This is a genomic window from Streptomyces sp. NPDC055955, from assembly GCF_042270245.1.
Taxonomy (GTDB): Bacteria; Actinomycetota; Actinomycetes; order Streptomycetales; family Streptomycetaceae; genus Streptomyces.
Genome location: NZ_JBHJYS010000025.1, coordinates 1 through 182,504, shown reverse-complemented (window position 1 = coordinate 182,504; position 182,504 = coordinate 1). Strand labels below are relative to the sequence as shown.

The 182,504-nt window shown below is 68.2% G+C and carries 150 protein-coding genes, 1 tRNA gene and 10 pseudogenes; 75 read left to right on the top strand and 86 right to left on the bottom strand.

Annotated features, from left to right (window positions below):
* A partial coding sequence (locus ACFC96_RS37655) for a tetratricopeptide repeat protein (protein WP_376616680.1) occupies window positions 1-2,267 on the bottom strand: 2,267 nt, incomplete at its 3' end.
* A 15-nt stretch (window positions 2,268-2,282) separates the two neighbouring features.
* Entirely contained in the window at window positions 2,283-2,717 is a 435-nt protein-coding gene (locus ACFC96_RS37650; protein WP_376616679.1) for a hypothetical protein, read from the bottom strand.
* Window positions 2,718-3,181: 464 nt separating this feature from the next.
* Here ACFC96_RS37650 and ACFC96_RS37645 point away from each other — a divergent pair, with 464 nt between their 5' ends.
* Entirely contained in the window at window positions 3,182-3,355 is a 174-nt protein-coding gene (locus tag ACFC96_RS37645; RefSeq protein ID WP_376616677.1) for a hypothetical protein, read from the top strand.
* Window positions 3,356-3,546: 191 nt separating this feature from the next.
* On the opposite strand, the gene ACFC96_RS37640 is transcribed toward ACFC96_RS37645, so the two are convergent.
* Window positions 3,547-3,825 (bottom strand): helix-turn-helix domain-containing protein, encoded by a 279-nt coding sequence (locus tag ACFC96_RS37640; RefSeq protein ID WP_376616675.1) that lies wholly within the window; start codon window positions 3,823-3,825, stop codon window positions 3,547-3,549.
* Window positions 3,822-4,022, bottom strand: coding sequence for a hypothetical protein (locus ACFC96_RS37635; RefSeq protein ID WP_376616673.1), 201 nt, complete (start codon window positions 4,020-4,022; stop codon window positions 3,822-3,824). Before ACFC96_RS37635 ends, ACFC96_RS37640 begins: the two co-directional genes overlap by 4 nt.
* A gap of 457 nt (window positions 4,023-4,479) precedes the next feature.
* Here ACFC96_RS37635 and ACFC96_RS37630 point away from each other — a divergent pair, with 457 nt between their 5' ends.
* The 3 genes from ACFC96_RS37630 (at window position 4,480) to ACFC96_RS37620 (ending at window position 6,442) form a co-directional block, all read left to right on the top strand.
* Window positions 4,480-5,142 carry a hypothetical protein gene (locus ACFC96_RS37630; protein WP_376616671.1) on the top strand — a complete coding sequence of 221 codons (663 nt, stop codon included), beginning with the start codon at window positions 4,480-4,482 and terminating at the stop codon, window positions 5,140-5,142.
* A 44-nt stretch (window positions 5,143-5,186) separates the two neighbouring features.
* Window positions 5,187-5,630 carry a hypothetical protein gene (locus ACFC96_RS37625; RefSeq protein WP_376616670.1) on the top strand — a complete coding sequence of 148 codons (444 nt, stop codon included), beginning with the start codon at window positions 5,187-5,189 and terminating at the stop codon, window positions 5,628-5,630.
* Between the two features lie 191 nt (window positions 5,631-5,821).
* On the top strand, window positions 5,822-6,442 hold the full coding sequence (locus ACFC96_RS37620) for a hypothetical protein (protein WP_376616668.1): 621 nt from the start codon (window positions 5,822-5,824) through the stop codon (window positions 6,440-6,442).
* Window positions 6,443-6,691: 249 nt separating this feature from the next.
* Here the strand turns inward: ACFC96_RS37620 and ACFC96_RS37615 are convergent, their stop codons facing one another.
* From ACFC96_RS37615 to ACFC96_RS37580, 8 genes and pseudogenes are all read right to left on the bottom strand, one after another.
* A complete protein-coding gene (locus tag ACFC96_RS37615) occupies window positions 6,692-8,398 on the bottom strand; it encodes an Hsp70 family protein (RefSeq protein ID WP_376616666.1) in 1,707 nt (568 codons plus the stop codon).
* Window positions 8,395-9,702 (bottom strand): hypothetical protein, encoded by a 1,308-nt coding sequence (locus tag ACFC96_RS37610; RefSeq protein ID WP_376616665.1) that lies wholly within the window; start codon window positions 9,700-9,702, stop codon window positions 8,395-8,397. The genes ACFC96_RS37615 and ACFC96_RS37610 overlap by 4 nt, the downstream gene beginning before the upstream one ends.
* Window positions 9,702-11,510 carry a hypothetical protein gene (locus ACFC96_RS37605; RefSeq protein ID WP_376616663.1) on the bottom strand — a complete coding sequence of 603 codons (1,809 nt, stop codon included), beginning with the start codon at window positions 11,508-11,510 and terminating at the stop codon, window positions 9,702-9,704. The genes ACFC96_RS37610 and ACFC96_RS37605 overlap by 1 nt, the downstream gene beginning before the upstream one ends.
* A complete protein-coding gene (locus ACFC96_RS37600) occupies window positions 11,507-16,966 on the bottom strand; it encodes a DEAD/DEAH box helicase (RefSeq protein WP_376616661.1) in 5,460 nt (1,819 codons plus the stop codon). The genes ACFC96_RS37605 and ACFC96_RS37600 overlap by 4 nt, the downstream gene beginning before the upstream one ends.
* Window positions 16,963-17,934 carry a hypothetical protein gene (locus tag ACFC96_RS37595; RefSeq protein ID WP_376616659.1) on the bottom strand — a complete coding sequence of 324 codons (972 nt, stop codon included), beginning with the start codon at window positions 17,932-17,934 and terminating at the stop codon, window positions 16,963-16,965. The genes ACFC96_RS37600 and ACFC96_RS37595 overlap by 4 nt, the downstream gene beginning before the upstream one ends.
* A complete protein-coding gene (locus ACFC96_RS37590; protein WP_376616657.1) occupies window positions 17,928-19,961 on the bottom strand; it encodes a hypothetical protein in 2,034 nt (677 codons plus the stop codon). The genes ACFC96_RS37595 and ACFC96_RS37590 overlap by 7 nt, the downstream gene beginning before the upstream one ends.
* Window positions 19,962-20,123: 162 nt before the next feature.
* Window positions 20,124-20,873 (bottom strand): annotated as a pseudogene (locus ACFC96_RS37585) (transposase); the annotation flags it as partial.
* A gap of 153 nt (window positions 20,874-21,026) precedes the next feature.
* Window positions 21,027-21,509 (bottom strand): hypothetical protein, encoded by a 483-nt coding sequence (locus ACFC96_RS37580; RefSeq protein WP_376616655.1) that lies wholly within the window; start codon window positions 21,507-21,509, stop codon window positions 21,027-21,029.
* A 252-nt stretch (window positions 21,510-21,761) separates the two neighbouring features.
* Between ACFC96_RS37580 and ACFC96_RS37575 the strand changes: the two genes are divergently transcribed.
* Together ACFC96_RS37575 and ACFC96_RS37570 are read left to right on the top strand one after the other, a co-directional pair.
* The gene (locus ACFC96_RS37575; RefSeq protein ID WP_376616695.1) at window positions 21,762-22,991 is read left to right on the top strand and encodes a restriction endonuclease; all 1,230 of its coding nucleotides are present in this window, start codon (window positions 21,762-21,764) and stop codon (window positions 22,989-22,991) included.
* Window positions 22,992-23,232: 241 nt separating this feature from the next.
* A complete protein-coding gene (locus tag ACFC96_RS37570) occupies window positions 23,233-23,982 on the top strand; it encodes a hypothetical protein (RefSeq protein WP_376616653.1) in 750 nt (249 codons plus the stop codon).
* A gap of 243 nt (window positions 23,983-24,225) precedes the next feature.
* On the opposite strand, the gene ACFC96_RS37565 is transcribed toward ACFC96_RS37570, so the two are convergent.
* Together ACFC96_RS37565 and ACFC96_RS37560 are read right to left on the bottom strand one after the other, a co-directional pair.
* Window positions 24,226-24,816, bottom strand: coding sequence for a hypothetical protein (locus tag ACFC96_RS37565; RefSeq protein ID WP_376616651.1), 591 nt, complete (start codon window positions 24,814-24,816; stop codon window positions 24,226-24,228).
* Window positions 24,817-24,986: 170 nt separating this feature from the next.
* Entirely contained in the window at window positions 24,987-25,370 is a 384-nt protein-coding gene (locus ACFC96_RS37560) for a hypothetical protein (protein WP_376616650.1), read from the bottom strand.
* 81 nt (window positions 25,371-25,451) lie between these two features.
* Here ACFC96_RS37560 and ACFC96_RS37555 point away from each other — a divergent pair.
* The 5 genes and pseudogenes from ACFC96_RS37555 to ACFC96_RS37535 all read left to right on the top strand — a co-directional run.
* Window positions 25,452-25,577 (top strand): annotated as a pseudogene (locus ACFC96_RS37555) (IS5/IS1182 family transposase); the annotation flags it as partial.
* Between the two features lie 399 nt (window positions 25,578-25,976).
* Window positions 25,977-27,808 (top strand): annotated as a pseudogene (locus tag ACFC96_RS37550) (TerD family protein).
* A gap of 315 nt (window positions 27,809-28,123) precedes the next feature.
* A pseudogene (locus ACFC96_RS37545) lies at window positions 28,124-28,704 on the top strand (transposase family protein); the annotation flags it as partial.
* 115 nt (window positions 28,705-28,819) lie between these two features.
* Complete coding sequence (locus tag ACFC96_RS37540; protein WP_376616648.1) at window positions 28,820-29,776, top strand: LysR family transcriptional regulator; 957 nt, start codon at window positions 28,820-28,822, stop codon at window positions 29,774-29,776.
* A gap of 488 nt (window positions 29,777-30,264) precedes the next feature.
* Window positions 30,265-30,777 (top strand): MFS transporter, encoded by a 513-nt coding sequence (locus tag ACFC96_RS37535; RefSeq protein ID WP_376616646.1) that lies wholly within the window; start codon window positions 30,265-30,267, stop codon window positions 30,775-30,777.
* A gap of 198 nt (window positions 30,778-30,975) precedes the next feature.
* Here the strand turns inward: ACFC96_RS37535 and ACFC96_RS37530 are convergent, their stop codons facing one another.
* From ACFC96_RS37530 to ACFC96_RS37505, 6 genes are all read right to left on the bottom strand, one after another.
* Window positions 30,976-32,133: an RNA-guided endonuclease InsQ/TnpB family protein gene (locus tag ACFC96_RS37530; RefSeq protein ID WP_376616645.1), complete on the bottom strand. Its 1,158-nt coding sequence runs from the start codon at window positions 32,131-32,133 to the stop codon at window positions 30,976-30,978.
* Window positions 32,134-32,943: 810 nt separating this feature from the next.
* Entirely contained in the window at window positions 32,944-34,323 is a 1,380-nt protein-coding gene (locus ACFC96_RS37525; RefSeq protein WP_376616643.1) for a DUF3100 domain-containing protein, read from the bottom strand.
* Window positions 34,320-35,546, bottom strand: coding sequence for an amidohydrolase (locus ACFC96_RS37520; RefSeq protein WP_376616641.1), 1,227 nt, complete (start codon window positions 35,544-35,546; stop codon window positions 34,320-34,322). Before ACFC96_RS37520 ends, ACFC96_RS37525 begins: the two co-directional genes overlap by 4 nt.
* Before the next feature lie 9 nt (window positions 35,547-35,555).
* Entirely contained in the window at window positions 35,556-37,121 is a 1,566-nt protein-coding gene (locus ACFC96_RS37515) for an aldehyde dehydrogenase family protein (protein ID WP_376616640.1), read from the bottom strand.
* Window positions 37,118-38,005: an NAD(P)-dependent oxidoreductase gene (locus ACFC96_RS37510; protein WP_376616638.1), complete on the bottom strand. Its 888-nt coding sequence runs from the start codon at window positions 38,003-38,005 to the stop codon at window positions 37,118-37,120. The genes ACFC96_RS37515 and ACFC96_RS37510 overlap by 4 nt, the downstream gene beginning before the upstream one ends.
* A 356-nt stretch (window positions 38,006-38,361) precedes the next feature.
* Window positions 38,362-39,240: a MurR/RpiR family transcriptional regulator gene (locus ACFC96_RS37505; RefSeq protein ID WP_340457458.1), complete on the bottom strand. Its 879-nt coding sequence runs from the start codon at window positions 39,238-39,240 to the stop codon at window positions 38,362-38,364.
* A 1,253-nt stretch (window positions 39,241-40,493) separates the two neighbouring features.
* Here ACFC96_RS37505 and ACFC96_RS37500 point away from each other — a divergent pair.
* The gene (locus ACFC96_RS37500) at window positions 40,494-40,667 is read left to right on the top strand and encodes a transposase (RefSeq protein WP_340457457.1); all 174 of its coding nucleotides are present in this window, start codon (window positions 40,494-40,496) and stop codon (window positions 40,665-40,667) included.
* Window positions 40,668-40,675: 8 nt separating this feature from the next.
* Here ACFC96_RS37500 and ACFC96_RS37495 read toward each other — a convergent pair whose 3' ends face one another.
* Entirely contained in the window at window positions 40,676-41,272 is a 597-nt protein-coding gene (locus tag ACFC96_RS37495) for a hypothetical protein (protein ID WP_340457456.1), read from the bottom strand.
* A 125-nt stretch (window positions 41,273-41,397) separates the two neighbouring features.
* Between ACFC96_RS37495 and ACFC96_RS37490 the strand changes: the two genes are divergently transcribed.
* The 3 genes from ACFC96_RS37490 to ACFC96_RS37480 all read left to right on the top strand — a co-directional run bounded on the left by ACFC96_RS37490 (window position 41,398) and on the right by ACFC96_RS37480 (window position 43,301).
* Window positions 41,398-42,228 (top strand): hypothetical protein, encoded by an 831-nt coding sequence (locus ACFC96_RS37490; protein WP_340457455.1) that lies wholly within the window; start codon window positions 41,398-41,400, stop codon window positions 42,226-42,228.
* A 68-nt stretch (window positions 42,229-42,296) separates the two neighbouring features.
* Window positions 42,297-42,539 (top strand): hypothetical protein, encoded by a 243-nt coding sequence (locus ACFC96_RS37485; RefSeq protein ID WP_340457454.1) that lies wholly within the window; start codon window positions 42,297-42,299, stop codon window positions 42,537-42,539.
* A gap of 261 nt (window positions 42,540-42,800) precedes the next feature.
* Complete coding sequence (locus tag ACFC96_RS37480) at window positions 42,801-43,301, top strand: DUF4352 domain-containing protein (RefSeq protein ID WP_340457453.1); 501 nt, start codon at window positions 42,801-42,803, stop codon at window positions 43,299-43,301.
* A 174-nt stretch (window positions 43,302-43,475) separates the two neighbouring features.
* Here ACFC96_RS37480 and ACFC96_RS37475 read toward each other — a convergent pair whose 3' ends face one another.
* A complete protein-coding gene (locus tag ACFC96_RS37475) occupies window positions 43,476-44,132 on the bottom strand; it encodes a hypothetical protein (RefSeq protein ID WP_340457452.1) in 657 nt (218 codons plus the stop codon).
* A gap of 406 nt (window positions 44,133-44,538) precedes the next feature.
* Between ACFC96_RS37475 and ACFC96_RS37470 the strand changes: the two genes are divergently transcribed.
* On the top strand, window positions 44,539-45,171 hold the full coding sequence (locus ACFC96_RS37470; RefSeq protein WP_340457451.1) for a DUF2461 family protein: 633 nt from the start codon (window positions 44,539-44,541) through the stop codon (window positions 45,169-45,171).
* 514 nt (window positions 45,172-45,685) lie between these two features.
* Here ACFC96_RS37470 and ACFC96_RS37465 read toward each other — a convergent pair.
* From ACFC96_RS37465 to ACFC96_RS37455, 3 genes are all read right to left on the bottom strand, one after another.
* A complete protein-coding gene (locus ACFC96_RS37465) occupies window positions 45,686-46,252 on the bottom strand; it encodes a dihydrofolate reductase family protein (protein WP_340457450.1) in 567 nt (188 codons plus the stop codon).
* A gap of 669 nt (window positions 46,253-46,921) precedes the next feature.
* On the bottom strand, window positions 46,922-48,118 hold the full coding sequence (locus ACFC96_RS37460; RefSeq protein WP_376616693.1) for a PQQ-binding-like beta-propeller repeat protein: 1,197 nt from the start codon (window positions 48,116-48,118) through the stop codon (window positions 46,922-46,924).
* A 930-nt stretch (window positions 48,119-49,048) separates the two neighbouring features.
* Window positions 49,049-49,798 (bottom strand): hypothetical protein, encoded by a 750-nt coding sequence (locus ACFC96_RS37455; RefSeq protein WP_376616634.1) that lies wholly within the window; start codon window positions 49,796-49,798, stop codon window positions 49,049-49,051.
* 535 nt (window positions 49,799-50,333) lie between these two features.
* Between ACFC96_RS37455 and ACFC96_RS37450 the strand changes: the two genes are divergently transcribed.
* The 6 genes from ACFC96_RS37450 to ACFC96_RS37425 all read left to right on the top strand — a co-directional run bounded on the left by ACFC96_RS37450 (window position 50,334) and on the right by ACFC96_RS37425 (window position 53,779).
* On the top strand, window positions 50,334-50,516 hold the full coding sequence (locus ACFC96_RS37450) for a hypothetical protein (RefSeq protein WP_340457445.1): 183 nt from the start codon (window positions 50,334-50,336) through the stop codon (window positions 50,514-50,516).
* Window positions 50,517-50,569: 53 nt separating this feature from the next.
* On the top strand, window positions 50,570-50,884 hold the full coding sequence (locus tag ACFC96_RS37445) for a CPCC family cysteine-rich protein (RefSeq protein WP_340457466.1): 315 nt from the start codon (window positions 50,570-50,572) through the stop codon (window positions 50,882-50,884).
* A gap of 482 nt (window positions 50,885-51,366) precedes the next feature.
* Entirely contained in the window at window positions 51,367-51,687 is a 321-nt protein-coding gene (locus tag ACFC96_RS37440; RefSeq protein ID WP_340457444.1) for a GYD domain-containing protein, read from the top strand.
* Window positions 51,688-51,953: 266 nt separating this feature from the next.
* On the top strand, window positions 51,954-52,277 hold the full coding sequence (locus ACFC96_RS37435; protein ID WP_376616632.1) for a DUF6221 family protein: 324 nt from the start codon (window positions 51,954-51,956) through the stop codon (window positions 52,275-52,277).
* Between the two features lie 68 nt (window positions 52,278-52,345).
* Window positions 52,346-52,471 (top strand): hypothetical protein, encoded by a 126-nt coding sequence (locus tag ACFC96_RS37430; RefSeq protein ID WP_376616630.1) that lies wholly within the window; start codon window positions 52,346-52,348, stop codon window positions 52,469-52,471.
* A gap of 474 nt (window positions 52,472-52,945) precedes the next feature.
* Complete coding sequence (locus ACFC96_RS37425; RefSeq protein WP_376616628.1) at window positions 52,946-53,779, top strand: transporter substrate-binding domain-containing protein; 834 nt, start codon at window positions 52,946-52,948, stop codon at window positions 53,777-53,779.
* Window positions 53,780-53,975: 196 nt separating this feature from the next.
* Here the strand turns inward: ACFC96_RS37425 and ACFC96_RS37420 are convergent, their stop codons facing one another.
* Window positions 53,976-54,059, bottom strand: coding sequence for a transposase (locus ACFC96_RS37420; protein ID WP_376616691.1), 84 nt, complete (start codon window positions 54,057-54,059; stop codon window positions 53,976-53,978).
* Window positions 54,060-54,095: 36 nt separating this feature from the next.
* On the opposite strand from ACFC96_RS37420, the pseudogene ACFC96_RS37415 reads away from it, so the two are divergent.
* From ACFC96_RS37415 to ACFC96_RS37405, 3 genes and pseudogenes are all read left to right on the top strand, one after another.
* Window positions 54,096-54,398: pseudogene (locus ACFC96_RS37415) on the top strand (TetR/AcrR family transcriptional regulator); the annotation flags it as partial.
* 552 nt (window positions 54,399-54,950) lie between these two features.
* The gene (locus ACFC96_RS37410; RefSeq protein WP_376616627.1) at window positions 54,951-55,868 is read left to right on the top strand and encodes an NADP-dependent oxidoreductase; all 918 of its coding nucleotides are present in this window, start codon (window positions 54,951-54,953) and stop codon (window positions 55,866-55,868) included.
* A gap of 311 nt (window positions 55,869-56,179) precedes the next feature.
* A tRNA-Ile gene (locus tag ACFC96_RS37405) sits at window positions 56,180-56,249 on the top strand.
* Between the two features lie 130 nt (window positions 56,250-56,379).
* Here the strand turns inward: ACFC96_RS37405 and ACFC96_RS37400 are convergent.
* The 5 genes and pseudogenes from ACFC96_RS37400 to ACFC96_RS37380 form a co-directional block, all read right to left on the bottom strand.
* Entirely contained in the window at window positions 56,380-57,333 is a 954-nt protein-coding gene (locus ACFC96_RS37400) for a beta-propeller fold lactonase family protein (RefSeq protein WP_376616625.1), read from the bottom strand.
* 743 nt (window positions 57,334-58,076) lie between these two features.
* Window positions 58,077-58,178, bottom strand: a pseudogene (locus ACFC96_RS37395) (IS5/IS1182 family transposase); the annotation flags it as partial.
* A gap of 65 nt (window positions 58,179-58,243) precedes the next feature.
* The gene (locus ACFC96_RS37390) at window positions 58,244-58,873 is read right to left on the bottom strand and encodes a bifunctional 4-hydroxy-2-oxoglutarate aldolase/2-dehydro-3-deoxy-phosphogluconate aldolase (RefSeq protein WP_340457437.1); all 630 of its coding nucleotides are present in this window, start codon (window positions 58,871-58,873) and stop codon (window positions 58,244-58,246) included.
* Window positions 58,861-59,607, bottom strand: a complete 747-nt coding sequence (locus ACFC96_RS37385; RefSeq protein WP_376616623.1) for an IclR family transcriptional regulator — start codon at window positions 59,605-59,607, stop codon at window positions 58,861-58,863. Before ACFC96_RS37385 ends, ACFC96_RS37390 begins: the two co-directional genes overlap by 13 nt.
* A 4-nt stretch (window positions 59,608-59,611) precedes the next feature.
* Complete coding sequence (locus tag ACFC96_RS37380) at window positions 59,612-60,529, bottom strand: sugar kinase (protein WP_376616622.1); 918 nt, start codon at window positions 60,527-60,529, stop codon at window positions 59,612-59,614.
* Window positions 60,530-60,684: 155 nt separating this feature from the next.
* On the opposite strand from ACFC96_RS37380, the gene ACFC96_RS37375 reads away from it, so the two are divergent.
* Window positions 60,685-62,043 (top strand): MFS transporter, encoded by a 1,359-nt coding sequence (locus tag ACFC96_RS37375; RefSeq protein WP_376616620.1) that lies wholly within the window; start codon window positions 60,685-60,687, stop codon window positions 62,041-62,043.
* A gap of 463 nt (window positions 62,044-62,506) precedes the next feature.
* Here ACFC96_RS37375 and ACFC96_RS37370 read toward each other — a convergent pair whose 3' ends face one another.
* The 3 genes from ACFC96_RS37370 to ACFC96_RS37360 all read right to left on the bottom strand — a co-directional run bounded on the left by ACFC96_RS37370 (window position 62,507) and on the right by ACFC96_RS37360 (window position 64,796).
* A complete protein-coding gene (locus ACFC96_RS37370; RefSeq protein WP_376616618.1) occupies window positions 62,507-63,232 on the bottom strand; it encodes a FadR/GntR family transcriptional regulator in 726 nt (241 codons plus the stop codon).
* A gap of 149 nt (window positions 63,233-63,381) precedes the next feature.
* Window positions 63,382-64,068, bottom strand: a complete 687-nt coding sequence (locus tag ACFC96_RS37365; protein ID WP_376616616.1) for an alpha/beta hydrolase — start codon at window positions 64,066-64,068, stop codon at window positions 63,382-63,384.
* 425 nt (window positions 64,069-64,493) lie between these two features.
* On the bottom strand, window positions 64,494-64,796 hold the full coding sequence (locus tag ACFC96_RS37360) for a hypothetical protein (RefSeq protein ID WP_376616614.1): 303 nt from the start codon (window positions 64,794-64,796) through the stop codon (window positions 64,494-64,496).
* A gap of 624 nt (window positions 64,797-65,420) precedes the next feature.
* On the opposite strand from ACFC96_RS37360, the gene ACFC96_RS37355 reads away from it, so the two are divergent.
* From ACFC96_RS37355 to ACFC96_RS37335, 5 genes and pseudogenes are all read left to right on the top strand, one after another.
* Entirely contained in the window at window positions 65,421-67,748 is a 2,328-nt protein-coding gene (locus tag ACFC96_RS37355; protein ID WP_376616612.1) for a SpoIIE family protein phosphatase, read from the top strand.
* 120 nt (window positions 67,749-67,868) lie between these two features.
* Window positions 67,869-69,833 carry a SpoIIE family protein phosphatase gene (locus tag ACFC96_RS37350; protein WP_376616610.1) on the top strand — a complete coding sequence of 655 codons (1,965 nt, stop codon included), beginning with the start codon at window positions 67,869-67,871 and terminating at the stop codon, window positions 69,831-69,833.
* A gap of 377 nt (window positions 69,834-70,210) precedes the next feature.
* Window positions 70,211-71,185, top strand: a complete 975-nt coding sequence (locus tag ACFC96_RS37345; RefSeq protein ID WP_376616608.1) for an alpha/beta fold hydrolase — start codon at window positions 70,211-70,213, stop codon at window positions 71,183-71,185.
* 132 nt (window positions 71,186-71,317) lie between these two features.
* Window positions 71,318-71,941, top strand: a complete 624-nt coding sequence (locus tag ACFC96_RS37340) for a hypothetical protein (protein WP_376616606.1) — start codon at window positions 71,318-71,320, stop codon at window positions 71,939-71,941.
* 43 nt (window positions 71,942-71,984) lie between these two features.
* A pseudogene (locus ACFC96_RS37335) lies at window positions 71,985-72,208 on the top strand (transposase family protein); the annotation flags it as partial.
* A gap of 301 nt (window positions 72,209-72,509) precedes the next feature.
* On the opposite strand, the gene ACFC96_RS37330 reads toward ACFC96_RS37335, so the two are convergent.
* Complete coding sequence (locus tag ACFC96_RS37330; protein WP_376616605.1) at window positions 72,510-72,725, bottom strand: DUF6243 family protein; 216 nt, start codon at window positions 72,723-72,725, stop codon at window positions 72,510-72,512.
* 629 nt (window positions 72,726-73,354) lie between these two features.
* On the opposite strand from ACFC96_RS37330, the gene ACFC96_RS37325 reads away from it, so the two are divergent.
* The 6 genes from ACFC96_RS37325 (at window position 73,355) to ACFC96_RS37300 (ending at window position 81,094) form a co-directional block, all read left to right on the top strand.
* Entirely contained in the window at window positions 73,355-74,239 is an 885-nt protein-coding gene (locus ACFC96_RS37325; RefSeq protein ID WP_376616603.1) for a LysR family transcriptional regulator, read from the top strand.
* Window positions 74,240-74,311: 72 nt separating this feature from the next.
* Window positions 74,312-75,367, top strand: a complete 1,056-nt coding sequence (locus ACFC96_RS37320) for a tartrate dehydrogenase (protein WP_376616601.1) — start codon at window positions 74,312-74,314, stop codon at window positions 75,365-75,367.
* Between the two features lie 192 nt (window positions 75,368-75,559).
* A complete protein-coding gene (gene dctA / locus ACFC96_RS37315) occupies window positions 75,560-76,927 on the top strand; it encodes a C4-dicarboxylate transporter DctA (RefSeq protein ID WP_340459056.1) in 1,368 nt (455 codons plus the stop codon).
* A gap of 539 nt (window positions 76,928-77,466) precedes the next feature.
* The gene (locus ACFC96_RS37310; RefSeq protein ID WP_376262001.1) at window positions 77,467-78,039 is read left to right on the top strand and encodes a helix-turn-helix domain-containing protein; all 573 of its coding nucleotides are present in this window, start codon (window positions 77,467-77,469) and stop codon (window positions 78,037-78,039) included.
* A gap of 104 nt (window positions 78,040-78,143) precedes the next feature.
* The gene (locus tag ACFC96_RS37305) at window positions 78,144-79,586 is read left to right on the top strand and encodes an FAD-binding oxidoreductase (RefSeq protein WP_340459063.1); all 1,443 of its coding nucleotides are present in this window, start codon (window positions 78,144-78,146) and stop codon (window positions 79,584-79,586) included.
* 8 nt (window positions 79,587-79,594) lie between these two features.
* Window positions 79,595-81,094, top strand: a complete 1,500-nt coding sequence (locus ACFC96_RS37300) for an oligopeptide:H+ symporter (protein ID WP_340459061.1) — start codon at window positions 79,595-79,597, stop codon at window positions 81,092-81,094.
* Window positions 81,095-81,168: 74 nt separating this feature from the next.
* On the opposite strand, the gene ACFC96_RS37295 is transcribed toward ACFC96_RS37300, so the two are convergent.
* The 4 genes from ACFC96_RS37295 to ACFC96_RS37280 all read right to left on the bottom strand — a co-directional run bounded on the left by ACFC96_RS37295 (window position 81,169) and on the right by ACFC96_RS37280 (window position 85,466).
* On the bottom strand, window positions 81,169-81,396 hold the full coding sequence (locus ACFC96_RS37295) for a helix-turn-helix domain-containing protein (protein ID WP_376616689.1): 228 nt from the start codon (window positions 81,394-81,396) through the stop codon (window positions 81,169-81,171).
* Window positions 81,397-81,666: 270 nt separating this feature from the next.
* Complete coding sequence (gene bla / locus ACFC96_RS37290) at window positions 81,667-82,620, bottom strand: class A beta-lactamase (protein WP_376616598.1); 954 nt, start codon at window positions 82,618-82,620, stop codon at window positions 81,667-81,669.
* Window positions 82,621-83,199: 579 nt separating this feature from the next.
* A complete protein-coding gene (locus ACFC96_RS37285) occupies window positions 83,200-84,522 on the bottom strand; it encodes an MFS transporter (protein ID WP_376616596.1) in 1,323 nt (440 codons plus the stop codon).
* A 287-nt stretch (window positions 84,523-84,809) separates the two neighbouring features.
* A complete protein-coding gene (locus tag ACFC96_RS37280) occupies window positions 84,810-85,466 on the bottom strand; it encodes a VC0807 family protein (protein WP_376616594.1) in 657 nt (218 codons plus the stop codon).
* A gap of 131 nt (window positions 85,467-85,597) precedes the next feature.
* On the opposite strand from ACFC96_RS37280, the gene ACFC96_RS37275 reads away from it, so the two are divergent.
* Window positions 85,598-86,242 carry a TetR/AcrR family transcriptional regulator gene (locus ACFC96_RS37275; protein WP_376225333.1) on the top strand — a complete coding sequence of 215 codons (645 nt, stop codon included), beginning with the start codon at window positions 85,598-85,600 and terminating at the stop codon, window positions 86,240-86,242.
* 259 nt (window positions 86,243-86,501) lie between these two features.
* Window positions 86,502-86,993 (top strand): GNAT family N-acetyltransferase, encoded by a 492-nt coding sequence (locus ACFC96_RS37270; protein ID WP_376616592.1) that lies wholly within the window; start codon window positions 86,502-86,504, stop codon window positions 86,991-86,993.
* A gap of 509 nt (window positions 86,994-87,502) precedes the next feature.
* Here the strand turns inward: ACFC96_RS37270 and ACFC96_RS37265 are convergent.
* The 3 genes from ACFC96_RS37265 to ACFC96_RS37255 are packed head-to-tail and all read right to left on the bottom strand — an operon-like array spanning window position 87,503 to window position 90,380.
* The gene (locus ACFC96_RS37265; protein WP_376616591.1) at window positions 87,503-88,153 is read right to left on the bottom strand and encodes a lactate utilization protein C; all 651 of its coding nucleotides are present in this window, start codon (window positions 88,151-88,153) and stop codon (window positions 87,503-87,505) included.
* Window positions 88,150-89,628, bottom strand: a complete 1,479-nt coding sequence (locus tag ACFC96_RS37260) for a LutB/LldF family L-lactate oxidation iron-sulfur protein (RefSeq protein ID WP_376616590.1) — start codon at window positions 89,626-89,628, stop codon at window positions 88,150-88,152. Before ACFC96_RS37260 ends, ACFC96_RS37265 begins: the two co-directional genes overlap by 4 nt.
* Complete coding sequence (locus ACFC96_RS37255; protein WP_376616588.1) at window positions 89,625-90,380, bottom strand: (Fe-S)-binding protein; 756 nt, start codon at window positions 90,378-90,380, stop codon at window positions 89,625-89,627. The genes ACFC96_RS37260 and ACFC96_RS37255 overlap by 4 nt, the downstream gene beginning before the upstream one ends.
* 147 nt (window positions 90,381-90,527) lie before the next feature.
* Here ACFC96_RS37255 and ACFC96_RS37250 point away from each other — a divergent pair, with 147 nt between their 5' ends.
* Window positions 90,528-91,214 carry a GntR family transcriptional regulator gene (locus ACFC96_RS37250; RefSeq protein ID WP_340458134.1) on the top strand — a complete coding sequence of 229 codons (687 nt, stop codon included), beginning with the start codon at window positions 90,528-90,530 and terminating at the stop codon, window positions 91,212-91,214.
* A gap of 58 nt (window positions 91,215-91,272) precedes the next feature.
* Here ACFC96_RS37250 and ACFC96_RS37245 read toward each other — a convergent pair whose 3' ends face one another.
* The 5 genes from ACFC96_RS37245 to ACFC96_RS37225 all read right to left on the bottom strand — a co-directional run bounded on the left by ACFC96_RS37245 (window position 91,273) and on the right by ACFC96_RS37225 (window position 96,562).
* Window positions 91,273-92,076 (bottom strand): SDR family NAD(P)-dependent oxidoreductase, encoded by an 804-nt coding sequence (locus tag ACFC96_RS37245; protein WP_376616586.1) that lies wholly within the window; start codon window positions 92,074-92,076, stop codon window positions 91,273-91,275.
* Window positions 92,073-92,915, bottom strand: a complete 843-nt coding sequence (locus ACFC96_RS37240; RefSeq protein ID WP_376616584.1) for a fumarylacetoacetate hydrolase family protein — start codon at window positions 92,913-92,915, stop codon at window positions 92,073-92,075. The genes ACFC96_RS37245 and ACFC96_RS37240 overlap by 4 nt, the downstream gene beginning before the upstream one ends.
* A gap of 70 nt (window positions 92,916-92,985) precedes the next feature.
* Entirely contained in the window at window positions 92,986-94,344 is a 1,359-nt protein-coding gene (locus tag ACFC96_RS37235; protein ID WP_376616582.1) for an MFS transporter, read from the bottom strand.
* A gap of 89 nt (window positions 94,345-94,433) precedes the next feature.
* Window positions 94,434-95,522, bottom strand: a complete 1,089-nt coding sequence (locus tag ACFC96_RS37230; RefSeq protein WP_376616580.1) for a mandelate racemase/muconate lactonizing enzyme family protein — start codon at window positions 95,520-95,522, stop codon at window positions 94,434-94,436.
* 122 nt (window positions 95,523-95,644) lie between these two features.
* A complete protein-coding gene (locus ACFC96_RS37225; RefSeq protein WP_376616579.1) occupies window positions 95,645-96,562 on the bottom strand; it encodes a 2-dehydropantoate 2-reductase in 918 nt (305 codons plus the stop codon).
* Window positions 96,563-96,813: 251 nt separating this feature from the next.
* Here ACFC96_RS37225 and ACFC96_RS37220 point away from each other — a divergent pair, with 251 nt between their 5' ends.
* A complete protein-coding gene (locus ACFC96_RS37220) occupies window positions 96,814-96,939 on the top strand; it encodes a hypothetical protein (RefSeq protein ID WP_376616577.1) in 126 nt (41 codons plus the stop codon).
* A gap of 34 nt (window positions 96,940-96,973) precedes the next feature.
* Here the strand turns inward: ACFC96_RS37220 and ACFC96_RS37215 are convergent, their stop codons facing one another.
* The 4 genes from ACFC96_RS37215 to ACFC96_RS37200 all read right to left on the bottom strand — a co-directional run bounded on the left by ACFC96_RS37215 (window position 96,974) and on the right by ACFC96_RS37200 (window position 101,960).
* Window positions 96,974-98,566 (bottom strand): alpha/beta fold hydrolase, encoded by a 1,593-nt coding sequence (locus ACFC96_RS37215; RefSeq protein WP_376616575.1) that lies wholly within the window; start codon window positions 98,564-98,566, stop codon window positions 96,974-96,976.
* A gap of 12 nt (window positions 98,567-98,578) precedes the next feature.
* Window positions 98,579-100,129 (bottom strand): alpha/beta fold hydrolase, encoded by a 1,551-nt coding sequence (locus tag ACFC96_RS37210; protein ID WP_376616574.1) that lies wholly within the window; start codon window positions 100,127-100,129, stop codon window positions 98,579-98,581.
* Window positions 100,130-100,915: 786 nt separating this feature from the next.
* Window positions 100,916-101,296: a hypothetical protein gene (locus ACFC96_RS37205; protein ID WP_376616572.1), complete on the bottom strand. Its 381-nt coding sequence runs from the start codon at window positions 101,294-101,296 to the stop codon at window positions 100,916-100,918.
* A 205-nt stretch (window positions 101,297-101,501) separates the two neighbouring features.
* Window positions 101,502-101,960, bottom strand: a complete 459-nt coding sequence (locus ACFC96_RS37200; protein WP_376261951.1) for an ATP-binding protein — start codon at window positions 101,958-101,960, stop codon at window positions 101,502-101,504.
* A gap of 318 nt (window positions 101,961-102,278) precedes the next feature.
* Here ACFC96_RS37200 and ACFC96_RS37195 point away from each other — a divergent pair, with 318 nt between their 5' ends.
* The 3 genes from ACFC96_RS37195 to ACFC96_RS37185 all read left to right on the top strand — a co-directional run bounded on the left by ACFC96_RS37195 (window position 102,279) and on the right by ACFC96_RS37185 (window position 104,294).
* Window positions 102,279-103,145 carry a helix-turn-helix transcriptional regulator gene (locus ACFC96_RS37195; protein WP_340458143.1) on the top strand — a complete coding sequence of 289 codons (867 nt, stop codon included), beginning with the start codon at window positions 102,279-102,281 and terminating at the stop codon, window positions 103,143-103,145.
* 29 nt (window positions 103,146-103,174) lie between these two features.
* On the top strand, window positions 103,175-103,393 hold the full coding sequence (locus ACFC96_RS37190) for a DUF397 domain-containing protein (protein ID WP_376262035.1): 219 nt from the start codon (window positions 103,175-103,177) through the stop codon (window positions 103,391-103,393).
* 85 nt (window positions 103,394-103,478) lie between these two features.
* A complete protein-coding gene (locus ACFC96_RS37185) occupies window positions 103,479-104,294 on the top strand; it encodes an SAM-dependent methyltransferase (protein WP_340458145.1) in 816 nt (271 codons plus the stop codon).
* 200 nt (window positions 104,295-104,494) lie between these two features.
* Here the strand turns inward: ACFC96_RS37185 and ACFC96_RS37180 are convergent, their stop codons facing one another.
* Complete coding sequence (locus ACFC96_RS37180) at window positions 104,495-104,719, bottom strand: hypothetical protein (RefSeq protein ID WP_340458147.1); 225 nt, start codon at window positions 104,717-104,719, stop codon at window positions 104,495-104,497.
* Window positions 104,720-105,014: 295 nt separating this feature from the next.
* Between ACFC96_RS37180 and ACFC96_RS37175 the strand changes: the two genes are divergently transcribed.
* The gene (locus tag ACFC96_RS37175) at window positions 105,015-106,310 is read left to right on the top strand and encodes a flavin monoamine oxidase family protein (RefSeq protein ID WP_376616569.1); all 1,296 of its coding nucleotides are present in this window, start codon (window positions 105,015-105,017) and stop codon (window positions 106,308-106,310) included.
* A 201-nt stretch (window positions 106,311-106,511) separates the two neighbouring features.
* Here the strand turns inward: ACFC96_RS37175 and ACFC96_RS37170 are convergent, their stop codons facing one another.
* Complete coding sequence (locus ACFC96_RS37170; protein WP_376226045.1) at window positions 106,512-107,162, bottom strand: TetR/AcrR family transcriptional regulator; 651 nt, start codon at window positions 107,160-107,162, stop codon at window positions 106,512-106,514.
* Between the two features lie 121 nt (window positions 107,163-107,283).
* On the opposite strand from ACFC96_RS37170, the gene ACFC96_RS37165 reads away from it, so the two are divergent.
* The 12 genes from ACFC96_RS37165 (at window position 107,284) to ACFC96_RS37110 (ending at window position 125,290) form a co-directional block, all read left to right on the top strand.
* On the top strand, window positions 107,284-108,114 hold the full coding sequence (locus ACFC96_RS37165; protein ID WP_340458316.1) for a phytanoyl-CoA dioxygenase family protein: 831 nt from the start codon (window positions 107,284-107,286) through the stop codon (window positions 108,112-108,114).
* 21 nt (window positions 108,115-108,135) lie between these two features.
* Complete coding sequence (locus ACFC96_RS37160) at window positions 108,136-108,540, top strand: RidA family protein (RefSeq protein ID WP_376616568.1); 405 nt, start codon at window positions 108,136-108,138, stop codon at window positions 108,538-108,540.
* A 309-nt stretch (window positions 108,541-108,849) separates the two neighbouring features.
* A complete protein-coding gene (locus tag ACFC96_RS37155) occupies window positions 108,850-110,250 on the top strand; it encodes an MFS transporter (protein ID WP_376616566.1) in 1,401 nt (466 codons plus the stop codon).
* Between the two features lie 10 nt (window positions 110,251-110,260).
* A complete protein-coding gene (locus ACFC96_RS37150) occupies window positions 110,261-111,565 on the top strand; it encodes an NAD(P)/FAD-dependent oxidoreductase (RefSeq protein ID WP_376616564.1) in 1,305 nt (434 codons plus the stop codon).
* Window positions 111,566-111,921: 356 nt separating this feature from the next.
* Entirely contained in the window at window positions 111,922-114,165 is a 2,244-nt protein-coding gene (locus tag ACFC96_RS37145; protein ID WP_376616563.1) for a CDP-glycerol glycerophosphotransferase family protein, read from the top strand.
* A gap of 22 nt (window positions 114,166-114,187) precedes the next feature.
* Window positions 114,188-116,416: a CDP-glycerol glycerophosphotransferase family protein gene (locus ACFC96_RS37140; protein WP_376616561.1), complete on the top strand. Its 2,229-nt coding sequence runs from the start codon at window positions 114,188-114,190 to the stop codon at window positions 116,414-116,416.
* A gap of 49 nt (window positions 116,417-116,465) precedes the next feature.
* Window positions 116,466-118,709, top strand: a complete 2,244-nt coding sequence (locus ACFC96_RS37135) for a CDP-glycerol glycerophosphotransferase family protein (RefSeq protein WP_376616559.1) — start codon at window positions 116,466-116,468, stop codon at window positions 118,707-118,709.
* A 65-nt stretch (window positions 118,710-118,774) separates the two neighbouring features.
* On the top strand, window positions 118,775-120,313 hold the full coding sequence (locus tag ACFC96_RS37130) for a hypothetical protein (RefSeq protein ID WP_376616557.1): 1,539 nt from the start codon (window positions 118,775-118,777) through the stop codon (window positions 120,311-120,313).
* Window positions 120,314-120,424: 111 nt separating this feature from the next.
* A complete protein-coding gene (locus tag ACFC96_RS37125; protein WP_376616555.1) occupies window positions 120,425-121,921 on the top strand; it encodes a hypothetical protein in 1,497 nt (498 codons plus the stop codon).
* A gap of 98 nt (window positions 121,922-122,019) precedes the next feature.
* Window positions 122,020-124,071, top strand: coding sequence for a N,N-dimethylformamidase beta subunit family domain-containing protein (locus ACFC96_RS37120; RefSeq protein WP_376616553.1), 2,052 nt, complete (start codon window positions 122,020-122,022; stop codon window positions 124,069-124,071).
* 40 nt (window positions 124,072-124,111) lie between these two features.
* A complete protein-coding gene (locus ACFC96_RS37115; protein WP_376616551.1) occupies window positions 124,112-124,537 on the top strand; it encodes a hypothetical protein in 426 nt (141 codons plus the stop codon).
* Between the two features lie 129 nt (window positions 124,538-124,666).
* Window positions 124,667-125,290 carry an acyltransferase gene (locus tag ACFC96_RS37110; RefSeq protein WP_376616550.1) on the top strand — a complete coding sequence of 208 codons (624 nt, stop codon included), beginning with the start codon at window positions 124,667-124,669 and terminating at the stop codon, window positions 125,288-125,290.
* Between the two features lie 59 nt (window positions 125,291-125,349).
* On the opposite strand, the gene ACFC96_RS37105 is transcribed toward ACFC96_RS37110, so the two are convergent.
* Window positions 125,350-126,312, bottom strand: a complete 963-nt coding sequence (locus ACFC96_RS37105) for a glycosyltransferase family 2 protein (RefSeq protein WP_376616549.1) — start codon at window positions 126,310-126,312, stop codon at window positions 125,350-125,352.
* A 90-nt stretch (window positions 126,313-126,402) separates the two neighbouring features.
* Between ACFC96_RS37105 and ACFC96_RS37100 the strand changes: the two genes are divergently transcribed.
* Window positions 126,403-126,849: a GtrA family protein gene (locus ACFC96_RS37100; protein WP_376616547.1), complete on the top strand. Its 447-nt coding sequence runs from the start codon at window positions 126,403-126,405 to the stop codon at window positions 126,847-126,849.
* Between the two features lie 85 nt (window positions 126,850-126,934).
* Here ACFC96_RS37100 and ACFC96_RS37095 read toward each other — a convergent pair whose 3' ends face one another.
* On the bottom strand, window positions 126,935-127,927 hold the full coding sequence (locus ACFC96_RS37095) for a Gfo/Idh/MocA family oxidoreductase (protein ID WP_376616688.1): 993 nt from the start codon (window positions 127,925-127,927) through the stop codon (window positions 126,935-126,937).
* 41 nt (window positions 127,928-127,968) lie between these two features.
* Entirely contained in the window at window positions 127,969-129,066 is a 1,098-nt protein-coding gene (locus ACFC96_RS37090; RefSeq protein WP_340458592.1) for a DegT/DnrJ/EryC1/StrS family aminotransferase, read from the bottom strand.
* 246 nt (window positions 129,067-129,312) lie between these two features.
* On the opposite strand from ACFC96_RS37090, the gene ACFC96_RS37085 reads away from it, so the two are divergent.
* The gene (locus ACFC96_RS37085) at window positions 129,313-129,480 is read left to right on the top strand and encodes a hypothetical protein (RefSeq protein WP_376616545.1); all 168 of its coding nucleotides are present in this window, start codon (window positions 129,313-129,315) and stop codon (window positions 129,478-129,480) included.
* 36 nt (window positions 129,481-129,516) lie between these two features.
* Here ACFC96_RS37085 and ACFC96_RS37080 read toward each other — a convergent pair whose 3' ends face one another.
* The 7 genes from ACFC96_RS37080 to ACFC96_RS37050 all read right to left on the bottom strand — a co-directional run bounded on the left by ACFC96_RS37080 (window position 129,517) and on the right by ACFC96_RS37050 (window position 141,003).
* The gene (locus ACFC96_RS37080; RefSeq protein ID WP_376616544.1) at window positions 129,517-131,409 is read right to left on the bottom strand and encodes an alkyl/aryl-sulfatase; all 1,893 of its coding nucleotides are present in this window, start codon (window positions 131,407-131,409) and stop codon (window positions 129,517-129,519) included.
* A gap of 198 nt (window positions 131,410-131,607) precedes the next feature.
* A complete protein-coding gene (locus ACFC96_RS37075; protein ID WP_376616542.1) occupies window positions 131,608-133,374 on the bottom strand; it encodes an ABC transporter ATP-binding protein in 1,767 nt (588 codons plus the stop codon).
* Window positions 133,371-135,119: an ABC transporter transmembrane domain-containing protein gene (locus ACFC96_RS37070; protein ID WP_376616541.1), complete on the bottom strand. Its 1,749-nt coding sequence runs from the start codon at window positions 135,117-135,119 to the stop codon at window positions 133,371-133,373. The genes ACFC96_RS37075 and ACFC96_RS37070 overlap by 4 nt, the downstream gene beginning before the upstream one ends.
* A 659-nt stretch (window positions 135,120-135,778) precedes the next feature.
* A complete protein-coding gene (locus tag ACFC96_RS37065; RefSeq protein ID WP_376261890.1) occupies window positions 135,779-136,840 on the bottom strand; it encodes a zinc-binding dehydrogenase in 1,062 nt (353 codons plus the stop codon).
* 52 nt (window positions 136,841-136,892) lie between these two features.
* Window positions 136,893-138,338, bottom strand: a complete 1,446-nt coding sequence (locus tag ACFC96_RS37060; RefSeq protein WP_376616539.1) for an aldehyde dehydrogenase family protein — start codon at window positions 138,336-138,338, stop codon at window positions 136,893-136,895.
* 59 nt (window positions 138,339-138,397) lie between these two features.
* Window positions 138,398-139,741: an MFS transporter gene (locus ACFC96_RS37055; RefSeq protein ID WP_376616537.1), complete on the bottom strand. Its 1,344-nt coding sequence runs from the start codon at window positions 139,739-139,741 to the stop codon at window positions 138,398-138,400.
* A gap of 53 nt (window positions 139,742-139,794) precedes the next feature.
* Complete coding sequence (locus ACFC96_RS37050) at window positions 139,795-141,003, bottom strand: CaiB/BaiF CoA transferase family protein (protein ID WP_376616535.1); 1,209 nt, start codon at window positions 141,001-141,003, stop codon at window positions 139,795-139,797.
* A gap of 108 nt (window positions 141,004-141,111) precedes the next feature.
* Between ACFC96_RS37050 and ACFC96_RS37045 the strand changes: the two genes are divergently transcribed.
* The gene (locus ACFC96_RS37045) at window positions 141,112-141,744 is read left to right on the top strand and encodes a TetR/AcrR family transcriptional regulator (RefSeq protein WP_376616533.1); all 633 of its coding nucleotides are present in this window, start codon (window positions 141,112-141,114) and stop codon (window positions 141,742-141,744) included.
* A gap of 313 nt (window positions 141,745-142,057) precedes the next feature.
* On the opposite strand, the gene ACFC96_RS37040 is transcribed toward ACFC96_RS37045, so the two are convergent.
* From ACFC96_RS37040 to ACFC96_RS37015, 6 genes are all read right to left on the bottom strand, one after another.
* Window positions 142,058-143,893, bottom strand: a complete 1,836-nt coding sequence (locus ACFC96_RS37040) for a glycoside hydrolase family 15 protein (protein WP_340457394.1) — start codon at window positions 143,891-143,893, stop codon at window positions 142,058-142,060.
* A gap of 319 nt (window positions 143,894-144,212) precedes the next feature.
* Complete coding sequence (locus tag ACFC96_RS37035) at window positions 144,213-144,776, bottom strand: DoxX family protein (protein ID WP_376225327.1); 564 nt, start codon at window positions 144,774-144,776, stop codon at window positions 144,213-144,215.
* 183 nt (window positions 144,777-144,959) lie between these two features.
* A complete protein-coding gene (locus ACFC96_RS37030; protein ID WP_376616532.1) occupies window positions 144,960-145,712 on the bottom strand; it encodes a helix-turn-helix transcriptional regulator in 753 nt (250 codons plus the stop codon).
* A gap of 220 nt (window positions 145,713-145,932) precedes the next feature.
* Window positions 145,933-146,310, bottom strand: coding sequence for a YkvA family protein (locus tag ACFC96_RS37025; protein WP_376616530.1), 378 nt, complete (start codon window positions 146,308-146,310; stop codon window positions 145,933-145,935).
* 104 nt (window positions 146,311-146,414) lie between these two features.
* The gene (locus ACFC96_RS37020; RefSeq protein WP_376616528.1) at window positions 146,415-147,506 is read right to left on the bottom strand and encodes a PP2C family protein-serine/threonine phosphatase; all 1,092 of its coding nucleotides are present in this window, start codon (window positions 147,504-147,506) and stop codon (window positions 146,415-146,417) included.
* A gap of 477 nt (window positions 147,507-147,983) precedes the next feature.
* On the bottom strand, window positions 147,984-149,192 hold the full coding sequence (locus ACFC96_RS37015) for a hypothetical protein (RefSeq protein ID WP_376227506.1): 1,209 nt from the start codon (window positions 149,190-149,192) through the stop codon (window positions 147,984-147,986).
* Window positions 149,193-149,508: 316 nt separating this feature from the next.
* Here ACFC96_RS37015 and ACFC96_RS37010 point away from each other — a divergent pair, with 316 nt between their 5' ends.
* From ACFC96_RS37010 to ACFC96_RS37000, 3 genes and pseudogenes are all read left to right on the top strand, one after another.
* A complete protein-coding gene (locus tag ACFC96_RS37010) occupies window positions 149,509-150,027 on the top strand; it encodes a hypothetical protein (RefSeq protein WP_376616526.1) in 519 nt (172 codons plus the stop codon).
* 123 nt (window positions 150,028-150,150) lie between these two features.
* Entirely contained in the window at window positions 150,151-151,125 is a 975-nt protein-coding gene (locus ACFC96_RS37005; protein ID WP_376261862.1) for an alpha/beta hydrolase, read from the top strand.
* A 205-nt stretch (window positions 151,126-151,330) separates the two neighbouring features.
* A pseudogene (locus ACFC96_RS37000) lies at window positions 151,331-152,242 on the top strand (aldehyde dehydrogenase family protein); the annotation flags it as partial.
* A 94-nt stretch (window positions 152,243-152,336) separates the two neighbouring features.
* Here the strand turns inward: ACFC96_RS37000 and tnpB are convergent.
* Complete coding sequence (gene tnpB, locus ACFC96_RS36995; RefSeq protein WP_376616524.1) at window positions 152,337-153,809, bottom strand: IS607 family element RNA-guided endonuclease TnpB; 1,473 nt, start codon at window positions 153,807-153,809, stop codon at window positions 152,337-152,339.
* Window positions 153,810-153,874: 65 nt separating this feature from the next.
* Here tnpB and ACFC96_RS36990 point away from each other — a divergent pair.
* Window positions 153,875-154,437 (top strand): annotated as a pseudogene (locus ACFC96_RS36990) (aldo/keto reductase); the annotation flags it as partial.
* A gap of 282 nt (window positions 154,438-154,719) precedes the next feature.
* Here the strand turns inward: ACFC96_RS36990 and ACFC96_RS36985 are convergent.
* Window positions 154,720-155,970: an NADH:flavin oxidoreductase/NADH oxidase family protein gene (locus ACFC96_RS36985; RefSeq protein WP_376616522.1), complete on the bottom strand. Its 1,251-nt coding sequence runs from the start codon at window positions 155,968-155,970 to the stop codon at window positions 154,720-154,722.
* Window positions 155,971-156,064: 94 nt separating this feature from the next.
* On the opposite strand from ACFC96_RS36985, the gene ACFC96_RS36980 reads away from it, so the two are divergent.
* A complete protein-coding gene (locus ACFC96_RS36980; RefSeq protein WP_376616520.1) occupies window positions 156,065-156,688 on the top strand; it encodes a TetR/AcrR family transcriptional regulator in 624 nt (207 codons plus the stop codon).
* Window positions 156,689-157,006: 318 nt separating this feature from the next.
* Here the strand turns inward: ACFC96_RS36980 and ACFC96_RS36975 are convergent, their stop codons facing one another.
* Together ACFC96_RS36975 and ACFC96_RS36970 are read right to left on the bottom strand one after the other, a co-directional pair.
* Entirely contained in the window at window positions 157,007-158,089 is a 1,083-nt protein-coding gene (locus ACFC96_RS36975; RefSeq protein WP_376616518.1) for a zinc-dependent alcohol dehydrogenase family protein, read from the bottom strand.
* Between the two features lie 344 nt (window positions 158,090-158,433).
* Window positions 158,434-158,748 carry a hypothetical protein gene (locus ACFC96_RS36970; RefSeq protein ID WP_376616516.1) on the bottom strand — a complete coding sequence of 105 codons (315 nt, stop codon included), beginning with the start codon at window positions 158,746-158,748 and terminating at the stop codon, window positions 158,434-158,436.
* Between the two features lie 686 nt (window positions 158,749-159,434).
* Between ACFC96_RS36970 and ACFC96_RS36965 the strand changes: the two genes are divergently transcribed.
* Window positions 159,435-159,881, top strand: coding sequence for a hypothetical protein (locus ACFC96_RS36965; RefSeq protein ID WP_340457376.1), 447 nt, complete (start codon window positions 159,435-159,437; stop codon window positions 159,879-159,881).
* A gap of 251 nt (window positions 159,882-160,132) precedes the next feature.
* Here the strand turns inward: ACFC96_RS36965 and ACFC96_RS36960 are convergent, their stop codons facing one another.
* Complete coding sequence (locus tag ACFC96_RS36960) at window positions 160,133-161,248, bottom strand: PP2C family protein-serine/threonine phosphatase (RefSeq protein WP_376261838.1); 1,116 nt, start codon at window positions 161,246-161,248, stop codon at window positions 160,133-160,135.
* A gap of 316 nt (window positions 161,249-161,564) precedes the next feature.
* On the opposite strand from ACFC96_RS36960, the gene ACFC96_RS36955 reads away from it, so the two are divergent.
* Window positions 161,565-162,008, top strand: a complete 444-nt coding sequence (locus ACFC96_RS36955; protein ID WP_376616514.1) for a GNAT family N-acetyltransferase — start codon at window positions 161,565-161,567, stop codon at window positions 162,006-162,008.
* A gap of 445 nt (window positions 162,009-162,453) precedes the next feature.
* On the opposite strand, the gene ACFC96_RS36950 is transcribed toward ACFC96_RS36955, so the two are convergent.
* Window positions 162,454-162,813, bottom strand: coding sequence for a DoxX family protein (locus ACFC96_RS36950; RefSeq protein WP_376616512.1), 360 nt, complete (start codon window positions 162,811-162,813; stop codon window positions 162,454-162,456).
* 193 nt (window positions 162,814-163,006) lie between these two features.
* A complete protein-coding gene (locus ACFC96_RS36945; RefSeq protein WP_376616510.1) occupies window positions 163,007-163,501 on the bottom strand; it encodes a cupin domain-containing protein in 495 nt (164 codons plus the stop codon).
* Between the two features lie 80 nt (window positions 163,502-163,581).
* Between ACFC96_RS36945 and ACFC96_RS36940 the strand changes: the two genes are divergently transcribed.
* Window positions 163,582-164,433: a LysR family transcriptional regulator gene (locus tag ACFC96_RS36940; RefSeq protein ID WP_376616508.1), complete on the top strand. Its 852-nt coding sequence runs from the start codon at window positions 163,582-163,584 to the stop codon at window positions 164,431-164,433.
* 124 nt (window positions 164,434-164,557) lie between these two features.
* Here the strand turns inward: ACFC96_RS36940 and ACFC96_RS36935 are convergent, their stop codons facing one another.
* Window positions 164,558-164,977, bottom strand: a complete 420-nt coding sequence (locus ACFC96_RS36935) for an HIT family protein (RefSeq protein ID WP_376616686.1) — start codon at window positions 164,975-164,977, stop codon at window positions 164,558-164,560.
* 1,034 nt (window positions 164,978-166,011) lie between these two features.
* On the opposite strand from ACFC96_RS36935, the gene ACFC96_RS36930 reads away from it, so the two are divergent.
* Window positions 166,012-166,347 carry a UBP-type zinc finger domain-containing protein gene (locus ACFC96_RS36930; protein WP_376224960.1) on the top strand — a complete coding sequence of 112 codons (336 nt, stop codon included), beginning with the start codon at window positions 166,012-166,014 and terminating at the stop codon, window positions 166,345-166,347.
* Between the two features lie 454 nt (window positions 166,348-166,801).
* Here the strand turns inward: ACFC96_RS36930 and ACFC96_RS36925 are convergent, their stop codons facing one another.
* From ACFC96_RS36925 to ACFC96_RS36915, 3 genes are all read right to left on the bottom strand, one after another.
* Window positions 166,802-167,263 carry a hypothetical protein gene (locus ACFC96_RS36925; protein ID WP_376616506.1) on the bottom strand — a complete coding sequence of 154 codons (462 nt, stop codon included), beginning with the start codon at window positions 167,261-167,263 and terminating at the stop codon, window positions 166,802-166,804.
* 541 nt (window positions 167,264-167,804) lie between these two features.
* Window positions 167,805-169,478, bottom strand: a complete 1,674-nt coding sequence (locus ACFC96_RS36920) for an FAD-dependent monooxygenase (RefSeq protein WP_376616504.1) — start codon at window positions 169,476-169,478, stop codon at window positions 167,805-167,807.
* A gap of 236 nt (window positions 169,479-169,714) precedes the next feature.
* Window positions 169,715-170,107, bottom strand: coding sequence for a DUF2267 domain-containing protein (locus tag ACFC96_RS36915; RefSeq protein WP_361410265.1), 393 nt, complete (start codon window positions 170,105-170,107; stop codon window positions 169,715-169,717).
* A gap of 312 nt (window positions 170,108-170,419) precedes the next feature.
* Here ACFC96_RS36915 and ACFC96_RS36910 point away from each other — a divergent pair, with 312 nt between their 5' ends.
* Both ACFC96_RS36910 and ACFC96_RS36905 read left to right on the top strand, forming a co-directional pair.
* The gene (locus ACFC96_RS36910; RefSeq protein WP_376224957.1) at window positions 170,420-170,842 is read left to right on the top strand and encodes a DUF6003 family protein; all 423 of its coding nucleotides are present in this window, start codon (window positions 170,420-170,422) and stop codon (window positions 170,840-170,842) included.
* Between the two features lie 182 nt (window positions 170,843-171,024).
* Window positions 171,025-171,384 carry a hypothetical protein gene (locus ACFC96_RS36905; protein ID WP_376616503.1) on the top strand — a complete coding sequence of 120 codons (360 nt, stop codon included), beginning with the start codon at window positions 171,025-171,027 and terminating at the stop codon, window positions 171,382-171,384.
* 407 nt (window positions 171,385-171,791) lie between these two features.
* Here the strand turns inward: ACFC96_RS36905 and ACFC96_RS36900 are convergent, their stop codons facing one another.
* A complete protein-coding gene (locus ACFC96_RS36900) occupies window positions 171,792-173,285 on the bottom strand; it encodes a diacylglycerol/lipid kinase family protein (RefSeq protein ID WP_376616501.1) in 1,494 nt (497 codons plus the stop codon).
* Window positions 173,286-173,463: 178 nt separating this feature from the next.
* Between ACFC96_RS36900 and ACFC96_RS36895 the strand changes: the two genes are divergently transcribed.
* Entirely contained in the window at window positions 173,464-173,727 is a 264-nt protein-coding gene (locus ACFC96_RS36895) for a hypothetical protein (protein ID WP_376616499.1), read from the top strand.
* 192 nt (window positions 173,728-173,919) lie between these two features.
* Entirely contained in the window at window positions 173,920-174,951 is a 1,032-nt protein-coding gene (locus tag ACFC96_RS36890; RefSeq protein ID WP_340458587.1) for a 7-epi-alpha-eudesmol synthase, read from the top strand.
* A 320-nt stretch (window positions 174,952-175,271) separates the two neighbouring features.
* Here ACFC96_RS36890 and ACFC96_RS36885 read toward each other — a convergent pair whose 3' ends face one another.
* From ACFC96_RS36885 to ACFC96_RS36865, 5 genes are read right to left on the bottom strand one after another with little or no spacing between them, the layout of a single operon-like run.
* The gene (locus ACFC96_RS36885; RefSeq protein WP_340458586.1) at window positions 175,272-176,528 is read right to left on the bottom strand and encodes a cytochrome P450; all 1,257 of its coding nucleotides are present in this window, start codon (window positions 176,526-176,528) and stop codon (window positions 175,272-175,274) included.
* Window positions 176,509-177,129 (bottom strand): ATP/GTP-binding protein, encoded by a 621-nt coding sequence (locus tag ACFC96_RS36880; protein ID WP_340458585.1) that lies wholly within the window; start codon window positions 177,127-177,129, stop codon window positions 176,509-176,511. Before ACFC96_RS36880 ends, ACFC96_RS36885 begins: the two co-directional genes overlap by 20 nt.
* The gene (locus tag ACFC96_RS36875; protein WP_340458584.1) at window positions 177,110-177,481 is read right to left on the bottom strand and encodes a DUF742 domain-containing protein; all 372 of its coding nucleotides are present in this window, start codon (window positions 177,479-177,481) and stop codon (window positions 177,110-177,112) included. Before ACFC96_RS36875 ends, ACFC96_RS36880 begins: the two co-directional genes overlap by 20 nt.
* On the bottom strand, window positions 177,478-177,885 hold the full coding sequence (locus tag ACFC96_RS36870) for a roadblock/LC7 domain-containing protein (protein WP_340458583.1): 408 nt from the start codon (window positions 177,883-177,885) through the stop codon (window positions 177,478-177,480). Before ACFC96_RS36870 ends, ACFC96_RS36875 begins: the two co-directional genes overlap by 4 nt.
* A gap of 5 nt (window positions 177,886-177,890) precedes the next feature.
* Window positions 177,891-179,639, bottom strand: a complete 1,749-nt coding sequence (locus ACFC96_RS36865) for a sensor histidine kinase (protein WP_376616497.1) — start codon at window positions 179,637-179,639, stop codon at window positions 177,891-177,893.
* Between the two features lie 348 nt (window positions 179,640-179,987).
* Here ACFC96_RS36865 and ACFC96_RS36860 point away from each other — a divergent pair, with 348 nt between their 5' ends.
* Window positions 179,988-181,406 carry a cytochrome P450 gene (locus ACFC96_RS36860; RefSeq protein WP_376616495.1) on the top strand — a complete coding sequence of 473 codons (1,419 nt, stop codon included), beginning with the start codon at window positions 179,988-179,990 and terminating at the stop codon, window positions 181,404-181,406.
* A gap of 55 nt (window positions 181,407-181,461) precedes the next feature.
* Window positions 181,462-182,393: pseudogene (locus ACFC96_RS36855) on the top strand (IS5 family transposase).
* The last annotated feature ends 111 nt before the right edge of the window (window positions 182,394-182,504 follow it).

Genomic DNA, 182,504 nt, shown 5'->3' with positions numbered 1-182,504 from the left:
ACGGCTTGGCCGTCGATGTCGCCGGTCTGTTGGTGGAGGCTGAGGGCGGTTTGGTGGGCGTCGTGCGCTTCGGTGTGCCGCTTGAGCGCAATGAGCGCGTTGCCGAGGCTGTTCCAGGTGCCGGCTTGGCCGTGGACGTCGCCGGTCTGTTGGTAGAGGCTGAGCGCGGTTTGGTGGGCGTCGTGCGCTTCGGTGTGCCGCTTGAGCGCATTGAGCGCGTTACCGAGCCCGCTCCAGGTGCCGGCTTGGCCGTGGACGTCGCCGGTCTGTTGGTAGAGGCTGAGGGCGGTTTGGTGGGCGTCGTGCGCTTCGGTGTGCCGCTTGAGCGCAATGAGCGTGACGCCAAGGCTGTTCCAGGCGATGGCTTGACTGTCGGCGTCGTCGGCCTGCTGGTGGAGGCTGAGGGCGGTTTGGTGGGCGGCGAGCGCTTCAGTGCGGCGCTTGAGCTCTCTGAGTGCGTTGCCGATGCCGTTCCAGGCCGTGGCTTGGCCAGCGTCGTGGCCCGCCTGCTGGCAGAGATCGATAGCGGTTTCGTAGGCGGCGTGCGCTTCGGTGTGGCGCTTGAGGTTTCCGAGTACGTTCCCGAGGTTGATCCAGGCGGTGGCTTGGTCGCGGGTGTTGTTGGTCTGGAGGAAGAGGTCGAGGGCGGTTTGGTAGGCGGCGTGCGCTTCGGTGTAGCGCCTGAGGTTTCCGAGTGCGGTGCCGAGGTTGGCCCAGGCGCCAGCTAGATTCACAGCGTCACCGAGCGTTTGGCAGGCCGCGAGTGCGTGAGCGCGGACGGTCACCGAATCCTGAAGTCGCCGTCGCCATTCCAGGTAGCGGCCGAGGGCGAACCCGAGGTTCAGGGCCGTCTTTGTACGGGCGTGGGTATGGGTGGTGGCGAGGAGATTCTCGCGTTCGGCGTCGAACCACGCCAGCGCCTGTTCCCGTTCGGCGAACAGAGCCGACACCGGTTCACCGGACGGCCAAAGGTGAGCATCAGCTGCTTCCGCGTAACGGACGTAGTAGTCCGTCAGCCGGGTGCGAGCCTGTTCGTAGCGGCGGCGCGGAATTCGACCACGCTCCACCATGGCGATGCGAGCCTGTTCCTGGGCGTGAACGCGCAGGAGATCGTGCATGGACCACCGGTCGCGCGCCAGGCTGTTCTGAGTGAGCAGGCGTGCCCGGACTAGCTGTCGCAGCATTGAGGTGATCTTGTCGGCGGGCTGGTCGGTGAGGGCTGCGACGGCAGGGGTGGAGATGTCCGGGCCGGGGTGGAGCCCAAGAAGACGGTAGAGGTCGGCCTCCTGAGGGGAGAGGCGTGCGAGGCATTCATCGAAGACGGCACGCAGGTTGCGTTCGCCGTCGTCGAGACCGCTGAGACGAGTGCCGGCGTCGGTGAGCATCCGCACCCGCTCGGAAAGCAGCTCGTCGGGGTCGTCGGCGAGGAGAGCGGCGGCGATCTGCAGCGCCAGAGGCAGATAGCCGCAGAGCGCGGCGAGTTCCTCCGCGGCGACAGGATCGTCCTCGACCCGCCGATCGTCGGGGTCGGCGACCTCTAGCCGCTGGCGCAGGAGGTCGACGGCGGCATCCGGCTGGAGAGTGTGGAGATTGAACAGGCGGGCGCCGAGTCCAGGCAAGGTGTGCCGGGAGGTCACAAGCACTGCGTGGTGACGGGCCGGCAGCAGCGGCCGGACCTGATCCGAGGTAGAGGCATTGTCCGCAAGGATTAGAACCCGCTGCCCTTCACATGCCTGGGCGTCGAGTTGGGACCGGTAGAGCCCCTCCCGCTCGTCCAGCGTGGGCGGGATGTGCTCCGCCGCGACGCCAAGGGCTCGCAGCAGCGCCTCTAGGGCATCCTCTGGCGGGACAGGGGTCGGGTCGTAGCCACGCAGGTTCACCAGCTGCACCCCCGTGAACCAGCCCTTGTCGAGCCCGGCATGCCCCACGGCATGAGCGAGTGTGGTCTTGCCCACGCCCGGCAGACCAGCGACCGATCCGACAGCCGCACCCGAACCGGCCTCCGGGTCGAGCATGGAAAGGATCTTGGCGATCTCGTCCTCGCGTCCGGTGAACTCCTGAGGCAGTCCCGGTAGAGAGTTCAGCGCGGTCGGCACCGCCGCATACGCCTGAACGTTGATCTTCGTGTTCTGCGTCCCACTGCCCAGCACCTGACTGCGCTCGAACGACGCCCCCGCGAAACTGGTGCCGGTTCGTTGTCCCTGCCCGGGACCCTTGCCCTTCTTCCCGCCGCTCTTGCGCTTGCCGGACTGCTTCTTCGCCCCCATGGCCGCCGCCCGTTTCTACCGGTTGATCGTGTTGTTCTGCGTGCCGCTGCCGAGAACCTGACTGTCGGTGAACGTCGCATGGCTGAAGTCGTTGTGCGTGCTCTGCACCGGGGCCTGAGCCTGGACCTGCTGAACCAGAGCCTGCAACTCGGCTGCCACCTGCTGCCGCTCCTCGTCCGGAAGCTGCTCAAGAAGCATCTCCAGACGGGTCTGCCAGCGGGTTACCAGAACGGTCTGAACCCGTTCTGACTCCGCGCCGTCACCCACCGACTCCAGCTCGGCCCGGGTCTGATCGAGCCGCTCCAGTTCGACCTGCTCCCGCCCTGCCTCGCCGCGCCCGAGGATCCGCGCGACACCGCTGCGGATCCCGGCCCACGCATCCGTCCCCGCCGCCTGCACGATCGCCCCGCCACCAGCCGCCGCCACCGCGATAAGTCCCTCGACCAACACGACAACACCCCACTAATCAACGGACAAGATGCCCAGCGTAGGACGAGACCTCCCACCTAATCAGCCGAAACATCAACCCCGTGCCCACCTGCCACGACGTCTGCAGCCGAGAAGGCACCGGACGCGCGATCCGGACGATGCGGGGTCCTGGGGGGTCCTGGGGGTCCTGGGGTCCTGGGGTCCTGGGGTCCACTGTGGTACGTAGGCGAGTGCGGTCTCAATGGTGGTCTCAATCCGCCTGTGATCCGGACGCATCCCTCGGCGTCCACAAAGCTTCGACTAGTTCTCTGAGCAGGTTCGACGCCCGTCTCCTGGACTTGCGCGGATGTCCCCAGACCAATATCCGACAACTCGTAATGCGTGGGTCTCGGGTTCAAATCCCGACGGCGGCTCTGTGGAAGCCCAGGACTCACTCGCCGTGACCTGGGGCTTTTGCTTGTTTCGATGTGGTGGCCCTCTGCGGGATGAAGATCGCGGAGGGCTTTCTGCATGGCACCGCCCGGCACCTCGCCGCAGAGGCCGAGCGCGGGGCCATCTGCGTGGCGGGCCTGGCCGCAGTCGGCGACCCGGCTCGCCGACTCTCCGGACCCACCGACCTCGGCAGCCAGGCTCCTCACTCCCGAGTGAGCGGCGAGTGAGAAACCGACTCCGCTGGACCGACACCAGGATCCTTGCAGGTCAGACGCCCTCGGATGCTGGAAATGCGCCTGCCCTCCGGAGCCGTTGCTCTTTGCGTCGTCTTTCCGCGTGGGTCCCCGCTGGCCGCGCCCGCGGGGACCCTGTTCTGACCCGCGCGTCAGCCGCGATCCCGGGCTTGATGCGCGCCGGGTCACGCCCCACGGAGGGGAACTGTAAATGGGGCGGGCGTCGTCGGATGTCGGCTGGGCCGGTGGTCCCGCGAGCCGCCGCCCCGATCGCGCCGAACGATCCCGGCCTCCTCAAGGCGGCGCAAGTGGTAGAGCGCCGACGAGGGGCTAGCCAGGCTGACGGCCGCGGCGATCTCCCGCGCTGTGGGGGCCTCGCCGTGATCGGCGATGTGGGCGCGTATCGCGGCGAGCACCGACCGCTGGCGCTCCGTGATGTCCCACGACCGTCGGACGCGGGTCACGGGTTCTCCTCAGCCCGGTGGCGCAGGTCTGCGAGCTGTTCCCGAGGGGCGTCCTGGACGAGGCGGCGGGACAGATCGATCAGGCGCTGCCGCAGGCGGGTATTGCTGCCGGTCGGGGCTTCGGCGAGGGCGTTGTAGGTGCGGATCCAGTCGCGCTGGGCCTGCATGATGTCGCGAGAGTGCTCGGTGTGCACCATGAACCCAGTTGAGCATGTGTTCGATTCCCTTTGTGCGTCGCAACGCGCCCCCCGCATGACGGCCTGAAGCGTCCGTGCCCCATGTCGACGGACTCCGTGACTCCGCTCCGGCGCTTCCGCGGTCGAGAAATCAGGGCCCTCGTCGTTTCCAGCTATCGAGAGAAATTTCCCGTCGAACTATCGACCCCCTGGGTCCGCACGGAAGGTTGTGCGCGAGGGGATAAGTGCAGGATTGAACTTCCTTGAGTCGGCATCACGAGTGTCCCAAGTGCCCATGAATAAATAGAGATATTGGCGTCGCGCGAAGCCCGCATGTCGATAACCGGAAGCTCACGTTCTCCTCAGGATCTTCATGAGGATCTTGCTCTCTTGGTGAGTTCCACTGCAAGATCAGGGCCTGCGATCGGGGGGTTGCCGCACACAGCCTCGCGTCACGCACGACTAAAGGGGGATCTGCATGCGCATTTCACGAGCAGCGTCACTGTTGGTTGGACCGACCCTGGCGATAGCGGTGCTGGGCACGACCAACCCGGCCTTCGCGGAGGACCCGACTCCTGCCCCGACCGAGGCAGTGGAGACGGCGCCTCCCGCGGCCCCCGAGGAGGGCGACCTTGTTGAAGGGAGTGCCGGTGAGGTCGAGACGCCGCCGACGGAGGCCCCTCCGAAGGACCCGCAGGTCCCTCCGAGGGAGGCGTGCGAGCCGCACTATCTGTGGGAGTCCACGGCGAAGCACAAGAAGTACCACAAGGGCGTGGGCCCCACTCAGTCCAACTACAACGGCACCTCGCGTACGGCCAAGTCGGAGTTCACCTCCGAAGTGACGGGTGAGGTAGGCATCGCCGTCAGCGGCACGCTGAAGGCGAAGGCCGGCGTCGCGGTAGCCGAGATTGAACAGGAGTACAGCGTCCAGCTCTCCGTGAAACTCACCGCGAAGATGGGCAACAAGATCACGGTTGACACTCCCTCCAAGTACACCACCAATGCCAAGTACGGGGTCTATCGGCTGAAGACCGATGGCTACAGCCAGTGGGTCTATGCCAACTGCACCAAGGGCGTTAAGCACCCGGCGACGCTGTACACGCCCACCCGAATCGGCTGGTACATCTGGGAGACCCACTAATGTCCCGGCGTCTCCTCGCGAGGCTGGCTCTTCTGCCTGCGGTCATGCTGCCGCTTGTAGTTGCCTGCTCGCCCGACCACGCAGATTCCAATAAAGCCTCCAAACCGGCTGCCCCCGGCAAGTCCGAACCCGCCACGCCCACACGGGAGTCGGTGAAAATCCCGCCCGAGTTGGACGGGACCGAGACTGTCGCCGGCCGGCAAAGCGGGACTCGTGGAGGGCGGACCCTCGAGTACCGAAGGGGCCAGAAAGGGAAAGACCTCATCGTTGCCGTGCGATGCCAAGGCAAGGGGGAGATCAAGGTCTCCCTGAGTCCGGTGAAGGTCGGCTTCCCGCTGAAGTGCGTCGATGGTGAAGTCACCACCACCTACAACCAGGTTGGCGTCACCGGAGTGGAGAAGAAGGGAACGGTCTCGGTCCAAGCACCGTCAACGGTGCGCTGGTCAATGACGATTGGCCGCGGCGAGGCGCCGGAAGGCGCGGGGTAGGGCAGCCTGCAGCCAGCCCCACCGGAGCAAGTGACGAGATTCTGACGCGATCACCGTCCGGCCCCTTCCCAGGAGTCGGACGGTGAGCAGCGTGCTCGGGTGTCGGTGAGCGTGGCGTGCCGTGTGGCACTCATAGCCTGAAGACCCGCCGCCAGGCGGGCCTGGAGGAAGCTGCTCTGCCTTCGGTCGGCGTGCTCGTGACGACGTACAGGCAGGGCGTCGCGGCCCTGGTCGACGCCGACCGCATCCCCGTTCTGCACATGGGGCAGGTCGTGAGGGCCGGTGCGGTGGCCGCCTTCCCCTTGCACTGGATTCGGGTGCTCGTGTGGTGCCCGCTGGACGTCGCGGAGTCACGTTCCATCGGCCGAGGAGACAAGGACATAGAGGCTCGGGTGAAGGTCTGGCACGAGACCCGAGAGGATCTGTTGGCCCACGAGACCGAGCCATGGACCCTCACCCTCCGGACAGACCAGCTCAGCCCCACCGATTCCGCCAACGCCATCATCGACGCCCTCGCGGCCAATGCCGCAGCCGAGAGCCGGAGCATCCGGGAGGTTGTCGGCGGTGGCGAGCATGCAGTCGCGGCAAAGGTCGAGCCATGTTTCGGACTCCTCAATCAGGGCCGGACTGCCATGTTCATCACCACGCGAAACACGATCGTGCGTCGTGGGCTACTGCCACAGGCAGCTAAGGAGGCGAAAATGTTTGGAACCATGGGCCCGGGAGCCATGATTCCCGCAGCCGTCACGGTCGTTGCCATCGCAGGCCTCGCCATAGTTGTCGCCAGGTGGGTCCGGGTGCGGAGACGCTAGACCCGGGCGAGGCAGGCCGTCAACGTCCCCCCTGCCGCAACCGCGCCAGATGGGGCGGGAGCCCACGGGGTGTCGACATTATGGGTGGGCATTGAAAGATGGAGCAGCGCCCCGGCGGAGTTAAGGGAACCCGCGCCACAACCTCGTAGCATCACTACCGAGTCACTGGACTTGAATCTTCCGGGTCGATTACGAGGCCCCTCTTGGCCCGCTCACCTCACCTGTGGGGCCCGTCAGAACCGACCAACCTCACAGCCGCTGCTGGGCCACACCGTTCACCGAGAGATCCGCGTCTCGCGCTGGCAATGGCATCTGCGGTTCTTCTCCACCAGGAGCTTGCTGTGGCACGTCCTCTGCGTCACTGGCACGGGCTCCAACCCTCAGGAAGGGCAACTCACTGTGTGAAAGGAGCCGCACCAGTTCGCTGTCAAGACCGGCCTGGAGCGGGGTCCCGTCCTTTCCGAACGAGTCGATCTCTCCATCGAACAGGGGCAGCTTCGTGGCCTCGTGGGTCACCTTCACTCCGAGGATGCCGCTGTGGTCGTAGCGGAACTGCACAAGCACTGCGTTGCGTTCCGGATCGCGTTCCGGCTTCGGGAACCGGACTTCCAGCTGAGCTAGGGGGAAGGCCCGATCGCTGTCTGCTGGATAGCCCGCCTCTCCTTCGATGATCTCGACGTTGACCGAGACGGCATCAGGTCGCGAGGGGGTGAAGCGCCGCTCGCCCCTCGCGACGAGAGTGCGGTTGCGGCGGATGATTGGCTGGAAGCCCTTGCGGGGGGCGGCGTCGAAGGCTGTGCCCAGGTCGTAGTTTGTGACGAGGCTGAAGCGGTCGCGCTGGTCGGGGTCGTCGAGTGCTGCCGAGTAGATGGCTGCGCCTCGTGCGACTGCCGTCATGGGGTGGCACAGCTCGGCAGGGATGATCCGATCGGCTCCCAGAATGCGGCCGACTGCCTCCCGGGCTTCTGGGATCTGCGACGTGCCGCCGATCATGAGCACGGTGTCGATGCCGTCGGGTGCTATCCCGGTGTCGTCTAGGCACTGTTCCAGGGGTTCCATGGCGCGCTCGATCAGAGGTGAAACGGCAGTGAGGTATTCCTCCCGCAGGACGGTCAACGTCTTGCCGAGGTTCGGTAGGTCGAAGGGAACTTCGGCCTCGTCGGTGCGAGAGAGAGCGATTTTGGTCAGCTCCACGTCGCGGCGCCAGCGATTGCGTTCCTCGAGGCTGAGCTGCTCGGGTACTTTTCCTAGTTTTTCCAAGAAGATCCTGGCGAGGGCTTCGTCGAATTCCAGACCGCCGAGTGCTGCGATGCCTCTTGAGGAGAGTTCTTCGAAGTACTTGCCGTCGTAGTCCAGGACCGTGACGTCGATGGTGCCGCCGCCCCAGTCGAAGATGAGGAAACGTCCAGGGATGTCGATGTCGTTGGCGTATGAGACTGCTGCGGCCGTGGGCTCGTTGAGGAGGGCTTTGACTTTGATTCCGGCCAGTCGTGCAGCCGCGCGAGTCCTGTAGCGTGCGCCACCGGTGGCGTTCGCCGGCACGGTGACGACGGCTTCGGAGAGGTCGAGGAAACTGCGCTGTGCGGCTGTCTTCATCTGAGTGAAGAGCGACGCGGCGGCAGCGGTGCTGCGGAAGGGCTCACCGCCGAGCCAGACATGGTGCTCTTCGAGGAGTGTCTCTCCCGGTTCCACCTGCTCGAGGCCGGCGGAGCGTGTGCCGAGCATGCGCTTGACTGCGTCTACAGGTTCGCCTGGCGCTGTCTTCGCTGCCCAGCCGAAGCAAAGGGTGCGCTGCAGGTCGCGGACAGCGAGCACCGAGGGGAATAGCTGCTCGAACTCCGGCTGTCGCCATTGTGCGGGAATGGTGTCGCTGTCTACCGGCACAGTTTCAGTGTTCGTGCCGTCAGATCGTGCGACGACCGAGTTGCTGGTGCCGAAGTCGATGCCGAAGGTCAACTGGTCCTCCCGGGCGGCTCGTTGCGCTTGTCCTGGGGTTGCTGGGTGAGGCGTCGTGGCATGGTGACGCCGCCGATGGATCCCGGTGCCCGCAGGGCGGTGCGGCGAGGCGTCATGCGGTGGTTAGGGGATACTGTCCCGGGCGGTGGCTGCGGAGCTGGTTCTGCCGGTTTCTGCTCGTGGCCGGTGGCTGCGGGCTGGTGTGCTTCGGCACGGCTCTTATCGGCTTCGGGAAGGTCGTTTTTGTGGCTCGGGGATTCTGGCGTCTCACGGGATGTCGTTACGTGCTCCGCTTCGGGGCTGTGCGCGTCTCTGGGGGCCTCCTCGGCCGGATCGCATGTTTGCTCTCGGGTTCGCTCCTCGGGCTGGGGAACGCCCGCCAGTGTCAGGGGGGCTTCGGCGCCGGTTGAGACAGCGCTGGAAAGCGGTGAATGGCGGGACTTCGCCGGGCGCTGCTGCTGGGCGTCTGTCTCAACTGGTTCGGCTGCTGGTGTCGCGCTGTCCGTGGGAGCTGGTTCTTCCTCCCTTTGGCGGCCCTTGTGCTTGCGTGAGGCGGAGCCGTGGAGTTTGCCAGCGGGCGCAGCGGACTGTTCACCGGTTGCCGAACGGATCCATCCGCGCTCGATCGTGCGCCTGGTCTCGGCATCAACGTATGCAGGAGTGACGAGTTCGTACACGTCGCTGCCCTGGGTGATGTGATCGGGCGTGCTGCTCCCGCCTGCCAGGTTGAATGCCGACAAGTCGGAGAGGTCTGAGATTCGCTGGAGTCCCGCGAGGGCCAGTTCCCTGTCGATGCGCTTCTGCAGCGGTTTGAGTCCGTTGGCTTGTGCTGCCGCGCGGTCGATCACCGCTAGCTGGGCCAGGTGGCGGTCCCGGGATCCCATGCCTTCGACGACGCCCGCCCGCACAGCATCGGCGATCTGCCGGCCGGCGGCTCGGACAGCTTGCGCGATCGCCTCAGGCCTGTCGTCTGCGGTGTCCAGGGTGTTTTGCAGGGAGTGCATGCCCGCGGTGATCACAGGTTCCACTGCGGCCAGGACCGACGCCAGGAGAGCAGGGGCGTCGAAGGTGCCTTCCTGGAAGCGGGGATGGCCTTCCCCGATGGTGATGACGATCTGGGCCTGCGATGCCTGGGGGGCGTCAACGTCGGGAGTGGGCGTGTCTGCCGTGTGCTCCTGTGGATGGTGGAGCGCTTTTTTCGGCGGCTTATGCGGGGCGCTGCGAGGCTTCTTGCCTTTTCGGCTGGGCCGGTCTGCCTGGCCTTTGGACGCGGAAGTCCCGCTGCGTTGGGGCTCTTTCTTCACTAGTTGCCGCTCTCTGAAACGGGGGTCGGGCAGGCCTCAGTTGTAGCTGGGAGTCCTACATTCTGGCAGGCGGCACGGATGATCATCTGGGCTGCCTGATCGCGGGCGTAGTCCTGCTCTTGCTGTGTCGGTGAGACGGTGCGGCGCGGCATCTGCGGTGTGCCTGCTCTGACTGGGGCTGCTTCGGCAAGAGGGGCGGCCCACTTTGAAGGCATCAGGGGCAAGAGGAAGGGTTCGATGGGGGCGCGGCCGCGCTCGCGTGCCTGGATGGCGTCTTTTGCCTGGTTGACTGCGGCCTCGCCGTCCTCGTCGAGAGCCCTGCGGAGAGCGCGCCATTTGTCCTTCCATACCTGAGTTGGGGCGCCGTCGGGTGCGTCCAGGACGAGGTAGGGGTTGAGGACGTGGTCATCCTCGCGGTGGCGCTGCAGTTGGCGCAGTACCTCGCGGTTGTGTTCGAGATTGGCGCGCCCTGTTCCTGGCAACTGGTCTTCGCGCGGGCCCTGCCCTGGCGCCGTCGGGCTGATCAGTTCGAGTGCCTTGTCATACACCTCGTCCCCGGATCCGTTGAGTACCAGCAGGTAGGCAAGAATGTTCTTGGCCTCCCAGCTGCCGGGAGTCCAGATCTCACGCAGGGCGTTTGCGTCGTTGCGGGCATGTTTGAGGAGCGAGTCGGCCCGCTTGTGGTCTTTGCTTAGCTGCATACGGTGTGCGGCGCGGAGGGCTCGGTGCATGCGCCGCACGACGTACCAGCTGCCGAATGCCTTGTCGCGGCGAAGGTGTACTGGTGCCTGGGGGGCGAGCCTTTCCAGGGCGGGCCAGAGCCATTTGTGGGCGGACAGCTCGGTGGGGATCCGTCCGGTTGAGCGCACGTGGGTCAGGTCTGCTGCCAGTTGGCGCTGTGTGTCTGTCAGGTGCTGTGCTTCGTCCAGCACGGCAATGTCGCCGCGGGCCAGGCGCAGGCGGAATTCGCGGCGGGTCAGTTCGTCGGCCCATGCCAGGTCGCGGAGGCCTTCGGTGCTCACCTCGGATGGGGTGAGGCGGGCCTGCAGATACAGGCGGCGATCACCGTGGTGGGGGACGGCTCTGGCCGTGATGTGTCCGTCGTCGATCAGGTCATCGATGACGGGCAGTGGCAGGAAGCGCAGGAGCTTGTGCTGGGCTTCGGCTGTGACCCGGCCGTATTGGGTGAGCTTCATGTAGTCGGCGTACCGCTGCCATGCGTTGTCGGCTTCGTCGTTCTCGTCGTCTGGGGCACTGCTGTACCGGGCAGACATGTTGTCGCGGTCGCTTCGAAGAAGTGTGCGGGCGCGGGCGGCGTGGCGTGGTGGGAGGAGCGCTTCCAGCCAGTCTCCGGCTTGTATGAGGGCCTGGAGAGCGGTGAGCGGAGGCAGGGGCAGTACGGCGGAGACCAGGTAGTGGGCCAGTTGTTGGGCAGCAGTGTCCGAGGTATCGGTTTCAAGCTGTGGTGCGGGATGGCCGGCGGCCCGTGCTGCAGCGGCTACCGCGCGGGCCGCCTGCTGTCCTGCCTGCCAGGCCGTCTCGGATTCGAATCCGTCGGGGACTTGCTTGTCCTGAACGCGGGGCTCGGGTGTGGAACCGATGTTCGACTGCGTGCCGTCAGTCTGCTGCAGTGTCTGAGGATCATTTTTCGCTTGGGGGTCCCCGGCTGCCGGAGAGGATCCGGCTGCCCGGGCCTCGATCAGGGCGAGGCGGCGTTGCCGTTCCCGCTCGATCAGTGCTTGCCGGGTCAGCGGAGCGGGCGAAGGTGCTCCGGCTGCAGGGTGCGAGAAGAGGGGGCGGTCGGTCACACGTCCTCCTCTGCGAACTCCATCAGGGCGCTGGTGACTGCGGCCGGAGTGCGGTCCAGGCAGTACGAGTCGACGAAAGCCGTGCGTTCGGCAAGGCCGTTCGCGGCGATGTAGTCGCGGTACTCCTGGAGTCGGGGAGCCATGGAATTCAGGTGGGCCGATTCGAGTGGATGTTTCACCACCACGGCGAAGGGCTTCTCTACGAACTCGCTGTCCGCGAGGGCGATGCGGCCGAAGGGAGTGTCGTGTAGTTCAGCAAAGAGGTCTGTGCGGTCCTGGGCCCAGCGCTCCAGCAGCCTGCCGTGTGCGCTGGTGTCTGCGGTAAGCGGCCGGCAGCGCAGAACTCCGATCAGGTCTCCTGCGAGCTGCCAGTCGAGCAGCGGGTGAAGCCGCATGTTGGAGTAGTCGCGCAGGCATCGGTAACAGGATCCTCTGCAGTCTGCTGCGTGGTCCTGGCCGAGTTCTGAGAGGTATCCGTCGACGGCGTCGAGGAACTCCTCGATGTGCTTGGCTGATCCGAGGTGTGTACTGAATCCTGCGCCGTTCTCAAGGCTGTCGGCAAGGTAGGCGAGTACGGGGGAGGCGGCCGATGCCGAGCCGTGGATACCGGCCAGCAGCTCCTCCGGCTGTACGTCGAGGAACGGTGCTGCCGCGCGGCGCAGAAGTGAGGCCAGTGAGTACCAGGCTGCGCGCCGGCCGTGGTAGGCGTCGCGGAATCCGTGAGGCTGTTCGTAGGGGGAGATGTCGAACCGCAGGCCGCGGTCGGTATCGAGCGGCGCCCGGGCGCCCAGGAACAGCATGTCGGTGTGCTCTTTGGCTCCCAGAGCTGTCTTGATGTCAGCCTGCGCTTTCGGGCTGTCCACGACGTGGTAGCCGCCCCACGAGCTGTGCGATTTCTTGAACCGGTACAGGCGGCCGTTGTTGCTGTTGACGGTGAACCGGTCACCGCTTCCTGCGTGGACGACAAGCCAGTCGTCGACGTCTCGATCGACCCGGGGGGCTTCCTTGTTGAGATCGGCTGCTGTACGGGAGCTGGCGGCGCCGCGGCCCCACTCGCGGACGCCGTCGTAGTCGCGCGGCGTTCCGGCTCGGAAACCGGCCGGCTCGCGCATGGGAAGGGCGGCGTAGTTGGGGCGGCCCGGCGCCCCGCATGCAGGGCAGGCCTTCTGCTCTTCGCCCTCCTCCTTGAGCACCTGGATGTGCGCGCACAGGCGGCACAGGGCGACCCAGGTCTCGGGGCCGAAGGGTTCTTCTTCAGCCCGTGGCTGGGTGCGGCCGGGCCGGAAGGAGGCAATTCCCATGGATTGGTAGAGGCTTCCGTCACGTGGAGTCTCAGAGCCGGGCGCGAATTTGGTCAGTGCTACGGCGAGGTTGCGGTCGATGGCTCCGGGCGGGGGCCAGGGGAAGTTCTGTGCTGGCCGTTCCGTGTAGAGATAGCGGACGCGTGTGGGGAAGCCGAACATGGGCAGGAGCCCGGATTCTGCAAGCCGCTGGCTGAGATCTGTGTGGCCGGTATTCGAGGCGGCCTGCGTGTCCACCTGGTCCAGGAGCTCCTGGATGCAGTGGAATGGGTCAATGGCGGCTACTGCCTGGGTCGTTCCCAGCTGGAGTGCGCGCGCCGCTGAGGCGATGTCCGTTCGGTTCTGGTCCACCCAGCGGCGTACCGCGTCCCGGTGTACTGGCCAGTCGGCCGCATGCCCGAACTGGCCGTGGATGTTGTTTGTGAGGTCAGGGTCACCTTTTTGCCGTGCGGCGGCCACCGAGTCGAAGGCCAGCCGGAGCACTTCGCCGAGCAGGACCCGTTTGAAGATGGATGGCATGCCCAGGGCGAGGTACGGCGGCGGGGTCGGGGCGTTGGTGATTTCTTCCGGTCTGGCGAAGTAGTGCTCATCGTGGCTTCGCCCGCGGCAGATCGTCAGAGCCGTGGCCGTGGCGCTGCCGCGGCGCCCTGCCCTTCCCACACGCTGCTGGTAGTTGAAGCGCGTGGGTGGCATGTTGGCGAGCAACACCGTGTTGAGGGAGCCCACGTCGACGCCGGCCTCCATGGTTGTGGTCACCGAGAGGACTTCGATGCCGTCCGCGGCTGGGACGTCGTTTTCGCCGAGGAAGGCGTTCTGGAAACGGGCCTGGCGTGACTGGGCGTCGATACGGTCGGTCTGGCCTGTGAGTTCGGCGGCTCGCAGCGTGAAGTTTCCGGTGCGGGTCTGGGCTTTCCAGGCGTAATAGTCGTCGTTGAGGGGCCCCGTGAAATGGACGGGGCTGGCGGGGAGCTGGGCCTGGCATTTGGTGCAGAGTCCGGCGCCGTAGTGGAGATGGGGGCGTCGGCAGTTGCCGCAGATCCAGGCTCGCCCTCCGCCTTGGCGAAGGGAAACCTTGCGCGGGTCGATGGTGTACTGGACGACTGCCTGTCCCCACCCGGCGAGCACGCGGTCTTTGACCGTGTCGACTTCCGTGCCTGCACGTCCGGCGACTTGCTTCCAGAAGCGCAGCAGTGGGGCCGGCGGTTTCTCGGAGCCTGCCCGCAACTCCATGAAGCGCCGCAGGAGGCCCAGGATTCGCAGGCTCGCCCGGCACACGGCGACGTCAGATTCTGGTGGCATGTCGAGGGGTGAACGGTCCTCTGAGAGGCTGAGCCAGCCCAGTCCCAGCGATTCGAAGTCGCGGTCGGCACCGGAGAAGAGTCCGAAGATGAACTCGCGTCCCAGGCTGTCGTCGATGCGCTTGAGGAACTTTTCCTGTTCCTCTGTCAGTCCGGGCTTGAGGCCGCGGTCTCCCTCCCAGTCGAACAGCGCGGTCCATGGGATGCCCTTGTGGTCCTGAAGCGAGGCAGCGGGGCCTCCGGGATTGGCGCCGTATCCGAGCAGGAGTGCGCGCAAGTCGTAGCGCAGGTCCTGGAGCGAGGGCAGGGAGGCGAGAACTGACTCCAGCTCAGGCTGCCGCTTGGGCTCCGCGTCGATCTCGTCGTTGAGGATGTCCCGCAGCGCTGACAGTTCCCGGGGGCGGCGGGTGCGAAGCCTGTGCAGGGCGGCCTTGACCTGCTCGCGGTCGGCTGGTCCCTGGGCGTAGTAGGCCTTGACCAGCTGCAGGTCCGCGTAAGGGTCGCCCTGGCTTTCAACCACCTCGGCAGCTAGGAGCCTCAGGAGGTCTTGGTAGTGGCGCAGTGACAGGCCGCTGGCGAGTTCGGCAGCGTCGTCGCGGCTGTCAGAGAAGGCAATGACCTTGCGTTCACCGTCCGGCATATGGCCGAGAGCCTCGGTGGTGAGGACCTGATTGAGCTTGTCGAAGCCGGTGCGCATCCGGCGGACGGGGGCGCTCCTCAGCCGCGCCGGGTCCTCCAGGCCGATTGGCTTCAGCGCTCCGGTCCTGGGGTCCCGTGCCCTTTTCATCTCCCAGTCGTCGCCGCAGGCGGGGCAGCGCGTTGGCAGCGCCCTCAAACCCCGCAGATCGAGGGCCGGTTTTCCGTCCTTTCCCTTGTCGGGGACCACGTGGAAGGACCAGCCGGTGTATCCCGCTTTGTCATTTGCGAGCCGGCCTGTGCCCGGCTGGTAGTTGCTGGGCCTGAAGGAGAACGTGGCTTTTGCCCCCTGGTTGGACTCTGAACCGGTCCATTGAGAACTGTCCAGCCCGAGTTGCTCTCTGCGCGGCCAGTAGACGATGTAGTTCCCGGCGTTTGCGGCGCCCGTCGCATCGTCGGGCAGCTGGTCGAAGTCAGGGAAGTCGGTGTGCAGTGAACCGCGGTATGTGTCCTTGCCCAGCAGATGCGGACTGGTGAAGCCGCCGAGCATGAGGTCGCCGCAGTTCTGGCAGTACAGCAGCTCCAGGACCCGGGCTCCGCAGCTGCAGCGGGATGTGGGCGCCTTGAACAGCCTCCCGACTCGGCGCTGCGGGTGCCTGTCAGCGGGGGCATCGGGGCACTGCGGGTCGGAGCAGGCCCAGATCCCGTCGATGTTGCGGAAGAACATGTGGGCCCGCAGCTTGGGCTGCCCGGCATCCGATGCGGCAGCAAGAGCACGCAGAAGACCGTGGAGGGCCTTGGCCCTCTCCGCCTGCGATGCAAGTCCCGGGAAGAGCTGGAGGCCTGTGCGGGAAAGTGACTGCGCCCGCGGCTTGCCTGCCGGAGCCAGTGCTCGTGCCAGTGCGTCGCCCGCGCCAGTGGCCTGCAGGAGCCGGCCCGCTTGCTGACGCTCAAGGGCACCCTCGGCCGCGGCAGCCAGATCCTGGGCGTGCGCCGTCATATCGGTGGGGCCAGGGTCGGGCACTTCGACGGTTCCGGGCACTACGGTGTGCCGTCCGCGCGGCAGCGCGAAGAAGGATTCCACGAACTCGTCATCCCGGCCCGCTTCCAGAGAGGCGGAAGCGGCCAGGACACGGAACTTTTCCGGCGCATCATCAAGGCCGAGCCGGTGCCGCAGTTTGCGGAGGAGGTAGGCAACCTCAGTGCCTGCGGTCCCCCGGTACATGTGCAGCTCATCGAGGACCAGCGTGAAGCGCGCTTCAGGTTTGCGCAGCCATCGGCGGGTCGCCTCGAATACCCGTGCCTCCTGCGGCCGCAGGAGCATGATGTTGAGCATTGAATAGTTGGTGACGAGCACGTCCGGTGCAGCGTGCTGCATGTCCCAGCGAGCGTGCATCTCAGCGCCGCCGACTCGCGGGATGAAGTCGTGCATCTGGTCTGCGGCTCGCTGCTCCCGCTCTTCCAGTTCTCTCATGTACGTCCGCATCCGGTCCAAGGACGGCAGCGAATCAGCACGCCCGGACACCGGCGTCACGCCCGTGTAGCGGCCGAAGTAGAAGCGGTGCCCTGACCGGTTCCTGTCCAGCCAGTCGCGGGCTCCGTCGCTGTCCAGTGCTCTGCGCAGGCGTACCAGCTGGTCATCGGCAAGCGCGTTGGTCGGGTAGAGGATGAGTGCGCGCATGGCCGCGGGGTGCCCGTCTTCACCAGTGCGGCTCGGCTCGTAACCACCCCGCGTCCTCCACCACGGAATCTGGGTGCTGCCGCGGCCTGTCCAGCGGGCAGACTCAGCGACCAGGTCCGCGATGACCGGCAGCATGAAAGTCTCAGTTTTCCCTGAACCGGTGCCAGCCGTGACGACGAAGTCCTGTCCGTCGCGGCACGCCGCAACGAGCGCGTCGTGCTGGTGCCGGTAGAGCTGGTGCACACCATCGGGGAGGGCGAACCGTGCAAAATCAGCTGCCTGGGCATGCGCACCTGCCGTGCGGAAAGACTCAGCGGTACTGACTCCGCTCGATGCATACTGCGGGCGCAGTTCCAGCAGCGGTTCACGCCAGGCCCCGCCGTCAACGTCGAGGAGCGCACGCCGCTCCTTCATGACAGAGGGATCACTGACGGCAAAGGGCGTGTCGTAGTACCGCATGAGCGTGTCACGCAACGCCTGGAAGGTGCCAGGGATGTCCGTGGCTTCGGGCCTGTGGGGCAGCTCGGTGGGTTCAGTCATCGCTCCGCCTTCCCAGACCCCACCGTGGGCTTCTGGATCTCAAGTTTCTGGTGCAGAGACTTGGCCAGCTGCTCGGCGGCCGTCAGGGGGAGGTTGTCGTAGCAGACAGTCCTGGCCAGCTTGTGAAAGCGCGGCTGCAAGCCTGTGCACAGGACAGCAGCCCGGGCGTGCAGGGGCGGCAGGGGTGCTCCCCAGTCGACTGCGAGGCGGCCTATTCGCTGGCGGCCGGTTCCGCCTTCGGCTTTCCACCTCATCACGCTGGTCCCTGCACGCTCATGTTCCAGGTAGACGCCGTATTCATGCTCTGTGCTCAGGAACTCGCTGCCTCGCCGGACCTGGACGAGTCGTACCCAGTCTGCGCTGCGCCATCGGTAGAGGCCGTCCTCGTTGTACGACTCGGCGGGACCGTATTCCCCGCTCTCCGGGTGGTACCGCTCGACCGTGTGCGTGTTGCCGGGTCCTGGCGGTGCGGCTCGGGGACCTGCTGACAGTTCTGGAAGGAGGGAGAACATCTGAATCGCGGCGCACGGGACGTACCGGCATCCGAGCCTCTCAGCATCAAGGGGCAGGCCCTCCGCAGCGTCGTACTGCAGGTAGAGCGTGTCCGGCACGGGGATGTCACCTTCGGCCGTCTCGTTCTCCGCCCACAAGAACGCGGCCCAGTCGTCGGCAGCAGAGTCAACCAGTCCGTCGAATGCCGCAGTTCGGCGCCCGGCAATGACGGCAGCCCCGTCAGAGAACGGCACACGCGTAAGGACCGGAGGGGCCGCGGACCACAGTCCCCGGCGCCAGTCCACATCCAGATGCCCGAGTGCGGACACATCGCGCAGCCACCGGCCGTCCGCTCCCTCCCGCACCGGGATCCCCCTGCTGCGTGCCGTACGGAGCACGCCGGCCCTCAGATTTGAGACGTGGCCGCCCCCGAGCTCACTTGCCCACCGGAGGAGCAGGTTTCCGATGCTCAGCATTCTGCGACCTCCCGGGCCATTTCAACGAAGACGTCCCACAGCTCTCCGGTGCCGGCGCCGCCCGCATCCAGTACGGCCTCAGCCCACGCACGGTACTCAGGGCCGGGGACAAAGGAGGGATGTTCAGGATAGGCCGGCACAACTGCCCATTGACCTTGCCGGAGTTGGAGAATCCAGCCTCCACCACTGCGGACTTCGACCTCGAAGTGATAGCCGGAAGGCGGCTCCGGGAGCCTGGCCCACCACGAGGGAGTGCCCGGTTCAGTAATCCTCCAGGCACGACCGTCTGAAGCAACGAAGAGCGTCCGCTGGGCCCTGCGCCGGCACAGGACAACGCGGGGTGCGCCAGTCGTCCCCCGGACCCCGAGGCCGGCTCCGCGCAGCAGGGCGGTGTCGCCATCCGAGGATGCGAACGCCTCAGCTTCACAACCGGTCACAGCAAATCCGGGCGAATGGTCCAGCTCGGCTAGTACGGGCGCACTCTCGGCCGTAGTGAAGGCGAGCTTGTTCCCTTCAGCTTCCAGCACATGGGGGCCCGGCCTGAGCCCTCTCGGCCACAGCGGGATCGGCACCCCCCTCGCCTGAAACGGCGGATTCTGCTCCAGTCCGTCGAGCACTGCCTCGCCCGACGCACCATCAGGCAGCACAACATCGGGCTCTCCCCCGGCCAGGTAGAGCCTCTTGCTGATCTTGGGGGCCAAGGGCAGCCCGCCGTCGAGGTACGCCTTGAACTGCGGTGCGGGCTGCACCGCAAGCACTGCTCCCTGGACCTCGCGGATAGCTTCCTTCAGAGACACCGCATCATCGAAGACCACGCGGGGATACAGGACCCAGCCCTGGGGAAGCCAGGACAGTTGGCGGGGCCTGCGTTCACGATCTGGTGGCGCCGCCTTCTCCAGCACAGCCTCGACATCGCCGACAGCCCCGGGCCCTGCCAAGATCATGTGCTCCTCGCCTGGCACGAACCGGTCCACACTGGTGCGGCAGTCCAACGATTCGTTCTGCCTCAGCACAACCAGGGAAGAGGCAGGGCGGCTGACCGCGACCCCTCCGCCAACAAGCTGAACCCCAGCACGCAGGGACCGATCCACTGGAAGCTCCAGCCCATCCACCGCGTAGTAGTTCGTATCCCCCAGCTCTCGAAGCACAACGCCGCTGGGCAGCTGGTACTGGCCCGCTCCAGGACGCGGGAACCTGGCAAGCCATCCCAGACGCCGGTTCTCCAGCCGCACCAGGAGCTCCCCTCTCGGCGTCCCCTGGCGGATGTACTGCGCAGAACCGTCCCACACATTGGCCAGGCCGCCCAGCAGCCGTTCGACAAGCGGCCGGAACTCAGGGTGGCTCAGCGCGTTCTGGAAAGCTGCCGAGAACTTGCCAGCCTGGTCCCAGAGACGGATTCCCTCGGCCAGAACAGCGCCGGGCTGCGGCCACGCCGCGGCGTTGCGCTCTCTCATGACGTCAAAGAACTTCGGCAGCAGTTGCCGGTCCGCTCCGCGCAGCACGGCCTGAGACAGGGCATATCCGATGCGCGCCTGATTGCGGGGAAGGTCACCAGGCGAGGGAATCGTGCACAGGCCACGGTAGGCACCCCACTGGTGCTGCCAGGAAGCAAGCCTCTGCCACATCTCAGAAACCGGCGCGTACTCCGCTGATGTGAGAACTCCGGCCCTGCCCGCAAGGAGCTCGGAGAAGTGGACGTGGTAGTTGCTCGCTCTCCGGTTCCCGTCGTGAGCCATGCGTGTGGCCGCCACCACTGAGGTGGCAAGCAAAGGCAGCACGGCTGGCGCGTCCACACTGTTTCGCTTCGAGGCCTCGTAGCTCTCGATGGCCCGATAGGGCCTGTGCTCGTCTGACAGGACGACCCGATGCACAGCCTCAGCAAGCGGCTCAGCGATGCCGAAGCGCTTCTGCAGTTGCTGCGCCTCCCCGTCGTCCACGTACATGACGACCGGATGGCCGTCCCATTCGGGACTGAAGAAGGCTTCCTCTAAGGCTCGCTGCCAAGCCCCATACGGCATGAAATCCATGTCTTGTCCCGGCTCCCCACTCAAGTCCCAGCGGCTCAAAGCGCCACTGCAGACGGCACTATGAGCACGGTGCAACTTGTCTTCCCCTACACCAACTTCACCTTATGGACCGCTACTGACATCCCATGGTTGCGCTGATCAGTCCGGAGAGTCCAGCGGTCGTCTTGGCGCTCTTCGCGAGGCGCCGCAGCATGCCCGAAGCGCGCCGTGCGCCCGTCGGTGCAGCGCCGTACGAACTCGCATCCTGGCCAGCACCTGGACCGGCAGGTCACCCAGGAGGAAGCCGAGGCGGGGCGCGTCGTATCCAGCGTCCGCGACGATGAGGATGTCGGGATCGCCCGCCTGCCACTGCCCTGCTGCGATGAGTCGCCGCTAGAGCAGATCGCGCAGTTGCCGGGCGGTGACGGTTGCGGTGTCGTCGCCGGGCTTCAGACGCATCGCGTCCAGCGGCGCCGTCCATGAGTTACGGCCCGGCTCGAGCGCGCAGACGATCGAGTAGGGCCAGTCGGGGACCGGGATGTGCTGGTCCTTGCCCGGTCCATAGGTGTGACACAAAATCCGCTCAGGTGAGGTGTGGGCGTCGGGCCGCAGCCAGCAGGTGACATCGATCGCCAGGACCAGCCGGCCGTCGGCAGACCGCGGCAGTGGCACCTCCGTCAGTGCCCGCCGCAGCCGGCCGTCATCGATGCGTCCACGGGCCATGGCTGCGTAGAGCCCTCCATGGCCGCGGCGGTGTTCACCCACCAACGACAGTTCGGCCAGCGACCTCACCGGCCCGTCGCCACACAGAACAGCATCAGCCAGCTCGAACAACACGTCCGAACGGGAGGTCAGACAGGCATAGAACTCGCCCCGGAAGCATGACAGTTGTGCGAGCGACTCTCGCCGGGCGTCGTGATGCAGCAGACTCATCCTCACGGCCTTCGTGCTGAATGTGCGTGTTCCCTGGTCGGAGCACATGTTCAGACGAAGGGCGCCTTCATGTCCGGCAGATACAGACCGAGTGATCAAGCTCGACGGACCATTCGACGCCGCACGTTAAAGATCAAGTTAGACCGACGCACCCTACCCTCCGATCCCGAACGAGAGTCCCTTGTGATCACCACTGAGTGAACGACGTATGGCGTTGACCAACCTCACTTGCGCCAAGGCAGGTTCCTGTCGGGCCATTTCGAACTCCTCTGGACTGAGCGGATTGCGCAGTGGAGTGCGTTCCCCCCGTTCCACCTGCTCCAAGAAGGAGTTGATGGCACGTCCGAAGTTATCGATCTCCGTGGCGACTTCTCCAGGGGCGACCAGGCTCACACGCATCAAAGCCGCGCTCCACTCACCCCAGTCGTACTCCCAGCCCCGGCCATCACCGTGCGCTCGCCTGAGTTCCATCGTGAACTTGGCGTAGTGACTGAAAAGTTCCTGATAGGCCGCGAGTTGCTGGTCTCGTATCCACTGCTGATCCTGGGCGCGACGCGAAACTACACCGCCAACCAGTACCCCCAGGGTGGCGAGAAGGGCACCAGCGACCGTCGTCACCAAACTCTCCAGCACCACGCCCCCTGCGTCCCGATGTCCTAGCGCCCGGGGAGACGATGTTACTGATCTCAGAACCTCAACGGGGCACCTCGATCACATCGACCGAACTGCCGGACTGCGGCTGTACAGCGCAGAAGTACAGCAACCACATCAACCGGCGGTGTCCACCTGCAGTTTCCCCAAGGTCATCCAGCGCATCCGCTTGGATCTTAGGCGGGGCCTCTGACAAGCCGGCGTGAATTGACCAGCGGTCAGACCGAGCTGTCAGTGATGCCTGGTAGATCTTGGAGCATGACCCTTCCTGTCGCTCCTGTGCCGCACGTGGCGTTCTCCGATCTGGAGACAGCTGACCTTCAAGTCGATGCGCTCTATGCTGGCGGGGCGAGTGGCAACACCAGCGACGACCCGATGTCCAAGCTGATAAAGGGCGTCGGGAACCAGGGCGGCTTCCGGTACGCAGGCTCCCCGGCCAAGGCAACGGTGAAGCTGGCCGTGCTCTACACGAGCGGCGGTGAGGTGGACTGGCCTGACCACCTCGACGTAGAGACCGGCACGTTCACCTACTACGGCGACAACCGGAAGCCGGGGCAGGGCCTCCACGGCACACCACGGGCAGGGAACGTCCTGCTGCGCGACGTTTTCGCGGCTTCCCACGGCACCGCCGCGGACAGAGCCACAGTGCCTCCCTTCTTCCTCTTCGAGAAGGCCGGAGCCACAGGGCGCTCCGTGCTCTTCCGCGGCCTGCTCGCCCCGGGCGGCCCGACCCTGACGTCTGATGACGAGCTGGCTGCCATCTGGAGGGCGACCGCAGGCCAGCGCTTCCAGAACTACCGGTCACACTTCACCGTGCTCGACCACGACCTGATCCCCCGGCCCTGGATCCAGCATCTGCTCGCAGGCGGTGACCCCCTCGGTGGCGGCTGCCCCGATGTGTGGCGCACGTGGGTCGAGGGTCGGGTCTACCGCCCCTTGATGGCCCCGGTGACGACGGCCATCCGGTCCCGGGCAGACCAGCTTCCCGACGATGCAGCCGGTACCGCCATGCTGGAGGAGATCCGGGAGTACTTCCGCGGCCGCGAGCACGACTTCGAAGCCTGCGCGGTGGCCATCTGGCGGCTGATCGCGCGGAACACCGGGCCAGTAGACCTGACACGGCCGAGCAGGGACGGCGGCCGCGATGCCGTGGGCACTTACGGCCTGGGGCCGGCAGCAAGCCGCATCGCGATCGACTTCGCCCTGGAAGCAAAGTGCTACGCCGCGACCAACTCCGTCGGAGTCCGCGAGGTCTCCCGGCTGATCTCCCGGATCAGGCACCGGAACTTCGGCGTACTCGTGACAACGTCCTACTTCCACAAGCAAGTCCAGGAAGAAGTCCACGAGGACGGCCACCCCATCGTCCTCGTCTCCGGCCGTGACATCATCGACGCTCTCCGCCAGGACGGCCGCACAACAGTCCACACCGTCCGCCAGTGGCTCGAGCAGAGCTTCCCCAAGCCGTAACGAGCCGAGGCTGTCGCGAACAATGGTCACCCCAGCAGCCGCGAGCCGAAATGTCAGCGTGCCCTTGCTCAGGCCAGCGGTACGCCTCCAAAGAATCCGACCTTCCCAAGGGATGTTCGAAAGCTGGCATATGACCCGCTATCCAGCGATTACATCCGCTTGCGGCGTACTCACTCGCAGCCCCAGACTTCTTCCCCGGTACTCGCTGAGGCCAACAGGGGCTGATTGACGGGGGAGCAACATGACAGCCTGGAGACGCCTTCGGGCCGACCTTCGACGCCGGCGCAACCTCGACGTGTATGCCACGATCACCGTCGCCCTTGCCACCAGCATCCTCGCGGCCATCGATCTGGCTCCGACGGAGAAGATCATGGCCGGCGTCCTGGCGGTGCTCGCTGTCCTGGCTTTCAGCACACTGGCCACCCGCACCATGGTCGAGGACCTGGCCCGCTCCCGTGCCAGCGGCAGCGTCCGCTTCTTACCCGACTTCCCTGCTGACGTCGAGGAACGGCGCGAGAGGTCCACCGACATCTATCTGACGGGCGTCAGCTTGAGCCGAACGTTAGAAACCTCCTACCGGGCGTTTGAAAACACCCTGTCATCCGGAGGCCGCATCAGGATCCTGCTCACTGATGCGGACGCGGACGACGCCGCGGTGACTACCCAGAACCGCCCGACACGACCACGCCCCGACGAAATCAGGGACGAAATCCGCCAGTCCCTCCGCCTACTCCAGCGCTTGCACACGGACACTGGGGGGCGACTGGAGGTACGCACGACACGCACCGCACTCAAGTTCGGAATGAACTACATCGACGTGCACAAGGTGAACGCCCTGCTGTGCGTACAGCTCTACTCCTTCGAAGTGGCTGGCGAGTCTCGCCCCATCTTTACACTTACCCGGGCAAGCGATCCCTGGTTCGAGACCTTCCTTGAGCAGGTGGAACGGCTGTGGGACGTTGCGCAGCCAATTCTTGTCCCCCGGCCGTAGTCCAGCTCAGTTTCCCTCTCATTCAGCCACGCTCACGGCCGTTCAGACAGGACCACGCGTCAGGCTCGCCCCGCAATCCAGCCACCCACGAAGCTTCACCCGTTGCGGCCTACTCGTGGACACGAGTGACTTCGAGAAGCACGAACAGCTTGCCGACCTGCTGAAACGTCTTCAATTCTGTGCAGCGTGCAGTCCTGGCCACCGGCCAATGAGGAGGGCTGAGGTGATGCATAACGTTGCTGGTCAGCGCCAGCCCGGATTGTCGCTCGGCAGGAAGGTTCCGAACAGCGACTCGTAGGCGTCGTCCTCCCCTTCGTCGCCGAGCAGCACATGATCAGGGTCGGTTCTCGCAACCGCTTCTCGGAGCTTTGAGACCAGTTCTGCTGTGGACGTCATGTCGAGGGACAAGGCGTCGGCCAGACGGGCGCGATGCTCACCAATGTCGGGCTCATACTCCGCAAGGTCCTGTTCGAGGTGCCCTGCCGCAATCTGCATGGCCTCCACATCGCCCCCACCCGAGAACTTCAGGCAGTCGTGCCAGCAGGGAAGACCAATGATGATCTCCAAAGCCGCTGTCAAGTCGTCAGCGATCAGACCGGCCTGCCCCTCGGAGCTGGCATACACCACGGGCTGCCGGCCACTGGGTTCGCCGCACAGGAAGTACGTGCCACCAGCAGCATCACTGGCGAAACCCTTCATCAGAGCGCCTGAGGGCAGGCGGATGTCCTCCCCCTGATCACCGCGCGAGATGTCGAAGTCGAATGCGCCTTCAAGGAGGTTGGAAACATCCGGATTGCCCCGGATCAGATCGAGTACATGATCGGCTGAAGTCACGGCGGGGACGATAACAAGAGGGGCTGACAGCCGACCGCCCCGGAAGCGAGATGGGCACCTCGTCATAGGCGGAGTGCGAGCGCCGGTCCCGCACTCAGAGGCTGGACCCTAAGGGTTGTCAGCAACTGCGGGCCGTCCCCTCACGATCGTGGGTCGCTCCGCGCTCCCGGTCAGCCAAAGATGAGCACAACGTTCTTGTCCACGCAAGACCGCAGGACGGTGACCAACTGACTGACGTCTTCGATGCGCCGGCGTAGGACAGGGGCGCTGTCGTCCGGCAGACGGTGATCGAGGATAGCTTCCAACCGGGGCAGCATGGCCGCGCATTGAGCGGGCGCGAGGTCGGGGCCGTCGTCGTCTGGATGATTGAGGAGTGGCTCCAGCGTGGTGGAGACGCTGGACCACTGACGGTCCCCGCCGAAGCCGTCCATCTCGGCGAGGACGAACCCTTCAGCCTGGGCCAGCCACTCCCTGAACATACCGAAGCCGGAGTAGGACCAGGAGACGTCCGGACTTGTCACGTCGCCGTCGCATGGAAAGAGCATCAGTCCCATCTCGCCTACCTTCCTTGCTGGTCGCCCAGGATCACTGAGGGGCGGGCTGTCGGCAATTGAAATGATCCCCGGACGGCTGGTGTGATCGCGACGGCGGAGACGGCCTGGATAGCCCCGTTCACCGGGCTGAGCCCACGCTGCTTCGGCAAGCTGGTGACTGCGGTGCGTCGAGAAGTCGCCAAGGAACCACAGCGTGGACGGCCGTGGCGAGGCGGAATGGATGAGTTGAAACGGTGGCCAGATCATCCTGACTCGGGCCGAGGTCGAATGGCAGCGCAGGTTCACGCCGGACAACGCACTCGTGATCCTCCACTCCATCGAACTTGATCGCGCCGTTCATCCTGTACCCGCGGCTGGTGGAGTCCTCCACTGCACCTCGCCGTGGGCCATCGAAGATGGAGACCTCGGCCGTGATCTCCTGCATCCGCCGAACAGGACTGTCCGCCGGCGTGAGTCGCACGACCTGCCGGGGACGCCGCATTCCCAAGGTCCTCCCGAAGTTTCAGCGCGCCCCCTTGGTTGCCGGGCCACCGTCGCCCTGTCTCATATTGAGACAAAAGTGCATGCAGGTTGAAGGTGGTGTGTATCCCCGTTCATCCTTGGCTCATGAGTCTCGCCTCGCCCTTCTTCGATCTCATCTCGGCGGACGGCTACGCCCACGACTGGGCTCTCGTCGACGTGGAGACATCCGGGCTGATACCCCGGCGGGACCGGGTGCTGTCGGTCGCCGTGGTCACCATCGGGCCGGACGGCGAGCAGACCGGGGAGTTCTCCACGCTGCTTGATCCGGGATGCGATCCGGGGCCGGTCGAGGTGCACGGGCTGACCGCTGAGCGACTGCGCGGGGCGCCGACCTTCGACCAGGTGGCGGAACGCATCGGCGTGATGCTGCAAGACCGCATTCTGGTCGCCCACAACGCACAGTTCGACTACGACTTCCTCGCCTACGAATTCGCCCGGGCCCGCATGTGGCTGCCCGTCTCGCAGCGGCTATGCACCCTCACGTTGAACCGGCAGGTGGATCCGCCGACGCCCGACATGAAGCTGGGCACGCTGGCCGCCCACTACGGCGTACCGCAGCAGCACGCGCACGACGCGCTGGACGACACCCGGGTGCTGGCCGGAATTCTGCGGGCATCACTGCGTGAGGCGGCGCGGCTCGCACTGCCGTTGCCTTTCGTGAGCTGCCCGCCCCGGGCCGAGTCCCAGTTCACGCCGAAGCCGCCCAAGACACCCTGCTCCTATCGCAATCCCGGCCGACTGGCTCCGGGAGCCCCGCTTCGGCAGGGCATGAAGGTTGCGATCAGCGGTGAAACCGCCTGTGCTAGGGCAGAGTTGATCGGCCGAGGCGTTGCCGCCGGACTCAACATGATGGGCTCGGTCAGCCGCCACACCAGCGTCCTCGTCACCAACGAGCCCGCGTCCGGATCGGCGAAGGCGCGGCGGGCCGCCGCCGAGGGGGTGCCCGTCATCGACGAGGACATCTTCCTCCAACTGCTGAGCGATGTAGAAGCCGGTGCGACGCATCAGGTGCCCGGACCGGCACCGGCCATCCCTGCGCCACGCAAGGCCGAGCTCGTTCCCGTCGGGTCGGGCGGCAAGCCACTGGCCGGGCATCGCGTACTTGTCCTGGGTGGTGCGCACGCCGAGGCGGCTGACGCGCGCGGCCGCGTCGTCGAGCTCGGCGGATCCGCAGCGGTCAATCTCTCGCGCAGCGTCACCGACGTCGTCGTCCTCTCCGGTGGGGAGAACGACCGTCGAATGCCCCGGATCACGGAACTGGGGCTTTCGGTGCACTATGAGCGGTGGCTCGTCGATCCGTCCGTGACCGACACCGCGATAACCTCCGTCGCCGATGCCGGTGCCGAGGTGGCAGGGGCCAGGGCAGCGGAGACGTCCATCGATGCTGCGGCACCCCACGTTCTTCCCCGCGGCGGCGTCATCGACCTGCCACGTCTGTGTCCCCGTGGCATGTCACCGCGTCCTGGGCACCCCGGGAACGCGGTGAGGTCGACGTCGTCGCCTTCGTGCTCGACGAGGACGAACAGGTCACCTTCGACGAGGACTTCGTGTTCTACGGCGCCCCGGAGAACCCCGGCGGCACCGTCCACCTGCTCACCAATGGCCCAGCCGAACAGACCATCACCGTCGACGTCGCCTCCCTGCCCCCGTCCTCACGCCGGGTGGTGATCGCCGCGGCCATCGACGGCAGCCAGTCCTTCGGCGACATCGGCGCTGTCCAAGTGGCCGCGGCGCCCGGCAGCAGTGCAGCCCCGCTGATACGCGCGACATTGGACGCCGCCACCAGCGAGCGCACGCTGATCCTGACCGAGCTCTACCGCCGTGGCCCGCTCTGGCGGTTCCGCGCCGTCGGACAGGGATACGACCACGGACTCGACGCCCTCGCGCGCGGCTACGGAGTCGATATCAGCGATTGACGGGTACGGGGACGTCAAGGAATGCCCCATGGGGAGTTGGATCATTGCAGCCGTCATCGTCGCGGGGGCTCGTCGTTCCTGCGCCTGGCGTTCGAGCCTGTGATCAGCCAATGCGCGCTGACCTGTCGCTCCCGGTGCTCCGGGGCGACCGGACTTCAAAGGGTCATGAACGGCGCTCCTGAGGCCCAAGCGGTGATAATCGAGCTGTTTCCAACCTGATGGCACTGAACGCGAGTTGGACAGCTCTGCGCAACGACGAAGCTCCTGGTAGACGGGTTCTCGACCAAGATCACCCGTGTCCGCCAGGAGCTTCGCGTGCTTGTCCACCCATCGTCGATCGATCTGTCCAGCCGCACCCTGCGGTTCCTGACCGGTCAACTGACCGTCCGGCGCAAGAAGATCGGGACGCGGTGGTGCCAACTGCCGGTCGGCCAGCCAGGCCCTCCAAGCCCTGGCCCACCTGCGGTGCGGTGACACCTACACCCGGCTCGCCGCGGGGTTCGGCATCGGCATGGCGACCATGTTCCGCTACATACGCGAAGCCATCGAGGTCCTGTCCGCTCTCACCCCGACCCTCGCCGAGGCGATGAACACGATCCGCACCAAGGCGTTCGTCATCCTCGACGGCACTCTGCTCCCGATCGACCCAGGACCTGACCGCCGCACGACACAACGGCATCATCGAAGCCCTCACCGATGCGTGGCTCACATGCTGGGCGGACAGGGCGTATCAAGGCGCCGGCGGAACCGTCCGGGTACCGTTCCGGGGCCGCAGTCTCAAGAAAGGGAAGCGCGGCCACAACACCACCCACGCCAAGATCCGCTGCCTCGGCGAGCAGGCAATGGCCGCCACGGAGGTCGGCAGCCGAAGGGGCGGCGGGTGGCGCGTGCCGCGGCACGCCATGAACCGTCGCCCTGCTCGGGCGGCGGTGGCCGCCTTCCCGACCGCGGAGGCGGCCCGGAGGTGAAGGATGGAAAAGGCCGGCGTGCGTGGGGCAGAATCCCGGACATATGAGCCCACGGCAGTCCCGTCCCACGCACCTCGCGAACCTCGATCTCAACCTCCTGGTGACGCTGCGAGCGCTGCTGCGCGAGCGGAACGTCACCCGGGCCGCCCGGAACCTCGGCGTCACCCAGCCCGCCGTCAGCGCCGCGCTGTCCCGGCTGCGCCGGCATTTCGGGGACGAGCTGCTCGCCCGGGTGCAGGGTGCCTACGTCCTGACGCCGCTCGCCGCGCAGCTGGCCGGACAGGTCGAGACCGTGTGCGCGGCCGCCGAGAGGCTCTTCGCGACAGGCAGGGCGTTCGACCCCGACACCACCGAGCGGGAGTTCACGCTGCTGATGGCCGACTACCAGGCGACGGTCCTGGGCCCCGCGCTGTCACGGCTGTTCGACCGCGAGGCGCCGCATGCGGCGCTCCACGTCCAGCTCATCAGGGAGACCCTGGGCAGTGGCGCGGGCGACGCGATCCGGCTCGTCGACGCCATGGTCTCCCCGCCGCTGGGCCACTTCCGCACCCCGGGCGTCCACTCGGCTCCGCTGTTCCAGGACCGGTGGGTCTGTCTGGTGTCCGCCGACCACCCACTGTGCGGGGCCGAGTCGTTCGGCATCGAGGACCTGGCACGGCTGGCGTGGGTGGTGCCCTACCACCGGGACGAGGGCTACCCGTCGGCCGCTCCGGCGACACGGCAGCTGAGCACCCTGGGTATCCGGCCACGGATCGCCGTACGCGTGGAGAGCTACCGGGCCGTGCCCGACTTCATCTCCGGGACGCGGCGGGTGGCGCTCGTTCCGGAGCGGCTCGCCGCGCCGCTGAGGTCCGCGCAGGGGCTGCGCACGCTCGCCTGCCCGGTACCGCTTGATCCGCTGGAAGAGCATCTCTGGTGGGACGCGAGCCACGACGAGGATCCGGCGCACAGCTGGCTGCGTGATCTGGTGGCCCGGGCTGCGGCCTCCCTCGGACCATAAACGGAATTGATACCTCCCAGTCGAACGGTCTATTGACCTGGGCATTCCCTGTGGCGAGACGGTCCGCCTACGGTGCGGGGCATGCAGTGAGAGCCGCGTTCGCGGCACAGCCCCCTTCCGCAGGAGCCCTCGATGCCCCATGCCCTGACCATGGCCCAGGTCCCATCTGATCGACGGCCTTCCCATGCGCGGCGCGCAGGTGGGGAGCTCCCTGATCGGCCCGTTCTTCCGGAGCCGCGAGGCTTCTTCCAGGCGACCCGGCTCGCCGGCGCCGCACCCCTCGGCATGGCCTTCGCGGCCATGACCGGAACAGCCGCGCTCGGCGCGGTCGTCACCCGCGTTGCCACCGTGACCGGTGCGGACCGGGACCCGCTGACCGTCATCCGAACCGGGGACCGGGGCAGCGTCGACGCCGGCCAGGGCATCGCCACGGCCCGCATTGACCCCGCACCCCGCCCCGCCCTCCCCTCAACGATGAGGAGACGTCCATGAGCGCCACACCACATCTCGTGGAACTGGCCCCGATCATCGAGCGCCAGCGAGCGAACCGCCGCTGGCTGTTGATGTACGCGGTCTGCTGCCTGATCACCTTCCTCGACGGCTTCGACTTCCAGATCCTGTCGTTCGCCGCCACCTACCTCAAGAAGGACTTCGGGCTCACCGAGACCCAGCTCGGCACCCTGGGCACGGTCGGCCTCTTCGGCACCATGATCGGTGCGCTGATCATGGGATATCTGGCGGACCGGATAGGACGCCGTCCCACCATCATCGTGTCGGTCGCCGGATTCGGCGTCTTCATGCTCGGTTTCGCCCAGGCGGACACCTACGCACACCTGTTCGCCCTGCGCTTCATATCCGGGCTCTTCCTCGGCGGCGTACTCCCGCTGACCTGGGCCCTGGCGGCCGAGTACGCGCCGAAGCGGTCCCGGGTGACCGCCGTCTCCATCATCATGTGCGGCTACACGCTCGGCGGCGCCGCCGGCGGTCCCGTCTCCAACTAGCTGATCCCCGACTACGGCTGGCGATCGGTGTTCGTCGTCGGCGGTGTCTGCTCCCTGCTCACCGTCCTCGCGGTGCTGCCGCTGCTGCCCGAGTCGGTGAAGTTCCTGGCGGTCAACTTGACCCGGCCCTAAATGGACCGGGCTTGGAGGTAGTTCCCAACTGGCTGCTGGGATGGACCCCTCCGTCCAGACACCCCGTTATGGGGTGGCAGGGACGCGTGACTCACGCCCCGCAGTCCACACAGCCTCGCCCTTGCGGGCGATGTTGTGGGAAGCATTCCGGTCAGCGTGGGCAACGACCCCGCACCCCCGGCAGATGAAAAGCCCCTGGTCCACACGGTTGCGCTTGTCGACGTGCCGGCACTGCGAGCACGTCTGCGACGTGTACGCGGGATCAACGAAGACCAGGGGCACACCGGCCCTGCGGGCCTTGTAGACGATGAAGTCTCCGAGCTGGGCGAAGGCCCAGGAGTGGAGCGTGACCCGTTGGGGCTTACGGAGCCGTACCCTCTGCCGGAATCCCTTGAGTTCTTCCAGGGAGATCCCGGCCGAGGTGCGTTCAGCCTCGGTCACGATCGTCTTGGCGATGATGTGGTTGGTGTTCTTGACGTGCCGCTGCTCGCGGCGGGAGCGCGCCTTGAGCCGGCGTTTGGCGGACTTGGTGCGCTTCTTCTGCAACTTCCGCCGCAGGTCGAGCTGGCGCTTGCGGTACCGGCCCAGTCCGCGCCCGGCGGCCTGGTAGCCGGTGGACGTGGTGGCGATGTTGACGATGCCGAGGTCCACGCCGATGAAGCCGTCCGGCTCGTACTGCTCTGCCTCGGGCACGTCACAGGTGGCGATCAGGTAGAACACGCCGTCGCGCTCGATCAGGTCGGACTCGCCCTTGCGGTAGTCGCGGAGCACCTTGAGCGCGCCGGCGGCGCACACGAACGAGACGTTCTTGATACGCCCGCCAGTTGTCCAGATGGACACCGTCTGCCGGTCGTACTGCCAGCTCAGACACCGGTCGTCATACGGCTGAGCGGCCTCGGGACGGAACGCGATCGGCTTGGACTCCGCCTTGAGTCGGCGCCTCGACTTCGGCCTGCCGAGATGTCCGGCGCGCAGGTTGGCGTGCAGCGTGGCGTACGCGTCACGCACCTTCTTGATCACATGCTGCGCGGCCTGCGCCCCCAGCCCTTCGGCCTTGAGGCGTGGATACGTGTGCCTACGCAGCTCATACTCACGCGGCACGCCGCGAGCGAACGCCACCTGGGACACCCAGCACGCCAGATCGTTGACCGTGCGCAGCGTGGAGCGCAGCGCGGCGGCCCCTTCGGCCTCCGGCAACAGCTTCACCTGCACCACAATCTTCATACCGAAACCCTATGCGGGAGCACTGACAACACAGCAGACCCATGCGTACACGCAGGCCACCCCCATTTTCAGAAGTGATTCCTCCCAGGCCTGAAGACCCGGGGATCCTCACTAGACCCCGCTGAAGCGTGCATCTCAAGTGGCGTCACCAGAGGAACACTTGCGTCCTATCCGCCCCAACTCCACGGGCAGAAGCAGCTGGTGAAGGGGAGGCTTCATGACCGACCTGGCCCCGGAAGGGACAATGCACAACAAAGTCATCGCCATCGACGAAAATCCGCGCCATCGTTTGAATCCGCCTTCCCATCCGGGGCTACGGAGGCCGCTGGATACCGCGCGGGCATTGCCTCTCGTAGCCCGCGAGGCCGAGGTCGGATGCCGCCGGTCCGGCCCAGGCGAGGAGAGCGCCCACCGCGATCACGGCGGCCCGCCAACGACTGGGGCTGGGACTGGTTGAACCGTTGATTTCGGGGACGGCCGTCGTCACCAGGATTGAGGATCACCGCACGTACGCCGCCGGGCGGCTCTCTGCCTCGCCATCTTTTACGTGCCCCCCGAGCACCCCGAGCACCCTGAGCACCCGGCCTTCATACCGCCAACCACTACACAGGCCGCGCCAATGATTCACCTGCAGAACCACAGAAACCACGGCAAAGACGACGCCCGCTGCTGTGCGCCGACCTGACTCATCCGGCGCTGGAAGCTTCGACGGGTACCTCGGCTACTGCGTTACGGGTGGGTCCCGCCCGTCTGCACGAGCGGGACCCACCGGTCCTCATCTGGTCGTTCGTCGCTGTCCTCGACTGGGCCTCAGCCCCAGACTCCGAGGGTGAACTCGGCGATGACCACCGACAGCAGGAACGACGCGGTGATCGCGACGAGACCGACCGGGACGATCTTCCAGCCGATGCGGCGCAGCAGCGGGAGGTCCTTGCCCAGGGACAACCCCGCAAGGGTCAGCATGATCGTGGCGATGGAGAGGAAGTCCACCGAACCGACCAGGCGGTTCAGGGCGTCGGATGCGAAGAACCAGGGGCTTGAGACGTACGCGCCCACCGTGGTGATCCACACGATGGCGGAGATCTTCCGGCTGACCTTGGCCAGGAGCAGGCCGAGGAGCACCAGGGCCAGCAGCACCGCGTAGCCGCCGACGATGTCCCAGCTGACCTTCTTGGCCGCGACGAAGGCGGTGCCGAGGCCGAGCACCGTCAGTGCACCGAGCGAGAGCCAGAGCGGGAGCTTGATCTCGCCCGAGGCCGCCGCGACGTCCTGCCGGAAGGCGCGGTTCGCAGCGGCGGCGCGCTCCTCGTCCTCACGGGCGGAGGCGAGGGCGTCGGACGCCTCCGGCTCGGTCGGCACCTTTGCGGTCGCGTGGTCCGACCGGCGACGGGTGAGGAAGCGGTAGAACCGCTCGGCCAGGGGCAGTGCGACGTAGATGCCGACATAGACCCCGAGGATTGTGGTGATGAGGTTGGAGACGGCGGCCATGCCGAGGATGGCCTGCTCGTGGTCCGGATAGGCGGCCACGATGCTGGCGGAGGACGCGGCCATCATGGATCCGGAGCCGACGCCGGCGCCCATGGCCAGTGCCAGCGGGTCGAAGATGTTCCAGTTCGACACGAGCGAGGTCAGGAGCGTGATGAAGACGGCTCCGAACATCGTGCCGAACACGTACATGGCCAGCACGCCGCGGTACTGGTCGGAGTCGGGCCCGTACTTCTCCGAGACCATGGCGAAGGAGGGCTCGCGGTCCAGGGAGAAGGTGGCGCCGACGGTGGCTTTGCCCATGCGCAGCAGGACAGCGAGAGGGAGGGCGATGGCGACCGTGCCGAGCAGGTGGCCGACTTCCTGGAGCAGGAGCGCGGGCCCGGCCTTGACGAGGGTCGGCAGGCTGGGGCCGATGTTGAAGGCGAGCCGGGCGACCAGGATCATCACGGCCACGCCGACGAGTGCGGCCGCCACCTTCTGGAGGTCCACGCCGAGGGGGCGGAACTTCTGCAGGGACACCAGCAGGCCCAGGACCAGGCCCCACACCATCGGGAAGACGATGACGGAGCCGACGCCCAGGTCGATGTCGAGCTGGCCGACGGACTGGACGACCAGGGCGATGACCAGGGCGAGGGCTGCGACCGGCAGGGTCTGCCGCGTTCTGTTCTCCTGCTTCCCGGTCGGAGCGGTGAGCGTTCTCATATCGTCACCGCGTCCTTGCCGAGGTCGCGCCGGTAGGCCGCGTCGATGAACCGCTGCCGGTGCTGGGAGTCGCCCGCCGCGTCGACGACGGTCCAAGCCAGCGCGCGGGCCGCTTCGAACATCACGTCGTACGCCGCCTCGGTGTCGGCCACAGCCGCGAAGGCGTGGGAGTGGATGGGCATCTCGGCGCCCGGGATGCTCAGCCAGGGATGGAGGCTGGGGATCACCTGGCTGACGTTGCCCATATCGGTCGAGCCGCCGCCGAGGCGGCCACCGGAGGTGGTGTCCCACCCGAATGTCTCCATGGCGGCAGTCCAGTATGCGGCCAGTGCGTCGTCCTGTACGAGCGGCTCGTAGAGCGGCTCGGTGGCCTCGACGGTCAGTTCGGTGCCGGTGGCCAGCGCCGCTCCTTCGAAGCAGTGACGGACGCGTTCCAGCAGTGTCTCGTACTCGGGCAGGGTGAATGCCCGGCACTCGAAGTCGACGACGGCCCGCTCCGGGATGATGTTGGTGGCGACGCCGCCCTGGGACACGAAAAGCGCCACTCGCTGGTCACCCGGGATCTGCTGGCGCAGCAGGCCGACGGCAACCTGGGAAAGCGTGGCGGCGTCGGCTGCGTTGACGCCCTGGTGGGGAGCTGCGGCGGCGTGGGCGGCCCGGCCGGAGAACACGGCCCGGTACCTGCCGACCGCCTGGGCGGTGGTCCCGGCCGGGTTGTAGCTGACGCCGTCCTGCACCGGGTGGACCATCAGAGCCAGGCCCACGCCGTCGAAGGCTCCAGCCGCCAGCAGCAGCGACTTGCCGCCGCCGTGCTCCTCGGCCGGCGTACCGATGGCCTTCAGCGTGAGGCCCAGTTCGTCGGCGTGCGGGGCCAGGGCCAGCGCGGCGGCCACCGAGGCGCCGGCGATGAGGTTGTGCCCGCAGGCATGGCCGATGTCGGGCAGCGCGTCGTACTCGACGCAGAGCGCGACGGTCAGCTCGCCACTGCCCACGGTGGCGGTGAACGCCGTGGGAAGCCCGCCGGTACCCTGCTCGACGTCGAAGCCTCCCTCGGCGAGCAGCGCGGTGATCGCCGTGCAGGATTCCTTCTCCTCGAAGGAGAGTTCGGGACGGGCGTGCAGGGCACGTGCCAGCGAGTGCACGCGTTCCCGCCAGCCCGCGACGCCATCGGATGTGGCTGTCTTGAGGCGGCTTCCGTAGTCGCCGGAATTCTTCGTGGTCACGGATGCCTCCTAGTAGCTCAGCGAGGGGAACGGGGCGCCGGCGGCGCGGGTGGGGGTCCAGACGGCCTTGGTCTGCGTGTACTCGTCCAGCACTCCGGGTCCGGAGGACCGGCCGTGACCGGAGTCGCCGAAGCCGCCGAACGGCACCGCGACGTGGATGGTCTTGTACGAGTTGATCCAGAAGGTGCCTGCCTTCACGCAACGGGCCACGTGATGGGCGCGGGCGACGTCCTGGGTCCAGACGGCGCCGGCCAGGCCGAAGTCGGTGGCGTTGGCGCGCGCGATGGCCTCGGCTTCGGAGTCGAAGGCGTCGGCCCCGACCACGGGACCGAACACCTCGGTGGTCTCCAGCGGGTTGGCGGGGGTGACGCCGTCCAGGAGGGTGGGCAGGACCCAACGCCCGCCGGCCAGGGGCGAGTCGGTGACCCGGGCGGGCAGTTGCGTGCCGGTGACCCGGCGGGCGCCGCCTTCCAGCCCGGCCTTGATGAGCGAGGTGACGGTGCCGTACTGGGGCTGCGTGATGATGGGGCCGAGTTCGGTGGTGGGGTCGAGTGGGTCGCCGATCCGCAGCTGAGCCGCCCGGTCGGCCACGAGGGCGACGAAGTCGGCATGCACGGAGCGTTCCACGAGCAGTCGGGAACCGGCCACGCACGACTGCCCGGCTCCGGAGAAGATGGCGGACACGGCGCCGTCCGCCGCCCGGTCCAGGTCCGCGTCGGCGAAGACGATGTTGGCGCTCTTGCCGCCGAGTTCGAGGACGGTCGGGATACCGGCGGCCGCGGCGGCGACGGCTACTCGGCGGCCGGTGGCGACCGAGCCGATGAAGGACACCTTGCCCACGCGCTTGTCGCTGGTGAGGGTGGCGCCGACGGTGCCGCCGAGGCCGGTCGCGACGTTGAACGCGCCGTCGGGCAGGCCGGCCTGGTGCGCCAGCTGGGCCAGGCGCAGGGTGGAGGCCGGGGTGAACTCGCTGGGCTTGACGACGACGGCGTTGCCTGCGGCGAGCGGCGCGGCCGAGTTCCAGCCGGCGGTGAACAAAGGAGCGTTCCACGGGGTCACGGCCACCACGACGCCCCAGGGGACCCGCTCGGTGTAGGTGTGCCAGTTGCCGGGGACCGGGATCGTGTGCCCCAGCAGCTTGTCCGCCCACCCGGCGTAGTACCCGAACATCTCGGCGACCTTGGCCGCTTCGACACGGGTGTCGCGCAGGGGCTTGCCTGTGGTGGCGGACTCCAGCACGGCGAGTTCCTCGGCGTGCTCGGCGACGGTTCGGGAGACCTCGCGCAGGATGGCGGCGCGCTCGAAGGGGTCCGTCGCGGCCCATCGCTCTGCGCCGCGCACGGCGCTCGCAAGGACGCTGTCGGCCCCTTCCGCGCCGGCGTCGGCGTAGTCGGCGAACTGCTCTCCGGTGGCAGCGGAGGTGAGGACGACTGCCTCGCCCCGGCCGGTGACGACCTGTCCGTCGACGAACGATCCGAGACCCCGCGGGAAGCGGGCGTCCAGGGCTCCGCGGGCGGTGGCGGCGGAGGACCTGCTGCCCTCGCTCGGGAAGGTCGTGGTGATCGCGGTGCTCATGCTGCGGCGGTTCCTTCGGCGGTGAGGGAGGGAGCGACGGTACGGGCTATCTCGGTGAAGTCGGCGCCGGGACCGAGGGCGGCCAGCGCCTCCTGCCAACGGCTGCTGGCCGCTGCCAGTAGCCGCGGGGTCTCGCCGCGCTGCCGGGCGGTATCGACGGCGAGAGCGGCGTCCCTGGCCATGAGCCCCAGGGCGAAGCCGGAGTCGTAGGTGCCGGTGAGCACCCAGTCCGGATACATGGCCGCGGAGACTTTGCTGCCGCCGGAGGCGCCGCTGATGCCGGCGGCCGCGGCCGCGGGGTCGACGCCGTACGCCTTCGCGACGGCGAGGGCTTCGCCGACGGATACGAGGTTGACCGCCGCGAGGACGTTGTTGAGGAGCTTGACGACGTTTCCGGATCCGGGGTCGCCGAGGTGGCGGTACTGGCCGTCGGTGAGGGCGTCCAGCACGGGCCGGGCCGCGTCGAGGGCGTCCGTGGTGGCTCCGACGAAGGCCGTCAGCCGACCCGCCGCCGCCCCGGCGCGACCACCGGAGACAGGGGCGTCGACGAAGGCCACGCCCTTCTCCGCCGCCAGCGAGGCGCATGCGGCGGACGTGGCCGGCTGCGAGGTCGTGGTGTCGACGATGGCGAGCGTGCCCGGCCGCGCCAGCAGGGCGGGCACCGTCGCCTCGACCACGACTGCCGAGGGCAGCGACAGGACGACGTAGGGCGTGCCGGCCAGCTGGTCGAGGGAGTCGACCGTGTGCACGCCCGCCTGTTCGGCGGCGGCCCGGGCGGCGGGCGACGGGTCGTGACCGTGCACCTGCCAGCCGGCCCGGTGCAGGGCAGCGGCCATGGCACCGCCCATCGAGCCGAGGCCGACGACGGCGATGTGCTTGCTCATCAGAACTCCTGTCGGGAGGGGAGGTACGGGCGCGAGGCGGGGGGATCGGCCTCGTCGGCCCGGTTGGACGGTGTTCGGGTGTGGCCGGTGTGCCGGGGTGGAGAGGATTCCGGGGCAGAGACGACTGCGTCGGGTTCCGGCTTCGGCGACGGGGAGGTGCTGAGCGGCCGGTTCGCGGGTCGGGGCGGAGCGGCCGCTGGGGGGCCGCGTTCCGGGGGGCACGGCTGATCTGCCGTGCGGGGAAGGCGAATCCGGCACGGACGGTCCACCACACATCACCAGTCCGGCGGACGGTGGAACATGTGCTGTGTCAGTGCGTACGTGCTCATCGCCCTTTGCGTGGGCGGCGTTGCGGTTCAGTCGAGGTAGATGTCCAGGTCCTTCCACAGTTGCTGGGTGCGGCGGATGGCAGCACGGCTGCGCTCGGGTTGAGCCGCCTGCATGCCGGCGAGGAGGCCGTAGACCACCGAGGTGGCGGCGGTGACGGACTGGAAGAAGGAGATGCCCTCCGACGGCACGATCAACAGGTGGTCGGCGATGGATGTAGCCAGCCGGCCCCTGCGCATGTCGGTGATCGCCACCACCGCCGCACCGGCCTCACGGGCGGCGTCGGCGGCAACGATGATCTGTTTCGTCGAGCGCCACATGTTGACGACCACCAGGACATCACCGGGCCCGAGGCTGTTCACGGCGGTGGCCAGGTGCACCCCGGCCCGGTTCTCCAGCGCGACGGGATAGCCCATCGTGGAGCCGAGGTGGGCCATGACGCCGGCCGGACCGGCGAACGAGCCGACGCCGACCACCAGGATCGAGCGGGCCGCGGCCAGCGTGGCGATGGCGGCCTCGGTGTCGGCCGCGGAGTTACTCTCCAGCGTCTGACGCAGGTTCTCGATGTCGTGCGTGAGTGCGTCGTGCAGAGGGCTGCGGTGCTCGCCGTGCTCGGTCAGGGTGTCCTCGGTGGAAATGTGCACCAGGTACCGGGCTCGCAACTCGCGTTGCAGATCCGGCCAGCCCCGGTAGCCCAGCGTCTGGGCGGCGCGCACCACGGTCGAGTTGTTGACGTCGGCCCGCTCGGCGATCTGTGCGATCTCCGCGTAGGAAGCCAGCTGCGGATTCCGAACGATGATGTCGACGACCCTGGCCTGCGCCTTGGACAGTGACACGGCGGGCAGGGCGTCACCCAGCCACCGGTCGTCGCCGGCCTCGGTGGAATCGTTGTTCTGCGCTGAGGGCACGGGCCTTGCTCCCTGGTACGAGTCGGAGCACTCTGCAAGTGCGATTGCAGCACCGTACCTCGCAATTCCAGTTGCAGGAACCCCTGTATGTTCCACGTGGGTAAATCCTTCACGCCCTCGATCCGCCGGTGCGGGTACGTCCGCAGCAATCCTTGAGGGGGCCGACCTCGGCCGGTGGCGGAGGTTGCAGCCCTACCGGGTGAGTCAGGTTCAAGGTCCGGACTGGCTGGCCTACCCACCGCTTAAGGCGCGGTCGTGGGGGTGCCGACGGTGTCATCCGGCCTGTCCGGGGTCGGCTGCGCGTACTGGGCGTGGGCCACAGCTCACGCCACCGCACGGGCGGCGCGCAGGTCGAGGTCAAGGAGCGTACGCGCAAGCAGCGATGCGTTCGGCCGTGCACGGCTTGCTGCGGTCGGCTTCGGCCAAGACGCATGCCGGGGCATACAGAAACGGTCGGGTTCGGCATGCGCGCGGTGGATCAGATGGGAAGCGGTGATCACTCTGCGACGGCGGTTGCACCGGCCCCTGACTCCGCCGCGAGGCTTTTACGCGCGGCCACACCTCCTTCTTCCACAACTCCACCGCGTGCTCAACGTGCACCGACTGCACAGCAGCCTCGGATACCGCAGCCCCGCCGACTATGAGACCGCCCTCGCGACCTGACCACCACACCAAGGGTGTCCGTCAAAGCGGAACAAGCTCAGAACGCGACGGTGCCGAGGATGAGTTCGGCTGCCCAGTCAGGGCGCCCCCGGAGCAGAGCCGCCGCTGCTCGGCCTGCTGCCGAGGCCACTTGCAGTTCACAAGCCGGACCACCGTAGACAGCGGCCCGGTCTCAGCAAACCTCAGACGCCTCGTGCGTGTGTCGGATCGGCAGCAAAGGACACTTTGATGCGCTGCGCGATCGTGCGGCGCTTCTGGCCCCTGTATCTCTCCGACGACCAGCCGGCCGGGTTGCGTGTCCAAGACGCCGTCCGGTGCGTGAAAGTCTCGCCGTGATGCCGGAAAGCGGCCCGCCCGCCGGATGTCAGCACCCGGCGAGGGCCGCTCTGTCGTGCGAGGTGTTCAGCGCCTCACTTGAGGGCGTATGCCCGGGTGATGGTCTGGGTCGTGCGGCTGCCGCCCGCGTCCCAGGCCTCGGTCTTGGACGAAGCCGGCCAGGGGCTGAGGCCACCCAAAGGCCGCACGTGGGGACGCCGAGGCCACACACCCGCCGTGCGCGTCACCGCCGCGCAGGCACCAAACGTATCTCCATGGCCGCGCTGATCGGCACCAAGTCCGGCCACCGGCCCCGGCCGACCCATCGCATGCACCTCGGCCGCGGCCCCGCCAGGAGCCGGCGCAAGGGCCTCACCGAGACCGACTGCGCACACCTACTGGATGCCGCACACCAGCAACTCGGCGGTTCGATGAGTCGGGCGAGCTGAGCGCGAGGTCAGGTCGGGTTCTCTTCGGCCGTGAACGTCTCGGTCTCGTAGCGCGCCATCGCCTCGCGGTGCTCCTTCAAGTACTGGGCTTCGACGTCCTCGGGCGTGACCCCGATCTTCGCCATGATGGGGTTCAGGACCCTCTCACTGAAGCGTTCGTCCGTCTGAGTGAACAGTTGGCAGTCCGTTTTCAGGTCTGCGCACAGCTTGGCCCGGCTCGCCTCGGTGATCGTCTCTTGGATGCGCTCGCGCCAAAAGTTGTGAACCAGGTCGTTACGCCGCTTCAGGCTCCTGGTGAGGTCGTTGCCGACCTCCGGGTAGGCGCTGGTGTGCGCCTCGACGCGCTTGATGAGTTTCCCCATCATGTCCTTGAAGCCTTGCGCCCAGGGGTCGCGCATGAGCCGCTCTCCCTGCTCCCTCGCCGTGACGAGCTTGGTGAGCGCGAGAGCGTTGACGAGAGAGTGTTCGAGGACGTTGGCCTTGTAGATGGCCAGCCCGAAGAGGGCATACAGGGTCTTGTGATCCGTGCCGTTGTCGTACTCGTCGTCAGACTCCGGCTCCTCTCGCCATGTCGGCTCATGCCTGACCACACACAGTCCATCCATGTCGTCCAGTGTGCTGGCAGGGCGAGCTAATTGGTCCTGAATCTGATGATCTGTCCGCCAATGCCCGTGGCCTGCCGACCCTCGAGGGCGGAAGGGACTGACCGCAACCCAGGGGCACTCCCCCTATGCCTGACCTCGTGGGCGGTCTCCTCGACGCGGCACAGGGCATCATCCCCGGCGTCACCATGCCCGCGGTCACGGCGGCCATCGCCACCACGATCGCGTTCAAGAAACTGACGACCAAGCAAGTCGCAGCGATCGGCATCGTGTTCTGGTACGCCGCGTCCGATGCGGGCGGGTGTGGGGACAGGTCGCTGCAGCAGTCACCAAGCTCGGGCGCAGGTGTCGTGATGATCGTCCGTCTCGCTGACCACCTGCGAGGGCTCCTCGATCTCCTCGCCCGCCTCGGGCCCGGATCCCGTGTGCTGTTGCTGCGCATCGTCGCCCGGTTCGGATGGAAGGTAACCGGCGCGGTACTCGCGGCGGCCCTGAACTCGGCACCTCGGCACCTCGGCACCGACAGTGGAGCGTGTGGGTACTGCTCGGCTGGCGTGCCGCAGCGCGGTCCCACACCCTTTCCGACGAGCCCCGCCGAGGACCACGTCGAGGACGCCGACGCGCCCGTCGAGGAGGGGCCCGCCGGGCCCGACCGGGCGGACGTCGCTGACGTCGTGCGGGACGTGATCGGGACCGGCCGCGGCGCGCTCCTCACCGGCCTGCGCAGTCCCTCAGTGCGGCCGATACGCAGGCCGCCCGTGAGCGCCTCGACGCGGCCGGTATCCCGGTCCGTCCGGGGCTGCGCACGGCCGACGGGAACGGGCCCGGCGTTCACCGCGACGACGCGCCCGCCCCTCACCCCGCTCCGGCCGACGCACCGGTCGGTGTTGCTGCCACAGGCAAGGACGCCAACACCAACACGAGCAACGGCCTGCGGGTGGAGGTCCGAGAGGGGATGACGGTCATCAGCGACCCGGCCGAAAGCCACCGCAGGCACGACCCTCGCAAGTTCTGACGGGGAGCAGCGATGCCGTACCTCTACTGGTGCGCTCAGTGCGGTGCCCGGTCGCCTCAGCCGCACGACCGGCGCGACGATGCCGACGACGAGCGCGCCGAGCGCCGTGCCACGGAGCACGGCGGGTTGGCGCCGGCCGCCAGTGACGGGGTGCGCGCGGTCCACGCGGTGGGCCGTACAGGGGGCTGCTCGGGGTTGCTGTTGTTCGTCCTGCTCTTGCTCGCTGCGGTCCTTGCGAACTGCTGGGGCCGCTGACCAACGCATGAGACCTGCGGCGGCCGATCACTGCTAGGCATCCCGGCTGCCGCGGCTACTACCCGTGTAGGAGCAGCCGGTCCCGGGCGCACCGGAGAAAAAGTAGCGGCGACGTACAACCATCCGCCGCCTTCACAGGTCACACACATGTCGCTCACAGAAAGGGCACCTTCACCAATGAACCGCGCCGCCAAAACCGTTGCAGCCCTGCTCCTCGCAGGTCTCCTCCCCCTCACAGCCGCATGCAGCAGCGGATCCGAAGTGAACACCACTCCGAACAAGAAGAGCGACACCAAGCCGGACGACAAGCCCGGCAAGAAGCCGACCAAGGAAGCCGCAAAGAAGGACGCCAAGACCGGCGACACCATCACCCTCAAGGGCATGGAAGACGGCAGTCAGCTCGACGTCACCGTCGTCAAGGTCGTCGACCCCGCCAAGAGCAGCGACGACTTCATGACCCCGGAGTCCGGAAAGCGCTGGATCGGCGTCCAGTTCAAGCTCGTCAACTCCGGGACCAAGGCGTACAACGACAGCCCCTCCAACGGAGCGCAGGTCGCCGACGCCGAGGGGCAGCAGTTCCAGTCGACGTTCGGGGAAATCACGGCTGGCCCGTCGATGTCGTCCAGCGTCAAGCTGACCCCTGGCGGGAAGGCCCTCGGCTGGATCGTGTTCGAGGCCCCGACCAACTCGAAGGTGACGCAGGTGCAGTTCGCCATGGACTCGGGTTTCTCGGACCAGACCGGCCAGTGGAACATCGGCTGATCCGCACCTGAACCGGCCCCGCCACGGCTACCCCCTCGTGGCGGGGCCTCCCCATGTCACAACACGGACAAGTTGCACCAGGGCCCGTACCGCGCGCCGCACCATGCCGATCAACACCAACCGCTACGACGTGGACAAGACCGCCAGACGCCCGGGCACCCTGATCGAACGTGATCAAGTCCGGCCGTGAGGCCATGATCTGGGTCTGTCAGTGGCGCCGGGCGGAATGCACTCCCGTGAGCCGCGCCAGCCCGGATTGTCGTTCGGCAAGAAGGTTCCAAACAGCGACTCATAGGCGCCGTCCTCCCCTTCGTCGCCGAGCAGCACATGGTCGGGCTCAGTTCTCGCAACCGCTTCTCGGAGCTTTGAGACCAGTTCTTCTATGGACGTCAAGTCGAGAGACAAGGCGTCGGCCAGACGGGCGCGATGCTCACCAATGTCGGGCTCATACTCCGCAAGGTCCTGTTCGAGGTGCCCTGCCGCAATCTGCATGGCCTCCACATCGCCCCCACCCGAGAACTTCAGGCAGTCGTGCCAGCAGGGAAGACCAATGATGATCTCCAAAGCCGCTGTCAAGTCGTCAGCGATCAGACCGGCCTGCCCCTCGGAGCTGGCATACACCACGGGCTGCCGGCCACTGGGTTCGCCGCCCAGGAAGTACGTGCCACCAGCAGCATCACTGGCGAAACCCCTCATCAGAGCGCCTGAGGACAGGCGGATGTCCTCCTCCTGATCACCGCGCGAGATGTCGAAGTCGAAGGCGGCTTCAAGGAGGTTGGAAACATCCGGATTGCTCCGGATCAGGTCGAGTACATGATCGGCTGAAGTCACGGCCGGGACGATAACAAGAGGGGCTGACAACAGACCGCCCCGGGAGCGAAATGGGCACCTCGCCATGAACGGAGTGCGAGCGTCGGCCCCTCACTCAGAGGCTGGACCTTAGTTCAGAGAAGTGACCAGGCCAAAGAGCTGGCACCGGACCAGATGGCGGCGGGCATGGCAGACCTCCCGGCCCCCTGACGGACAGGCCTTGTGGGATCTCAAGTTCGGCTGCAAAATCTCACCGCCCGCTTCATATCGACTGCACTCTCCGTGTTCCTCGACCAACTCGCCCACCGCGCACGGCACACCCAACTGGCCGACGAGTCCCGCCGCAGCACCTCCCCTTGTCTGGGATTACGTCCCCCTGCCCGTCCCACTCTCCGCGCGCGGATCGTGGGTGAGCTATCCTCCGCGCATGCGCGGACAGTTCACCGGCTGGCCGGAGCAGGCCATGGACGTGTTGTGGCAGCTCCAGGGCGAACCTACCCACGCGACCCGCGAGCGTTACCGCGCGGACCGCGAACGCCTGGTCCGGCAGCCGATGATCGCCCTGCTTAACGAGATCGCGGACACCGATCCTCGGTATGAGGACTTCTCCGTCTGGCATTACCGCACCGACTCCTGGTGGTGGCAACACCAGGGCGCGGTGATCCGACTCGGCCGCAAGATCGAGATCAGTCTCCGATTCGCCCTGGACGGTCTGCGGATCCAGGGCGCCTGGTGGTACCCCGATCCCGGCCAGGTGGACATGTTCCGCAAAGCCGTGGCCTCCGAGGGGAGCGGCCGTGAACTGTCCGCCATCGTCGAGGACGTGCGGAAGAGGGGCTACGACATCTCCGGGGACGTGATGAAACGCCCCCCGCGCGGCTATCCGACGGACCACTCCCGTACCAACCTGCTGCGCCACCGTTCGCTGATCGCTGCCCGCCCCCTCGGCTGCGAGGAGTGGCTCCACACCTCCGAGGCAGTCGACCGGGTCCTCTCGGCTGCCGCCGACCTGGACGCCCTGCTGATGTGGCTGGTCCGCCACGTGAAGCGCGCCGCCTGACATCACCGGGGCCAGGGGGACAGCACGGTCGAAGGCGGACCCCGGACCGAGAGCCCAGGAGATCCGGCAGGAGTTTTGGGAATGCAGGCGCCGACCAGGGCAATGCCCCCGCGCAGTGCGATGTTGCGGTCGAACATCCGGTGGCTGACCCCCGCGTTTCCCGCCATACGGCACCGCCACACAGCCGACCGCACCTCCGACCCAGGTGATAACGGGCCGTGATACCTCGCAGGTCAGAGATCTCCCCGCCCGGAGCGGCCTCAGCAAACCTGGCGGGGATGCACCAAGAGCCGAGACAACCGCAGATGAAGCAGCGTGAGACACCACGAGAAGTGGCAGGTCACAGCCGCGGCGCATACAGCAGAGCGCGAGACCCCACAGGCCTCCAACCTAGGACCCGCCCTGACGGCCAGCACGCGTGTAGGGTCTGGCGGCTGATGTCGTAATCTCAGGTGCCTTATGTACCGATGTCGCATACGACATCACCGTGAGACCAGCGCGTGGGTGCTGCTGCTCAGTGCCTCGTCTCGTACCTGGTCAGGACCACCCCGCCGGGAAACGTCCGCGTCTCCACCAGGTTCAGGTTCACCCAGCTGTCCAGCGCGGTGAAGAACGGCGTGCCGCTGCCCACCAGGACCGGATGGGCGGCGATCACGTACTCGTCGATCAGCCCGGCGCGCATGGCCGCCCCGGCGAGCGTTGCGCCGCCGATGTTCATGGGGCCGCCGTCCTCGGCCTTGAGCCGGGTGATCTCGGCGATCGCGTCGCCGGTGACCAGGCGGGTGTTCCAGTCGACCTTGTCGATCGTCGAGGAGAACACCACCTTCGGCGTGTCCCGCCAGTTCCGCGCGAACTCGATCTCCGCCGGGGTGGCGCCCGGCTGCTGGTCGCCGGTCGGCCAGTAGGAGCTCATCGTCTCCCACAGCTTGCGCCCATACAGCGACAGGCCACTCGCCTGCTCGTGCTCGAGCCACCACTGGAACAGCTCGTCGCTCGGCGGTCCGCTCCAGCCGATATCGTCGCCGGGGGCGGCGATGTAGCCGTCCAGGGTCAGGTTCATGCCGTAGATCAGTTTCCGCATCGCCCAGCCTTCCGTCCGCGGGTGTCCGGCGTAGAGACCAGCGCCGCGCGGGAAACTCATCGGTGCGCGACCTGGGCTCGCCGGTAGTCCTCGTGCTCGGGGCTCAGCGTGGTGTACTCGGCCGACTCGGACAAGCCGCCTGATCTCGCCCTCGCCCTCGCCCTCGCCCTCGCCCTCGCCCTCGCCCTCGCCAGGAAATACCGTGGGCGCCTCGCTGGACACGATTCGCCGCAGAAGCGAGCCGGGAGTGAAGCGACTCGTGCGGAAGCTACCGCTAGTTGGGGCGACCGTCGACCTAGTCATGGGCAAGGTGCGCGACTGGGATCACAAGCCGTGGACATGGGTTGACCTCACGGCACCCAGTCCCGTCGAAGACTGACCGTGCCCCCGGCGTGCCCGATCGAGCGGGGAACACAGGGAACGCCGGTCACCCACGGACAGCGCGCAGGTTGACGGCCCTGACCCATGTACCTGGTCAAGGGCCGTCAACCTGCGCGGTGGGTGCGGGATTTGAACCCACGGTGACTCGCGCCACGACGGTTTTCAAGTTTGTTGACATCCTTGCCTCGCCGTTGAGACTCCGCTGATACCTCATGCGGCAAGACGCGCCCACCTGCCACCAGGCCCATTGGGCTGGGTGATGACGAGGTGCGCGCCACGAGGGAGGGGTCAGTCCGCGGCGATCAGCACGTCTCCCTCATTGTCGAACCAGCCGATGCTCACGGACCCGTCGCCAATGTCACGTACTTCGAGTTGCCTGCTCTCGTCCGGAACGGTCATGGCCGGCAGTCGCAGGGTGTGGAGGAGGCGCCCGGTGCCCGAGTCGAGGACGAGGAGGTCGGCGCGGATCCGGCGGCCCTTGTCCTTCCCCGTGAGGAACGGCTGGCGTACGACGTACACCCGGCCGTCGGCGATCTCGGGGACCCCGTACTCCTGGCCGGTCGGCGCCCGCAGCTGCCAAGCAAGGTGTCCGTCCCGGATGCCGTAGGCGCGCAGGAGAGTGTCGTGGTACTCCTCGGATCGGTCATTGGGGTCGATGGCCGACAGTACGATGCCGCCTCCCCCCGCGACCGTGTCCCACGCATCCGCGGCAGTGAGAGCGCGCGCAGTGACCCCTTGGCGGTTCACGTCGAGCAGCTGAATGGCCGGCGGGTGGTCCGCATCAGGGATGACCAGTGTGTGCTCGCCTCCCCTGACCATCAGCTTGGGGGCCGCGGTGTGCTGCTGCCACAGAACCTTGCCTGTGCGGTTGTCGATGCCGAGCAGGAGGTTGTACTCGCCCCTGTCGGGGTTCGTCACGTTGCAGACCAAAGGCACGACGCTCAGGTGGCCCGGGAAGGCGTACGCAGTGATCAGGAGTCCGTCGGGGCAGGATTTGGGCGTCTTCGCAGTCCACAGACTCCGGCCGTCGCGCTCGGCGAAGGCACGCACGGCACCGGGAGCCTCGGTGAGAGCCTGGCCGCCGACGAGCGCCGTGGTCCGATAGCCCTTGGCATGCTGGATGTCTACGTGCCACAGCAGCTTGCCCGTGCGCAGATCGACGCCGATGAGCCTCCCGTCGCCGAAGGCGGCCACCACGGTGCGTTCCGACACGTCGGACGTATGCACACTGGTCTCCGAGTCCGGGCGCTCGTAGCGCCAGTACTCCTTGCCGGTCCGCACGTTCGTCGCAGTCACACCGGAGAGCGAATCTGTCTCCCGTACGTACAGTCCGTGGACCAAGGCTTCATCGAATGCCGAAGTCCGACGTACGACGCGTTCAGGCGCGACCGGCGCACCGGCGCCGAACGCGGCGGGAAAGGGGCCGTGGGCTCCGGTGACCACGTCCCGTGGCTGCTGCTGCCTGTGCACCCACAAGTCGCTCATCGAGAGGAGCAGCAGCGCAATGAGCATTGCGCTGAGCAGACCCCACACTTGACCGCGGGCCAGCACCCGCACTTCCGCAACGTTCGGAACAGGCTTGCCCGGTCCTCCCGGCAGCCCAACTCCTGGTTCTCCCAGCAAATTCATCCGTCGCGCCACAACAGCCCCCCGGCCCTGCCCCCGATCACGGTGACCCGATGGCTGAGGGATTCTCACCTTCCGCAGAAGGGCAGCACAAGGGCTGGGGCGTGGTTGTCGTGGCTCGCCGGGTGGTTCCCGAGGGCCTCTGTCCATTTCCCCGGGCTTCTGCCTGGTTTGCGCTCTGAGAGCGAGAGCCATGGGCCGCCTCAGTTTCCGTCTTGCTTACTGCCGTTCGGAGTCGTTCGCACCGGTACGACAGGTCCAATCCGGCACCGCTGACGGCCTGGAACGAACGCGCGTGAACCAGAGCGGACCACTGCCAGAACCCGACCAACAGACTTGGAAAGCGTGTTGATGGAAACCTACGCAGCCTGCCGCTCCGGCCGGCAGACGTGGCCCCTGAGCAGGGTGACCACGACTCACGTGTAGTGCAGCCTGACTTCGCTGCGGTACAGCAGTGAAGTACAGCAACCGGCCCCGTCCGGCAGCGTCCCTATACGGCCGTAGTCCGACCGGTATGACCTCCAGTGACCGGTCCCACGCGGACGAACAGCAGCGGACAAGCACGGACGCGCATGGACGGCCACCGCAGATGGGGGCCACACCAGCCCAAGGAACGCCCTCACCCGTTTCTTCGGGACGAAGCGGTCCCCGTGCCACAGCCGTAACACATTTCACGGTCATTCACGTCAGCACAGCTGGGAAGCACAACCACCGAAGGCAGACGTCCCCATCAAGTTGCTTCGGGACAAAGGGGTTGCAGGTTTACATCCTGCCTCCCCGCAGCGGTGATCAGCTGCAACTGGCGATGACCTGCCCGACGACGGAGAAGCGCTGCATGCACTCCGGGCAGGTCGCCTCACCGAAGGCATAAGTCAGGGCCTGCGCGACTTCATCGTGACCGTCGGCCCGGGCAAGGTCGTACAGACGGTGGCCGAGACCTTCCAGTGCACGGGGGTCGGCCGGATGGAGAGGGAAGGTTTCGACGTCGTCGTCGGATGAGGCGTAGTCCCCCATCGCGCTGAAGAAGCCCCGCTCCCCGATGACCACCCACACTGACGTGCACCCGCCGGGATTTGGGCACTCGATTTCGTATTCCTCGCTGACGACGCCCCAGATCAAGTCCTGTGCCCAGTGGATGTCGCCCTCCAGATTCAGGACCGCTTCCAGCAGATGGCAGTAGTCATTCCGGTCGGCCGTGCCCTGCCGCCACCGGTTCGCGGCGGCCAACAAGCGTGCCACTTGCGACACGTGCTGGCTGCGCAGGTTCCGGGTCTCGTACCGCTGGTCCGCCTGGACGAGAAGGGCGCCGGCCAGGTGGAGGGCCGAAGCTGCCGTATCGGCATGGTCGTCCTCCGCCATGTCAGTCAGCCTGTGGAGCACCAGCGGATGGGCAACGTCCAAGGAACCGTTGTGGTAGAGCTCCGTCCACAGGTCGCTCCAGGCCTGGCTGTCCGCCCCCTTGGCAGCACGTTCCAGCAGGGCCCTCAGGCGGTCGGAATCGGCGTCGTCCGCGAGGGGAACAGAAGAACTCGTCGTCATCTCCGGAATCCAAGCAGCCTGACGCAAGCGTACTTTCGCCGACCTGTCGATTGCCGCGAGTGTGTGTATCGGCAGGCTGAGGCGGGCCGCGGGCCCGGCGAGCCGTTGCGTGTCTACGCGGTGCCAAAGCTGTTCCGCTGACATCAACGGCGACAAACAGCAGCAGTTGTCGGCAGCCTTCCATGGCCCCTATACACACAGGCGGGCCCCACCACACCCGGCATGGATCGAACTCCTAGAGCGGGTGTCGCAGGTTCGAATCCTGATGGAGGGGCCGCCGCGCGCGAGTGCTGGCCGGTTCGTGGTGAGCATGGTGGGCTCTCATCCGTCCGCCATCGACCCAGGCAGAGCCGAGCAGACACGGCCCATGGCGTCCAGGTTGTTCGTACAGTGGTGGGTGACTCGGCGGCTGCGAGGCCGCCTCGGTCTCTCGTGGAAGCAGGGGCTCCGCACTGCGATCGATCTCTTGACGGCTCGGTTGCGGCTCATGATGCTGAGCTGGCTCGCAGGAGGCGGGCCATTCGAGGGGGTAGGCATGAGCGAGCCGCAGATGAGTAGTCGTGATTTCTGGGCACAACTCGCCTTCTTAGCGGCGTTGGCCGCGGCCATAGTGTCGCTCTTCATCGGCCAGCCCGAGTGGCTGCAGCTGTTGGCGCTCATTGTCATGGTGCCGAGTGTCGCCGTGATGTGGCTCGAGAAACGGAAGCGGACCCGCTAGACACGGCGTGGTCATACACGGTGGCGTTGGACCAAGATGCAGCCGTGACCTTCATGATTGTTCGCGGCAGCGCCGAGGCCGGACCATACCGCTGTCCTTGCTGCGGGTTCATCACCCTGGCTGAGCGTGGGGCGTTCGAGATCTGCGCCGTCTGCTACTGGGAGGACGACGGCCAGGACGAGCACGACGCGGACGAGGTCCGCGGCGGTCCGAACCACGACCTGAGCCTGCGGAATGCCCGCCAGAACTTCGAGGCGATCGGGGCATGCAACGAGTACTGCGCCCAGTTCGTACGCGACCCGCTGCCCGAGGAGCACCCTGGCGGCGGAAAGCGATTCGGAACGGGCACTCTCCACTCGCTGTCGTGACATCCACGGCTGACATCGACGACGGCGACCGACAGGGGATCGAGCCGGACACGTGGGGCTCGACCAGAGTGCACAAAGCACCGCCCGAGGCTCCGCCGATCGAACTCCCAAGCGGGTGTCGCAGGTTCGATTCCTGCCGGGGCCCAGACAACGGGGACAGTTCGGAAGCGTTTCCTACCGCTCTGATCCGCGTGCCAGGACCGCCGTTCGATGCCCTGTTCGGAAGAACCCGAGGCGACTCCCCCGTCGCTCCTGATGACGGCATCGCGCAATCCGTCATGACCCGATCATCGTCACTGATCATGCGCCGGTCGGCACCCCGCCCATCCGCGGACAGAGCCACCGCTGCGATTCATCATGCCGCGGGCACCGGAAAAGTTCAGGTTCCAACGAGTGAACCCAGCCGTTCCCCGCGTGGGGGTCGATGTGACAGCGGGAAGGCCATTCCAATACCGGACAAACGATGGGCAGGAAGCATCCCTATGCCGAAGTTTCTCATCCAGGCCACCTACACGCCCGAGGGCACCAAGGGGCTGCTCAAGGAAGGCGCCAGTGGCCGTCGCGCCGCCGTCGACCAGGTCGTCACCAACCTGGGCGGGCAGGTCGAAGCCATGTACTTCGCCTTCGGTCAGGACGACCTCGTGCTGATCGTCGACTTCCCCGACCCCGTCTCCATGGCCGCCGTCGGCCTCACCGTCAAGGCGAGCGGAGCCCTCCACACCCGGGCCACCCCTCTCCTCACGATCGACGAGATCGACGAGGCCGCCCGTCGGCAAGTCGCTTTCCGCTCCCCCGGCACGTGAGCCCGGGCCCCTTGGCCCCGGTACCCGGTACCGACCCTGCCGCCTACCGCCGTCCGTAACCGACCAAGCAGCGTCGACTGACATCACCTGCTGACATCAACGTGCGGGACGCCGCCAACTTCGGGCGGTCATAGGTGTCGGTCCAGGCCTCGCCACGGTCGACTGGTCATGGACGAGTTGAAGCGATAGCCGCACGCGCAGAAGGGCCTGCTCCCGGAGTGAGGTGTGGGCAGCACGTCGGACCCGCCAAGACAAAGAGCCGTCTGATGGATACCCTCGTGCAGTGGTACAGCGAACAGCCCGTCGAGGACGAGCGGATCGCCCGAAGTGCGACCGCTCAGCAACGCGGAGGCGAGGCATGGGCTTACGTGGACTCCGCCGTGCGGGCGGGTAGCAGCCTCGACATCTTCAAGACGACGCCGCAGGGTTTCGGCGAGCATGTGGCGCAGCATGATCCGGCGCGTGTACTTCGCGAGATCGACGTCAAGCGAAAGCTACTTGCCCCGGACGCGGAGCACGAACGCATAGACCGGGAGACAATCGAGGCCGAGAGTGAGCACGCGCGACCTCTCGTGTCGCTGCGGCCGTAACTGGACGCGGTCGGGCATCATGCCGCTGTATACGCGCACCGGCCCGGCTACGAGGAGGAGTGGCGCCCGTGACGCTGGCCCTCTACCTACCCGGCCTAGTTGCCGCTCCACGCTGGCTCCACATCACGGTCGGGGTCATCATCCTGGGCCTGATGATCGCCCGCCTGTGGCTGTTCTTCCGCCGCCGGAAGTGACCGTTTCCCGGGTTCGCGCCCTGTTCCCCCGCCCTCCGGGTCGCAATCGGCGCATGGACGACGTGTCGTACATGGTGCGCGGTAGTACCCGCGCTGTGTGTCAGCGCGAGCTGGACCGTATCTGCCGGCTGCTCGGCGCGGTGCCGACCATGCTCCCGGCGAACACCGTCGGCTGCGGCTGGACTGCCTGCGCTGCACCCACAACGAAGGCCCCGGACGCCGAGGACGACGTCCGGGACCCTGCCGTTTCTGGTTAACCGAGGGTGCCGGCGAAAAGGTGCCGCACTTCACCGAGCGCGCCCATGCCACAACGGGCCGAGGACGGAGCCTCCATGCGCGTCATGCTTCTCCGTCCCAGGTAGGACGCGTCCCGCACGGCTCAGCTTCCCGCCCCGTGGACACGGTCTTCACCTGCGTGAACTCTTCTGCCAGGGTGATCACTTCATCCTGCAACCATTGTGCCGAGGAGTCGCGATGAGCCGCCGTGCGTCCAGAGAAAGTGCCGCCACCCTGTCCGCCCTGGCCTGCCTGCTCGCCGTGACCGCCGCCGCGCCCGCCGAGGCGTCGAAGGCGGACCGCCCCGCGCAGAAGAAGCAGCACGAGAGCCTGCTGGACGCCGTGCCGAAGTCCAAGGTGCTGCGCGTGTGCACCACGGGCGACTACCGTCCGTTCACGTACAAGGACCCGAAGGACGGTTCCTACAGCGGCATCGACATCGACATGGCCCAGGACCTCGCGAAGAGCCTCGACGCCAAGGCCCGTTTCGTGGACACCACATGGGCGAATCTCACGAAGGACCTGGCGGCCGGGAAGTGCGAAATCGGCGTCGGCGGCGTCTCGATCACGCTTCCCCGCGCCCACCAGGTGTACTTCAGCGAGCCGACCCGCGAGGACGGCAAGACGCCGATCGTGCGCTGCGCGGACAAGGACAAGTACCAGACGCTCAAGGACATCGACCAGGCGGGGACGACCGTGGTCGTCAACCCGGGCGGCACGAACGAGCAGTTCGCCCGCGCGAACATCAAGCAGGCCACCATCAAGGTCCACCCGGACAACACCACGATCTTCGACGAGATCGTGGCGGGCCGGGCGGACGTGATGATGACCGACGCGAGCGAGACGCTCTACCAGGCGAAGCTCCACCCCGAGCTGTGCTCGGTCCACCCCGACAAGCCGTTCACGTTCGCCGAGAAGGCGTACGCGACGCCGCGCGGCGACCGCGACTTCCAGCAGTACGTGACCCAGTTCGTGCATCTGGCGACGCACGACGGGACGTACGCCAAGTACGAGGCGGAATGGATGAGTTGAGCCGAGTCGTGCTCTACAGGGTATCTTCACAGTCACCATGCTCGACCGGCTCTTCTACCCTTGATCTTGGCCGGTGCTCCGCCCTTTAGGGCGGGGGTGAAGGCCCTCTCAGGACTGCTCTGGCCCGCGCCAGGGGCACGGGTCCGCACTGTTCACCTCAGCCCACGGGGGCGCTTCTGATTTTCGATGCACTGCTTCACGAGGTCAGGGGTGCCCCGCCGCAGCTTCCGGCGAAGTAGGAACCGGACCAGAAGTGTCCGCCCCACAGGTACCGGCGCACGTGGGTGTCGTATTCCTTCCGGCGTCGTGCACGGTGCACACTCCGCAGGAGGCCCTGCGGCGCTTCCTGCTACTGCTCGTGGACCACGCGGCGGTGGGCAAGGGCATGTCCACTGTCCTGGAAAGCATCATGGCGGGACTCACCGGTCTTCGACGACGCACGCACCCGCATGGCCAACGCCCTCTCCCTGCTGCTCAACGCCGGCAGCGCGGCTGGCACGTCCGCGATGACGTCACCGGCTCCACCCTGCTGCGCGCCCTGGGCGGCATCTGCGGCATGCGCGCCACGGAGGGCTGGCTGGGCTGCAGTCGACTTCTGCGGGGACGAACCGCAGCATGAGTATGGCAGCGAGGTGGACGCCGGCACGGCAGCTTCCAGGGTCTCGGGCACGATGGCGGTCTGCCCGCCGTGCTGAGAAGTCGGTCCCTGCCAGAGGGAGCGCATCGCTTCCTCAAAGCGCGATGGGATCGGCGCCCGACGGTCGTCCAGCACGGGGTGGGCCGCCTGTCGAGCAGGACGTGGAGCAGGTCGAGGAACACGGAAACCTCCGGTCATCGGCAGGGATCTTTCGCCCCTTGCCGAGTCCGGGAGGCCGTGCAGACAGCAGCGGCGCCCGATGTATTCCGAGTGATCCGGGGGCTTCTTGTCTTCCAGAGTGCGCCGAGCCCGCTCCGGATTGTTCATCGCACCCCTGCCCGGCCCGCGCCTTCCGTCCCGGATAACCGCGCTGCTGAGCACCGGTCAGCGGGCGGTCCTCGATTCCCTGCTGACCGAACCGACCGGGCGCGGGGTGTCGGAGCTGGACTCGACGCCGACCAGCTGGTCACCTTCGTCTGAACGCCCACCCGGAAACCAAAACCCACAACACATGCGCGGAAGAGGACCATCTCGATGAAAGCCATTGTGGTAACCGACCAAGCCGCGGGAACGGCCGGGATGACACTGACGGAGCGGCCTGAGCCGCACGCATCGATCAACGACGTCATCGTTCAGATTCACGCATCGGGCTTCGTCCCGACTGAGATGGAGTGGCCATCGACCTGGACCGATCGCGCCGGCCGTGACAAGACACCGTCGATCCCCGGCCATGAGCTGGCCGGAGTGGTCACCGCCCTCGGCTACGGCACGACGGGACTGTCGGTCGGGCAGCGGGTGTTCGGCCTCGCCGACTGGCACCGTGACGGCACCCTGGCGGAGTACGTGGCGATCGAAGCACGCAACCTCGCACCGCTGCCCGGCGACGTCGACTTCACGGTGGGCGCGTCCCTGCCCATCTCAGGCCTGACCGCCTGGCAGGGGCTGTTCCAGCACGGCCGCCTTCAGTCCGGCCAGAGCGTCCTCGTCCATGGCGCGGCCGGGGCAGTCGGGACGATGGTGACCCAGCTGGCCCGTGAGGCCGGTGCTTACGTCATCGGCACCGGACGCGCCGCCGACCGCGAGAAGGCACTCGACTTCGGCGCGCATGAGTTCGTCGACCTCGAGAATGACGCGCTGAAAGACGTCGGCAGCGTCGACCTGGTCTTCGATGTCATCGGTGGCGACGTTCAGAAGCGGTCCGCTGCCCTGATCAAGGCTGGAGGAACGCTGGTGTCCATCGTCGGCCCGGTCGAGGCGCGACCCGCTGACGGCCTGGCGGTGGACTTCGTTGTCGAGGCCGATCGTGCCGGACTGGGTGAGATCGTGCAGCGGGTGCGGGACGGACGGCTGCGGACAAACATCGGTGACATCGCCAGCTTGGATGATGCCGTTGATGCGCTCAATCCGACCGCGCGACGCCGCGGGAAGACTGTCATCCGCGTACGCCCGTAGGCAGTGGTGGCCACAGTCCGACGGCGTGGCCGTCCCCCCGGCGCCACCGAGACCATGCGTGGAGCGGCCTCCAGCGAGTCAGTGTTTGACGCGGTGGCGCGCAAGTACGGGGTCAAGGTGTGACATGAGGGGACGGGCCGTGGTGCCGAGATGCCTTGGAGCAGCAGAAGCGCCGCAGAGTTCCGCGGTCGACATGTTCGTGCTCAGCGGCACACGGCCGCTGTGAACGTTGCGTGCGACCGCGGCGATCGCCCGCGACCGGAGGTGGCCGACGCGCCCACTGCCATGGCGTGGAGCCGTATGCACCACGCGGGTGGAGCGGCTCGGTGGCTCGCTGGGCGGATGGCTCAGAGGTCGCAGGTTCACATCCTGTTTCCGCCACTGCATCACCGCAGGGCCCGGATCTCACTCGATCCGGGCCCCGTGATGTAGAGGCACACGTGGGTCGTGCCTTACCTGGAGGGCAGCCTCGGGACCGGCGGTCGTCACCACCGCAATCGAGAGGCGCAGGCTATGTCGCGATCACTGTCACCGTGTCATCTTTCTGGCCGGTGGCGTAGACGCTTTTCCCGTCCGGGCTCACCGTCACCCCACCCGGGCCGTCGCCGACGGGAACGGTTCTGACCACCGCGTACGTGTCCGTGTTGATCACCGTCAACGTGTCCGAACCCGCGTGCAGCACGTAGAGGCGATCCTTGGTCGGGCTCGCCGCCACCGCCCCCGGCCCATCACTGGCCGGGATGGTCGCTACTACCGAGTTGGTGACCGTCGAGATGACCGACACCGAGTTCCCAAGGTTGCCTACGTAGAGGCGAGTTCCGTCCCGGTCCATCGACACGCCGAGTGGATTGTCGCCGACCGGGATGGTCGCAACCACCGTGTTGGTGAGTGTGTTGATCACGGACACTGTGTCCGAGCTCGCGTTGGACACGTAGAGGCGGGTTCCGGTCCGGCTCAATACCGCCCCGCTCGGGGTGTCGCCGACCGGAACCGTCGTGATGACCGCGTTGGTGAGTGTGTTGATCACCGACACTGTGTCCGAGCCGGCGTTGACCACGTAGAGGCGGGTTCCGAGCCCGCCTACAGCAAGCCCTCTTGGCGTGTCACCGACCGGGATCGTCCCGATCACCGTGTTGCTGATCGTGCTGATCACCGACACCGAGTCAGAACCCTGGTTGGACACGTAGAGGAGGGTTCCGAGCCCGCCCACCGTCACCCCGGCCGGGGAGTCGCCGACCGGGATGGTCGCGATCACCGCTTTGCTGGACCTGTCGATCACCGACACCGAGTCATCGCCCGCGTTGGCCACGTACACGCGGCTCCCCAGCGGACTCACCGTCACGCCAAGCGGGTTGTCGCCGACCGGGATCGTGTCGATCACGGCCTGGGCGGCTGCGGGGGTGGCCGCCCAGGCAGCCGGGAAGGCTCCGCCGGCCACCGCCATGACCAACACGAGCATCGACATCTGAAGGTGCGAAACCAGCCGGGGCGTCCCCCGGCCTGGCTCCCGCACCCCTGACCGGTGCCGACGCGGCAGCCCGACCAGCGATCTCCGCTCCATACGCAGTACTTCCCTTCGTGGACAATCAGGAAAGGCCATCGGCTCCTGAGAAATCCTCACCGACGGGCCTACCCCATCCGCCGTGATATCTGACCCAATTAAATGGAAATCAGTGGCAGCACGGTCTGGAACATTTATGGTGCCATCGCAGATTAGAGTGACTGGCGATTTCCACCCCGGAGGCTTTCCCCTGCTCCACTCAAATGGGTGATGCCGATGGAGGGAAATAGAAATAAGAAAGGGCGGGCATTGCCCGCGATTTTCAGAGGGTTGAAGGTGCAACTCTCATGTCTTGAAGTTCAGTTGGCACCCATGTGAGACTGCCGGAATTCATCTACGTGGCAGCGCAAGGCCACGCTCGATCGATGTGTTCTCGGGTTAGTTGAGAGGCGGCAGGGGGCCGATCACTCTTTGGCCCCATCTTCGTTGCCGGCACCGGCGCGCGGGTCACTGTGCTGCACCGTACCTTGTTCTGCGCGGCGACGGCCGCGCACGGGAAGTGGCGCCCCCCGGCAGGGGCGGCCCCGCGTTCCGTGCATCTCAGGTGCGTCCAACGAGTACAACGGAGGTTCCATCGCGACAGAACGCTTATTCGGTGTCCTGTGTGGTGAGGTGGGATAGACACCTCACCATGGGTCAGGGGACGACAGCCTCTCATCAGGCGTGTTCTGCTTTCCGCCACCCTGAGGCCGCACCTGATCCGCCGGAATCAACGGCCCGGCGATCTCCCACAGCCCGTCCGGGACAATTCAACTCCACGTCCGGTGACCCATGTTGAGGAGCACTACCCAGCCTCACCATGTAGGACACCGTCTTAGCGGGACCCCAGCAGTTCGGCCAGCAGCGGGAGTTGCTCCGGGTCCTCCAGGGCTGAGCCCACGGCGACGACCCTGGCCCCGGCTGCCAGGTAAGCGGCAGCGTTGGACGCGTCGATGCCACCCGTCGCCACGAACGGCACCTCCGGGAACGGCCCCCGCATGGCCTTGAACCAGCCCTGGCCGAGCACGCTCGCCGGGAACGCCTTCAGCCAGGTCAGGCCGAGCGCTCGCGCGGCCTGGACGTCGGTGGCCGTGGCGACGCCGGGCAGGTGCGGCAGGCTCGCGTCGAGGCTGGCCCGCGCCACCTCGGCGTCGAGCCCGGGGGCCACCGTGAACGCGGCCCCCGCCGACACCGCCCACTCGAGCCGCTCGGTCGTGGTGACCGTCCCCGCGCCGACCGCCTTGCCACGCTCGCGGCCCGCGGTCACCACGGCGGCGAGCACTCGCGCGGCCTCCTCGGTCTGCACCGGCACCTCGACGCACTCGATGCCCAGGTCCCAGGCTCGTACGGCGAGTTCCACGGACTTGTCCGCCGGCATGCCGCGCAGGATCGCCATCACGGGCGACGTGGCGAACAGCTCGTCGAACGTCGGCATCTCGGGGTCCACGGGGGTCAGGGGCGCCATCCCAGCTCCTTGGAGATCGTCTCGGCGGTGGCCATCAGGTCAGGCAGTACGTCGGCCTCAAGGGCGGTCAGGTCGGCCTTCGCCTTCAGGGCGGTGACGGACACGGCGGCGACCACGTCGCCGGCGCTGTCACGCACGGGGACGGCGACACAGTTCACGTAGTCCTCGTACTCACCGTCGTCGACGGCCCAACCGCGCGCCCGCGTCTTGTCGAGGGCCGCGCGGTAGGCGGCTGCGTCGGTGATCGTCGTGCTGGTGTGCGGCGCGAAGTCGCAGCGGGCGAGGAGGGCGTCGGCCCGAGCGTGGGGTACGTGGGCGAGGATCGCTTTGGCGACGCCCGCGGTGTGCAGCGTGACGGGTCGGCCGATCTGCGAGTACAGCCGCACTCCGTCCACCGGGTCGACCTTGTCGATGTACACGATCTGCTCGCCTTCCAGTGCGGCGAGGTGCACGGTGTGTCCGCTGCGCTCGCCGAGCCCGCGCACGTGCTCGCTCGCGACGTCCTTCAAGTCGAACTGTTCCAGGGCGAGTTGGGCGAGTCCGGCGAGCCGGTGGCCGACGGCGTACCGTCCGTCGGGCAGGCGGCGGGCGAGTCCGCCCTCGGTCAGCGCCTCCAGCAGGCGCAGCGCGGTCGACCGGTGCACGCCCAGGTGCTCGCCGACCTCGGTCTGCGTGCGCGGTCTGCGGGCGATGCACTCCAGGATGTCGATGGCCCGGCGTACGGTCTGTGACATGACCTCAGTTCCTGTCGTTCGGCGAGAGGGGGACGTAGTCCTCGATGCTGCGCAGCGTGCGCCCGGCCAGACGGTGGCCGAGGGCGAGGCGCTCGCGCGGCGCCGCCCCGTCGAGGAGCCCGCTCAGGTATCCGGCGGCGAAGGCGTCACCCGCGCCGACGGCCTCCACCACGTCCACGGCGGGAGCGGCCACGAACTCCTGTGTTCCGTCGGTGAATTCAGTGGCTCCCACGGCGCCGTCCTTGACGACGAGCGTGCCGCGCGGCGCGATGTGATCGCGGATGTCCTGGGCGGTGACGGTGCCCCACAGGGTCTCGCCCTCGTCGCGGCCGACGAGCACGATGTCGGCGCGGCGCGCCAGGGCCAGCAGCGCCTCGGCCGCCTCGCCGTGCGAACTCCAGAGCGCGGGGCGGTGGTTGATGTCGAACGAGACCAGGGTGTTGGTGCCGGCCGCCCGCTCCAGAAGCGCGGCCACGAGCGCCGCGCACGTGTCGGACAGGGCGGGTGTGATCCCGGTCAGGTGCAGCAGCCGTACGCCGGTCAGGTCGATGGCGTCCGCGTCGGCCGCGCTCATCCGGGAGGCCGCCGAGCCGGCCCGGTAGTAGTGCACGCGCGTGCCGTCGGGCCCCGGGTCCTTGAAGTAGACGCCGGTCGGGGCCGCGGTGTCGCGCCGTACGCCGGTGACGTCCACGCCGCGTGACGCGACCGCCGCGACGATCCGCCGCCCGAACGGGTCGTCGCCGACCCGGCTCACCCAGCCGGCGCCGTGGCCGAGGTCGGCGAGGTACTGGGCGACGGTCGACTCGGCGCCCGCGACGGCGAGCCGCAGCTCCCCGCTGTGTTCGAGGCCTGCGCCGTCGGCGGGCGTGACCTGCGCCATCGTCTCGCCGAGGCAGACAGCCGTCACGGCCGTGGTGGTCATCGCGCCGTCCCTCCAGAGGCATGGACATGCCATTGACATCCCGTAGTGCTCATGAAGAACATTAGCAGCCCTTGCGCAACACGCGTGCATATGTTGCAACAAGAGGTGTGAGCCGCACAGAGTCCCCCCACCCGCGTAAAGCGAAAGGGAGTGAGATGAGCACGACGCCGAGCCCATCCACCCACCAGAACCCCCATCAGAACGCCCATCAGGAGACCGGACCGCAGGCGGCGATGAGCGCCCGCACCCGGCAGCGCCGCACCGCCGCCGCCAGCGTCGTCGGCTCGATCCTCGAGTGGTACGACTTCTTCCTCTTCGGCGCCTCAGCCGCGATCGTCTTCAACAAGGTCTTCTTCCCGAACGTCTCCCCGTTCGCGGCGACGCTCGCCTCGTTCGCGACCTTCGGCCTGGGCTTCGCCGTCCGCCCCATCGGCGGCCTGATCCTCGCCCACCTCGGTGACCGCATAGGCCGCCGCCCGGTGCTGATCCTCACCGTGGTCCTGATGGGCGCCGGCACCCTCGCCATCGGCTTCCTGCCCACGTACCACCAGATCGGCATCTGGGCCCCGGTGCTGCTCGTGCTCTGCCGGATGATGCAGGGCTTCGGCGTCGGCGCCGAACTCGGTGGCGCGTACGTCATGTCGACGGAGGCGGCGAAGGCCGAGAAGCGCGGCTTCTACGGATCGCTTCCCGGCGCGGGCGAGTTCATCGGCGTCGTCATCGCCTCCGGCGCGGTCGCCGCCGTCTCCACGCTGCCCGAGGACGACTTCCTCAGCTGGGGTTGGCGCATCCCCTTCCTGGCGAGCGCCCTGGTCGTGATCATCGCCCTCGCCATCCGCAACGCAGCCCCCGAAACCGAGCAGTTCGAGGCCACTCGCGAAAGCGGCAAGCGCGAGAAGCTCCCCGTCCTCGCCGCGATCAAGACCCGCCCCAAGGCGATCGCCCTCCTCATCGGCTCCGGCTGCGCCACCGCCATCGCCTCGTACGCGATCCAGGGCTATCTGCCGAGCTACCTCACCAACCAGCTCGGCCTGTCCTCCGGCACGTCGGTCCTCGGCATCACCATCGCCTCGGCGATCTCCATCCTCACCATCCCGATGGCGGGCGCCCTGTCCGACCGGGTCGGCCGTAAGCCGGTGATGATCGGCGGCGCCGTGGCGATCACGCTTTTCGCGTATCCGTTCTTCTGGCTGGTGGACACCCGCGAGCCGTGGCTGATCTACCTGGCCATCACCGTCGCGTTCGCCTTGATGCTCAACTCGATCTTCGCGGTCACCGGCACGTTCTACGCCGAGTCGCTGCCGACCGAGGTCCGCTACAGCGGCCTCGTCTTCGTCCGCGAGATCAACGGCGTCATCTTCGCGGGGACTTCACCGTTCGTGGCAACGCTGCTGGTCGACGCCGGCGGCGATCGCCCCTGGTACCTGGCCGGCTACATGGCCGCCGCCGGACTCGCCAGCGCCCTGTGCGTGTGGCGCCTGCCGGAGACGGCACCGGCCCGTACCAAGGCCTGAAACGAAACCCGCGCGGCGCCCGTGCCACGGAAACCCGGATACGGTGCCAGTGGCCGCCCGGCAGGATGCGGCATACCGGCAGCCCTGCACCGGCGAGCGACCAAAGATGGTCTCGTCCCGCGGCCAGAGCGGCTCACGCCCCCACGGCAAGACGGTCTCCGAGGCGGTACCGAAGTTCGCCTACCCGTGCCCCTTCTACCTGATGTGCCTTAAGGGCCGGACCGTTGCGCCGACCGAGGCGGCGTCCAGAAAGGTCGCCGCGACACGACACACCCCCGTCCCCGGTGCGTAGCCGGAGACGGGGGTGTGTCGTGCTGGTGGGCTGCTACTGCGTCACTGCAGTCGCGACGATGATCGGGCGAGTGCCGCGATGTGGATTGCGGGTCCGGTCACTCTCGCGTCACGAGGGCTATACCGCCCCACGGAAACCGAGTTGAGGCTGCCGCTCGGACGGCCCGGTGCCTCAGCCCCGGCCGGACGCCGCGCGAGCCTGCCCGCGCACGGCCAGGTCGAGGTCGCGGTCCGCCTTCGCTGGCAGGTCCGCCATGGCAGCACCCGAGCGGGAGGCGTCACGGTCCCGGATCGCGTCCGGGACCGCGCGGTGACTGGGCACCGGGTCGTCTGCGCAGCCGTGCTGACCGTGCACGATGTCGCGCGCCCGCAGTGCGGGGGCCATCAGGTCGTGCGGCATGGCCGGCATCTCGTTGCCGGACGCGACGAGGAGCGTGCGGTGGAAGTCGGAGTCGGCGGCCACCGCCTCGGCCGCGTCGTCCCCGGCCCGCGCCATGCGGTCGAGTGCCGCTTCGAGGTCCCCGAGCTTCTGTTCGGTGCGGCGTTCGGCGACCCGGCGGACAGCGGCGGGTTCGACGATGGAGCGCATCTCGGCGAGGTCGCACAGGACCGCGTCCACCTCGCAGCCCTCGATGCGCCGGCGGGTCACATCCGCGTCCAGGACGTTCCACTCGGTGCACGGCCGGACGAAGGTGCCGCGCTTCTGGCGGGAGGCGACCAGGCTCTTGCCGCCGAGGACCTTGAGCGCCTCACGGATGACGGTGAGGCTGACGCCCATGTCGTCAACCTGGGTGCGCGGGTCGAGAGTGGCGCCGACGGCGACATCGCCCCCGACCACCCGGGAGCCCAGCGATTCGATGACGCCTCCGTGCACTCCCCGCCCGGCGTAGGACACCATGATCCGCTCCCCTGCGCGCGACGGGCCGACTGCCGGTCGCACCACTTTCGGCGGCATTGAAAGCTTGATGTCGTTGCAAGGAGGTGGCCCGGTCGGTCCGGGGTCGCCTCCTTGCGTGTTGTGCTCAGGCCGGTCGTTGTCGGCTTGGCCTAGGCGTCGAGGGACTCCGCGGCCTCGCGGATCACATCGAGGACGAAGTCAGGATGCGAGAGCATGGGAACGTGGCTGCTGTCCACGGGACGGATATGGGCGCCCATGCGCTCGGCGGCGGACCGCTCCAGGTCGGGGTGCACGGTGTGGTCGTTGTTGGCGACGATGTACCAGCTCGGCTTTGTCCGCCAGGCGGTGCCGGGAACCTGCTGGCTGAACAGGTCCGCCACGGGCACAGCGCCCGTCGCCAGGACGAGCTTCTGCTCCGCTTCCGGGAGGTCGCCGCAGAAGTGCGGGACGCCCGAGGGCTTGAGCCACACGCGGCCGTCGGCGACGTCCACGTGCTCGAAGATGGGAGTGCGGGGGAATTTGTCCTGCTGTTCCTGCGACGTCTCGTTCTCGTCAGGGGCGAGCGCGGCGATGTACACCAGAGCGCCGACGCGGTCGTGGGTGCCCGCTTTGGTGATCAGGGTCCCACCGTAGGAGTGACCGACCAGCACGATCGGGCCGGGGACGTGGTTGAGCGTGAAGTTGAGACACGCGACGTCACTTTCGAGCGAGTCGAGGCCGTGCTGTGAGGCGAAAACCTCGTGCCCCTCAGCCTGGAGCGTGGGGATGAGCTTGTTGAAGCACGACCCATCCGCCCAGAGTCCGTGGGCGAAGACAATGCTGGGCTTGTTCGCCATGACATTTCCTCCTACGAAGAGATCAAATGTGCAATATTGCACCAGGTTGCCCGTTCAGCGGCTGTTTTTGCGTGCTGGCCAGGCGTGTCGCCCCATCCACGGGTGCCATCAACGGCGCCGGACGTCAGGACTCCTGGGGCGCCCGAGGCATCTGAGACGTCTGAGGCGGCCAGCGTGGCCGGGTGACTCCGCGTCAGTACCGAGGGGTGATCGAACTCCTAATTGGGATCGCGCCCCGCCCCTCCAGGCGATGTCCAGCACTCGGCGGGGCATTCAACCCCTGCACGACACCCATGTAAGGACTCAAATTCCTGCGGTCGAATCGAGCGCATCGTAGATCTCGGTCAGCCGCGGGGGTCTATGCGGCCGAAGGCACGCCGAGGGGGTGCCCTCCGCCAACAGCGGAAGGGCACCCCCAAGGGCGGTCAGCGGTAGTCGTAGCGGTCGTGACCCCAACGGTCGTAGCGGTGGTGACCCCAACGGCCGTCACGGTGGTGACCCCAACGGCCGTCGCGGTCGCCGCGGTGGTGACCCCAGCGGCCGTCACGGTGGTGACCCCAGCGACCGTCGTGGTCGCCGCGCCTGTAGTCGTGACCGTGGTCGTTTCCACGGTCGTGCGCGGCAGGAGATGCCACCGACGGCGCGGTGGCGGCGCTGGCGCCAGTGGCGCCGCCCACCAGGAGGGCGCCCGCGACGCCCAGTGCGGCGACAAAACGGGAAACTTGCATTCCATGCTCCTTTCACGGCAGGCGCCTGATGCGCCTGCCTGGGTCGGACTCGTTCATGCTCGCGTCCGCAATGCGCCGTTGCGCCCGACTCGCCACTAAGGGCGCCTTATATAGCGAAAAATCGTTGAATAGGGAACCGGTGCCTGGTGTGTCGGCGTCACGCGCGCGTAGCGGGGGGGCTCCCCCGTCCAAGGGTGAAATAGCACCTCACACGACCGCGCCGAGTCCGCGCTCCCTGAAGACCTCCGCGAGTACCTCCACCGCCAGCCCCTGCCCCGACTCGTCCCGCAGGACCGCTCCGGCACATGCGGGTAGGCATCAGTGCCCGTGGGCTATCCGTGGACAGAGGCAGCCGTCGAAGAGCAGAAGCGGCTCGGCCCTTCGGGGCTGTGGCGTCGCTGCTGGTCACAGCGTGAGCGGGAACCGATCTCGCTTGTCCCGCTCTTTGTCGTTGTTGCGCGTCGGAGCCGTGTGCGCAGGTTCGAAGCCTGCCGGGGGTACTCCCTCATCGCGACAGACCTGCGAGAGGGCCGTCAGCGCTGCTCACCACACGACCTTTGGATAGCCCAGGTGGGAGGCGGGCTGCGCCGATCGGCGTAACGATGGGTGTGGAGGTGTTTTCGAATGCCCAGCGGCGACGTGCTCGTCCTCATCGATGAGAGTGGCCGGGTGATCGAGTGGGAGCGTTCGGCTGAGGAGCTGTTCGGCTGGTCCGCCGAAGAGGCCGTCGGCCAGTCCGTGACCGCGCTCATGCGTGAGGTCGCCGCCGACGGCGAACGGCGGGGGAAAAGCTTCTCGGATGCGGCCGCGGTGCTGGTCAAGCCGGTACTTCGCGGTACTTCCGTGTTGTGGCAGATGCTCGCAGCGGGAGACAGCGTGTCGGGACAGGACGTGGCGATCTTGAAGGCTGCGTTCACTCATTCCCCAGTGGGACTGCACGTCCTCGACAATCAGCTGCGCGTGGTCCGCATGAGCACCGCTACCGGCGGACCACATGACACACCGGTGAGGCACCTACTGGGCAAGCATTTCACCGAGGCGTGTGGACTCGCAGATCCCGAGGAAGAAACCGCTGTGGCGCAAAGAGTCCTGGAGAGCGGAGAACCGGTCGTGAACCGGCTGGTCCGGCGCATCAAGGCACCGGGCCAGACCACGCACCGTACCCACTCTGTCTCCTACTTCCGCCTGGAGGACCCCGCCGGAAATGTGGTCGGACTGGTGACATCCACGCTCGACGTCACCGAGCGAGAGAACGCACAGAACCGTCTGGCCGTCCTGGACGCGGTCCGCACCCGAGTGGGGCACCGGCTGAACGTGATGGATGTCTGCCGGGAGCTGGTGGAGGCGGTAGTACCCGCCTTCGCCGGTATCGCCGACGTCTCGGTGATCGAAGATGTCGTCCGCGGAGAGGACCCGCCGCTGGTACCCGTCGAGCGGGACGTTCCACTGCGCCCAGCGGCCTTCCAGGGCCGAATCGCGGGCCACCCGCTCGGAGTCGCGCGGCCCCTGCCCACCGGCAGTCCCTTCTCGGACGTCCTGTGCGACCTTCGGCCGCGCCTCGTATCGATCGAGGAGGACAGCTCGTGGCTGGCCGCCGATCCGGCCCGAGCCGACGTCATCAGGCGGTCCGGTGCCAACTCCTTGATCGTGGCACCACTGGCGTTGCGCGGCCATGCTCTGGGCGTCGTCAGCTTCTACCGCCACCAACAGGAAGATCCCTTTGAAGAGGAGGATGTCGCGGTGGCGTCCGCCGTGTGTTCGCACGCTGCCCTCTGCATCGACAACGCCCGTCAGTACATGCGCGAGTGGATTATCGCGCGAACCGTCCAGCGCAGGCTTCTCCCCCACCAACCGACCACCCATGCCACCGTGGAGATCTCCCAAGTGCACCTTCCCGCGCCGGAGGGGGGCGGCGCGTGGTCCGACGCGATCGCGCTGCCCGGTGCGCGGACCGCACTGATCGTCGGCGACGTGGCAGGGCAAGGCATCGCTGCAGCCATCACGATGGGACTCCTGCGAACGGCCGTTCATACACTCGCCGCCCTGGACCTGCAGCCCGACGAGTTGCTGGCCCGCCTCAGCGACACCGTGGCCCGCCTCGTGGCCGCGCGCGCAACGCTGCCTCTCACGGATCCCCTGAACCGCGAGCCGCTCACCGCCGGCTGCATCCTCGCCATCTACGACCCGGTCGATCTCACGTGCACCATCGCCCGCGCCGGCCTCCCCGAGCCGGTCGCGGTCTTTCCCGACGGCACCTCGGCCACCCTGCCCATACCCCCAGGCCCCCAGCTGGCTGAACCAGGCAACGCCCCATTCCCCGCCACCACCGTCGATCTCCCCGAAGGAAGCACTCTGGCGATGGGCACGGCCACGCTCGCGGACAGCGTCCTGGCGCCATCCGGCTCACTGCGCCGGCTCCTGGATGACGCCGGTGCACGGCGCCTGTCAGACCTGTCCGACAACATCGCGGATGCGCTCACAGACGGCGACGCAACAGGCGAGGCACAGATGCTGCTCGCCCGCACCAAGGCGCTGCCTCAAGACCGGGTACTGACCCTCGCTCTGCCTGCGGACCCTGAGGCCGCTCCGATCGCCCGTGCAGCGGCCCGCCGCCAGTTGGAGGCTTGGGGCGTGAACGAGGAAACGGCGTTCACCACCGAGATCATCGTCAGCGAACTTGTCGGCAACGCGGTCCGCTACGGCGCTCCGCCCCTGCAACTACGTCTCATCCTCGAGCGGATGCTGACCTGCGAGGTCAGCGACACCGCGACCAGCTCCCCACAGGTGAAACACGCCCGCACCATCGACGAGACAGGCCGAGGGCTGTTCATCATCGCGAGCGTCGCCGACCAGTGGGGCACCCGCTACCAAGCCCAGGGGAAGACCGTCTGGGCAGAGCAACCGGTGGGAGTGTCGACGGAGCGCCGAAACGATGTCGGGCGTCCTGCATGAGCGCGGCAGGCGGGGCCCTCCATGCGCGTCCCGGATCTCGAAATCAGTAAAAGACCGGAATGCAAGAGGGAAGGAATGTTTGAGCCATCGCTAGACGATAGACAGGGAAAGGAGACGCAGATGGATACCCGGGACGAATTCCTTCGCTGGGCTACCCCATCGGCTCTTCTGACACTGGATGGCACCATCCACTCCCTCAACGCCCCGATGGCCGCGACGCTGGGCAGGTCGGCAGAGCAGTGCGTGGGTTATGACTTTCTCGACTTGCTGCCCGAAACCCAACGAGCGTCGGCCGAGAGTCTGCTGATACACGGGGCCACGACGAAGACGGTCGCGATGCGGGTCCTGGAGTTCTCCGGACCGGGCAGAGCGTCCGTGGTCAGCCTCATCGAGGCTCGGCCAGTGAAGGATCCCGCCAGTCGCGAGCGGCTGGTGTGGGTGCACTCGGTGGACGCACGAAACGACCCGGGCGGCCTGCTGGTCCCGTTCCGGCTGGCGGCCGCAGCCGCGGACCTCGGCCTGTGGATGTACGCACCCGGGAAGCAGCGGCTGGACTGGCTGGGGGGCGCACCCGCCCTGGCCTCGCTGTTCCGGCATGCCTCGACGTCCCTGTCCAGGGTGGTCCGGCGAGTTCACCCAGATGACCGGGTGGCCCTGAGACGGCTCGTGCGCTCGACCGCAGCCCAGTCCCCCTGGATCAGCCTGCGGTTCCGTACCGAGAACGATGGGTGGCACCATATCGCCTGCCAGATCCGTCGGATCCAGCTGGGTTATGGCGGCCCTGAGCAGGTCTTCGGGGTGATCCGCGACGACACCCGGCTCGAGGTGGGCCGGCAGAAGGCGCTGGCCACGCTCTGGGCCGAGCGGCAGCGTGCCGACGAGATCGCCGCCTTCTCCGCCGCCCTGATCACCGCCGCCACCGAGCAGGAACTGCAGCAGGTCGTTCTTACACGGGTCGCCGCGACCTTCGGCGGTACGGGCGCCGCGCTTACGCTCCTCGACAAGGAGACAGGGCTCCTGCACGCCTCCTCCGATGCCAAGGTCGACCCACGGCAGATCAACACCATGGAAGGCATGTCTCTCGACGAACCGCAACCGCTGACCTGTGCGATCCGAACCGGCACGCCGCGCTTCATCCCCAACCACGAGGAACTCCTACGCGATTGGCCGCAGGCAGCCAGTATTCCGTGGCTTGGCTCCTTCATCGCCCTGTCGATCGTCCCCCTCAGTCCGGTAGGCGACCAGCCGCTCGGGGCCTGGGTGGTGACCTACGCAAGCGAGCACCACTCGCCCCCGGACGAGCGGGCCCTCATGAGTACGCTGGCCGACCTGGCTGGACAGGCACTCAGACGCATCAGATTGCAGCAGGCCCGCGTCGATCTGGCCGCGGCGCTCCAGCAGAGCATGCTGCCCACGCTGCCGGAGCATCTCCCGGGCCTGGAGGTCGCCGCCCGCTACCGGCCCAGCCGAGACGGGCTCGACATCGGCGGGGACTGGTACGACGCCTTCGTGATGCCCGGCGGTGCTGTGGCCCTGGAGATTGGCGACAGCCAAGGGCACGACGTGGATGCCGCTGCCTTCATGGGACAGGTACGCACCTCCATCCGTGCGATCGCCCCACACGAACCGGAGCCGGCAACCGTGCTGACGCGCACCAACGAACTGCTTGTCACGATGAACGCGACACGCTTCGCCAGCTGCACCATGTTGTACATCGGTCCACGCGAAGGGCAGGTCACCGGCACCAGCGCAGGCCATGTGCCGTTGCTCTGTGTGAGCGAGGACGGCAGCAGTGACGTCCGCGAGCTGCCGGGCGGTCCAGTGCTGGGAGTCCTGTCAGGCACCGACTACCTTGAGGAGACCTTCACGTTGGAGGAAGGCACCGCGCTGATCATGGTCACCGACGGTGTGGTGGAAGGGCCGGGCCTGACGCTGGACGCAGGCCTGGAGCGGGCCGGAACACTGGCCGCGCAAGCCCTCCACGACGGACTCAACGCCGAGGGGATCGCTGATCGAATCCTCGACGCTGCGGTCGCGGTGGACCACCTCGACGACGTGGCCGTGCTGGTCATCAGGCGCATATGACGACGCCCTTCGCTGCGCGCACTGGATCCCACCTTCAGGTGGGGAGGGCGACGGGGTGCCGAGGAACCCGGCCGTCACGGACCTCATCAGGCATGCATGCCAGGAACGGGGCTGAGGTGCCTCGGAGTTGGCCCGTGCACGTGGCCTGGCAGAGAGCGGTGATGCGGGGCATCTGCAGCGCCGGCACGCCCGGCGGTGCATCGAGGGAGAGCGGGCTCCCGACCACTTGTGGCCCCATGTCGCACTGAAACCCGTTGCCTCCGGGGTTCACTCCCATAGCCCATTCCTGTGACCCGGATGGAGTGCATTGGCAGCGTCTACTGGTGCGGATGGGTGAACACTCAGGTGCCGTAGGTGTCACGGAAAGGGAGAAGGACATGACGGTATTCCCGGCCCCCTGCTCACGGCGCCGAATACGGCGCGCACACGTCATGGTGGCCGGGTGCGCCGTGGCCCTGTGTACGGGCGTGGCAGCACCTGCTGCCGCAGACGGTGGCACAACCGCGACCAAACCCACCATCGTGCTGGTGCACGGGGCGTTCGCGGACGCCTCCAGTTGGAACGGGGTCGTCGAACGGCTTGAACACCGTGGCTACACCGTCATCGCTCCTGCCAACCCGCTGCGCGGGCTGTACAGCGACTCCGCCTACATCGCCTCCGTGCTGGACAGCATCAAGGGCCCGATCGTGCTGGCAGGTCACTCGTACGGCGGCTCATTGATCAGCACGGCCGCCGCGGGCAACCCCCAGGTGAAGTCCCTGGTGTACATATCGGCGCTGATGCCCGACGTGGGCGAGAGCGGAATGACCCTGGGTGCCAAGTTCCCCAGCGAACTCGGCACCGCCACGAAGTCCGTTCCCTACCGGGCCGGCAGCGTCAGCGGGACAGACCTGTACCTCAAGCCCGACAGGCTCCGTCCGGTCTTCGCCGCCGACCTCCCGGAAAGCACCACCAGGGTCATGGCGGCCACTCAACGACCCGCGGCAACGACCGCGTTCTCGGAGACGGCCAAGGTAGCCGCCTGGAAGCACATCCCGTCGTGGTTCCTCGTCGCGAAACAGGACAAGACCATCAACCCCGACCAGGAACGCTTCGAGGCCAAGCGCGCGGGTTCACACATGGTGGAGATCAACTCCTCCCACGTGGCCATGATCAGCCACCCGGATGCGGTCACCGACCTCGTCCTCCAAGCCGCCACGGCGGCCGATTCCGCCCGGCCTGCGCTGGCCGCCACCGGAACCACTCATGGCGCCCGGGCCGAGACCGCACTCACCAGCATCGCCGTCGGCTCGTTGATCGCGGGCGCAGGAGCCATCCTCCTGGGCCGGCGACTGAGGTACTCCGCGCCCTGACGGCGCTCGGGGGCGGCGTTCCTTCCAGTGCCAGCGGCGACCGTAAAAACGTACGGGCTGTCCCGTAACAGGGTGGCACCCCGTACCTATCCCGGACCGGGCCATGTCAGTGCCTGGTGACAGAATCCGGGAGTGCTGATCAAGGGATACGACGACGGCCCGCTGGTGGCGGGTGAATCAGTGCTGGCCCGCCTGGGCTTCTGGTCGAACTACCTTCTCGTGCTGTGCAGTGACGGGTCATGTGGCGAGCCGCCGTCTCCGGAGTGCTTCGGCGATGACGGCGCCGATGCCGATGCCACGTCCGAGGTCCTCTTCGACCCCGAACGCTGGCCTGCGTTCCGGGTGCCGGCCGAGGATGGTCCCGGAGCTGTGGTGATCTACCGCAACCTGGTTGGCGACTACGGCACCGACTACCTCCTGACCCATCCAGGCAGGAGCTACGCCCAGCAGATCGCCAGCTGGGAAGGAGACTTTTCGGGGGCTGGCCTGACATGGCACGAACTGGTCCGCATCGCTGACAACCCTTCCGCGACGGCCGAAGGCGTCCAGGGCGCAGCCGCCCGCCTCTTGCTGCTCCTGCCACTTCTGACAGACCCGGACCTGCCAGCGGCGGTCCCAGCAAGGCTCACCACTGCCCTGACCGCGATCGGCGCGCCGCAAGACACGGCCTCCACCACAGCAGAGCACCTGCTTGCCCACCTAGAGAGAAGATCCCGGCATGATCCGACGTGGGAGTCACCTCTGAGCGGCAGCTAAACGGCAGGTCAGTCCTCACGTCACTCCATGGAATGATCTTGGCGTGATCACGGCGTCGGAGCTGTCCTGGACAGGTCCGTTCACCGGACTGAGCCCGCGCTGATTCGGCAAGTTGGTAACCGCGGTACGGCGCGAACATGCGGCCGATGCATACCGAGGGCGGCCGTGGAGCCTGTCTTTGGAGGACCGGGTGCGGCTGGTCGCGGCTTACTGGCGCACGAACTTGACGATGCGACAGCTGGCCCCGTGTTCGGGATCTCGAAGTCATTGTGATGCCCCAAAGGCGCCGCAATAGCGAGGAGTTGCCCATCAGCAGCCGGCCTCGCCCGCACCGGTTCGAAGATCAGTTACTGAGCACGCCATAGCTGCGGTGTCGCCCGGGCCGGCCACGGGGAACACGCTAGTGGTGACGCTCCTGGTGCAGCTCGAGGGTGGTGGCGGTGACGGGGCTGCTGAATCTGCGGCTGCCCGGGGTGGTCGGCTGAGGGGTGATCGGTACCGACCGCGCCCGGTACCGCAGCAGAGCCCGGACCGCGGGTCGCGGTCCGGGCTCTGCTGCGGCGGTGCGTCAGCTCTGCGCGGTGTCGTCGCCCGCCTGCCCGGAGCCGTCAGCTGCGCCTGCCTTCTCGCGCATCTTGCGCACCAGCTCCGCCTTCTGCTCGGCTGCACCCTGGCGGTCGAGGTTGCGGTGTGGACCGTTGTTCTGCCGTTCGGTGCGGGACAGCTTCTTGCGCTGGCCACCGCCCATGCCCACGGGGTTGTTGATGTTTTTGCTCACGGTCACGGGTTCTCCCGGTAATGGTGTGAAGTGATCTACGGATTCATCGGTGAGGGACGGCGGCGACGTCGAAGGACGTCAGCAGGGGCCCATCACGCTCACTCGTAAATCGGCGCCTGGAAGAACATGACAAAGACGTTACCCGGTTCCGCCGGCCCCGCACACCAACCTTTTCGCCGCCCCCGGCGTCGGCCGGGCCTTCGGCGGGCGCCCGGGGCCAGCCGTTTTCCTTCCGGGATTCTCAGCACAGCCGGCACCCGCCGGTGGTCGCCGCCCGCCCGGGGCAGGTCCAGATCGGCGAGTCCGCCTTGCGCCCAGAAGACTGGTGCGGTGTCTCAGGTCACATCTATCTTCCGGCCATGGGCACAGACACCGGCCCCGCCATCGAAAAAGAGATTGTTGAGCTCGTTTCGCTCGCGCTACAGCAGCTGAGCCGGAAAACGGGGCTACCAGCTCGCGCTCGGCGTCGCGACGGGGGTCCACCGCGCAGAGTTCCGCCGCGGCGAGGCGACCCGGCAGCTGGGTCTGGGCCACCGTGACTCATCCCTGACAGCCGACACACGCACCACCGCCGGCCCGCCATCGGGTGAGCAGCCGGGGCGAGGCGCTCTTGAGGGCTGTGGAGGATGGTGGTCATGGATATCCGGCAGCTTGAGTACTTCCTTGCGATTGTGGACCACGAGGGCTTCAACCGGGCGGCGTCAGCCCTGTACCTGTCTCAGCCTTCGCTGTCCCAGGCAGTTCAGGCTCTGGAACGGGATTTGGGCAGCACTCTGTTCCATCGGATCGGCCGCCGGGCTGTTCTCACCGAGGCGGGAAGAGCGTTGATCGAACCAGCCCGGGCGGCTGTGCGGAGCCTTGAGACGGCTCGCGCCAGCGTCGCGGCCGTGCATGAACTGCGCCAGGGGCGACTGGACATCGCCGCGATGCCGTCTCAGGCCGTGGAGCCTCTGACCACGATGATCCGTGCGTTCGGTGGCCGGTATCCCGGGGTGTCGGTGAACATCCGGGCCGCCTTCACCGCGCGCGATGTCGTGGACATGGTGCGCACCGGCGCCGCCGAGCTGGGGCTCCTTGCGACGTCGGGGCCGCTCACCAACAAGGACGTGATCGCGCATGCTGCCGGGGAACAGCGTTTCGTGCTGCTCACCCCTCCCGACGGGCCGTTCCCGGCGGGGCGGCCGGTCGCCTGCGAGAAACTGGCCGGCCGGCGGCTGATCGTCGGCCAGCGAGGCACCGGGATGCGCGCCTACGTCGACGGACTGCGCGAGAGCGGCATCGCGTTCGCCATCGCGGCGGAGACCGAACACCGGGTGGCCATTCTTCCGCTGGTCCTCGCGGGGCTCGGCTTGGCGGTGGTCACCGAGTCCTGGCGCACGACGGCCGAGCAAGCGGGCGCACTGGTGATGGACATCGAGCCGAAGACGACGCTGCAGATCGCGCTGATCAGCCGTCGGGCGGAGCAGTCCCCAGCCGCCAGCGCCTTCCTGACCTGCGCACTTGCCGCCATCCAGCACTGATAGGACGGGCTTATAAGGCAGATCGGCAGAGCGTCTTGGACGACCCCGTGGCCTGATTGCTGCAATCGGCACATGACCGACCACCACATCGCACTCATCCCCGGCGACGGCATCGGAGCCGAGGTCCTGCCGCCCGCCCAGCAGGTCCTCGACGCCGTCGGCGCCCGCCACGGCTTCGGCTTCACCTACACCTCCTACGACTGGTCGTGCGAGCGGTACGTCCGCGAGGGCGCGATGATGCCCGAGGACGGCCTCGACCAGCTGCGCGACAAGGACGCGATCCTGCTCGGCGCGGTCGGCTACCCGGGCGTGCCGGACCACGTCTCGCTGTGGGGACTGCTGATCCCGATCCGCCGCAGCTTCCGCCAGTACGTCAACCTGCGGCCGATCCGCGTCTTCGAGGGGGTCGACAGCCCTCTACGCGCCGCCGCAGCCGGTGAGGTGGACTTCGTCGTCGTACGCGAGAACGTCGAGGGCGAGTACAGCGAGATCGGCGGCCGGCTGAACCGGGGCTTCCCCGAGGAAATGGCCGTGCAGGAGTCGGTGTTCACTCGTGCCGGGGTGACCCGCGTCCTCGACTACGCCTTCGAACTGGCCGCGCAGCGCGGCAGGAAGCTCACCTCGGCCACAAAGTCCAACGGCATCGTGCACACGCTGCCGTTCTGGGACGAGCTGGTCGCCGAGCGCGGGGCCGCCCACCCACAGGTGGCCTGGGACCAGGAGCACATCGACGCGCTGGCCGCGAAGTTCGTCCTCGACCCGGCCCGCTTCGATGTGGTCGTCGCGTCCAACCTCTTCGGCGACATCCTCAGTGACCTGGCCGCTGCCGTGGCGGGCTCCATCGGCATCGCACCGGCCGCCAACCTCAACCCGGAGCGCGAGTTCCCCTCGATGTTCGAGCCGGTCCACGGCTCGGCGCCGGACATCGCCGGTCGCGGCGTCGCCAACCCGCTCGGCGCGATCTGGTCGGCCGCCATGATGCTCGACCACCTCGGCCACCCCAAGGCGGCCAAGGAGATCACCGAAGCCATCGCCGCGGTGCTCGCCAAGACCGACGTCCGCACGCCCGACCTCGGCGGCAATGCCACGACCACCGAGTTCACCAAGAAGCTCCTCGAACTTCTCTGACCGGTACCCACAGGGCCGAGGGCGGCACGCACAACCCCGCCCCGGCCCGCGAGCCGCAATCCCACATCCCGCGCCGAACTCAGGGCACCCGCATCTGTCCGCTACCGAGCCGCGCTCTCCCCACCGGTCTCCGCGCCCAAAAGGCCGCCCGCGTCCCGGCTGCGTCCACGTTCCTCGACGAGGAGAAACGCCATGGCAGCAACCGCGTCCCCCGCCTCCCGCTCGCCTCGTGTCACACCGCCGTCCAAGCCCTGGTACAAGCAGCTGTACTTCTGGGTCCTGACCGCGATCGTCTGCGGCATCCTCACCGGCTGGCTCTGGCCGAGCGTCGGCGTGGCTCTGGAGCCGGTCGGCACCACCTTCGTGTCCGCCATCAAGATGCTCATCACGCCGATCGTCTTCCTGACCATCGTGGCCGGCATCGGCGGGGTCGAGAGCCTGCGCCGTGTCGGCAGGGTCGGCCTCAAATCCCTGCTCTACTTCCAGGCCGGCACCCTGGCCGCCCTGGCCGTCGGCCTGATCGCTGTCAATGTCTTCCAGCCGGGCGCCGGAGTCCACGCCCACCCCGGCGACATACATCTGTCAGGCGACGCCGCCCAATACGTCAAGGACGGCGAGGGCCAGAGCTGGTGGCACTTCCTCACCGACATCGTGCCCTCCAGCGCGGTGGGCGCCTTCGCCGAAGGCAACATCCTTCAGGTCATCTTCTTCGCGGTGTTGTTCGGTATCGCCCTCAAAGCCGTGGGACCCCTCGGAGTCCCGATCGTCGACGGCATCAACCGGCTGAGCGCCGTGGTGTTCAAGATCCTTCACTACATCATGCTGGCCGCACCCGTCGGCGCCTTCGGCGCCATGTCCTTCACCATCGGCAAGTACGGCATCTCCACACTCACCAGCCTCGGCCAGCTCATCGGGCTGTTCTACGGAACCTCGGTGTTCTTCGTCGTCGTGGTCCTCGGCAGCGTCCTGGCCCTGCTCAGGATCAACATCTTCCGGCTGCTGCGCTACCTGCGCGAGGAGTTCCTCATCGTCCTGGGCACCTCCTCCTCCGAGAGCGTGCTGCCGCGCCTGATGGCCAAGCTCGAAGGACTCGGAGTACGGCGCGACGTGGTCGGCCTGACCGTGCCGACCGGCTACTCGTTCAACCTCGACGGCAGCTCCATCTACTTGTCTCTGGCCGCCGTCTACATCGCCCAGGCCACCGACACACCCCTGGGCCTCGGCCAGCAACTCGGCCTGCTCGCCGTCATGATCCTCACCTCCAAGGGCTCCGGAGGCATCACCGGCGCCGGGTTCATCGCCCTGGCCGCCACCCTCTCCACCGTCGGCACCGTGCCCGCCGCCGGCATCATGCTGATCTTCGGCGTCGACAAATTCATGTCCGAGTGCCGCGCCCTGACCAACCTCGCCGGGAACAGCGTCGCCACCCTCGTCGTCGCCCGCTGGGAACACGTCCTCGACACCGCACGCGTCAACCGCGTCCTGCACACAGGAACCCCAGAGCCCGCCGTGCCCCAACCACACGACACCGAGACGGAACCGGCACTGGCCAAGGCATGACCCCGAGGCATCCCCAACGCCTCACCTCCACGTCCCGGGCCGCATCCAGTCGCGCCGGCGGTCCGGGCGAGCCGTACGCCCATGCGTACACACAGTGGTGGGGGGGGGGCGGGGCGGGCGGCGCGGGCGCCCCGCCCCCCCAACTGGGCGCGCCCGGAGACCCCCGGCGCACCGCCCCCCCCCGGCCCCCAGCCCGCCCCCCGGGCGGCCGGGGCCCGCCGCCCGCCCCTCCTGACCACCCTGGGGGGGCCGGCCGGGGCGCCCCCGGCCGGCCCCACCACACCAAGTTCGTGGGACAGCCTCTCGCCATGCTTGGCACCTGCCGGCACGTACTTGACCGTCTGCTGAACTCAGCGGAACTCCTCGGCGGGGACAAGGAGTCGGCAATCTGACGCCCGAACAGGAGCAGGGGTGGCGTCCGCCACGCTGGTGTCATCCGATGTGTGCTGAGTGGATCGCCCCGTCACACTCATCTAAGAAAAGTTTGATGACGGCCAAGACCATTGTGATGGTGCCGAAGTCTTGTTAACTTCACGCCCATGCCCAACGATCAGTCCGGCCCTGCCGCCGGTATAGGGGCACGGCTGCGCCGCCGCAGACGGGCCCTCCATCTGACACTCAAAGCCGTGGCGGAGCAGGCCGGGCTCACCGAGGGGTATCTCTCCCAGGTCGAGCGCGATCAGGTCAACGCCAGCGTGCGCACGCTGCAACGACTGTGTGACGTACTGAAGTTGAGCGTCGGCGACCTCTTTGAGCAGGGCGGATCGGCCGCGAGCCCGGTGCTGCGGTTCCGTGACGCGCACGGCATGTCGTTCGGCGACGGCGCCACGAAGATCAAGCTGACCCCCGGCTCCTTCGACCACCTCGAAGTGCTCCTCGGTCACTTCGCCCCGGGCGGCTCCACCGGTGTGGAGCCGTACACGCACGGCAGCTCCGAGGAGATCCTTCTCGTGCTGTCCGGCGAGGTGGAGGTGTGGGTCCGCGACCAGCACCACCGGCTCCGTGCCCTCGACTCGGTCCATTACCTCAGCAGTGATCCGCACCGCGTCGTCGAGACGACGGGCGTGGACGAGGCCAGGGTCCTGTGGGCGATGGCGCCCCCCACCTACTGAGCCCTCACCTGCCGAGTCCCACCCTCTAGAGCACCGCCGCCTTCTGATTCCCGTCATCGAGTCCCGGACGCCCCATTCTCCCTGCGTCCAGCTGGAGTTGTCGCATGACCGTGTACCGCAACGGTGAGATATCGCATTGGATACAGGCGTTCCGGCGCGCGGACGAGCCCTCGGGCCCGCCCGCGCGCCGGGACGCCGCACTGCCCGACGAGGAGCAGGACCTCGTGGTCGTCGGCGGTGGTCTGACCGGCCTCTGGGCTGCGTACCACGCGATCCTTCAGCAGCCGACGGCGAAGATCACCGTGATCGAGGCCGAGGAGGTCGGCTACGGGGCCTCGGGGCGCAACGGCGGCTGGCTCTCCCCGCTCATCCCCGGCAACCGTGCCGTGTACGCCAAGAGCGCGCGCCGGCGCGGGCAGGACGGTGCCGTCGCGATCGCCGCGTTCCAGCGGGAGATGGACGGGGCTGTCGATGACACGCTGAGCATCCTCGACAGGGAAGGCATCCAGGCCGATCAGCGGCGCGGCGGGCATCTGCGGGTGGCCACAACTCCCGCTGCCCTGAAGCGGCTTGAGGGAACCTACGCCGCGGATCTCGCCGCCGGATACCGGGCCGAGGACCTCGAACTCCTCGACGCCGAGGCCGTCAAGCGGCGCATCGCCATCGGGCCCGCGCTCGGCGGCCTCCTCACCCGTACCACCGCCCGCGTCGACCCCGCCAAACTGGTCCACGGCCTCGCGGCGGTCGTCGAGGCCAAGGGCGTCCGGATCTGCGAGAACACGCGAGCCTCGCGCATCGCGGCGGGTGCCGTCGCCACCTCGCGCGGCACAGTGCGCGCCAAGACCGTGCTGAGCTGCCTGGAGGCGTACTCCGGCCAGGTCGAGGGCGATGCCCCCGGGCTCGGCAGGCGGGACGTGATTCCCGTCAACTCCTCGATGATCGTGACCAGTCAGCTGTCCTCCGAGGCGTGGGAGCGCATTGGCTGGCAGGAGCGCGAGTGCCTGGGCGACGCCGCCCACACCTTCGTCTACGCCCAGCGCACCGCCGACGACCGCATCGCCATCGGCGGCCGCGGCACGCCGTACGCCTTCAACTCCGGCACCCCGGGAACCGGCGCCGTCGACGCCCGCACCGTGCGCACTCTCACGGAGCGGCTCCAGCTCTTCTTCCCCGACGTGCAGTTCACGGTCGAGCACGCCTGGCGGGGCGCCATCGGTGTCACCCGTGACTGGTGCGCCGGCGTCTACTTCGACCCCGCCACCCGCGTCGGTATCGTCCGCGGCTTCGCCGGGCACGGCGTGACCGCGACGCAGCTCGCCGCCCGCACACTGCTCGACCGGGTGGCGGGCCGGGACACCGAGCTGACCCGGCTGCCGTGGAACGACCACGACTCGGGACGCTGGGAGCCCGAACCCCTGCGCTGGATCGGCGTCCACGGCATGTACCGGCTGTTCGGTGTCGCCGACCGCTGGGAGGAGAGCCGGCACTCGCAGAACACCTCGCTCATCGCCCGTTTCGGCTCCCGACTGGCAGGACTCAGCGAATGAGAAACCCCATGACACCGACCGAGACACCGGCATCGCAGAAGCTGTCCGGGACACCCGCCACGACAGCGCCCGCGAGAGACGTCCGGCGCGGCCTGTGGAGCATGGCCTTCACGGAACTGTGGGAGCGCTATTCGTTCTACGGACTCCAAGGCATCCTCTCGTTCTATCTGCTGTACGCGATCGGACAGGGCGGCCTCGCCCTCGATCCGGCCGTCGCCTCCGGCATCGTCGGCGGGTACGGCGGCGCGGTCTATCTGTCCCAGATCCTCGGCGCCTGGCTCGGTGACCGGCTCGTCAGCCCGCAGAAGATGGTCCTGTACGGGGCCGTCGTCATCACCGCGGGGCATGTCGTGCTCGCCTTCGCGCCCGGCCTCTCGGGCCTCGGCGTCGGCCTTGTCCTCATCGTCCTCGGCACCGGAGCGCTCAAGACGAACATCACGTCGATCGTCGGCTTCGTTCTCGACCAGCACGTCCACGACCGCTATCGCGACGCCGGATTCTCGTACTTCTACATGGCGATAAACATCGGCGCGGTGGTCGGCCCGCTCACCACCGGGCTCGCCCAGAACGAGCTCGGTTTCCACTTCGGGTTCGGGCTCGCGGCCATCGGCATGGCCGGGGCGCTCATCCAGTACGTCGCGTCGATGAACCGGCTCCCGGAGCGCGCCAAGATCGTCAACAATCCACTGTCGACGGGGCGTCGGCCGCTGGTAGCCGCTCTCGTCCTCGTCTGCGTCGCGGTCGTGGGCGGCGCCGTCGCCACCGGACTGCTCCGGGCGGGGAACCTGTCCACGGTGGTCACGATCACCGCGCTGGTGGCCGCGGCCGCGTACTTCCTGACGATGACGACATCGTCGGCGGTCACCCGCGACGAGCGCCGGCGCATCCTCGGCTATCTGCCGCTCTTCCTCGCCTCAGGTGTCTACTTCGGTTTCCTATTCCAGAAGTTCACGGCCATCTCCATCCTGATCACCGAGCGGATCGATCTGCACATCGGAGGCTGGAAGTTCCCGGTCGCCTGGATCACCACCGTCAGCCCCCTGGCGGCAGTCCTCATCACGCCGCTTGTCGCCCGGGTGTGGAAGCGCCTCGGGGAGCGCCAGCCGGGCCCCCTGACCAAAGTCGCCATCGGACTGACCCAGATCGGCTGCGCGTATCTCTTCCTGCTGATCATCTCCGAGGCCACCGGCGACGCGGTGATCCCGCTGTTTCTCATCCTGCTGTTCATGATGGCCGCCGGTTCTTCGGAGGTGTTCATCGGGCCGATCGGCCTGTCGCTGGCCACCCGGATCGGGCCGGAGAAGTTCCGCTCGCAGATGGTCGGCCTGAACTTCCTCACGCTGGCGCTGGGTTCGTCGCTCGCGGGGCTCCTCGGCCAGCTGTTCACCGCGATCGACAACGCCTCGTACTTCACCGTCACCGCCGTGTGCGGCATCGGCATCGGTCTGGTCCTGTTCGCCGTACGCAAGCCGGTGGGGCGGCTGCTGGAATCGGGGCTCGGAAGCTGACCCGAGCCGGTCCGCGTGTCGCCCCTGGCGCAGTTCATGCGCGGCCGCGACGCCGGCGCGAGCCGTCTCAAGCCTCAGCGGGCCCCAGTAGCACTGGCACCAGTGCTGCGTCGCCCGACCTCGGATGTGACGGCCGTCAGCTCGTGGAAGCGGGCAAAGCGGGACTGGACTGTGTTGCGGTGGCGGCAGAGAGCATCGGCCGTCTCTGCCATCGATCCGCTGCCTGTCAGCTGGGTGCGGACCGTCTCCCGGAGGCGGTCCGCCTCGCTGCGTGAGACGCCTGCAACGTCGAGGCCGCCCAGCCGGCGGTGGATGTCACGGTGCTGTGTCCGCGGCAGGCGCAGGAGTGCGCCGCTCCCGCGAGATGGTCAAACGCTCAGACCGCCGACGAGGGCGCGGTAGACGCGCTTCCTGCTGCCCCCTTGCACACGGACTACAGCGAACCACTTCAACGGGACGGCCCCTCGCTTCCAACGGGCCCTGCCAGGACGTCGATCTCGGCATATCGACGCATCCACTCCCTACCTGCGCCTTTCTGTGCGGGATTGAGTCAGCCTCGTAGGTGGAGTAGGTCAGGTGAATTCGGTGACGATGTGTCTGGTGGCTTCGGCGATCAGGGCGTCCACGGGCGGGGTGGAGTACCCGGTGCGGTCGGACATGAGTGACAACACGAGGGGCGCCGCGTGGGGCGGCCAGACGATGGCGATGTCGTTGGCCCGGCCGTAGTCGCCGGTGCCGGTTTTGTGGGCCACTGTCCATCCTTTGGGGAGTCCGGCGCGGATGCGTGTGGTGCCGGCGCTTGTCGCGGTGCGCTCGAGCCAGTCGGTGAGCAGGGCACGCCGGTCCCTGGTCAGTGCGTCGCCGAGCACGAGTGCGTGGTAGTCGTGGGCGAGGGCCCGGGGGGTGGAGGTGTCGCGCGGGTCTTGCAGATCATGCCTGTTCAGCTGCGGCTCGTAGTCGTCCAGGCGGGTGACGTCGTCCCCAAGTCCCCGGAGGAAGGCGTTGAATTGTGAGGTACCGCCCAGGTCGCGCACCAGCAGGTTGCCGGCTGTGCCGTCGCTGTAGCGGATGGCGGCATCGCACAGTTGCCTGATGGTCATGCCGGTCGTGACGTGGTCCTTGGTGATCGGCGAGATGGAGTCGACATCGGCCTTGGTGTAGGTGACCTGCTTGGCCAGGTGGCTGGGCGGGTTCCGATGGAGGACCGCCGCCACGGCGAGTGCCTTGAAGGTTGAGCAGAACGCAAAGCGTTCGTCCGCACGGTAGGTCATTGCCGTGCCGGTACCGGTTGCCAGGGCATACACGCCCAGACGAGCACCGTGCTTGCGTTCTAGCGTCGCGAACCAGGTGTTGTCCATGGCACTGTCGGGGCGCCGACGACTCGGCGGACCCGTGACCCGATCCGGGTTCGGGTCCGGGGACGACCTGGGAGCTGCGTGATCGCCCGTCCCGCAACCTGCCAGCGACATGAGGGCTGCGCCTGCAAGCAGGAGACGGCGGGACGGCCCGGAATGCTTGAAGGACATGCGGTGGTACCTGCTTTCGTTTACGGGACGACGGGATGGGTGGTCATGTGCCCCGGTGGGCTAGGCGCCCTGACCCCGGTCTCCACGCGCCGTCGTCGAGTTTCAACTCATCGCTCTCTGCATGGCCGTCGTACAACGCGGCGAGGCCAGTCCGCGGTCAGCAGGTCCCGTGCGGTCCAGCCGACCGAGTCCGGGCTGCTCGCGCCGCCCTGTACGACAGCCGCGGCGGTCAGGAGGTGTTCGTAGACCACGAACGAGCCGTTGGGACCCGTGCCCACCTCCACCGTGCCGGTCTTTGGCGCCACCCACTCTCGGAAGCTCATCCGGCTCATATGGCTTGACGTCGACACCGCGACGCCGTCCACCGTCCGGTATCACGGGCGTGCAGCCGCCGGTGCGCTCAAGGATGATCAACCCGCAACACCTATCCAGAAGATCGCCGGTCTTGCACAGGCCCGACTGCTCACGCAGACCTGCTGCTTCTGCACAGCCTCACAAAGAGCCTTTCGTCTTGGCGATCTCGGATGAACAGACTTCACCTGAAGGCGTTACTGCCGAGTGAGCGTTGTGCAGCGGGGTTCACCCGACGATTTCGCGGTTGTCCAGGGGGATGTCGCGCATGGCGCGCAGGGGTGAGAACAACAGCCACAGACCTGCACTGCAGCCGCCGAGGACGGCGATCCACAGGGTGGTCCGGACGCCGAGGGTGGCCGCGAGGGCGCCGCCTGTCAGGCCGCCGAGCGGCAGCGTGCCCCAGTTGATCCAACGTGCGGCGGCGCTGACGCGCCCCAGCATCTCCGGCGGACAGACCGCCTGGCGGTAACTGGTCAGCGCGACACCGGCGACGGTGGATGCGAAGGTCCACGAGATCCAGCCGACGCCGAACAGCAGTACCCACCAGCCGTGCCCGGCCAGTGGGATCAGCAGCCCGGGCAACGACCATACAGTCATGGCGATCCAGCTGATGCGCGCCGAGCCGATCCGCCGGGCGAGATGCCGTGCGGCCACCCCGCCGCCGACCCCGCCGACGGCCCCGAGCGCGAGCAGCAGGCCGACGAGTGTCGGGCGCAGATGCAGGGTGCGGATCAGGAACACCGGGCCCAGGGTCTCGACCATGATGACGAAGAAGTTGGCCGTGCCGTTGAAGCCCACCGAGTTACGCAGGATGCGGTCGCGGTTGACGTAGGCGATGCCCTCGCGGATCTGCGGCCACAGCCGGGGCCGGTGTGCGTCATTGGCAGGGAGTCGCCGTGGTTCGCGGGTACGGATCGCCGTCAGGGAGGCAGCGGACACGATGAAGGAAGCGGCGTCGGCGGCCATCGCCCCCGGGGCGCCCACCAGCGTCACCAGCCCCGCGCCCAGACTGGGCCCGGCGATCTGTGCGACTGACCGGGAGACAGCGAGCTTGCCGTTACCGTCCATGAGCAGGCCGGGATCGAGCAGTGCCGGAAGGTAGCTCTGGTAGGCCACGGAGAAGAACACCGCGAAGACGCTGGAGGTCAGGGCAACAGCGTAGAGCTGACCGAGAGTCAAGACCCCCGCTGCGTGGACCACGGGCACCGAGCCGATCAGCGCGCACAGCACCAGCTCACACCCGATCATCAACCGCCGTTTGGCCATCCGGTCGACGATGGCGCCGGCCGGCAGCGCCACCAGCAGATACGCGCTCGTCTGGGCCGCGGACAGCAGGCCGACCTGGAAGGCGGAGGCATGGAGCAGCACAACGGCGACCAACGGCAGCGCAAGGACAGTGACTTGTGACCCCGTTTCGCTGACTGCCTGGCCGGCCCACAGCAGTAGGAAGTCCCGACGGTGCCAGATTGAGCGGCGCCTTCGGCTTGGCCTGAGGCGAGCGAACCTGGCTGTGCGCGAACCGGCGATCTGAGGAACAGGCTCTGTCACCGACGCCTCGACGAGTTCCGGTTGCGGGCGAGCAGGATCCCACTGCAGGCCAGCGCGACGATTCCGAGTGGGACCGTAAACTTTCCGAACCCAGTGACGTTGATCAGTCCTCCCACGACCAGTGCCGCACCGACGGCGGCGAGCCGAATGGCCATGTTTCTCCGATCTCGAAAATCCCTGTGCCAGGACGATGTTTGGGGTGGTGGGTATGGGGTGCGCGCGGGCGGTCACGGCCTTCCATGGCCGAAAGGTACGAGCGACATCGCAGGCGTTCAGAGCGGCTCCCCTTACAGGGCAGGAGGCCGCGCAGACTGTTCCGGTGTCGTGGGACGGTCAGCTGTCACTGCTCGCAGGCGCCGGGTGCGCCACCACAGTGCCCAGCAGATCAGCAGCGCGACGGCGCCGAAGTGCAACGGCATCGTCCAGTCGGCCACGACGTCGATGGGCAGCAGGTAGATGAGCAGCAGCCGCGCGCCAGACTCTGTAAGCAGCACGCTGCCGAACACGATGCTCAGCAGGACGACGTGCCTGCGCAGCGAGGGCCTGGTCCGCCACTGTTGGTCCCACTGCGCCAGCCGCGCGTCGTCGCCGGCCGCGGCGCGCCGGACCAGCGTGTAGAGAACCGGCCTGTGGACCACGCAGGATCCCACCAGAAGCAGGCCCAGGGCGCCCGACACGATCGACTCTCTGGCCAAAAGGATTCGGGGGTCGCCGGTGAGCGCAGACACGGCGAGCAGTACAGCGAAGGAACCGGCTACGACAGCGGCGAGACCGTCCAGCCGGTGTCGTAGGGCAGCGACACAGACCACCCGGACCAAGGCCGCCAGTCCGCCGGCGGTCAGCGCCGGCAGAACAGCGATATCGACGGAGCGACAGGTGTAGAAGACGAGGGCCGGCAGGCCGACGTCCCAAAGCAGCCCGATGAGGAGCGGGCGTTTATCCATGGGCGAAGCCTCCCCGGACGACCGTCACAGCCGCATAGCCGTAAGACACTGACGGTATCTTATAGGCGCCGTAGCGCCCCGGAACTCCTCCTGAAGTAGGATACTGGCGGTATCCAGAATGAGGAGCGTGCGTGAGTAGTGACCGCAACACCGGATCGGGCGACGCCAGCGACGCGACAGGAAGGGACGTGGCTGCGGCGACCCGTCGACGTGGCGCCGAGCTGGAGCAGGCGATTCTCCGGGCTGCGGCCGAGGAGCTGACCGAGGCCGGCTACCAGAACCTGACGATGGACGGCGTTGCCGCACGAGCCGGTACCGCGAAGAACGCGATCTATCGGCGCTGGCCGAGCCGGGCTGCGCTGTGCGTCGCCGCCTATCGGCGGATGCTCCCGACCGGCCCCTCCGAGACCCCGGACACCGGCGCTCTCCGTTCCGATGCGCTTGCCCTGCTCACCCGCGCCAACGGTCGGATGTCGTCACCAGCGGGGAAGATCCTGCGGGAGCTTCTGGTCGACATCCAGGGCGATGTCGAGCGGGCTCGCGAATTGCGCGAGCAGCTCGGCCAGGTGAACACCGGTCCCTGGCTGACTGTCCTGGCCCGTGCAGCCGCTCGCGGCGAGGCGGATCCCGGAGCGGTCACCCCGCGAGTGGCCACCGTGGCGGTCGACCTGCTGCGGAACGAGTACGCGACGAGTGGTGTCACGGCCGTCCCGGACCGCGTCCTGGCGGAGATCGTCGATCAGGTGTATCTCCCGTTGGTGCGGGCGCCCCGGTGACCTCGATCAGCGCCGGCGGGACAGTTGGAGGCGGCGAGGCGGGAGCGGCATGCGCTCCGCAGCGCATACGTGCTCGCGCCCCAACGGATGCGCCGCCGCCATGCCCGAACGCCTCGTCCACCCGGGCCGACCTCGAGAAAAGCAGAGGCAGCCCGCACGACTAAGGGCTGTCCTGTAACGATCTCCACGGTGTGAGCTGGACGGAAATCTGTCGGCCGGACCGTGGACGGCCACGGGTGAGTCCGGGACCATGGCCCGCATGTCAACCTGGACCATCAAGGCGGAGCCTGTCATTGGCACGGATGTCGAGGAGGTGACGCGTCAGTACTTCACCGAGATGGGGCGGCGGGTGCTGGGGCGTTCAGCCACAGAGGCAGAGCTTCGAGCGGTGCTTGTTGAGGACCCCCACCATGACCTCAGCCCGCCTGACGGAGAGTTTCTCGTAGCACGCAACAGTGAGGGCGAGTTCCTGGGTTGTGCAGGGTTGCGACTGCTGAGGGGTGATCCTGAGACTGCAGAGCTCAAGCGGATGTACGTGCTCCCCTCTGGGCGGGGAGCAGGATTGGGCCGTGGTCTCCTCCGCGCCGTCGAGGAATCTGCATTGAGGCTCGGTGCCCTCAGGATTGTGTGTGAGACCAACACTCAACTTACCGATGCACGAGCTTTGTACATCAGGCACGGCTACAAGGAGACCGCGCCATACGAAGGGCATGGCAAGGCGGATCACTGGTACGCCAAGGAACTTGGCTGAAGGACAGGAGATCGAGGTCGAGTCGGCCCCGCTATCTGGACACCGCGCTTCTCACGCCCCACCGCCGCACCCCGGGCGAGGAGTTGCCCGCATGGACGCAGGAGCACAACCACTCGCACAAACGAGCCCGCGCCCGCGTCGAGCACACCTTCGCCAGCATGAAGACCCGCCCCGGCAGCGCGACCTCATCGGGGCAGTTCGACAGTGCCTCACCAGGCAATCCGGGAACACTTCCACCGCAGCGAAGCGCGCTGGCCCGTCCCGCCGAGCGTTCCAACAGCGGCCGCACCCAACCGGGCGGCTCCTCGGCTGCAACCTCGACTCAGGGCCACAGCGGACACGGGGCTGCACCTCTCCAACTCCCCGACAGACGGCTTGCCCTGCTGCCTCCTCCTTCAACCGCAGGGTCGGCGCGGCTGCGAACCACTCGTTCTCGCTCTGCCACGACCGCTAGATCGGTCAACTGATCGAATCGTCGGCCCGAGTTCATCCGGCTCCGCTCTCTTACCTCACCCGCTCAACAGGATCACTTCAAGGGTGCGTGGGCCGTGTACCCCTTCGACGCGGTCGAGTTCGATGTCGCTGGTGGCGGAGGGACCGGAGATCCACGTCAAGGGCCTTGTCGGGTCGAGCCGTTCGAGGGCTTGAGGAACGGAGGAGACAACCTGGTCGGGGACGCGGACGACGCAGATGTGGTGGTCGGGGATCAGAGTGATGCGGCGGCGGCCTTGGTCCGGGCTGCCGTCGAGGACGATGGTGCCGGTCTCGGCGATGGCGACCGCGCAGCCGGTGACCACGCTGTCGACCTGGTCGAGAGCGGCGGGAGTGCTCTCCGCATCGTCGGCCACTCGCGCCAGGGCGGTCTGTGCCAGCCACTCCTCGTGCAGCCCACCTGGGACCACCACCGACCGGGAGCCGTGCTCGGCGAGCAGCCGGGCCACGGTCGCGGCCAGTTCTCCATCGCTGCACCGGTGCACGTTCGCCCGGTAGTCGGCGAGGTTCTCGGCAAGGAGCTCCACGGTCTGTGAGGTGGTGCGGTCGCCGTGTTCGTGCAGGTAGTCGCGGTCTACGGCCGTCTCGTACGACGCCTGTGCGTCGCTCCGGGGTGCATCGCCGAGCGCGCGCCGGACGCGGCCCAGGATGGTCTCCCTGCTGTTCACTTGCCGTTCTCCTTCGTGCCGTGGGTGCGCTGCCACCAGTCGCGGAAGGATTCCGCCGGGACCTGTGGCAGATCCCGGGTCGCGGTCCAGGCCTTGCCGGGGCCGGGGAGCGTACGCGGGTGGAAGCGGCGGGTGCGTGCGGCCAGGCGCTGGCCGGTGGCGAGGGCGGCCGGGTAAGTAAAGGCCCAGCGGGCGGCGCGCATCGCGGCGCGTTCGCCGGCGTGTCCCTTGGCGGGTTTGAGCGTGACCTTGGCGCCGCGCCTGGTCACTTCGCCACCTTGTACGACTCGTTCGCGGAGGTGGACGAGGACTTCGGGGATGTCGATGGCGACGGGGCAGACTTCGTAGCAGGCGCCGCAGAGGCTGGAGGCGTAGGGCAGTGAGGCGTCGATCTCGCTTGTTGTGCCGCGCAGTTGGGGGCTGAGGATGGCGCCGATGGGGCCGGGGTAGACGGAGCCGTAGGCGTGGCCGCCGGCCCGTTCGTAGACGGGGCAGACATTGAGGCAGGCGGAGCAGCGGATGCAGCGCAGGGCCTGGCGGCCGACCTCGTCGGCGAGGGTGTCGGTGCGCCCGTTGTCGATCAGGACGAGGTGGAAGGTCTGGGGTCCGTCGGTGTCGGTGGTGCCGGTCCACATCGAGGTGTAGGGGTTCATGCGTTCGGCGGTCGAGGAGCGTGGCAGGGTCTGGAGGAACACTTCGAGGTCGCGCCAGGTGGGGACGATCTTCTCGATGCCGACGACGGAGATGAGGGTCTCGGGCAGGGTCAGGCACATGCGGCCGTTGCCCTCGGACTCGACGACGACCAGGGTGCCGGTCTCGGCGACCATGAAGTTCGCGCCGGAGATGCCGACCTTGGCGCGCAGGAACTTCTCACGCAGGTGCAGGCGCGCTGCCTCGGCCAGCTCCGCCGGGGTGTCGGTCAGACCCTCGGGGGCGGGACGGCCCCATGCGGCCATCTCTTTGGTGAAGATGTCGCGGATCTCGCCGCGGTTGCGGTGGATGGCCGGGACGAGGATGTGGGAGGGGCGGTCGTGGCCGAGCTGCACGATGAGTTCGGCGAGGTCGGTCTCGTAGGCGGCGATCCCGGCTGCCTCGAGTGCTTCGTTGAGTCCGATCTCCTGGGTGGCCATCGACTTGACCTTGACCACCTCGGACTCGCCGCTCTCTTGGACCAGGCGGGTCACGATCCGGTTGGCCTCGTCGGCGTCGGTGGCCCAGTGCACGGTGCCGCCCGCCGCCGTCACCGTCTCCTCCACCTGCACGAGGTAGGTGTCGAGATGGCGCAGGGTGTGGTCCTTGATCTGCTTGCCGGCCTCGCGCAGAGCGGCCCAGTCGTCGAGTTCCGCCACGGCCCTGGCCCGCTTGTCGCGGATGGTGTGGGTGGCGTGCTTCAGGTTGGCGCGCAGGGTCGCATCACCGACGGCCTGGTGGGCGGCCTTCGGGAACGCGGGCATACCGACGAACGTGCCGCTCATGACCAGGGCTCCTCTTGCGTGCTCGCCAGGATTTCCGCGATGTGGACGGGGCGCATACCGACCGTGAGGCGGGACATCGTGCCGCCCAGGTGCATCAGGCAGGAGTTGTCCGCCGCGCACAGCACGTCGGCGCCGGTCGAGGCGGCGTTGCGGACCTTGTCCTCGCCCATCGCCGCCGACACGTCCGCGTTCTTCACGGCGAAGGTGCCGCCGAACCCGCAGCACTCCGCCGCACCCGGCAACTCGATCAGCTCAAGTCCCTTGACAGCTTTGAGCAGTTGATAGGGGCGGTCGCCGAGGCCGAGGGAGCGCAGGCCGTGGCAGGTCGGGTGGTAGGTGACCGTGTGCGGGTAGGAGGCGCCCACGTCCGTCACCCCGAGTACGTCCACGAGGAACTCGGTCAGCTCGTACGTCTTCGGTACGACCGGCGCGAGAGCGGCCGCGAGCCCGTCGCCGCGGCCCTCCGCGCGGGCCCGCTCGCCCATGCGCGGGTACAGCTCGCGCACCATCGCCCCGCACGACCCCGACGGCGTCACGATCGCGTCGTACTCCCCGAATACATCGGAGAACTTCCGGGCGAGCGGCTCCGCCTCATGCCGGTAGCCGGTGTTGTAGTGCGCCTGCCCGCAACAGGTCTGCCCCATGGGGAAGTCGATGTCCACACCCAGTCTGGTCAGCAGTTTCACCACCGCGCGACCGGTGTCCGGATAGAGCGTGTCGTTGACACACGTCAGGAACAGTGCGACACGCATCGCGGCCCCTTCGTCTGGTTGCGCATGTGATCAGTCACGGATGCGTTCGGCTATGGATTGCGTACATGGGCGGTCGGTCGGGCCGGTCGGTTCGGTCAGGCCGGCAAGCCGTCGCCCTTGATCTTCGGATTCTCTATGATTGGAGGTATGGGGAACGAGATTCAACAGGATGTGCCGACCGGCCGGGTCTATGAGGCCATCAAGGCGATGGTCATGGACCATGGCATCGCCCCGGGGGCCCGCGTGGGCATCGAGGCGTTGGCCCGTCAGCTCGACGTGTCGGCGACACCGGTGCGGGAAGCTCTGGCACGCCTCGAGTCGGAGGGACTCGTGGTCAAGCGCCCGAACGCCGGCTACCGGGCGACGGACCTGCTCGACCCGGACGCCCTGCGCGACCTGTTCGAGATGCGGCTGCTTCTGGAGCCGCGAGCCGCGTCGCTCGCCGCGGAGAACGCCACCGATGCGGACCTTCAGCTGCTGCGGGACATTGTCGAGAAGATGCGCCACCACCCCGACACCGGCGAGAGCTACGCGGTCTACCACCGCTTCGCCCTGCTCGACCAGGAGTTTCATGACACGCTCGCGCGGGCTGCGGGACGGCCGTTGCTCGCGGACGCGGTGACTCGTCTCCATGCCCATCTGCACCTGTTCCGCCTCACCAGCGCGCCCGGGGCGGCCGGCACCACGATCGATGAGCACGAGCAGATCCTGGAGGCGCTGGTGCGGCGCAATCCGGAACGGGCCGCGGAGGCGATGGCGGCGCATCTGCGCTCCAGCCGCGTACGGCACCGGCCGGACACCTCGTCCCAGCACCCGCGGGGGCGCACCTCCTGAAGCACGCTCCTGGAGGACTCGCGCCGGACGAGGCGCACGCCCGCGGGATTGCCGGATGTCACTGGTGCGGGCGCAGCCGTAGTCCCTGCATTCCGCCGTCCACCGCCAGGTCGGTGCCGGTCGTGGCGCCGGAGAACGGGCTCGCCAAGTAGGCGACTGCGTGGGCGACTTCGGCGGCGCTGACCAGTCGGCCGCTGGGCTGGCGGGCGGCCAGGGCGGCGCGCTCCGCCTCCGGGTCGTCCGCCGCGGACAGCAGACGGTTCACCCAGGGTGTGTCCGCCGTGCCGGGGTTCACGCAGGTGACGCGGATGCCCTCGCGCAGGTGGTCGGCGGCCATCGCCCGTGTCAGGGCCAGGATCGCGCCCTTGCTCGCGGAGTAGAGCGCGCGCTGGGGCAGTCCGGCGGTCGCGGCGATCGAGCACATGTTGACGATCGCCGCGTGTCCCTCTCCCCCGGCGGCCGCCTTGCGCAATGCGGGCAGGGCGGCCGCTGTGACGCGGGCGACGCCGACGACGTTGACGTCGAGCACCCGGTGCCACTCGTCGGGGGTGTTGTCCTCGACGGTGCCCTGGGCGCCCATGCCGGCGTTGTTGACCAGGACGTTCACTCCGCCGAGGCGGTCCGTCACCGTGTCGATGGCCGCGCGCACGGCCGCGTCGTCCGTCACGTCGCAGCGCACGTGCAGGAACGGCTCGTCCGACTCGGCCAGGTCGAGCACGGCCACCTCGGCGCCCCGCGCGCGTAGTTCACGCGCGGTGGCCAGGCCGATTCCGGACGCCCCGCCCGTCACCACGGCGACCAGGCCGGCGTACTCGGGGGTGTGGGGCGTCGGCGCTGTCATCTGTGTGCTCTCGTCGGTCATCGGTTTCCTTCCGCGGCCATGGTCTGGCGCTGCTGTCCGAGCCCTTCGCCCTCCAGCTCCACGACATCGCCGGCGCTCAGGTAGGGGAAGCGTCCGGACAGGGCGACGCCCTCGGGGGTACCGGTGAGGATCAGGTCGCCGGGCTCCAGAGTCATGAACTGGCTGAGCCGGTACAGGATTTCGGGCACGGAGAAGATCAGGTCGGCGGTGCTGGAGTCCTGGCGCTTCTCTCCGTTGACCCGGCTGCGCAGCTGTACGGTCGCCGGGTCGAGTGCGTCGGCGGTGACCAGCCACGGCCCGACCGGCGTGAAGGTGGGCGCGCACTTGCCCTTGGACCACTGGCCGCCCGAGGTGTGCAGCTGCAGCTCGCGCTCGGACACGTCGTTGACGAGGACGTACCCGGCGATGTGGGCGGCGGCGTCGGCGGGCGAGTCGAGGTAGCTGGTGCGCCTGGCGATCACGACGCCTAGCTCCACCTCCCAGTCCGTCATGGTGCTGCCTCGGGGGATGGTGACCGGGTCGTCCGGGCCGACCACCGTGTTGGGGTGCTTGAGGAACACGACCGGCTCGGTGGGCGGTTCGGCGCCGGACTCGGCCGCGTGCTTGGCGTAGTTCATGCCGACGCAGACGACCGCGGTGGGGCGGGTGAGTGGCGGGCCGAAGCGCAGGCCTGCGGTGTCCGGGAGTTCTGGCAGGGCGGTCACGTCGAGCGTGGGCAGGCCGTGTTCGAGGAACTCCGGCGTCACGTCCGCGGTCACACCGCGCAGATCGAGTACGCGGTCGCCGTCGAGGACGACGGGAATCTCCTGGCCTGGGCGGCCGAGGCGGGCGATACGCATGATGCCTTTCCTGAAAGCCTTCCTGGAAGGCTCCCGGGGAGCCTTCCAGGAAGGAGCTATGAGAGTGGGTTCAGCGGTAGGTGCCGGTCGAGGCGCGGAGTTCGGTGACGGTGGTGGCGGCCAGGTCGCGGCCCCGTGTCTCGGGTCCGAGGGCCACCGCGGCGCCGCCGACGAGGCAGGAGCCGACGACGAACAGGGCGACTCCCCAGGAGCGGTTCCCCGCGGCGGCGACCAGGGCGACGGCGATGAGCGGGGTCAGTCCGCCTGTGACGGCGCCGGCCAGCTCCCGGTACAGGGCAAGGCCCGTGAAGCGGGAGCGTGCCGTGAACAGCTCGCTGTAGTAGGCGGCCTGCGGGGCGAACATGCACCCCACGCCGATGCCCATGCTCACCACGACGACGAGGGTGACGGCGAGCGAGGTGTGCACGTGGTCGATCACCCAGAAGTACGGGAAGGCGAAGGCGGCGGAGAAGAGGGTGCCGGCCAGGGCCACCGGCTTGCGCCCGACGCGGTCGGTGAGCCAGCCGAAGAACGGCAGGGACAGGGCCGTCACCGCCGTCCCCACCGTGACCGCGACGGGTCCGGTGGAGCTGGACAGCTTGAGGGTGCCCGTGAGGTAGGCGGCCAGGAACGTCAGGTTCAGGTACGCGACGACGTTCTGCGCGGTCTGCAGGCCGAAGACGACCAGGCCGGCCTTCCACTCCTTGCGCACGACGTCCCGCACCGGCGAGACCTCCGACGCCTCGGAGCGCTCCTGCGCCGCCTCGAAGGCGGGGCTCTCCGTCAGGCGCAGCCGGATGACCAGAGCCACGCCGATGACGAGCACGCTGGCGGCGAAGGGGAGCCGCCAGCCCCAGGCGAGGAACTGGTCCTCGGGAAGCTGGGTGACCAGCGCGAAGGCGCCCGACGCCATGAGGATGCCGATGTAGACGCCGATGCTGGGCGCTGCCCCGAACAGGCCACGACGGCGCGGCTCGGAGAACTCCGCGGCGAGTACGGCGGCTCCGCCGTACTCGGCGCCGGCGCCGAGCCCTTGGATGGCGCGCAGGACGACCAGCAGGATCGGGGCGAGCACGCCCGCTTGTCCGTACGTCGGGACGAGCGCCATGCCGACGGTCGAGGCTCCCATCACCAGCAGGGTGAGGACCAGGACGCGTTTGCGGCCGAAGAGGTCGCCCAGGCGGCCGAAGATGATGCCACCGAGCGGACGTACGAAGTAGCCGATGGCCAGCGTGCCGAACGAGGCGAGGAGCGAGGCCGTGGCGTCGAAGGACGGAAAAATGATCTTGTTGAAGACGAGCGCGGCGGCGGTGCCGTAGAGGTAGAAGTCGTACCACTCGAGGGCGGAGCCCACGAGCGAGGCCAACAGGACTCTGCGGCGGTGCGCAACAGCCGTGTGGGCGGGCTTGACTGTGGTCAGGATGGACATCGTCGTCCTCCGGTGTGCTGAAGCGGGCAGCGGGACGGGACCGGTGGCGTGCTGGGCGTGGGGGGAGCGGCGATACGGGTCGATGCGGGTCAGGCGACGCGCCGGTCGTCGATGGCGTCGCGGTTCCAGGCGATGCCGAGACCGGGCTCGGAGGGAGCGTGGGCGAGCCCGTCGGCGATGCGCACCTGACGGTTCGTCACCGCGCGGAGTTGCGGGATGTACTCGACGTAACGGGCGTTGGGTACGGCTGCGGTGAGGCTGACGTGGATCTCCATCAGGAAGTGCGGGCAGACCTCCACACCGAAGGCCTCCGCGAGATGGGCGACCTTGAGCCACGGCGTGATGCCGCCGATCCGGGACACGTCGGGCTGCACGATCCCGGCGGCCCCGCGCTGGAGGTACTCACGGAAGTGGCCGAGGGAGTACATGGACTCGCCGACGGCCACCGGCACTGTCGTCGAGGCGGCCAGGCGCTCGTGCCCGGCCACGTCGTCGGCGGGCAGCGGCTCCTCGAACCAGCCCACGTCGTACGGTTCGAGGAGCGCCGCGCGACGCACCGCCTCGGCGGCGGTGAAGGCCTGGTTGGCGTCCACCATGATGTCCATTCCGGGCCCGACGGCCTCACGCACGGCACGGATGCGGGCCGCGTCCTCCCCCGCCGACGGCTTGCCCACCTTGATCTTCACGCCCGAGAACCCCTGGTCACGAGCCTCAAGGGCGCCGGCGACCAACTCGCCCTCGTCGAGCTGGAGCCAGCCGCGCTCGGTGTCGTACACCGGCGTGGCCGACCGGTGCCCGCCGGCCACGCGCCACAGCGGCTCCCCGGCCCGCAGACAGCGCAGGTCCCACAGGGCGAGGTCCACCGCGGCCAGGCCGAGTGCGGTGATCGCACCGACCATCGTGGCGCGCGTGCTGTCGTACATCGTCCGCCAGGCTCCCTCGACCTCACGGGAGTCGTAACCGATGAGCGAGGGCAGCAGATGGTCGCGCAGCATCGCGAGCACCGCCCGGCCGCCGGTGCCGATCGTGTACGAGTACCCGGTACCGGTCAGGCCGTCGTCCGTCGTCACTTCGACGAACAGGGTCTCCTGCTTGAGGAAGGCCTGGGACGCGTCGGTACGCACCGTCTCCACCTCGATGTCGACGAGGTAGGCCTCCGCCTTGATCACTTTCGCCACTGCTGCTCTCCAGCCTTGTACATACGGTCACTTGAAGTCGTTGTGTCGCGTCGCCGGGGTTGTCCCGTTCGGCACGCGACGGCTGAGCGGGCCCCCTGCCCGCCCTCATGGCGCGATGCGCCTCAGCGGTCCGCGCCGTCCAGCGCCGCGACGAGCGCCAGGACCGCGGAGCACAGCGGGATCGCGATCCCGTGTGTGCGTGCCTTGCGGACCACGGCCCCGAGGAGCCCGTCGTGTTCCATCGGCCGGCCGGCGAGGCGGTCGGCGAGCATCGACGAACCGGCCCCGGGCGGACGGGCGTCGATCCATGCCAGGACGTCGCCGGCGGCGTCGTCGGGCAGCCGCGCGCCTTCGGCCCGGCCCACGGCGGCCACTTCTCCGAGCATGGCGGCCGCCAGGTCCCGTACGGACGAGTCCCGGAAGACCTCGACGCGACGGGAAGTGAGGGCGGTGAGCGGGTTGGCGACAGCGTTCACCATGAGCTTGTGCCAGGCCGCCGTGGTGAAGTCGGCGACCATCTGCACGCCGAGCCCGCTCCGTTCGAGGAGCGGGTGAGCCCGGCGCCCGGGAGCGTCGTCACCGACCACCAGACCCGCCCCGTCCTGCCGGACCTCCACTCGGCCCCTTCCCAGCCGCTCGGCGTTGAAGTGGACCAGGGCGGGGGCCACTTGATCGCCCGTGGCGTGCGGCGACACCCAGTCCCGGTGCTCGACACCGTTCTGCGCGACGACCACCACCGTGTCGCGATCGACCAGCCCTTCCAGCCAGGCATGTGCCGCGTCGCGCTGATGCAGCTTGGTCGCCACGACGACCCGGCGAAAGGGTGTCACCCGCTCCGGGTCCTCCTGCCAGTCGACCGCCACCGTCCGGACGCCTTGATGATCGGTCAGCTCGATTTCGGCTACGGCCGCTGAGCCGGATCGCCCGCACAGTGTGACCGGATGCCCCTCCAGGGCCAGCCGTGCCGCCAGTGCGAGACCGACAGCTCCCGGACCGACGATCGCGACCGGTTCCGGACCGGTCGGCTCGCTTCCACTCACACCCACGGCCCATCCATTTCATATAGGAACTGCGCTTGGTCGAGAGAATGCTATAGATTTCGCAGGAAGACAACCCTCGCTCGATACCAAGAAGGTCACCGGTCAAGAACCTCGTCGCCGTGGCGTTCGCCCACCCGCCAGACCCACGCCGCACGCACGAAGTCCCCGGACAAGGACCGCGCCAATGCCGCGTCGCTCCGATCGCGGGCAAGGCCGCAGCGGCGTGAACGCCAGACCGGCACGCTCCGCCTATGTGGTGTCGACGAGAGAACGCCGACCGGCTCCCCCACGCACTCCGCGACCGCACCGTCGCCGGTGGTGGTGTCCTCCCCCGTGACATCACACCGCCGCCGGTCGCCGCCCTCGAGCTGCCGTGAGCAGCGGAAGGCCCGGGCCCTCGCCCCTCGGCCCTCAGGAGCCGGTCTCGAAGCGGGGCGGCTTGAGATTCTTGAGGCAGGCGGTGTCCGGGGCGGTCGGGGCGTCGAAGAACGAGACGGCGATCTGCTGCGCGCACTTCGACGTGGCGAACACGACGTGGGGTTCGTAGGGGACGGTGACGACCTTGGCCCTGCTCAGCGTGCGGGCGACGTACGGCCCGTTGTCCGCGCCGGTCTGGGAGTCGAACCCGCCCGAGAGGGCGAGCGTGGGGATGTCGCTGCGTGTGACGTCCCTGATCGAGCGCGGCGCCGCCGGGACGTTCCACACGTCGCAGTCCGGGCGCAGGAAGGTGAGCTGCGGCGCCTGGGCCTGTACCGAGCGGGGGAACGACGGGAACGCTTCCTGCCCGCCCCGGAGCGCCTCTTCCTCGCTCTCGTACGGCGTCCACTGGCTGCAGAAGATGCCGTAGGAGAGTCCGTGCGCGACTCTTCCGACGGCCTGGGGGCTGAGCTTGCCGCCCGCCCACTGCTGGGCGATCCGCTGCGGCTTGCCATGGGCCAGCTCGTCGAGGGCCAGCGGGACCTGCGGTGCCACGTGGGTGGCGGAGGTCATCCAGTTCACCAGGGCTCCGCCGTCCAGTACGACCTTCACCGGCTTCGCGTGGCCGGGAACGGTGACAGTGGTCGTGACCGGCTTGGCCTCCAGCTGACGGACAAGGCGGTCGAAGGTGGCCGGCAGGTTCGGAAAGCGACGGTTGCAGGCGGGCTGGTCGGCGCAGGCCTTGAACAGACCGTCGAAGCCCTGCCGGGCGCTGCTCCAGGTCGCGGCCGACCCTGCCGTGGACGGCGGCAGGATGCCGTCGATACCGACCGACCGGAGCCCTTCCGGGTGCAGACGCATGTAGATGAGCGCCAAGTGGGTGCCGTACGAGATGCCGTACAGGTTCCACTGCTTGATGCCCAGTGCGCCTCGCAGGCCCGCGTAGTCGGCTGCGCTCTCGGTGTCGTTGTAGGCGCTGAGGTCGTTCCCGCGGGCCGCCAGTCGGTCGCGGCAGGCCTTCGTGGCCTCGACGTGCTGACGCTCGGTGGACGGCGCGTCGTAGACGAGGCCGACCACGCGGGCGTTGAACTTGTCGATGTTGGGGCAGGTGAGCCTCGGGGTGGCCGAGTACGTGCCCCGCTGGGACATGAAGATCACGTCCCGGTCGCGGTTCAGGCCGCCGTCGACGGCCATCTTCGCCTCTCCGACGGCGTCGTCGCCGGGTCCGCCGGCCAGCCACACGATGGGGTCGGGTTTGGGCTCGGCGGCCAGTGCCGGCACGATCGCGACGCCGAGCTTGATCTTTCGGCCGTTCGGCTTGGCGCGGTTCTCGGGCACGGTGAGCGTTCCGCAGCGGGCCCCCTTGAGCTCGGGGATCGGTTCGGGCGTCTTCGGGCACGGGCCCGGCTCGTAGCGCGCGTCGCCCGCCTTGCCGGCGGTCGTTCCGATCGGCCCTCCGCTGTCGTCCCGCGCTCGGGCGGGTGCGGCCAGCAGGCCGGTGACGAGGAGCCCGGTCGCCGCGGCGGCCGCGGTGGCGTGGATCCGTCGTGGGGTGCGGCGACGGCTGGACGCCTGAGGGGAAGCCATCTGTCCTCCCGGTCACTTCGGGGTGATCGTGAACGGTTGCGGCGTGAGACCGGCCACGCAACCGGTGTCGGGCGCGGTCGGACGCGCAAGGAACGAGGCCAGCACGCTCTGCGCACAGGGTGACTGGGGCACCACCCAGTGAGTGATTCCGGGGATGAGCACGGAGGTCGAGCGGGACAGCGTACGAGCCGCTCCCTTCGCCCAACTCGCTCCGGTCTTCGCGTCGAACGTCCCGGAGACGAGGAGCGTCGGCACCGCGCTGGTGGTGGCCACCCGCTGGACGGCGGCGCGGTCCGGAACGTCCCAGAGCCGGCACACGTCGTACTGGAACGGCAGCTGCGGCACCTGGGCCAGGACCGTGTCGGGCCAGCCGGGGAAGGCACGGCGCCCCGCTTTCAGCACGTCGGATTCCGAAGAGCCCGGCGCCCATTCGCCGCACGCCACCGATTCCGTCAGGCCGTGCGCGGTGACGCCGACGGCCTGGACCGAGTCGGCCGCACGGGCCCGAGCGAAGCGGTCCGGACGTCCGTGGCCGAGTTCATGGATCGCCGCCGGGACGTCCTTGGCCTTGACGGCATTGGCGACCAGCAGGTTCAGCACCGCACCCCCGTCGAGGACAACGTTCACCGGGTCGCCGCCCTTCGGCGGTTTGGCCTTGAGCGTCAGTGGTTTCGCCTCCAGCCTGCGTACCTGCTCCGTCAGGGTCGTGGCGAGATCCGGGTAGCGGCTCTTGCAACGGGGCTCGGCCGCGCACGCCTTCAGGATGGTGCCGATCCCCTCACGTGCGCTGCTCCAGCCCCACGGCAGGATCGCGCTCTGCGGAGGTGTGACCGAGTCGATCGCCACCGCACGGATCCCCTTGGGGTGCAGGCGCAGGTAGGTGAGGGCCAGGTCGGAGCCGTAGGAGTATCCGTAGACGTTCCACCGGGAGATGCCCAGTGCCGTACGCAGGTCGGCGAAGTCCGTGGCGTTCTCGGTGGTGTTGTAGGCGCTCAGGTCGACCCCGTCGCCCTTCAGACGGTCGCGGCACTTCTTCACCGCGTCCAGCATGAGGCGCTGCGCCGCCGCCGAGTCGTAGCCAAGTCCGACGGCCTTGGCGTTGAAGCGGTCGATCTCCGGGCAGGCGAGGTTCGGCTGGTCGTAGAGGTTTCCGCGCTGGGCCATGATGATCAGGTCGCGGTCCTTGTTCAGACCGGAGCCGACGAGGATGGGAATGTCGTCGAAGGTCTCGCCGCCGGGGCCGCCCGCCATGAACACCACCGGGTCCGCGGAGGGCTTGGCCGAGGCCGCCTTGACGACCGCCACGGCCAGCTTGATGGTCCGGCTGCGGGGCCGACCGCGGTTCTCGGGGACCTCCAGGTGTCCGCACCGTGCCGTGCGCAGGGCTTCGATCGGCTCGGGGGTCTTCGGACAGGGTCCGGGTACGAAGCGTGCCGCATCCTCCGGGCTGGGTCCGGACGTGTGAGCGAAGGGTGTGGCGACGCTGCTCGGTATCGGGCCGAACGCCGCCAGACAGGCCAGAGAAGCCCCGGCAGCCGCCGCATGCAGGCGGTGCTGTCTCATGGAATTCCGTTCCTCTGCCGATGTCGAAGGCTGCCCAGCCGGGCAACGACGCAGCGGTGTGGGCGGAACACACGCATTTCGACGGTATCGCGGGGTGCGGACTCACGCATTCCGGCAGCGACGGGATACTCACCGGATACGTTCACGGGGCAATCAGTCGGCGGCCGGCGGCGGTGTCAGAGGGCCTGGATGCGCAGCCGGAAGGGGCAGTCGACTTCCAGTTTGAACGCGAGCGGACGGGGCTGTCGACCGATGTGAACGCCGCGTACGCGAAGACCCGTTCGGTCAAGGAGCGTGTAGCGAACGGCCGCAGACGGTTCCGTCAGGTTCGAGGCCGAGGCAGACGTCGATCACGGCAGCCGCCCAGGTCCGTCGACAGGCGCCGAGCGGACCGAACTGAAGCAACTCCGCAAAAAAATTGGCTGATTTGATACGGACGAACGAGATCCGGAAAGCCGCCTCGGTGCTCTTGCGAAGGAGCTCGGCCCGCCCCGCACGAGGTCGACTTGGCGATCAACCGCTACGCGACACCTTCGGGATCGAGCCGGTGTGCCGGGAACTCGGCCTGTCGGCCCGGGCGTTCAACGCCCGCCGCCCACACCCGAAGTCAGCCCGGCACCTCATACCCAAGCGGTCAGCGGCGGCATGAGCAAGACGGATTCGATGCAAGAACCTGGCCAGCCATGGGACGCCACCCCGCGGTCAAGGAGTTGTCAGACCTGCCAGTGATCGGCGGCCACCCTCACTGACCAGGTGAATCGAAGACCCGGACATGGCCGAGCGGGATCAGCGGGCCTCGTCGCTCTTCGCAGACAAGGGCGCCCAGGTGTACTGCACGCGCACGCCGTGGTCGTGGAGCCAGGCGGTCTCGCGGTGGCGGAGTTCGTGCGCGGACTCCGGGGCGATGGCGCAGGGCCAGCGCACGAGTACCGCGGTGACGTGGCCTGTCTGTGCCAGCTGTCTCACACGCCGCCACCCACTGCGCTGGACTGGGTCGGGCTCACCGTACGTGTCGGTGACGACCTCGGCGATCGCGAGTCCGCGCTCCCGGGCGAACGCGTGGCCTTCTGTCTGCGCGCACTGCGTGGCGGAGCCGGGCGCGCCCCGGGCCCGGTCGGCGCATACGTACAGCACGACAGGAGGAGCGGCTTCGCTGTGGGGGGTCATGGGCGCCTTCTGTAGGTGGATCGAGGAGATGGGGTTCCTCGCCGCGTGAAGGGGACGTAGCGGGGCCGTGCGGTGTCGACTGCGGCCTGTGCCGTTGAACAGGGAAACTGGTCTGGTGCACAACAGGCCAGGCTTGGCCACGCTGCATCCGGGCTGTCGCCGCCGGGGCGGGCGTCGTATGCGGCTACGGCCGGCGCCCATGACGTCAGGGGTGAGCCGTCAACTCCGCCCAGACGACCTTGCCTTCGGCCCGCGTCGAGCGTGCGGAGCCCCAGCGGTCCGCGAGTTGCTGGACGAGGAACAGACCTCGCCCGCTCTCCGCGTCGGGGCCGGCGCGGTGTTCGGGCGGGCGGACCGGGGTGTGGCCGTCGTCGTGGAGTTCGATGCGCAGGCGCCGCTCGTCGCCGGTCAGCGTGAGGCCGCACAGGACATGACCGCTGTCGGTGTGGAGCACGGCGTTCGTGGTCAGCTCGGAGACCAGCAGCACCGCGTCGCCCAGTGCGTCGGCGGGCACCTTCCAGGCACGGAGCCGGTCGCGCACGGTGTCGCGGGCGGATCTCGCGCTGGTGCGCAGGGCGGGCAGGCCGAACCAGTACTCCCGACGTGGCGCGGTCGTGGCTAAGGCGGGGGTCAAAGCCGGGGCTGGGGACGTGGGCAGAGTCACGGATGTCGCCTTCCAGTGCCCTCCGGGGGGCGGCGGGCGTGGTGTGGGGATGCGGGCTGCAGCTCGAGCGGTGTGAAGCGTCTGCCGAGGCAGGCGCCCTGCGGTGGGGTACCGACGACGGCATCAGCATCACGCCTCCCGTCCGGGCCGGATGCTGCGTCAGAGCTGTGACTTGACCGCTCACATGACAACTATGCGCGTGATCGAGTGCACGCTGCAACCGGCTCCCTGATAATTTCAGCAGTCGGATATCATCCTGGCGTCGTCATCAAGTCACTGTCACAATGGCGTTGTTGATGATCCCTCAGGAGGTTGGGCGTGAGTGAAGCCCGTTCCGGCACCAGCGCGCCGACAGTCCTGCGCATGATCCTCGGCCGCCGGCTGCAGGACATGCGGCTCGGCGCCGGCGCCTCGCTGGAGAACGCGGCAAAAGCACTGCGCGTCACGACTCTGACGATCCGTCGGCTGGAAAAGGCCGAGGTCGCGCTGAAGCCTCTCTACGTGGAGAAGCTCCTGGAGACCTACGGCGCGGACCGCCAGGAGATAGACGAGTTCGTCGACCTGGCCGAACAGGCCAACGAGCCCGGCTGGTGGCACTCCTACCGCGACGTCGTCCCCAGTTGGTTCACCGCCTACGTCAGCCTCGAGACCGGTGCCAAGACCCTGCGCACCTATGAACCCCAGTACGTCACCGGCCTTCTGCAGACTCCTGGCTACGCGCGCGCCGTGCTGCGCGGCGGGCTGCCGAACGGCAGCGAGGAGGAGCTCACGCGCCGCGTGGAGCTGCGGCTGCACCGCCAGAACCTGCTGGAAAGGGAGGACGCCCCCACGTTGTGGGTGGTCATGGAGGAAGCCGTCCTGCACCGGACGGTGGGCAGCCCTGACGTGATGCGGGAGCAGATCGAGCGGCTCCTGGAGGTGTCCGAGCTCGCCCATATCAGCGTCGACATCGTGCCCTTCACCGCGGGCGCCCATGTTGGCGCGTGTGCCCCATTTACGTATTTCCGGTTCGAGGAGCCCGAGCTGCCCGACATCGTCTACAGCGAACTCCTGTCCGCCTCGGTCTACTTGGACCAGCGCGTGGATGTCGTCGCTCATCTGGAGGCGCATTCCCGCATGGCGCTGCTGACGTCGTCCGAGGACAGCAGGGCGCTCTTGAACCGCATGCGCAAGGAGTACTCGTGACGATCACAGACGAGGGCGTATACAACGGGATGCCGGCACGCGATCTCGGCGAACAGGGCTGGGAGCGTCCCTGGAGCGGGCCGAACGGCGGCCAGTGCGTCGAGACGAAACAACTCGCCGACGGCCGCGTGGCCGTGCGGCAGTCCACCGACCCGGCCGGGCCGGCCCTGATCTACACACCGGACGAGATCGCCGCTTTCGTCCGCGGGGTCAAACAGGGCCTGGCCGATCACTTGGCCGCCGGGTGAACCGGCGGCGGGCAGCAGAAGGGGCGACGACACCGGTCCCGTCCTGGGCCTGCGGGCCGACAGACACACACCTGAAGGGAAGAACATGACCACCAGGCAGGCCGGCCGGGATCTCGACACGAGCAAGGCGCACTCGGCCCGGATGTACGACTACTTCCTCGGCGGCAAGGACCACTTCGAGATCGACAAGGAAGCGGCCCTGGTCGCCGCCAAGGCCCACCCCGGCATCTACGTGACCGCCCGCGAGAACCGGGCGTTCATGCACCGGGCCACCCGTGTGCTGGCGCAGGAGTACGGCATCCGCCAGTGGCTGGACATCGGCACGGGCATCCCGACCGAGCCCAACCTGCACCAGGTCGCCCAGTCCGTCGCGGTCGACGCCCGTGTCGTGTACGCGGACAACGACCCCCTCGTCCTCAAGTACGCCGAACGCCTCATGCGCAGCACGACGCAGGGACGCACGGCCTACATCGAGGCCGATGCCACCGACCCCGACGCGCTCATGAGCGCCGTGGAAGCCTCGGAGGTCCTGGACTTCGACCAGCCCATCGCCCTGTCCCTCAACGCGCTCATGCACTTCATCACCGACCCGCACGACCCGTACGCGATCATCCGCCGACTGCTCGACCCGCTCCCGGCCGGCAGCGCCCTCGCCATGAACCACTGCACGCCCGACTTCGACCCCGAGACCTGGAACAAGGTCGCGGAGGTCTACACGAAGTCCGGGTCTCCGGTGCAGTTCCGTTCACACAAGGACGTCGGCCGTTTCTTCGACGGGCTCGACCTGATCGAACCCGGCATCGTCTGCTGCCACCGCTGGCGCCCCGCCGGTCCCGCCGACGGGACGGAGCCCGCGGACGCCGAGATCAGCCTGCTGGCGGGCGTAGGCATCAAGCGCTGACCCGGATCGGGCCGACGGTCCGGTCTGCCGGGAACGTACGTTGGCAGCACAGTTGACCGGGGAAGCGGCGGGAGCGGCCGGAGCTGCGGGCCCTCGAGACTCACAAAGTTGTCTTCGAGGGCAGCGCGCAGTTCCTCGGGCCGCTGCGCGAGCCATATCGGGTACGGACCTGCGCGGGCCGGGGATCCCGTCCGTGTGGGTCAAGCGGCGTGTCGGTGCTCGTGGATCGGCCCGCCGGGGCGGTCGTGCGGGCGTACGCGGAGGCGAGTGATCTCCCCTAGGTCGGTGATGGTCTCGGGGAGCGCGCGCAGCGGCACGGCTGCATCCAGGCAGTGGTGGGTCTCCACTGCACCGGACCCCAAGTCAGGGGTGCCGGCGAGCCCGTAGCGGGGTAGTGAGGCCTGCACGGCACCTGCTTCCCTCACGACACCCCCCCTGCCTCATCGCCGACGCCTGCCCGTACGCCGCCGGCGATCAGGGCATTTGCCGACGCACCCATATCCGCCGAGGCGGACGACTAGCCACGTGCAGGGCCATCTCCCCCACCTCCGCATTCGCGCTCGCCTGCCGGGTGCACCGGTCATTGCCACAGGAGTCCTGGGGCACACCGAGCCCGGTCCCACGTCCCGGCGGCGGCGCTTTTTTTCGTAACAGCCGTTGCGTTAAATCTCGGGCATGGCTACGTTTCCCCCATCACCTCCGGCACTGAGGGCGGAACTGATGACCAACATGTACGACGTTGCTGTAGTCGGCGGTGGCTTCGCCGGCGTGATCGCGGCGCGGGATCTCAGCCTCGCGGGCCACTCGGTGGTGCTGCTCGAAGGGCGCGATCGGCTGGGTGGACGCACGTATCTCGGCGACGCGTTCGGCCGCAAGATGGAGTTCGGAGGCACGTATGTGCACTGGACCCAGGCCAACGTGTGGTGCGAGATGCAGCGCTACGGCCTCACCGTCGCCAAGCCGATGGCGAGCGAGAAGATCTACTGGCTCGCCGACGGGGCGGTCCACTCGGGGAGCCCGCTCGAGTACGCCGCAGCAGGCGCCCCGCTCATCGAGCGGGCGCTCGGCGACGCGCGCGAGCGCTTCCCGTACCCCTTCGACATCACCGCCGGCGATGTCAGCGCGATCGAGCAGGAGTCACTGAAAGACCGCATCGACTCACTGCACCTCTCGGAGGACGAGCGCGACATCCTCGGGTGCATGCTCTCGTCTCTGGTGCACTCCGAGGACGAGCAAGGCATCGCCCAGTTCCTGTACTGGGTCGCCGTCAACCTCGGCAGCTGGGACGCCTTCATCGAAGTGGCCGGCACCTGGCCGATCGCCGGCGGCACCGGCGCCCTGCTAGACGCGATCGTCGGCGAGTCGGAAGCAGAGGTCCGCCTCTCGACGCCCGTGACCACCGCCGTGGACGACGGGTCCCGTGTCACCCTGACGACCGCGGACGGCAAGCAACTCCGCGCGCGGCACGCCGTGTTCGCACTCCCGCTCAACACCCTGGGAGACGTCGACTTCACGCCGCCGCCGACCGAGCCCGTGCGCGCCATGGTCGAGCAGAAGCAGCCGATGAAGACCATCAAGATCTGGGCTCGCATAAAGGGCGAGGTCGAGGCGTTCACGGCGAGCGCCCCGGCCGGGAAGCACCCCATCGCGACCGCCAGGACGGAGTATCACCACGAGGGGGACACGCTCGTCGTGTGTTTCGGCCCCGACGCTTCGCTGATCGACGGCCACGACCGAGAGGCCGTACAAGCAGCGCTGCGGCTCTTCGTGCCTGGCATTGAGGTGGTCGACACCGCCTGCCACGACTGGGTCAACGACCCGATGTCGCAGGGCACATGGGCCCACCACCGACCGGGGGCGCTGACGGGCGCCGTACCGCTGATGCGTGAACCACACGGACGCGTTCACTTCGCCGGAGCCGACTTCGCCGGGATCGGACTGGTCGGGATCGACGGTGCGATCGAGACCGGCGCGAACGCGGCCCACCAGGTGGCTCAGGCCCTGGCCTCGGCATGACAGGAGACATATGGACCTGTCGCCGGCCGCCAAGAACGTCTGCGGCCACACAGACATCGACCCGCACGTGTCCCTCGCGGGTACGCGACGATCACCTCACCGGACAGCACCCTCTTCCCGTTGGCGAGCCGACGGCCGACGTCGATGCGCGGCCCGGCCACGGACGCGGGCAGAGGCCGCCGGTCCGGGAGGCGAGAGGGGTCAGGCCCGTCGCCCGCTCGGTCGCGTGCCGGGCATGGGGGCGACCAGGGCGACGGCGGCGTCGCCGAGGGCCCGCACCCGCTGCGGCGTGAACCGCTCAGGTTCGATCGGGAACATCATCATCCAGCCGTCACCCATCGCCGCGAGCTGGTCCGCGAGGAGGTCGGCGGGGATGTCGTCGCGAACCGTGCCCTGCTCCTGCCCGCTCTCGAGAATCGAGGTGTACACACTGCGGAAACGCGCGTAACGCCGCTCGATGAAGGCGGCGAAGGCCGGCTCGTACCGCGCGTGGGCCAGCAGTTGGGACATCACGGGCCAGAACTCCGGATCGTCGACGGCCCGCGCCAGCCACTGCTCGAAGAGCGCCTTGACGTCCACACTGTCCCGGACGGCGTCGAGCATCGCGTCGTACGTGTCGAACCGGCTCTCGGCGAGCGCGGTGACCAGCTCCTCCTTGTTCGCGAAGTAGTACGTCACCGCCCCGGTCGTACACTCCGCGCGCTGGGCCACCTTGCGCAGCGACGCGTTGGCGTAGCCCTCCTGCGCGATCACCGATGCGGCCGCTTTCAGCAGCTCCGCTCGCCTCGCGGCATGGTCGCCGGTGGGGCGGCCCCGCCGCGCGACCGGCTCGGTTCCGGTATCACCACTCACTCGTCGCGTCCCCCTGTTCGGCACCTCACGATTGTGCCACATATTTTACGTAACACTCGTTGCGTAAATTTGCACGACCCCCTGCTTTCCTCCCCACTCCCGACCTGAAGGAGCAACCATCATGGACGAGTCCGTACGGAAGGCGTTCCGTAACGATGGCGCCGTGCTGCTGAAGGACTGCCTCGACGCAGCGCAGCTGACGCGGTGCCACGAGGCATTCACCTGGGCCGTCGCCAACCCCGGCCCCCACGCCTCATCGATGTTCGACGGAACCGAGCAGCGGTCCCACGTCGACAACGCCAACCCTCTCGCCAAGGACCACCTCGACGAGCTCGTGACCCAGTTGCCGCTCGGCAAGCTGTTCGCCGAGCTGTGGGGTTCGGACAACGTCTGGTACTTCGCCGAGGAGATCTTCCTCAAGGCCGGCGGCGTCGGTGCGCGCAGCGCGTGGCACCAGGACACCGCCTACCTGCCCTGGGCGGGCGAGCACTGGGGCAACGCGTGGATCAGCTTCCAGCCGATCCCCCGGCAGAACTCGTTGGAGATCGTCAGGGGCTCCCGCCACGGCATCCAGTACGACGGCACCACGTTCGCCAACCCCGACGACCCGACCGAACCGCTCCACGGCGAGGAGTTCTACCCCCGGCTGCCCGACATCGACGCCGAGCGGGCGGTCGATCCGGACGCCTACGACGTGATCTCGTGGGCCATCGAGCCCGGCGACGTACTGACGCTGCACCCTCGGTCGCTGCACGGCGGCGCCGGTGTCGATGCCGGCTGCCCGGAGCGGCACACGCTGGTCCTCCGCTTCTTCGGCGACGACGCGACGTTCCGTCCGCTCCCGGAGTCCAAGGCCAAGTACGGCCGCAACGGCGTTCTCTTCACCGAAGAGATGGCCAAGCTCCGAGCGGGCGACAAGTTCCGTTCGTCCGTCTTCCGCAAGGTCGTCTGACCGGGATCGCGAGGCACTGTCATGAAGCGCCACCTGATCAATCCCGGCTCCACCCGGGCCACGTACGAGCGCCTGCACTTCTCGCAGGCCAACCGCGCAGGAGACACCGTCTGGGTGTCGGGCCAAGTGGGAATCGACCCGGCCACCCTGCAGGCCGCCGACGGCATGGAGGCCCAGGCACGGCTCGCGTTCGAGGGCGCGAAGGCCGTCCTCGAAGCGGCCGGCGCTTCCCTGGCCGACGTCGTCGAGCTCACGACGTTCCACACCGATCTCCGGGGCGGCGTGGCGGAGTTCATGGAGGTCAAGGACAAGTACTTCCCCGACCGCTACCCGGCCTGGACCGCGGTCGGCGTGACCCAACTGGCTCGCCCCGAGTTTCTGGTCGAGATCCGTGTCGTCGCCGTGGCCGGCAGCGGCGCCGACTGAGCCGCTCCCTCTACACACGCCGGCTGACACCGGCAGGGCCCGGCAGGCACCAGCTGCCCCGGGCTGCTGACACCGGCCAGTCCATCCATCGCCCCGACACGACGGGCGATCGCTAGCCGCCATCCACGCAAGCCGCGCCCGGGACAACCGCCGCATCACCGCGGTGCCTCGGGCGCGACCCCGGCCCGTGTGCCCGGCCCCAGGGCAGCGAGGTTCACCGGGCGCGAGCACTCCCCCTCTGCACACACCACTGCATGCTCCGCACTCCTCGTCCGCGAGAGCGGTGTGCCCTGCACGAAGGAGAAAAACATGGATCGTTCTCCCTACACGGTCACGGGTGTCCCACCCACCACCGCGGCGGCCTTGTCGGCGCGGCTCGACCGGCTGCCGGTCATGGCGCCGCACATCGTCTGGATCTCGATCCTGACGGTCAATCTGTCGTTCGAGTACTACGACAACGCCCTCTTCGCCTACATCCTCCCAGCGATCATGGCGAACTCCGGTCTGAGCCTGGATCAGACCGGCATGGTCAGCAGCGCGTTCTTCGTCGGCATGATCCTGGGCGCGCTGTTCGGCGGGCGCCTGTCCGACCGGCTCGGCCGTCGACGCGTCCTGACCTGGGCGACGGTGGTCTACTCGTTGGGAGCCCTGCTGACGTCGGTCTCGTCGGACTACGACCTGATGCTCGTGTCCCGGGTGATCACAGGTATCGGCGTACAGGCCGCGACGTCGGCGCTGTTGGCCTACCTCGCCGAGATGTTCCCCAGCAGGTCACGCGGCCGGTTCGTGTCCGTCGTGACCGGTGCGTTCGTGATCGTGGCGCCGCTGGTGGGCGCGCTCGCGTTCTACCTGGTTCCGGGTGGTGGACCGGACATGTGGCGCCACCTGTTCGCAGCGGGTGGCGTCGGTCTGCTGGTGGCTCCGTTGTGCCGCCTGCTGCTGCCGGAGTCGGTGCGCTGGTACGCCTCGCGCGGACACATCGAAAAGGGCGAGACGATCGTCCGCGGACTCGAAGCACGCGCTCTTCGTCGCGGGCCGCTGCCCGAACCCGAGTTGGTCGAGGGCGGTGCAAGACATCTCAGCCTGCGCGACATCTTCGGCAACAAGCGCATGCTGTTGACCGTCGTGGTGCTCGCGGCCGGCTACTTCGGCTCGACGCTCGGCCTGTACCTGTACCAGAACTGGTCCACGTACGTGCTCGTGGACGGACTCGGCTTCAGCGAGTCGACAGCGTACGGAATCATCATGACCTGGAGCATCGTCTACGCGGTCACGCCGTTCCTCGCCCTGGTCCTGATGGACCGGGTCGAGCGGAAGACGCTCGTGCTGTCGATGTCCGTCATCAGCGCCCTGCCGATCCTCCTGTTGGGCCTGTCGACCGACAACACCGCCGTGGCCGTCGCGGGCGGTGCGGCCGGGATCGTGACCGGCATCGTCGTCACCGTCTACTACGCCTACATCCCCGAGGCGTTCCCCACGGAGGCCCGCGGCCTCGGCAGCGGGATCATCATCAGCGTCGGGCGCGTCGGCGGTGCGGCCTCGGGAGTGCTCGGCGCGGCGCTCTACGGAGCCTGGGGGCGAGGCGGCCTGATGGCCGTCGCGGCGGCGTCGTACGTCGTGTTCTCGATCGTCGTCCTCCTCTTCGGGCCACGGACGACCAACCGGCCGCTCGAAGGCGTCACAGCCGACGACCTCGGCGCAGCGAAGTGAGGAAAGAGAGATGACGACCATGGGAGGAATCACCTTCTCGGAACTCGGCTGGGCGGCCCCGCCCACCGACGTCACAGCACCCCTGGAAGGCACTCTCACGTGTGACGTCGCGGTCGTCGGGGGCGGCTACGCCGGCATGGCGACCGCCCTGCGACTGGCCGAACGAGGCGCTGACGTCGTCCTGCTCGAGGCCGGGTTCTGCGGCTGCGGAGCGAGCTCCCGCAACGCGGGCCAGCTGGGCAGCGTGCCCGGAGGCGACCCGGCACTCCTCAGCGCGCTGCACCCGCGGCGCTTCCCCGGCCTCATCCGTCTCGCCGAGGGGGCCGTCGACTTCATCGAGAGCACGATCACGCGGCTCGGCATCGACTGCGACTACGAACCAACGGGCAACGTCGCAGCCGCCGTCACCCCCGCGCAGGTCAAGATCGCGAAGAGGAAGTGGGAGCTCTTCCGAAAGGCCGGTGTGGACGTCGAGTTCGGCGATGCCCGCGCCCTCGGCCTGCCGGAAGCGTTTCTCGAGGGCATGCTCGAGCGCAAGGGCGGCGTGCTGGACCCGGGCAAGTTCGCGCTCGGGCTCCGCACGGCGCTCCTCGGGTCGGGCGCGAGGGTGTTCGAGCAAACCCCGGTTCAGTCGATGGAGCCCACCGGAGTGGGGGTCATCGTCGCCGTGCCGGGCGGCCACGTCCGTGCCGAGCGCGTGGTGCTCACCACCAACGCCTGCTCTCGCGACCTGGCGATCGCCCCGAAGCGGCTGGCCGCACCGGTGTGGGTGAGCATGATCGAGACCGAGCCGATTCCGGCCGACCGCATCAAGGAGGCCGGCTGGGCGAGCCGTTCGGGCATCGTCACCCAGCACCAGATCATGGAGAGCTACCGGCTCAGCCGGCGCAACACGATCGTCACCGGCGTGCGCCGACTGCAGGCGGCGCGGGGCGCGATCGGCCCCCGTACACCGGACCCCTCCGTCGTGGCAGAGCTGACCAGAGGCTTCCGTGCCCGCTTCCCCTCGCTCCACGACATCGCGATCCGGCGGGCGTGGGGCGGGTGGATCGCGATGACTCCGTCGTGGTTGCCGGTCGCCGGGGAGGCCACGAGGAACGTCTCGTACCTCATCGCCTGCAACGGTCACGGTCTCGCCCAGGCACCCCACCTCGGCACACTCCTCGCCGACCGGCTCGCCGGCGACCGCCCCCACGAGGACCTCGGCACGGTCTGGCGGACCCGATCGCGGTTCGCGCCCGCGCTCGTCTTCAACGGCCCGGCCATGCACATGTTGTGGGCACTCGACCGGTGGGCGGATCGACGGGCACGTTAGGCATGGCCAGGGCCCCACGGATGCACCGCCACGAGGTACATCCCGCGCCCTCTCGGGCGCGGAACGGGGCATCCCCTGTTGGCGGTCGGCACCGTTCGTGGGGTTTGGTGATCGCAGCACGACGGAAAGAGGCGGTGCCGGAATCTCCGGTGCCGCCCTTTCCGGCCGCCGACGTCGCTCAGAGACCGACGCACTGCGGTCTCGGCCGCCTCGGTCGTCCTGCCTGGAACGGAGCTGCGGGACGTGCTCTTCCTCCTCGTGCGTCTGGGGGTCCCTCGTATGCCGCGTCCGGTGTAACACTCCCCGCCCGTGAACCGTTTTCATGCAATATGTCGCTAATGACCCATGGAACTGCGTTGCCACGGTTCAGTGTGATTGTGCCCGTATATCAGGTGCAGGCATATCTTCATGAATGCCTTGAATCCGTCCTGGAGCAGCCGTTCACGGATCTGGAGCTGATCGTGATCGACGACTGCTCACCGGATGCCAGTGGGACGATCGTCGACGAGTTCGCAGCCCGCGATCCCCGTGTGCGCGCGGTACACCTGACGGAGAACGTGGGTCTCGGCCGAGCCCGCAACGCCGGTCTCGAACGCGCCGTCGGCGATTACGTGATCTTCCTGGACAGCGACGACTCCCTCACCCCCGACGCGCTGCACGCGATCGCGGACCGGCTCAAGAACACCGACGGCCCCGATGTCCTGGTCTACGACTACGTACGGTCGCACTGGACCGGCAGGACGGCGCCCCATCCAGTCACCGGCCACCTCTGCGAGGAAGGCCCGGCGTCATTCACCCTCGATGACAGACCGGCCCTGCTGAGGGTCCTGCACGTCGTCTGGAACAAGGCATACCGCCGCGAGTTCCTGGAGCGTGCGGGCTTCACCTTCGCTCCCGGCTACTACGAGGACGTCTCCTGGACGTATCCGGTGCTGGTGGCGGCGGAGTCGATCGCGGTGTTCGACCGTGTCTGCGTGCGTTACCGGCAGCGCAGAAAGGGAGCGATCACCTGCTCCCCCGGACACCGGCATTTCGAGATCTTCAGCCAGTACGACCGGGTCTTCGCCTACCTGGACGCACACCCCGAAACGGCGCGCTGGCGGCCCCTCGTCTTCCGCCGGATGCTCGACCACTTCAGCACGGTGTTCTTGGCGCCCGACCGACTGCCGAGCGGCAGCCGCGCGGCGTTCCTGCGCCAGGCCCGGACCTACTGCCGCCGCTACCGCGCCCCGGGCGCGACTCCCCCCGCGCGCACCAGAATCCGGCACGCCCTGGTACGTCTGGGCGCGCACCGCAGCTACCGCGCCCTGCACGCGGCGCGGGCCCTCCAGCGACGTGTCCGCCGCGCCGCCGGCGCCGCACGGCGTGCCGTCAGGGCGGCCATCCTCCAGACCCATTACCGCCTCCAGCGCCTTCTTCCGGTGCTCGAGAACGACGCCGTGTTCTCCGCCTACTGGGGCCGCGGCTACGGCTGCAACCCGGCGGGCGTCGAGGCCAAGGTCCGCGAACTGGCGCCCCACATCCGCACCGCCTGGATCGCCCACCCGGAGCACCACCACACGATCCCGCCGGCCACCCGACGCCTCACCCCAGGCACGGCCGCGTACTGGACGGCGCTGGCCCGCTCCAAGTACCTGGTCAACAACGTGAACTTCGACCGCAGACTCGTCAAGCGCCGGGGCCAGGTGTTCCTGCAGACCCAGCACGGCACCCCGCTCAAGCACATGGGCCTCGATCTCCTCGAGCGACCGGCCGCCGTCGGCGACACCGACGTCCGGCGCATCCTCGCCAACTGCGGCAAGTGGGACTACGTCCTGTCCGCGAACCGCCATTCCACGCTGGTCTGGGAGCGGGTCTACCCCGCCGGCTACACCACTCTCGAGTACGGCTATCCGCGCAACGACCTCTATCAGAACGCCACCGGCGAGGACGTGGCCCGGCTGCGTGAAACCCTGGGCATCCCCCAGGACTCCGTCGCGATCCTGTACGCCCCCACGCACCGTGACTACCGCCGCACCCAGCGCCATGCCATCGACCTGGAACGCATGCTGCGCTCACTCGGTCCCCGCTTCACGGTGCTCACCCGCGCCCACCATCTGTCCACGATCCTGCCGGTGGGCAAGGACTCGTCGCAGCTCGTCGACGTCTCGGACCACCCCTGCGTCGAGTCCCTCTGCCTGGCGAGCGACGTCCTGGTCACGGACTACTCCTCGCTGATGTTCGACTACGCCAACCTGGACCGCCCGATCGTCGTGTACGCAGACGACTGGGAGGCCTACGAGGCCACCCGTGGCACCTACTTCGACCTCCGGAAGTTCCCGCCCGGCGCGGTCGCCACCGGTGAGGACGAACTCATCGACATCTTCGTGACCGGCGAGTGGCGCGGCGTGCGCTCCGCCCGGCGGCGGGCCGCTTTCCGTGAACGCTTCTGCCCGCACGACGACGGGCGCGCCGCCGAGCGGGTCGTGCGGCATGTCCTCCTCGGGGAGACAGCGGGCCTGCCGTCCGCGAGGCCATTGGAGGAGCGGCGACCGGCGCCGGCACCCGGCCCGTGCCAGGAATCGCAGGCCACCGTGACTCTGCCCACCAGCGCCGCTTGAAAGCCCAGCGAAGGAGAGTGTGTTGCCCCGCTTCAGTGTTGTCGTTCCGGCCCACGACGGGCCGGGGCGGCTGCCCGACTGTCTCGATTCGGTGCTCGGCCAGGCCTTCGCCGATGTCGAGCTGATCGCCGTCGTCAGTGCCCCGGAAGGGCTGTGCGCCTCGATCGTGGCCGCACATGCGGACCGCGATCCACGGATCAAGGTGGTGCACTCGACGGCGGGCGACGGCCTGCCGGGCGCGCGGAATGCCGGGATCGCGGGCGCGAAGGGCGAGTTCGTCCTCTTCCTCGACGGCGACGACACACTGGTACCCGGCGCACTGGGAATCCTCGACGCCCGGCTCGCCGAGACCGGCGAGCCCGATCTGCTGCTCTTCGACCATGAGCGGGTGCACTGGTTCAACGGCGGCATGGGGGCAACGCTCGGCCGGCTGTGGCAGGACGCGCCGACCGGGGCCTTTCCCGTGGGACAGCACCCCGCGCTGCCCGACGTATGGGTGCCCGCATGGAGCGGTGCCTATCGCCGCGACTTCCTGACCCGGCACGAACTGACCTTCGCGCCCGGCATGTTCACCGACGTGGTGTGGAGCGTACTGACCACGCTTCAGGCCGGACGGATCGCCCTGCTCGACCGGATCTGCGTACGCCATGCCCTGCGCCGCCAGGGCAGCCGGCACCACCTGCCCGGACTTCACCACATGGACCTGCTCGACCAGTTCGACCTGGTGATGTGCCGGACGGCCGAGCTGAAGCCTGACCGGGCCGTGCTCGACAGGATCTTCCACCAGCTGGTCAGCGGTGTGCTCAAGACCGCGGCCTCCCCTTGGCGGTTGCCGAGCTTGGCGGCGCGGCGGCAGTACTTCCGGCGGGCCACCCGGCTCTACCGTCAGCACCGCCCGGCAGGGAACCGACGGCCAGGTGGCAGCGTGGGGCTGCAACATACGTTGCTGGCCGGTGGCTCCTACGCGGCATTCGGCGCGCTGCGCGGCACGAAGCAGCGACTGGACAGGGCGGCCCGGTTCGCCGGACGGTGCCTGAGGTGGCTGCGCAAACGCAGGGGTAATCCGTACAAGGCCTTCCTCAGGCGGCCGGTCGACGAGAATCTCGCGGTCTTCTCCTCTTACTGGGGTCGCGGCTACACCTGCAACCCCGCCGCCGTCCACGCGGCGGCGCGGCGCCTGGCTCCGCACATCAAGACGGTCTTTCTGGTGAACCAGGCCCACGCGGAGCAGATGCCCGACGACGTGGAGAGCGTGGTGATCGGAAGCACCCGCTACTGGGAGGTCATGGCCACCGCCAAATACACCTTCAACAACGTCAACTTCGAGATGTCGGTCAAGAAGCGGCCCGACACCGTCCACGTGCAGACCCAGCACGGCACCCCGCTCAAACGGATGGGCGTGGACCTGGTGGAGTACCCGGCGGCGGCGGCCGCGGTCGGCCCTCTGGGCAAGCTGCTCCACCGCGTGGACCGTTGGGACTTCAACATCTCCTCGAACCATCACTCCACCGAGGTCTGGGAGCGGGCCTACCCGGGTGCGTACGAGAGTCTGGACGTCGGCTATCCGCGCAACGACGCGTTCTACACGTCGACGGCCGAGGACGTCGCCGCGATCCGGCGCCGCCTCGGCGTCCCCGAGGACCGTGTCGCCGTGCTGTACGCGCCGACCCACCGCGACTACCGCACGGACTTCCTCCCCCAGCTGGATCTCGCCGCGTTCTGCCGGGCGCTCGGCGACGAGTTCGTCGTGCTGCTGCGGGCCCACCACTCCTACGAAGGGTCGGCGGGCCTCGAAGGGATGCTGCGCTCCGGCGCGTTGATCGACGTGACGGAGCACCGCTCGCCCGAGGACGTGTGCCTCGCCGCGGACGCGCTGATCACGGACTACTCGTCGGTCATGTTCGACTACGCCAACCTCGACCGCCCCATCGTCGTGCACGCCGACGACTGGGACATCTACCGGGAGACACGGGGCGTCTACTTCGATCTGCTGGCCGCGCCGCCGGGCCCGGTGGCCCGTACCCAGGACGAGCTGACGAGGATCTTCCGCAGCGGTGCGTGGCAGGGCGAGAGCGCGGCCCGGCTGCGCGAGGCGTTTCGTCGGCGATTCTGCCAGTTCGACGACGGACTGGCTGCGGAACGGGTGGTGCGCCGGGTGCTGCTGGGTGAGCCGGCCGAGGCCCTGCCGCCCGTCGTTCCGCTGGGTGAGCGCGTTCCGGCCCCGGCCGCCGCCCGCGTTCTCCATCACTGACCGGTCCGATTCGCACGTACCCCCATCCCCCACGACAAGGGAAGAGCCCGTGCCTCGTTTCAGCGTCATCGTCCCCGTCTACAAGGTTCAGGGCTACTTGCGCGAGTGCCTCGACTCGATCCTGACGCAGTCCTGCACCGACATCGAGGTCATCGCGGTCGACGACTGCTCACCCGACAACTGCGGCAGCATCATCGACGAGTACGCGGCGCTCGACGCCCGGGTCACCGCGGTCCACCTACCCGAGAACGTCGGCCTCGGCCGTGCACGCAACGCGGGGGCCGCCCACGCGACCGGCGACTATCTGCTCTTCCTCGACAGCGACGACAGCTACACCCCCGGAGCGCTGCGAGCCATCGACGAGCGGCTCACCGTCACCGACGACCCAGACATTCTCGTGTTCGACCATGTACGCACGCACTGGTGGGGCCGTGGCGGCAGGAGCATGACCGCGGATCTGCTCGCCTCCGCGGGTACGGACACCTTCGACATCGTGAGCAGTCCCCAGTATCTGCACCTGTTCCTGGTGGCCTGGAACAAGGCATACCGCCGCGACTTCTTCACGGGCCATGGACTCACCTACCGGCAAGGTCTCTACGAGGACGCCCCTGTCACCTATCAGGCTCTGCTGTGCGCCCGCCGCATCGCGTGTCTCGACCGGGTGTGCGTCGAGTATCTGCAGCGCAGACGTGGTGCGATCACCCGCACCCCGGGACGCAGGCACTTCGACATCTTCGCGCAGTACGCGGGACTGTTCGCCTTTGTCGACGGCCACCCGGAACTGCACGAGTCGAGGCCGCACCTCTTCGAGCGGATGATCAACCACTTCCTGGCGACGATCCCGCTCAGCGAGCGCGTACTGCTCGAGGACCGGTCCGCCTTCTACCGGGAGACGGTGGCCTTCTACCGGCGCTACAAGCCGGATGGCTTTACCCCGCCGGACGACGCCTACCGCACCCAGTGGCGCCTGATCGCCCACAGCCCCTACCCCGTGTTCCAGGCCTACGCGCTGGCCGAGCGGCTGGCACACGCGTCCCTGCGCAAGAAGCGCGCACTGTGCGCGGCAACCACCCGGCAGGTCACGCGCACCTACGCCGGGACTCAGCGCCGGCTCCGTCTCGATCCGAATCTCGCCGTGTACTCGGCCTCCTGGCATCGCGGTGTTCTCGGCGACCCGGCGGCCATCCATGAGGCTGCCCGGCTGCTGGCCCCACACATCGACGCGGTGTGGGTGGTGCGGCCGGACGCCGTGGCGCACCTGCCCAGCGGCATCGACTACGTCACCCCGGACACACCGCGCTACCACCGGGTGACGAGCCGCGCCACGTATTTCGTCAACAACGTCGACTGGACACTCGGCCTCGTCAAGCGCCCCGGGCAGATCCACGTCCACACCCATGAGGGGACACCTCTGGGGCACATGGGCGTCGACCTGCTCAGCCGGCCGGCCGCCAAGTACCACGTCGATGTCCGCGCGCAGCTGCGGCGCGCGGACCGCTGGGACTTCAGCCTGGTCTCCAGTGCGTACGCGCAGCAGATCTGGGACCGCGCCTATCCCTGTCACTTCACCTCACTGCCGACCGGCGCCCCGCGCAACGACGTGCTGGTGACGGGAGACGGGATGCGGGCGGTCGCCCTGCGCAAGCGGCTCGGTGTCCCGGACGGGAACACCGTGGTGCTCTACGCCCCGACCCGGCGCGACCATCGCAAGTCGTACGTCCCGCGGCTCGACTTCGAACAGCTGGTGCGAGGGCTCGGGCCGACGGTCACCCTGCTCGTCCGGTTGCACCCGAAGGACGCGCGGGCCCCGTTCCGCGCTCTGCAGCTACGCGACCTCCAGCGGCGCGGGATGCTCCTCGACGTCACCGACGAGCCCTCCGCCGCGGACATGATGCTCGTCTCCGACGCCCTCGTGAGCGACTACTCGTCCCTGCTGTTCGACTACGCCAACACCGACCGCCCGATCATCGTCCACGGCGATGACTGGGAGTCGTACCGGGCGGCCCGCGGGGCCTACTTCGATGTGCTGGCCGATCCCCCGGGCCATGTCAGCACCAGCACGGCCGAGTTGACCGATCTGTTCACCTCCGGGGCATGGCAGGACGCACACTCCGCCGCTCTGCGTGCCGGCTTCCGCCGGCGGTTCTGCGCCTACGACGACGGGCACGCGGCCGCCCGGGTGGTCTCCCTGGTCATGCTCGGCCGGAATCACCCTTGGTCGGTCATTCCCCAGCAGGAGGCACGACAGCCCCGGCAGACCACGCACTGCGCTCTTCCGGACGGCACACGCTGACCGTGCGACCTCACGCATCACCTCCCTACGGCCGCTGTGGTCCGAACATCCAGGAGATCCTCGCCATGTCAGACGCCCCGTACGGGTCCCGGCTACGGGCAGCGACCGCGAAGGCCCGGGCCGTGTGGACGCGCGTACCGCCGGCGCTGCGGCTGCCGCTCGTCGTCTTCCTCTCCTGCCAGGCCTGCTACCTGCTGTGGTGGATGGCCTTCTACCCGGGAATGATCGACTACGACGCGCTCGCGTACACCTGGCAGGTCACCACCGACCACTGGATCTCCAACCACTCGGTCCTCTACAACTCCCTGCTCTGGCTGAGTCTCAACACCACCGGCGGATTCGCGGCCCTGACGTTGTTTCAGACGGTTGCGATGTCCGCTGTGCTCGCCTACGCGTGCGTGAGCCTGCGCACCATCGGCGTACGGGGGCGATGGAGCGCACCGGCCGCGCTGGTGTGCGCCCTGGCCCCGCCGCTCGCCTCGTTCACCGTCTACGTGGGCAAGGACGTGCCGTTCACGATCTGTGCCGTGCTGGTGTTCGCCGTCACGGCACGCCTCACGGGCAGGCGGCTGCGGGGATCCTGGAACGGCCGTCTGCGCCGCTCCGAACTCCTGCTGCTGTGCGTCGGGTTCTTCGGAATCAGTCTCTTCCGCAACAACGGCTTCCCTGTCGCCGTGATCGCCGCGCTGTGCCTTCTTGTGGTGCTGCCCGGTGCGCGGCGCGTGATCGCCTCGCTGGTCACCGTCACCACTGCCGTGACTTTGACGCTGATGTTCGTGGTCTACGGCGCGGTCGGCATCCAGAAGCCGCCCAAAACACTCGTCTACAACCTCCACTACGCCGACCTGTCGGTGACGTACGCGCAGGCACCCGAGCTGTTCACCCAGGACGATCTGCGGCTGATGGCCAAGACGGCGCCGCTCTCGGACTGGCGCACGACGGGAACCACGTGCTTTGCCTCCGACCCGCTGTACCGCAAGCTCAACAGACACGTCACCGACCAACTCACCGAGCCACTGGTCCAGTTGTGGTGGCGCACCCTGCGAAAGGCACCCCAGAGAGTACTGGGCGCGCGGCTCTGCCGCGGACACATCGCCTGGGCCGTCTTCCCCGGGCCGCAGGATCAGGGCGGCAGGACGTACAACGCTCTCGACCGGGTGGATCCGGTGTTCTACAAGTGGTACGCGGAGATGCGGACGAGCCCGTACAACAAGGCGGCCCAGCCCCGGCCTGTGTCCGAAGGCCTCCACCACGTCGGCGCCTTCGCCTACTCCGCCGCCCATGTCCCCCAGCTGGAGTGGCTCCTGTGGCGCGGCGCGATCTGGTGCTACGCCACCTACGCGCTCGTCACGCGGCTCGCCCGGTCGCGCCGCTGCCGCCCCTTGTTCACGCTGGCGGGAGTCACGTTCGGCACTCAGCTCACCGTCTTGGCCGCGACTCCCTCACCGTGCTTCCGCTACATGGCGGCCCCCATGTTCATCGGCGTGCTCTGCCTGTCACTCATCCCCGCGCTGCGCGGAGCGGTGGTTTCCGTCATCCCGCCCCGGGCGCCCCGAGCGACACCGGCCACCGCCCTACCGAAGAACGTGGAGTACGCCCCCTGACAAGCACGCGCGGCAGCTCACACCACGCGCCGCTCCGGTCCGAACGCCCAGGAGGTCCTCGCCGTGTCACACGCCCGGCTCCCGTCCGTAACCCGAGCCGGTGAATCCGGAATGACGGCGGCCTCGAGGGCATGGGCCCTGCGGTCGCGCGTACCGCCGGCACTGCGTCTGCCCCTGGCCGTCTTCCTCGCGTGCCAGGCCTGTTACCTGGCATGGTGGGCGGCCTTCTACCCGGGTCTGATGAGCGTGGACTCGGTGGTCTACACGTGGCAGGTGTCCACCGGCCACTGGCGCTCGGACCACTCGGTGCTCTACAACGCGCTGGTCTGGCTGACCCTCCACGTCACGGGGGACTTCTCGGCCCTGACGCTGCTGCAGACCATCGCGATGTCCGCAGTGCTCGCCCATACCTGCGCGGGCCTGCGGACTCTGGGTGTACGGGGGCGGTGGAGCGCACCGGCGGCGGTGGCCTGCGCGGCGACTCCACCGCTCGGGTCCTTCGTCGTCTTCGTGTGGAAGGACGTGCCGTTCACGATCTGCGCGGTGCTGGTGTTCGCCGTGTCCGTACGGCTGGTGGGCAGGCGTGCGCACGGCACGTGGAACGGCCGTCTGCGGCGCTCGGAGCTCTTGCTCCTGTGCATCGGACTGCTGGGTGTCGACCTCTTCCGCAACAACGGCTTCCCCGTGTCCGTGATCGCGTCGCTGGCCCTTGTCCTGGCGCTGCCCGGAGCCCGGCTCCTGATCGCCGGGCTGGCAGCCGCCACCACCACCCTGACGCTGCTGCTCGCTCTCGTGATCTATCCGGCGGCCGGCATCCAGCAGCCGAGCAAGGCGTTCCTCTACAACCTGCACTACGCCGACCTCGCCGTGACGTACGCGCGTACACCCGGACAGTTCACCCCGGACGATCTGCGGCTGATGGCCCGGGTGGCACCCCTCTCGACCTGGCACGACGCCGGCACCAACTGCTACGTGTCCGACGTCCTCTACTACAACCCCTCACTGAACCGGACCGCGGCCGACCAGCTCACCGAACCGCTGGTGCGGCTGTGGTGGCGCACCCTGCGCACGTCCCCGCAGCAGATCCTCGGCGCACGCCTGTGCCGAGCGCACATCGCCTGGGCCGTCTTCCCCGGACCGGCGAGCAAGGACGCCAGGACCTGGACGTACGGCACATCGATCCCCGCCGATCTATGGGGTTTCAGCCCGATCGAGGACAGCCCGTACCGGTCGCTGCTCAAGGCCCGACCGCTGTCCCGCACTCTCCACCACGCCGCCGTTTTCGGCCGCTCCGCCTTCGGCGTCCTCCAGTTGGAGTGGCTCCTGTGGCGCGGTGCCACCTGGTGCTACGCCACCTACGCGCTGATCGCCCTGCTCACCCGGGCCCGCCGCCGACGCGCCCTGCTCGCCCTCGCGGGCGTCTCGCTCGGCGTGCAGCTCACCGTGCTCGCCGCCAACCCCGCGCCGTGTTTCCGCTACATGGCAGCACCCATGTTCATCGGCGTGCTCTGTCTGTCACTGATCCCGGCCCTCGGAGCCGAACCCGCCGAACGCCCCAGGGCCAAAAGCCGTGGCGACGTGATGCGCCCGGCTGTGCCATCCGAATGACCTTCGCGCCGGTCAGATCGTGTCGATTCTCGCGCATGAACACGTGACGCACAATGATCCCTGCTCGCGACCGCCTCTCCGGAAGGGCACCGAAAAATATGGTGTACGACCCTCAACAACGGTTCTTGAACTTGGTGCCCGGCGGCAACGGAATTATCTACACGATTCAGGCCGACGGAAATCTTTCCTGGTATCGGCATATCAACTGGACCACCGGTACCCCTGCATCCTGGGCAAACTCCGGCTCAGGCAGGCTCATCGGGACCGGCTGGCACAAATTCCGTTTCGTCCTGGCCGCAGCCGACGGACAGATCTTCGCGTTCATGCCCAACGGAGACCTTCTCTGGTACCGGTACATGCTGTCCGACATCAACACCGGCGCCGGCAGCTGGCACTCGGCAAGCGGCAGCCGAATCGGCACGCAATGGAACTTCCCTCGGGTGATCGGTGGTTGGAACAACGTCTTCTACGCCGAGGACGGCAACGGAGACCTGCGCTGGTACAAATACACCGGCACCAACGGCTCCTTCAGCTGGGCGGCGAACTCAGGTTCCAAGATCGGTTCGCAATGGCAGACCTATACCCAACTGTTCGCCGACCCGAACGGGGTGATTTTCGGAACACGGCACGGCAGCGCGCTCAGCTGGTTCCGCTACCTCGGGACAAACGGAACGTTCAACTGGGCGAACGGTGGCACGCCGGTCGACACCACCATTCTGGGGCCGTTCGAGAGAGGGCTCTTCTCCAACGGTTCCGGAGCCGTGTACAAGATCAAGACGAACACCGCCAACCCGCCGGGCCCCGACAACCAACTCCAGTGGTACCGCCTGCTCAACTCCGAGACCGTGAACACCAGCGGTGTCCAATGGGCCAACGGGTCCGGCGCGGTGGTCGGTTCGGGCTTCACCCGCGAGAATTGCGCGGCACTTCAGGGATATCCGACCTCGGTGTCCACCAGGCAGGGCACGAGCCTCGGCATCCACGTGTCCACCACCTTCCCTTCGTACACCTCCTCCACCCTTCGCCTCGCTCCCACCACAGGTGCCCCCGTCGTCGTCACCCAGCCCACCGGTCGGACCGGGCAGTTCCAGCCGCTCCAGAGCAGTTACCACAGCGCCGGCTGCGGATGGAGCCAGTCCTTCTCCGTCTCCGTGGGGACGGGGACAAGCTGGCCGTCGGGCGTCTACGCCTCACAATTGAAATCGCCTCAGGGCAAAGAGCACAACGTCATGTTCGTCGTGCGCCCCTCGTCACCACAACGGCAGATCGCCGTCCTGGTGCCCACCAATACGTATAACGCCTACAACTTCTGGGGCGGGCACAACCAATACACCACCGGCCAAGCCGGTGCACAGCGCACCGTCACCATGCAGCGCCCCAACATGGGAACCTCATGGGACAACTTCTACACGACCGCGACCGGCATCATCGACCATCTGCTCTACAGCGACTTGCAGTTGTTGCGATGGATGACCTCGAAGAGCATCCCATACGACTGCTACGCCGACACCGACCTGCATACGACGGGCGCCGACTGGCTGCGGACACCCTCGCAGGGCGGAAATTACAAGGCGCTGGTACTGATGACGCATCCCGAGTATTTCTCACAGACCGCGCGTGACAACGTCGTTGCCTTCCAGAACAACGGCGGACGCATCATCTACCTGGGCGGCAACGGCATCTACGAACGGATGCAGTACACCGCGGACGGTAACGCGATCATTTTCCGGCGCCCCGACGGCAACCGAGACGTCTACGCGGACTCCGGACAGTCAGAATCACAAATCCTCGGCGTATCGCACTACCAGCCGACCTATATGAGCTTCGCCCCCTACCAGGTGCGCGACACCACCAGCAATCCCTTCACAGCGGGTACCGGCCTGAGCGTAGGAGACACCTTCGGCAGCGTCTCCTACGACATCGCTGCCAGCGGCTGGGAAGTCGACCGCCGGCAGGGCGCCGTGCCCGGTTCCGTCCTCATCGCGGAGGGTCTCAACAAGACGGGCGGGGCCGAAATGCTGTACGTACCGCCCATCGCCACCAAAGGCTGGGTGTTCTCGGTCGGCTCCCTGTCCTTCACGGGCAGCGTTCCGATCGACAGCGCGATCCAGAAACTCCTGCAGAACGTCTTCACGCAAGCGGTCGCCTAGTTTCTCGCGGTCCGACCTCACTGACGAAGAGAAGAGAAGCATGAAGGAGATCTCGCGGCGCACCGTCCTGGTCGGCGCAACGACGTCGACGATCACGCTGGGCCTTCCCCTCGCGGCCGCCGACGCGGCGCCTGCGCGAGAGGCACCGCCGGTCACCAGTGCCTGCGCAGATCTGGGCAGCACGCGGGTCTGCGTCACGGCACGAGAGGTCCAGGACGTGACCGGCCTCCAGTACGTCATCACCAACAGCGGCACACAGCCGATGTCTTACACGGTGTGGTACGTGGATGTGACCGGGGGCCCGGAGTCAGGCAAGGTCACGGAAACGGTGGAGGCAGGAAAGACCGTCGTCGGATACTTCTACGGCGCCATCCAGCACTGTTTCACTCTGCATATGTGCCATGAGGCGGAGAGCGAATGCGTCGTCCTCGGACCTGTCTGCGGCGCCGGTCCGTCAAGCTGGTAGGAGAACGGTCCGGTAAGAACACCCTGACACCGTCCTCGTCAGCAGGCTGCGCAACAACCTGCTGACGAGAGAGGCGGCGAGGCCACCGGGTCACCGCACCCACACGCCCGTCGGGTCGTTCCACAGCACATGAAGCAGAACAGTGAACTGTCCCTCGCTCCGGTCCGGGTGGCGGCCGGGGCCCAGGTCGACGAATCGGCCGCACTGGGTTCCGGCACCGCCGTGTGGGAGCTCGCCCAGATCCGTGAGCAGGCCGTGCTCGGTGACGACTGCGTCGTGGGCAGGGGCGCCTATGTCGGCCCCGGTGTCCGGATCGGCGACGGGGTCAAGATTCAGAACCTCGCGCTGGTCTATGAGCCGGCGGAACTCGGCAATGGCGTCTTCGTCGGCCCCGCGGTCGTCCTGACCAACGACCACAACCCGCGCTCGGTCGACCCCGGAGGTCGTCCCAAGGGACGCGGCGACTGGGAGCCCGTAGGGGTCGCGGTCGCCGAGGGCGCGTCGCTCGGCGCGCGCTCGGTCTGCGTGGCCCCGGTCCGTGTCGGCCGCTGGGCGATGGTCGCCGCCGGCGCCGTGGTGACGCGGGATGTGCCGGACTTCGCACTCGTCGCCGGCGTCCCGGCCCGTCACATCGGCTGGGTGGGCCGCGCGGGGCAGCGGCTCCGCGCGCTTCCCGGCTCGCCCGGCATGTGGGAGTGCCCGGCCACCGGCGTACTGCACACCGAGAAGGACGGCGTTCTCACGGAGGCCTGATGCACGTTCCCACAGCGGCCCGATTCGAGAAGCCGCCGCCCCCGGTCCGCGGCCGCCGGTCAGGAGCCTCCGATTCCGGCGGCGGCACGGCGGTCCGGACTCTCCTGGATATCGAGCATGAGGGCGCCGATGAGAAAGTGGATCCCGGTGAGGATCGGCAGGGACGCGAGCAGGACACTTCCTGCGCTGGCACTCGCAGGCCCTAGCGTGTGGATCAATACCCAGGTGCTCGCCGCGCCGCCGAAAGCGATGAGACACAGTCCCGCCAGGAGCAGAAGAGCGATCGGCGAGAAGGAAAAGACGACGTACTTCAGGACGACACGTCGGCCGGCCCCGCGCGCCAGCTGAGCCATCAATGCGGGAATAACCTTGTGCATCCGCATGGTGGACACCTCGCTCCCGTAGACCGCGGGGACAGGGACGTCGCAGGCCGGGATACGGAGGATGTTCAGATTGATCAGAAGGTCGTTCTCGAACGAGTAGTCCTTGGCCACGCGGTCGAGATTCAGCCGTTCCAGCGCCGTCCTGTGGATCGCGGTGTACCCGTTCTGGGGGTCGAACAGGTGCCAATAGCCGGATGCCAGCTTGGTCATGAAGGAGAGAATGATGTTGCCGAGAATCCGGTATTTCGGCATGCCCCGATAGGAGTCGCGAGAGTAGAAGCGGTTGGCCTTCGTGAAGAGAGCGGTCCCGTCACAGATCGGAGCGAGCAGGGTGGGAAGGTAGGCCGGGTCCATCTGTCCGTCGCCGGCCATGACCACCGAGACGTCGCAGCCCAGCCGCAGTGCCTCCTGGTGTCCGTCGCACACCGCTCCACCGACTCCGGTGTTCTTCTCGTGCCGGATGAGCACCATCCGCGGGTCGCCGGCGTCGATCGCCTCGGAGGCCGTCTCGTCACTGCTGGCATCGTCGATCACCACGATATGGTCGACGAAATCGGGCATGGTGCTGATCGTTTGGGCGATCAGCTTTTCCTCGTTGTACGCCGGCACCACGACGGCGACTTTCATGTTTTGATACACGAAGAAAAACCCTCTCACGGTTCTTTTCCTGGAACCCGCCTGCGGCGACGGCCTTGAGCACGGAGGAAGGTACCAGAAATCATTCAGAAAATGTGGAACTCCGCTTGCCGCTTGTCGTCAGCCGATACGACAAGATTCCTCCTTGTAGGGGGGCTGTGCTACATCATCGATGTAGGGACGCTGATCCTGCTGCACGGTGTACTTCACATGCCCTTGGCCGCGGCCACCTCTCTGGCGTTCGTCACCGTACTGGCGGTCAATTTCTCCCTCAACAGATCCTTCGTCTTCCGAAGCGGAGCGATGACCGGCCCTGCCTTCGCCAAATACCTTGCGCTCGTCGCATTGAATTACTGTGCAACCGTGGCGACGGTCACCGGCCTGACCGCTCTGGGCCTGGCGTACGTAGCAGCCAAGACGACGTCGACCATCATCAATGCCGTGGCAAATTACGGTGCGTTTCGCTGGTGGGTCTTCAGATCTCCCGCCACGCGAAAGCCCCGCAGTCCCGGCAGGTCCGAGCCGGTCCGGGAGCCGTAACCACACCGCGTTGCGATGACCATGCCCCGGCCACGGTCCGGCCGTTCGGCGCGGAGAACGCACGCCAAGGGCCAGGCAGGGGAATTCAGGACCGCTGGACCACCGCCGCCAGGTTCCTGGGATGGTGGTTCTGCAGCGGCAGCGACGCCTTCCGCCGCGCCGAGTCCAGGACCACCTCGGCAACCTCTACCGTCCTCAGTCCCTGGTCGAGGGTCACGATGTCCACGGCCTCGCCCCGGACGGCGTCGCGGAACCGCTCGTGCTCGACGAACAGCGGCTCGCGCTTGGGAATCGCGTACCGGACCATGTCGCCCTCGGCGGCCCCGCGGAAGGTGCTCAGCGCCTCCCACTCCGTGGCGAAGGCACCGTTGGCATGGAAGGTGAGATCCGCGGTGAGGGTGTCCGCGATGAAGCAGCCGCGCTCGCCGGTCACCGCGGTGAAGCGCTCCTTGAGCGGGCTGAGCCAGTTCACGAGATGGCTGACCATGGTGCCGTCGGTGAGCTCACCGACGACCGCGACCATGTCCTCGTGCCGGCGGCCGCTCTTGGACATGGTGCGGGCCGCCACGGAGGCGTAACGGCAACCCGTCACCCAGCTGGTGAGATCGATGTCGTGGGTCGCCAGGTCCTTGACGACGCCCACATCCGCGATGCGCTGCGGGAAGGGCCCCTGCCGTCGCGTGACCACCTGGAACATTTCGCCGAGCTCGCCGGCCTCCAGACGCGAACGCAGGCTCTGCAACGCCGGGTTGAAGCGCTCGATGTGTCCGACGCCGGCGGTCAGGCCGGCGCCGTCGAAGGCATCGACCAGCCGCCGGGCCGCGGCCGCGGAGTGGGCGAGCGGCTTCTCGATCAGTGCACACACCCCGTTCGCGGCCAGAGCGAGGCCGATCTCCTCGTGCAGCACCGTGGGGCAGGCGACCACGGCGTAGTCGAGGCCCAGGGCGAGCAGTTCCGACAAGGTGGCGACGACCGGGGCGCCACGGGCGGCACCCGTGGGGTCTCCCGCCGGGTCCATGACGCCGACGAGTTCGACGCCGTCGAGCGACGACAGCACCCGCTTGTGGTTGCGTCCCATCGCGCCCAGACCGATGAGCCCCGCACGCAGCGTCCGCTTGCTCACCTGACACCTCCGGCGACGCTCACGGCCCGGGCGATGCGCTCGAGGTCGCCCTGCCCGAGGGTGGGGTGGACCGGCAGAGACAGCACCTCCGCGGCAGCGCGGTCGGTCTCGGGCAGCGGAGGCCGCGCCGGATCGCGGAACGGCGCCAGACGGTGGATCGGCGTCGGGTAGTACACCGCGCTGCCGATGCCCTGCCCCGCCAGTTGCTGCTGTACCGCATCCCTGCGGCCGTCGGGGACGGCGACGGTGTACTGGTGGTAGACGTGCCGGGCGCCGTCGGCCACATGCGGCACGGCCAGCCCCTCGATGCGGGAGTCGAGCACCTTGGCGTTGGCCCGCCGCTGCTCGGTCCAGGCAGGCAGCTGCTTCAGCTGCACACGGCCCACGGCCGCCGCGACGTCGGTCAGACGCAGGTTGGCGCCGACGATCTCGTTCTCGTACCGCTGTTCCATGCCCTGATTCCTGAGCAGCCGCAGAGTGCGGGCCAGTTGGCGGTCACCGGTGGTGATCATGCCGCCTTCGAGTGCGTGCATGTTCTTCGTCGGATAGAAACTGAAGCATCCGGCCTGGCCGAACGTTCCGACGGGCCGTCCGTGCAGCGCCGCGCCGTGCGCTTGGCAGGCGTCCTCTACGACGGCGAGGCCGTGGCGGGCGGCGAGGGGCATCAGACGGTCCATGTCGGCCGGATGCCCGTACAGATGCACGGGGATCAGCGCCGCGGTGCGCGGACCGATCACCGCCGACGCGGCGGCCGGATCAAGGCAGTAGGTGTCGGGCGTGATGTCGGCGAAGACCGGTTCGGCGCCCACCAGGCGTACGGCGTTGGCGGTGGCGGCGAAGGAGAAGGAGGGCACCACCACTTCATCGCCCGTTCCGATGCCGAGCGCCATGAGGCTCAGGTGCAGCGCGGAAGTGCCGGAGTTGACGGCGACACAGGCACGTTCGCCGACCAGCTCCGAGAACTCCTCCTCGAACGCGGCCACCTCCGGCCCCTGAATGACATGTCCGCTACGCAGGACGCGTACGGCGGCTTCGACCTCGGCTTCGCCGATCACGGGCCGGGCAGCGGGGATTGACAGATTGGACCCAGACACGAGCAGCCTCCGATAGAGGGCGAGGGAGTCGGCCCGCCTTTGACTTCATTTCGCGCGGGGAGTTTCTGCTGCCGCCATTGATCAACCCGTAAGCACTATGCGTAGCATGAATTGATGGGGCTCGTGGCAAGAACTCTCGCGGCGGATTTCTCAATCCTTACGTGAACATCCCCGTGCGAACCGCAGCGACACTTCGTCCGTCGGGACGAGCCACTAATGGCCTATCCCCACGCCTACGCCCCGGACTTGGCCGATTTCATCGAGCTGCGCATCGGCATCGGACTACGCGAAGGCAAAGCGCTCTCCCTTCGCTGGGCCGACGTCCGCCTCGACCAGAATTTCCCCTCCGTGCGATGGACACTCTCCGCCCTCGACAAACATCCGGTTCGCCACAACCGCGCCGAAATCCTGTAGCGGCCGCGACCGGGGCGCTCACTTCCCACGCGAGGATCACGGCGTCACGATGGGGAAGTTCTGGTCTCCAGGGTCGAGCATGGCGGCAAGGCGGCTGAGGACGGACGCGTCACCCTCCACCTGGACACCAGCCCGCTCCAGCCCTTGCGGGGTGAGGCCCTCGACGGCCAGCGCCGACAGGGCACGGACGGTGGTGGTGAGTGCGGCATCGGCGGGAGTGTTCTGGGACGCTGCGGTGTAGCTGAGGACTCCGTTGTTCAGGCGGAGCCGGTAGCGCTCGTCGACGTCGGTGAGGTGGATCTCGATGCTGAGCTTCTCCTCCCACGCCCTGGGACCGTCGATCTGGATGGCGATGGCGTCAAACAGCATCGTCGGGGTGAGGTGCGCGATGATGTCCGGCGAGGCCGTGACGGTGGGCGTGCCGAATTGGCCCTCGCGCAGTTCCGTGGTGCCGGACAGATAGAAGTTGCGCCAGGTGCCGTTCTCCGCGCCGTAGCCGAGCTGTTCATAGGTGTCCGCGAGCAACTCGCGCGCCGCCGCGTGGTCGGGCTGGGCGAAGACGACATGGTTGAGGACTTCCGCCGCCCATCGGAAGTCGCCCGCCTCGAACGAGCCGCGTGCCTTGTCCACCACCGCGTCGGCTCCGCCCATGAATTCCACGTAACGCTTGCCCGCCTCGAGCGGGGGGTGCTGCCACAGGTGTGCCGGGTTGCCGTCGAACCAGCCCATGTAGCGCTGGTAGATCGCCTTCAGGTTGTGGCTGACCGAGCCGTAGTAGCCGTGGGTGTTCCAGGCGTTCTCCAGTGCGGGCGGCAGTTGCAGGTGCTCGGCGATCTCGATGCCGGTCCAGCCCTTGTTGATCAGGCGCAGGCACTGGTCGTGGAGGTAGCCGTACAGATCGCGCTGGGTCTCCAGAAAGTGGACGACGCGGTCCTGGCCCCAGGTCGGCCAGTGGTGCGAGGCGAAGGCGACGTCCGTGTCGGCGCCGAACAGGTCGATCGTCTCGGTGAGCGCGTGCGACCAGGCGTGCGGATCCCGGACCACGGCGCCGCGCAGGGTGAGCAGGTTGTGCAGAGTGTGGGTGGCGTCCTCGGCCGTGCACAGCGCCCGGAAGTCGGGCAAGTGGATGAGGAGTTCGGCGGGCGCTTCGGTGTCGGGCGCCATCTGGAACACCATCTGGACTCCGTCGACGACCTCCTTCTGCCCTGTCGTGGTGATGATCAGGGTCGGCGGGATGAGGGTGACCGTGCCGGTCGAGGTCGTCTGTCCGAGCCCGGCGCCGACCTGCCCCTGCGGGCCGCGGGCGAGAGCCGCTCCGTACATGTAGGCGGCGCGGCGGCCCATCGCGGTGCCCGCGTACACGTTCTCGGCCACGGCGTGCTCGGTGAAGCCGTCCGGCGCGATCACGGGGACGCGCCCCGCGTCGACGTCCTCCTGTGTGGTGACGCCCTTGACGCCGCCGAAGTGGTCGACGTGCGAGTGGGTGTAGATGACGCCGGTCACCGGGCGCTCTCCGCGGTGCTCGCGGTACAGCGCGAGCGCCGCGGAGGCGGTCTCCGTGGAGATCAGCGGGTCGATGACGAGCACACCGCTGTCGCCCTCGATGAACGTGATGTTCGACAGGTCGAGTCCGCGCACCTGGTAGATGCCTTCGACGACCTCGAACAGGCCCTGTTCCGCCACGAGTTGGGATTGCCGCCACAGGCTCGGGTTCACCGTGTAGGGGGCGTCGCCCTGGAGGAACGCGTACGTGTCGCTGTCCCACACGACGGTGCCGTCGTCACCGGTGACGACGCCGGGAGCACGACGGGCGACCAGCCCGCGCGTGGCGTCCTCGAAGTCCTGGGCGTCGGAGAACGGGAGGCGGCCCCGGAGCTCCGCCTGCTGCTGAACGATGAACGGCTGCGCGGCCTTCGGCACGGGAGTCATATAGACAGGTTCACGCAAAAAATCCCAAACTGTTCGCTGCGACTCGCCCCGACGCGTCGGCCGCACTTGCGGGCTCGGCGGTGGCGCTCGATCGGTCGGGCATTGCCGGCCGCGTTCCGCGGCCGCAGATGATGTCGTCGATGGTGCCGGAGCGGGACACGGGCAACGCCACAGCCACCTGCCACCTGCCACCTCGCCCTAAAGCGGCTGCTCGCCGTGCCATGACCGCCACAGCGCGGCGTAGGCGCCGCCGGAGGTCACGAGGTCGTCGTGGGTGCCGTGTTCGGTGATGCGGCCGCCTTCCATCACGGCGATCCGATCGGCGTCATGGGCGGTGTGCAGGCGGTGCGCGATGGCGATGACGGTGCGTCCTTCGAGTACGGCGGCCAGCGCGCGTTCGGTGTGACGTGCGGTGCGCGGGTCGAGCAGTGCGGTGGCCTCGTCGAGTATCAATGTGTGAGGATCCGCCAACACCACGCGCGCCAGGGCGAGTTGCTGTGCCTGCGAGCCGTCGAGCCGATGTCCCGCGGCGCCCAGCCTGGTGTCCAGGCCGTCCGGCAGCTCATCGGCCCACTCGGCACCTACGGCCGCCAGCGCGGCGTGGAGTTCGGTGTCGGTGGCGGTGTGCGCCGCGATCAGCAGATTGTCCCGGACCGTACCGAGGAAGATGTGGTGTTCCTGGGTGATCAGGACGACCTGCCGGCGCAACACGTCGGGGCCCAGGTCGCGGATCGGGGCCCCGCCGACCGTCACCGTTCCGCTGCGGGGCGCGTCGATGCCCGCGAGCAGCCTGCTCAGGGTGGACTTGCCCGCGCCGGAAGGGCCGACGATGGCCAGCCGTTCGCCCGCGTTCACGGTCATGTCGATGCCGTGCAGCACATCGCCACCACCGTCGTAGGCGTACCGCACGCCGGTCACCTCGATACGGTCATCAGCGGGCGCGCCGGAGGTACCGGCAGGAGCTTGGGGGACCTGCCCCAGCCCTTCGACCCGGGCGAAGGCGGCGCTGCTGCTCTGCAGCTGTTCCAGTCGCTGCAGGATCGTGTCCATCGGGGCAGACAGTTGCCGCAGGTACACCGCGGAGGCGACCACCGCGCCCAGGCTCATGGCGCCGTGGTCGTGCAGCACACCGCCGACCAGCAGCACACCGACCACCGGAACCACGTAGGAGACGTCCACGGACGGGAGGAGCACGCTGCGCAGGGACAGAGTGCGCATCCGGGTGCGCCGGCAGCTGTCGATCGCTGCCTGGCATGCGGTGATGCGTCGCTGCTGCAGTCCGAAGGCCTCGATGGTGCGCGCGCCGGAGGCCGTGGTCGCCACGAGCTCCGCGAGCACCGAATTGGCGGCTCCCTCGGCGAGATAGGCGGCGCGCGCCCGGCGCAGGTACCAGCGGGCGGCGAAGTGGATGCCGCCCAGACCCGTCACCGCGCAGGCCCCGAGCAGCGGGTCCAGGGCGAAGACCGCGCCGAGGATGAACAGCGCCTGCACCGCGGCGATGAGCACGTCCGGCCCGATGTCGCGCAGGGTGACGGCGACGGACGCGACGTCGGTACTGCTGCGGGTGGTCACATCACCCGTTCCGGCCCGCTCCACGACGGATGCCGGCAGCGCGAGCACGCGGTCGACGAACCGCTCACGCACCCGCGCCGAAGTCCGCTCGCCGAAACGGTCCCCCACCAGCCGGGCGTAGCGCGTGAGCACCAACTGGGCGCCCGCACATACGACGATGGCGAGCGTGAACCGGTCCACGGCCGTCGCACCACCGCCCGCCTTGACCGCGTCGATGATCCGGCCCAGCAGCCACGGGCCCACGAGACCGGCGCCTACTGCCAGCGCGTTGAGGGCGATCAAGCCGGCGAAGGCGCGTGCGTCGCGGGAGATCAACTCAAGCGCCGCACGGCGTAGCTGGGACGGCTCGGCGATGGGCAACTGCCCGGCCGCCTGCCGCGAGGAGGCGGTCATCGGACGGCCTGCCGGGCCGGTTCTCCAGGACCGTCCGGGTCCGTCTCGCCCTCCGCGCGCGCGACCAGCTTGCGGTAGCCGGGTTGATCTTGAAGGAGTTCCTGGTGGCTTCCGGCGGCGGCCGCCTCGCCGTCCACGAGGTAGTACACGATGTCCGCCTGGTCCAGCAGGAGCGGTGAGGTGGTGGTGACGACGGTGGTACGACCCTCGCGCGCGGCACGCAGCCGGGCCGCGACGGCCGCTTCCGTGTGCGCGTCCAGCGCCGAGGTGGGCTCGGTCGCCAGCAGTACCTCGGGCTCGGCCAGCAGCGCCCGCACCAAGCGGATGCGCTGCCGCTGGCCCCCGGAGAGGTTGCGGCCCTGCGCGTCGACGGCCGAGTCGAGCCCGTCGGGCAGGCCGGACGTGATGTCGTCCGCCATGGCCGCGTGGAAGGCCCGCCTGAGGGCCTCGTCGCTGCGTTCCTGACGCCCCGTGACCGATTCGCGCAGGGTGCCGGCGAACAGTTCGGCCTCGCTGTCCGCGACCAGGATGCGGTCGCGGACCTGCTCGAGTGCGATGTCGTCGAGCCGTATCGCGCCCCAGGTCGCCGCGGTGTCCGTGAACCGGCCGAGGCGGTCGATCACGGCCGCCGCCTGCGACGGCCGGGCACTCACCAGCGCGGTCAGCTTCCCGGGCGCCACCTCGACGCCGGAGGCCGGATCCCGCAGTACGGATGGTGGCCCGGGTGCGTCCGAGCCCGCCGTGCGGTCGGACGCATCGGGCTCCAGGTCGAGGAAGCGCAGCAGGCGCCGCGCGGCGACCAGTCCGCGGCTGAGATCGGATCCACCCTCGATGAAGAACGACACCGGCACCACGAGAACCGCGACATATCCGTAGACGGCCACCAACTCCCCCACCGTGATGGCACCTTGAACGGCCATCCGGGCAGCGAGCCAGGTGACCACCGCGAGGAACAGCATCGGCAGTCCGACGCCGAGGGCACCGATCCAGCTGGTCACTGCCGCGACCCTGTACCCCTGCGCCTGCAGCGCTTGTGAATCGCGGCGGTAGTGCTCGGCGTACACCTCCTTGCCGCCAAGACCACCCAGGACGCGCAGCCCTCCGACGATGTCCCCGAACCGGGCCGCCAGTCCACCCTGCTGCTCCCGGTATGCCGTCTGCACCCCCTGCAACCTGCCCAGCAACGGCCCGACCAACAGCGCGAACAGAGGCACACCCAGCAGCACGACCACGGCCAGCAGCCAGGAGACGGAGAGCAGGAACAGGGCCACGACGGCGTACGCGACCACGGCACCCACCCCGGGACCGGTGATGGTCAGCGTGTTCGCCATCGCCGCGGCGTCACCGAATCCGATCGTGACCACCTCTCCGGCCTCCACCCGTCGCGACAGTGTGGCCCCCAGCCGCGTCGTGTGCGCCACCACGATGTGCACCGTACGAAGAGCGGCATCCAACCGGACCCGGGTCATCGTGCGATGCCGCATGATGGCCAGCCAGGCATTGACCATCCCCGCCCCGAACAGCACGGCGCACCAACCCGCCAGCTCACCCCCATGTCCCGGTTCCAGCCCGTCGTCGACCGCGCGGGACAGCACAAAGGGAGGCAACGTCAGACCGACCATCCAGGCACTGCCCCATGCCGCCCCGGCCGCGCACCGGCCGCGCTGACAGACGATCAGCCACCACAGATACCGGCCAGGGCCACGCCGATCCGGGATGCCCGGGCCAATGGATGCATCGGTCATCCACTGCACCCTACGGGGCATCCACGACCCTCTCCAGGGTGCCGGTCGCTCCAACTAGCAGATTCACGAGAGGAGTTGTTGAGCTTGAGAGGGCGGGCGGCGGGGGGCGCCGATGTGCGGGAGCCGCAGTGCCTCGGTCCAGCGGTCAACACAGGAGACGTCCGAGAACGAGCAATGTGCACGCGGCCCGCGCGACTGTGCGGCAGCGGATCAAGGGGTGTTGGCGCCTGCGGCGGTGGTTACCGGCGTGGTGTGGTGCAGCGGGAAGCGGCCACCTGGAGCGTCCATGGCATGGCCGACCACGTCCTGTGTCCGTGCCGGCTGATCGGGACGAAGTCGAGTGAGGCCGCCGGTTGGGGAGCAGAACAGCCATTGGTCACGCATGCAGGACTGCTACCCGGCGAATCGCCGCTGTTCCGGGGCATTTGCCTGCCGGGCTCGCGGACCTCGTCGGTGATCGTCGCGTACCCCGCCTGGCGCATGTCCAGCGGACGTCGCGCCGGCTGATTGCCGCGTTCTCGCCGTCGGCGCCGTCCTTGCAGCAGGTCCGCTCATCCCGCGAGGCCCAGGTGGGCCGGCCCCGGTCCTGCGGGACCGGCAAGGCCCCCATTCCTCTGACGGTGATCGGATCCGGGGCCTCGCCTCTGGTTTCCCTCGGGTCACATGATGGTGAGCGACCGGCCGAGGATGCGGCCCTGGGCGAGGTCGTCGGCTGCGCGGGCGATGTCGTCGAGCGGGTAGCGGTCGGTCACGAAGGTGTTGAGGTCGAACTTGCCGGTGTGGTGCCAGTCGAGGAACGTGGCGATGTCGTCCTGGCGGCAGCCGCCTGCAGTGGTGCCGATGAGGGACTTCTGGCCGGTGAGCATGTTGCCGTTGATCTGCCGGTGGATGTCGAGCTCGAGGGGCTTCTTGGGCAGGCCCACGATGACGGCCGCGCCGCCCGTCTCCACGCCGAGGCGGCCGGGGCGGGCCGCGTTGAGGGCCTGGGCGACCGTCTCGGGCAGGGCGACGCAGTCCACGGCCACGTCGACGCCGCCGCCGGTGATGTCGATGATCGTCTGCACCGGGTCGCCCTGGCTCGCGTCGACCGTGTGCGTGGCTCCGAACTTCCGCGCAAACTCGAGCTTCTCGGCCCCGAGGTCGACGGCTATGACGTGTTCGGCGCCGCGGATGGAGGCGGCGGCGACGGACGACAGGCCCACGCCGCCGACGCCGAACACGGCGACGCTGCCGCCGGCGGCGACCGGGGCCACATTGGTGACGGCACCGGCACCGGTCAGCACGGCGCAGCCGACGACGGAGACGACGTCCTGGTGGCTCTTCTCGTCGAGCGGTACGACGTACAGCTCGTCCACGAGGGCGTGTTCGGCCCAGGTGTAGACGTTGGGGGAATGGGCGGTGCCCAGGCCCGGGATGTCGAGCGAGGCGCGGGTCGGGGCACGGTCGGCGGCCCGCGGCAGCCACGTGACCATGACGGTCGCACCCTCCGCGACGTGGGTGACGGCGCTGCCGGTGGCCAGGACGGTCCCGTAGCCCTCGTGTCCGAAGAGCATGGGGTCGGGGTGGGGGGCGTGCATCCAGAACAGCTGGCTCTGGCAGACGCCGCTGGCGTGGACCTTGACGAGGACGTCGTGTGGGCCGGGGCCGGGCAGCGTGACGTCACGCAGTTCGAGCGGCTGTCCGGGCTTGTCCTGGACGACGACGCGGGTGGGCGTGGACATGGTGGTTCTCCTGTTCAGGGGTACGTACGAAGTTCTGGACCGGCGGGCCGGGTCAGATGCCGGGCCAGGGGCTGGGCAGCGGGGCGTCGGCGACGCGCAGCGTGACGCGCTTGGTGCGGGTGCAGCCCGCGACGGCGTCCTCGCCGTAGGCGCCGCCGAGGCCGCTGTCCTTGAAGCCGCCGAACGGCAGGCCGGAGTCCATGACCAGTGGGGTGTTGCCGTGCACGACGCCCGCGTCGATCGCCCCGGTCATGCGGATCATGCGGCCCATGTCGCGGGTCCACACGTAGCTGCTCAGGCCCAGCTCACCGACGTTGGCCAGCTCGACCGCCTCGGCCTCGGTGGTGAAGGTCTGCACGGTCAGGACCGGGCCGAAGACCTCCTCGCGGGCGATCCGCATGCCCGATTCCACCCCGTCCAAGAGAGTGGGCTGCACGTAGTAGCCGGAGCCGTCCGGGTCGTGGGCACCACCGCCGGTGAGCGCGCATGCACCGTCGGCCTGCGCCTCCTCCAGCATGCCGAGGACCTTCTCGTACTGGCCGCGGGAGACCAGCGGACCGACCATGGTGCCCTTGGCGGTGGGGTCGCCGACGGTGACCCGGCTCATCCGCTCGCGGACCTCCTCGACGAACTTCTCGGCGATGTCGACGTGGACGATGAGGCGGCTGGAGGCGGCGCAGATCTGGCCGGCGTTGACGAGGATGCCGAGGACGGCGGCACGGGCGGCCGAGTCCAGGTCGGCGTCGTCGAACACGACGATCGGCGACTTGCCGCCCATCTCGAGGGTGAGCTTCTTGAACGTGTCGGCGGCGGCGTGCGCGATGGCCCGGCCGGTGGGCACCGATCCCGTGAAGGAGACGCCCGCGACGCCGGGGTGGGAGCTGAGGGCCGCGCCGGTGGCGCCGTCGCCGGTGACGACCTGGACGACGCCCGCCGGGACACCCGCCTCCCCGGCCAGTTCGGCCAGGCGCACGGCCGAGAGCGGGGACAATTCGGACGGCTTGACGATGACCGAGTTGCCGCAGGCCAGCGCCGGGGTGACACGCGCCATGAAGGCGTGGGCGGGGGCGTTCCACGGCAGGATCACCACGTAGACGCCGAGAGGTTCCAGAATGCTGTAGGAGAGGCGGCCGGGGATGTCGGCGAGCTGCTGGCCGAAGAGCTTGTCGGCGCGGCCTGCCCAGTAACGGGCGTGCCGGGCACCGCGGTTGGACTCCATCAGAGCGTCGGGGAGGTTTTTGCCGGTGCACTGCACGTCCAGCGCGGCGATCTCCTGGTGGTGAGCCTCGACCAGCTCGCCCCACTTCCACAGCAGCGTACTGCGGGCCTCGCCCGGCAGAGCGGCCCACTGGCGCTGGGCGGCGGCGGACGTCTCGACAGCCTTGTCGCACTCCTGGGGGTTGTTGTTGACCACCTCACCGATGACCTTCTCGGTGGCCGGGTTCACGATCTCGATCACGGTGGACTCACCGCGGGACGCGGACTGCTGGCTGGGCATCAGGAAAGCCTTTCGTACTGCTTCCGGCGACAGTGCCGGTCGCATGAGGGGGTGAGTGGTCAGGCGGGCAGGGGCTGGGCGTCCAGCACGGCCGGTGTGCGCGCCTTGTCCCGCTCCGGGTTGACGGTCAGCACGGCAACGAGTCCACACACCACGGTCAGGACGCCGCCGAGCGTGAGCGCGAGCTTGTAGCCGGAGCTGTCGTTCGCGGCGGCGTCTATGAGGGCGCCGGTGACGGCCGGGGCGATCAGTCCGGGCAGTGTCTGGACGGCGACCAGAAGGCCGAGCGCGGCCCCACGCCGGTTCACGGGGGTGACCTCCGCCGCGGTCTCGTACGAGAGCCCGAAGGTGCCGACGCCGACACCGAACGCGACTACTGTCAGGATGAGTTGGCCGGAGAGCGTGTCGACGAACGGCAGGAACGCAAGGGCAACGCCGGACGCCACGACGAGCAGCCCCTGCGGGATGCCGCGCGAGCGCCGCGAGGTGACGCCGCGCCGGAACAGCCGGGCCGTCCACGGACTGACCGTCAGCGGGACCACGACGGTAGCCACCGCGTACAGAGCGACCGCCTGAGCGGCCTGCCCCGCCGTGTAGCCCTGCTGGGAGCGCAGATAGGAGGGCAGGAATGCGGAACCCAGGGCGACGGTCCAGTATGCGCCGAAGCCTCCGATCGCACCGCCCCACCAGGTACGACTGGTGGAAAGCCGGCGGTACGACGACGCTTCGCGTGCACCGCCGGGTCCCGTCGGAGCGACGGGTTCCGCCCCGCCGCCGGCTTGCGCGCCATAGGGGCCCTCGCGGCCGATCAGAAGCCAGAGAAGCGCCCAGACCGCGCCGGCGGTGGCCAGAGCCCAGAACGCCGAGCGCCAGCCGTACCTACCGATGAGGTGGGTGAGCACAGGTGCAGCGACGAACACGCCCATGCCCGAGCCGATCACGTACAGCGCGCTGGGCAGGGCGCGCCGCTCGGGCGGGAACCACTTGTACAGCGCGTGCACGGCGACGCCGGCCGTCGGGCCCTCGCCCGCGCCCAGCACGATGCGCGAGGCGAACAGGGTGCCGACCGATGTCGCCAGCAGCAGGGGCAGTTGGGCCAGTGACCACACCACTGCCAGGGCGAGCAGCACCCATCGGGTGTCGACCCGGTTGGCAATGAAGCCGACGCCTGCGGCAGAGATGCTGAAAAGGACGAAGAAGCTGCTGGCCACCAGGCCGTACAGGCTGTGGCTCAGGCCCAGTTCGCCGGAGATCGGTTCGGCCGCGAGACCGAGCACGATCTTGTCGCCGAAGTTGATCATGGCCAACATGAAGATCATGAGCGCCATCAGCCACGCCCGCCGTGAACGCGGCACTGCGGCACGGGCGTCCGGCTCGGGCAGCGCCTCTTGTCGTTGAGTCATGGTCGTCACGCCTGTCTGCGTCGATCGGAAAGAGGTGAGGCCGGGGCAAGGCGTCAGATGACGCCTTCGGTGCGGAGCTCCGCCAGGGCGGGTGCGTCGAGACCGAGCAGCTGCGTGAGCACGTCGTCGGTGTGTTCGCCGAGCGCGGCGCCGAGGCTGCGGATACTGCCCGGTGTGGCGCTCAGGTGCGGCAGCGGCGCGGCCATCAGCAGGTCGCCGTGGTGCTCGTCGTGGACCTCGGCGAGGGTCCCGCGCTCGCGGTAGTGGCGGTCGGCGGCGATGTCGGCGACATTCATCAGGGGCGCGGACGGCACGCCCGCGTCATTGAGCAGCGTCACGACGGCGTCGGCCTCCAGGGTGGCGACCCAGGCGGCGACGATCTCGTAGAGCTCCTCCTGGTACTCGAGCCGCTGCCGCCGCTCGGCGAACCGTTCGTCCTCCGCCAGCTCGGGGCGGCCCATCGCGTGGACGAGGCGGCGGAAGAGCGGGTCGGTGCCGGCGTGCAGGGACACACGCCGTCCGTCGGCGGTGTCGAAGTCGCTGGCGGGTGCGATGTTGGGGTTGCGGTTGCCGAGCCGCTCGCGGATCTCGCCGGTCCCGCTGTAGGAGATGAGCGCGTTCTCGCAGGCACGGAACCCTGCCTCGTACAGGGCGAGGTCGATGATCTGGCCCTCGCCGCCGCGCAGGTCGCGGTGGTACAGGGCTGTCATCGTCGCGAACGCGGCCATGTAGGCGGCCATGTAGTCGATGACGGAGTAGCCCGCGCGCACCGGTGGGCGGTCGGGGTCACCGCTCACGTACGTGAGCCCCGAGAATGCGCTGGCGATCCGGTCGAAGGCGCCCCGGTCGCGGAACGGGCCGGTCAGTCCGTACCCGGTCAGGAAGACGAGGACGGCACGCGGGTTGAGGGCGCGCAGCGCATCGGGTCCCAGGCCCCACTTCTCCAGCGTGGGCGGACGGTAGTTGGTGACCACGACGTCGAAGTGCGGGACGAGGTCGCGCAGGAGCGCCTGGCCGCGCTCGGTGCGAAGGTCGATGGTGACCGACTTCTTGTTGCGCCCTTCCTGCACCCACTGCAGCGAGCGCTTGCCGGGGGCGTCCTGTCCGGCGCCGCCCCGGGTGAAGTCGCCGCGGCCCGGCTCTTCGACCTTGACCACGTCGGCACCGAAGTCGCCCAGGAAGGTAGCGGTGACCGGGGCGGCCAGTACGGTCGAGACGTCGAGTACGCGTATTCCAGCCAGGGGTGGCTGTGTGTCGGTCATGCATCCACCTAATCAACGGTTCGTTAACAACGGAACGTTAAGATGGGACGGTACGTCGCCACCGAGCACCCGACAACGGGTTACTGATGAGTAGTTTTTGGGAGTGTCATGCCGGACCAACCAGCCGCAGCACCCGCCAAGCGCCGCCGGCGCACCCGCCAGGAGACCGAGGCCGACCTGCTGGACGCCGCGCTGCGCATGCTCGAACGCGACGGCGCGCTGGCCGGCATCACCCTGCGCGAGGTCGCCAAGGAAGCCGGAGTCAACCACGGCCAGATCTACCAGTACTTCGGAGACCGCCAGACCCTGCTGCGGGCCGCCATCACCCGGCTCATCGACACCAAGGTCCTCGGCGCGCAGAGCCACTGGGACAAACCGTTCACCGAACGCCGCCGCGCCATGCTCCAGTACGCCCTCGAGCAACCTCAGCTCATGCGCCTGGAGGCCCTGCTGGCCCTCGACGGCGACCCGGAACTCTCCCTGTTCCCGGAACTGAACCGCACGCAGAAGTCCCTGGAGCGGGACCGACGCGAGGGCGAACTCCCCGAGGACGCAGACGGGTTGGTCATGCACGCCATGACCGCGGCGACCTACCTCGGCTACTGCATCTTCCGCGAGACAATCGCCCGCGACCTCGGCCTGGAGGCGGAAGAACTCGACGAGCGGGCCTCCGCGGTCTACGACCTCATGCTCGACGGCCTCACGGCCGACCACCGAGGGCACAAGCGCCCCACCGCATGAAAAGGGGCTGCCGACGGCGTGCCGCGTGCGGCCACGAGAGTGCGTCGACTGAGGCCCGCCCTCGCGAAGCAGTACGTCTTCCACGAACAGCGGGCGCGGGCGGGGTGCGACCTCTCTCCACTGTGGCCGGGTCGGCGCGGACTGGGTGGTACGGAGCCGGGCTTCGGTCTGACCGTCGAAACGAGCGAGGCCGCCGACGAGCGCACCTTCGGCGAAGTCGACATCGCGGTGGGGCGACGTGAGACCGAGGGCCTGGCGGGCGGGGGCACCACATTGACACTCCGGCCGCCGCCGTCCCGACGCTGATGCCGCGTCAGCCCAGCGCGCGATCGAGATTGAAGGCCGCGCTGATCAGCGAGAGGTGCGTGAAGGCCTGAGGGAAGTTGCCCTGCTGCTCTCCGGTCGGGCCGATCTCCTCCGCGAACAGACCGAGATGGTTGGCATAGGTGAGCATCTTCTCGAAGGCGAGCCTGGCCTCCTCCAGCCGGCCCGCGCGGGCCAGCGCCTCCACGTACCAGAAGGAGCAGATCGAGAAGGTCCCCTCGGGGCCGTGCAGGCCGTCCGGGCTGGTGGCCGGGTCGTAGCGGTACACCAGCGAGTCGGAGACCAGATCCGTGGTCAGGGCGTCCAGAGTGGAGAGCCACTTGGGGTCCGTGGGCGCGATGAACTTGGCCATCGGCATCATCAGCAGCGAGGCGTCCAGCACATGGCCGTCCAGCCCCTGGACGAACGCCCCTCGCTCGGCCGACCAGCCGCGCCGCATGATCTGCCGGTAGATCGCATCCCGGGACTTCCGCCAGCGGGTCAGGTCCGCCGGCAGACCGCGCCGGTTCGCCATGCGTATCGCACGCTCCAACGCCACCCAGCACATCAGCCGCGAGTACACGAAGTTCCGCCGCCCCGCCCTGGTCTCCCACACCCCCTCGTCGGGCTGGTCCCAGTGCTCGCACAACCAGTCCACCACGGCACCGACCTCGTCCCAGTGGTCGCTGCTGATCGGCTGCCCCCACTTGTCATAGAGGTAGATCGAGTCGATCAGCGCACCGTAGATGTCCAGCTGGAGCTGGCCGGTGGCTGCGTTGCCCACCCGGACCGGCGCCGAGCCGAGGTATCCCTCCAGGTGCGGAAGCTCGTATTCGGGCAGCTCGGTGCGCCCGTCGATGCCGTACATGATCTGCAACGGGCCGCCCTCCCCCGTGCCCCGCAGGATGCCCCGCTCGGAGATGAACCCCATGAACGCCTCGGCCTCCGAGGTGAACCCCAAGCGCAGCATCGCGTAGACACAGAAGGCGGCGTCACGGACCCAAACATAGCGGTAGTCCCAGTTGCGCTCGCCACCGATCTGCTCGGGCAGGCTGGTGGTCGGAGCGGCGACGATCGCTCCGGTCGGCGCGTAGGTGAGCAGCTTCAGCACCAGCGCCGAGCGGTTCACCGTTTCCCGCCACCGCCCGTGGTAGCGCGAACGGGACAGCCAGCTGCGCCAGAACCGGACCGTCGCCTCGGCCTGCTCCTGCGCCTCGGCGCGCGGGCACGACCGGGTCGGGACGTCGTCACCGATGTGGTCGAGGGCGAACACGTTGGACTCGCCCTCAAGAAGCTTGAAGTGCGACCACACATCCAGGCCGTCGGTTTCCAGGGGTGCGGTAGCAGTCAGCGCGAGCGTCAGGGACGGGGAGCGGAACACCGCCGTGTGCCCTTCGACGTGAGTGGTGTGCGCTTCGGTGCCGTAACCGAAGCGGGGGGCGATCCGCGCCTTGAACGGGAGCGTTCCGCGCACGCAGACCACCCGCCGGATGAGCCGGTGCCGGGCCGCCTCGCGCGACTCGTCGACCACGGGCATGAAGTCCTGGATCTCCGCCACCCCGTCCGCGGCGAAGAACCGCGTGATCAGCACGTTCGTGTCGGGGAAGTAGAACTGCCTGGTGCGGGTCGGAACCTCGGCGGCCAGCTCGAAGGACCCGCCCCGGTCGGCGTCGAGGATGGACGCGAAGACGCTGGGCGCGTCGAAGCGTGGACAGCAGTACCAGTCGATGGTGCCGTTCGTGCCGACCAGGGCAGTCGTACGAAGATCGCCGATCAGGCCGTGCTGGGAGATCGGGATGTACTGGCTGCCGTCCGCCTGCTCGAAACCAGTCGCGTCGAACGCCATACCGGCCTCCCTGTTGCTGCGGCTCAAGCCTGGGGATAAAACCGTACTTTTCATGCTAGACCGCTAGTGGGGTGGGGGTCTGACGGAGCCCGCGCGGAGCCGTGCGGACAGGACTCGGCGGGCGGTTCGGAGGCTCGCCTGTGCGCCTCAGGGGTGCGGCTGCCTTCGCAGAGCGGTCGGACCCCCGTACGTCGACGACCGGTATTGCAGGGCTGCTCCCCTTCGCGAACGTCGGGCATACGCCCCTTGCCCAGCGGTCATCGAGGCCCTGCCGGGACGCCGTTGTGCCGGCGGGGCTTCGCAGGGCGCCGCTTCGGTTCTACAAACTCAGGGTGATCGCGGCGGCGATGCCGCCCAGGCCGAGGGCGAAAGCGGCCTCTTTCCAGCCGCCGTTGCCCCAGGGGAAGGGCCGGTCGGCGGCCAGCCTGCCCGGCCCGATGGCGGCGACGGCCAGTGCGACGACGGAGATGCAGACGCTGTATTCCACGCCTCCGTTCGCTGCCCACAGGCCGTGGGCGCCGGTGACGTTGACCATGGCGTTGATCATGACGCCGATCAGGGCGGCGGCCGCCAGCGGTGTCAGCAGGCCGAGGGCCAGACCGAGGCCACCGAGCAGCTCGGACAGGCCTCCGATCACGGCAAAGAGCTTTCCCGGGTGGTAGCCCAGGGCCGCGAACCCCTTGCCCGTCTCCGTCAGGCCCTGGCCTCCGAAGAGTCCGAAGACTTTCTGGGCCCCGTGTCCGGCCATCAGCAGGCCGAAGGTCAGCCTGATGAGCAGCAGACCGAAGTCGGCGGCGGTCACCGTGGGCGCTGCGGTGGAAGCGGGCTGCGCCGCTTGTGCCGTGGAAGAGTCAGAAGGTTTCAGAACGTGTTTGGGCAACATGGCAATGCTCCGATTGGAACGCCGGAACGGGCGTTTCCCCCAGCTCGACGGCACGTCGAGCACCGATGCCGGGTGTGCCCCGCATGAGATCGTGGGCGATTCCCTGCCCATTCGGTCCCTTTCTCTGCGGGCAGAGCTGTGCATCGGGTCGGTGGCCCGCGGGGGCGGGCGGCCGGTGCCGTGTCAGCGATTCGGGGACATTTGCTCATCACGATCGGTGTCGTTCGGACACAGCCGTACGCAGCATTCGCCGGGCTCGGGGGTCAGGACGGCCTTGACTCCGTTGACCTCAAGGCCGGTGAGGCAGCCGCTGAGGAAGGCTTGGTTCATGCCGCACACCAGGTCGGGGGCCTTCGCGGCCAGTGGGTGGAACGGGCAGTTGCGCAGCCGGAGCCGGGTGGGGGCTTCCCGGACGGGTTCGTAGCCGTACGCCTCCAGCAGCCCCTCGCAGACGGTCAGCCCGCGCTCGGGACCCAGGCGTCCTGGGCGTGTCTCCTGCCGTGCGGCTGCGCCCAGCTGCCGGCCGCGCTGCTCCGCGGTCCGCATGGCCGCCTGGGCGGCGTTCTCGTCGGCCTTCTCCGTCAGAACGGCGTCCAGGAGGAGGTCCGCCAGTAGTTCGGGGCGTCGCTCGGGGATGCTCACGGTGATCTGCGCGTCGGTGGGCTCGTACACCTTCGGCCGCCTGCCGACCTTGCGGATCCCGCTGGGCGTCTCGTAGTGGGCGCGCAGCAGGCCGGCGTCGACGAGCTTGTCGAGGTGGAAGGCGGCGAGCTTGCGGGAGATGCCGACGCTCGCCGCGGCCTCGTCGCGGGTGACGGCGTGGCCGGCACGTCGGATGAAAGTGAACATGCGCCGCCGTGAGTCCTCGTTCAGGACACTGACGGAGTCGATGGCACCGCCGGTCGCGTCGGCCGACGCTATCTGATCGGTAGCCACAAGACCACGATAACCCCCATTCGCGTAGGTTCAAGTGTTCTTTTTGTCCTAATGTGCTGCGTATCTTGATGAGTTCCCTCAATAGGCCCAAGAGTTATTGGTGAAACCAGTCAACGCCACGGCTGTCGGCGGGCAGGAGGCGTAGCCGCCACGCTCTGCCCCTCCGGACGAGTCACCAGGCCTACCAGTCCCGCCACTCAGCGACGCGTCACCGCTCTCCTCAGCCGCGTCCAGCAGCGGCCTCAGGTGGTTGATGGCCGGCTTCTGGGCGCCCTGCCAGATGCGCCCGGTGTGCCCGGTGTCGCACCACAGATTGACCTGCCACCAGCGGGTATCCCTTGCGCGCCGCGACGTGCAAGGAGCGCAGGGCCAGCAGCAGGAATCCGATGTCGTCGAGGTAGACGGGGTCCGGCAGCAGGTCGACCGGTGACACCGTGTAGATCACGGCGGCCCAGACCAGCGCCTTGTTGCCGAGCGGGATTCCCGCATCCAGGAGCAGCCTTCTCGCCCGGATCACCCGCACCAGGAGCACTACGGCGATGACCATGGTGAGCAGCACGACGGCTGCGGCGAGGAGGAGCCAGGCTTTGGTGTCCATGCCTCATCGTCTACCCGCTGAGCGGGCGCGCCACAGGGCGCCGAAAGCCTTCTCCTGGGTGCGGGGAGGGGGCGGGATGCGGAGATGCTGGATGGGGGACGCGGTCAGAGCGCTGAGCGGCGCAGCGCGAGGAGCGCCTGGTCGTCCTGGGGCCGGCCGCCCGTGTGGCGCCGTACGTCGTGGATCAGCACTTCGAGGACCTGCGCCGGTGTGGAGTGCTCGCCGGACCGGGCGCGGTGCCGGAGCAGAACGGGCAGGCGCGTCGCGGCGTCGTAGAAGGTGCCTTCGGCGTCCCGGGACTCCGTGATGCCGTCCGTGTAGCACAGGAGTGTCGCGCCGGGCGGGAAAGGAAACGTGTCGACCGGAGCGGACCAATTGCCCAGCATTCCCATCCCCAGCGGAGGCATGTCCTGAGAGGGTTCGAGGACGGTGGCCGAGCCCTGTGCGTCGAGGAGCAGGGGCGGCGGGTGGCCCCGGTTGACGATGCGTACGGCGCTGAGGTCCTCGGGGAACTCCGCGATCAGGGCGGTGGTGAATCCCTCCTCCTGTTCGAGGCCGCCGCGCCGCCCGCCCTCACGCAGCAGTGCCTGCTCCAGCGAGCGCACAAGCTGTGCGAGGTCCTGGGCCTCGTCCGCGGCGTACCTGAACGCGCCGAGGTCGGCGCAGACAGCGCTCACGGCGCCCAGGCCCTTGCCTCGTACGTCACCGACGAGGACGCGTGTGCCGTACGGGGTGTCCTGTACGACGTACAGATCGCCGCCGATCATGGCCTCGTCCTCGGCGGGCACGTACCGGGCTGCGATGTGCAGGTCGCCGATGCGCGCCGGTGGTCGGGGCAGCACGGCGCGCTGGGCGACGGCCGCGACGTGCTGAGCACGCCGGGTACGGACGTGCTGCGTCTTCAGTGTGCGGTTGATGAAGATGGCCAGCAGGGTCACGGCCAGCAGGGTGAACTGGTTCGCCAGACCGCGGTGCCAGCCGAAGGTGCCGTCCACCCGGGCCAGTCCCGCGTGGACGGCCATCGACGCGAGGCCCACCCAGATGATGCCGGGCAGCGTCAGGAGCGAGGCGGCGGCGACGGGCGCCGCCATGATGAGCGGGGCCGATGTCACCTCGGTCGGGGTCACCAGATCGATCACCACGGCCAGCACGATCACGCCGGCGGGAATCCACTGGGCCTTGTTCTGCTGCACCACTCCCCCACGCTGGCGGCAGTCGGCGTCCGCCGCATCCCGGGCGGACGCGCCGCAGAGCTCCTGTGACGGGAAGGCCGGGATGCGCGGCGGCCGCGCGGACGGCGTCGAGCCGGATGCGGTGATGAACCACCGCATCCGGCTCGACGCCGCTGTCGACCCTGCCTTCAGGGCTCTCCCGGACCGCCCGGTCACCGCTCTCGAGTGCGGAAACGCGCAGCAGGTTCCGGGACGGACGCCCCGTCATCGGGTGCGGCGATGATCGAGCGGCGCCACCCGCCCGTTCGGGGACGTGCCGGAAGGCCAGGTGTGGGGTGATCGAGCGGCACCACCCAACCCGTTCGAGGACGTGCCGGATGTCGGCCGCGCCGCGAACGTCGCACTCGCCGCCGCTCAAGAACGCCCGGATCCGAGGAGGAGGCCACAGCGGGCTGCATTCGTCGTAAGCCATACCTCGCCGTTGCGTCAGGGGCGCATCCGTCAGCGTTGCTCTGCTCCGGCCGCAGCGGCAAGTACGCCCAAGATCACCAGGACGACCACGACGAGCAGGAGCACGAGGGCCACGGAGGCGGGCGTGGGGTAGTTCCACAGGAGGACGGCGAGACCCCCGGCCCCGATGACGACGCCAGTGGTCAGGGCACGGTGCGTCCGTAGCCACTGACCGACGGCACCCAGCTTCAAACCCTTCCGGGCGAGCGCTCGCCCGGCGGCGTCGGCACCTCCGGCCATGGCCGAGCGCACGGCGACAGCACCGCGGCCGGGTCCGTACAGGTACGCCGCGATCACGGTGAGCAGGGCGGCGAGGAGCGCGGCGTAGACGGCCTGCTGGAGGAACCTCGTCAGGGTGTCGTAGGCAGCTGCCGCGGCGTCCTGCGACTGGGCTGCGGCAGGCAGCGCGTCGAGACAGATCTGGCGCATGACGGCGAGTGCGACAAGCAGCCCGCACATCATGACGCCGACGCCGATGCCGACGGCCATCAGTCCGACCCGGCGTGAAGGTGCCGCCCAGATGCCCAGAGCGGCGAACACAACCACCGCCACGGGCAACCACGGGCCGACGGCGCCGAGCCAGCGGGCAGCCTCACGAGCCTCACTCAGATGATCGTTCCGCACCAGCACGACCGGCTTGTCGGCCCCGGGAATGCTTTCTGCACCGACAAGGGTCACGCCGAACAGCTGCTTCTGCAGTTCCTCGGTCACGGTGCCGACGTTCAGGGTGAGGGCGTCGCCCCTGACCTCGAGCACTCCGCCTTCTCCGGTGAGCGCGTTCGTCGCGGCGGTGTGCGCCTCGCGGTTGATGCTGTCCCACGCCTTGGCGAAGGCGTCACTCTTCACCACCTTCGCGACCGCGTAGCGCACGCCGGTCCTCAGTCCGCCCTTGAGCTGTTCGTCCGCCGACCTGGCCGCGTCGACAAGGATGCGGGGTGCATGGTGTGCGGCCAGAGTGTCGGCGAGCGTGTCGGTGATCTTGCGGACGTCGATCCTGTCGACCACCTGGTCCGTGACGCGATCGATCACCAGGGCCTGGACGGCAGGGTCTCTGGCGAGTGGTGAGACGGTCTGCTCATAGCGACCGGTGTCGGTGACCTCGGAATTCACCCAGGTCGCGACGACGCTGATGGGCGCCAGCAGAACAGCCAGCGCGAGAAGCAGGGACCCTATGCAGAGGCGCAAGCGACGGTGTCGCATGCCGGCAACACGCCGGAGTCGCTCGTACTCCGCTCGTTCGGCATCGTCCAAAGGGCCGCTCGACTGGTGCCGGCCATGCCCGGCCGGACCGGAGGCGGCGGGCGGGTCCACAACGAACTCCCTCCGCGCACAGTCCTCGGCGCGCCACGGCGGTATGCGTGCCGGGAACCGCGGACCGGCTGGTCCTGTACCTCCATGGTCGTTCATCGGCAACCGACACGCAGCCGCCAGTGGCTGGCGCCCTGGCGCCATGGCCCCCTGGCCCCCTGGCCCCCTGGCGCCCTGGCGCCCTGATCGAGTACATGCGGGAGACGCGGTGTCTGCCGGGGGCGGCCTGGATGCCGGCGTCGGCATCTGCACCGGCATCGGCATCGGCATCGGCGTCGGCGTCGGCGTCGGCGTCGGCGTCGGCGTCGGCGTCGGCGTCGGCGTCGGCGTCGGCGTCGGCGTCGGCGTCGGCGTCGGCGTCGGCGAGAACCTCGTCGATCAGGGCGGGGTACTTCGGGTCGCGGTCGCCTTTCAGGACCCTGATCTTGGCGCCGGCGTCGTCCGGGTCCGGGAAGGCGTACCCATGCGGAGGCGAGGGCCCCTCGCCGCCGGCCGTCGCCATGGAGGTCGCGACCGGAGGCCGCTCGCCCTCGCCTCGCGGCCCCGGCGGCCGCCGACCCGACGGCGCCACCGGCCACCCGTCACCAGCGGGCTCCACCACCTCGCCGAACTCCCCGTCACCGAAGACGAGTTCGCCCTCGCCGTCCGTGGAGAACCTGAGTGCGAGCCGCAGGACCGCTGCCGAGCAGTGGCACGACCTTCAGCCATACAGGCTGCCTGCGGCTGAGTTGCGCTCGCCGAGCAGCGCACGAACGATGGAACACGGACGTCTGGGCAGGGGGGCCACAGCCGCGGCCGGTCCGGCTGCGGGAACAGGGCACATCTGTGTGCTCGTGACACGGGAGTGGACATGACCGAGCTTCCCCCGCCGCTCACCCCCTACCTTGAGCCCGCCGCGAAGGAGTTGTGCGAGGCGACCGATCCGCATCCACGGATCTACGAAGTCCCTCCGGAGAAGGGCCGTGACATCCTCCTCGGCCTGCAGAGCGACCCGAGCGTTCCCCGACCGGAGGTCGACGAGGAGTGGGTCGATGTGGACGCCGGCAAGTGGGGCACGGTGCGTACCCGCATCATCCGGCCCAAGGGATCCACTGGGCCACTGCCGGTGGTGTTCTACATCCACGGGGCGGGCTGGGTCTTCGGCGACGACAAGACCCACGACCGCCTCTTCCGTGAGCTGGCGGTCGGCGCGGGCGCCGCGGGCGTGTTCCCGGTCTACGACCGGGCCCCGGAGGCGAAGTACCCCACCCAGGTCGAGCAGAACTATGCGGTGGGCCAGTGGGTCATGGAGCACGGCGCCGAGCACGGCCTGGACACCTCGCGCGTCGCCGTCGCCGGTGAGTCGGTCGGTGGCTGCATGTCGGCGGTGTTCGCGCTGATGAACAAGGAGCGCGGCGGGATCGACCTCAAGGCTCAGGTCCTGCTCTACCCGGTGGCGAACGCGGACTTCGACACCGCTTCCTACCTGCAGTTCGCGGAGGGCTACTACCTCACCCGCGACGCCATGAAGTGGTTCTGGGACGCCTACACCACCGACCCCGCCCAGCGCGCCGAGCACCACGCCTCGCCGCTGCGGGCGAGCCTCGACCAGCTGAAGGGGCTGCCCACCACTCTGGTCATCACCGACGAGGCCGATGTCCTGCGTGACGAGGGCGAGCAGTACGCCAACAAGCTCCGCGAGGCCGGTGTGGATGTCACCGCCGTCCGCGTCGCGGCCATGGTCCATGACTTCCTCCTCCTGGACAGCCTGCGCGACACCCGTGCCGCCAACGTCGCCCGCACGCTCGCCGTCGACGCGCTGCGGACGGCACTGCACGACAGCTAGCACCACCAACCAGCGCGCACAGGAATGCGCGTACCGGGCCCGCCGAAGCGACCGTGGCACGGCCAGGCCCGGTTCTGTTCCCTCGGCACTATCGGGGTGCCGCACGGCTCCCTCGGCATTACCGGGTGCCGCACGGCGCGGCAGGCTCGCCGAGGCGTCTGCGGAATTGCACCACACCACAGTGTTGACGGTGCACACATTGAGCCGGCGCAAGAAGATCCTGCTGCGCTTCCACGACCTGGCACTCGCCCCAGGACGAGATCCTGGATCTCATGCAGGCGGAGAACGGCAAGACCCGCCGCGACGCGTTCCTCGAAGTCACCGACATTGCGATCACCTCCCGCTACTACGCACGCAACGCCGCCAAGTACCTGGAGCCAAGCGCCTGCGTGGCGCGATCCCAGTGCTCACCCACACCACCGAAATGCACCACCCCGAGGGCGTCGTCGCCATCGTCTCCCCGTGGAACTACCCCCTGAGCATGGCTGCCGGCAACGCCGTCGTCCAAAAGCCCGACACCCAAACCGCACTCAGCGCCCTGCGGGCCCTCAACCTCATGCACGAGGCCGGACTGCCGATCGGAGTGTGGCAGATGGTGATCGGGCGAGGCAGCTCCATCGGCGGCACCCTGATGGACAACGCCGACTTCATGATGTTCACCGACTCCACCGCCAGCCGACGCAAGATCGCCAGCGAAGCCAGCCGGCGCCTCATAGGCGCGTCCCTCGAACTCGGCAGCAAGAACGCAATGATCGTCCTCGACGCCGACATCGACACGACCGCCGAGGGGGCGGTCAACGCCTGCTTCCCCTCGGCCGGTCAACTCTGCGTTTCCATCGCGCGGTTGTACGTGGCCGAGTCCTTCCGGGACCGGTTCGGCGCCCGCGCCGAACAGCTCAAGATCGGTGCCGTCTTCGCCTACAGCATCGACGTCGGCTCCCTCACCACCCCGTCTCAACCGAACACCGTCACCACCCATGTCGACGACGCCATCGCCAAGGGAGCGAGGATCCTCGCCGGCGGAAAGGCACGTCCGGACCTCGGTCCGATGTTCTACGAGCCGACGATCCTCGCCGATGTCACCCCCGACATGACGCTGTACGACGACGAGAACTTTGAACGGGCGGCCCGTCGTCTCGATCTACCGTTGCTGAGGTCGTAGTCAGATCTCAGCAATCCGCGCGTTTACGCACGGATGGTCCTTAACGGTGTCACCACAGCCCGAGCTGGGCAGTGGTGTCCTGTTGAAGGTCTCGCGGTTCCTTCCGCCTGTGGGGCGGTCTTGCACCACCTGCCCGCACCGGGTCAGCCTTGCGGCTGGCCCGGCTGGCGCGGGTCTTCTGGTCGGCTCCACGCGGTTTCGGCACGCTGGGCGTGCCCCGGTCTCCGGCCACTCCGGTACCGGTTGTGCCGGCCGATGCGAGGTCGGCGAGGTTGCGGGCGGCGTTCTCGTCCCGGTCGATGACCAGGCGGCACGCGTCGCAGGAGAACACTCGGACGCGCAGGGGCAGTTTGGCTTTCACTGTCTTGCACGACGAGCAGGTTTTCGAGGACGGGTACCAGCGCGAGGCGACGACCGTGGGGCAGGCGTTGCGCTGGCCTTTGTAGGTGAGCTGACGGCGGATCTCTGCGAATCCGGCATAGGCGATCTTCCGTGCCAGACGGCGGTTGCGAAGCATGCCGGCGACGTTGAGGTCTTCGACCACGACGGTGCCGTACTCGGCACGCACGGCGGTGGTGAGCTTGTGCAGGGCGTCTTCGCGGAGGTTCGCCACGCGGTGGTGCACGCGGTTGCGTTCGGCGTTCGCCTTGACCCATCGTTTCGACGGTTGCCGGCGGACGGTCTGGCCGGTGGCCAGGTCGTGCACGGCCGGCCCCTGGCGGCGCGACACGCGACGGGACAGACGCCGCAGCCGCTTGTGTTCGCCCTCGTAGTGCTTGGGGTTGTCGACGTACCGGATCTGCCCGGCACTGTCGGCCATCACCGCAAGCACCTTCACTCCGAGGTCGATACCGACTGCGACATCAGGACGGGCCACGCGGGTGATCTCCCGCTTGACCTCGGTCTGGAAGGACACGAACCAGCGGCCCCGCTCATGCCGCACCGTCGCGGACAGGATGCGTGCCCTTTGGGCCTGCACGCGGGCCAGAAGCTTGACGGTGGACTCATGGGTGCGGATGGTTCCGAGCACCGGCAGCGTCACGTGCCGGTCGTCGGCCACGCGGATGCTACCGGTGGTGAACCGGCACGCAAGACGGGCCTTGCGCTTGGACTTGAAACGTGGCGTACCCATGCGGGCGCCCCTGCGGCGGCCGTTCTTCGACTTCGCGTAGTTGTCGAACGCGGCAGCCGCGTTGGCCAGACCGGTGCTGTACGCCTCCTTGGAGTTCTCGTGCCACCAGTCGGCATAGCGCGGATCGGTGCGCTTGACCTGGTTGAACTCCCTACGCAGCGCGGGCAGCGACCACGGCCGCCACGGCGTCAGCCCCTCCTCGGTGACCCCGTACGAGGCTTCCGCCTTCCGCTGCCACCACGAGGCCGTCACCCAGCCGACAGCCCAGTTGTACGCAGCCCGAGCAGCCCCGCAGTGCGACCGCAGCGCAGACTCCTGAATCACACTCGGGTCCAGGGCGAAACGGAACGCCTGCACCACAAAACCCGGCTGCGCCTGGAACTTCTTCACCCTGAACACCCCCTCACCAGCCAGTCATTGACTATGCACTACGCATCATGGAACAGACCAACGAATGGACAACCAGCGGTGACTGCGAGCGGCTGGAAATCGCCTGGCGCACCCTCTACAACCTCCACCGCCAAAGCCCGGACCATCCCAAACCTAAGAAGATCGGACGAACCCTTGCCTGCGCGACTTGTACGATTCGGGCAAGATCCGTGCGGTCGGCATCTCGAATGTGAGCTCCGACCAACTACGCGAAGCCCATGGGATCCTCGGCGAGCGACTGGTGTCCGTGCAGAACAACTTCTCGCCGGCTGTCCGCGACGGTGAGCCGCAGTTGCGGCTGTGTGCCGAGCTGGGGATTGCCTTCCTGCCCTACAGTCCCCTGGGCGGCATCTCGCGTGCGGCGGACCTGGGTTCGCCGGACGCCGCCTTCGCACGGGTCGCCGCGGAGCACGGGGTGAGTCCACAACAGGTGTGCATGGCATGGGAGTTGGCCATCTCTCCTGTCGTCGTCCCCATCCCCGGGTCGACGCGTCCGGCGACCATTCGCGACTCGGCCGCAGCGGCCGACCTGAAACTCTCCGAAGCGGAGCTGGCCGAACTCGACGCTGCGCAAGTACCCCGCGGGTGATCTTCGAGTCGGCCTGGGCATGACCCTCGGCCGCTCAGGTCCGGCACCAGCGCGGTCGCGATCCTCGCGTCATGCAGTGTCGTGAGCCCTCGCATGGAGCCGGCTTCTGCGCGGCGCCCACGCTGCTGCCGCGGCCTCCGGCACATCACTCCCGTTCCACACATCACCCTTCCGCCGGCATCACCGGAGTCGGAAGCCAGTGACCGCACGCGCTGGTGCCTGGTGTCCCCAACGAGCCGGGAACACCAGGCACCATCACCTGACAGCGCTACGCGGGCTGATTCACTGCGCGGCGGCGCTCTGCGTCTTGGACAGCCAGGCGCGGTAGCTGCGCAGCGCCCGCCGCTGCTTTCGTTGCTCAGAGATCAGGGCGACGGCCGGGTGTGTGCCGGGCCTGGGGCTGCTGCCGCGGGCGAGGCGGCGCATCTGGTGGCGGACCTTCGCCATGCTGGCGGCCGAGGCGAGGGCCTTGTCGGACCAGGTCACCGGCTCCATCTGGCGGTCGGCCTCGCGGCGGTTCCTCCACAGGTCGGGCAGATCCGGGGTGACGGCGAGGGCGGTGCCCATCCCGATGACCGCGACGCCGCTGTCGAGGACTCGCTCCGCGGTGCTCCGCCGGGTGATGCCGCCTGTGAGCATCAGCGGCAGCGGGCTCGTCTTGACCAGGTCCTTGGCCAGGTCGAGGAAGTAGGCCTCTCGGGCCTGGGTCCGGTCGTCGGCGGGGCGGCCGGTCATCGCCGGGCTCTCGTAGCTGCCGCCCGACAGCTCGACCAGGTCGACACCGAGCGGTGCGAGCATCTCGATGACCTGCCGTGCGTCGTCGGCGTCGAAGCCGCCGCGCTGGAAGTCGGCGGAGTTGAGCTTCACCGCGACGGCGAAGGCCGGGGAGACGGTGGCACGGACGGCGCGGACGATGTCCAGCAGCATGCGGGCCCGGTTCTCCAGCGATCCGCCCCACTGGTCCGTGCGCTTGTTGACCAGGGGGGAGAGGAACTGCGACAGCAGGTAGCCGTGCGCGGCGTGGATCTCGACTCCGTCGAACCCGGCCTGCTCGGCGCGGTGGGCCGTGACGGCGTAGCGGGTGACGGTGTCTTCGATCTGCTTCTGGGTCATGGCGGTGGGGCGGCCGAAGCGGCTGCTGTGCTTGCCCAGGGAGACAGCGACGTCGGACGGGCCCCACACGACGCCGGGCATGTCGGATGCCACTTGGCGGCCGGGGTGGTTGATCTGCATCCAGATCGCGCCGCCGCCGGACTTGCCGGCCTTGGCCCAGTCGGCGAACGGCTTGAGCGGTGCGTGCTCGTCGAGCACGACGCCGCCGGGGCCGGTCAGCGCCTCGGCGTGCACCATGACGTTGCCGGTGATCAGCAGTCCGGTGCCGCCGGCGGCCCAACGCCGGTAGAGCGTGAACAGTCGGTCATCGGGGAGCTGGCCGTCACCGGCCATGTTCTCCTCCATGGCCGCCTTCGCGATCCGGTTGCCCAGTACCTGCCCGGAGGGCAGGGGCAGTGGCGAGAACAGCTCGCTGGTCATGCCGTTTCCCTCTTCCATGTCAATCGCCTACGATGTGTGCACCACTCACATTAGAGCAAGATGTAAGCACCGCAAACATGAGAGAGTGTGACCTGTGCCGCAGTCCAGCACGTATCACCACGGCGATCTGCGCGCCGCCTGCCTGCGTGCCGCGCGGGAGCTGCTCGAGGAGGACGGCAGCGCGGGGCTGTCCCTGCGTGCGGTCGCCCGGCGGGCCGGAGTGTCGGCCACGGCCCCCTACCGCCACTTCGCGGACCGCGACGCGCTCGTGTCCGCGGTCGCCGCGGAGGGTTACCGAGAGCTCGCCGGACAGCTGGCCGCGGCGCACCCCGCCCCCTCCACGCCCGATGATCTGGCCGCGGTCGCGGTTGTCTACGTGCAGTTCGCGCTCGATCACCCGGCCATGTTCCGGGCGATGTTCGCCGAGCCCTGCGATCCGACCAGCGAGGAACGGGTCGCCGCGACCGCCGTCATCTCGGAGTACGTGCACGGGATCGTCCGCGACGCGTTCCCCGGCTCGGACGACGCGGGCGCGCTGCCGACCACGGTGTGGGCTCTCGTCCACGGCCTGGCGTTCCTGCACCTCGACGGCAAGCTCGACACCTCCACCCCGGAGGTGGTCGCCGACCAGGTCCGCGCTGCCGTGCATGCGCTGTTCAGCGTGTCCCCGACGATGTCGCAGACGGCAGCCGCGCCGGCTGAGGAGGCGACGGACTAGCTCAACGGCAGGCGAGTTGATGACGCCGGTCGCCGGCGAACTGGCGTGCTCGTTGAAGGTCAGGAGAGTGCTCCCGATCCACCCGCCAAGAGGGTGACGGAGGCGGTGACGGTCACGCGGTAGGGGCGACGCATCCCCCGTGCGGCAGCGACATCAGGCCCGGCTGCGTCCTGCCTGCCGGTCGCGACCTCGCCTATGGGAACGTCACGCTGCCTACCTACCGCCGGGACCGGACCCCAACTGCACGCGCTCGAGGCTGCGTTGAAGGAAGCAGCCTGGGCGATCGAGGCCCAGCTGCGTCTGCGCCGCACGGACTGATCAACGCCCGTCCTCCTGGTCGCCTTGGCCCCGGCCCTCTTCGAAGACGAGAAGCGGTTTGGCGCCATGAGCGGGTGCTTCGGCGAACGCGATGGCTTCAGCGAAACGTTCGAACGGGAACGGCCGGCCTTGGGGAATGCTCAGCGCCTCATCAACGACGAGACTGCGAACCTCGGACAGCGCGCGCAGCGCATCCGCAGGTGAAGCAGTGCCGAACCAGCGGTTCAGCCAGAAGCCGCGGACCACTTTGGTCTCGTAGATGACCGAGCGTGCGGACAGCGGAATCGTCAGTGCCGCCGGGTCGGTCTGCCGATGGGTGGAGAGCGCGCCGTAGACCACGACCACTCCTCCCGGGGCCAATGCCTGAGACACCTGGGCACCTACGGGTCCCGCGACACAGTCGATGGCTTTGCGCACGCCGGCCGGTCCCGCAATCTCCGTCACACGCTGCACCAGGTCCTCGTCCTCGGTGCAAATGACCTCGTCCCCGCCGAACGCCTTGATCTCCTCCACAGCAGCGCGCCGCCGCACCACATTGATCGTGCGCATACCCAGATGCCTGGCCAGCTGAATGACAAGACGGCCGACGGTAGAGCCCGCCGCCGTCTGCAACAGCCACTCCCCGGGCTGTACGCCGAGTTCACGAGTCACCAGGAGCAGCGCAGTGAACGGGTTGACAGCGAGCTGACAGGCGCTGGAGTCGCTCAGACGATCAGGGACCGGCAGAAGCCTCTGTGAATCGGCAACGAGGAATTCCTGCCAGGTGCCGGACACCCGCGGCCCGGGTACCGCCGGCACAGCGACGACCACCACCCGCTCGCCGATCTCCAGTCCCTCCGTACCCGGACCCAGGGCCTCGATACGGCCCACGCACTCCATGTGACCCCCGACAGTGGGAAACCCGGGGGAGAAACCGTAGCGACCACGCAACACGTGCAGATCGCTGGCGTGAATCGGAGTCGCCTTCACACGGATCAGCGCCTGGCCGGTTTCCGGAGTGGGGACGGGCCGGGATTCCAGCCTAAGGACATCGTTCGGCTCGCCGACCTCTCCGGCCACGAGCGCGCGCATGGATTGCGGCATGAGGGACCTTTTCTCTCAGCACTCGACGGACTCGGCGGCCGTTCTGGGCTGGAACGACGCAGCCGCCGGCGGGTCTCGACGCCATATGTACAGCTCGCCACGCCTCATCGATGGCCAGGTGTCACCCCTCCACTCCCCCAGCTTGCGCCCTTCCCAAGAGCCGGGGGTGGTTGCTGGTACGCCCGCGCCTTTCCCACTTCAGCCCGTGAGAGCCGACGCGGATCCGCTCGCAGCCCGAAGGACTGCGAGCGGCCGCGCCCGACACACTATTTCGACGAATTTCTGACGGGGCACGGGGCGAACGTTGTCTGATGCGGCGCTAGTTCGTCTCTCCCCGGGCCGGCTCAGTAGCCGTAGCCGCCGACTCCGCCCACCACGACAATGGCTACGCCGCCGTAGCCGTTGTTGTAGCCGTAGTACCCGTTGTCGTAGCCGCCGTAGTAGCCGTTGTTGTAGCCGTAGTACCCGTTGTTGTAGCCGTAGCCGTACCAGTCGCAGTCATCCCACCAGCCGCACCCGTTGTTCACGTGGCTGGCCACGAAGGGCGCGTGGGCAGGAGCGGCTGCAGCCGTGCCTGCGGCACCAACTGCGGCGCCACCGGCCAGCATCATGCCGGCAGCGGCTACGGTGAGGGAGCGCTTGATGTGAGGTGCTCGCATGAGTCTCTACCTTTCCTTCCGCCACCGAAGATCGAAGGCGAGTGGCCACATCGCATGCATGGCATACGGTGCGGTTTGCAGAGGTCACAGCTCAGAGCGGGAGCATGCCTCGCCGCTCATCGGTTCCGGTCCGTCCGGAACTTTGCCGCCCAGGGCCTGCCCCGGTTGCGACTCTCACATTTCACGTTAGTTGCACATACCTTCTCCAGCATCTCGAGTAGAAGTCTGCTCATTTTCGCAGGTCAGAGGCCGACGGTCCGGCCCGAGCCATGACGTCCCCCCTGACGCCGTCCCTCTTCGACGGTGACGCCCCGGAGCCCACACCACCCGCATGGAGTATGGGCAGGGAAGTGGCGGGACGAGGCGGTCGGCGGGCCGAAGGCGGGCCAGACGATGCAGAAACTCGGGCAGCGCGGGAGGGGTCCCTTCCCGGGCCGCTGATCCGACACTAGGTGTATGGAGCATGAGCATTGGTGACGCGTGGGACTTGATGAATGACGAAGGCCTTCGGTGGGGTGGAGGTGCCGCAACTCCACCGCGTCGCGGAGGCCCGAGCCTCACACCACGATCGACGTCACTGGGACCGCCAAGGCTTACCCCGATGTCCGTCCCTACGGGCACCACCAGCCCAAGAGCCTCTGTCCGTCAGCCGAGTTGTACTCTGCGCGGGCGAAGGGGAGGGCACCATGGGGGTTGGAAGTCAGAGCACGCCGGTGGCCGAAGCGGACAAAGAGCCCAGCTTGCTGCCAGTGCTCGCGATGTTCATCGTGCTGGCCGCGGCACTGGAACGTTGCCTGTCACTGCTCGACGGGCCGAAGACGTACATACTCTGCGATGACGTTGTCGAACTGTCCGAGAAACTCGGCCAAGAAGCAGACGTGAACCGTTGGCTCCTGCTCGCAGGCCTCGTGGTGTCCGTGACAGCACTGGTCGTCTCGCGTATACGCCGCCCACGGGTTCTTCCTGTACTCACGCTGGCCGCGGTTCTGATCTTGGTGGTTCTGGCGGACGGTTATGCGGCGCGCGCGGATGCCGTCGCCTCGCAGATTTCGACGTCACAGACCTGCGACGAACCCACGAACGTCTACAACACCTCCCGAGGCTGGTTCGACTGGAGTCCGCTCGGCCCGTGATCGACCAGGCTTTGCCCGACCACTCACGCCTCGGAACCACCCGGAGTGCACCAGCGCAGCGGCACGCTCCACCACGCGGTCGACAACGCCGACGTGACCTGCATCTTCCTCCCCCACCGCCGGCATGCCGCTCGACGCCTGGCGACGTGGGCTCAGGGTCAACTTCGACGGCCTCTTGTCCGGCCTCAAGCTCCAGATCCCCGGCCTCCGGTTCCGGATCCATGCAGCCGTGAGTCGAAGGCACCGAGTGATCAGGCGGGGGACTCGCCAGGGCGTTCGATGGCGATCATGGCGGCGTCGTCGTCCAGGTGTCCGCCCACGTGGCGCAGCAGGTCGCGCCGGAGGCGGTCGAGGAAGGCGTCGGGACTCTTCTCGGCCCAGCCGTCGATGCGCTCGGCGAGCGGGTAGAAGGTGCCGGTCGAGTCGCGGGCCTCGGTGACGCCGTCCGTGTACAGCAGCAGCAGGTCTCCCGGCTCGAACGAAAAGCTGTCGACGCGGTAGCGCGGATGCAACAGTTCTCCGAGGCCCAAGGGGGGTGCGGGATTACGGGCGTCCATGGTCGTCGGCCGGCCGTCGCGCAGGACGATCGGCGGCGGGTGACCGCAGGAGATCATCTGAACCCGGCCCCCGCGGTCGGGGATGTCAAGGACGGTGGCGGTGATGAAGGTTTCTCCGTAGCGACTCGCGTCGCCCGGCTCCATCAGGTCCCAGCACACGCTCCGGTCGAGGTAGGACACCAGCTCCCCCAGGCTCGCCTGGCGGTGGGCCGCGCCGCGAAACGCGCCGAGCAGCAGGGCCGCGTCATTGACCGCGGTCAGCCCTTTCCCCCGCACATCGCCGATCATCAGCCGCGTACCGGAGGTCGTACGTGCCGCCGCGAACAGATCCCCGCCGATCTGCGCCTCGGCCTCCGCGGCGAGATAGAGAGAGGCGGCCCGCAGCGGTCCGAGCCGCCTGGGCAGCGAAGGCAGGACCACACGCTGGGCGGTCTCGGACACGTACCGCACCTGTTCCAGCTCTTTCGCCCGGCGGTCCCGCACCACGCAGAAGACGACGAGGCAGATTCCCACCAGGATCAGGGCGATGATCTGTGCCTGGTGGTTGGACGAGAGCAGCGTGTCGGGATCGCGCACCAGCCCGATGACCGTCTGCGCGATCACCGCCAGTGCCGCCATCAGCCCCACCGTCCGGGGACCACCGAACGACGGGGTGATCGCCGGGGCCGCGACGAGCAGCGGCCCCAGATGGATGTCGGGCGGCGCGAGAATGTCGATCACGGACACGGCGACGATCCACGCGACGGGAATGGCGACCAGCGCCCGGCTCGCGCGCTCCGGCCGACGAAGCCCTGCAGATCGCTGCGCCATGTCTCCTCTGTACACCGCGCCCGCCCCGCCCGCATCAGCGGACAAGGACCGCGCGATCACAGCCGGCGACCACCGGCTCTGCCAGTCGATTGCGAAGGCGGACCGACACGCACACGCACGCGCGCCTGAGGACATCGCCATCGACTGCGACGCAGATGAGGACGAGGCCAATCAGCCCCGCGGCGGCTCCAGTGACGTGGTCACCGACCCAGTCGGCGCCCTGCGGCCGTATCGAGGGCTCCTGGCACAGGACGTGCGCCGACGGCCAGCGCTCTCGCACTCTTCCGCACCGCCCACCCGTTCTAGGCTTCGGGGCATGAAGATCACCGTGCGATCAGCAGTCGAGAAGGACCTCTCGGCGCTCCTTGCCCTCTACAGCGAGTTGAACCCCGATGATGCGTCCCTGCCCCAGGAGTCAGCCGATGACATTTGGGCGGGAATCACCAGTCAGCAGGGACGTACCGTTCTGGTCGCCGAGGTTGACGGCACTGTGGTCGGTACGGCGGACTGCCTGGTCCTGCCGAACCTCACCCGAGGTGGTCGGGCCATCCTCTTCGTAGAGAACGTCGTGGTCGCCCGTTCCAGTCAGCGGCTGGGCATCGGACAGCGGCTGATGGAAGCCGCTGTGCATCTGGGCGAAACGGCCGGCTGCTACAAGGTGCAGTTGCTGGCAGCCGACGACGAGTACGTCCACGAGTTCTACAAGTCCTGCCACTTCAAGCCTCTGGCACAAGGCTTCAGACGCTACATCGAGCGATAGGCCGCTGGGGCGCGGTCACGGCGCGGCAGCAGAATGCCGACCGTGCCGTGACCCCCGCTTTATGGCCGATTGATCAGTTTCAGCACCTCGAGTGCTCCACGCCCCCACGCCTCCTCCGGGCCGAGCGAGGTGTCGTCGCGATGTCGTGCCCTCGGATCGTCCTCAAGCCGAGGAGATCAGCGGCTCGGCCTCCTCGGTGTGGCCGAGGAGGGTCAGGCGGGCGATCGCCGCATCGAGGCGGGTGAGGGCGGGGGCGGGGGCGGGGCGTTCCACGTCGCCAAGCTTGACGAGGAGTTCGAGCGGCGGACGCTACCAGACCCGTTGTCGCCCTTGCGGCTCGGCGCCGGCTGGTGGCACCGACGCCTGACCGATCGGTAGCCGACGACAGCGGTCTGCCACGCATTCGGCCCGGGACGCATACACGCCGGTCGAGAGCTGTGCTCGATCACAGCCGGGTGGCCAGCCAGGTGGTCACGGCCGCGATAACGACAAGTCCGGCGTTGAGCGCGATCCGGCGGTCTTCGCCCATCAGGTGAACGGCGATCGCGCCGGTCTGCAGGAGTACGAAACCGATGGCCGCGGCCGTCGCCAACGAGGGAGCGATGCCGGTCAGCTTCGGCAGGATCAGGCCGGTCGCGCCGAGTATTTCGACCGCCCCCAGCGCCCTGAGAGCAGGCAAGGGTATGCGGTCGACCCAGGCCATCATCGGCCGGAGTTGATCACGGCTGCGGATCACCTTCAGCGTGCCTGCGTAGAGGTAGAAGAGCGCGAGCGGTCCCGCGACGATCCAATAGGCGATGTTCATGGTTCCCGTTCATGGGCCACTGGTTCGTGGGGCCCTGTCGATTGGCTCGCTTACCAGAAGGGACCTTGCGAAGGCCCGGTGCGTCGTCCGAGGGAGCCGGAGGCGTGGGCCGCCGCCGACGGCGAAGGGCGGCAGCGCCACGGCCTCGCGGGTCCAAGGGAGGGGGGCCGCGCACACGCTGTGCCGTCTGGCTTCAGGCGGGGTCGGTGGCGGGCTCGGTCGCGTAGCGGCTCATCGCGTCGATGTTGGCCTGTTGCGTCAGCGGCCGGCCGTCGGCGAGCGCCTCCTGGAGTTCTCGGAAGTACTGCACGTACAGGTCAGGGGTGAATGTGCTGAGCATGACGGCGGGTTGGTCGGTCAGGTTGGCGAAGGTGTGCGGGGTTCCGGGCGGAACCATCACGAGCGTGCCCGAGGCGGCGTCGTAGTCCTGGTCCCCGACGGTGAACCGCACGGTGCCGGAGAGGATGTAGAAGCCCTCGTCGTGTCGGGCGTGGCGGTGCTGCGGCGGTCCTTGGGTGTGCGGGGCGAGGACGGACTCGGCGATCGCGAGGCGGTGCCCGGTGTGGCTGCCGTCCTCCAGAACGCGCATGCGCGTGGTGCCGAGAACGATCGTCTCGCCGTCGCCGGGACCCACCACGGACACAGTGGGGTGGGTCTGCGGCTCGCTGCTCTTCGCTTCTTCGGTCATGCTCCCCAGTGCACCGCCCGGCACTGCCGGTGTCCAAGACCCATCCCGCGGCGGCAATACCTCGTGGGTATCGTTGCAGCGTGGAGCTACGGACCTTGCGCTACTTCGTGGCGGTCGCCGAGGAACTCCACTTCGGCAGGGCCGCCACCCGACTGCACATGAGTCAGCCGCCGCTGAGCCGGGCGATCAAGCATCTGGAGGCCGAGGTCGGGTCCCCGCTTTTCGTCCGCTCGCCTACGGGGGTCGCGCTCACTGCGGTGGGCTCGGTGCTGCTCGACGAGGCGCGGGCCCTGCTCGATCATGCCGACCGCGTCCGGGTACGCGTGAGCGCGGCGGCCGGTGTCGCGTCCCTCACCATCGGCATCCTGGGCGACGGCACGGACCCGGGGGTGGCCAGGATGGCCGCCGCCTACCGCCGAAGCCGCCCCGGCATCGACATCCGCATCCGCGAGACCGATCTGACCGACCCGACCTGCGGGCTGCGCGCCGGAACGGTCGACGTCGCGCTGACTCGGGCGCCGTTCGACGAGACGGCCCTGACGGTGCGTGCGCTGCGGACCGATCCGGTCGGCGTGGTCTTGCGCGCCGACGATCCGCTGGCCCGCCGCGACGGGCTGCGGCTGGCCGAGCTGAGCGACCGCCGCTGGTTCCAGTTCCCGCAGGGCACTGACCCCATCTGGCAGTCGTACTGGAACGGTGGCAGGCCGCGTGAGGGCCCGGTGGTGCGCGCCGTCCAGGAATGCCTGCAGGCCGTGCTGTGGAACGGCACGGTCGGCCTGGCCCCGCTCGGACACGACCTGCCGGCGCAACTGGCCGTGGTGCCGCTGGTCGACATGCCGCCGAGCCGGGTGGTGGCGGTGTGGAACGAGGGTGACACCAACCCTTTGATCCGATCCTTCATCGAGATCGCGACAACCGCGTACCGGCGCTGAGTACCGGCAGCCGGTGCTGCGCAGCTCGTGAACCAGTCGAACGTTGCGGCCTCGGAGACCGCCTCTCGAAGTGGTGAACATTTGCTGCCCCTTCTCGGGGTCTGGCTCAACTTCTGTGGAGCAATCATGACGAGTGACTGACTGCCATGGCGTTGGCAAGCTCAGCGATGGGATCGCTGGCGATCTGGTGTCGGGACTGCTGGGTAGGCCAGGTTGAGAACCCGTCGTCTGCCCACCGGGGAACCACATGAAAGTGCAGATGAGGCACAGATTGCTCTGAGCCGGGACCACTCGCACTGAGGATGTTCACACCCGAAGCATTCAATGCCGTCCGCATCGCACCAGAAACACGCTGGACCAGCGCCATGGTCTCTGCGAGGACCTCCGCAGGCGTATCGAAGATGCCCGCGTAGTGGAGTGTCGGAATCACCAGGGAATGCCCTGGTGCGAGCGGATCAAGTGGAGCGAAGGCGGATGCTACGGGCCCGCGAAATATCCAACGAGCAGCGTCTTCGGTGATCAAGCGGCAGAACACACAGGTCATACGGCCCCACGTTGCCAGACCCAAGATGGCGCTCACCGGCCTTTTTCCTGACAGGCTGGGCTCTGGCATCGCGTGGGAGACGCCGCTCCACTAGAAGGTGAACCAGAACCCTTCTCGCGTACAGAGCCCAGGTCGTCTTCGGCGAGGGCACGCACTCCGCCTGGATCCTATGAACTACGTCCGCTCCGTAGTGTGTGGGTCGACGGCACCCGGGATGGGGGAGCTGGGGCAGGTGGCGGGTTACCGCAGGCTCGACGTGCGCCGAACCTCTTGGCGGTGAGTTGGCCGCCTGCTTTACTCCGCGCATGATTTCGGTCTGCTGTAGTGCCTTCCTCGGTGGGGTGATCGGGAGGCTCCTTCTGGCACGGCGAGCGCGGCGAACAGTCACTCAGACCGAAGCAGGCGAAGTGGTCTTTTTCGAGGTCGGGGCCAACCTGCCGGACGAGGGACGCCGGTACAGCCTCGGCCGGGTCCGCGCAGGAGGAAGGTTCCAATGGAAGCCTCGCCGGTCGAGGACGCGCCTGCGTGAACTCCCGCTAGATCTGCGCTATGTCCGCGCCCGCCGAGCGACCGTCCGCGAAATACTGTGGGTTCCGACCAGAGCGCTGGTGATCGAGTGTGAATCGTCTGGGGTGCCTGTACGGCTATGGGCCTACCCGCAACAGGCGGTTCACATTGTGGAGATGATCCGGCGTGCCAGTAAGTCCGAATGCGTCGAGCGCCCCGGTTCCTGAGATCGGCAGCTGACACCAACAGACGACAGCAGCGGCGGGTTCTCCTGCCATCGGAGTTCGGTGTCGACGAATCATTTTGTTCACACGGGACGCATCACGAATCCACTCGCCGCGTATGGGTCGCGTCGCGCCGAGCGCCAGCCGTCGTCCCGCGGGTGCGGAACGGGCATCGAAGCCCGCGAGGATCGAGTCGCGTGCCGCACCGACACGGCGGAAGCTGTACGACAGCCGCAAGCTGTACGACGACCGACCTGGCGTGCCGGGAGCCGGTCCGGCGCTGGGCCAAGGGGCTGGAGGATCATGACCGGGTGGAAAGTGGCGTTCGACGCCGGGCGGCCACAGGGCCGCAATTGTGCGCACGCGCAGGACGCGGAGCCGTACGGGCCGGTGCCGGAGAGTTCCGGCTGCGAGGGCTGCCTCGAGGAAGGCACTGCTTGGGTGCATCTGCGTGCCTGTCTGACCTGCGGGCGCGTGGGGTGCTGCGACAGTTCCCGCAGGAAGCACGCCGCAGCGCATGCCAGGGAGTCCGGGCATGCGCTGGCTCGGTCGATCGAGAGGGGCGAGACGTGGGCGTGGTGTTACGAGGACGAACTGTTCCTCACGCCGGACGGCAACGGGCCGGAAGCTGACAGCTGACCGGCGAAGGCCTGTCATGAGCGATGGCACCGGCCGACAGGCACCTGGGTGGGCAGGCGATCACTGGCCCGCGCCGCAGGACCGCCATGTCGACGGCTCTGCGGCAGCCATCCATCTCCGGCGCAGATAACCGTCTGGGGACGTCGTCCACCGTTCACTGCGCCCGATGACCGCCGCGTTCAGCGTGCCACTGGCGAGTAGGGTCGGCACGGCGCGCACCGAGGGATGCGGCAGGCCCACAGTGGTGGGCGCTTCCCGGTCAGCCTCGACTGGAGGCACACACGGCGACATATCCCGTTTGCCAGGGCAGTCCAAGGCTCATTCCGCATCGCAATACCGAAGGCGCCGTCGAAGCCATCGGCTCCTACCGCTCCGTCTTCGGGGCCACGGGACGGCGCCTCGCTCACGTCCGGAGCGCCAGGCGCTCACCTCCGGCCGCCGCGCCCGCCCCGCGTCAGCGGCACGACGCCTTGTGCCGAAAGTGTCCGCCCATCAGCTCTACGTGTTCCGTGGCCGTGACACGACCGCGGAGGACGGTGACGGTGACCCGTCCGGCCGTCGGTTCCGAGAAGTCGAAGGCGTAGAGGGCACGCCGACCGTCCAGGACCCCTGGCAGTCGGCGGACCGCGAGAGGTCTGCCGTTGCACGTCACAGACCGGACGGTCTCACGGTCCGCGCCGAACACATGGACCTCGGCGAACGTGTACGCACTGAGCAGGGGAACCAGCGTAGGACGGACGGAGAAGGGAGCGTCGCGGCGGTCGGAGAGGCACGACATCGAGGTGAACCCGCCGTCCGTGGCAGCCGAACCCGAGCAGAAGCGCCCGTCAGCGGACTCCCAGACAAACGTGGCAGCGCTCCGGCCGACAGCGGCGGTGAACATCCCGTGCGGGCCCGGAAGGTCTTCGACGGACACTTGGGCCGTGAGGTTGGTTCTGGACGCTTCGACCACCTGTCCCCGGCCGGCTGTAGTGGCCCGCGGCGACGCCGTGCGCGTCGAGGAGGCCCTCGGTGACGGCTTCTGCCTGGGCGGGCCGCCTCCTGCGGTACAGGCCACCGCCGAGAGCAGCGCCGCACCGGCCACGACACATGCGAGAAGCCTGTTCATGTTTCCCCCGTCCGCCCATGGCAGTGCCCGGAGAGTAGCGCCGGGGGCCAGTATCTGTCAGCGGTCCGCAGACGCGAGGGCATCATGAGGCGGACGGAGGGGATGTCGGGGGCCTCTAGGACGGAGCAGACCCCCACCAACCACCTCCCCCGAACTTCTCACGTGACAACACCCGCCGACAGGCTGACTGCCTGTAGGCGGGTGTCCCTCACTCTCCCTGTAGGCGGGTGTCCCTCACTCTCCCTGTAGGCGGGTGTCCCTCACTCTCCCTGTAGGCGGGTGTCCCTCACTCTTCGGGGGCGCGCCTGCCGGACCGTCACCGGCGGCGCGCCACCCGCGGCAGCGTGGGTCAGACGAAGGTTCGGCGCAGATGTTCCGTCAGGTGTTCCGGTACGGCTGGGTGGAAGCGTCCGGAGAGGTAGCCGTCCGGGCGGATCAGGATGGCCTCGCCGTCACGGGGCGCATAGGCGTCGCGGAACTCGCCCGCCGCGTCGCGCACCCGTGGCGGGCGCAGGCCGACCGGGCGGGCGTCCTCCGGTACCTCCGCGGCGGTGACCAGATAGGCGTCGAGCAGGCCGTGGGCGGCACGTTGTGCCTCGGCGGCGCAGGCTTCGAGCCGGGCGGCGCCGTCGCCCGATGCGTGTGCCGAGTCCGCGAACAGCAGCAGCACGTGCTTCGGGGTGCGCAGCAGGTCGAACAGCCGTCGCGGGTAGGTGGCGAGATCGCTCAACAGGCCGCGGCAGTCCGGTGCCCTCTCGCCGGGTGCGGGACCGGCCTCGGGTGTGTGGTCCGCCGTCTGCGCTTGGGTCAATGGACTGTCCGGGTAGGTGACCAGCAGCTGGGCCTGGCGCCGCAGCGTCGTCTCGGTGTCGGCGCCGTTGTTGATGGGGCCGGCACCGGCCTTGCGGACGGAACGGGCGTGGCGGACGGTGCGGCCGACCACTTCCTGCGCGACCGGGTGACGTTCGGCGTGATAGCTCTGGAGCACGTCGTCCGTGGCCAGACCGTGGACGGCCAGGGCCAGTTTCCAGGCGAGGTTGTGGGCGTCCTGTACACCGGTGTTCAGACCCTGCCCGCCGATCGGCGGCTGGATGTGCGCGGCGTCCCCGGCGACGAAGACGCGGCCATTGCTGTATCGGTCGACCAGGCGGTGGCTGGTGCGGAAGGCGGACGACCAGCGCAGCGTGGACGCGGTCGTCACCTCCGGGGACAGCCGGTCGAGCACGGCCTGGATCTGGTCGAGGTCCAGTCCCTGACCATCACTCAGGCCCAGGACGGCACCGTCCTGAGTGCTCGAGCCGTCTTGGCCCTCGACTTGGTCGCCGGAGCGCAGCATCGACAGCCAGTACCGCCGAACGCCCGGCATCGGAATGCAGACGAGCATGTCGTCCACCTCGCCGTTCGCGTCCAGCTTCACGGACCGAATGCTGTAACCGGCGGGCAGTTCCCAGTCGACCTCGACGTCGCCGATCATGTACTGCTCGTGGAGGGCGTCGCCCTCAAAGGTCAGCCCGGCCGCCTTGCGGACCAGGCTGTGCGCGCCGTCGCAGCCTACGACGTAGCGGGCGTGCAGACGTTCGATCCGGCCGTCGCCGTGCGCGAGCGTGGCTTCGACCTCGTGCGGGCGCGTCTCCAGCGAGCGGAGCTCGGTCGACCGCTCCACTTCCGTGCCGAATCCCGCAAGGTGCTCGGTGAGCAGCCGCTCGGTCTCGTACTGGGGCAGCGTGGCGAAGGGGTAGGGGACCTCGGGCGGCAACGTGAGCTCGACCCGGGGGCGAGGCTTGCCGTCGATGTAGACCAGCTGCCCCAGGTGTGGCACCGCCTCGTCCAGAGCTTTGCCGACCAGGCCCATGGCGTCCCACACCTCCAGTGTGCGGGGCACGATGCCGATGGCTTTGGCATGGGGCTCCGGGGCGGCCAGCCGATCGACGATGCGGCAGTCCACGCCGTGCCGCCGCAGTTCGGCCGCCGCCGTCAGACCCACTGGGCCCGCGCCCACCACGAGTACGTCGATATCGGCCATGTTCAGGCTCCTTCGTCGTCTGGATTGGTTTCCGAGCCAGTGCGCTTCATCAGATTGCGCTGACGTGAAAGAGTTGACGTTCCCTCGCGGCGCGGAACCGGGGGAATCTATACCCTTCCTTTACCAATGGCCTACCGAGCCAATTGAGATGACTCCGTAATTCCGGGATCGCGGATCGCGTCCGTCCACCGGTGTCCCTGCGTCCGAGGCGCGGCGTGTATGGCGCCATTGACCGTTCACACCGGGTCAGTCCGGCCGAACAGGCCTGCATGCCCCGGCGGGAGCTGGGTGAGGATACGTCGTAGCAGTGCGTCGTCGGCCACATCCGCGACGGTGGTCAGCACCGCGGTGACGGCGCGCCGAGCCTGCCCGACCTCGAGGTCGTCGCGTGCGGCGACCGCTTCGACGAATCCCGACGGCGTGAGAGGTTCGCTGGCAGGTACGACGTCGATGAGCAGCGGGCTGCACGGCAGGGGCAGGAGCTGAGCCAGGTCCGTACGGTCATCGCCCACCAGGTGCGCCCCCAGTACCTCAAGCACGCTCTGCACCACACCGGCCGCCTGCTGCCGTGCCGCGTATCCGCCCCGGTCCTGGACCCGCTCAAGCATCAATTCAACGGTCGTGTCCATAACCGCTCCTTCTCTCAAGTCTCTTTGACTGCGGGAACTCCCGACCCGGCGCCGCGTAGGGTGATTTCCCCAATACCCGGCGTTGAGGCCCATAATCCCTGCTCTCCGCACGGTGTAGTCCAAATGGCTGCCAGGCCGGCCTGAATTCCGCCCCACCTCACCGTCGCTGCTGTGCCGAAATTTGCCGCTCTTCATCCAGAACGCCGTTGTGCTACGGACTGCTGTCACGTTCAAGTCGCGGTTGGGTCTCGTGGCTGCTAAGGAGCGCTAGCATCAGGGCACCGCTGATGTCCGATCGAAAGCGATGCCGAGATGGCTGATGACGCGTACTTGTTCTTGCTCCCCGACGGACATCCGCGGTTGGGGGCGGCTCTTGCCGCCGTAGGCCTTCTGGACTGTGCGGAGACTCCGGCCGTACACGGCTGGCTGCAGGCCCACGACGTGTCAGCGGACTCCGACCAGGTGCGGGTTCTTCCCTCTGAGGCGCACACCCTGATCCCTTCGGACGCAGAGCGCTTGCCGGTTCCGTTGAGCGAGGAAGAGGCGCTGAGGGTCCAGCAGGAGTGCGCGCCCCAGTCCATCACGGACGTAGAGACGGAGCTGCTGGCGTTCCGCGACCTGACGCAGGACTGGCAGGCTCTCGTCCACCGGGCCCTGACTGCCGGCATTCCGGCATCTCGCATCGCTCAACTGACCGGCTTGGATCCGCAGGAAGTCGGCCGACTCAGCGTGTGACGGCAGTACGCAGGAGTGCAGCGATCGGATTTTCTGCGTCCCTGCTGAACAGCAGGTTGAACGGCCCGCAGAGCACCGTCATCGCCACGCCGTGACAGAGGACGGGCAGACCTCGGTCGCTGGCACGCGTCAGTTTGTGTACCGACAGTTCGCCGCAGCGGACAGCGGGCAGGTGTCCAGGCATGAGCCACGTGGATCCCCTGTTGAAGAGGTTGGCCGATCGAGTAGAGAGCGAGGCCCTCACCCTGCCGATCACACTCGTCGTATGCGGCACCACGGTCACCGGAGAGGTGGTACCGCACACCGTCTGGGCCGAGCACATCGCCGAACAACTCGGCGATTCGGCAAGCCGCGCGAGCGCCTTCTCCGCCGATTTCACCTGGGCGACGGAAGTGCCCGAGCAGAACCGCAACTACCTTCATCTGAACGGCGGCAAGGTCGTCAGTGGCGGGGCCGCCTTCCCCGAACACGGCGGACTGTTCCGCATCGGACTCGACGAGGTCAGCGGCTGGTTCCTGGGCGAGATCAAGGTCCACGGCTAGGGAACAGCCCGGTCCACACATCCGGCCCGGCAGGTCAAGACAGCGAGTGGCAGTTGCAGTTGGCCCGAGCCAGGATGCCTCGCGGTCCTGCCGATGACGACGACGTCGGTGTGAAGGATCGTCGGCGGGTACGGGAAGATCTGGACTTGGCTCGACGAACAACGCACGTGCGCACCAAGGCAGTTCGAGTCGGCTTCGCTCGGTGCCGGAGGCGGCAGCGGCAGCGGCAGCCCACGGACCATGGCCGGAGGTACCGGACCCATGGTCTTCGGTGTCTCTCCTGGGCCATCGCCCGCTGTCGCCAGCTCTGACAGACGCGAACGCGCTTACCGGATACACGGGGGGGGCGGCGGGGCGGCGGAATCATCCTGTCGCCCCCGCCGCCCTGTGGGAATTGATGCCTGGTGTCAGCGAAGCCATCGGTCCTGGTCGGCAGGGCGGTACAGGGTGACCGCCTTGGGTATCTTGTCGAGGACCAAGCGCCGGTAGGTGGCGTCCGTGACCTCGCCGTCGTAGGCGAAGTGCGGTTCGCCTTGCAGGACTTCCAGGTCGAGGCGACGTACCTGCGCTGTCGTCAGCACCCGGGAGTTGTGCAGCGTCCCGGTCAGGACGGCGAGGAGCAGCCGTGTGCGGGCCAGCGGCGTACCGGCCTCCACCGCACGGACGTCGAGGAGCCCGTCGTCGAGCTGGGTGCGGTAGGTCGGGGCGAAACCGGCCGGGTGATAGATCCCGTTACCCGCGAAGAGCAGCCATATGCTGCGGGGGCGGCCGTTGATGACCACGGAGAGCGGGGTGCCTGTGGCCAGGACCTTCGCCAGCCCCACGGCCAGAGCGGGCCATTTGCCGATGCGCTTCTCCATGCGTTCCCTGGCATGGACGAGTTCCGAGTACACGCCGATGCTGAACGTGTTGAGGAAGAGCTGCTGTTCTGCACCGCCCGGGAAGACGCCGGCCGGCTCGTCGGGTGAAGCGTTCGGAGCACCCGTCTCGGGGCGCGTGCGGGGGCTCTTGGGTGACGATGCCCGGCCCACGTCGGCGGTGACCGCGTCGCCCGCCTGAATCGCGCGGGCCACGTCTTCCAGTGTCTGATTGCCGAGGTCCACGGCGAAGTGGTTGAACGTGCCGCCAGGGAAGACGGCCAGAGGAACGTGGTGGCGGGCTGCCGTCGCGCTGCCCGCGTTGACGGTGCCGTCCCCGCCGCAAACGCCCAGCGCACCGCCGTCGGCCACGGCGCGCCTCGCTGCCTCGTCGAGCAGCGCGATGAGGTCGTCACCCGGCTCGAACACGGTGATCGCGGCCTCGGGAAGCAGGGTGCGCAGGGTCTCGGCGGTGTCCTGGTTCCAGGAGATACCGGACGACGGATTGACCACCAGATGCAGACCCTTGCCGGCTGCGAGCGCCGGAGCGGGCCTGCGGGGAGGGGCTGCGGCTGCCGCGGCCTCCGGCTTCACGGGCCACCAGCGGCAGGTGAGCAGTGCGGCACCCATGCCCACGATGGCGCCGATAGCCGCGCGGCCTCGGTGGTCGATGCCTGCACGGCCGCGTACGTAGGCCAGTCCTGAGGCGAAGGGCAGCACGGCGAGCCCGTAGCGGGGCGACTCCAGGAGCACCCCGGAGGCGAAAGCGGCGGCCGAAGTCGTCGGACTCGAGGGCAGGGAAACGGTCTTCGGGCGGGGAACCACCCCGGCGAGCGCGTCCAGTGCCGGGCGCGTGCTTCGGGCGGCCGGTTCGGCCAGCGCGCGATCGATGGCCGTGACGATCGCCACGGAGCCGATGCCGCGCAGCGCGGCTCTGCGGGCGTTCCTGCCGCCCGACATACCGAGTACGGTTGCGGCGGCCAGCCACACCGCATCGTGCCCGGCGACGCTGCGCAGCAGGTCTGTCGCCGAACTCCCCCTCACGGAACGACTCCTGGCGAGGGCCCCGGGCAACCGGGGTCCCGTTCCGGGTATCTTCCACAGCCGTCCAGGTCGCTTCATGCGCTCGCTACACCTCTGCACCTAGGGTCCGCTGCGCGCGACCGGACCGGACCGCAGCGCCGCATCACCCTATCGGCGACTGGCTCGACCGTCCGACGAGATGGTTGACGAGATGGTTCAGGTCCATGAAGCCGTACCGGTGCGGTACGCGGATACCGGGCACGTGCTGCCGTTCTTCGCCGGGATCCGCATCACGTCCCGGCTGTGGCTGTGGCTGTGGCTGTGGCTGTGGCTGTCGGCGTGGCTGTGGGCGTTCGTCTTGGAGCGGCGCACGGTGACTTCCGGGCCGGCCCACGGTGCCTCGGTGTATCGGTGGCCTCGCGGAGGCCGGTGCGCCGGTGCGAGGAGCGGCCGCTCCCTCTGAGGGCGACAGAGTTGAGGCGATGTCACAACCGCATCATGCGTTGCATAGATCGTTTAGGCTCTGGGCAGTCTCGGAGCGCACTTGAGTCGTCAACTATCGACTCACTTTGAGCAGTTCGAGTCAGCGGGCGTCGACAACGATCGCCTGTTCGCAGGGGCGGGGGCCTGTAATTCGTCTCAAGAAAGGACGCGCATGCCACAGGACGTCACGTTCGAGCTCCCGTTCAAGACCCCGGTCAGCGAGCACTTGGAGTACGCCCGCGAGCGTCATCTGCGCTGGGTCTGGGACATGGGGCTTGTGCGCAGCCAGGCGGGATTCGAGGAGTACCAGTCCTGGGACCTCCCCCAGGCTGCCGCGCGTACCTACCCGCATGCCTCGCCTGAGGACATGGTCGTCCTGATGAACTGGTTCTCGCTGGCCTTCCTGTTCGACGACCAGTTTGACGCCGGGAGGCCGGATCGCGCAGATCGCATAGCGGAGGTCGCGCGGGAGCTGATCGCCACTCCGCTGCGCCCCGCTGGGACCGCCCCTCGCGTGGTGTGCCCGATCACCGTCGCCTGGTCCGAGGTCTGGTCCCGGCTCTCGGATGGCATGTCCCTGACGTGGAGGACGCGCTTCGCCGCTTCCTGGGGACGTTTCCTGGTGGCACACACCGAGGAGGTAGACCTGGCGGCGCGGGGTCTGGCGGGCAAACTCGGCGTTGAGGAGTACGCGGAGTTCCGGCGCCGTACGGTGGGCATCCACCACAGCATCGACGCCGGGGAGCGCAGCCGTGGCTTCGAGGTGCCGCCGCAGGTGCAGGCCCACCCGCTCATGGTGCGGATGCGCGATCTCGCCGCGGACACCATCGGGTTCATGAATGACATCCACTCCTTCGAACGCGAGCGGCGCCGAGGAGACGGTCACAACCTGATAGCCGTGCTGCACCGCGAACGCGGGTGCAGCTGGGAAGAGGCCGCCGCGGAGGCGTACCGGATGACCACCGACTGCCTGGACGAGTACCTCGAACTCGAGGCACGTGTACCGCGGATGTGTGACGAACTCGGTCTCACGCCCGAGCAGCGCGACCACGTGCAGATGGGCGTGGAGGCCATCCAGCACTGGATCAACGGCAACTACGAGTGGGCCCTCATCTCGGGCCGGTACACCGCGTCGAAGGAAGGGCCTGCGGCTCTTGCCGAGCTGTCGGGCAAGGGATCGCTGGACGATCTCCTCGCGGTGTGACACACCGCTTCTGCCCGGCTCGAGGATCCCGCCGGGCAGAAGCCCGCACCGAGCACGCTGACCACCGCCGCCCTGGTGCCACCATCGCGGGCATGGACGAGAGCGCCAGGGTTCTGAGGCGGGAGTTCGGGGCGGCGGAGACCGACGTGTGAAGAGTCCTGAATACGTGGTGAGCCTCCCCCGCCCCGGGCGCATTCAATGGCCGCGAGCCGGCTCTTCAGCCGTTGGCCGGGGCCGTTGAGGGGTTGGCGTCCCGGTGGGGCACGTTCACCGTGCGCCGGCGAAAGGGGAGCCACGCTCTGCGTGGCTCCCCCATGTGCTCACGCCCTGGTGGTGTGCGCCGTGAACTCCACGGGCAAGGCGTCCAGGCGTGCCTCCCACGTGGAGGCCGTCGAGGTGAGTTCATCTGCCGGCACGGCCAGGCGCAGGCCCGGCAGCCGGTGCAGGAGGACGTCGACGGCGGTCTCGATGATGGCCTGGCCGATGTTCTGGCCGGGGCACTCGTGCGGGCCGCCGCTGAACGCCAGGTGCGACTGGTTGCCCTGAAGTGCGACGCCGTCGTCGGGACGGATCTCGGGATCGAGATTTCCCGCGGTGAGCCCGAGCACCAGGAGGTCACCCTCCTTGACGTTCTGGCCGCCCAGTTCCAGGTCGGTGGTGGCGAAGCGTCCAGGCAGGACGGCCAGCGGCGGCGTGTTCCACATGACCTCCTCGACGACCGTGGAGACGCTGAGCTGTCCGCTCACGAGGCCGGCGAGGCGGGAGGCTTCGGTGAGGATGAGCTGGAGCACCCGGGCCAGCAGGTTGCTGGTGGTGGTGTGGGCGGTGATCAGCACCAGGCGCAGGTGGCTGAGGATCTCGTCCTCGTCGAGGTTCGCGTGATGTCCGAGGAGCCCTGTCGTGAAGTCGGCGCCGGGCTCGTCACGCTTGCGCGACGCGAGGTCCGCGAGGATCTCCATGATGCGGCCGTCGTGGGCGACGGCGTCTTCGCCCTTGATGAGCTTGGCGCAGGACACGGCGAGGTTGCGTCCCTCGGCCGCGGGGAGCCCGAACAGCCTGGTCAGGACGAGCATCGGCAGGTACTCGGCGTAGTCGCTCACGAGGTCGGCGCTGCCCGCTTCGGCGAAGGCGTCGATCTGCTTGTTGGCGAAGTGCGTGACATGGCGCCGGATGCCGCGCCCGGCGACGGTTTGCAGGCCGTCGGTCACCGCACCGCGCAGCCTGCGGTGGGGCTCGCCGTCCTGCGATACGCAGTCGGGGCGCCAGCCGAGCATCGGGATCAGCGGTGAGGTGGCTTCGATCCGGCCCTCGTTCCAGTCCCGCCAGATCCGCGAGTCGCGGCCGAACTGGCGGGGGTTGTCCAGCACCCGCCGGTTCTCCCGGTATCCGAGGACGAGCCAGGCCGGGATGTCGCCGTCCAGAAGGACCGGCGCCACCGTCCCGTGTTCCTTGCGCAGGCGCGCGTAGATGCCGTGCGGATCGAGCGCGGCCTGCGGCCCGTACAGCCGGGTGGGGTCGCCGCCGTCGCCGTGTGCGACGGGGCATCCGATAGAGGTGTCAGGACGCTGGTCGTTCACCGGGACTCCAACTTGCGACGACAGGGCGTTCCTTGAGGTGACGTATCAGCGCGATGAGGACGTCACGGCTGGATGCGCGATCGCGTGCGTCGCATGCCACGACCGGGGTGTGCGGGGAGATGTCGAGGGCTTCGCGGATCTCTTCGACGGGGTAGCTCTCGGAGTCGGGGAAGACGTTGAGCGCGATGACGAAGGGGACGTCTTGCCGCTCCATCTCCTCGATGGCGCGGAAGCTGGAGTCCAGTCGTCGGGTGTCCACGAGGACCACTGCGCCGAGGGCGCCCTTGAAGAGGCCGTTCCAGAGGAACCAGAACCGCTCCTGGCCGGGCGTGCCGAAGAGGTAGAGGACGAGTTCATCGTTGATTCCGATCTTGCCGAAGTCCAGGCTGACGGTGGTTTCCGTCTTGTCCGCCACGCCGATCAGGTTGTCGACGCCGGCGCTGGCCTGGGTCAGCGTCGCCTCTGTGGTCAGCGGCTTGATGTCGCTGAGCACGCCCACCATGGTGGTTTTGCCGGTGCCGAAGCCGCCGGCGATCATCACCTTCAGCGAGTCGATGCCCCCGGTCTTCTGGCCGGGTTGGTCAAAGCTTTTGGAGTGCACTCAAAACCTCCTCGAGGAGCGCGTGGTTGGGCCCGCTGCCCGCGCTTGACGCCGGGATGGGGTTACGGGCCTCCACACGGCCTGCGTCCAGCAGATCGGCGAGGAACACCGCGACAATGTGGAAGGGCAGGCCGAGGTGGGCGCCGATTTCGGCCACTGCCAGCGGATCGCGGCAGCGCCGGATGATCTCCTCGTGCTCGTGCTGCATGCCGGGTACGGCCGCGGCGCGGGAGACGATGAGGGTGGCGACGTCGAGGCCTGCGGCCGAGCCGTCCGGTCCGCTGCGGCCGCCTGTGAGGACGTAGTAGCGCTCGAGACCGGACGGGTCCGTGGGCGGGCGGGGAGAACTCATCCAGAATTCTCGTCCAGGCGCGGAGTTGTGCCCAGGAGCTCACCCATCCTGCGGGCCAAGTCCCTCATCTGGTGGCCCAAGAGACCTTGGTCGAGGCCTTCCTTGGCCAGCACTCCGAGGTAGGTCTCCACGCCGGCCCTCACCACGAAGAGGTGACCTCCGTCGACCTCGATCATGGCGAGCCGCAGCTGGCCGTTCTTCGGGAATTTCGCGGCCACCGGCTGGGCGAGTGCCTGCAGGCCCGCGACGACGGCCGCGAAACGGTCCACGTCATCGGGGTCCTCGGCACCGTAGGACGTGATGGCCTTGCCATCACTCGATGCCACCAGGGCAAATCGGATCTCCGGGATGCTCTCCGTCAGGTCACGGAGCGCCCAGCTCACGTCGGTTCCCTGTTGAGTCATGTGGACTAGTCGCTCTCTTCTGTGCGGTCGGACTTGCGTCCGGCAGTCTCGCCGCTGCCTGCTGCGTCGTTGTCCGCGGTCGTCTCACCGGGCAGGTCGCTCAGCCCGCCTGCCGTGGCGAAGGCGGCGAGGCCCGCGAAGGACTCCGGCGACGGGACGGCGCCCGCGGCTTCGTCGGGACGCTCGGCGCGCACGGAGGACCGCTCCGGTGCGTCCTGGCGCGGTCCGGTCCCGTTCTGCTCCGGCGCATCACGCCACTTGGCCCTGCGCTTGGGCAGGCCGCCGGGCGTGGTTTCCTGGGCCTTGGCGGTCCGTGCGGAGGCGACCGGGACGGATGCGGTGCTCGGCTCCACGGCGGCGCTCCGGGAGGCGGGCTCGGTGACGGCAGTGGGAAGGGCGCTGAAGTACTTGCCGGGGACCACGACGACCACCGATGTTCCGAGCCAGGGAGAGTCTGCGAGGGTGACCCGGATGCCGTAGCGGCGTGCCAGGATGCCCACCGTGCGCAGGCCCAGGTTCGCACCTTCCGAGATGCCTCCGAGGCCGGGGCCCGCCGCGGTGCCCGCGAGAGCCTGTTCCGCTTCGCGCTTCTTCTCCTCGCTCAGGCCCTTGCCGACGTCCTGGATTTCGATGCCGACGCCGTTGGGGACTTCCCTGCCGGAGACGACCACCGGCTCGGACGGCGGCGAGTAGCGGGCAGCGTTGTCCAGAAGGTGGCCGAAGATCGTCGTGAGGTCGTCCACCAGCCCGCCGTCGACGCCGAGTTCGGGCAGGGCGCCGACCTTGACGCGGCCGAAGTCGTTGATCTGGCCGATGCCGCCGCGCACCACGCGGAGCAGGTTCTGCGGCTCCTGCCACTGCCGTCCGGGACGGACCGAGCCACCGAGCACACTGATGCTGGTGGCGAGCAGTACAGCAGGGCCAAGACGTGCGTCCAAGAACATGAAGGCTTCGCGCAGGGCAGGCAGCCGTCCGTGTTCCGTCTGCAGTTCGTGCAGGCGTCCGCGCAGGCCACCGATGAGGACCTGGAGGCGGCTGCCGATGCTGACAACAGCGTGCTCGGCCGACGTCGCGCGGTCGAGCTCTTCCTCCACGCCGATCAGCGCGGTCCTGAGGACCTTGCGCACCTCGGCCCGCAGCTCGGGCGAGGCGTCCGGCTCTTCGACCTCGGCCAGGACGTCGTCGATGGCGTCACCGGCCCGCAACCGCTCGAGCGCCTGCGGCAGATGTACGCCGGCGAGGCGCGCGATGACGGCCAGCTGCAGGGCTACCTGCTCCTGCCGGCCCTCGACTTCAGCGCTCAGCTTCCCTTCATGGGCCTGTGCGGCTTCAGCCAACTGCGCTTCATAGGCCTGCGCGGCTTCAGCCGACTTCGCTTCATGGGCCTGGGCGGCTTCAGTCAGCTGGCCCTCCAGAGCGGAGCGCTGGCCCGCGAACTCCTCCTTCATGCCCGCCACATACTGCTCCCACTGCTGTTGCTGGAGCTGGGCCTGCCGCCCCTGCTCAGCCTGTGCGGTGGCAACGTCGGCGGTGGCTCGGCGCAGTTTGGCCTGGGCGCGGAGGAGTATTCGTACGCAGGCGCCACTGGCCACGGTGGCCGCGGCGCCGGCAAACGTGGCCGGTATCTGAACCTGGTCGGGGCCCGCAACAGCGGTGGCGACCGTTCCAGCACCGAAAGCCAGAGGCATGAGCCACCAGCCGTTCCAGGCAACGGGTGCCCGCGCCGTCTCCGGGGGCGGAGTGGCATGTTCCATCTGCATCCTTCGCAAGCAACACGATCGGACAGGGGGTGTGTGCGCCGCATACGTCAGGGAACGCAGGGCGAGGCTGGCGAGCGTGTGTCGTCAACTCGCAGCGCCGGAAGGGAGCTTATCGGTTGTCAGATCGAAAGGATCAATTCCCCTACCCGTACCGACGGGTATTCGGTCACGTTCGGACAGGACCGCTCACGTCGACAAATCCCCACACTGACAGCGCAGTTGCCAATGCAGTTCGAAAGCCGAGCGGTCGGAAGTGATCAGACCGGTGGAGTCAGCAGCGATCAACAGGGGCATGCATGCCACGCTCGGCCCTACTCGGAATGATCTTGAGGAGACGTACGCATGAGCCCTCTGTCGGGGTCCCCCACCGCGGCACCCACCGCGCCCGGCCGCTTGCCGCTGATCGGACACGCCCACCAGCTGGCCCGGCGCCCGCTGGACTTCATGGATTCCCTGCGCCGCCAGGGCCGCGTCGTACGGATCCTCCTCGGACCCACTCCCGCCTACGTGGTGACCGACCCCGCCGTCACCCGCACCGTATTGGTCACGGACGTCGACGCCTTCGCCAAGGGCGGGAAAATCATCGACGCCCTGCGGGTCTTCTTCGGCGACGGCCTCGCCACCATCGCCGACGGCGACCTGCACATGAAACACCGACGGCTCATACAGCCGATGTTCAACCGGGCGCACATAGCAACCCGCGGTGACGTCATGATCGACCATGTGCGGACGGCCACCGCCGCCTGGACGCCCGGGGGCGCGCGCGACACCTACGCCGACATGAACGATCTCACCCTCTCGACCTTCCTGGTCGCCCTCTTCGGCTCGGGTCTGCCCACCCATGTCCAGGCCGAGTTCACCGGTCTGATGCCGGCGATCATGCGCGGCACGATCCGGCAGACCATCCTCCCGGGCTGGGTGACACGGCTGCCGTTGCCGGCGAACCGCGCGCACGCCCACCGTGTAGCGCGCCTGCGGGCATTGATCGACCAGGCAATCGACCACCACCGCGCGCAGCTGTCCGCCTCCGGACCGGCCGACGCAGAGGCGCCCGCCGCCTGCCCCGCACATCAGTCGGCGGAAGAGGCCCCCGGGGGCGGGCTGTTCTCCACCCTGCTCACCGCCGATGACCCCGTGACCGGCCCGCTCTCGCATCAGCAGCTCCAGGACGAGGCGATCACCCTGCTGACAGGTGCCATCGAGACCACGGGCACGACCCTGGCATGGACGCTGTACGAGATCAGCAGGAACCCGGACATCGAGAAGCGGCTGCACGCAGAGCTCGAAGCGGCCTGCGGCGACCGGCCGCTCACCCAGCAGGACCTGACCTCCCTCCCCTACATGCGCCGCGTGTTGAAAGAGGCCATGCGCATGTACGGCCCCGCATGGCTGGTCACGCGCACCACCACACGACCGGTCACACTGGACGGCCACCCGATACCCAAGGGCGCGGACGTCGTCTACAGCCCGTACATCCACCAGCACGACCCCGAGGTCTACGGCGACCCGGGTATCTTCGACCCGGACCGCTGGGAACCCGAGCGGGCAAAGGGCGTCGGCCGTTCCTCATTCCTTGCCTTCGGCGACGGGCGCCGCAAGTGCATCGGCGAAGAATTCGCCTGGACAGAACTCCTCATCATCCTCGCCACCGTGCTCCAGAGCTGGCGACTGAACCTCGCCTCGGCTCCCCCGCGCCCGCAGGCCATCGTGACGGTCAAGCCGGACAACCTGTCGATGACGCCACACCCGCGCGCGGCCTAGGCGCTGTTTCTCGGATCTCCTGACATGAGTGGGGGGTTGGAGCCAGGCTGGCGGTATGGGCCGTGGAGATCTGACGAACGCGGAGTGGGATCGGCTGGAGTCGTTCTTACCTCGTGGTGGTACTCGTGGGGGCCGGTGGAGCGATCACCGTCGGGTGATCAACGGGGTCCTCTACCGGGTGAGGACGGGTGTGCAGTGGCGGGACCTGCCGGAGCGGTTCGGGCCGTGGGAGACCGTCTATAAACGGCATCGCCGCTGGTCAGCTGATGGAACGTGGGCGATGTTGCTGTCGAGGGTTCAGGCCGCTGAGGACCACGCGGGTCGGATCGACTGGGATGTGTCGGTGGACTCAACCGCGGTGCGGGCCCACCAACACGCCGCCGGTGCCAGGAAAGCGCCGCCGGCCGCGGTGGTTCAAAAGGGGGCCGCCCAGGGGACGAACCAGGCCGATCCGGTGCTGCGGAAACTGGTCGTTCGGCTGGCGGAGGTGGTCAGATCGGCGAATGCCTGGGCCGCTCCCGCGGAGGATTCACCACCAAAATCCACCTCGCCGCCGAGGGGCGATGCCGGCCCCTCGCCCTCGCCCTGACACCCGGACACTACGGAGACGGCCCCCAGTTCGAGCGTGTGTTGGAGCAGATCTCCGTGCCCCGCACCGGAGTCGGACGACCGCGCACCCGCCCCGACCATGTCTTGGCAGACAAGGCCTACACATCCCGGAGCAACCGCGGCTACCTGCGACGACGCGGAATCCGGCACACCATCCCCGAACGTCTCGACCAGCAACAACACCGCCGCAACCGCGGCTCCCGAGGCGGTCGGCCTACCGGGTTCGACGGCGAGCGCTACAAGAAACGCAACACCGTCGAACGCGCCATCAACCGGTTGAAGGGCTTCCGAGCCGTCGCCACCCGCTACGAGAAACGGGCCTACATCTACCTCGGCACCGTCACACTCGCAGCACTCCTAATCTGGCTCCGCACATGATCCGAGAAACAGTGCCTAGTACTGCAACGGTCTTTGGCGTGACTGGTTGCCAGGGTGGTCGTTGCTCTGGCTATGGGTGGGGTGTTGGGTGATGTGAGGACGTGGGCGTCG

Bases quoted from the DNA above. Each gene is read 5' to 3' on its own strand.
- ACFC96_RS37645 (WP_376616677.1), top strand. From the start codon at position 3,182: ATGAAGATCGCGGAGGGCTTTCTGCATGGCACCGCCCGGCACCTCGCC.
- ACFC96_RS37635 (WP_376616673.1), bottom strand. From the start codon at position 4,022: ATGGTGCACACCGAGCACTCTCGCGACATCATGCAGGCCCAGCGCGAC.
- ACFC96_RS37630 (WP_376616671.1), top strand. From the start codon at position 4,480: ATGCGCATTTCACGAGCAGCGTCACTGTTGGTTGGACCGACCCTGGCG.
- ACFC96_RS37625 (WP_376616670.1), top strand. From the start codon at position 5,187: ATGCTGCCGCTTGTAGTTGCCTGCTCGCCCGACCACGCAGATTCCAAT.
- ACFC96_RS37600 (WP_376616661.1), bottom strand. From the start codon at position 16,966: ATGACTGAACCCACCGAGCTGCCCCACAGGCCCGAAGCCACGGACATC.
- ACFC96_RS37595 (WP_376616659.1), bottom strand. From the start codon at position 17,934: ATGCTGAGCATCGGAAACCTGCTCCTCCGGTGGGCAAGTGAGCTCGGG.
- ACFC96_RS37590 (WP_376616657.1), bottom strand. From the start codon at position 19,961: ATGGATTTCATGCCGTATGGGGCTTGGCAGCGAGCCTTAGAGGAAGCC.
- ACFC96_RS37575 (WP_376616695.1), top strand. From the start codon at position 21,762: ATGCCTGGTAGATCTTGGAGCATGACCCTTCCTGTCGCTCCTGTGCCG.
- ACFC96_RS37570 (WP_376616653.1), top strand. From the start codon at position 23,233: ATGACAGCCTGGAGACGCCTTCGGGCCGACCTTCGACGCCGGCGCAAC.
- ACFC96_RS37560 (WP_376616650.1), bottom strand. From the start codon at position 25,370: ATGGGACTGATGCTCTTTCCATGCGACGGCGACGTGACAAGTCCGGAC.
- ACFC96_RS37540 (WP_376616648.1), top strand. From the start codon at position 28,820: ATGAGCCCACGGCAGTCCCGTCCCACGCACCTCGCGAACCTCGATCTC.
- ACFC96_RS37535 (WP_376616646.1), top strand. From the start codon at position 30,265: ATGAGCGCCACACCACATCTCGTGGAACTGGCCCCGATCATCGAGCGC.
- ACFC96_RS37530 (WP_376616645.1), bottom strand. From the start codon at position 32,133: ATGAAGATTGTGGTGCAGGTGAAGCTGTTGCCGGAGGCCGAAGGGGCC.
- ACFC96_RS37525 (WP_376616643.1), bottom strand. From the start codon at position 34,323: ATGAGAACGCTCACCGCTCCGACCGGGAAGCAGGAGAACAGAACGCGG.
- ACFC96_RS37515 (WP_376616640.1), bottom strand. From the start codon at position 37,121: ATGAGCACCGCGATCACCACGACCTTCCCGAGCGAGGGCAGCAGGTCC.
- ACFC96_RS37510 (WP_376616638.1), bottom strand. From the start codon at position 38,005: ATGAGCAAGCACATCGCCGTCGTCGGCCTCGGCTCGATGGGCGGTGCC.
- ACFC96_RS37500 (WP_340457457.1), top strand. From the start codon at position 40,494: ATGGCCGCGCTGATCGGCACCAAGTCCGGCCACCGGCCCCGGCCGACC.
- ACFC96_RS37495 (WP_340457456.1), bottom strand. From the start codon at position 41,272: ATGGATGGACTGTGTGTGGTCAGGCATGAGCCGACATGGCGAGAGGAG.
- ACFC96_RS37490 (WP_340457455.1), top strand. From the start codon at position 41,398: ATGCCTGACCTCGTGGGCGGTCTCCTCGACGCGGCACAGGGCATCATC.
- ACFC96_RS37485 (WP_340457454.1), top strand. From the start codon at position 42,297: ATGCCGTACCTCTACTGGTGCGCTCAGTGCGGTGCCCGGTCGCCTCAG.
- ACFC96_RS37470 (WP_340457451.1), top strand. From the start codon at position 44,539: ATGCGCGGACAGTTCACCGGCTGGCCGGAGCAGGCCATGGACGTGTTG.
- ACFC96_RS37465 (WP_340457450.1), bottom strand. From the start codon at position 46,252: ATGCGGAAACTGATCTACGGCATGAACCTGACCCTGGACGGCTACATC.
- ACFC96_RS37460 (WP_376616693.1), bottom strand. From the start codon at position 48,118: ATGAGCGACTTGTGGGTGCACAGGCAGCAGCAGCCACGGGACGTGGTC.
- ACFC96_RS37455 (WP_376616634.1), bottom strand. From the start codon at position 49,798: ATGACGACGAGTTCTTCTGTTCCCCTCGCGGACGACGCCGATTCCGAC.
- ACFC96_RS37450 (WP_340457445.1), top strand. From the start codon at position 50,334: ATGAGCGAGCCGCAGATGAGTAGTCGTGATTTCTGGGCACAACTCGCC.
- ACFC96_RS37445 (WP_340457466.1), top strand. From the start codon at position 50,570: ATGATTGTTCGCGGCAGCGCCGAGGCCGGACCATACCGCTGTCCTTGC.
- ACFC96_RS37440 (WP_340457444.1), top strand. From the start codon at position 51,367: ATGCCGAAGTTTCTCATCCAGGCCACCTACACGCCCGAGGGCACCAAG.
- ACFC96_RS37435 (WP_376616632.1), top strand. From the start codon at position 51,954: ATGGATACCCTCGTGCAGTGGTACAGCGAACAGCCCGTCGAGGACGAG.
- ACFC96_RS37425 (WP_376616628.1), top strand. From the start codon at position 52,946: ATGAGCCGCCGTGCGTCCAGAGAAAGTGCCGCCACCCTGTCCGCCCTG.
- ACFC96_RS37410 (WP_376616627.1), top strand. From the start codon at position 54,951: ATGAAAGCCATTGTGGTAACCGACCAAGCCGCGGGAACGGCCGGGATG.
- ACFC96_RS37400 (WP_376616625.1), bottom strand. From the start codon at position 57,333: ATGTCGATGCTCGTGTTGGTCATGGCGGTGGCCGGCGGAGCCTTCCCG.
- ACFC96_RS37390 (WP_340457437.1), bottom strand. From the start codon at position 58,873: ATGGCGCCCCTGACCCCCGTGGACCCCGAGATGCCGACGTTCGACGAG.
- ACFC96_RS37385 (WP_376616623.1), bottom strand. From the start codon at position 59,607: ATGTCACAGACCGTACGCCGGGCCATCGACATCCTGGAGTGCATCGCC.
- ACFC96_RS37380 (WP_376616622.1), bottom strand. From the start codon at position 60,529: ATGACCACCACGGCCGTGACGGCTGTCTGCCTCGGCGAGACGATGGCG.
- ACFC96_RS37375 (WP_376616620.1), top strand. From the start codon at position 60,685: ATGAGCACGACGCCGAGCCCATCCACCCACCAGAACCCCCATCAGAAC.
- ACFC96_RS37370 (WP_376616618.1), bottom strand. From the start codon at position 63,232: ATGGTGTCCTACGCCGGGCGGGGAGTGCACGGAGGCGTCATCGAATCG.
- ACFC96_RS37365 (WP_376616616.1), bottom strand. From the start codon at position 64,068: ATGGCGAACAAGCCCAGCATTGTCTTCGCCCACGGACTCTGGGCGGAT.
- ACFC96_RS37360 (WP_376616614.1), bottom strand. From the start codon at position 64,796: ATGCAAGTTTCCCGTTTTGTCGCCGCACTGGGCGTCGCGGGCGCCCTC.
- ACFC96_RS37355 (WP_376616612.1), top strand. From the start codon at position 65,421: ATGCCCAGCGGCGACGTGCTCGTCCTCATCGATGAGAGTGGCCGGGTG.
- ACFC96_RS37350 (WP_376616610.1), top strand. From the start codon at position 67,869: ATGGATACCCGGGACGAATTCCTTCGCTGGGCTACCCCATCGGCTCTT.
- ACFC96_RS37345 (WP_376616608.1), top strand. From the start codon at position 70,211: ATGACGGTATTCCCGGCCCCCTGCTCACGGCGCCGAATACGGCGCGCA.
- ACFC96_RS37325 (WP_376616603.1), top strand. From the start codon at position 73,355: ATGGATATCCGGCAGCTTGAGTACTTCCTTGCGATTGTGGACCACGAG.
- ACFC96_RS37320 (WP_376616601.1), top strand. From the start codon at position 74,312: ATGACCGACCACCACATCGCACTCATCCCCGGCGACGGCATCGGAGCC.
- dctA (WP_340459056.1), top strand. From the start codon at position 75,560: ATGGCAGCAACCGCGTCCCCCGCCTCCCGCTCGCCTCGTGTCACACCG.
- ACFC96_RS37310 (WP_376262001.1), top strand. From the start codon at position 77,467: ATGCCCAACGATCAGTCCGGCCCTGCCGCCGGTATAGGGGCACGGCTG.
- ACFC96_RS37305 (WP_340459063.1), top strand. From the start codon at position 78,144: ATGACCGTGTACCGCAACGGTGAGATATCGCATTGGATACAGGCGTTC.
- ACFC96_RS37300 (WP_340459061.1), top strand. From the start codon at position 79,595: ATGACACCGACCGAGACACCGGCATCGCAGAAGCTGTCCGGGACACCC.
- bla (WP_376616598.1), bottom strand. From the start codon at position 82,620: ATGTCCTTCAAGCATTCCGGGCCGTCCCGCCGTCTCCTGCTTGCAGGC.
- ACFC96_RS37280 (WP_376616594.1), bottom strand. From the start codon at position 85,466: ATGGATAAACGCCCGCTCCTCATCGGGCTGCTTTGGGACGTCGGCCTG.
- ACFC96_RS37270 (WP_376616592.1), top strand. From the start codon at position 86,502: ATGTCAACCTGGACCATCAAGGCGGAGCCTGTCATTGGCACGGATGTC.
- ACFC96_RS37260 (WP_376616590.1), bottom strand. From the start codon at position 89,628: ATGAGCGGCACGTTCGTCGGTATGCCCGCGTTCCCGAAGGCCGCCCAC.
- ACFC96_RS37255 (WP_376616588.1), bottom strand. From the start codon at position 90,380: ATGCGTGTCGCACTGTTCCTGACGTGTGTCAACGACACGCTCTATCCG.
- ACFC96_RS37250 (WP_340458134.1), top strand. From the start codon at position 90,528: ATGGGGAACGAGATTCAACAGGATGTGCCGACCGGCCGGGTCTATGAG.
- ACFC96_RS37245 (WP_376616586.1), bottom strand. From the start codon at position 92,076: ATGACCGACGAGAGCACACAGATGACAGCGCCGACGCCCCACACCCCC.
- ACFC96_RS37240 (WP_376616584.1), bottom strand. From the start codon at position 92,915: ATGCGTATCGCCCGCCTCGGCCGCCCAGGCCAGGAGATTCCCGTCGTC.
- ACFC96_RS37235 (WP_376616582.1), bottom strand. From the start codon at position 94,344: ATGTCCATCCTGACCACAGTCAAGCCCGCCCACACGGCTGTTGCGCAC.
- ACFC96_RS37220 (WP_376616577.1), top strand. From the start codon at position 96,814: ATGTGGTGTCGACGAGAGAACGCCGACCGGCTCCCCCACGCACTCCGC.
- ACFC96_RS37215 (WP_376616575.1), bottom strand. From the start codon at position 98,566: ATGGCTTCCCCTCAGGCGTCCAGCCGTCGCCGCACCCCACGACGGATC.
- ACFC96_RS37210 (WP_376616574.1), bottom strand. From the start codon at position 100,129: ATGAGACAGCACCGCCTGCATGCGGCGGCTGCCGGGGCTTCTCTGGCC.
- ACFC96_RS37205 (WP_376616572.1), bottom strand. From the start codon at position 101,296: ATGACCCCCCACAGCGAAGCCGCTCCTCCTGTCGTGCTGTACGTATGC.
- ACFC96_RS37190 (WP_376262035.1), top strand. From the start codon at position 103,175: ATGCCGGCACGCGATCTCGGCGAACAGGGCTGGGAGCGTCCCTGGAGC.
- ACFC96_RS37185 (WP_340458145.1), top strand. From the start codon at position 103,479: ATGACCACCAGGCAGGCCGGCCGGGATCTCGACACGAGCAAGGCGCAC.
- ACFC96_RS37175 (WP_376616569.1), top strand. From the start codon at position 105,015: ATGACCAACATGTACGACGTTGCTGTAGTCGGCGGTGGCTTCGCCGGC.
- ACFC96_RS37165 (WP_340458316.1), top strand. From the start codon at position 107,284: ATGGACGAGTCCGTACGGAAGGCGTTCCGTAACGATGGCGCCGTGCTG.
- ACFC96_RS37160 (WP_376616568.1), top strand. From the start codon at position 108,136: ATGAAGCGCCACCTGATCAATCCCGGCTCCACCCGGGCCACGTACGAG.
- ACFC96_RS37155 (WP_376616566.1), top strand. From the start codon at position 108,850: ATGGATCGTTCTCCCTACACGGTCACGGGTGTCCCACCCACCACCGCG.
- ACFC96_RS37150 (WP_376616564.1), top strand. From the start codon at position 110,261: ATGACGACCATGGGAGGAATCACCTTCTCGGAACTCGGCTGGGCGGCC.
- ACFC96_RS37130 (WP_376616557.1), top strand. From the start codon at position 118,775: ATGTCAGACGCCCCGTACGGGTCCCGGCTACGGGCAGCGACCGCGAAG.
- ACFC96_RS37125 (WP_376616555.1), top strand. From the start codon at position 120,425: ATGACGGCGGCCTCGAGGGCATGGGCCCTGCGGTCGCGCGTACCGCCG.
- ACFC96_RS37120 (WP_376616553.1), top strand. From the start codon at position 122,020: ATGGTGTACGACCCTCAACAACGGTTCTTGAACTTGGTGCCCGGCGGC.
- ACFC96_RS37115 (WP_376616551.1), top strand. From the start codon at position 124,112: ATGAAGGAGATCTCGCGGCGCACCGTCCTGGTCGGCGCAACGACGTCG.
- ACFC96_RS37110 (WP_376616550.1), top strand. From the start codon at position 124,667: ATGAAGCAGAACAGTGAACTGTCCCTCGCTCCGGTCCGGGTGGCGGCC.
- ACFC96_RS37100 (WP_376616547.1), top strand. From the start codon at position 126,403: ATGTGGAACTCCGCTTGCCGCTTGTCGTCAGCCGATACGACAAGATTC.
- ACFC96_RS37095 (WP_376616688.1), bottom strand. From the start codon at position 127,927: ATGGGACGCAACCACAAGCGGGTGCTGTCGTCGCTCGACGGCGTCGAA.
- ACFC96_RS37080 (WP_376616544.1), bottom strand. From the start codon at position 131,409: ATGACTCCCGTGCCGAAGGCCGCGCAGCCGTTCATCGTTCAGCAGCAG.
- ACFC96_RS37075 (WP_376616542.1), bottom strand. From the start codon at position 133,374: ATGACCGCCTCCTCGCGGCAGGCGGCCGGGCAGTTGCCCATCGCCGAG.
- ACFC96_RS37070 (WP_376616541.1), bottom strand. From the start codon at position 135,119: ATGACCGATGCATCCATTGGCCCGGGCATCCCGGATCGGCGTGGCCCT.
- ACFC96_RS37065 (WP_376261890.1), bottom strand. From the start codon at position 136,840: ATGTCCACGCCCACCCGCGTCGTCGTCCAGGACAAGCCCGGACAGCCG.
- ACFC96_RS37060 (WP_376616539.1), bottom strand. From the start codon at position 138,338: ATGCCCAGCCAGCAGTCCGCGTCCCGCGGTGAGTCCACCGTGATCGAG.
- ACFC96_RS37055 (WP_376616537.1), bottom strand. From the start codon at position 139,741: ATGACTCAACGACAAGAGGCGCTGCCCGAGCCGGACGCCCGTGCCGCA.
- ACFC96_RS37050 (WP_376616535.1), bottom strand. From the start codon at position 141,003: ATGACCGACACACAGCCACCCCTGGCTGGAATACGCGTACTCGACGTC.
- ACFC96_RS37045 (WP_376616533.1), top strand. From the start codon at position 141,112: ATGCCGGACCAACCAGCCGCAGCACCCGCCAAGCGCCGCCGGCGCACC.
- ACFC96_RS37040 (WP_340457394.1), bottom strand. From the start codon at position 143,893: ATGGCGTTCGACGCGACTGGTTTCGAGCAGGCGGACGGCAGCCAGTAC.
- ACFC96_RS37035 (WP_376225327.1), bottom strand. From the start codon at position 144,776: ATGTTGCCCAAACACGTTCTGAAACCTTCTGACTCTTCCACGGCACAA.
- ACFC96_RS37025 (WP_376616530.1), bottom strand. From the start codon at position 146,310: ATGGACACCAAAGCCTGGCTCCTCCTCGCCGCAGCCGTCGTGCTGCTC.
- ACFC96_RS37015 (WP_376227506.1), bottom strand. From the start codon at position 149,192: ATGCGACACCGTCGCTTGCGCCTCTGCATAGGGTCCCTGCTTCTCGCG.
- ACFC96_RS37005 (WP_376261862.1), top strand. From the start codon at position 150,151: ATGACCGAGCTTCCCCCGCCGCTCACCCCCTACCTTGAGCCCGCCGCG.
- ACFC96_RS36985 (WP_376616522.1), bottom strand. From the start codon at position 155,970: ATGACCAGCGAGCTGTTCTCGCCACTGCCCCTGCCCTCCGGGCAGGTA.
- ACFC96_RS36975 (WP_376616518.1), bottom strand. From the start codon at position 158,089: ATGCCGCAATCCATGCGCGCGCTCGTGGCCGGAGAGGTCGGCGAGCCG.
- ACFC96_RS36970 (WP_376616516.1), bottom strand. From the start codon at position 158,748: ATGCGAGCACCTCACATCAAGCGCTCCCTCACCGTAGCCGCTGCCGGC.
- ACFC96_RS36965 (WP_340457376.1), top strand. From the start codon at position 159,435: ATGGGGGTTGGAAGTCAGAGCACGCCGGTGGCCGAAGCGGACAAAGAG.
- ACFC96_RS36960 (WP_376261838.1), bottom strand. From the start codon at position 161,248: ATGGCGCAGCGATCTGCAGGGCTTCGTCGGCCGGAGCGCGCGAGCCGG.
- ACFC96_RS36955 (WP_376616514.1), top strand. From the start codon at position 161,565: ATGAAGATCACCGTGCGATCAGCAGTCGAGAAGGACCTCTCGGCGCTC.
- ACFC96_RS36950 (WP_376616512.1), bottom strand. From the start codon at position 162,813: ATGAACATCGCCTATTGGATCGTCGCGGGACCGCTCGCGCTCTTCTAC.
- ACFC96_RS36945 (WP_376616510.1), bottom strand. From the start codon at position 163,501: ATGACCGAAGAAGCGAAGAGCAGCGAGCCGCAGACCCACCCCACTGTG.
- ACFC96_RS36935 (WP_376616686.1), bottom strand. From the start codon at position 164,977: ATGACCTGTGTGTTCTGCCGCTTGATCACCGAAGACGCTGCTCGTTGG.
- ACFC96_RS36930 (WP_376224960.1), top strand. From the start codon at position 166,012: ATGACCGGGTGGAAAGTGGCGTTCGACGCCGGGCGGCCACAGGGCCGC.
- ACFC96_RS36920 (WP_376616504.1), bottom strand. From the start codon at position 169,478: ATGGCCGATATCGACGTACTCGTGGTGGGCGCGGGCCCAGTGGGTCTG.
- ACFC96_RS36915 (WP_361410265.1), bottom strand. From the start codon at position 170,107: ATGGACACGACCGTTGAATTGATGCTTGAGCGGGTCCAGGACCGGGGC.
- ACFC96_RS36910 (WP_376224957.1), top strand. From the start codon at position 170,420: ATGGCTGATGACGCGTACTTGTTCTTGCTCCCCGACGGACATCCGCGG.
- ACFC96_RS36905 (WP_376616503.1), top strand. From the start codon at position 171,025: ATGAGCCACGTGGATCCCCTGTTGAAGAGGTTGGCCGATCGAGTAGAG.
- ACFC96_RS36895 (WP_376616499.1), top strand. From the start codon at position 173,464: ATGGTTGACGAGATGGTTCAGGTCCATGAAGCCGTACCGGTGCGGTAC.
- ACFC96_RS36890 (WP_340458587.1), top strand. From the start codon at position 173,920: ATGCCACAGGACGTCACGTTCGAGCTCCCGTTCAAGACCCCGGTCAGC.
- ACFC96_RS36875 (WP_340458584.1), bottom strand. From the start codon at position 177,481: ATGAGTTCTCCCCGCCCGCCCACGGACCCGTCCGGTCTCGAGCGCTAC.
- ACFC96_RS36870 (WP_340458583.1), bottom strand. From the start codon at position 177,885: ATGACTCAACAGGGAACCGACGTGAGCTGGGCGCTCCGTGACCTGACG.
- ACFC96_RS36865 (WP_376616497.1), bottom strand. From the start codon at position 179,639: ATGGAACATGCCACTCCGCCCCCGGAGACGGCGCGGGCACCCGTTGCC.
- ACFC96_RS36860 (WP_376616495.1), top strand. From the start codon at position 179,988: ATGAGCCCTCTGTCGGGGTCCCCCACCGCGGCACCCACCGCGCCCGGC.